The sequence below is a fragment of the Pseudoalteromonas sp. CnMc7-15 genome (genome assembly GCF_022347925.1).
GTDB classification, from domain to species: domain Bacteria; phylum Pseudomonadota; class Gammaproteobacteria; order Enterobacterales; family Alteromonadaceae; genus Pseudoalteromonas; species Pseudoalteromonas ruthenica.
The window spans coordinates 1-208,586 of the sequence record NZ_JAKRFT010000007.1; the positions used below are offsets into that span (position 1 = coordinate 1).

General features: G+C 47.4%; 196 protein-coding genes, 6 tRNA genes and 1 pseudogene. 95 read left to right on the forward strand and 108 right to left on the reverse strand.

Annotated features, from left to right (window positions below; translation table 11 throughout):
* The 8 genes from MHM95_RS16345 to murB all read right to left on the reverse strand — a co-directional run.
* The coding region (locus tag MHM95_RS16345; protein WP_228553369.1) for a GTP-binding protein at window positions 1-127 on the reverse strand (127 nt) is incomplete at its 3' end.
* Between the two features lie 134 nt (window positions 128-261).
* Window positions 262-337: transfer RNA gene (locus tag MHM95_RS16350), tRNA-Thr, on the reverse strand.
* A gap of 13 nt (window positions 338-350) precedes the next feature.
* Window positions 351-425, reverse strand: a tRNA-Gly gene (locus MHM95_RS16355).
* Between the two features lie 46 nt (window positions 426-471).
* A tRNA-Tyr gene (locus tag MHM95_RS16360) sits at window positions 472-556 on the reverse strand.
* Window positions 557-597: 41 nt separating this feature from the next.
* Window positions 598-673: transfer RNA gene (locus MHM95_RS16365), tRNA-Thr, on the reverse strand.
* 117 nt (window positions 674-790) lie between these two features.
* On the reverse strand, window positions 791-1,495 hold the full coding sequence (locus tag MHM95_RS16370) for a type III pantothenate kinase (RefSeq protein WP_239385793.1): 705 nt from the start codon (window positions 1,493-1,495) through the stop codon (window positions 791-793).
* Window positions 1,492-2,478 carry a bifunctional biotin--[acetyl-CoA-carboxylase] ligase/biotin operon repressor BirA gene (birA, locus tag MHM95_RS16375; protein WP_022946424.1) on the reverse strand — a complete coding sequence of 329 codons (987 nt, stop codon included), beginning with the start codon at window positions 2,476-2,478 and terminating at the stop codon, window positions 1,492-1,494. Before birA ends, MHM95_RS16370 begins: the two co-directional genes overlap by 4 nt.
* Entirely contained in the window at window positions 2,465-3,475 is a 1,011-nt protein-coding gene (gene murB / locus MHM95_RS16380; RefSeq protein WP_239385794.1) for a UDP-N-acetylmuramate dehydrogenase, read from the reverse strand. Before murB ends, birA begins: the two co-directional genes overlap by 14 nt.
* 136 nt (window positions 3,476-3,611) lie before the next feature.
* On the opposite strand from murB, the gene MHM95_RS16385 reads away from it, so the two are divergent.
* Window positions 3,612-5,450 (forward strand): M1 family metallopeptidase, encoded by a 1,839-nt coding sequence (locus MHM95_RS16385; protein WP_239385795.1) that lies wholly within the window; start codon window positions 3,612-3,614, stop codon window positions 5,448-5,450.
* 82 nt (window positions 5,451-5,532) lie between these two features.
* Here the strand turns inward: MHM95_RS16385 and MHM95_RS16390 are convergent, their stop codons facing one another.
* A complete protein-coding gene (locus tag MHM95_RS16390) occupies window positions 5,533-6,123 on the reverse strand; it encodes a DUF2057 family protein (protein ID WP_045979364.1) in 591 nt (196 codons plus the stop codon).
* 98 nt (window positions 6,124-6,221) lie between these two features.
* Between MHM95_RS16390 and MHM95_RS16395 the strand changes: the two genes are divergently transcribed.
* Both MHM95_RS16395 and MHM95_RS16400 read left to right on the forward strand, forming a co-directional pair.
* Complete coding sequence (locus tag MHM95_RS16395; protein WP_045979365.1) at window positions 6,222-6,587, forward strand: histidine triad nucleotide-binding protein; 366 nt, start codon at window positions 6,222-6,224, stop codon at window positions 6,585-6,587.
* 216 nt (window positions 6,588-6,803) lie between these two features.
* A complete protein-coding gene (locus tag MHM95_RS16400) occupies window positions 6,804-7,460 on the forward strand; it encodes a response regulator transcription factor (RefSeq protein WP_022946419.1) in 657 nt (218 codons plus the stop codon).
* Between the two features lie 163 nt (window positions 7,461-7,623).
* Here the strand turns inward: MHM95_RS16400 and MHM95_RS16405 are convergent, their stop codons facing one another.
* From MHM95_RS16405 to MHM95_RS16430, 6 genes are all read right to left on the reverse strand, one after another.
* Window positions 7,624-8,046 (reverse strand): hypothetical protein, encoded by a 423-nt coding sequence (locus tag MHM95_RS16405; protein ID WP_239385796.1) that lies wholly within the window; start codon window positions 8,044-8,046, stop codon window positions 7,624-7,626.
* 256 nt (window positions 8,047-8,302) lie between these two features.
* Window positions 8,303-8,893 (reverse strand): hypothetical protein, encoded by a 591-nt coding sequence (locus MHM95_RS16410; RefSeq protein ID WP_239385797.1) that lies wholly within the window; start codon window positions 8,891-8,893, stop codon window positions 8,303-8,305.
* 99 nt (window positions 8,894-8,992) lie between these two features.
* Entirely contained in the window at window positions 8,993-9,718 is a 726-nt protein-coding gene (locus MHM95_RS16415; RefSeq protein WP_239385798.1) for a hypothetical protein, read from the reverse strand.
* A 107-nt stretch (window positions 9,719-9,825) separates the two neighbouring features.
* Window positions 9,826-10,032 carry a 4-oxalocrotonate tautomerase family protein gene (locus MHM95_RS16420; protein ID WP_022943677.1) on the reverse strand — a complete coding sequence of 69 codons (207 nt, stop codon included), beginning with the start codon at window positions 10,030-10,032 and terminating at the stop codon, window positions 9,826-9,828.
* A 10-nt stretch (window positions 10,033-10,042) separates the two neighbouring features.
* On the reverse strand, window positions 10,043-10,411 hold the full coding sequence (locus tag MHM95_RS16425) for a nuclear transport factor 2 family protein (protein WP_239385799.1): 369 nt from the start codon (window positions 10,409-10,411) through the stop codon (window positions 10,043-10,045).
* Entirely contained in the window at window positions 10,408-11,037 is a 630-nt protein-coding gene (locus MHM95_RS16430; protein ID WP_239385800.1) for a glutathione binding-like protein, read from the reverse strand. The genes MHM95_RS16425 and MHM95_RS16430 overlap by 4 nt, the downstream gene beginning before the upstream one ends.
* A gap of 191 nt (window positions 11,038-11,228) precedes the next feature.
* Here MHM95_RS16430 and MHM95_RS16435 point away from each other — a divergent pair, with 191 nt between their 5' ends.
* Together MHM95_RS16435 and MHM95_RS16440 are read left to right on the forward strand one after the other, a co-directional pair.
* Window positions 11,229-11,528, forward strand: a complete 300-nt coding sequence (locus MHM95_RS16435) for a helix-turn-helix domain-containing protein (protein WP_197275966.1) — start codon at window positions 11,229-11,231, stop codon at window positions 11,526-11,528.
* A 95-nt stretch (window positions 11,529-11,623) separates the two neighbouring features.
* Window positions 11,624-13,783: an ATP-binding protein gene (locus MHM95_RS16440; protein ID WP_239385801.1), complete on the forward strand. Its 2,160-nt coding sequence runs from the start codon at window positions 11,624-11,626 to the stop codon at window positions 13,781-13,783.
* Here MHM95_RS16440 and MHM95_RS16445 read toward each other — a convergent pair.
* The 7 genes from MHM95_RS16445 to MHM95_RS16475 all read right to left on the reverse strand — a co-directional run bounded on the left by MHM95_RS16445 (window position 13,780) and on the right by MHM95_RS16475 (window position 20,869).
* Window positions 13,780-15,189, reverse strand: a complete 1,410-nt coding sequence (locus MHM95_RS16445) for a mannose-1-phosphate guanylyltransferase/mannose-6-phosphate isomerase (protein WP_239385802.1) — start codon at window positions 15,187-15,189, stop codon at window positions 13,780-13,782. The genes MHM95_RS16440 and MHM95_RS16445 overlap by 4 nt on opposite strands.
* Window positions 15,190-15,244: 55 nt before the next feature.
* Window positions 15,245-15,901 (reverse strand): glutathione S-transferase family protein, encoded by a 657-nt coding sequence (locus MHM95_RS16450; protein ID WP_239385803.1) that lies wholly within the window; start codon window positions 15,899-15,901, stop codon window positions 15,245-15,247.
* Window positions 15,902-15,972: 71 nt separating this feature from the next.
* A complete protein-coding gene (locus tag MHM95_RS16455; RefSeq protein WP_239385804.1) occupies window positions 15,973-16,746 on the reverse strand; it encodes an amidohydrolase in 774 nt (257 codons plus the stop codon).
* Between the two features lie 2 nt (window positions 16,747-16,748).
* Window positions 16,749-18,479, reverse strand: a complete 1,731-nt coding sequence (locus MHM95_RS16460; RefSeq protein WP_239385805.1) for a DUF4153 domain-containing protein — start codon at window positions 18,477-18,479, stop codon at window positions 16,749-16,751.
* Between the two features lie 87 nt (window positions 18,480-18,566).
* A complete protein-coding gene (locus MHM95_RS16465; RefSeq protein ID WP_022945019.1) occupies window positions 18,567-18,806 on the reverse strand; it encodes a VF530 family protein in 240 nt (79 codons plus the stop codon).
* Window positions 18,807-18,953: 147 nt separating this feature from the next.
* Entirely contained in the window at window positions 18,954-20,435 is a 1,482-nt protein-coding gene (locus MHM95_RS16470) for an FMN-binding glutamate synthase family protein (protein ID WP_239385806.1), read from the reverse strand.
* Window positions 20,436-20,563: 128 nt separating this feature from the next.
* Entirely contained in the window at window positions 20,564-20,869 is a 306-nt protein-coding gene (locus MHM95_RS16475; protein WP_239385807.1) for a DUF6482 family protein, read from the reverse strand.
* Window positions 20,870-20,969: 100 nt separating this feature from the next.
* Here MHM95_RS16475 and MHM95_RS16480 point away from each other — a divergent pair, with 100 nt between their 5' ends.
* The 3 genes from MHM95_RS16480 to MHM95_RS16490 all read left to right on the forward strand — a co-directional run bounded on the left by MHM95_RS16480 (window position 20,970) and on the right by MHM95_RS16490 (window position 23,308).
* Window positions 20,970-21,668 (forward strand): RNA pseudouridine synthase, encoded by a 699-nt coding sequence (locus tag MHM95_RS16480; protein ID WP_239385808.1) that lies wholly within the window; start codon window positions 20,970-20,972, stop codon window positions 21,666-21,668.
* Between the two features lie 61 nt (window positions 21,669-21,729).
* Entirely contained in the window at window positions 21,730-22,107 is a 378-nt protein-coding gene (locus MHM95_RS16485; RefSeq protein ID WP_022945014.1) for a BlaI/MecI/CopY family transcriptional regulator, read from the forward strand.
* A gap of 1 nt (window position 22,108) precedes the next feature.
* Window positions 22,109-23,308, forward strand: a complete 1,200-nt coding sequence (locus tag MHM95_RS16490) for a TonB family protein (RefSeq protein WP_239385809.1) — start codon at window positions 22,109-22,111, stop codon at window positions 23,306-23,308.
* Between the two features lie 79 nt (window positions 23,309-23,387).
* Here MHM95_RS16490 and MHM95_RS16495 read toward each other — a convergent pair whose 3' ends face one another.
* Window positions 23,388-23,771: an MAPEG family protein gene (locus MHM95_RS16495; protein ID WP_022945012.1), complete on the reverse strand. Its 384-nt coding sequence runs from the start codon at window positions 23,769-23,771 to the stop codon at window positions 23,388-23,390.
* 227 nt (window positions 23,772-23,998) lie between these two features.
* Here MHM95_RS16495 and MHM95_RS16500 point away from each other — a divergent pair, with 227 nt between their 5' ends.
* The 3 genes from MHM95_RS16500 to MHM95_RS16510 all read left to right on the forward strand — a co-directional run bounded on the left by MHM95_RS16500 (window position 23,999) and on the right by MHM95_RS16510 (window position 27,035).
* Window positions 23,999-24,853: a hypothetical protein gene (locus MHM95_RS16500; protein ID WP_239385810.1), complete on the forward strand. Its 855-nt coding sequence runs from the start codon at window positions 23,999-24,001 to the stop codon at window positions 24,851-24,853.
* A 9-nt stretch (window positions 24,854-24,862) separates the two neighbouring features.
* Entirely contained in the window at window positions 24,863-25,987 is a 1,125-nt protein-coding gene (locus MHM95_RS16505; RefSeq protein WP_239385811.1) for a DUF4785 domain-containing protein, read from the forward strand.
* A gap of 175 nt (window positions 25,988-26,162) precedes the next feature.
* Window positions 26,163-27,035 (forward strand): DMT family transporter, encoded by an 873-nt coding sequence (locus tag MHM95_RS16510; RefSeq protein ID WP_138587967.1) that lies wholly within the window; start codon window positions 26,163-26,165, stop codon window positions 27,033-27,035.
* Window positions 27,036-27,132: 97 nt separating this feature from the next.
* On the opposite strand, the gene MHM95_RS16515 is transcribed toward MHM95_RS16510, so the two are convergent.
* A complete protein-coding gene (locus MHM95_RS16515) occupies window positions 27,133-27,654 on the reverse strand; it encodes a hypothetical protein (RefSeq protein WP_239385812.1) in 522 nt (173 codons plus the stop codon).
* Window positions 27,655-27,874: 220 nt separating this feature from the next.
* Here MHM95_RS16515 and MHM95_RS16520 point away from each other — a divergent pair, with 220 nt between their 5' ends.
* Together MHM95_RS16520 and MHM95_RS16525 are read left to right on the forward strand one after the other, a co-directional pair.
* Window positions 27,875-28,192, forward strand: a complete 318-nt coding sequence (locus MHM95_RS16520; RefSeq protein WP_239385813.1) for a hypothetical protein — start codon at window positions 27,875-27,877, stop codon at window positions 28,190-28,192.
* Window positions 28,173-28,343, forward strand: a complete 171-nt coding sequence (locus MHM95_RS16525) for a hypothetical protein (RefSeq protein WP_239385814.1) — start codon at window positions 28,173-28,175, stop codon at window positions 28,341-28,343. The genes MHM95_RS16520 and MHM95_RS16525 overlap by 20 nt, the downstream gene beginning before the upstream one ends.
* On the opposite strand, the gene MHM95_RS16530 is transcribed toward MHM95_RS16525, so the two are convergent.
* From MHM95_RS16530 to MHM95_RS16540, 3 genes are all read right to left on the reverse strand, one after another.
* The gene (locus MHM95_RS16530) at window positions 28,340-28,657 is read right to left on the reverse strand and encodes a multidrug efflux SMR transporter (protein ID WP_138548803.1); all 318 of its coding nucleotides are present in this window, start codon (window positions 28,655-28,657) and stop codon (window positions 28,340-28,342) included. The genes MHM95_RS16525 and MHM95_RS16530 overlap by 4 nt on opposite strands.
* The gene (locus MHM95_RS16535) at window positions 28,657-30,189 is read right to left on the reverse strand and encodes a carbon-nitrogen hydrolase family protein (protein ID WP_045979388.1); all 1,533 of its coding nucleotides are present in this window, start codon (window positions 30,187-30,189) and stop codon (window positions 28,657-28,659) included. Before MHM95_RS16535 ends, MHM95_RS16530 begins: the two co-directional genes overlap by 1 nt.
* A gap of 71 nt (window positions 30,190-30,260) precedes the next feature.
* Window positions 30,261-31,169, reverse strand: coding sequence for a LysR family transcriptional regulator (locus MHM95_RS16540; protein ID WP_045979389.1), 909 nt, complete (start codon window positions 31,167-31,169; stop codon window positions 30,261-30,263).
* Window positions 31,170-31,272: 103 nt separating this feature from the next.
* Here MHM95_RS16540 and MHM95_RS16545 point away from each other — a divergent pair, with 103 nt between their 5' ends.
* Together MHM95_RS16545 and MHM95_RS16550 are read left to right on the forward strand one after the other, a co-directional pair.
* The gene (locus tag MHM95_RS16545; RefSeq protein WP_239385815.1) at window positions 31,273-32,127 is read left to right on the forward strand and encodes a type 1 glutamine amidotransferase domain-containing protein; all 855 of its coding nucleotides are present in this window, start codon (window positions 31,273-31,275) and stop codon (window positions 32,125-32,127) included.
* Between the two features lie 12 nt (window positions 32,128-32,139).
* Window positions 32,140-33,294, forward strand: coding sequence for an iron-containing alcohol dehydrogenase (locus MHM95_RS16550; protein ID WP_239385816.1), 1,155 nt, complete (start codon window positions 32,140-32,142; stop codon window positions 33,292-33,294).
* A 40-nt stretch (window positions 33,295-33,334) separates the two neighbouring features.
* Here MHM95_RS16550 and MHM95_RS16555 read toward each other — a convergent pair whose 3' ends face one another.
* On the reverse strand, window positions 33,335-34,021 hold the full coding sequence (locus MHM95_RS16555) for an SDR family oxidoreductase (RefSeq protein ID WP_239385817.1): 687 nt from the start codon (window positions 34,019-34,021) through the stop codon (window positions 33,335-33,337).
* Window positions 34,022-34,143: 122 nt separating this feature from the next.
* Here MHM95_RS16555 and MHM95_RS16560 point away from each other — a divergent pair, with 122 nt between their 5' ends.
* Window positions 34,144-38,316, forward strand: a complete 4,173-nt coding sequence (locus tag MHM95_RS16560) for a DEAD/DEAH box helicase (protein ID WP_239385818.1) — start codon at window positions 34,144-34,146, stop codon at window positions 38,314-38,316.
* 67 nt (window positions 38,317-38,383) lie between these two features.
* Here the strand turns inward: MHM95_RS16560 and MHM95_RS16565 are convergent, their stop codons facing one another.
* Window positions 38,384-40,216, reverse strand: a complete 1,833-nt coding sequence (locus MHM95_RS16565) for a fasciclin domain-containing protein (RefSeq protein ID WP_239385819.1) — start codon at window positions 40,214-40,216, stop codon at window positions 38,384-38,386.
* Between the two features lie 318 nt (window positions 40,217-40,534).
* On the opposite strand from MHM95_RS16565, the gene MHM95_RS16570 reads away from it, so the two are divergent.
* From MHM95_RS16570 to MHM95_RS16595, 6 genes are all read left to right on the forward strand, one after another.
* A complete protein-coding gene (locus MHM95_RS16570; protein WP_239385820.1) occupies window positions 40,535-42,676 on the forward strand; it encodes a TonB-dependent siderophore receptor in 2,142 nt (713 codons plus the stop codon).
* A gap of 9 nt (window positions 42,677-42,685) precedes the next feature.
* On the forward strand, window positions 42,686-43,900 hold the full coding sequence (locus tag MHM95_RS16575) for a PepSY-associated TM helix domain-containing protein (RefSeq protein ID WP_239385821.1): 1,215 nt from the start codon (window positions 42,686-42,688) through the stop codon (window positions 43,898-43,900).
* Window positions 43,901-44,083: 183 nt separating this feature from the next.
* Window positions 44,084-46,411, forward strand: coding sequence for a TonB-dependent receptor (locus tag MHM95_RS16580; protein WP_239385822.1), 2,328 nt, complete (start codon window positions 44,084-44,086; stop codon window positions 46,409-46,411).
* A 47-nt stretch (window positions 46,412-46,458) separates the two neighbouring features.
* Window positions 46,459-46,746, forward strand: coding sequence for a hypothetical protein (locus MHM95_RS16585; protein WP_022944995.1), 288 nt, complete (start codon window positions 46,459-46,461; stop codon window positions 46,744-46,746).
* Window positions 46,743-48,350, forward strand: coding sequence for a PepSY-associated TM helix domain-containing protein (locus MHM95_RS16590; RefSeq protein WP_239385823.1), 1,608 nt, complete (start codon window positions 46,743-46,745; stop codon window positions 48,348-48,350). Before MHM95_RS16585 ends, MHM95_RS16590 begins: the two co-directional genes overlap by 4 nt.
* Complete coding sequence (locus MHM95_RS16595; RefSeq protein WP_022944993.1) at window positions 48,347-48,583, forward strand: hypothetical protein; 237 nt, start codon at window positions 48,347-48,349, stop codon at window positions 48,581-48,583. Before MHM95_RS16590 ends, MHM95_RS16595 begins: the two co-directional genes overlap by 4 nt.
* A gap of 5 nt (window positions 48,584-48,588) precedes the next feature.
* On the opposite strand, the gene MHM95_RS16600 is transcribed toward MHM95_RS16595, so the two are convergent.
* From MHM95_RS16600 to MHM95_RS16610, 3 genes are all read right to left on the reverse strand, one after another.
* On the reverse strand, window positions 48,589-49,323 hold the full coding sequence (locus MHM95_RS16600; RefSeq protein WP_239385824.1) for an SDR family oxidoreductase: 735 nt from the start codon (window positions 49,321-49,323) through the stop codon (window positions 48,589-48,591).
* Window positions 49,324-49,363: 40 nt separating this feature from the next.
* Window positions 49,364-50,290, reverse strand: coding sequence for a prohibitin family protein (locus tag MHM95_RS16605; RefSeq protein WP_022944991.1), 927 nt, complete (start codon window positions 50,288-50,290; stop codon window positions 49,364-49,366).
* Between the two features lie 80 nt (window positions 50,291-50,370).
* Window positions 50,371-51,243: an MBL fold metallo-hydrolase gene (locus MHM95_RS16610; protein WP_022944990.1), complete on the reverse strand. Its 873-nt coding sequence runs from the start codon at window positions 51,241-51,243 to the stop codon at window positions 50,371-50,373.
* Window positions 51,244-51,470: 227 nt separating this feature from the next.
* Here MHM95_RS16610 and MHM95_RS16615 point away from each other — a divergent pair, with 227 nt between their 5' ends.
* Entirely contained in the window at window positions 51,471-52,559 is a 1,089-nt protein-coding gene (locus MHM95_RS16615; RefSeq protein WP_239385825.1) for a GGDEF domain-containing protein, read from the forward strand.
* Here the strand turns inward: MHM95_RS16615 and MHM95_RS16620 are convergent.
* On the reverse strand, window positions 52,556-54,814 hold the full coding sequence (locus tag MHM95_RS16620; protein WP_239385826.1) for a penicillin acylase family protein: 2,259 nt from the start codon (window positions 54,812-54,814) through the stop codon (window positions 52,556-52,558). The genes MHM95_RS16615 and MHM95_RS16620 overlap by 4 nt on opposite strands.
* A 153-nt stretch (window positions 54,815-54,967) precedes the next feature.
* Here MHM95_RS16620 and ycaO point away from each other — a divergent pair, with 153 nt between their 5' ends.
* The 6 genes from ycaO (at window position 54,968) to folX (ending at window position 63,990) form a co-directional block, all read left to right on the forward strand.
* Window positions 54,968-56,728 carry a 30S ribosomal protein S12 methylthiotransferase accessory factor YcaO gene (gene ycaO, locus MHM95_RS16625; RefSeq protein WP_239385827.1) on the forward strand — a complete coding sequence of 587 codons (1,761 nt, stop codon included), beginning with the start codon at window positions 54,968-54,970 and terminating at the stop codon, window positions 56,726-56,728.
* A 142-nt stretch (window positions 56,729-56,870) separates the two neighbouring features.
* The gene (locus MHM95_RS16630; protein WP_239385828.1) at window positions 56,871-61,274 is read left to right on the forward strand and encodes a PAS domain-containing protein; all 4,404 of its coding nucleotides are present in this window, start codon (window positions 56,871-56,873) and stop codon (window positions 61,272-61,274) included.
* Between the two features lie 95 nt (window positions 61,275-61,369).
* Window positions 61,370-62,200, forward strand: a complete 831-nt coding sequence (gene nadE / locus MHM95_RS16635) for an ammonia-dependent NAD(+) synthetase (RefSeq protein WP_239385829.1) — start codon at window positions 61,370-61,372, stop codon at window positions 62,198-62,200.
* A 151-nt stretch (window positions 62,201-62,351) separates the two neighbouring features.
* Window positions 62,352-63,059: a dihydromonapterin reductase gene (gene folM / locus MHM95_RS16640; protein ID WP_022944984.1), complete on the forward strand. Its 708-nt coding sequence runs from the start codon at window positions 62,352-62,354 to the stop codon at window positions 63,057-63,059.
* An 11-nt stretch (window positions 63,060-63,070) separates the two neighbouring features.
* Entirely contained in the window at window positions 63,071-63,625 is a 555-nt protein-coding gene (folE, locus tag MHM95_RS16645) for a GTP cyclohydrolase I FolE (protein WP_022944983.1), read from the forward strand.
* 8 nt (window positions 63,626-63,633) lie between these two features.
* Window positions 63,634-63,990 carry a dihydroneopterin triphosphate 2'-epimerase gene (folX, locus tag MHM95_RS16650; RefSeq protein WP_022944982.1) on the forward strand — a complete coding sequence of 119 codons (357 nt, stop codon included), beginning with the start codon at window positions 63,634-63,636 and terminating at the stop codon, window positions 63,988-63,990.
* A 27-nt stretch (window positions 63,991-64,017) separates the two neighbouring features.
* On the opposite strand, the gene MHM95_RS16655 is transcribed toward folX, so the two are convergent.
* On the reverse strand, window positions 64,018-64,476 hold the full coding sequence (locus MHM95_RS16655; protein WP_026111116.1) for a YqaA family protein: 459 nt from the start codon (window positions 64,474-64,476) through the stop codon (window positions 64,018-64,020).
* Between the two features lie 38 nt (window positions 64,477-64,514).
* Entirely contained in the window at window positions 64,515-64,829 is a 315-nt protein-coding gene (locus MHM95_RS16660; RefSeq protein WP_045979475.1) for a DUF4870 domain-containing protein, read from the reverse strand.
* A gap of 268 nt (window positions 64,830-65,097) precedes the next feature.
* On the opposite strand from MHM95_RS16660, the gene MHM95_RS16665 reads away from it, so the two are divergent.
* Together MHM95_RS16665 and MHM95_RS16670 are read left to right on the forward strand one after the other, a co-directional pair.
* Entirely contained in the window at window positions 65,098-65,568 is a 471-nt protein-coding gene (locus MHM95_RS16665; RefSeq protein WP_022944979.1) for a DUF2721 domain-containing protein, read from the forward strand.
* Between the two features lie 132 nt (window positions 65,569-65,700).
* Window positions 65,701-66,150, forward strand: a complete 450-nt coding sequence (locus MHM95_RS16670; RefSeq protein WP_045979403.1) for a cytochrome c — start codon at window positions 65,701-65,703, stop codon at window positions 66,148-66,150.
* 115 nt (window positions 66,151-66,265) lie between these two features.
* On the opposite strand, the gene MHM95_RS16675 is transcribed toward MHM95_RS16670, so the two are convergent.
* A complete protein-coding gene (locus MHM95_RS16675) occupies window positions 66,266-69,658 on the reverse strand; it encodes a S8 family serine peptidase (RefSeq protein ID WP_239385830.1) in 3,393 nt (1,130 codons plus the stop codon).
* 161 nt (window positions 69,659-69,819) lie between these two features.
* On the reverse strand, window positions 69,820-70,455 hold the full coding sequence (locus MHM95_RS16680) for a cytochrome b/b6 domain-containing protein (RefSeq protein ID WP_151173622.1): 636 nt from the start codon (window positions 70,453-70,455) through the stop codon (window positions 69,820-69,822).
* An 82-nt stretch (window positions 70,456-70,537) separates the two neighbouring features.
* On the opposite strand from MHM95_RS16680, the gene MHM95_RS16685 reads away from it, so the two are divergent.
* Window positions 70,538-71,251 (forward strand): AzlC family ABC transporter permease, encoded by a 714-nt coding sequence (locus tag MHM95_RS16685; RefSeq protein WP_239385831.1) that lies wholly within the window; start codon window positions 70,538-70,540, stop codon window positions 71,249-71,251.
* 2 nt (window positions 71,252-71,253) lie between these two features.
* Complete coding sequence (locus MHM95_RS16690) at window positions 71,254-71,553, forward strand: AzlD domain-containing protein (protein WP_026111113.1); 300 nt, start codon at window positions 71,254-71,256, stop codon at window positions 71,551-71,553.
* A gap of 34 nt (window positions 71,554-71,587) precedes the next feature.
* Here MHM95_RS16690 and MHM95_RS16695 read toward each other — a convergent pair whose 3' ends face one another.
* Window positions 71,588-71,776 carry a hypothetical protein gene (locus tag MHM95_RS16695; protein WP_022944972.1) on the reverse strand — a complete coding sequence of 63 codons (189 nt, stop codon included), beginning with the start codon at window positions 71,774-71,776 and terminating at the stop codon, window positions 71,588-71,590.
* Window positions 71,777-72,115: 339 nt separating this feature from the next.
* Here MHM95_RS16695 and MHM95_RS16700 point away from each other — a divergent pair, with 339 nt between their 5' ends.
* Window positions 72,116-72,907 carry a YggN family protein gene (locus MHM95_RS16700; protein ID WP_045979407.1) on the forward strand — a complete coding sequence of 264 codons (792 nt, stop codon included), beginning with the start codon at window positions 72,116-72,118 and terminating at the stop codon, window positions 72,905-72,907.
* Between the two features lie 9 nt (window positions 72,908-72,916).
* On the opposite strand, the gene MHM95_RS16705 is transcribed toward MHM95_RS16700, so the two are convergent.
* A complete protein-coding gene (locus tag MHM95_RS16705) occupies window positions 72,917-74,362 on the reverse strand; it encodes a PLP-dependent aminotransferase family protein (RefSeq protein WP_045979408.1) in 1,446 nt (481 codons plus the stop codon).
* 92 nt (window positions 74,363-74,454) lie between these two features.
* Here MHM95_RS16705 and MHM95_RS16710 point away from each other — a divergent pair, with 92 nt between their 5' ends.
* Window positions 74,455-75,402 (forward strand): DMT family transporter, encoded by a 948-nt coding sequence (locus MHM95_RS16710; protein WP_045979409.1) that lies wholly within the window; start codon window positions 74,455-74,457, stop codon window positions 75,400-75,402.
* Here the strand turns inward: MHM95_RS16710 and MHM95_RS16715 are convergent.
* Window positions 75,359-76,222 carry a diacylglycerol kinase family protein gene (locus tag MHM95_RS16715; RefSeq protein ID WP_239385832.1) on the reverse strand — a complete coding sequence of 288 codons (864 nt, stop codon included), beginning with the start codon at window positions 76,220-76,222 and terminating at the stop codon, window positions 75,359-75,361. The two genes, MHM95_RS16710 and MHM95_RS16715, sit on opposite strands and share 44 nt — an antisense overlap.
* 277 nt (window positions 76,223-76,499) lie before the next feature.
* Between MHM95_RS16715 and MHM95_RS16720 the strand changes: the two genes are divergently transcribed.
* From MHM95_RS16720 to MHM95_RS16735, 4 genes are all read left to right on the forward strand, one after another.
* Window positions 76,500-76,640 carry a hypothetical protein gene (locus MHM95_RS16720; protein WP_022944967.1) on the forward strand — a complete coding sequence of 47 codons (141 nt, stop codon included), beginning with the start codon at window positions 76,500-76,502 and terminating at the stop codon, window positions 76,638-76,640.
* Window positions 76,641-76,812: 172 nt separating this feature from the next.
* Window positions 76,813-76,903 (forward strand) — tRNA-Ser (locus tag MHM95_RS16725).
* A 23-nt stretch (window positions 76,904-76,926) separates the two neighbouring features.
* A tRNA-Ser gene (locus tag MHM95_RS16730) sits at window positions 76,927-77,019 on the forward strand.
* Between the two features lie 658 nt (window positions 77,020-77,677).
* A complete protein-coding gene (locus tag MHM95_RS16735) occupies window positions 77,678-78,292 on the forward strand; it encodes a flavin reductase family protein (RefSeq protein WP_239385833.1) in 615 nt (204 codons plus the stop codon).
* Here MHM95_RS16735 and MHM95_RS16740 read toward each other — a convergent pair.
* Window positions 78,270-79,385, reverse strand: coding sequence for an aminotransferase class V-fold PLP-dependent enzyme (locus MHM95_RS16740; RefSeq protein WP_239385834.1), 1,116 nt, complete (start codon window positions 79,383-79,385; stop codon window positions 78,270-78,272). The two genes, MHM95_RS16735 and MHM95_RS16740, sit on opposite strands and share 23 nt — an antisense overlap.
* Window positions 79,385-80,560, reverse strand: coding sequence for a monodechloroaminopyrrolnitrin synthase PrnB family protein (locus tag MHM95_RS16745; protein WP_239385835.1), 1,176 nt, complete (start codon window positions 80,558-80,560; stop codon window positions 79,385-79,387). The genes MHM95_RS16740 and MHM95_RS16745 overlap by 1 nt, the downstream gene beginning before the upstream one ends.
* A 116-nt stretch (window positions 80,561-80,676) precedes the next feature.
* Here MHM95_RS16745 and MHM95_RS16750 point away from each other — a divergent pair, with 116 nt between their 5' ends.
* The 3 genes from MHM95_RS16750 to MHM95_RS16760 all read left to right on the forward strand — a co-directional run bounded on the left by MHM95_RS16750 (window position 80,677) and on the right by MHM95_RS16760 (window position 83,729).
* Window positions 80,677-81,162, forward strand: coding sequence for an Lrp/AsnC family transcriptional regulator (locus tag MHM95_RS16750; RefSeq protein WP_045979413.1), 486 nt, complete (start codon window positions 80,677-80,679; stop codon window positions 81,160-81,162).
* Window positions 81,163-81,247: 85 nt separating this feature from the next.
* A complete protein-coding gene (locus MHM95_RS16755) occupies window positions 81,248-82,588 on the forward strand; it encodes an alpha/beta fold hydrolase (RefSeq protein WP_239385836.1) in 1,341 nt (446 codons plus the stop codon).
* Between the two features lies 1 nt (window position 82,589).
* Window positions 82,590-83,729 (forward strand): GNAT family N-acetyltransferase, encoded by a 1,140-nt coding sequence (locus MHM95_RS16760; RefSeq protein ID WP_239385837.1) that lies wholly within the window; start codon window positions 82,590-82,592, stop codon window positions 83,727-83,729.
* Here MHM95_RS16760 and MHM95_RS16765 read toward each other — a convergent pair.
* The 6 genes from MHM95_RS16765 to MHM95_RS16790 all read right to left on the reverse strand — a co-directional run bounded on the left by MHM95_RS16765 (window position 83,700) and on the right by MHM95_RS16790 (window position 92,371).
* Complete coding sequence (locus MHM95_RS16765; protein WP_045979476.1) at window positions 83,700-84,296, reverse strand: DUF938 domain-containing protein; 597 nt, start codon at window positions 84,294-84,296, stop codon at window positions 83,700-83,702. The genes MHM95_RS16760 and MHM95_RS16765 overlap by 30 nt on opposite strands.
* Window positions 84,289-86,361, reverse strand: coding sequence for a S9 family peptidase (locus tag MHM95_RS16770; RefSeq protein ID WP_239385838.1), 2,073 nt, complete (start codon window positions 86,359-86,361; stop codon window positions 84,289-84,291). Before MHM95_RS16770 ends, MHM95_RS16765 begins: the two co-directional genes overlap by 8 nt.
* A gap of 58 nt (window positions 86,362-86,419) precedes the next feature.
* A complete protein-coding gene (locus MHM95_RS16775) occupies window positions 86,420-86,989 on the reverse strand; it encodes a hypothetical protein (RefSeq protein WP_022944957.1) in 570 nt (189 codons plus the stop codon).
* A 211-nt stretch (window positions 86,990-87,200) separates the two neighbouring features.
* Window positions 87,201-90,323, reverse strand: coding sequence for an efflux RND transporter permease subunit (locus MHM95_RS16780; RefSeq protein WP_239385839.1), 3,123 nt, complete (start codon window positions 90,321-90,323; stop codon window positions 87,201-87,203).
* 9 nt (window positions 90,324-90,332) lie between these two features.
* The gene (locus MHM95_RS16785) at window positions 90,333-91,427 is read right to left on the reverse strand and encodes an efflux RND transporter periplasmic adaptor subunit (RefSeq protein ID WP_238319660.1); all 1,095 of its coding nucleotides are present in this window, start codon (window positions 91,425-91,427) and stop codon (window positions 90,333-90,335) included.
* 329 nt (window positions 91,428-91,756) lie between these two features.
* Window positions 91,757-92,371: a PQ-loop domain-containing transporter gene (locus MHM95_RS16790; protein ID WP_040643146.1), complete on the reverse strand. Its 615-nt coding sequence runs from the start codon at window positions 92,369-92,371 to the stop codon at window positions 91,757-91,759.
* 274 nt (window positions 92,372-92,645) lie between these two features.
* Here MHM95_RS16790 and MHM95_RS16795 point away from each other — a divergent pair, with 274 nt between their 5' ends.
* The gene (locus tag MHM95_RS16795; RefSeq protein ID WP_239385840.1) at window positions 92,646-93,785 is read left to right on the forward strand and encodes a PepSY-associated TM helix domain-containing protein; all 1,140 of its coding nucleotides are present in this window, start codon (window positions 92,646-92,648) and stop codon (window positions 93,783-93,785) included.
* Window positions 93,786-93,797: 12 nt separating this feature from the next.
* On the opposite strand, the gene MHM95_RS16800 is transcribed toward MHM95_RS16795, so the two are convergent.
* From MHM95_RS16800 to MHM95_RS16815, 4 genes are all read right to left on the reverse strand, one after another.
* Complete coding sequence (locus MHM95_RS16800) at window positions 93,798-95,336, reverse strand: PH domain-containing protein (protein WP_239385841.1); 1,539 nt, start codon at window positions 95,334-95,336, stop codon at window positions 93,798-93,800.
* Entirely contained in the window at window positions 95,326-95,841 is a 516-nt protein-coding gene (locus tag MHM95_RS16805) for a PH domain-containing protein (protein WP_022944951.1), read from the reverse strand. Before MHM95_RS16805 ends, MHM95_RS16800 begins: the two co-directional genes overlap by 11 nt.
* A 9-nt stretch (window positions 95,842-95,850) precedes the next feature.
* Entirely contained in the window at window positions 95,851-96,705 is an 855-nt protein-coding gene (locus tag MHM95_RS16810; RefSeq protein ID WP_053911049.1) for a D-hexose-6-phosphate mutarotase, read from the reverse strand.
* A gap of 112 nt (window positions 96,706-96,817) precedes the next feature.
* On the reverse strand, window positions 96,818-98,776 hold the full coding sequence (locus MHM95_RS16815; protein ID WP_022944949.1) for a methyl-accepting chemotaxis protein: 1,959 nt from the start codon (window positions 98,774-98,776) through the stop codon (window positions 96,818-96,820).
* Between the two features lie 158 nt (window positions 98,777-98,934).
* Between MHM95_RS16815 and MHM95_RS16820 the strand changes: the two genes are divergently transcribed.
* The 3 genes from MHM95_RS16820 to MHM95_RS16830 all read left to right on the forward strand — a co-directional run bounded on the left by MHM95_RS16820 (window position 98,935) and on the right by MHM95_RS16830 (window position 101,670).
* Window positions 98,935-99,429 (forward strand): MarR family transcriptional regulator, encoded by a 495-nt coding sequence (locus MHM95_RS16820; protein WP_022944948.1) that lies wholly within the window; start codon window positions 98,935-98,937, stop codon window positions 99,427-99,429.
* Window positions 99,430-99,626: 197 nt separating this feature from the next.
* On the forward strand, window positions 99,627-100,949 hold the full coding sequence (locus tag MHM95_RS16825; protein WP_239385842.1) for a porin: 1,323 nt from the start codon (window positions 99,627-99,629) through the stop codon (window positions 100,947-100,949).
* 181 nt (window positions 100,950-101,130) lie between these two features.
* The gene (locus MHM95_RS16830; RefSeq protein WP_022944946.1) at window positions 101,131-101,670 is read left to right on the forward strand and encodes a carboxymuconolactone decarboxylase family protein; all 540 of its coding nucleotides are present in this window, start codon (window positions 101,131-101,133) and stop codon (window positions 101,668-101,670) included.
* A gap of 39 nt (window positions 101,671-101,709) precedes the next feature.
* Here MHM95_RS16830 and asnB read toward each other — a convergent pair whose 3' ends face one another.
* From asnB to MHM95_RS16855, 5 genes are all read right to left on the reverse strand, one after another.
* On the reverse strand, window positions 101,710-103,749 hold the full coding sequence (gene asnB / locus MHM95_RS16835) for an asparagine synthase (glutamine-hydrolyzing) (protein WP_022944945.1): 2,040 nt from the start codon (window positions 103,747-103,749) through the stop codon (window positions 101,710-101,712).
* A 29-nt stretch (window positions 103,750-103,778) separates the two neighbouring features.
* Window positions 103,779-104,858 carry an aspartate carbamoyltransferase gene (locus tag MHM95_RS16840; RefSeq protein WP_239385843.1) on the reverse strand — a complete coding sequence of 360 codons (1,080 nt, stop codon included), beginning with the start codon at window positions 104,856-104,858 and terminating at the stop codon, window positions 103,779-103,781.
* A 102-nt stretch (window positions 104,859-104,960) separates the two neighbouring features.
* Window positions 104,961-106,385: an urea transporter gene (locus tag MHM95_RS16845; RefSeq protein WP_239385844.1), complete on the reverse strand. Its 1,425-nt coding sequence runs from the start codon at window positions 106,383-106,385 to the stop codon at window positions 104,961-104,963.
* Window positions 106,386-106,393: 8 nt separating this feature from the next.
* Window positions 106,394-106,879 (reverse strand): hypothetical protein, encoded by a 486-nt coding sequence (locus tag MHM95_RS16850; protein WP_239385845.1) that lies wholly within the window; start codon window positions 106,877-106,879, stop codon window positions 106,394-106,396.
* Window positions 106,880-107,003: 124 nt separating this feature from the next.
* Complete coding sequence (locus MHM95_RS16855; RefSeq protein ID WP_239385846.1) at window positions 107,004-108,314, reverse strand: Zn-dependent hydrolase; 1,311 nt, start codon at window positions 108,312-108,314, stop codon at window positions 107,004-107,006.
* A gap of 219 nt (window positions 108,315-108,533) precedes the next feature.
* Between MHM95_RS16855 and MHM95_RS18895 the strand changes: the two genes are divergently transcribed.
* The 5 genes and pseudogenes from MHM95_RS18895 to MHM95_RS16880 all read left to right on the forward strand — a co-directional run bounded on the left by MHM95_RS18895 (window position 108,534) and on the right by MHM95_RS16880 (window position 114,445).
* A complete protein-coding gene (locus tag MHM95_RS18895; RefSeq protein ID WP_239385847.1) occupies window positions 108,534-110,849 on the forward strand; it encodes a TonB-dependent receptor in 2,316 nt (771 codons plus the stop codon).
* 87 nt (window positions 110,850-110,936) lie between these two features.
* A complete protein-coding gene (locus MHM95_RS16865) occupies window positions 110,937-111,530 on the forward strand; it encodes a biliverdin-producing heme oxygenase (RefSeq protein WP_235420010.1) in 594 nt (197 codons plus the stop codon).
* Window positions 111,531-111,568: 38 nt separating this feature from the next.
* Window positions 111,569-111,913 (forward strand): annotated as a pseudogene (locus MHM95_RS16870) (YbaN family protein); the annotation flags it as partial.
* A 216-nt stretch (window positions 111,914-112,129) separates the two neighbouring features.
* A complete protein-coding gene (locus tag MHM95_RS16875; protein WP_239385848.1) occupies window positions 112,130-112,573 on the forward strand; it encodes an energy transducer TonB in 444 nt (147 codons plus the stop codon).
* 12 nt (window positions 112,574-112,585) lie between these two features.
* Entirely contained in the window at window positions 112,586-114,445 is a 1,860-nt protein-coding gene (locus MHM95_RS16880) for a hypothetical protein (protein WP_239385849.1), read from the forward strand.
* An 18-nt stretch (window positions 114,446-114,463) separates the two neighbouring features.
* Here MHM95_RS16880 and MHM95_RS16885 read toward each other — a convergent pair whose 3' ends face one another.
* On the reverse strand, window positions 114,464-114,889 hold the full coding sequence (locus MHM95_RS16885; protein WP_239385850.1) for a carboxymuconolactone decarboxylase family protein: 426 nt from the start codon (window positions 114,887-114,889) through the stop codon (window positions 114,464-114,466).
* 190 nt (window positions 114,890-115,079) lie between these two features.
* Between MHM95_RS16885 and MHM95_RS16890 the strand changes: the two genes are divergently transcribed.
* From MHM95_RS16890 to MHM95_RS16915, 6 genes are all read left to right on the forward strand, one after another.
* Window positions 115,080-115,499, forward strand: a complete 420-nt coding sequence (locus MHM95_RS16890) for a DoxX family protein (RefSeq protein WP_022944934.1) — start codon at window positions 115,080-115,082, stop codon at window positions 115,497-115,499.
* Window positions 115,500-115,542: 43 nt separating this feature from the next.
* A complete protein-coding gene (locus MHM95_RS16895) occupies window positions 115,543-116,394 on the forward strand; it encodes a pirin family protein (protein ID WP_239385851.1) in 852 nt (283 codons plus the stop codon).
* Between the two features lie 56 nt (window positions 116,395-116,450).
* Window positions 116,451-118,280, forward strand: coding sequence for a monovalent cation:proton antiporter-2 (CPA2) family protein (locus MHM95_RS16900; protein ID WP_239385852.1), 1,830 nt, complete (start codon window positions 116,451-116,453; stop codon window positions 118,278-118,280).
* Window positions 118,281-119,165 carry a LysR family transcriptional regulator gene (locus MHM95_RS16905; protein ID WP_138548759.1) on the forward strand — a complete coding sequence of 295 codons (885 nt, stop codon included), beginning with the start codon at window positions 118,281-118,283 and terminating at the stop codon, window positions 119,163-119,165.
* Between the two features lie 119 nt (window positions 119,166-119,284).
* Window positions 119,285-119,971, forward strand: coding sequence for a pirin family protein (locus tag MHM95_RS16910; protein WP_239385853.1), 687 nt, complete (start codon window positions 119,285-119,287; stop codon window positions 119,969-119,971).
* A complete protein-coding gene (locus MHM95_RS16915; RefSeq protein WP_239385854.1) occupies window positions 119,971-120,711 on the forward strand; it encodes a sulfite exporter TauE/SafE family protein in 741 nt (246 codons plus the stop codon). The genes MHM95_RS16910 and MHM95_RS16915 overlap by 1 nt, the downstream gene beginning before the upstream one ends.
* Window positions 120,712-120,745: 34 nt before the next feature.
* On the opposite strand, the gene MHM95_RS16920 is transcribed toward MHM95_RS16915, so the two are convergent.
* From MHM95_RS16920 to MHM95_RS16940, 5 genes are all read right to left on the reverse strand, one after another.
* Window positions 120,746-121,891 carry a heparan-alpha-glucosaminide N-acetyltransferase domain-containing protein gene (locus MHM95_RS16920; protein ID WP_239385855.1) on the reverse strand — a complete coding sequence of 382 codons (1,146 nt, stop codon included), beginning with the start codon at window positions 121,889-121,891 and terminating at the stop codon, window positions 120,746-120,748.
* Complete coding sequence (locus MHM95_RS16925) at window positions 121,881-123,959, reverse strand: TonB-dependent siderophore receptor (RefSeq protein ID WP_239385856.1); 2,079 nt, start codon at window positions 123,957-123,959, stop codon at window positions 121,881-121,883. Before MHM95_RS16925 ends, MHM95_RS16920 begins: the two co-directional genes overlap by 11 nt.
* 154 nt (window positions 123,960-124,113) lie before the next feature.
* Window positions 124,114-124,572, reverse strand: coding sequence for a GNAT family N-acetyltransferase (locus tag MHM95_RS16930; protein WP_026111105.1), 459 nt, complete (start codon window positions 124,570-124,572; stop codon window positions 124,114-124,116).
* Window positions 124,569-124,946 (reverse strand): DUF3703 domain-containing protein, encoded by a 378-nt coding sequence (locus tag MHM95_RS16935; protein WP_239385857.1) that lies wholly within the window; start codon window positions 124,944-124,946, stop codon window positions 124,569-124,571. Before MHM95_RS16935 ends, MHM95_RS16930 begins: the two co-directional genes overlap by 4 nt.
* Window positions 124,947-125,027: 81 nt before the next feature.
* Entirely contained in the window at window positions 125,028-125,510 is a 483-nt protein-coding gene (locus tag MHM95_RS16940; RefSeq protein WP_239385892.1) for a DUF523 domain-containing protein, read from the reverse strand.
* 140 nt (window positions 125,511-125,650) lie between these two features.
* On the opposite strand from MHM95_RS16940, the gene MHM95_RS16945 reads away from it, so the two are divergent.
* Entirely contained in the window at window positions 125,651-126,268 is a 618-nt protein-coding gene (locus MHM95_RS16945; protein ID WP_239385858.1) for an aspartyl/asparaginyl beta-hydroxylase domain-containing protein, read from the forward strand.
* Here the strand turns inward: MHM95_RS16945 and MHM95_RS16950 are convergent.
* On the reverse strand, window positions 126,238-126,750 hold the full coding sequence (locus tag MHM95_RS16950; protein ID WP_045979438.1) for a hypothetical protein: 513 nt from the start codon (window positions 126,748-126,750) through the stop codon (window positions 126,238-126,240). The genes MHM95_RS16945 and MHM95_RS16950 overlap by 31 nt on opposite strands.
* Window positions 126,751-126,820: 70 nt before the next feature.
* Entirely contained in the window at window positions 126,821-127,063 is a 243-nt protein-coding gene (locus MHM95_RS16955; protein ID WP_138548752.1) for a TIGR02647 family protein, read from the reverse strand.
* A 171-nt stretch (window positions 127,064-127,234) separates the two neighbouring features.
* Here MHM95_RS16955 and MHM95_RS16960 point away from each other — a divergent pair, with 171 nt between their 5' ends.
* Window positions 127,235-128,200: a calcium/sodium antiporter gene (locus MHM95_RS16960; protein ID WP_239385859.1), complete on the forward strand. Its 966-nt coding sequence runs from the start codon at window positions 127,235-127,237 to the stop codon at window positions 128,198-128,200.
* A 58-nt stretch (window positions 128,201-128,258) separates the two neighbouring features.
* A complete protein-coding gene (locus MHM95_RS16965; RefSeq protein WP_239385860.1) occupies window positions 128,259-128,612 on the forward strand; it encodes a hypothetical protein in 354 nt (117 codons plus the stop codon).
* A gap of 175 nt (window positions 128,613-128,787) precedes the next feature.
* On the opposite strand, the gene MHM95_RS16970 is transcribed toward MHM95_RS16965, so the two are convergent.
* A complete protein-coding gene (locus MHM95_RS16970) occupies window positions 128,788-129,576 on the reverse strand; it encodes a hypothetical protein (RefSeq protein WP_045979441.1) in 789 nt (262 codons plus the stop codon).
* Window positions 129,577-129,860: 284 nt separating this feature from the next.
* Between MHM95_RS16970 and MHM95_RS16975 the strand changes: the two genes are divergently transcribed.
* From MHM95_RS16975 to MHM95_RS16985, 3 genes are all read left to right on the forward strand, one after another.
* Window positions 129,861-130,100 (forward strand): hypothetical protein, encoded by a 240-nt coding sequence (locus tag MHM95_RS16975; RefSeq protein WP_045979442.1) that lies wholly within the window; start codon window positions 129,861-129,863, stop codon window positions 130,098-130,100.
* 293 nt (window positions 130,101-130,393) lie between these two features.
* Window positions 130,394-131,026: a DarT ssDNA thymidine ADP-ribosyltransferase family protein gene (locus MHM95_RS16980; RefSeq protein WP_239385861.1), complete on the forward strand. Its 633-nt coding sequence runs from the start codon at window positions 130,394-130,396 to the stop codon at window positions 131,024-131,026.
* Window positions 131,026-131,718, forward strand: a complete 693-nt coding sequence (locus tag MHM95_RS16985) for a hypothetical protein (protein ID WP_239385862.1) — start codon at window positions 131,026-131,028, stop codon at window positions 131,716-131,718. Before MHM95_RS16980 ends, MHM95_RS16985 begins: the two co-directional genes overlap by 1 nt.
* 200 nt (window positions 131,719-131,918) lie before the next feature.
* Here MHM95_RS16985 and glmS read toward each other — a convergent pair whose 3' ends face one another.
* Complete coding sequence (glmS, locus tag MHM95_RS16990) at window positions 131,919-133,739, reverse strand: glutamine--fructose-6-phosphate transaminase (isomerizing) (RefSeq protein ID WP_239385863.1); 1,821 nt, start codon at window positions 133,737-133,739, stop codon at window positions 131,919-131,921.
* Window positions 133,740-133,802: 63 nt separating this feature from the next.
* Window positions 133,803-134,567: a DeoR family transcriptional regulator gene (locus tag MHM95_RS16995; protein WP_239385864.1), complete on the reverse strand. Its 765-nt coding sequence runs from the start codon at window positions 134,565-134,567 to the stop codon at window positions 133,803-133,805.
* Between the two features lie 241 nt (window positions 134,568-134,808).
* Here MHM95_RS16995 and MHM95_RS17000 point away from each other — a divergent pair, with 241 nt between their 5' ends.
* Window positions 134,809-136,281: a methyl-accepting chemotaxis protein gene (locus MHM95_RS17000; protein ID WP_235420029.1), complete on the forward strand. Its 1,473-nt coding sequence runs from the start codon at window positions 134,809-134,811 to the stop codon at window positions 136,279-136,281.
* Window positions 136,268-136,786: a DUF6436 domain-containing protein gene (locus tag MHM95_RS17005; protein WP_239385865.1), complete on the forward strand. Its 519-nt coding sequence runs from the start codon at window positions 136,268-136,270 to the stop codon at window positions 136,784-136,786. Before MHM95_RS17000 ends, MHM95_RS17005 begins: the two co-directional genes overlap by 14 nt.
* A gap of 5 nt (window positions 136,787-136,791) precedes the next feature.
* Here MHM95_RS17005 and MHM95_RS17010 read toward each other — a convergent pair whose 3' ends face one another.
* The 5 genes from MHM95_RS17010 to MHM95_RS17030 form a co-directional block, all read right to left on the reverse strand.
* Window positions 136,792-137,112, reverse strand: coding sequence for a DUF6482 family protein (locus MHM95_RS17010; RefSeq protein ID WP_138507928.1), 321 nt, complete (start codon window positions 137,110-137,112; stop codon window positions 136,792-136,794).
* Between the two features lie 98 nt (window positions 137,113-137,210).
* Window positions 137,211-139,616 (reverse strand): ABC transporter permease, encoded by a 2,406-nt coding sequence (locus MHM95_RS17015; protein ID WP_239385866.1) that lies wholly within the window; start codon window positions 139,614-139,616, stop codon window positions 137,211-137,213.
* A 169-nt stretch (window positions 139,617-139,785) separates the two neighbouring features.
* On the reverse strand, window positions 139,786-142,179 hold the full coding sequence (locus tag MHM95_RS17020) for an FtsX-like permease family protein (protein WP_239385867.1): 2,394 nt from the start codon (window positions 142,177-142,179) through the stop codon (window positions 139,786-139,788).
* A 2-nt stretch (window positions 142,180-142,181) separates the two neighbouring features.
* Window positions 142,182-142,889: an ABC transporter ATP-binding protein gene (locus MHM95_RS17025; protein ID WP_022944901.1), complete on the reverse strand. Its 708-nt coding sequence runs from the start codon at window positions 142,887-142,889 to the stop codon at window positions 142,182-142,184.
* Window positions 142,890-142,899: 10 nt separating this feature from the next.
* Window positions 142,900-144,153 (reverse strand): efflux RND transporter periplasmic adaptor subunit, encoded by a 1,254-nt coding sequence (locus MHM95_RS17030; protein WP_022944900.1) that lies wholly within the window; start codon window positions 144,151-144,153, stop codon window positions 142,900-142,902.
* A 219-nt stretch (window positions 144,154-144,372) separates the two neighbouring features.
* Between MHM95_RS17030 and MHM95_RS17035 the strand changes: the two genes are divergently transcribed.
* The 3 genes from MHM95_RS17035 to MHM95_RS17045 all read left to right on the forward strand — a co-directional run bounded on the left by MHM95_RS17035 (window position 144,373) and on the right by MHM95_RS17045 (window position 148,488).
* Complete coding sequence (locus tag MHM95_RS17035) at window positions 144,373-145,770, forward strand: sigma-54 dependent transcriptional regulator (protein WP_239385868.1); 1,398 nt, start codon at window positions 144,373-144,375, stop codon at window positions 145,768-145,770.
* Between the two features lie 5 nt (window positions 145,771-145,775).
* On the forward strand, window positions 145,776-147,071 hold the full coding sequence (locus tag MHM95_RS17040; RefSeq protein ID WP_239385869.1) for an ATP-binding protein: 1,296 nt from the start codon (window positions 145,776-145,778) through the stop codon (window positions 147,069-147,071).
* A gap of 193 nt (window positions 147,072-147,264) precedes the next feature.
* A complete protein-coding gene (locus tag MHM95_RS17045) occupies window positions 147,265-148,488 on the forward strand; it encodes a LysM peptidoglycan-binding domain-containing protein (RefSeq protein ID WP_239385870.1) in 1,224 nt (407 codons plus the stop codon).
* On the opposite strand, the gene MHM95_RS17050 is transcribed toward MHM95_RS17045, so the two are convergent.
* The 23 genes from MHM95_RS17050 to rpmH all read right to left on the reverse strand — a co-directional run bounded on the left by MHM95_RS17050 (window position 148,485) and on the right by rpmH (window position 169,651).
* On the reverse strand, window positions 148,485-149,159 hold the full coding sequence (locus MHM95_RS17050; protein ID WP_239385871.1) for a hypothetical protein: 675 nt from the start codon (window positions 149,157-149,159) through the stop codon (window positions 148,485-148,487). The two genes, MHM95_RS17045 and MHM95_RS17050, sit on opposite strands and share 4 nt — an antisense overlap.
* A 125-nt stretch (window positions 149,160-149,284) precedes the next feature.
* Window positions 149,285-149,821, reverse strand: a complete 537-nt coding sequence (locus MHM95_RS17055) for a hypothetical protein (protein ID WP_239385872.1) — start codon at window positions 149,819-149,821, stop codon at window positions 149,285-149,287.
* A 59-nt stretch (window positions 149,822-149,880) separates the two neighbouring features.
* The gene (locus MHM95_RS17060) at window positions 149,881-150,420 is read right to left on the reverse strand and encodes a hypothetical protein (RefSeq protein WP_239385873.1); all 540 of its coding nucleotides are present in this window, start codon (window positions 150,418-150,420) and stop codon (window positions 149,881-149,883) included.
* Window positions 150,421-150,937: 517 nt separating this feature from the next.
* On the reverse strand, window positions 150,938-152,299 hold the full coding sequence (gene glmU, locus MHM95_RS17065) for a bifunctional UDP-N-acetylglucosamine diphosphorylase/glucosamine-1-phosphate N-acetyltransferase GlmU (protein ID WP_045979459.1): 1,362 nt from the start codon (window positions 152,297-152,299) through the stop codon (window positions 150,938-150,940).
* A 227-nt stretch (window positions 152,300-152,526) separates the two neighbouring features.
* Window positions 152,527-152,949, reverse strand: coding sequence for a F0F1 ATP synthase subunit epsilon (locus tag MHM95_RS17070; protein ID WP_022944891.1), 423 nt, complete (start codon window positions 152,947-152,949; stop codon window positions 152,527-152,529).
* Window positions 152,950-152,962: 13 nt separating this feature from the next.
* Window positions 152,963-154,348, reverse strand: a complete 1,386-nt coding sequence (atpD, locus tag MHM95_RS17075; RefSeq protein ID WP_022944890.1) for a F0F1 ATP synthase subunit beta — start codon at window positions 154,346-154,348, stop codon at window positions 152,963-152,965.
* 32 nt (window positions 154,349-154,380) lie between these two features.
* A complete protein-coding gene (gene atpG, locus MHM95_RS17080) occupies window positions 154,381-155,241 on the reverse strand; it encodes a F0F1 ATP synthase subunit gamma (RefSeq protein WP_022944889.1) in 861 nt (286 codons plus the stop codon).
* 53 nt (window positions 155,242-155,294) lie between these two features.
* Entirely contained in the window at window positions 155,295-156,836 is a 1,542-nt protein-coding gene (gene atpA / locus MHM95_RS17085; protein WP_022944888.1) for a F0F1 ATP synthase subunit alpha, read from the reverse strand.
* A gap of 14 nt (window positions 156,837-156,850) precedes the next feature.
* The gene (gene atpH / locus MHM95_RS17090; RefSeq protein WP_022944887.1) at window positions 156,851-157,384 is read right to left on the reverse strand and encodes a F0F1 ATP synthase subunit delta; all 534 of its coding nucleotides are present in this window, start codon (window positions 157,382-157,384) and stop codon (window positions 156,851-156,853) included.
* A 16-nt stretch (window positions 157,385-157,400) separates the two neighbouring features.
* A complete protein-coding gene (gene atpF / locus MHM95_RS17095; RefSeq protein WP_022944886.1) occupies window positions 157,401-157,871 on the reverse strand; it encodes a F0F1 ATP synthase subunit B in 471 nt (156 codons plus the stop codon).
* A gap of 45 nt (window positions 157,872-157,916) precedes the next feature.
* Window positions 157,917-158,150, reverse strand: a complete 234-nt coding sequence (gene atpE / locus MHM95_RS17100; RefSeq protein ID WP_022944885.1) for a F0F1 ATP synthase subunit C — start codon at window positions 158,148-158,150, stop codon at window positions 157,917-157,919.
* A gap of 57 nt (window positions 158,151-158,207) precedes the next feature.
* Window positions 158,208-159,065 (reverse strand): F0F1 ATP synthase subunit A, encoded by an 858-nt coding sequence (atpB, locus tag MHM95_RS17105; RefSeq protein WP_022944884.1) that lies wholly within the window; start codon window positions 159,063-159,065, stop codon window positions 158,208-158,210.
* Window positions 159,066-159,080: 15 nt separating this feature from the next.
* Entirely contained in the window at window positions 159,081-159,461 is a 381-nt protein-coding gene (locus MHM95_RS17110; RefSeq protein WP_045979460.1) for an ATP synthase subunit I, read from the reverse strand.
* A 145-nt stretch (window positions 159,462-159,606) separates the two neighbouring features.
* Window positions 159,607-160,527 carry a ParB/RepB/Spo0J family partition protein gene (locus MHM95_RS17115; protein ID WP_239385874.1) on the reverse strand — a complete coding sequence of 307 codons (921 nt, stop codon included), beginning with the start codon at window positions 160,525-160,527 and terminating at the stop codon, window positions 159,607-159,609.
* 20 nt (window positions 160,528-160,547) lie between these two features.
* On the reverse strand, window positions 160,548-161,333 hold the full coding sequence (locus tag MHM95_RS17120) for a ParA family protein (protein WP_239385875.1): 786 nt from the start codon (window positions 161,331-161,333) through the stop codon (window positions 160,548-160,550).
* A 16-nt stretch (window positions 161,334-161,349) separates the two neighbouring features.
* Window positions 161,350-161,970 (reverse strand): 16S rRNA (guanine(527)-N(7))-methyltransferase RsmG, encoded by a 621-nt coding sequence (rsmG, locus tag MHM95_RS17125; RefSeq protein WP_239385876.1) that lies wholly within the window; start codon window positions 161,968-161,970, stop codon window positions 161,350-161,352.
* A 15-nt stretch (window positions 161,971-161,985) separates the two neighbouring features.
* On the reverse strand, window positions 161,986-163,875 hold the full coding sequence (gene mnmG, locus MHM95_RS17130; protein WP_239385877.1) for a tRNA uridine-5-carboxymethylaminomethyl(34) synthesis enzyme MnmG: 1,890 nt from the start codon (window positions 163,873-163,875) through the stop codon (window positions 161,986-161,988).
* A 410-nt stretch (window positions 163,876-164,285) separates the two neighbouring features.
* Window positions 164,286-164,723 (reverse strand): FMN-binding protein MioC, encoded by a 438-nt coding sequence (gene mioC, locus MHM95_RS17135; RefSeq protein ID WP_151173673.1) that lies wholly within the window; start codon window positions 164,721-164,723, stop codon window positions 164,286-164,288.
* A gap of 896 nt (window positions 164,724-165,619) precedes the next feature.
* Entirely contained in the window at window positions 165,620-166,984 is a 1,365-nt protein-coding gene (gene mnmE / locus MHM95_RS17140) for a tRNA uridine-5-carboxymethylaminomethyl(34) synthesis GTPase MnmE (RefSeq protein ID WP_239385878.1), read from the reverse strand.
* A gap of 105 nt (window positions 166,985-167,089) precedes the next feature.
* Window positions 167,090-168,715 (reverse strand): membrane protein insertase YidC, encoded by a 1,626-nt coding sequence (gene yidC, locus MHM95_RS17145; RefSeq protein ID WP_138548734.1) that lies wholly within the window; start codon window positions 168,713-168,715, stop codon window positions 167,090-167,092.
* Window positions 168,716-168,742: 27 nt separating this feature from the next.
* Window positions 168,743-168,994 carry a membrane protein insertion efficiency factor YidD gene (yidD, locus tag MHM95_RS17150; protein ID WP_082079318.1) on the reverse strand — a complete coding sequence of 84 codons (252 nt, stop codon included), beginning with the start codon at window positions 168,992-168,994 and terminating at the stop codon, window positions 168,743-168,745.
* Window positions 168,995-169,087: 93 nt separating this feature from the next.
* A complete protein-coding gene (gene rnpA, locus MHM95_RS17155) occupies window positions 169,088-169,513 on the reverse strand; it encodes a ribonuclease P protein component (protein ID WP_022944874.1) in 426 nt (141 codons plus the stop codon).
* Window positions 169,514-169,516: 3 nt separating this feature from the next.
* Entirely contained in the window at window positions 169,517-169,651 is a 135-nt protein-coding gene (gene rpmH, locus MHM95_RS17160) for a 50S ribosomal protein L34 (RefSeq protein WP_045980711.1), read from the reverse strand.
* 569 nt (window positions 169,652-170,220) lie between these two features.
* Here rpmH and dnaA point away from each other — a divergent pair.
* Genes dnaA through gyrB form a run of 4 tightly spaced genes read left to right on the forward strand, consistent with a single transcriptional unit; the run spans window position 170,221 to window position 176,259 of the window.
* Window positions 170,221-171,621, forward strand: coding sequence for a chromosomal replication initiator protein DnaA (gene dnaA, locus MHM95_RS17165; protein ID WP_239385879.1), 1,401 nt, complete (start codon window positions 170,221-170,223; stop codon window positions 171,619-171,621).
* Between the two features lie 10 nt (window positions 171,622-171,631).
* Window positions 171,632-172,735 (forward strand): DNA polymerase III subunit beta, encoded by a 1,104-nt coding sequence (gene dnaN / locus MHM95_RS17170; protein WP_022944872.1) that lies wholly within the window; start codon window positions 171,632-171,634, stop codon window positions 172,733-172,735.
* Between the two features lie 3 nt (window positions 172,736-172,738).
* Window positions 172,739-173,830: a DNA replication/repair protein RecF gene (recF, locus tag MHM95_RS17175; protein ID WP_138507914.1), complete on the forward strand. Its 1,092-nt coding sequence runs from the start codon at window positions 172,739-172,741 to the stop codon at window positions 173,828-173,830.
* Window positions 173,831-173,841: 11 nt separating this feature from the next.
* The gene (gyrB, locus tag MHM95_RS17180; RefSeq protein ID WP_138548730.1) at window positions 173,842-176,259 is read left to right on the forward strand and encodes a DNA topoisomerase (ATP-hydrolyzing) subunit B; all 2,418 of its coding nucleotides are present in this window, start codon (window positions 173,842-173,844) and stop codon (window positions 176,257-176,259) included.
* Window positions 176,260-176,336: 77 nt separating this feature from the next.
* On the opposite strand, the gene MHM95_RS17185 is transcribed toward gyrB, so the two are convergent.
* On the reverse strand, window positions 176,337-177,476 hold the full coding sequence (locus MHM95_RS17185; RefSeq protein WP_239385880.1) for a S8 family serine peptidase: 1,140 nt from the start codon (window positions 177,474-177,476) through the stop codon (window positions 176,337-176,339).
* Window positions 177,477-177,765: 289 nt separating this feature from the next.
* Here MHM95_RS17185 and glyQ point away from each other — a divergent pair, with 289 nt between their 5' ends.
* The 3 genes from glyQ to MHM95_RS17200 all read left to right on the forward strand — a co-directional run bounded on the left by glyQ (window position 177,766) and on the right by MHM95_RS17200 (window position 181,305).
* On the forward strand, window positions 177,766-178,665 hold the full coding sequence (glyQ, locus tag MHM95_RS17190) for a glycine--tRNA ligase subunit alpha (protein ID WP_026111100.1): 900 nt from the start codon (window positions 177,766-177,768) through the stop codon (window positions 178,663-178,665).
* 8 nt (window positions 178,666-178,673) lie between these two features.
* Window positions 178,674-180,743: a glycine--tRNA ligase subunit beta gene (gene glyS, locus MHM95_RS17195; RefSeq protein WP_239385881.1), complete on the forward strand. Its 2,070-nt coding sequence runs from the start codon at window positions 178,674-178,676 to the stop codon at window positions 180,741-180,743.
* A 109-nt stretch (window positions 180,744-180,852) separates the two neighbouring features.
* Window positions 180,853-181,305, forward strand: a complete 453-nt coding sequence (locus tag MHM95_RS17200) for a hypothetical protein (protein ID WP_026111099.1) — start codon at window positions 180,853-180,855, stop codon at window positions 181,303-181,305.
* A gap of 3 nt (window positions 181,306-181,308) precedes the next feature.
* On the opposite strand, the gene tusA is transcribed toward MHM95_RS17200, so the two are convergent.
* The 3 genes from tusA to fadB all read right to left on the reverse strand — a co-directional run bounded on the left by tusA (window position 181,309) and on the right by fadB (window position 184,985).
* On the reverse strand, window positions 181,309-181,548 hold the full coding sequence (gene tusA, locus MHM95_RS17205; protein WP_022944865.1) for a sulfurtransferase TusA: 240 nt from the start codon (window positions 181,546-181,548) through the stop codon (window positions 181,309-181,311).
* A 108-nt stretch (window positions 181,549-181,656) separates the two neighbouring features.
* Window positions 181,657-182,820, reverse strand: coding sequence for an acetyl-CoA C-acyltransferase FadA (gene fadA / locus MHM95_RS17210; RefSeq protein ID WP_239385882.1), 1,164 nt, complete (start codon window positions 182,818-182,820; stop codon window positions 181,657-181,659).
* Between the two features lie 2 nt (window positions 182,821-182,822).
* Window positions 182,823-184,985, reverse strand: a complete 2,163-nt coding sequence (gene fadB, locus MHM95_RS17215; protein ID WP_045979471.1) for a fatty acid oxidation complex subunit alpha FadB — start codon at window positions 184,983-184,985, stop codon at window positions 182,823-182,825.
* A 301-nt stretch (window positions 184,986-185,286) separates the two neighbouring features.
* Between fadB and MHM95_RS17220 the strand changes: the two genes are divergently transcribed.
* From MHM95_RS17220 to MHM95_RS17270, 11 genes are all read left to right on the forward strand, one after another.
* Window positions 185,287-187,170 (forward strand): transglycosylase SLT domain-containing protein, encoded by a 1,884-nt coding sequence (locus tag MHM95_RS17220; RefSeq protein ID WP_239385883.1) that lies wholly within the window; start codon window positions 185,287-185,289, stop codon window positions 187,168-187,170.
* Window positions 187,171-187,230: 60 nt separating this feature from the next.
* Window positions 187,231-188,553, forward strand: coding sequence for a Xaa-Pro dipeptidase (pepQ, locus tag MHM95_RS17225; RefSeq protein ID WP_239385884.1), 1,323 nt, complete (start codon window positions 187,231-187,233; stop codon window positions 188,551-188,553).
* A gap of 59 nt (window positions 188,554-188,612) precedes the next feature.
* The gene (locus MHM95_RS17230) at window positions 188,613-189,227 is read left to right on the forward strand and encodes a YigZ family protein (RefSeq protein ID WP_138588048.1); all 615 of its coding nucleotides are present in this window, start codon (window positions 188,613-188,615) and stop codon (window positions 189,225-189,227) included.
* Window positions 189,228-189,266: 39 nt separating this feature from the next.
* Entirely contained in the window at window positions 189,267-190,718 is a 1,452-nt protein-coding gene (locus MHM95_RS17235) for a TrkH family potassium uptake protein (RefSeq protein WP_022944859.1), read from the forward strand.
* 720 nt (window positions 190,719-191,438) lie between these two features.
* Window positions 191,439-191,648, forward strand: coding sequence for an EF-hand domain-containing protein (locus MHM95_RS17240; protein ID WP_022946908.1), 210 nt, complete (start codon window positions 191,439-191,441; stop codon window positions 191,646-191,648).
* A 65-nt stretch (window positions 191,649-191,713) separates the two neighbouring features.
* Window positions 191,714-191,923 carry an EF-hand domain-containing protein gene (locus tag MHM95_RS17245; RefSeq protein WP_022946908.1) on the forward strand — a complete coding sequence of 70 codons (210 nt, stop codon included), beginning with the start codon at window positions 191,714-191,716 and terminating at the stop codon, window positions 191,921-191,923.
* A gap of 58 nt (window positions 191,924-191,981) precedes the next feature.
* On the forward strand, window positions 191,982-192,191 hold the full coding sequence (locus MHM95_RS17250) for an EF-hand domain-containing protein (RefSeq protein ID WP_022946908.1): 210 nt from the start codon (window positions 191,982-191,984) through the stop codon (window positions 192,189-192,191).
* Window positions 192,192-192,242: 51 nt separating this feature from the next.
* The gene (locus MHM95_RS17255) at window positions 192,243-192,455 is read left to right on the forward strand and encodes a calmodulin (protein ID WP_022946909.1); all 213 of its coding nucleotides are present in this window, start codon (window positions 192,243-192,245) and stop codon (window positions 192,453-192,455) included.
* 35 nt (window positions 192,456-192,490) lie between these two features.
* The gene (locus MHM95_RS17260; RefSeq protein WP_022946910.1) at window positions 192,491-192,709 is read left to right on the forward strand and encodes a calmodulin; all 219 of its coding nucleotides are present in this window, start codon (window positions 192,491-192,493) and stop codon (window positions 192,707-192,709) included.
* Between the two features lie 46 nt (window positions 192,710-192,755).
* Complete coding sequence (locus tag MHM95_RS17265) at window positions 192,756-192,974, forward strand: calmodulin (protein WP_022946911.1); 219 nt, start codon at window positions 192,756-192,758, stop codon at window positions 192,972-192,974.
* Window positions 192,975-193,001: 27 nt separating this feature from the next.
* The gene (locus MHM95_RS17270) at window positions 193,002-193,217 is read left to right on the forward strand and encodes an EF-hand domain-containing protein (RefSeq protein WP_022946912.1); all 216 of its coding nucleotides are present in this window, start codon (window positions 193,002-193,004) and stop codon (window positions 193,215-193,217) included.
* A gap of 68 nt (window positions 193,218-193,285) precedes the next feature.
* On the opposite strand, the gene trkA is transcribed toward MHM95_RS17270, so the two are convergent.
* From trkA to def, 4 genes are read right to left on the reverse strand one after another with little or no spacing between them, the layout of a single operon-like run.
* Window positions 193,286-194,662: a Trk system potassium transporter TrkA gene (gene trkA, locus MHM95_RS17275; RefSeq protein ID WP_022946913.1), complete on the reverse strand. Its 1,377-nt coding sequence runs from the start codon at window positions 194,660-194,662 to the stop codon at window positions 193,286-193,288.
* Between the two features lie 7 nt (window positions 194,663-194,669).
* Window positions 194,670-195,953, reverse strand: coding sequence for a 16S rRNA (cytosine(967)-C(5))-methyltransferase RsmB (gene rsmB / locus MHM95_RS17280; RefSeq protein WP_239385885.1), 1,284 nt, complete (start codon window positions 195,951-195,953; stop codon window positions 194,670-194,672).
* A complete protein-coding gene (gene fmt / locus MHM95_RS17285) occupies window positions 195,946-196,905 on the reverse strand; it encodes a methionyl-tRNA formyltransferase (RefSeq protein WP_022946915.1) in 960 nt (319 codons plus the stop codon). The genes rsmB and fmt overlap by 8 nt, the downstream gene beginning before the upstream one ends.
* A gap of 12 nt (window positions 196,906-196,917) precedes the next feature.
* Entirely contained in the window at window positions 196,918-197,430 is a 513-nt protein-coding gene (gene def / locus MHM95_RS17290; RefSeq protein ID WP_022946916.1) for a peptide deformylase, read from the reverse strand.
* A 130-nt stretch (window positions 197,431-197,560) separates the two neighbouring features.
* Between def and MHM95_RS17295 the strand changes: the two genes are divergently transcribed.
* The 6 genes from MHM95_RS17295 (at window position 197,561) to hemF (ending at window position 202,464) form a co-directional block, all read left to right on the forward strand.
* Window positions 197,561-198,688, forward strand: a complete 1,128-nt coding sequence (locus MHM95_RS17295; protein WP_022946917.1) for a LysM peptidoglycan-binding domain-containing protein — start codon at window positions 197,561-197,563, stop codon at window positions 198,686-198,688.
* 46 nt (window positions 198,689-198,734) lie between these two features.
* Window positions 198,735-199,856, forward strand: coding sequence for a DNA-processing protein DprA (gene dprA, locus MHM95_RS17300; RefSeq protein WP_239385886.1), 1,122 nt, complete (start codon window positions 198,735-198,737; stop codon window positions 199,854-199,856).
* Window position 199,857: 1 nt separating this feature from the next.
* A complete protein-coding gene (locus MHM95_RS17305; protein WP_045980674.1) occupies window positions 199,858-200,331 on the forward strand; it encodes a DUF494 family protein in 474 nt (157 codons plus the stop codon).
* Between the two features lie 61 nt (window positions 200,332-200,392).
* Complete coding sequence (locus MHM95_RS17310) at window positions 200,393-200,971, forward strand: topoisomerase DNA-binding C4 zinc finger domain-containing protein (RefSeq protein ID WP_022946920.1); 579 nt, start codon at window positions 200,393-200,395, stop codon at window positions 200,969-200,971.
* 3 nt (window positions 200,972-200,974) lie between these two features.
* A complete protein-coding gene (locus MHM95_RS17315) occupies window positions 200,975-201,538 on the forward strand; it encodes an L-threonylcarbamoyladenylate synthase (protein ID WP_022946921.1) in 564 nt (187 codons plus the stop codon).
* A 2-nt stretch (window positions 201,539-201,540) separates the two neighbouring features.
* Entirely contained in the window at window positions 201,541-202,464 is a 924-nt protein-coding gene (hemF, locus tag MHM95_RS17320; protein ID WP_045980676.1) for an oxygen-dependent coproporphyrinogen oxidase, read from the forward strand.
* Window positions 202,465-202,591: 127 nt separating this feature from the next.
* Here the strand turns inward: hemF and MHM95_RS17325 are convergent, their stop codons facing one another.
* Together MHM95_RS17325 and prs are read right to left on the reverse strand one after the other, a co-directional pair.
* Complete coding sequence (locus MHM95_RS17325; protein ID WP_239385887.1) at window positions 202,592-204,187, reverse strand: nicotinate phosphoribosyltransferase; 1,596 nt, start codon at window positions 204,185-204,187, stop codon at window positions 202,592-202,594.
* Between the two features lie 10 nt (window positions 204,188-204,197).
* Complete coding sequence (gene prs, locus MHM95_RS17330) at window positions 204,198-205,052, reverse strand: ribose-phosphate diphosphokinase (RefSeq protein WP_239385888.1); 855 nt, start codon at window positions 205,050-205,052, stop codon at window positions 204,198-204,200.
* 181 nt (window positions 205,053-205,233) lie between these two features.
* Between prs and MHM95_RS17335 the strand changes: the two genes are divergently transcribed.
* Window positions 205,234-205,932, forward strand: a complete 699-nt coding sequence (locus MHM95_RS17335) for an NUDIX domain-containing protein (RefSeq protein WP_239385889.1) — start codon at window positions 205,234-205,236, stop codon at window positions 205,930-205,932.
* A 73-nt stretch (window positions 205,933-206,005) separates the two neighbouring features.
* On the opposite strand, the gene MHM95_RS17340 is transcribed toward MHM95_RS17335, so the two are convergent.
* Complete coding sequence (locus MHM95_RS17340; protein ID WP_239385890.1) at window positions 206,006-206,464, reverse strand: group II truncated hemoglobin; 459 nt, start codon at window positions 206,462-206,464, stop codon at window positions 206,006-206,008.
* Between the two features lie 26 nt (window positions 206,465-206,490).
* On the opposite strand from MHM95_RS17340, the gene aroE reads away from it, so the two are divergent.
* Together aroE and MHM95_RS17350 are read left to right on the forward strand one after the other, a co-directional pair.
* Window positions 206,491-207,315 carry a shikimate dehydrogenase gene (aroE, locus tag MHM95_RS17345; RefSeq protein WP_239385891.1) on the forward strand — a complete coding sequence of 275 codons (825 nt, stop codon included), beginning with the start codon at window positions 206,491-206,493 and terminating at the stop codon, window positions 207,313-207,315.
* The gene (locus tag MHM95_RS17350) at window positions 207,312-207,560 is read left to right on the forward strand and encodes a DUF1488 family protein (RefSeq protein ID WP_138509980.1); all 249 of its coding nucleotides are present in this window, start codon (window positions 207,312-207,314) and stop codon (window positions 207,558-207,560) included. Before aroE ends, MHM95_RS17350 begins: the two co-directional genes overlap by 4 nt.
* Here the strand turns inward: MHM95_RS17350 and MHM95_RS17355 are convergent.
* Window positions 207,532-208,080 carry a gamma carbonic anhydrase family protein gene (locus MHM95_RS17355; protein WP_151172251.1) on the reverse strand — a complete coding sequence of 183 codons (549 nt, stop codon included), beginning with the start codon at window positions 208,078-208,080 and terminating at the stop codon, window positions 207,532-207,534. The two genes, MHM95_RS17350 and MHM95_RS17355, sit on opposite strands and share 29 nt — an antisense overlap.
* Window positions 208,081-208,586 lie beyond the last annotated feature (506 nt).

Here is a 208,586-nt window from a genome sequence, read left to right on the forward strand (position 1 = left end):
CACCACCGTATACTTTTGCTAGTACGTTAGTGATCGCTGCAGTTAGAGTTGTTTTACCGTGGTCAACGTGGCCGATTGTACCTACGTTTACGTGCGGTTTCGAACGTTCAAACTTTTCTTTTGCCATGACGGAACCTATAAGTTTTTGTGTATCTAGATTACATATCAAACGATCGACGCAAGCGCCGGTCAATTCAATTCTTCAATTATTGAATATTTTTTAGACAAATCAAAGGGAGTAATTCAGGAAAAGTCAGGGACTGGTGCTGATAGGCAGATTTGAACTGCCGACCTCACCCTTACCAAGGGTGCGCTCTACCAACTGAGCTATATCAGCACACCAGAAAAACTGGAGCGGGCAGCGGGAATCGAACCCGCATCATCAGCTTGGAAGGCTGAGGTAATAGCCATTATACGATGCCCGCTTTTAGGAACCTGTTCTTAACTACCTCTAACCGTCAAGAATAAAAGTGGTGGAGGGAGCTGGATTCGAACCAGCGAAGGCAATGCCGTCAGATTTACAGTCTGATCCCTTTGGCCGCTCGGGAACCCCTCCACGCTAAAATTCTTTCTAAAGCCTTTCCAAGTTGAGGAAAATGGTGCCGACTATCCGAGTCGAACGGATGACCTACTGATTACAAGTCAGTTGCTCTACCAACTGAGCTAAGTCGGCACTGCTTTAGTACGGGGCGAGATTCTAAGGCATGGTTTTGAGTGATGCAACTATAAAATCAAAAAAAGTTACGGTTTCGTGCTTAAACGTTCAATATTCGTGCAGAACTGCGGGTTTTTAAACAGTTTGCGCACCAATTCGCCACTTAAGTAAGCCTTCAAAAACAAAATGCGGCCGATACACACTTGCCTTCAAGTGGTTATGTAACGCTAAACCATCACCGCCAGTTATATATAACTGCGCCTGGTCGCCATGACAATAATGTGAAAGAACATACTCCACTGCTCCCAAAGCACTGAGCAAGGCACCATTTTTTACTGCACTGGGTGTCGAACGCCCAGGACTGATATGACGACGCAAGCCATCAACACTGAACACCTTCTGTGCGCGACTAACAATACTGTGCTCGGTAAGATCGAGACCAGGCAAGATATAGCCACCTAAATGTTGGTGTTCACTGTTTACCACATCAATCGTCAGTGCTGTGCCCGCATCCACAATCACGGTCTCGCCTTGCGGGTTTTCACTGTAGCCAGCGATCACCGCCAACCAGCGATCAATTCCCAAGGTATTGGGGTTTTCATAAGCGCACTGCAACTGCTGCCAATGGCCACTCACGCGAGCATGGTGCACTTGCTTACCTTGCGCTGCCGCCAATGCCAGCACCTGAGTGAGGGCACTGGATTCAGCAACAGCCGATACCAACACCTCCTCCACGTGTGACCAAGGCACTTCTTGCAGCCCCACAGCACTGAGCTCACTTTGCTCTGTGGCCAACATTAGCTTTACTGCCGAATTACCAGCATCTACTAGTAGTTTCATGTCGTCGCTCGCAAACTGATTTCGCCACCAAAATAGCGCTTACTCTGACCATCAACACGGATCACCACCGCGCCCTGTTCATCAATGCCCTCACATATTCCGCGCCAATGGTTGTTGCCAGAGCTCAACTCCACACATTGACCGGCAAACGCATGCACATCATTCCATTGCTGATACATATGCGTTAACCCCTGACGCTGATACTGATATAAGCGTTTTTGTAAGAAGCAAGTCAACGCCGCCACTAATTGGTTTTTGTCTAATTCGGTCGTAAATTCGTTAAGGTCACACCAAGGTTGGTCGATATGCTGAGCCGCGTTGTCGGGCATACTGACATTCAAGCCGATGCCAATCACCAAGTGACAGGGCCCCTCGGCGGTGCCGTCAAGCTCCACCAATACCCCGGCTAATTTTCGCCCAGCGACCAACACATCATTCGGCCACTTTAACTGTACTTCTAAGCCATAAAGCGCTTTTAAGCAGTCATAAATGGCCAAGCCGACGGCAATAGACAGCCCCATTGCAGCGTGCATGCCATCGTCTAAGCGCCAGTAGTAACTGTAATACAAATTCGCCGCAAAGGGCGATTGCCACACTCTACCGCGACGCCCTTTGCCTTGGCGCTGCATTTCCGCCACTAACACCGTATCAGGCTCAAGGCTATTCGCCTGGATACGGCGCATAAGCTCACTGTTGGTGGAATCAATAATCGGTTGTACTTCGAAGCGCCCCGCCTGCCCTTGTAATTGCTCATACACCTCGGTAATTGCTGGTTGAGATAGTAAACTTAATGGTCGGCTAATACGGTAACCCTTACCATTGACCTTATAAATGTCGATGCCCATTTCTTGCAGCGAGTGAATATGTTTGGCGACTGCAGCGCGGCTAATGCCCAGTTCGTCCCCCAGCACTTGACCAGACAAAAAGCGTCCTTGATTGAGACGCTCCAATATAGCCAGTTTATTGCCATCAGGCGCTTTCATTGTCAGCCTCCACATGGATTTCACCTTGCGCGCCCAGCAATCGCACTTCATGCTCCAAAGCAATACCAAATTGCGCCAAGATAGTGCGCTGAATATGCTTAATCATTGCCATAAGTTGCTCTGCGGTGCCCGTGCCACGATTCACCAAAACCAAAGCTTGCTTATCGTGTACAGCAATATCACCAATGCAGTAACCCTTTAACCCTGCTTGTTCAATTAGCCAACCCGCCGCTACTTTTTGGAACTCGTTGTCCACATCGTAACAGGGCATATGGGGGTCGCGTTGTCGAAGACTAGCCACTTGTTGGCGCGGCAAAATTGGGTTTTTAAAAAAGCTGCCTGAATTAGCTAGTTGATAGGGGTCAGGGAGTTTACTTTGGCGTACAGCGACCACCTGCTCAAAAATTTGTTGCGCTGTGGGTTGATGCAGCTCTTGCAGTGGCCCATAACTGGTGTTTGCCTGCCACGCTTTCGGTAACCGCAAACCCACCCGAGTAATAATAAAACGCTCTTTTAAGGCATGCTTAAATATCGAATCGCGATAGCCAAACTCACACTCCTCAGCACGCAAAGTGTGAAAGCAACCCATAGTAATATCGTAACCTTGCACGTAATCTACAAATTGTGCCAATTCAACACCATAGGCTCCAATATTCTGCACAGGTGCTGCGCCCACGGTCCCGGGGATCAGTGCTAAGTTTTCTAACCCTGGCATTGCCAAGGCTAAACTTTGCTGCACCAGCTGATGCCAATTTTCACCTGCTTCACAATGCAGTAGCCACGCGTCGCTATGCTCTTCTATTACCAAGCCTTTGTTGGCAATTAACACCACGCTCCCCTGATACGGGGCCGTAAAAATAGTATTGCTGCCCTCACCCAGCACGCAAAACGGCTGCGTAAAATCAATATCATGCAGCTGCTCAGGTTCTTCGACAATCAACAGTTGTTGGCACTGAGCCGCAAGGGCAAAAGTATGAAGGCTTTGTAATGCAGGCAAAAGGCACTCTCTTGTCATTAATTTATTACTTAAGGCAAAGCTAGTGTAACCCAAGGAGCTCGTCTGACATAGCTGTCAGTGCTGGTTGAGATCTGGTATAACGAGTTCTTCTTATTTCGCTCGTTCTGAGGATACTATGAAATTAAAACCACTCGCTTTGGCATTGGCCATGGCAGGCTTAAGCCAACATGCGTTAGCTGCCCAAGATGAACACACCTATGCCAACTTGGATGAAGTTGTCTCAACTCACCTTTTTTTAGACTTAGATGTTGATTTCGCCGACAAACAACTTGAAGGCTTTGTGGAACATAGCCTAGAGTGGAAAGATAAAAGTGCGCGCACCTTGGTGCTTGATACTCGCGATTTGGAAATTGATCGCGTTATTTACGAAGACAATCAAGGCAAATGGCATAAAGCTGACTTTACCTTAGCCCCGCGCAACGATGTTAAAGGCGCCAAACTGACCATTCGCTTCGCCCAGCAGGCTCCTAAAGTACGAATTTACTACAACAGCTTGCCACAAGCTTCTGGCTTGCAGTGGCTTACGCCAGAGCAAACTGCCAGCAAAACCCAGCCGTTCATGTATAGCCAATCGCAAGCTATCCATGCCCGTAGCTGGATCCCAGTTCAAGATACACCAGCGATGCGCGTAACCTATAGCGCCCGCATTGAAACACCAGAAAACGTGCGTGCGGTAATGAGTGCCGACAACACCGGGGCTTTCATTAAAGACGGCGATTACTTCTTTGATATGCCGCAGGCCATTCCTCCTTACCTGATCGCCATTGGTGCCGGTAACTTGGAATACAAGGAAATGTCGCATCAAACCGCTATTTTTGCTGAGCCGCAAATTCTTGATGCGTCAGTTGCCGAGTTTAATGACACTCAGGCGATGATTGATAAAACCGAAGGTATGTACGGTGAATACGCATGGGGCCGCTACGACTTACTCATGCTGCCGCCAAGCTTTCCGTTTGGCGGTATGGAAAACCCGCGCCTATCCTTTATCACCCCAACCGTTGTCGCCGGTGATAAGAGTTTAGTGAACCTTATCGCTCATGAGCTGGCCCACTCTTGGTCTGGTAACTTGGTAACGAACGCGACTTGGGAAGATTTATGGCTTAACGAAGGTTTCACCTCGTATGTGGAAAACCGCATCATGGAAGAGGTATTTGGCCGCGAGCGCGCAGTGATGGAGCAAGCCCTGGATAGCGCTGGGTTACGCGCTCAACTAAAAACCATTGACGCTCCCGATACGCGCCTAAACTTAAAGCTAAACGGCCGTGACCCAGACGATGCCTTTAGCTCAGTGCCATACACCAAAGGTCAATTGTTCCTTATCTACTTGGAGCAGCAATTTGGTCGTGACACCTTCGATACCTTTGTGAAGCAATACTTCAGCGATCACGCTTTCCAATCTGTGACTACCGACGAGTTTGTGGCCTACTTAGACAAGCATTTATTAAAGGCCCACCCTGGAGTGGTCAGCTTAGAAAAAGCAAAAGAGTGGATTTACCAGCCAGGGTTACCCGCCGATGCGCCTAACCCCACCTCTGACGTGTTTGATAAAGTAGATGCACAAACTCAAGCTTGGCTAGCAGGCGATAAGCAGCTCAGCGACTTGCCAACGGCTGACTGGACTGTGCACGAGTGGTTGCACTTTTTGAACAACCTGCCGCGTGATTTAAACAATGATAAAATGGCAGAGCTAGACGCGCAGTTCAACCTCACGGCATCGACAAATAAAGAAGTGGCGTTTGCATGGTTTATGTTAGCGGTAGGCAATGGTTATGAAGCGATTTACCCTGCATTAGACCAACACTTGAGCAGCATTGGCCGCCGTAAACTCATTGTGCCCTTATACAAAGCACTTATCGCAAACGGTAAGCGCGACTGGGCGTATGACGTTTATCAGGGCGCACGCCCAGGCTACCACCCCTTAGCACAAGGTACGATCGACGCCTTATTCAAGTAACTGGGCCTTGCCAGTTTAAACGTTGCAAAAAGGGCGAGAAATATCGCCCTTTTTTGTACTTGTAACAACGATGCTAGTTTTACTATTGTTGGTTTGCTTTTACTTTCTCCAAGAAAGCTTGGCGCTCTTGCGCACTGGCTTGCTGCCACCAAAAGTCCAGCATAGCCGCAGCACTGACGTTGTTATTAACCACGACTTGGGCCGCTTCAAGGCTCTCTTTATCAGGGTTATTGGCGCTGACTACCGTCTTCGCCTGTGGTGCCTCAGCTGGCGCAACAGAAGCCATCGGCGCCGCTAATTTTTGCCCCCGCGCCTGTAAACGCACTGTCGGTGCTTCGGCATAAAGCTCGGCCGCTGCGGCATTACTGGCACGCTCAAAGATCACATCGTAATCCTCGCCCGCTTTTACCTCTAAATTTACCCAAAATGGTTCTGACTCCACCACTTGATGATCATCAAACCCACTTTCATACAAATCGCTGTATTGCAGCTTCAAGCGGTATTGCCCTGGAGCTAGCTCCAATTCATCGACCGTTGAGAAAAATGACTGCTCTATCTCTTTATCATCCACCTGTAACGGAATAATTTCCTCCGGGAAGTACACCATCTCGGCCTGCACCTGAGGGGCCAAAGCCAGTGTTATTAGGCTGGTCATTATCGTTTTCTTCCACATAGTCATTTCCTTGTTAGCAAATGGATTAAGCTTCAGTTTGACACTTCTGCTTTTCTTTGTCATTACTGGCTCATCCATGAAAAGATAAGGACCACACCGTGAGTGAAGAAACCATTTTCAGTAAGATTATTAACCGCGAAATTCCAGCAGATATCGTGTATGAAGACGAACATGCTTTAGCATTTAAAGATATTAATCCCCAAGCGCCGTTCCATGTGCTTATTATCCCAAAAACCCCGATAGCCACCATTAACGATATTACCGACGAACATGCCGCCACAGTCGGGCATTTGTATGTTGTTGCTGCAAAACTAGCTAAAGAACAAGGCTTTGCAGATGAAGGTTATCGCGTAGTAATGAATTGCAATGACCATGGCGGACAAACTGTTTACCACATTCATTTGCACATGCTGGCCGGCAAAGAAATGGGTTGGCCTCCTTATCAGGATAAGAAAAAAGTATAACTTTCGCTTATCTTTTATAAGGTTAACAAATATGGGCAGAGGTAAAGAAGGTGTTATCATTGAATCCGCTGCCCTGTACCTCGCATTCTGCCTGTATATACCCAGAAGTTGAAGATTATTAATCTTTTTTCACTAATAATTCTGAGCCACCTAATACAAAAGAAGTGAGCTCCATGATACGATAGTGGCAATAATGTAAAAGAGCCGCTAACCACAATGAGTAAGACTGTCTTTCTATTACTTGAACAAGACCCCATCAACCAAATAGGCGTCAATGTCCTTGAGCCACTTCTGCGTACACAGGGACTCGAAGTCCATAAAGGCACCGACGTTGCTCAGGTTAAGCCTGGCACCACTTACTTATTTATCGAAACATCATCAGACGATGCGTGGAGTCGTTTAAAAGAGCACTTAGTCAATTTAAAAGTGGAATGTGACATTGTGCTGTTCAATCTAGATGAGAATCCAGAGCTCGCTAATCGGGCGCTACTAAGTGGTATTCGTGGCGTGTTTTACACCACAGATAATGCCGATGTGATGATGAAAGGCATTCGCTTACTTCAAGAGAATCAGTTGTGGTATCGCCGTGATGTTATGTGTAACGTGCTGAACCGCATGCTGCAATTTAATAAAGATTCGCTGCACAAACTCACTGAAGGTGATATTGAGCCGGTGAAGCTGACCAAGCGCGAGAAAGCCATCGTCGCGTTAATGAGTAAAGGCGCTAAGAACAAAGAAATTGCCGAAGACTTAAACATCAGCCCGCATACGGTTAAAACCCACTTATACAGTGCATTTCGTAAGACCAAGTGTCGTAACCGTGTGGAGCTATTATCTTGGGCTCAAACTAACATGCCCAATGAATTACGCTAATCGCTAATATCAACAAAGCCGGCTATTGCCGGCTTTTTTGTCGGTAAAATTTATCTGCGGCAGAGCAAGTGAAGATTGTAAATATGAATGCTAGTGCAATACTCAAACGGTTGTGAGCCTCATACTTACTCGAGCCTTATATCGAAAATCCAAATTTTGAGCATTAAATTGACTCCTTTAGGAAGTTGATCAACCTTTTGCAAACTAACAATTTCTCTTGCTCATCCGCTTCTCTGAAATATGCGCCCTCTGCATCTGTTTTCCACTTAAAAACATAATCTATATCTGAGTCTCGAGAGGAATAATAGCGCGTGAGAATAAGTCGTCCTGAGTCAATATCCGCGTAGTTTTTGTTAGTCCATTGCTCAAATCTAGAGTGGTAATTTTCAGCAGGATTATGCTCTGAGCACAATTCTACATATAACTTGCGAGAAACATAGTTGGCGTAAATCTCTGCGACTCTATTTTCTTCCAGAGTCAATGTCGGTTGCGAGATTGCACAACTACTGAAAAAGAGAGCTGTTAAGAAAATATTATTTTTCAGCATGGCAGCTGGAGTTCTTTTAAGCAAAGTCAGCATTTTCATAGTTTAAGACGTTTTTTGAATTAGGGAGCTCTCGTACTTCTGAGATGAGTTCATTCTATTTTTGTTATTGGTAACAACCCACTAATTGCTTTTCAGCAATGATTCTTTTGGCCTCTTTCACGTCCTTTTCATTGGGCACTACAGCAGCCATTGGCAAAAGACTCATATGTATATCTGACGCCTCATTAGACGACAATTTACTGTTGGATAGCGGTCAACCAACAGTAAATTGACCCGTTTAAATGCTTCGTTGTATTCAGAATTCGTTGGGTTGTATGAAAACCACTCCTTCCTCTGTAATTTTCATTTTCCCATTCAAGTCTTTATCGTGCCAAGAGCTTTTGCCCATTTTCAATGATGCAACTTCCCCTGAATGAACAGTCATAGTACTCATTGCATAGCCAGCCTGTTTACGCATAGTTGTATCTACCGCATCTATTGGCAAACTATTTGGATATTCCAGTTGTTCTATCTCGACATTTTGCTCTGTTGTTTTTACTTGCCAAAATTCAGACTCTGTAATCCACAGCTGAAAGGTACTTGGGTGTTTATAGTCCTCCGGCGTATCTATCGTAGTAATTGACAAAATTCCACCGCCAGTCGGAACTTCCATTTTTGCATGAGCGTTTTTATACAATTGAAATTCGTTGTCAGTGGTCATCATGGGGGCTATTGAAGTTTCTTGTTCTATGACTTCAGCCGATTTTGCATCATGAAACTCAGGGTTTTTGTTAGAGCTATTGATCGCCGCAGGAATGACCACTTGTAAGCCAAGATACGCGATGAAAACGAAAGCTATGGCGAAGCCACTGCCAAAAACAAGTCCACTCAAAAACTTTTTAAACACGCAGATCCCTCTTTTAAATATAGCGCTAACGTAACCGGTGCGACAAAGGAGCATCCAGCGCCGCAGGCATGGAGTTGACGTTTTTGTTAAGCATGTTGTCTATACCCGAATATTCAGAGGGAAGCTAATTTCACCTTCACAATACAGTTTCCCCTCCTTGGTTAGCACCATACCGTTCCGAAGCCATAGATAGGAGGAGTCTCCCTCAGTGACGTCAAACTCCATCGCCAATAGTGGAAAGCCTAGCGCCATGCGTACATTAGCCAACTTTTCAGCAACAGACACAATTTCAAGTAATAAGGTGCCATCAGCAGCTGAAATCACCTCGATTCTATGATGAGCCTCGAGATCATGCAGCCAATTTAACATTCTGTCTTCCTGCATGAGTTCTAGCACAAAGTATTCTGCGGGTTCACCAGCACCAATTGTAACAAGGCATGGCTGGAGTAAAATTCTATCGTTAGAAATAAACGTTAAGGTTTTATCAACGCCGTCAACAACGAACCACCCGGCGATATTTTGTACAACTTCACGATTATCAATTCGTGATTTGATTTCAATAGATCCATCAATATTTTGCGCGTGAACAATGCCGTGACATTCTCGACACAGAAGAACACACTTATCAACCTCCTCAATTTGCTCAGCTGATAATGTTCTGTTCATCAGCGCCGAGTATTGAGGATGTTTTTCAGATGGATCTACATGGTGAAATTCGAACATGCGGTTAAACGTGCGATAACGCGCCACCATTTCCTTAACGGATTTTCCACATTGAGAACAACGATTACCTCGATACTCGTATAGTTGCGACCGGTTTGCCATTTAATACCTAACAGCATATCAGTAAGACCTTACAAGGTAGCATACCTTGTAAGGGTAAGATGCACCATTACTAGCGCGAAGGCTCTGTATTAATGTGCCGGGCCAGGCTATTCAAGCGCTGCTCGTCGGTATTGCTCGACCGGCAGGCCACCAATACCCCAGCTGTCGAGCTCGACTTCATCAATCACCACCATAGTAGTCGCTGGGGATTTATTTAATACCTCAACCAGTAACTCGGTAACCCCTTTTATTAAGGCTGACTTTTGCGCTTGGGTGACTCCCTCTTGCGTTACTTTAATATTCACATAGGGCATATCCTTCTCCTTACTTATCAATAATATGAAATACTTTTGCAATAATGCGCCACTGCCCAGCACTGCGTACCAGTGACAATAAATCAACATAGTCCTGAGCACCGATAGAGCAACGCACCCTAGCCTGTGCAGTGTTATCGCCAAGCAGCTCTATTGCATCTATGCTGTCTTGACGCTGCTCACCGCGAGAAGCGGGCGATGTACGCTGAGCGATCACCTCACGATAGGTGGGCATATCGCGATACAGCAAAGGTTGCTTATCTGCGCTCACATAAATTGCTTGGGGATGAAAAACGCTATCGAATTTCTGCAAGTCGCAGTGGTACAAGGTATCGAAGTAGCGTTGCAACAACGCAGTAATTTCTGGCAACTGCTTCATGAGGTGACCTGCTCAGACACCAGCCCTTCGGTGTGCATCGCTTTGCGCACACTGGGGCGAGCATTAACTCGCTGCCAGAAGGCATTAATGGCAGGCCATGGCGTCAGCGAAAAGCCAATAAACTGTGACCAGTTAATAATGACAAAGGCATAGGCATCAGCCACGCTAAAGGTATCGCCTTGCAAATATAAGCTGCCAGCACTTAACTGAGCTTCTATCGGTGCGAGACGTTTGCCAATTTTCGTCTGTGCCGCCTGGCGCTGTGTGGCTGTCAACTCAGCTCCTGAGAAAAAGGGGCTAAAGCTCTTATGCAACTCAGAGCTTAGGTAAGCAAGCTGCTCACGAAGCTGATAGCGCTGCCATGTGCCAATGCTGGGAGCAAGCTCCAGCTGTGGTTTTAGATCGGCTAAATACTCAAGAATGGCAGGATTTTCGGTCAGTATTTTTTGGTTATCAACGGCCAGCGCAGGCACATAGCCCTTGCTATTAATTTCGCTGTAGTTACCCCCTGTCTCGGTTTGACCTTTATCGGTATCAACACGCTCAAGTTTAAAGTCGACCTCGAGCTCATTGAGGATAATATGTGAGGCCATAGAGCAGGCGCCAGGTTTGTAATAAAGCTTCATTTCACGGTATTCCTGTTGTTGTCCTTGTGGAGCTTTAGATAATATCTAATGGAAATTAGATTACTAGAAGTAACCATGCATTTGGTGCTAGAATTGGGTTACCGCACAGAAACTTAGTCACTCTTATGTCATTGAAAGTTAGGCTGAATAAAAGCCCTAAACCACCCCAACCCTGTATGCTTACAGAATGTATGGCGGTCATTTCCGGTGCCTGGGCGCCCAATGTAATTTGGTGTTTACGCGCTGGACCGCGCCGCTTTAATGAGCTGCGAATTGATATCCCGCCGATTTCGGCAAAGGTACTTTCAACTCGCTTAACGGAGCTATTAGAGCGCGGCGTTATTGTTCGCCATGTACGTGATACCTCCCCGCCCTCGGTGGAGTATGAGCTTACCGAGCTTGGCCAAGAACTTATTCCAGCATTAGACGAAATCGTGAAGGTCGGTCACAAACTTAAAACCATGGGCTATCTACAAAAGCAGTACGACTAGCACTATAACCACGGATGAGTTGTGACTTTTCGCATGGCCATCGAGTGAATTTTGCGTATAGTAGTGGCTATCTAACGTAAACTTTTAACTTGTTGATGCTCGACGCAAAAGCCCTTTTTTACACCAGTGCCGCTGCCGTATTTGTTATGGCGCTGCTGAACTTTATTACTTGGCGGGCCAACCGTAATTTTGTCGGTATTGGCTTGTACGTGTTTTATCCCGTGTGCTTGTTATTGGCGATTTTACTGTTCGCGTTGAAGAGCACCGTTGATGTGGGCTCACAGGCGTTAGTGGTACTGGCTAACATTAGCTTTATGCTCGGCTCCATTATTCATGTGTTAGCCATCAGCCGTTTTTTAGATTACAAAGGTTTTGTTACCACCTTATTTATTTTCGTTAGTGCTTTTTTACTCCTTGGCTTTACCTACTTTATGTTCTTTGACAGTAACTTACGTACTAGAGTGTTATTGTCTGACTTACAACATATTGCTGAAGCACTGTGTCTAACCTACATTGTTATTCGCTACGGACGACATAAATACCCCAGTGCCAGTTTGGTGTATTTAATTGCCTTAGTGATGTGCTTAGGCATATTCAGCGCCCGCACAATTTGGATTGGCGATATCGACCGTTTCAGCCTGATCCGTAATGATTGGTTTAGTATGACGCTGCTAATTAATGGCGTGCTAGCGCCGATGCTCTACGCTGCTGGTTTGGCGTTATTCTGTAACGAGCGTCGCGAGCTTAACCTTAATCAACTCACAGCCAAGGCGCAGAAAGATTTAGAAATTCGCGGCCTGTTTTTATCTACCGTCAGTCATGAGATTCGCACCCCACTCAATGGCATATTAGGCAGTGCGCAATTGATCATGAACCAATCCAATAACCCCAAAAACAAACCCTATTGTGAAGCCATTATCAACTCAGCCGAGTCGCTAAACTTACTCATTGATAAAGTCCTTGAGTATGCGAGCTTGGACCAAAGTGATGAAGCCCTCTTTGAAGAAGACGTAGAGTTACGCACTTGGATTAATAACCTGTGTTTGTTGCTAAGCCCGCTGGCAGAGCAAAAAGGGGTCAAGTTTGAGTTGAACTTTAACTTGCCGCGACAAGCCTGTTATTACTGCGACCACCAAAAGATACGACAGGTACTGATTAACCTAGTAGGTAATGCCATCAAATTTACCGACCGAGGTGAAGTGATTCTACAGGTAGATTTATTGCGTGAAGGCCAAGAAGAGCACACCCTACGCTTTAGTGTTATTGATTCAGGCCCCGGCATAGAACAAGAAGAAATTCAGTATTTAACCGAACCCTATGTACAAAGTAGCGCCGGTAAACTCAAGGGCGGCTCTGGCCTGGGCTTAGCAATCACCAGCCGGCTGCTGGAACACTTAGGCAGCCAGCTTATTATTGATAGTGAAGTTGGCAAAGGCAGTACCTTTAGCTTTGATATGCGCTTAACTGTGGGCGAGCTTAGCCTCGTTGAGAAACGTCCGCAAACGACCCATTACCTCACCGGCCTTGATGTGTTGTTAGTAGAAGATCTCGACCTTAACCAAAAGATTGCCATAGAGTTTATGGCCGAGGACGAGCATCGAGTGAAGCTCGCTACCGATGGCCATAGCGCCATTGAACTGATGCAGCAGTATCATTTTGATGTGGTGTTATTGGACATGAATTTACCCGACTTAAGCGGCCAAGAGGTGATCCGACGCTTGAAGAATATCGACCATCGCAATCATCGCACGCCGTTTTTAGCCTTTACTGCCAGCCTCAGCCCCGATGAAGTGAAAGAATACCTGGCCTTGGGGATCAAAGACATTGTCGGCAAACCTATAAAACAAGAAAAGCTGCGCCAAGCGTTAAGTGACTCGCAGTCCAGTCAAGCACCTAATTTGAGCGTTGAGCTTAAAGATGTGCTCTACGATGAAACCGCCGCAGAGCAAATGGCCAATACCTTTGAAGAGCAAGAGCTGACCTCTATTTATAATGAGTTCGTGCTTTCAGCCCGTAATAAACTGCTGCGTTGCCAGCAGCTTATGGCCAATGATAAAGAGCAGTGCATCAAAGTGTTACATCGCCAAGCCAGCACAGCTTTGCAACTCGGGTTTAATCGCTACGGCATGGCGTTAAAGAAAATTGAACGGCGATTGCTTGAGGATAAGCCGCTAGATACTCACCTAAGCGATTGCCTTGAGTTATGGCAACAAAGCTTAGAGCTGTACCTTAAATCAATGCGCGCTCAAGTCTAACGGCCATAATCATCATCAAAACGGACGATATCATCTTCTTCAAGATACGCACCGCTTTGCACCTCAATCACCCGCGCGACAGTGTTTGAGGTGTTGCTCAGGCGGTGTTTTTGTCCCGCAGCGATAAAGGTTGATTGTCCGGCGCTGAGCTGGCTTTGCTGGCCATCAATCTCCACCAGCACAGTGCCGCTAACAACCACCCAATGTTCAGCGCGATGTTGATGTAGCTGCAAAGACAGTCGCGTCTTGGCATGAAGCATAATGTGCTTTACTTTAAAACCTGGCCCCTCATTGAGCACCTCGTAGCTGCCCCAAGGTCGAAATACTTGGCGGTGACGCAAACGCCGCTGTGGGTATTGCTCACTGACTTGGCTAAGTAGAGCTGGCATAGTGTGCAGCTGCGATTTGGCTGCCACCAAGGTGGTATCACCGCTTTGCACTACTGCCAAATCATGCACTCCTAAGGTCGCCACCACCTGATGCTCGTCAGTCACCACTAAGTTGTTATGACTATCTTGCAGCACCGCCTCACCAATCACCGCATTGCCCTGATGATCTTGCTCTGTGTGTTGCCATACTTGCGCAAAGCTACCTAGGTCGGCCCATTGCAGTGGCAACGGGCAAGTCAGCACCTGTTCGCTATGTTCCAGCAGAGCATAATCAATAGAGTCACTGGGCACGTGTTGCCAGGCATCGGCATCGACACGAACAAAATCAAGATCGCTGTGAAAGTGCGCCGCTTTGCGCAGCGCAGCCATCATCTGCGGTTGGTGTTGCTCTAGCTCTCGCACAAAACAGCCACTGGTAAACATAAACATGCCGGAATTCCAGTAGTAGTTCCCGTGTTCGATATACTGCTGCGCTAGCGCGTATGAGGGCTTTTCCTTAAAGTGCTGTACATGAAATAGATTGGTCGCCTGTGCTGCGGCTTTACCTTTTAAAATGTAGCCATATTCTGTGGCGGCGCGCGTGGGTTCAATGGCAAACGTAAGTAGCGCCTGATCACTGTGCTGCGCTAACGCCGGTAAACGCTCAATTAAACACGCGGGATTGGCAATCGCATGATCCGCCGGGGTCACAAATAAGCTCGCATCGGGATAATGTTGCTGTGCCCACAGCGCGGCAATGGCCACCGCTGCGGCAGTATTTTTGCTCTGTGGCTCGAGAATAATGGCACAGGGGTCAACCCCTACTTCGAGTAATTGCTGTGCGACCATAAATCGATGTTCGGCGTTACACACCACCAGCGGAGGCAGCAAGCTGTGATGCTGTACTCGCAGTGCAGCCTGCTGTAACAGTGAATGCTCGCCATCTAGGCATAAGAATTGTTTTGGACGGTCTTGGCGCGATAACGGCCATAAACGCGTACCGCTGCCGCCCGCTAAAAGCACAGGTAAAATCAACATACCAGCTCAGAACTAATAATCGAATAACGATTATACCAGTTCTTCATGGCGTTGATTAAGCCTTGGGTTGATCTGCAGAAGGCTCTCCATACTGAGCTAGTTGCTCTTGCAGTGCCGCCTCAAATGCAGGCCGAGCACAAGCCCGCTGAAGGTACGCATTACAGGCTTTAAACTCAGCCAAGGCGTCAAAGCGCGCCACTAACCGCAGTACATCGGCCATTAAAATATCGGCGATAGAAAAGTCAGCGGCCAACCACTGCCGCTGCGTCAACACTTGCTCCATGTGCGTCAGTCGAGCGCGTAAAAAGGCATCTAACTGCTTTCGGGCTGGGGTGTCATTGCTATCACCACAGAACTGGTAAATAGACCAGGGTAAACTAGCGGCTTCAACCGAGTTTAACGCCGCAAAAACCCATTCAATCACTTTACTCCGTTCGCTGGCGACACTGGGCGTCAGTGCGGTACTTTTCTCGCCGAGATGTAACAAGATAGCGCCGCTTTCAAACACCGACAGCTCGCCATCTTCGAGCCAGGGAATTTGCCCAAACGGTTGCCGGGCAAAATGCTCAGCGCTTCTATTTTTAAATGCCACAGTGGCAACGCGGTAATCAAGACCGGCTTCTTTTAACGCCCAACGTACGCGCAAATCACGCACATAGCCACGCGGTAGTTCTGGCACCCAGTCGTAGGTGAAAAGAGTAATCTGAGTCACCGCACACCTCCTTGTTATTGCTAATCCTCTTAGCCTAGCAGCTTAAAAGTGATTATGCCGTGGCCAGGGGTTTACAAGTTGAGCTCAAAGTCATCCGCATCCTGCCATGCGGGAAAAGATTCCTTATAGTCCTCTAGCTGCGCTAAATCCAAGGTGACCGTAATCGTCTGGGCCTTATTATCCTCGCCATAAGCGAGCAGCTTGCCATCGAAGCGATAAGCTGCGGTGCCGCCATTGTGCTCAACACCTTGACCATCTTCACCAACCCGGTTGACCGCTAACACGTAACACTGATTTTCTATGGCCCGGGCTTTTAATAACGTATCCCAGGCATCGCGCCGAGCAGCTGGCCAATTAGCAATATTAACCATCACATCATAATCATTACGGTTACGTTGGAATACGCCAAAACGCAGGTCATAACATACTTGAGGAAGGACTCTGACCCCTTTTACGGTGAACACCTTGCGCGCTGTGCCGGCGTCCATGTGCTCACCCTCTTTGCCTAAGCAAAATAGATGGCGTTTATCGTAATAATCCAGCTCGCCACTGGGCTGCACCCAATACAGGCGGTTAAACTTGCCTGTCTCGTCGGCACTAATAACACTGGCGCACAAAACCGCTTGGCGGCGCTGGGCCTGGTCTTTAAGCCAAACAATAATGCGCTCGCTATGACGCTCAACATTTGGTTCGGCGACAGCGAATCCAGTGGCAAAGGTCTCACTCAGCAAGATTAAATCAACCTCTGGTAGCGATTGTAGCTGCGTCGCTAAATGTGCGAGGTTTGCCTCTACGTCCAACCAGTGAATGTCATGCTGTAGCAAAGCGACGGTTAGTTTCGACATCGTTACTCCTGTTGCTCATAGATATTTACTGGCACCGATAAACGCGCCCCACCTATATCGATATGCTGCCATTGCGGCGTTGTTAAAGTAAACTCCCCTGCTGCCAAAGCCTGCTTAATTTGCTCTTCATCGTCAGTGGCGTTGGCCACTTGCAAGTGATAACTCTGCCACTGCTGTTGCTGGTTTTCGGTGAACATCACCCCTTGCAGATAATTGTGTTGCTGGTGCAGCAATAGCCATTCTAACTGCTGATCTTGGTTCACATCGGCAGCAATGAGGTATAAAGAAGCCCCCTTGCCATAATATTTGTAGAAGTTATTGCTATGGATAAACTGTAACAAGCTGGAAGGAGGTTGATTAGCCGCATTGGCAATGCGCACCCCTTGCAGCCATTGTGACCGCCATTTTTCAAAGTCGCTGGGTTCATCACGATTAGCATATAAGCGAACTATACGCGCTTTAAGAGAGTCATTATCAGTATGCTGTTGTATTTGCTGCAGCGCCTCAAAGCCAGCCTTGCCAAGTTCACTGTAAAAGTAATACACATCAAACTCATCGGCACTGACTTGCCCCGATTGCAATCGGTGTACTTGGCTTTGGGCACTGAGCTGTTGCAAATTAGCAAGCGGTGAATTGACCGCCAACAACGCCACAAATAATGCGGCGCAGCCGATAACGTTGATTTTGTGCACCCAAATGAGCCATTGCTGGCGCTTGATGATGATAGCCCCGCAGTAACTGAAGGCAAAGTATGCCAAGGTGGCGCTGATCAGCACTCCCCACCCCCGGCTCACTGTCAGGCCATACTGTTCAATGCGCAGCCACAGGCCGTAATGTGCCAACATTGCGTATAGCGGTAAAGTCAGCAGCGCCAATAGCATCACCCCACGCCACCAGTGATAGTAAGGCAGAGCATCGGTTCGGCTGTACACGGTATTAAAGAAGAACAACAAACTCGCTTGCATCCACAGTAGCATTAAGGTGCTGTTCTCCAGCCGCCAGAGCGACTCTAATCCGGTAAATGGCAAGCTGGCGATAAAGGTAATGGCCAGCACAGCAAGCACGGGCAGTAAAAATTTGGCTAAAATTTTCAGTAGCTTTTCAATATTTTCGACGGCCGAAAGCATGCTTCTAAGGGCAATAGCAGATCCAGCAAACGCACAGGTAAGCACTGGAATACTAACCCAAGGTTCATCGAGCAGATCAGCTAAAATTTCAATGCCGATGGTGCTGAATAGCTCGCCACCAAGAAGCAAAATAAGCCATAAAGCTAAAGCAAAGAAGCAACATAAACTGAACTGAATAAAATGCTGCCAAGATAGCTCGTACAACTGCCGATAGGTGATCGGCTCGCCTCTGCTATACAAAGTGGCTACATTAAGTAACTTTAACGTGGTGATTAAGGCACATAATACAAAGGTGACAATCAACGCGTCGTTATTAAAGAGCTCTTGTTGTGGCTGCTGCGCACCGATATACATCCCCAACACACTCAACAACAGCGAGTAGGGCACGGCTAAAGTTAAAAAGCGCCGCCAACCTGCGCGTTCTAATCGCGGGTAGCATAATCCAGGAAAGACGATAGTCAGGGTAACTAACCCCACCAACCAGGTGGGCGATTGCGCTGGCCAGTTGCCATTATCAACGGCTAAGTACAGCCACACCAGCAAGGCACTTTGCAGTAAAGCCTGAGGCACTAGCCACCGTAAAGTAAAGTGCTGTTTCTGGGTCATGAGTATGTTCCTATCCTTAGTCGTTCATACTCACCATACGCTATTTTTAGCGCGTTGCGCAAAATCCTTATCGGGACACGAATAACATTATTGTTGGACGTTGTATGGCCACGTGTGGAAGGTTTTAATATAAAGCTGCTCTACTTCCTCTCTCGCCCAAGGAGTACGACGTAAGAACTTCAGCGATGATTTCACCGAGGGGTCATTCTTAAAGCTATTAATATTGATGTGCTGCGCTAGCACCTGCCAGCCATAGTGCTCGACTAGACGAGTCACTATTTGTTCCAGCTTAACGCCATGCAGGGGGTTATTGGGTTGATTATCCATTGTACTTAGCCTTTTAAACAGGGCGCGATTGGCCTCGTAGCGCTAAGAATACCATGCAATGCCTAGGCAGAGAAAACCGCTGCAGGGCATTGTCTAGCACCCTGCTAACAATTGATTGTAACAACAGCCCCTAGCTCGTTAGCGCGGTCATTTGTAATGCGCGTACATCTCATCCAAGGTTTGCGACAAACCGTCTTCTTGCACCACGCGCACATGCTGACGATTCAGGCCACGTATGTTATTCACCCCACAGGAGTGAGCAATCAGACCGATGCCATAGTGAATATATTTGTTGTAGTTCGCAACGCGCTGAGTTTTATCAACCACATCAAGCCCTTTCATCAGTTTCGGGTTATGGGTGGTGATCCCTGTGGGACAAGTATCTTTGTTGCATTGCAGCGCCTGAATACACCCCAAGGAAAACATGTGGCCACGAGCCGAGACCACAAAGTCAGCGCCCAAGGCAATCGCCCAGGCCACTTTGGAAGGCACAATCAACTTGCCAGAAACAACGACACGAATACGACCACGTAATCCATTACGCTCAAGCAAGTCGACCACCCAAGGCAGGCTCTCTTTCAATGGCAAACCAACCGAGTCCAGCAGCGGTTGAGGGGCGGCGCCAGTGCCACCATCGGCGCTATCAATAGTGATAAAATCTGGCGCACTGTGCTCGCCACGTTGTTTAATCAGGGCCACCAGTTGCTCAAGCCACTGAGTTTCCCCTAATACCGCTTTAAATCCCGTTGGCTTCCCGGTCACCTCACGCACGTGGTTTATCATATCCAGCAAATCACTAACGCTTTTAATTTCCGGATGTCCATTCGGGCTAATGGAGTCTTTGCCCTCAGGAATACCACGAATTTTGGCGATTTCAGCGTTGACCTTAACCCCAGGTAACATCCCGCCTTTACCGGGCTTTGCACCTTGACTCATTTTGATCTCGAACATTTTCACTTGCTCGTGGGCCGCCACTTCCTTGAGTTTATGATCACTGAGCTGGCCATGCTCATCACGCACCCCATATTTGGCGGTGCCAATTTGAAAGACAATATCGGCGCCACCCTCAAGGTGATAGGGGCTCAATCCCCCCTCACCGGTATTCACCCAGCACCCCGCTTGGCGGGCTCCGCGCGATAGCGCCAACACGGCGCGTTTAGATAAAGCGCCATAACTCATGCCAGAGATATTAAACACCGCCTTCGCGGTGTAGGGGTGGCGAGATTGCTCACCGAGCACAATCGGCTCAGGGTCGATGGCGTCTTCTTCTAAGGTGGGAAAGGCACAATTCATAAACATAATAGTGCCGGCGGGGTCTAAGCTTTGTGTGGAGCCAAATGCAGAGGTGCGATCAACATTTTTCGCCGCTTTGTATACCCAGCTGCGCTCGGCACGGTTGAACGGCATTTCCTCGCGGTCCATGGCAAAGAAATATTGCCGAAAAAACTCGCCTTGGCGCTCGAAAAAATAACGAAACCGACCAATAACTGGATAGTTTCGACGAATTGCATGCTTGTTCTGATTAACATCAACAATATAAAAATAAATCACCACCAGTACGATGATGCCCAACGCCAGTAAAAACAGACTGGTCAAAAAGTCGATGGCGTAAATGAAAAAGTCGCTCATCAGCTAACCCCTTGTTGTCCCTAATGCTATGCAGATTTACATATAGTGAGGCAATTGACCAGACTGTTAATAGGGTTATTTTCTTTCTACCTAGAGTACAGCGATTGAAACAAAAGTACGCAGCACCATTAGTAGTAACCGTTTTTGCCGTAGGGCACTTCTAAAGTGTTATCTTGTTGGCGAGTCGGCTGACCGCACATTTCATCGTAAGCACTGCTATGGCGCAGTACCATGGAGTGATAGGCAATATCATCGAACAGCTTTTGAATATGCAATGGGCTATTGGCTTTGAGAATCTCGCCTCGAGGGTCTTTGACATAGTATTCAATATTGTTGATTACTACCGATACTTGATACAACGCCATATCCAATGAGTGGATCACTACTTTTTGAATCGGTTGATGATGCTGCAGGTTAGTAAAGTCGATACCCATGATTTGCTCCAAACATTAAGGTTTAAAGCTATACGTAAGCAAAGGCCATGGCGATTAAAGCATGCTATGATGGCCTTGTCCGTTAGTTACAGTAATAATCATGTCACCGCCTATTCGTGTCGCTAAGTTTTTATCTCATGCTGGCGTTTGCTCACGCCGCCAAGCCTCAAGGCTGATTACCGCCGAGCGAGTGAGAGTCAACGGTGCCTTGGCGCAACACATTACCCATGTCAGTGCCCATGACCATGTCACCGTGGATGGCGAGGAAGTGCTGGGACTGGCGCCGAAATGTTATTTTGCTTATCACAAACCGGTGGGCATTGATTGCAAGCTGCAACCACACAACCCTCAAAGTCTTATTCATCACCTCCCAGCAGGGCCCCGTGTTTACCCGGTTGGTCGCCTTGATAAAGACTCACGCGGATTACTGATATTGACCAATGACGGTGCGCTGTGCCAACGCCTCTCACACCCCGACTTTGCGCATCAAAAAGAGTATTGGGTTGAAGTTGATAAACCATTAAACCCCGAGTTTTTTGTGCAAATGCGCAGTGGTATTATTCTGGGCGAACACACGACGCGTCCCTGTGTTTGCGAACCTCTTTCAACAACTCGCTTTAAAATCATCCTGACCCAAGGGCTTAATCGGCAAATTCGTAAAATGGCGAAGCACTGCGGCTACCGGGTTATCGACCTTATGCGTGTGCGTATAGGAGACTATGTACTGCAACCCGAGCTGATCAACGAACACCATTTTCAAGCACTGACACCGGAGCAGGTGTACGGATTACAAAAATAACTTGACGACATTGACTACAAGTGTAATCTTTAGCTTAAGAATTACATTTGTGAGCAATACTATGATCGAGTTGTCGAAAGCCGAATTTGCCGTTATGGAAGCCCTTTGGCAAGGCCATCCAGCGAAAGCCAGCGAGGTGGTTGCACGCCTGAGCGACGACACCCAGTGGCATGAAAAAACCATAAAAACGCTGTTAGGCCGACTAGTAAAAAAACAGGCGGTCAGCTTTGAAAAACAGGGTCGTTTATACAGTTACACACCCACAATTGGCCGCGAAGAATATACCCTCAAGCAAAGTAAAAGCTTAATACAACGATTTTTCAGTGGCCGTATTGCGCCATTAGTCAGCGGTTTTGCGAAAACAGAGCAACTGTCACAGCAAGATATCAACGAACTCAAAGCCGTTATAAAAGAGTGGGAAGACCAACAAGGAAAGTAATATGTTTGCCTGGATCATCGCCCAACAAGCTTGGCTCTCTGCGTTGTTAATAACACTTGTTATTGTCGAGCGCTATGCCCTTAAATCATTGACCGCCCGTTTTATATACGGCCTGTGGCTTGTGGTTCCTGCAGCGCTCATAGCGCAACATGTTGAGCTCAGCCAGTCAGTGGCATCACCCACAGTGCTAAACAGTTACATCGTGACGCCTCTGCAGCAAGCGAGTACGCACGTTAGCATGAATTGGGAAATCGCTTATTGGTTTGTGGTCACAGTGTTATTGCTAGTTGTTTTCTTGCAGCATGCACAGTTCCAACGCCGCATAGGCGCTAAACTGACCAGCACTGTCAGCGTAAGTAATGCATCACTGCCTATTTACGAGAGCACAAAAATAAGCTCCCCCATGCTTATCGGCTTTATAAGGCCACGTATTGTGCTACCTAGCTATTTGGTAACACAGCATAACCCCGACACCTTGGCTTTGATGATTGAACATGAGCATGTGCACCTAAGACGCCATGACAACATCATTAATGCCGCTGCGTTAGGTTGTGTGATTTTAATGTGGTTCAACCCACTGATATGGCTAGGATACTTCAGCTTAAGACGCACCCAGGAGCTGGCATGCGATGAACTGGTATTGGTAAACAAATCGGCCACACAGCGCTTGCTGTATGGCAAATCCATGGTCGAGTGTGCGAGTCGTTCGCAACTGCACAGCTTGGCTTATTCATACTACGGAGATAAAAACATGATGTTACAACGCTTACATAATATGCAATCGGCGAATCGGGGTCATATCGTCGCTAAAGTGCTGAGTATTTTACTCGCATTCGCGAGCCTAACGCTGATTGCCACAACACAAGCAGGTGAAGGGCACAATCAAGACAAAACCGACCAACCGCAAGCAGTGATGCGCATAGAACCAAAGTACCCAATTGAGGCTGCGGAACAAAACATTTCCGGTTCTGTGGTTTTGCGATTCCAAATTGCGCAAGATGGTTCGGTGAACAATGTTACGGTGGTGAAATCACAGCCGGCCCAAGTGTTTGACAAAGAGGCGGTGCGCGCGCTTGAACAATGGCAGTACCAGCCTTATTCGGATCCTGAGCATGAGCACCTAGTGCAACTTGATTTCAAACTCAGCAACGACGTGCAATTGCCTGATTTAACCGAGCGCATTAACGTCACTTCGCACTAATTCGCGACCAACAAAAACACAAAGCAAGCCCCTTAAATTAGGTGCTTGCTTTGTGTTTTTCGTTAACACCAGAAAAGTGCTAAATACTCAGTGCGATCATAGCAATGGGACAGGCATAGGAAACCGCCCAAATTAATGAGCGCAACAAGTGTAAATCAAACCAATAGCAAAGACAGTACAACACCCGCGCAACAATATAGCTGATAGCTAAGGTATCCATAACTGCGGCTTGTTTATTGGCGCCAATCACCACAGCTAATGCCACAGCAAAAATAATCAGGGACTCGAAGCTATTTTGGTGCGCTGCTAATGCTCTTGCGCCAAAGCCGGTAAGCGCTTGTTGTTGCGCCCTAGGGTGGCGATTATCGTACCCCCCTTGCTGGTTCTGCGCCCAAGCGAGCGGCGCTTTGGCAAGTATAGGTAACACACAGGCGATCAACGCACACACAACTAATACACTCATAATCGTTCCTTTTTAAAGGCCACAGGCTTGGTACTACCCTAATCCAATGATAAGCCCGGTGCTAGGTTATTGTTTTTTACGCATCACAGCTCCTATTTTAGCCCCTAAAACAGACACCAAGGTTAAATAATTGTAAATTTCAGCTTGCAATTGTACCTCTTTAGTCTATTTTCTGATCGGAGGTCACACCTCTACCCTGATGGAAATAACAATCAACAGGAACACACATGAAAATAAAACTAATCTCTCTCGCGCTTACGCTCGGAATGAGCCAAGGCGTTTTTGCAACTGAGGGCGTTGCCTTCATTCACGGCACAGGCCAGCAAAGCGATGCCTATAACGACTACTGGACCAGTGGTTTTGTTGATAAGGTTCGCCAAGGCATTGCCAACCCCAATAACTTTACGGTGATTAATTGTGACTTTGAGCAGTTTATGTGGGCCGAAGGCGCCGCAGGTTGCCTAGCCGACTCATTAAACAGCTTTATTGCCAACAAAAATATTACTGACTTAACGCTGATCACTCATTCAAACGGCGGCAATGTCGTGCGTTGGCTCCTCTCCAACCCCACGTGGGATAGCCGTTACCCAAGTATCATCAATAAAGTCAATCACACCATCGCCTTGGCCCCTTCCAGTGGCGGCACCCCTTTGGCCGATGCGGTGATTGCCGGTAACACCTTTGAACAAGGGTTAGGTTGGATCCTCGGCTACGGCAATGACGCAGTAAAACAACAGCAAGTATCTTGGATGGCTGCTTATAATGCCGAGTGGTTAAAAGGTACACCGAATCGCCCAACCCTCCCCTCACGTTTTGAAACCGTGATCGGCAGCGACGTTGAATCTGCGGTGTGGGATTCGGATAGTTATTGCGGTGGTTATCAAAATCAAGTTGGCCTAGAGGTCACGCAAAACTGGTTAGATGACTGTTCCGATGGTTTTTTAGAGTGCAGTTCTCAAGCTCTAGCGGGCTCAGTATGGTTTACCGATAAATCACGCACCCGTGGCAGAGAGCCACTAAGCCACCAGCAAAGTCGTCGCGACTGCTTTGGCCTGGGCGATATGCTGAAAAACAGAATATAGGAGCCAGACATGAAATACACACTAACCCTGAGTGCTCTGGCGATGATGACCAGCGCCGCAATGGCCAATGAACAAACCATATATCAGTGGCCTAATGTATATCAAGGCGACAACACCAGCTTGCAACAGTTAACAAAAAGCAGCCATGAATACTGGCAAACGGTCAGTGGTCGAGAGCTTAAACAAGGTGTGGCTGTGCACGTCACCCAAGCCGACCACCTTATCCGCGTTGCGCCAAAAGCGCGTTTTGACAGCGGCACCGTGATTAAACCGCAACAATTACAAATGGATAAACTGCAACTGCGAGATGCAAAAAGCAACGCCACACTGGCGCTAAAAAGCATAGCTGCGCAGCAACAAATGCACCAAGCGGGCTTTAAAGATGGCAGTGTGGCCATTCAGCTCAAAAATGTCAGTGCGCAGGGCAAACCGATGCTACAAAGTACTCAACCACTGGGTGACGATGACCAATACTTAGTGCATGTGGTAGAGAAAGGTTCGCCCTATGCACTTAAAGCCGAAGCTGATTTCAGGGTCGATGAACAACAGCGTTCTCTTGCTATGGACTTATCTATGGCGCAGCAGGGCAACGCTAGCAAGGCTGCCAACAATGTTTCGCTGCGCGTTCACAGCCCGGTGAATGAACAACTATCTGCTCGGTACGCCAATGGTAAAGTGATTTTCAGCCAGCCGTTACAGCATGTAGGAGCGGCGCAAGGATTTTATGAAATAGAAGCCGACACCACAGTAAACATTAACGGCCAACAGGTTAAACGCACCATAAAACTGCCTTTTGTGTATAGTAAAGACACTATTACCATGAAAACCGCAAAAGTAAGTGCGCTCGGTAATAACCGTTTCCAAGCCAGCGTACCGGTGAATGTGAGTGATGAAGGCCGTTACGCTATTCGCGCTACGCTGCAAGGAATGGTAGCAGGTAAGGCAACCAAGCTGGCTACTGTCGAGGTCGCGAAAGCGATAAAAGGTGTTGATACCTTTACCCTGCCTTTCGATGTTGCCACCGCAGCAACGGGGCCATTCAAGTTGGTGGATGTTGAGTTAAGTGACCACACTCGGATGCTGAAATTCACCCCCACCCAGAAGTTTGTTAAAGGCCCGGTAGCCGGGTTTTAAGCGCACGATGATATGCACCCAATATCAGGCTTGGCTTGGTATTGGGTTTATCCTACCTACGCCTACAAGTACCTTGGGGTAGTTATTACCTTGGTTAATAATGAGTATCTAATTTCCTCATTCGCCAACGCTACAACACCATGATAACTTAAAGTTTTTCTTGTTGGTTGAATTCATGGCTTGGGTGTTGTTGACATTGTTAGCGGCCTTTTCGCAAAGCTGGCGCAACGCTCTGCAGAGCCAGCTGAGTTGCCATACCTCCAGCCTTGCGGTCACCCTCGCACGGTTTATCGTTGCCGGCCCACTCGCTGGTGTTTATCTTGTTGTACTTTACCAAGTCCAACCAACCCAACTGATCACCCCATCACCGACCTTACTCTACTACGTCGTTGGCGCAGCGCTGATGCAAATACTCGCCACCGCCTTGATGGTACGGTTATTCAAAATGAACAACTACGCTGTGGGCGCAGGGCTGGCAAAGAGCGAAGCCTTGGTCGCGGCTATTTTAGGTATGTTATTTTTTGGCTCAACGCTCTCGATATTGGGCTGGTTTGGGGTTATTCTCGGCGCCATTGCGGTCATGCTGTTGTCGGGCCCAAGCTTACGCGCTCTCAATGGGCCAACGGTGTTGCTTGGGCTTGCCTGTGGCAGTAGTTTCGCCCTCACCTCTTTATGGGTGCGCCAAGCGAGCCTCAGTTCAGGACTGACCTTTCCGCATAGTGCTGCTTGGGTGTTATTGTTTGTAATTACCCTGCAAACCCTGATTTTACTGGCCTATCTCGGCTATAAAGATCGGCCCGCATTATTAAGTTTATGGCGATATCGGCGACTAACGGCTTGGATCAGCTTAACCAGCTGCATTGGCTCTATTGGCTGGTTTAGTGCGATGAGTTTAGAGCACGTCGCCTATGTAAAAACCTTGGGCCAAGTGGAGGTATTTTTCACTATGCTAATCTCCTATCTATGGCTCAAACAGCCAGTAAAACGCCGTGATAGCCTAGGCCTGCTGCTGATTGCTATAGCAGCAATTGCAGTGATGTGGGGATAACAGCGGGTTAAATATACTAACATCGCGCTGTATATTGCCACGCGGTATAGGCTCAACACGCATGTAGGTGAATGCCGAGCCAAAACATCTATGTCGACTACTTAATAAACGTACCCGATATATCGAAGCCAAAGGTAGTCGACGTTGTTGTGACATCGTCTTCATGACGCTCTAAATTATAGACGGTGATATCGGTATCATTCACTTCTATGCGGCTGATATTACTCGTCAGTGTAAAGTCGCTGATCGCTTCCAGGCTAGAATGTTTATACACAAACCCTTTCAAAACTAGCAGTTTGTTCCCCGAGTAATACTTCACAAGCGCATAATCAACACCGTTTTTATTAACGAAAGTGATACTCGGCGTGTGCCCTTGTATCCTTGCAGCCAAAAATGGCACCTTATTCTCATCGTAACTGAGAATATAAGTGTCTTGGGTCGGCAAGCAAATTCCTGATTTATCTTTATGGAGAAGCTTTACCTGAGTAAAACCCACACCGGCTTTATTATTAACAACTTCAATAGGCTTAGTAACTTTGATAGCGAGGCAATCAGAAGCACTAACAAATTGGCTTAATAAAAGAAAAATAATCGAGGCGAAAAAGCGATAGCTCTTCATTGTTTAAATCTCCTGGTTTAACTTTAAAGGTGAGAGCAAGCATCTTCCCTTACTTGTTGTCGCTGCCCGCCTTTTCTGCGTTAGCTTAGAGCTCAGCGATTAATTGAGAAAGCCTCTGTTGTATAGGCACCGCTTTTAGGCTCAAAATTGCTTATCTCATTTATTTAATAGCCATTGTATGTAGTAGTATTCTTGGGCACGGATAGAAAAGGAACCCCCCATGCAAGGAACTAAGCAGCTCACTTATATTACCCTTATCGTTATTCTCTTAACAATGTTCACTGCACAGGCTCATTCTGAAGATAAAGAGCTAACTTCCATAACGGATAACCCTGGCTTTAACTACTTTAAATCCACCTTATTACACGTTATCGAGCAAAGAAGACCTGAACTATCGGGGCAGCACCACTTTTATGTTGCTCACTACCGCGAAGGCAGCGAATACACTTATATGTTTTGGCAAGAAGCAAGGCTGTTTTGGGTTTTACACCTAGGTACCCCAAGAGGAATATGGTTGGATGTCAATGCTATTACCTAGTAGTGGTGAGTTACTGCATATTGATAAGGATGTCGTCGCCACTCAAGAGGAGGTGGGCGCAAGCACTTATATGGTAAGCCAACAATGGATAAATGATAAAATTTTTAAGTGTGTGGTCGACGGTGATTTAATCACCGTCACCTACCCCTAGTTCGCCACCTTTAAGGTAATCACTCCAGCGATAATCAATAACACGCCGAAATAACGCATTAATGATGAGCTATCGCCGTAGAAGAACACCCCAACCAAGAAGGTGCCTGCGGCGCCTATGCCTGTCCAAACCGCATAGGCTGTGCCAATAGGAATGGTCTTTTGCGCCAGCCAAAGTAAAAAGCCACTAACACCCATAAATACAATTGCCATAGCGACCCCTAACCAGCGCGTTTGTGGCTCCTGAGCCAGTTTTAACCCCACTGGCCAACCAATTTCAAATAACCCTGCGCAAATCAAATACAACCACGCCATTAAGAGGCTCCTTTAACTAACTTTACTTGGTACAGATCATCGCGACGATCCTTAAGGTTGCGCACTGTGCCTTCACTGTGGAGAATTTTCAACTTATCCATATCAAGATCAGAGAACAACAACATTTCAGTGTTAGGCGTGGCTTCGTTCAAGCAAGCATCATGAGGAAAAGAAAAATCCGATGGCGTTAATACCGCAGCTTGCGAGTACTGCACGTCTAAACTTTCCACTTCCGGTAAATTACCCACACTGCCTGCGATGACTACATAGCATTCATTTTCAATGGCGCGCGCTTGGGCACAATGGCGCACGCGTAAGTAGCTGTTTTTGGTATCAGTCCAAAAGGGTACAAAGAGAATATCTAGCCCCTGCTCGGCTAGAATACGCGCCAGTTCGGGAAACTCTACGTCGTAGCAAATCTGAATTCCTACTCGTCCGGCATCAGTGTCAAATACCGCTATTTTATCACCGCCTTGGATCACCCAATCATTGGCCTCATGAGGTGTAATATGGATTTTGCGTTGTTCATCCACTTTACCACTGCGATGGCACAGATAACTGACATTATAAATAGTGTCATTCTCAGCAACCGGCATTGAGCCGGTGATAATATTGGCGTTGTACTCCACCGCCATACGCGACATCGCATCAACGAGCGTGCTGGTATACTCAGCTAAAAAGCGAATCGCCTCGGTCTGGCTGCGATGTTCTTGTATGCCCATCAACGGCATATTGAAGAACTCAGGGAAGAGGATGAAATCACTTTGGTAATCGGAAACAGTATCGACAAAATACTCCACTTGCTTAAGCAGCTCATCGACGCTTTCAACACTGCGCATCTGCCATTGCACCGCACCCACACGAACAATCGACTTGGTGCTTTCAATAACTGTATCCGTAGGCTCAAAGAGAATATTATTCCACTCCAATAAGGTGGCATAACCCACCGATTCTTCATCCTCTGGCAGGTACTTTTTTAACAGCCGCTTGACCTGAAAGTCGTTGGCAAGCTGAAAGCTGAGGATTGGGTCATACACCTCTTTCCTATCCACTTTTTCGATGTATTCCATAGGCGACATCTGGGCGCGATAGTTGTGATAGAGCGGTATACGGCCTCCGGCTAAAATAGCCCTTAAGTTATACTGCCGGCATAGCTCTTTACGCGCATCATACAAACGTCTTCCTAAACGCATGCCTCGGTGACTCGCGGCAATCGCCACATCTAAGCCGTACAATGCATCGCCATTAGGGTCGCTAAACACTCGGTCATGGCCATCGACGATATCATCATAAGTATGAGGGTTAGAGAAGCGCGCATAGTCAACCTGCACACTGAGGGCGATGCCTACTAACTGCTCATCATCAACAATGCCAATTTGCCCTTCAGGAAACTGGTCAATCAAACGGAAAATCGTGTGGCTAGGCCAGGCACCACCTAAATCGGGGTAAGCTTCGTCCATCAGTGTTTTAATCTGTGGGTATTGCTCTTTGGTCAGATTACAAATGGCTAAGCGGGTTTTTTCTACCGACATCATTCCCTCCCATGGGCACTGTAAAACTCTATTGTGGTGTTAGTGCAGGCAAAACAAAAGAGCCAATACACTTATTCGCGATGAAATGCGTAGCGATTAATGTTGGAAAACGCCATCATAATATCTCGCGCATAGTTAACTCTAGGATGTGCCAACGCGCCTTTACGCCAGGCCAAATAAATATTGTTTTCCGGTCCCTCGGGGCCCAACTGCACCAAACGTCCGCTGCGAATATCGTCATGACACAAGTAGTCCGGCAACACCGAATAACCCACGCCGGTGCGCACAATCCCCGCCAGGGCACGAATATCAGGGCAGGTCGCCACGATTGGCGAGCGACAGTGAGCTTTAAAAATCACATCAAAATATTCTCGAATAAGCGGTAGCTGAGCATCGTAGCTCACCACTGGCAAAGTGTTTAAAACGCTGGCATCGATTGGTGCTTGGGCAAGCGCATCGGCAAGCAAGCGGTGTGCAACCAGCATCAGCCTCTCACTATCGAGCACCTGATAGTCATAAACCTTACTATCGGGTAATGAGGCGGTGATCGCTAAATCGGCATTGCCACTGTCCAATGCCGAATAAATTTGCTCGCGATTACCGGGCAAGATGGTGACCGTCACATTGCCCCCCTGCAATAGATTTGCAAGCTGCGCGGAGGCCACGTAACTAATGTATTCGGCGGGCCCGGCGAGGGTAATGGTTCCTTGCACATCGGTAGAGCGACTGCGCGTTGACGCCATTTTTTGTTCTATGGCATCGAAATGGCTGCCCAACTGGGCCGCCAACTCATGCGCTATGTTGGTCGGCTCAACCCCGCGATGACGGCGCGTAAAGAGCGATTTTCCCACGGCCGACTCCACCGTTTGAATATGCGCTGTCGCCGCCGGCTGTGATAGCCCCAGATTTTTCGCCGCTCGAGAGATATTCAAACAGCGATAGACTTCAACGAAGGTTCGTAATTGCACAAAGTAAGACATAAACTGATATCAGATATTTTATACCTAACCCAAATTAAACTGAATTCTGCTTATTATAGCCCTCCGCTATACTTGTCTCATCCTAAACTTGATTGGAGCAAGTATGCGTATCAAATCAATTACCACCCTAATCGCCACTGTGGCGACCTTAGTAACCACGGCGACCGTTAGCGCCAATAGCAATGCAGAGCAAGTGCTGGTGCTGCTCTCCAGTGAAACGCACATGACCCTCGCCGATGGCAGTATCTATGAAACAGGGTATTACCTCAATGAATTTGGCGTACCCGCTGATAAGTTACAAAAAGCGGGCTATGACTTGGTGCTTGCAACACCGAAAGGGAACGCCCCACAAGTAGATGAAAACTCGGTCAAAGCCATGTATTTTGGGGGTAATGAAAAAGAAATGGCACGTATTGAAAAGGTTGTGGCGAACTTAGATGGCATTAACGACACCTTGAGCCTCACGCAAGTGATCGACAACGGCCTAGACCAGTACAGCGGCTTATTCATTCCTGGTGGCCACGCTCCTTTGATAGATTTGGCCAATAACCCAGAAGTAGGCACCATTTTGGCGCACTTTCATCGTCAGCAGAAACCAACAGCGGCTATTTGCCACGGGCCTATCGCGCTGTTATCAGCACAGCAAAACCCCAGCGCTTACGAGCAAAAGATTGCCTCTGGGCAAAACGCGTCAGCCACAGACTGGCTCTATGATGGTTACCGTATGACTATTTTCTCAAACCCCGAGGAAGCTAGCTTTGAAGCCTCGTTGGCAGGTAAAAAACTACGTTATTATCCAGCCAAAGCCATGGCCCAAGCCGGTGGCGATATGAGCTTTGCCGACAAATGGCAACCTAATGTAGTGGTTGATAGAGAGCTGATCACCGCGCAAAACCCTTTTTCCGATAACAAACTTGCCGATGCACTTATTTCCGCATTGCGTCAACGTAGCCAGTAGGGTAGTAACACCATGTTAAACTTTGAATTTAAAAACACCACAGAGATCCTCTTTGGCGAAGGCCAAAGCAAGCTTATCGCCGAGCGCCTTAATAGCAATGACAAGATCTTATTGCTATACGGTGGTGGCTCGATTAAGAAAAACGGCGTTTATGACGATGTCGTCGCCGCCCTTGCCGGGTTCGAATTTGTTGAGTTCGCCGGAGTGGAGCCTAACCCCACCTATGAAACTCTCAGTGAGGCTCTGCAAGTGGTCAAAGAACAAGATATCAACTTTATTCTTGCCGTCGGCGGTGGCAGCGTGATCGATGGAGCGAAATATATTGCCGCAGCAGCACACTATCCTGGCGACGGTTGGGATATTCTCGTTGAAGGGGCTGAGGTAACAAGGGCGCTGCCTATTGGCGCCGTGCTTACGCTGCCGGCCACGGGGTCGGAAAGTAACGGTAATTCGGTGGTTACCAAAAAGGCCACACAGCAAAAGCGCGCATTTGGCTCGCCTTTAGTGCAACCCCAATTTGCGGTGTTAGACCCAACTTACACCTATTCGCTGCCCACTCGGCAAGTGGCTAATGGTGTCGTTGATGCCTTTGTCCATGTGATTGAACAGTACTTAACCTACCCGGTGAACGCGCCGCTGCAGGACCGTTTTGCCGAGGGCATTTTGTCGACTCTTATTGAGCAGGGCCCGCAAGCGCTAAGTACACCGCATGATTACGCTGTACGGGCTAATATCATGTGGTCAGCAACCATGGCACTTAATGGCTTGATTGGTAAAGGCGTGCCGCAAGATTGGGCCACGCACATGATAGGCCATGAGCTGACAGCGCTTTATAACCTCGACCACGCACAAACTTTGGCCATTGTGCTACCGGCGCTAATGTTTGTGAAAAAAGAGCAAAAGCGTGAGAAAATCATGCAGCTAGGACGGCGTGTCTTCGCTCTAGAGAATGCCGATGAAGAGGCACTCATCGATGCCACCATCAAAGCGGTGCAAGATTTCTTCGAGCAGATGGGGGTGAAAACCCGCCTCAGTGATTACGGATTAGATAGCCAAGCGGCTAGCGAAGCAGCTGAGAACCTGCGTCGTAATGGTTTGCATGAGCTCGGCGAACACAGTGATATTACCCCTCAGGTTGCCCAGTCCATTCTCGAACTGGCACGCTAAGGTGATAGGGCCGCCAAGCGGCCCTTACTTATCAATCTTGCTAGCTGTCCATCTGTGTCGGCATGACATGCACCTCACGCACATTTGCCCTAGCATCAGCGCTGATAGCATAGTAAACCGCGTCGGCAATATCGTCAGCGGCAAGCTTATCCGGTTTCGGTTCGTCGAAAAATGGCGTGTCCACCATGCCAGGGGTGATAGTGGTGCAACGCCCCTGCCACTGGGCCATCTCTAGTGCCAGGTTTTGCCCAAAGCCATAGGCAAACCACTTACTCGCGCCATAAATAGACCCCTTCAATGGCATGCGCCCAGCAACCGAGCTAGTAAGAATGAATTGCCCTTGGGTTTTCCGCAAATGTGGCAAGCTGGCATGAGCGGTATATAGCAAGGCATTAATATTAATGTCTATCATCTTCTGCCATTGTTGTGGGTCGCCCTTTTCTGTGCCCGCTTTGCTCACTCCAGTACCGGCATTAGCAAAAGTCACATCCAAGCGCCCATAATGCATCACCGTACGCTCAACAACATCTTTAAGTGCATCATAATCGGTGGCATCACAGGCAAACGCTACGGCAAAGTCTTCGCCAAGCTCTTGTACCAACTGAGTAAGCTTATCCTCACTGCGGGCGGTCAATGCCACCTTATGCCCCTCAGCCACAAGTTTACGTGCCGTGGCTTCACCAATGCCGCTGGAAGCGCCAGTGATCAACACAATTTTCTCGCTCATACACTCTCCTTTTAATTAAACTGACCTTATAGACCTTGGGGGGTTACAGGCAAAAACAACCCACTTGTGCAAAAACCTTGGCTTTGCTAGCGTGTCGCAACCACCATTGCACTGCCATAACCATGCATTTTATCGCCCTAACCGCTGAATTGAACGACACTATTGCTGAGCTATTGCACCGCTTTAATGAGCTTAGCCAAGAGCAACAACACCTTGCCCGAGTGTTAGCCGCCATTTATAAACCGATTGAGTTGCATGCCCTGACACGCATTGTGCAGCATCCGGACATGGCTGCAATCGCGCACTTCAGCGACAAAACCTTGAAACATGCCATTACCGAGTTAAAAGCCTTAGACCTGGTGCAGCAAAGTCGCCACGGCGTGGTCATTAACCGTTTAGTCGCCAATTCACTGGTGCGCAGCGCCATAGCTAAAAATCATTACTTGGCGATGTTAACCGCTGCCGAGACCGTGGTTCCGGTGTTGAGTAGTTACCAATGGCAAGAGCAAACCGCCGATCAGCGTCGCCTTATTCGCGATATGTATTTCCTCGGTGAACACAAGCGGGTGATGGAGCTGTTGGCACTGCCTAAAAACCCGCTACAACTTGATTGGCAACAAAGTCCAGCGCTGTGCGGCTTGGTGTTCTATCCCTTTAACCTTGATGAGTTCAAGACCCTGGATGCACGTTTACAGTATCAAGCCTTCGCCACCCTACTGGCAGCACATCGGCAACAAGGCCAAAGCACGGCAGTACTAGTGCAATACTTGCATCAAGCTTGTGTCGCAGTGCCGGACAACACCTGGCTACACAATCTAAAGGCGGAGCAATATCTATGGCGTGGCGATATCACTCAACTGGCGGCCCATATTAATCCGCAAGATACCGAGTTATATAGTTTATTACTGCAAGGCAGTGCTGCTTTTTTACAACAACAATTCGCAGCAGCGAAGCAGTTATTTGAACAGGCACTACAGGCCAAAAGTCGATATCAACGGCGAAAAAAGCAATACCTGGAAGGGATCTACGGACTTTTTTACCAGCTCACCTTGCTCACTCTAGGCAATGGCCAAGACCGCAGCCCCTTGCAGACCCTAGAGCAGCAACTGGATCACCAACAACAAGACAAGCAACGCAGCGAATTTGCACTGACTATCGAGTTGGTTTTAAGGCGCTTTATGCATCATCTCAAAGGCCGTGATAGTTACCGATTTCGCGCCGATTACTTGGGGTTCTGTCGCAAAGGGGAGTTGAATTATCAGCTTTATGTGGTGTTTGCGCTGGCAGCGTACCGCTGGAGTTCGCAATCACCGGAGCCGTGGTTATTAGCGCTCAAAGACCCAGCTCAACGCTTCTTCGAACATAGCCAATGCCAGCTATTTGGCGCATTTTTACAGCAGTTTGACGACTTATCTACCGACGTTCCCATCAATATTGCGCATTTACTCCGAAGCCAAGAAAGCTGGGATATCGCCCTTGAACAGCTGCTTGCACTCGATACTCAAACTGACAACACACGCGATGAAGACACACGGTTAGTATGGCAATTAACCTCTGAGCGTTTTGCCGCAACACTCAAACCAAAACAACAAAAACGCAGTAAACATGGTTGGAGTAAAGGCAAAGCCGTGTCGTTACAGCGCCTGCATAAAGAGCCTCAGAGCTTTAACCTGAGCCACCAAGACCAGGCTATCTGCGCCCAAATCGACGTGCGCACCGGCCATGACTTCTACCGCAGCAAAGAATACCATTTACCCCTTGCCAGCGCCCTACCCTGTGCCGTCGGCGCCGACAATATTGTTGATGAGCAAGGCCATGCTTTGGAGCTGGTGCAGCGCGAGCCTAGCCTCCGCATCGTCACCCATGGCGATGAGCTTAGCCTCAGTATCGCCCAGTTGCCCACCCAGATTTATCAGGCAGAGCCGCCACTTACCTCCGTACGTATGCCTCGCCCTGGGGTGTGTGAGTTCACCATTTTTCAGCAACAGCATCTGCAAGTGGTTAATATCGTTGGCGAAGCGGGGCTCACCATACCCAGTCACGCGAAAGCAAAAGCACTGCAAAGCATCCGCGCCATTGCGCCATTGATAAACATCGAATCAGACATCGATGGCATCGGCGAAGCACTCATACAAACAGCACCCGCTGCTGAATTGGTGATCAATATTACCCCTTTGGCGTCGGGGTTAAAGTTCGACTGCGTAGTGATGCCTTTTGGCGAGCATGGCCCGACCATGAAGCCGGGGGTGGGCAGCCGCAATGTCAGTGCTCATATTGACGGCAAGCGTATTGCTCTACAGCGCGATCTCGCCTACGAACAACGTTTGCTCGAGCAACTCGATGAGCATTGCAGTGATTTCCAGGCCATGACCGACACCAGCTTGTCACAACCCGATTGGCAACCTGCGCTGGTCACTTTAGAGCAATTGCAATTGGCGTTAGCCAACCAACACCCTGATTTACCGCTCAAGCTGCGTTGGCCGCGAGGAAAAGCTATTACCTTAACACAGCCACTAAAAAGTGGGCATTTACAACTCAGTATCAGCCAAAAAAATGAGTGGTTTGATATTACCGGCAGCGCCACATTGGACGATGGCAAGGTGCTGGAGTGGCAAGCTTTGATCACCGCTTTTGCTACCAGTGGGGGGCGCTTTATTACCTTGGAAGATAATCGTATTGTGGCGCTCAGTGAGCAACTCAAACAGCAGCTCGAAGTGCTCAGCGGGGCTGCCGATCAGGGCTTATATCACCCGCTAACCAGCCGCTTAATTCGCGACCATACCACAGGTATGCGCATGCAAACTGTGCCTGGCTGGGAGCAATTAGATCGCCGCATGCGTGAAGCCAATACGTTACAGCCGCCACTCCCCAGCACCTTTCAAGCACATTTGCGCGACTATCAATTGCAAGGTTTTGACTGGGCCATGCGTCTCGCCCACTGGGGGGCGGGAGGATGTTTAGCCGACGATATGGGCTTAGGTAAAACGGTGCAGGCTTTGGCGGTGTTAGTTGCCCGCGCAGGGGATGGCCCAGCGCTGATCATTGCCCCTACCTCGGTGTGCTTTAATTGGCAGCAAGAGGCGCAGCACTTTGCTCCGACCTTAACGCTAACACAATTCTCAGAACTAAAAGATCACCAGAGCAGAGCACAAAAAGTGCAGGCGCTTGGCGCCGGCGATGGTTTAGTGATCAGCTACCAGCAACTACAGCGTCATATTGAGTTACTTGAGCCCATCCGCTGGCATAGCATTATTGCCGACGAAGCTCAGGCGTTAAAAAACCCGCTGGCTAAACGCACTCGCGCTGCGTACGCCCTAAAAGGCGAATTTAAACTGATCACCACAGGCACCCCCATTGAGAACAACCTCACCGAATTGTGGAGTTTGTTTCGCTTTATTAACCCTGGTTTGCTGGGCAACTTAAAACGCTTTAGTCGCCGCTTTACCCACGTCATTGAGAATGCCGAGCAGGAGCCGGCCAAGGCTTTAAAGGCACGCCGGGCGCTCAAGGAACTGATCAAACCTTTTATGCTGCGCCGCTTAAAGTCGCAAGTTTTGCAGGAGCTGCCGCAAAAGACTGAGATTAACCAGTTAGTCCCATTGAGCGACGAAGAACAGCATTTTTATGAAGCGCTGCGCCAGCAGGCCCTTGAGCAACTGCAACAACTAGAGCAGCTCGATAATCCCGGTGAACAACGCATCCAAATGTTGGCGCAGTTGACTAAGTTGCGTCAGGCTAGTTGTCACCCACAATTAGCAATGCCACAAAGCACCTTAACCAGTAGTAAACTCGAAGCCCTTGATGAACTACTACAGGAGCTACTTGAGAATAATCATAAAGCACTTATTTTTAGCCAATTTGTCGGCCACTTGCGGTTATTGGAAGCGCATATTAAGCGCCGTGGCATCGCCTATCAATATCTAGACGGCAGCACCCCAGCCGCTGCGCGCAAAGCACGTATTGAGGCCTTCCAGCAAGGCCAAGGGGAAGTGTTCTTAATTAGCCTTAAAGCCGGTGGCTCAGGCTTGAACCTCACGGCGGCCGACTATGTTATTCACATGGACCCTTGGTGGAACCCAGCGGTGGAGCAACAGGCTTCTGATCGCGTTCACCGTATGGGGCAAACACGACCAGTGACCATCTATCGACTCATTGCCAAAGGCACCATTGAAGAAAAGATTCTCGCCCTGCATCAGCACAAGCGCGAATTAGCCGACACCTTACTCAGTGATTTTGATAGCACTGCACAGCTCAGTGTCAGCGAGATGATGGCTATGCTCAAAGACACCTTTTAACTCTGTACCACAGCAAGCACAAAAGCCCGCTTAAATAAGCGGGCCGACTGTCTACACTGAGTTGTACTTATTGCATGGGCATCAAAACGGTGTCGATGACGTGGATGACGCCATTGTCACTTGCCACATCCGCCGAGCTCACCACCGACTCGTCGATATACAGCGCTCCATCTTGCAGTGACAAAGTGCTCATATCACCGTTGGCCATGGTGACCATTGGGTTGTCTGAATTAGCAATATCAATGGCCGCATCAGAGCTCACCGTAGCATCAGCAACTACATGATATAAAAGCACATTTGTAAGCGCTTCAGGATCGGCTAACAGCGCATCTAAGGTCGCTTGGTCAAGCTTATCAAACGCCGCATCGGTGGGAGCAAACACCGTAAACTCGCGCTCTAAGTCTGCCAAGGTTTGCTCAAGCCCAGCCTCTTGCAACGCACTGACTAGGGTTGTGAAATTACCATCGGCTACGGCAACATCCACGATTGACTGCTCACTAGGCGGCATTAGCACGCTATCAATCACATGAATAACACCGTTGTCAGCAGCCACATTGGCGGTGGTTACCTGCGCATTGTCAATGTACAACATGTCATTTTGCAGCGATAACGTCGCTGTATCGCCATTGGCCATGATGATCATCGGCTGCTCTGAGTTAGCCACAGCAATGGCGGCGTCTGATTGCACTGTGGCATCAGGAAGTACGTGATAAAGTAATAGATCTGATAGCGCTTCAGCGTCGGCAAATAGCGCATCGACAGTAGCTTGGTCAAGCTGCTCAAAGGCCGCATCGGTCGGGGCAAAAACGGTAAATTCACGCTCTAAATCGGCTAAAGTGGTATCCAGCCCAGTGGTTTGCAAAGCCGCCACCAAAGTGCTGAAGTTGCCATTGCCGACGGCAACATCGATCACAGATTGTGCTGGTGCCGGGACTTGAACTTCACCAACAACAACGGTATCGAGCACATGGATAATACCGTTAGTAGTTTGGATGTCTGTCATGGTCACTGTGGCATCACCAAATTTTAGCGTGTCGTTTTCGCCATCAATGGTTATATCTATCTGATTGCCTGATACCGTCTGTGCTTGTTGGCCATTCAAAGAAAATGCCGTGATTGAGTCTACCGAGCCACTGACAACATGCTGCAACAAAATCTCTTTGAGCACTTCAGGGTTGGCCAGTAACGTGTCGATGGTGGCTTGCCCTAATGCCGCAAAAGCCGCATCAGTCGGAGCAAAAACAGTGAATTCCTGCGATTCGTCACTCAAGGTTGCGACCAAGTTAGTCGCTTCAAGGGCCGCCGCCAAGGTGGTGAAGTCGTCGCTGGCAACCGCTGTTTCAATAATATTCATCGTTGGCTGCTGCGGTTGCGATTGTGGCGGCGTCAATACCGCATCAATCACATGGATCACGCCGTTGTTGGCGCTAATATCCGTGGTGGTCACGGTGGCCGTGTTGACCAATAACTCGTCACCAGATAAAGACAAGCCCAATGCTGCACCATTGACTGTCGCAACAGTTGAGCCTGCGGCGTCAATTGCGGCACTTGAGCTGACCCGAAAGTCCAAAACATGATAAGTAAGGATCGCCGAGAGGGTATCAGGGTCCTCAAGCAAGGCATCAATGGTTTCTTGCCCAAGCAAGGCAAAAGCGTCATCAGTGGGTGCGAATACTGTAAATTGACTGTCGGTATCGCTGAGAGTGGCGTCTAGCCCGGTGGCCTGAAGTGCAGCGGTCAGGGTTTCAAAATCCTCAGACGCAGCGGCGACATCAACCACTGTAGTAATGGGCGCTTCGGGCGGTTCGACGACAGCAGTATCGTTGTCATCATCATCGCTACAAGCAGTAGTAAGCGCCAACAAACCTGCTATAAGCGTTAATTTCAGATAGTCTTTCACGTTTGCTTTCCTTTTTTTTAAGTGAGACAGCAAACTCAACTACGTCGGTAACGATAATAAAAGATCAATAAAGTGTTACTTTATTTATACAAGTTGTGCCTACCTCATCAACAAACAACGGTGATTCTCTCTATCACAACCACATAGTAACTATCTAAATAAATTGAGATTTTTATCGCTTTCAGAGCAAAGATAAAGCATCGAGAGTGCTCCTAACTATTGCTCAATTTTATATAAGCCTTATACAACCAAGTTGTAAGTGATAATTGTTTTCATTATACTTAAGTTCTGTTTTCAGTTTTACTTACTACAATAACTATGCGCTACTGTTCTATTTTCTTAGCTGTAATTAGCTCTTTACCGGCTCTTACTCTTGCCAATACGGACACCGAGCAAGATCAAGCGAATAACGATACCATAGAGAAAATTGAGGTAGTTGGTCGCGCGTTTTCTCTTTATCGGCCAACAGAATCAAGTTTCGGTACCCGTACCAATACACCTTTGGAAAAAATTCCACAGTCGATTCAGGTACTGCCACAAGCATTAATAAACGATCAAGCTGCACGGCAGATCACCGATTTATATAGCAATATCGCCGGCGTTAATGCGTTTAGTTATTCAGGCGTGACCTTTCGCGGCTTTCGCCAAGACGAAATTCTCTATGATGGTGTAAAGGGCGACCCATTTAATGGTTTTGCCGTTCCCCAGCTATTTAATATTGAACAAGTCGCCGTGCTCAAAGGGCCAGCTGGCGCAGTGTATGGCAGTGGTAACCCAGGCGGCATTATCAACTATGTGACTAAAAAGCCGCAGTTTAGTGAGAAAACCACGGTAGAACTGGAGATTGGTAATGATGATTATCTTAGCGGAGCGTTTGAAAGCACCGGCGCCATCAGTGATTCTGACGCTCATGCCTATCGCGTTGGTCTATACCGCGATAGCGAAGAGCCCTTTCGCGCCAACACCACCACCGACAACACCATTGTCGATCTGGGCTATATCTGGCTGGCCACTCACGATACCGAGCTGACGCTACAGTATACCTATATAGAACAAGAGCTAGGAGGCGCACGCTTGCGTGGCGTTCCTGTAGACGAACAAGGTAACTTCGTCACCGATATTAGTTGGAATCACAACGAAGCGACTGATTTTCAAAACGTTGAGGCCCATGTTTATCAAGCCATTATAAAACATGACCTGAATGATACTTGGCGAATGGATATCACCGCACGTTACTTCGACAACGAGGAATTGCAGAATTACCATGAGCCTCGCGGCCTAGTTGATACTGACAACGACGGCGTGGCTGACTGGAGCCATCGCGAATTTCGTGATCAAATACGCGAAAATGAAGGTTTTAGTCTAACAGCCAACGCTATTGCTGAGTTGCAACTTGGCGATACACAGCATCAAATACTGCTTGGTAGTGATTGGTATAAACATGACTTTGCTGGCGATTACCGTACTGCACGGCAACAGAGTAAAGGCGGCCCCGTGCCCGGGCTCGACCTACACAACCCTGAGTATGGTCTGACTTCACGTGCCGACTATAACATGGACGCCATTGCCTCTCGCTTGAGCGCGACTACGCTGACGCGTTGGGGTATCTATGCACAAGACCAAATCGACTTAACCGACCAATGGAGTGTGACCGCAGGGCTACGTTACGATCACTTTGAAGACCGTGATGAGCTCAATCACACCGAATTCTCCGACAGCGATATAACTTATCGTCTCGGCACCAGCTATAACATCAATAACATGTTCTTCCCTTATGCCTTGCACGGTACCGGATTTGTGCCGCAAAGCGCGAGCAATCAAGACCCTGCTGCTGGTGGCCCGTTTGACCCAGAACACAGCCGTATCAATGAGTTAGGGCTAAGAACTAAGCTTTTCGATGACAGCCTCGCGGTGAACATTGCCACCTACGATATTGTTCGCGAGAATATCTTACAGCCCAGCTTGCTCGGTGATATTGGCAATGATGGCACCGATGATTTGGTGGCCTTAGGAGAAGTGCAAAGTAAGGGTATTGAGCTGGAAGTGGTGGGAGATATTACCGAGCGTTGGGTGATCACCGCAAGCTATGCATACAACGACACGCGAATCACCGAATCCAGTGATAGCATTCGCAACCAAATTCCCGACAGCGACAAGTTTGCTAATGCGCCACAAAACACGCTGGGAGTCTGGACCCGCTATGAGTTGCCACAGCTTAATTCTTCAATTTCCGCAGGTTTAGACTATGTCGACGAGCAAATGAGCCTAGGTGGATTGCCGGTGAAGCCTTACACCATTTACAATATGGCATGGCAAACCCAGTATCAAAACTGGCAATGGCAGCTCTCGGTTAAAAACCTCTTCGACAAAGAGTATGCATCCAGCGGCTTTATTACCCGTACAGGGCACTTCCCTGGCGAGCCTCGTCGCATTTATGTGAGCGCCAAGTATCGTTTTTAAGGAATACCAGTGAGCGCTAGGCAGTGGTTTAATGTGCACTCATGGGCAGGGCTGTTTGTTGGCGCCCTGCTTTTTGTGACTTGTTTATCGGGAACTTTGGCAACGCTCAGTCACGAGCTTGAGTACCTGAGTGATAGTCAGTTTCGCGCTATCAGTGACAGTGGCGACACCGATTTTGCCGCCATTGAACGCACCTTGAATACGCATTACCCCGGTGCTCAGGTGATGTATCTAGCTCGCCATAAACAAGACTATCTCGCCACTGAAGTTCAGTTAAAAATACAAGGGTCTTTTCGCTTCGTGTATGTGGATGGTGCCACCGGTGCATTACTCGGAGAGGGGCCGTGGGCGCGTATCTCACGATTCTTGCGTAACTGGCATATGACCCTATCCATGGGCTGGACGGGGAAGCTGATCATCACCAGCTTAAGCTTACTATTAGTGGTGTTGTTGGTGTCCAGCCTTTACGTATACCGTCAGTGGTGGCGTCATTTTTTGAAGCGCCCCGCTGCTCTCACACTTAGCAAGCGCAATAGCTGGTCCGATTGGCATAAACTCCTCGGCCTGTGGAGCTACTGGTTTATCTTGGTGATGGCACTAACGGGGTTATGGTATTTAGTTGAACACGGCCTACAAACGGCGAAGATAGATCATTATGTTGCACCGCCGCCAGCAGTGACTCAATTGGCCAATCAAAATGAAAAGAGTACACGCCCGCCGCTCACTTTGAGTGCCGCTTATCAGGCAGCGAAGCAGGCCTTCCCAAGCTTGGATATTCGCTATATCAGCTACCCACAACACAGTCATCAGGCTATCCAAATTCGCGGTTACAACGACGATATACTGCTGCGTCTACGCGCTAATAAGGTCTATTTGCACCCAGCAACAGGTGCCGTATTAGGTATTCAAAAAGGCGAGCAGCTGCCCTTAGTGCCGCGCCTAAAAGACACCGCCGATCCATTGCACTTTGGTAACTTCGCCGGCCTCGGCACTAAGCTCATTTGGGCGTTCTTTGGCGCGCTGATGACCTTTGTGAGCGGTGCCGGTGTGGTGATGGGCTGGTTACGAGTGCGACGTAAAACCTCTGCTATTCGCTGGCTGGGGCTATCCGGTGTTATCGCTATTGCCTTAGTGCTTGCCTCGGTGGTTGCCACAAGTATGTCATTTAGTGTGCGCAACGTTCCGGCGCAGTTATTTTCGCCGGTGCTCGGCGTTGAGAAGTAAGAGGGTGTTGCAATAGTGCTACCACTCTAAAAATAACAATTAATCCCTTAACTATTGAGTTGAAAGTAAAAAATTAGCGCTTAATCAGCTTTATTAGCAAAAAATGAACAAATGATTATTGTTTGTACTTACATAACAGATCTATAATGCGAACGATTTTCATTTTTCATACAGGGAATTATTATGAAGTCCTCTCCCGCTCTCGCCCCCTTAGCCAGTGCTATTACTTTGGCGTTATGTGCAGCAAACAGCTTAACCGTTCACGCCGATGTTCAGGATATCGAAAAGATTATTGTCAGTGGTCAAAAAATTGATCGCGGTCTACAAGAAACCCCCACCAGCGTTGCCGTAATAACAGAGCAAACGGTAGAGCGTGAGAACCTCAATACCTTCTATGATGTCCTTGCTCGTACCCCCAACGTATCTGGAACTGACGGTGCAGGCTTTAATATTCGTGGCATTGATGCGTTTAATGTTACCGGCGGCGGTTCTGGCGGTTTAGCCAGTGTGTATATCGATGGCGCGCCTGTGCCGTACAGAATGATGCAACAAGGCGGCTTTTCTACTTGGGATATCAGCCAGGTGGAGGTTCTTCGAGGCCCGCAATCGACCCTGCAAGGCCGTAATGCACTGGCAGGCGCGGTGGTCATGAATACCCGCGATGCAGAGCAAGAATACAGTTTGAAAGCTCGCCTGGGCATGGGCGAATACGGTGCTCAAGAGGCCGCCATTGCTCTTGGCGGTGGCCTGGTTGAGGATGAACTGGCATTTCGTCTCAGTGCTGAAAAACGTGATAGTGATGGTTACAACACCAATGTGGCTACCGGTGAAGAGTCGGACTTTGACGACAATGAATTCTATCGCGCTAAGCTACGCTATACGCCGACAGCCTTACCCCAGTTTGAAGCACAACTGAGCTTTATGCACAGCGAAAACGAAAAAGGCATCGAATGGGTAGCGACACAAAGCGGTAATACGGCTTATCCGATTAACGATATCTTCGATGATCGTTACGTTTATCTCGACTCACCAACCTTTGAATTTACCGATACCGACATGTATGCGCTCAATATGCAGTACGACCTCACTGATTTTTGGCGCCTCACTGCAATCACTACTTACTCTAACTCAAAGTATGGCTATGAATGGGATGGCGATGCGTCGATGGTTGGACCGCAATCAACACTCACCGATCGCCGCGAAGACAAAACCACTTCTCAAGAACTGCGCTTAACCTATGATGGTGAACGCCTCAGTGGGTTAATCGGGCTTTACTATTCCGATGTTGATGTTAATGACATCAGCAGTGGCGAGCGTGGTGTCACCTTTGAGCAGCTGGGTGTACGCACGTTACTGACAGCCCCCCCTGAGTTTGGCGGGCTGGGACTACCCGCTGTGTTAGCCGAACAAGTTCTGCAATTATACCGTGGCGCTGACCCCTTGTTTATTAGCCAGTCTGCCCATTATGTGCAAGGGATCACCACCACCGCCTTGTTCGCTGATTTTACCTATGAGCTAAACAACCACTGGGACGTATTCGCTGGCCTACGCTATGACCGCGAACAACAGGAAAACGGCAACACCACCGATATCAGTATCAGTGCACGCACCGAACAAGCGCTACCACAACCCAGTGACTATGCGTTTGATCCCATGCTGGCACAACTGATTGGCGGCATTAATCAGCAATTATACGCGATGGCCGCCGACGCCTCAGGCGACGAGCCCGTTGAAGACGCTGACTTTGATGCTTGGCTGCCCAAAGTGGGCGCTACGTATCGCTTCAATGATGACGTATCATCTAGTTTTACAGTGCAACGCGGTTATCGCTCAGGAGGTGTGGGCACTAATATCGCCCAGTCGACGCCCTTTACGTTCGACCCCGAATACACTTGGAACTACGAGTTAGCAATGCGTTCCGTATGGCTTGACGACGCATTAGTACTCAACGCCAATCTCTTTTATTTGGACTGGGAAGACCAGCAAGTTGATGTCTATCTATCCAGTAACCAATATGATCGTGAGGTTCGCAACGTTGGCGCGTCCCATGTCCAAGGTTTTGAAACCGAGTTAAGTTACTCGCTCAACCCAAGCACTCGCTTCTATGGCGGTATTGGTTATTCGCAAACAGAGTTTGACGACTTCGTGCAACTCTTTAATGGCGTTGAGACCAATTACAGCGGACGCGAATTCGCCGGTGCGCCGCAATGGACTGCGCTAATGGGAGTTGATTACTTCTCACATCAAGGTTGGGTCGCCAATGTGAATGCCAGCTACACCGGCAGCTCCCAACGCCTATCCACACCCTTAGAGCAGGGGTTAGACCCACGCAATGACGCCTACTGGCTGGTCAATGCCCGTGTCGGCTACCAATGGCAGCATTATGGTGTGTACGCCTTAGTGCAAAATGCGCTTGATGAGCAATATGTTGTGTTAGCCCCAGCGGGACTTGGCAACCAAACCTTAGGCGCTCCGCGCACCTTCAGTGTGCGCTTCGAAGCACAATTTTAGTTAGGCATTCATCGCGCGGCCCAGCGCCGCGCTCAAGGGGCAATAATATGACAAAAAAACGCACCTTCAGTGCCACCAAGCGTCGGCACTTTCTTGCCTGCGTGTTGGCACTGCTCACCTCGGTAGTGATTATTCCGGGCATGACAACCTATTTACCTTTTGCCATGAGCGAGCAAATTCTCATGCCAATTATGCTGTTTCCGCTTATTTGGACGGCGCTATTTATGTACGCATATATGGCGGAAAAGGCATGGCATCCGTTGGCAGTAATGGTACTGCTGATAGTTATTCATGGCGTATTGAGTTTTATCGCCCTAACAGGAGCAACAGGATGAAATCATTAACCATCAAGAAGCTCTTTAGTATCCATAGTTGGGTGGGAGTTATTACCGCTGCATTGCTATTTATTGTCGCCTTTAGTGGTGCTATTGCGGTATTGAGTCGCCCTGAGCTGAAAATATGGGCGAACCCCGAAATTCAGCAAGCTCCAAAAATACCAGCGCAAGCAATCACTGAGCTTGTGAATCAATACCATGAGCAAGTACCCGCACCATTCGGTGAAAATATTCATGTGTACTTGCCTAGCGGCCATAACACTCATTTACTGACCTTGTTATTTGAATCGCATCATGGTGATGACAATTACGACCAGGCTGTGGCGCACGTTTTTCAATTTCATCCCAACACCTTGGCGTTGCAATCGACTTACTATGGTCCGAGCCAAACCTTCTATGCTGAGCGCAAAACAGATGCTGCCAGCTTTATTGGCCACTTTCATGCCGACTTACATCTCGGCCGACCGATTGGGCTAATACTCACAGGGGTGCTAGGTTTGACGCTGTTGGTGTCGACGCTCACCGGGCTGTTTATCCACCGTCAGTTTTTGCGGCAACTGTTTACCTTTCGCCGCCATAAAGGGACCAGTCTGTGGGTAAGTGACGGGCACAAAATCATGGGGATTTGGGGAAGTCTCTTTCATGGCGTGATTGGTTTTACCGGGGCATTCCTTGGCCTAGCGACGGTTATTTTATTGCCAGCCGCCGCTTTGGTTAACTTTGGCGGCGATCAAGATAAGCTGGTGGAAACATTTACCGCTATTCCTGAGCCAGTCATTAGCCATCAGTATCAACCGACCCAACTGGCCGATATTCTTGCTGATGCCGAGCAGCGCTTCGCCGATGCCCATATTCTTGATGCCACGATTATGGCGCATAACGACGCCAACAGCGAAGTCTACCTGCGTTTGCTTGGCGGGGAGTCGGTGGCCTCGCAGTTACTGCATTATCACGGCGATGGCGAGTACATAAAATCAATGAGTAGCTTTGGCGATATCCCCGGCGTGTCCATCAAAGTGTTAGAGCTATTGTTTCCCTTGCACTTTGGTAATTTCGGTGGGATTTTTATCAAGCTCGTGTGGACTGCACTGGGCTTAACCACAGCACTATTGCCACTGTCAGGGATCATGATGTGGTTAAGTAAACGCGCTCGAGGCAACAACCCGAGCTTAAGCCACAAAGCTTATCAGCGCTGGAATCGCTTTATTATTGGCAGCTGTGGCGGCTTAGTACTGGCCTGTATGTTACTGTTTCCGGCGCAAGTGCTCATCAATGCCTATGTTCCACCCACCGCGCACAATGCCGTTATCGGCCCGCTGTTTTTCTATTCGTGGTTGCTCTGGTTACTGCTGGGCGCATTACCTTGGCATTATCATCGCTATTTCCAAGCGACATTAGCATGCATAGGCAGCTTAGCGTTGTTGGTGCTACCGCTTAATGTTTTACTCTCTGAAAACCACGTGTTTAATGCTGGCAGCTTATTGGTAAGTAGTATTGATATCAGCTTTTTTGCTATTGGCTTGGGTTGCTACTACGCCCTTAGACGCCTCTATAAAGGCGCTGCAACTCAGTCGCAGCTTGTTAATCAGGAGCAACAAGTATGAAGCTAATAATACTCGTGTGTGTCTCGATGCTACTGTTGGCCGCCACCGGGTTAGTGCGTAAACACCCTAAAACCCCACTCACTGTGCTGAGCTCGGTGCTTGGTTATGGCTTAGCAGCTTGGGGGTTTGTTTATGTCTACGGCGTTATCGGCGGCGCTTTCACTTTCATTGCTAGTGCCTTATTAGCAGGGATAGTTATCGCCTTGAGCTTAGGCAAGCCTGACCAGCAATAACAGCCTCAAGCGCCACCACTGACCTCAATAAAAGTGCCAGTGGTGAAACTTGCTTGTTCTCCGAGTAGCCAGGCAATGGCTTGTGCTACTTCGTGAGCATGCCCACAACGGCCCAAGGGTAACTGCGGCCCAAGGCGATGCACACGCTCTAGTTCCCCGCCGTCGCCATGAATATCAGTGGCAATCACGCCTGGGCGCACGCCATTGACGCGGATCCCTCGCGCGGCAACCTCTTTTGCCAAGCCGATAGTGAAGCTATCCATGGCCCCTTTTGATGCTGCGTAATCGAGGTATTCAAAGGGCGCACCCGTGCGCGCTGCAGCTGAAGACACATTAACGATAGCGCCGTTATCAGGCATACGTAGTAATGCTGCTTGAGCACATAAGAAGGCGCTGGTTACGTTCACGCTCAAAATGCGATTGATGCGCTGAGCATTGAGCCCTGCCAGCGAGGTTTGCGCTGCCAAGATGCCAACATTATTCACCAAATGAGTAAGGCCGCCGTAATGCTCATCAATGGTCGCAAAGAGACGCTCTACCTCTGATTCTTGGCTGACGTCGCCAGCCACCGCGAGCGCTGTGCCACCACCTTGTTCAATTTCTGCTACGAGTGCCTGCGCGGCGCGATGGTTCTTCAGGTAGTTAATAACGACTTGATAACCTTGCTCAGCCAACAGCCGGGCTGTTGCCGCGCCAATGCCACGACTTGCGCCGGTGACCAGTACGGTATGTTTATTCATAACTTAACTGCACAAAAAAAAGCGGCTAACGCCGCTTTTCTTATTTTTCTTTCATATTCCAAAGAATACCTTGGTCTGAGCCCATAACCGTAGTCGGCATCTGACCATTCCATTGCTGTGCACGCATGTACTCAACTAGGGTGGCATTATTCTTAATGGCTTCAGCTTTCTTCTGCATCGCTTCAGCTTCCGCTAAACCTTTTAGTTTAATTGCTTCCGCTTCGGCCTGCGCCTCGATTTTAATCGAATAGGCTTTACCGTCTGCTTTTGCTTTTGCGGCATCACGTTGAGCCATTGCGGTATTTACTTCACGCTGAGCCTCAAGCTTCTGGCGCTCTAGACGGTGCTTTTCAGCCGCCGCAAGGTTCTTTTCTGTTTGCTTGGTCTCGATAGATTGGATGTATTTTTGCGGCAATACCAAGTCTTCGATTTGCGCCGAGTCTAACTTCACCGGATAAGCTTTCATTTCATCAAGTAACAGCTCCTCGATACGGGCGATAACTTGCGAGCGGTTTTGAATCAGCTCTTCTGCTTTGTAACGCGCAAGCGCATCTTTTGTTGCCGAGCGAAGCTTCGGGTCCAAGATACGATTTTCGAACTGGGTCAACCCGCCATAGCTTTTAAAAAGGTCAAAAGCTTCGGTGCGGATCACTGTCCAGTTGATACTCACTTCAGCGGTTAAGGGCATTTGCTCGTGAGTAGCGGCACGCAGCTTTTCTACGTTTTTGCGTGTGCGGATTTCTAACATCTCGACACTATCGACGAAAGGTATTTTGGTGTGCAGCCCCGGATTCACTTGTTCGGTGGCTTCGCCAAAGCGTTTAATGATGCCAACATGACCTTCATCAACGGTGTACATCGCACTCATTACCAAAAATACGGCTAATACCATGGCAATGACAGAAATGATAAGTCCTTTTTTCTTGCCTACCGAGGCGGTTAAATCAGGTAGGTTATTATCGTTCATCCTCGTTGTTCCTTAATTACTTCACTGTAGGAACAACGAGTATAAATTAACCATTCACATTTGTTAACTAAGCATTCATATTAATGCCCATGATTCTCAATGGTTAAACTACGGTAAAATAGGGTGGTTACTCGCTCTTTGGGTAACCAGTTGGCGTATTCAAGCTCAAGCGCCCCGAGTGGGTCTGCCGCCAATACTGACTCGAGGTCTTGATGCTCATCAATCGCAGCCACCATCAGTGATTTCGCTTTGCTGAGCAACTGATAATATCTCTGCAGCCCTGCTTTATTGCTCATAGGCCCGTGCCCAGGGATCACCTGAGTGGAGTCATCTATTTGTGTCATCACTTGCTCAACCGCAGCTAAGATGCCGTCCACACTGCCTCCGCTATCCACATCAACAAAAGGCAAGCTACCTAAATTAAAGTAGATATCGCCCATATGCACGACATTGGCGGTATCGAAAAAAATCACCGCATCGCCATCGGTATGCGCATGGGCAAAGTGTACCGCTCTAGCATGCTCGCCGTTAAAATGTAATGTTAAGTCTTGGCCAAAGCTTAGCTTGGGTAAGTACTGTGAACCCTCACCATGCTTTTGCTGCAAACGCTTATGAACATTGTGGTGGGCAATGACATGGGCACCAGATTGGGCAAACACTTCGTTGCCGCCGGTATGGTCACCATGGTGATGAGTATTGATAACAAACTCTGGCGCATTCGGGTTGAGATTTTTCAGCGCTGCTTTTATTTTTGGCGCTAACTTGGCAAATTGGTCATCAATGATGTAGGTGCCATCTTTACCTACGTGCGCGGCTATGTTACCTCCTTGACCGAAAAGAACATGAATGTGTTCGCTCAATTGCTGAGTTTTTATTTCTACTTCTTCAGCTTGAAGTGAGACGCTCATGGTGGTCGCCACCGCTGCCGCTGTAAATAACGAGGGTAATTTCATTGTTTTTCCTGTTGATGGTGTTGTTATTACTGTAGAGAACGCAATTGTCTGCAGTTTAGTTCATATTCGCGCTTTTGGCGGCGTCACTTTGTGGCGGTAACAGTACCCGATGACTTGTTAACAACTATCAATAGCTATATAAATCATATAGTTGCCAGCCTAACAAAATTACCCTTATGCACTATACTCAATAGTCATACGATTTTTCATCGGCAGTAGGTCGTCCATTGCAGAAGCTACCCAGCAATACACACTCAGCTGAAGGTATTTTTGAGCAGGTTGAAGAGCTCAAGTTTAAGATTATTGTACGCGTTGCTATCTTCGCTGCCGCGATTCACGCCGCTTTGATCCCCGGCTTTTATGTCATCGGCGCGACTCCTTTAGCGATTTTGAACATATTTAGTACCTTAAGCTGGCTACTCGGGATTTGGTTAATTAAAAATAACCGACAAAGTTGGGGGTTAAGGGTGGTCAGCGTTGAGGTAGTGGTACATTCAATTGCCGCCTGTGCCTTTATGGGCACGGAAACGGGCTTTCAGTTTTATCTATGGAGTGTCTCATGTATTTTAATGGTTGATTATAAAATGCGAATGGGTAGTGCAGTGGGCTTCAGCCTAACCTTGATCGCTATATTTGCTGCCATATACATTTTGTTCTCCGGTGTTGCCTATCCCTATGCGTATGGTGAGTTTTTACGCTATATCGAGGTCGCTAACATTCTTGTCGCCGGAGTGCCGATGATTTATACCCTTGCACTGATCCGCCGTATCACCCTAGAACAACGCTCTACGCTCGCAGATATGGCAGCCAAGGATTTCCTTACCGGATTATATAATCGACGCTTTGCCAAAGAGCTTATGTTGAAGTTACACAATCGCTGCAGCACAGCAGAGCAACCCATGTGTGTCGCTATCGGCGATATCGATTATTTTAAGCAGATTAACGACCAATATGGCCACGAAGTCGGTGACAAAGTGCTGGTAGCACTGTCGCAAACATTACTTGAACACACTCGCGCCAGCGATGTTGTCGCGCGCTGGGGAGGGGAAGAATTTATTATTGCCCTGCCCAATATTGATATTGATACCGCCTCGGCAAGGATAGAATCTATCCGCAGTGCCATCAAAACCATGGACGCACGGAAGGTAAGCCCCGAATTGTCATTGACTATGAGCTTTGGTCTTAGTCAGTGGCAACCACAGCAGAGCGTGGAGGACGTTATCAACGTCGCTGATGACGCTCTGTATCGCAGTAAATCCAACGGTCGTGACCAAACGACCTTAGCGGCGCCAGTGACACTGACACAAGTCACCTAATCAGCAGCCCGAAATTCAATGCGATGCAAGGGCTCGCCAGGTAATAAAGACGTCGCTTGATGCTCAGCAAACTGCTGATAACCCGCCCGATAAAACGAAGACAACGGATGTGCCGATTGACCACCAGGAATAGCTAAAATAGCGTGTTCCAAACGCCCTGGTTGCGCAATAAATCGCTGTGAAGCGCCAAATTCTGGGCGCTGCACTGCGGGCATAAAGCTATCACCAAACCCGGGGGTAATTGGCATATCCAGCCATGAGCTCAGCAACGGTATCTGTTTGCTGAACGGATGCTTGAGCGCTAACGCATTCACTTTGCCCCATTGCCATTGCTGCATATCATCGCCAAATTTGTCACGCAAACGCTGAGTCGCGAGCGCGAAGCTGCGCATCAGTAAGCTCTGTTTATCGCCCAACTGCCAGCGCTGAGGCTGTGCCAAAAGCTGCCAGGTGGCGGGCTCAAGGTTGCGTTTGATAGGCCCTAGAGACAAAGACTCTTGTGCTAGCGCCGACTCAATATCGGCAAACACGGTGTCCATCACTGCGCTGCGGAAGTAGCGAACTAAGGTATAGCCAATGGAATCAGTGCACGCACAGCGCCGCCAATTGCGAACCGCCTCTAAGTATGGGGAGTTAGGTTCGCTCTGCAAAGTCGTCACCAATAGCGCCTGCCATTTGCCTAAAAAGCGCGCTTCATTATCAAGTTGCAGGTCAAGGAATGCTTGCTCATCAAACTGTTCACGTGCAGCGAGACGGTCGCGAATTTGTTGCTGACGCGCTCCTAGCGCATAGCCACCATCACCAAAGCGCTGATGCTGCTGTGCCGACATAACACGCGCATTGGCGGTCCAAATGCGCCCCTGTTTAGGGTTCATCACGCGTGGTCGCTGCGGCTCATTACTAAACCAAGCTTGTTCAAATTGCTGCTCGGTGATGGCGGTATCACTAGGTTGAGTGCGTGCTGCAATAGCGCCCATGGGCTGCCAGCCTAGCTGGCCTTGGGCATCAACAACCACTAGATTTTGCACCGGCATACCGGCTGTATTCGCTAACTGAAAGGCTTCGGTGACCGTTTTGGTGGTGGCGAGTTCAGCTAAATCAAGGTTCAAGGCATAATCGTAATGACCCACCCAACTAAGCGCGTAGCGCTGACCACCGACTTCGCGCACCGGGCCATAATCGCTCATGAGTAAGCGATATTGATGCACACTGCCATCATCAAGGGCGATGCTCTCTTGCACCTCGACTAAATCAGCGTCGTCGCTAAGGCGAACCCAATCAGATGTGTCGACGTAGGCATTGGTGAATCCCCACACAATGTGGTTATTACTGCCAACAACAATGGCGGGCGCACCCGGTAACGATACGCCTGTTACTTGGGTATCGGCAAAATTCAGCTGCGCTCGATACCAAATAATGGGCACCGCTAAGCCTAAATGCATGTCATCGGCGACCATAGGTTGGCCGCTTGTGGTTAACTCCCCCGACACAGCCCAATTGTTGCTCCCCACTTCCAAACTAGGAATGATTTCCCGTATCTGAGCATGCTGCGCTAAAGCCGGCAGCAATGGAATCGTCACCTCTGGTGCCAAGAGTTCGCTGTTATCGAGTGCAGATTGATAGGATGAAGGCTGAGTTAAAAACTGCCGCATTGGCGAACCAAACTGCTGCTCAATACGCTCTAGCACCATGTCACGGGCAAAAGTACCGGCTTGTAAATCGAGGTACATGCTGTAAATCACTAATAAGCTGTCGACTGGCTGCCAAGGCTCAATATCGGCGCCCACTAAAAAATATTCAAAGGTTTTTAAACTCTGCGCCTGCTGGGCATCATTCACGCCTTGGCTATAGCGCTGAAGCAATTGCTGTTGTGCCGGTTTAAGCTGAGCATAAATGCGCTTTGAGCGTTTACGCAGTTGATGGAAACGCATTTTCTTATCCAATGGCAAAGCGGCCTCACCAAAAAGCGCACTAAGTTCGCCCGCTGCATTACGCCGCAGCAAATCCATTTGAAAGAAACGGTCTTGCGAATGGGCAAAACCCAGCCCATATGCAGCATCGGTCATTGAGTGAGCATCGACAATGGCTTGTCCTAGCGCATCGCGCTTTATCGTCACCACTTTATCAATGCTCTGACTTTGACCGCGACCATCGAGGCTTGGCAAACTGAGATATAAAATGGCATAAAGGACTGCCGTTACCAGAAGTAGCAAAACAATGACTGCTATCGCTAAGCGCTTAATCCACATCAACATAATCTGTCCATATCGAGTTTATTGTTATTCTGCCCACAGCTAGTGTATGACATTTTTTAAGCTTTGTTCGTGTTAAAGGCAAGTTACCGATATAATAACGGCCATAGTAAGATTTCTTCGCAATCAACTGCGTGTCGCTTTATTGAGAACATTATGACTGAACAGACTTTTATCAAAGGTAAAGACAGAGACTTAGAATCGTCTATCTCTACCATGCAAAACAAACTCGTGGCATTAGATATCAATGTGGAGGAGGCTTTGTGGCTGAACCCAGTGGCTAACTGCTACTCGGTCCACATCCGTGATAAAGACTGTGGGGTGATGTTCACCAATGGTAAAGGGGCTACCGATAAAGCGTGTTTAGCGTCGGCACTAGGGGAGTATTTTGAGCGTTTAAGCTGCAACTACTTCTTCGCCGATTTTTACTTAGGCGAAGAGTTCGCGAACGCCGAATTCACCCACTACCCCAGTGAAAAGTGGTTTGCCGTTGACGGCGAACAAGTGCCAGAAGGTTTGATGAATGAGCAGCTACGGGACTATTTTGACCCTGAGCGCGAACTCACCCCATCTCACCTTTATGACTTTAACTCCGGCAATACCGAGCGCGGTATTTGTGCGCTGCCATACACCCGTGTGCGCGATGAAGAAATTGCCTACATCCCCGTCAATGTCATCGGCAACATCTTTGTATCTAACGGCATGAGTGCCGGTAACACCAAATATGAAGCTCGCGTGCAAGGCCTTTCAGAAGTGTTTGAGCGCGCCATTAAAAACCAAATTATCGCTGAAGGAATTTGCCTACCCGAAGTACCTGAAGAGGTGGTGAAGCAATATCCGAAGATTCACCAAGCCTGTGAAGAGCTACGCAGCCATGGGTTTCATTTGCGCATCGCCGATGCGTCGTTGGGCGGTAAATACCCGGTTATGAGTGTGACCCTAATCAACCCAGTTGATGGCTCGGTGTTCGCTTCATTCGGTGCTCACCCGTCATTTGAAGTGGCGTTAGAGCGTACTGTTACTGAGCTTCTTCAAGGCCGTCGCCTTGACCAACTTGACGTATTCCAATGCGCCACTTTCGATAACGACGAAGTAGCGTCAGCAGAAAATATCGAATTACATTTTATCGACTCCAGCGGCCTAATCTCCTATGACTTCTTCCGTGACCAAGCCGATTTTGACTTTGTGCACTGGGATTTCAGCGGCAACACCGAGCAAGAGTACCAATTCTGTACGGATCTGATCCACGACATGGGCTACGACATCTACATCATGGATTACACGCACTTAAACGTGTACGCCTGCCGTATCTTGGTACCCGGTTTATCCGATATTTACCCTGTGGATGAGCTCATTTGGCGCAACAATAATGAAGGCGCTAAATTCCGCCAGGACTTCCTGTCACTGGATCAATACGACGCCGAACAATGGCTGGAAATCTACGATCGCTTAGAAGAAGCAGGACATAGCGATATTATCCGCGCTGCTGAATTTATCGGTGTGGTGACTGATGCCGACACGCCTTGGCATACGCTGCGCATCGGCGAGCTGAAAGCGCATCTATGCCTTGCCGCACAAAGCGAGGAAGCCATTGATTGGGTCGAGTGGATTCTGCATACCGATCAAATTAGCCCAGAGCGGATTCGCTTCTTCCGCTGCTTAAAAGCGGTCTTGGAAATCAAATATGACGAACAACGAGCGTACAGCACTTATCAAAGCTCATTGGCGCTGATGTTTGGTGCTGACAATGTTGAACTCGCGATTGAAATAGCAGAAGCGCGGATACAATTCCACGGACTTAGCTTCCCAGGCTTAGCACTTGAAGGCTTCAAAAAGCACCACGCACTACTCGATGGCTACCGTAAACTGCACAGAGCAAAAGCGCAGTTTTGGGATCGCCAAGTAAGCGATAGCTAAACTCTTTTGATGATGCGCCCAAAGCCTGGGCGCATTGTTCCTATGCCCGAAAAATCAGCACCTTAGCTGATATATTAATTAGACAACCCTCGCTACTGCACTATAGTTTAAGGTGTTGTTCAACCACCGACTATCTGCAGCCATGCCACCAGCTTCGAAAAGCCGCTTTTATGCCATTGCCTTTTACGGCCTAATAGCCCTCACCCTGGCTGTGGCTGTATTCCTCGATCACCTCAATTATCAAAAAGCTGAACAACTATATCGCCAAGATGTACGGGAAGTAGCACAAAGTTATCGCAGCCGATTACAGGCACTGATGACTGCCAACATTCAACTTGTACGCGGATTAATACCGGCCATCGCTGCCCAGCCCAACCTCAACCAACAACAATTCAGTGTCATTGCACAAAGCTTGTTTACCAGTTCTAAAGAACTGCGCACCATAGGTGCAGCACCGGATATGGTTATTCGAATGACCTACCCTCTCAAGGGTAATGAGGGAGCCATTGGCCTCGATTATATGGCCACCCCCAGTCAACGTGATGCAGCCTTGGCCGCTAAAGAAGGTGGAGAAATAGTCATTGATGCCCCCGTTAATTTAGTGCAGGGCGGTGTTGGCATTATTGCTCGACTGCCCATTTATCTGCAGCAGCCGAAACAAGAGTTTTGGGGGCTGATATCGGTCGTGCTCGACGCCAACAAGGTCTATAGCAATGGCGGACTCGTGCAGTTACAAGAACAATTCAATGTCGCCTTGTATAAGCGTAATCCAGATAAACACATGTTTGGCGATACCGCTATTCGCTATAGCGACCCCATTGAACTATCGATTAGTCTACCTAATGATACTTGGTATTTGGCAGTTCAACCGCAAGGGGGCTGGCAGCCTCCGTGGGAAAGCTTTGGCTATGCGCGCATCGCGATTATTTTAACCACCTTGTTAGTGGTACTGTTTTTAGCTTGGCTTCGAGCCTTATTCTTAAAACTCATGGTCAATGAGCAGCGCCTTCAAGCGTTATTCGACCTTTTTCCGCTAGGTATCGCGTTATGTGATGCCAAAACGGGCCGCTATATCAATGCTAATAAAGCCTTACTCAACTCGCTCGATACCCACTTACAACAGCTAAAACAACAACACTTCGCCAACACTCTGCGCTTCAACGAGCGCACAGTACCGGCCTTAGATCAATTGCGCCATGGTCAACATATTGTTGCGGGAGAAGCTCTTTGGCAAAACAACAGTACCTTCCCGGTGAATGTGAATGGGGTGCAATTTACCAATGCTCAGGGTGAACCTTTTGTGTGGCTACTCATTGAAGATTTGCGCGAAAAGAAGGCGACACAAGCAGAAATACTTGAAAAGAGTCAACGCCTAGCATTGATCGTTGAAAATATCGGTGTTGGAACCTGGGATTGGCAAGTACAAAGCGGCGAAGTGACGTTTAACGAGCGTTGGGCGCAAATCATTGGTTATGAGCTCGAAGAGCTCACCCCCATCAATATTGATACTTGGCTCAATCACACCCACCCTGATGACTTAAAAGAATCAGGACTACGTTTGGAGCAACACTGGCAGGGACACAGTGAACAGTATGTATGTGAAGCCCGAATGCGTCATAAATTAGGCCATTGGGTGTGGGTTCTGGATACCGGCCGAGTCATTGAATGGTGCGACGATGGTCGACCAAAACGTATGATTGGCACGCACTTAGATATTAGCTCACAAAAGTCGACTGAGGCGGCACTACGCCATGCTAAGCAAGAGATCGAGCGCTTCTTTGAGCTCAGCGCTAACTTTATGGCTATTCTCAACGTACATGGCTTTTTCGAACGCGCCAACTCACGCATATACCGGGGCTTGGGCTTTACAGCCAGTGAAATACTTGCCAAGCCGCTGCTCGACTTTGTCGCCTGTGATGATAAAGAGCGCGTACAACAACAATTTAATAAGTTGGGCCAGCAGGACAATGAAACTCAATTTGATTGCTACTTGCGCACCCACTCACACAAACAGCTGCTATGCCGTATTAACTTGGCTCTGGATCAAGAGAATAGCAAGATTTATATGGTTGCTAGCGACATCACTGAGCAGCAACGAATCAGCAAGCAGCTGTTGACGCATAAACAAATGCTCGAAGCAATGAGTACCCAGGCACGCATTGGCGCATGGGAGCTGAATAACGATACTAACCGCGCGTTCTGGTCCAAAGTGAACCGCGAGATTCATGGCGTCGATGACAGCTACCTGATCACCGCAGATAATCTTTTTCACTTTTTCACACCCAGTTCCCAATCCCAGTTAAATACGCTTATTACTCGCACCATCAATGACCGTCAGCCGTTTTGTACTGAGCTACAGATAGTCACAGCTCAAGGTGCTAAAAAGTGGGTACGCGTGCGCGGTGAGGCGGAGTTCGACCAGCAACGCTGTATTCGCATCTTTGGCTCTACCCAAGATATAGATGGCGAAAAGCGCGGCCAGCTCGCACAACAGCAATTAGCACAACGTAATAGCGCTTTAGCAGGGCTCACGGTCGATGACGCGATTCTCAATGGTGATTTAGACGCGGCTAAACACATTATCACCCGCATGGTCAGCCGCACCTTAAACACCCATAGGGTCAGTATCTGGTTGTTTGACGATGCCCATCAAGAAATGCATTTACTGTCACTGTACGAGCAAGAGAAAAACAGCCATAGCGAGAGCGGTGTATTAGTCGGGGAGCAATACCCAACTTACTTTAGCGCGATACAAAAGCGAGCGGTATTAAGCATCAGTGATGCCCACAACGATCCGCTGACCAGGGAATTTTTACAGGACTATTTGCAGCCGCTCAATATTCATGCGCTTCTCGACTGTGCCATTCCGGGGCGCCATGGCATGGTCGGTGTGGTGTGCGCAGAACAGCTTCATGAACCGCGTGTATGGAGTGAGAATGATGAAAACTTTCTTATTGCTATCGCTAATATCATCGGTGGTGTCTATGCCAACCACGAAAGACAACTAACGGAAATTGCCCTTCGCAACGCGAAAAATAAAGCTGAGCATGCGGCGCTCGTAAAAAGTGAGTTTCTTGCCAGTATGAGTCATGAAATACGTACGCCGATGAATGGCGTATTAGGCATGTTAGAGCTACTGGATCACAGCACATTAAATGACTCGCAGAATCATCACCTGCAACTAGCCCGCTCTTCTGCCAACACTTTATTAAGTATTATCAACGATATATTGGATTTTTCTAAAATTGAAGCGGGCAAGGTAGAAATTGAACACATAAGTTTTGATATTCACCAAGTGTTGTCACAGGTTGTTGAGTCGCTAGCCTTGAAAGCACAGCAACAAAACAACCGTTTATATCTGGATGCGCATCAGCTACCACAGCAAATAGTTGAGGGTGATCCCAACCGCTTGCGACAAGTGCTGGCAAACTTATTATCGAATGCGATTAAATTTACCGAAGACGGTGAGATAACGATTACCGCAACACTCGATGAGCATGGGGTATTTACCTGCAGTGTCCAAGACACCGGTATTGGTATCTCTAAGCAAGCTCAAGCGCAATTATTTGATGCCTTTACCCAGGCTGACAGCTCCACCACCCGGCGCTTTGGCGGCACCGGTTTAGGTCTTGCCATTGTCCGTCAGCTATGTCAGCTCATGCATGGCGATGTCAGTGTGAAAAGCACTGTGGATCAAGGCAGTACATTTACGTTCTTCATTCAACTGGAAGCCGATGAGCAATCTACCATCACTCAACACCTGGTGGGTGAGCACGTGGCTATTTTCTGTCATGACCGCCAAGAGAGTACCCTCGCTCGGCAACACTGTGAGTTGATGGGAGCAAAGGTCACCTGCTTTACGGATGGCAATGACTTGCTTGAGCATTTGGCTAACCAAAGCGTCGAGCGCCTCATTATCGATGCCGAACCGCTATTAAAAAATACCCACGAGTTACAGCATCGACTGAAAAGCACGCTTAGCGAACAATGTCAGCTGTTGGTCTTAGCGAATATGGAGCAAACTAATGAGGTCAGCGAGCAACTGGAATTTGAACACTTCCGATTGGCGTTTCATCCATTAACTAGCTTTGATATTTTCAGCGGTTATACGCGCTCAGAAGAGACTGGTGCGCAGCAGCTCTCAGGGACTATTAACTGTTTGCTTGTAGAAGATAATCAGGTCAATCAAATTGTTACCTCATCCTTATTGGACAAACACGGTTGCAACTACGAAATTGCCAATGATGGACAACAAGCGATAACACGCTTGCAACAGTGTCCTTCGGGGTATTTTGATGTGGTGCTGATGGATTGCCAAATGCCCATTCTTGATGGCTACCAAGCAGCCACTCAAATCCGCCAAGGCAAGGCCGGAGAGCAACATCAAAACATTGCGATTATTGCCCTGACCGCCAATGCAATGGAGGGCGACAAGGAAAAATGTTTGCAATCGGGTATGAACGATTATTTGAGTAAGCCCCTTAAGCCAGACGCGCTCTACGAGAAGCTGACCATCTGGGCACATATGGCACCGCCGTGTGAATAGCGCGAAGCAAAATAGCAACCCCGAGGTCGGCGCTTTAATTTTTTTGTAAATGCTTACATAATAGCTGCTTACCATCTTGCTCAAGCGGGGGAATTATGCGAGCCGAAATCGTTGCCGAAATGAAAGTGCAACCTAGCATTGATGTCCAACAAGAAGTTACTCGTCGGGTGTCATTTTTAAAACACAAGCTTCAACAAGCCCACTGCCGCACCTTGGTGCTTGGCATCAGTGGCGGTGTTGATTCCTCTACTTGCGGCCGTCTTTGTCAGCTTGCCATTGAAGAGCTCAACGCCGATCACGATACTGAACAATACCAGTTCATTGCCGTGCGCTTACCTTATGGTGTGCAAGCCGACGAGGATGAGGCGCAGCTGGCGCTCGACTTTATTCAACCCAGTCAGCGTGTTACCGTGAATATCAAACCCGCTACCGACCATATGCATGAACAGGTGCTAAGCAGCCTCGCTGGCAGTAATTTAAGTTTACCCGCACAAAGTCAAATTGACTTTGTTAAGGGCAATGTCAAAGCGCGCCAGCGCATGATTGCCCAGTATGAGCTAGCGGGTCTACATCAAGGTTTAGTCGTTGGCACCGATCATAGCGCGGAGAACATTACCGGGTTTTATACTAAGTTTGGGGATGGTGCGTGCGATCTAGCGCCGCTGTTTGGCCTATCTAAACGCCAAGTACGTGCGCTTGCTCAATACCTCGGAGCACCTGACGCCTTAGTTACCAAGGCACCGACCGCCGACTTAGAGTGCGATCGCCCCGGCCTCACAGACGAAGAAGCGCTGGGCTTGAGTTATGACCAAATCGACGACTTCCTTGAGGCGAAACCCTTAAGTGCAGAAATAGAGCAACGCATAATCGCCATATACCAGCGCACTCAGCATAAGCGTCAACCGATTCCGACCATTTACGATTAGTGCACATAGCCCATGTCAGTACATGGGCTATGACTACAACAAAACTAACCTCAGGCGTAAATGATCGACCGCTCTCGCCCATGCGTAAACACTGCAATCCTTTTGTCATTTGTTTATAGTAAGAGCAGTTCACGCTTAAACTGAAGAAGTTATGTCCTTTCCAATTTTAATAACCGGGGCCGGACAACGTATAGGTCTTGCCCTTGCCCAGCATTTTGTAGCTGAGCAGCACGATGTCATTATTACCTACCGTACTCGGCACAATGCAGTAGATGAGTTAGCGGCGCAAGGTGTTACTTGTATTCAAGCAGATTTTAGTGACGATGAAAGCATTGTGCACTTTATCAATGAGTTACGAGTCCATACGCCAAAGTTACGCGCTATTATTCATAACGCATCAAGTTGGGATAGTGAGAGTAAAAACGACGACTACGCAGCCTTGTTCGATAATATGATGCGTATTCATGCCAAGGTACCTTACCTTATCAACCAACATTGCCAAGACATGCTCGAGCACAGCGATGGCTATGGCGACATTATTCATTTAACCGACTTTGTGGTCGAGACAGGCAGTGCCAAACACCTTGCCTACGCAGCCAGCAAAGCGGCATTGGATAATTTAACTAAGTCATTTGCAGCCAAGTACGCACCACATATCAAAGTGAACGCTGTTGCCCCTTCGCTGATTATTTTTAACGAGGGCGACAGTGAACAGTATAAACACAAGACATTACAAAAATCCCTCATGGGCATTGAACCTGGGTGTCGAGAAATTATTAATGCTGTCGAGCTTCTGCTAACCAGCGACTATATAACCGGACGCAGCTTAGCCGTTGATGGCGGCCGTCATCTAAAGTAATTGAGAACATTATGCACGACGAATTAAAACAAAGTTACCAACAATTAATCTCCGCCGTTGGCGAAGACCCACAACGCGAAGGCCTACTAGATACCCCCAAGCGTGCAGCCAAAGCCATGGAGTACCTAACTCAAGGCTACCGTCAGACATTAGCAGAAATCACCAATAATGCGGTGTTTACCTCTGATGCTGATGACATGGTCCTGATCCAAGATATAGAGCTTTACTCAATGTGTGAGCATCACCTGTTACCCTTTGTCGGCAAAGCACATATTGCTTACATTCCCGACGGGAAAGTCTTAGGGCTTTCGAAGTTTGCCCGTATCGTTGATATGTTTGCCCGTCGCTTCCAAATCCAAGAGCAATTGACTCATCAAATCGCTCAAGCAGTTGAGGAAGTCACTGGCGCCAAAGGCGTTGGCGTGATCGTTGAAGCTAAGCACATGTGTATGATGATGCGTGGGGTCGAAAAGCAAAACTCTAAAATGCGTACGTCAGTTATGCTTGGTAATTTCCGGACTGATCCGAAAACGCGCAATGAATTTCTGCAGCTAGTGAAGAATTAGGACACACCATGACCAACGCCATTATCAATGTTACTAATCTCCGGCTAAGAACCTATATTGGGTTCAACCCCGAAGAACGGGAAAAAAAGCAAGATGTTGTGATTAATATCGAGATCCACTATCCGGCAGATAAGGCGTGTACCAGTGATGAGGTGCAAGAGGCACTCAACTATAAGACTGTCACCAAGGAAGTGATCGCACTGGTAGAGCAAGGACAGTTTTTACTTTTAGAAAAGCTAGTCGCGGATATCTTAGCGCTCTGCCACCAGCACCCTAGTGTGCATTACGCTAAAGTACGGGTGGACAAGCCACATGCGTTGCGATTTGCCGACTCTGTATCGTTGACCTTGGATTGGCACGCTTAGCTGTCTAGCTATGATTAAGCACTCGCATTAATTGGCGAGTGCTTCCCCCCCGCCATACAATGACTGTATGCCAAGAGCCATCAATATAACCACCCAATACCGCACGCCTTTACCGATACTGACAATAGCAACAAACAGCCAAAACCGGACCCGAAAGATACCACCTATCACGGTGAGTGGATCGCCAATCACCGGCAGCCATGCGAAAAATAGGCTATACACACCGTAACGATGAAAACGGCGTGTCGCTTTTTCCATCGCTGCGGCTGAGACCGGAAACCACTTTTTGTGCTGAAAGCGTGTAACTTGGGTCCCCAAGGCATAATTGACACAGCTACCAAGAACATTCCCAAGTGTTGCAAACAACCATAACAACACTAGGTGATAGCCCCCTTGCGTCACCATCGCAGTAAGTACCAATTCCGATGAGCTAGGTAGGAGCGTTGCCGACACAAAGGCGGTTAAAAATAAACTAAAATAGGCCAGCAAAACGCTCCTGTATTGCTATTTTGTATGTCTAATGCTTATAAAAACTTAATACACAGCGGATACTTAAACTCTTTGCCTTCGTAGGCTTTGATGCTAGCAATAATCACCATTACGAACGAGAAAATGGCGACTAAAGGCAGTAGCACAACCCCAATAGCCACAAAAATAAGTAAGAAGCAGACGATGAAAGCAATAAGCATCGTTAGCTGAAAGTTCAATGACGCGCGGCCATGACGGTCAACCACTTCCATCTCATCTTTTTTCACCAACCAGACAATCAACGGGCCAATGATAGATCCAAATGGCACTATAAAACCCGCGAGTGCGGCTAAGTGACACAGCATCGCCATGGTTTTCTCATCATTGCTTTGCTTGTTGTTATTGTTTGCCGGTGGCGGGGTGTCATTCTTCTCTGGTAATACGGGTTCCATATTCTCTCCTGCTTTATGGGTTTGGTATTCAGATTCGCAGGTTTTCTTGCTTGTGTCTAGATACCCGCTCAGTATTAATAACAAACCAGGTGCGTATAAGTTGGCTCTGTGAGGACAGCCTAAGCATTGGTATTACGGCGTATTAGCGCTAGACTAGGGCTCTTGTAATATCATCGTCGGAGTTAACGTGGGTACTGAAGTTGTTAATATTTTAACCATGGCAAAGGTCATTCAAACAGCCGTCGCTCCGGTATTTCTAATCACAGGGATTGCGGCCACCCTTGGGGTACTATCAAACCGCTTGGCGCGGATCACCGACCGTGCTCGTGCCTTGGAGAGAAAACTAAAAATCAGCAGCGATGAAGAGTTTAATCGCTCACTAGCAACAGAGCTGCGCGCCCTGTTAAAGCGTGCGCGTTGTATTCATATCGCTTTTAGTTTCAGTGTGCTCAGCGCCACCTTAGTGAGTGCTGTCGTTATGCTGTTGTTTATGGCAAATATCCAAGCCATTAACCTTGGTACTGCTATTGCTGGGTGTTTTATGGTCGCGATGCTGCTGCTTATATTGGCATTTATCGCGTTATTAGGAGAAGTCTTTTTAGCGACTAGAAGTATGCGCAGGGGCATGATATTCGCAGACATTGATCTCGGAGAATAACCACAATTGCACATACCTTCAGCGTTTAGTAGGACTTATTAGTCATTGCAGCGATTATTAGCACACTTGCTCTTGTGTTCACTGCCCTGCTTAGGTAAAAAGAAGGTTGTTTTACGAAAAGGGGCAAATGGAATGAAACTAAAAACATTATTGGCGGCGACTCTGATCGCCACATCGGGTTCAGCACTAGCAAACTCCGTGTTCGAGAAGCCGGAAGATGCGATTGAGTATCGGCAGTCGGTCTTTTCATTGATCCGGGTGCAAATTGGTGACATGGGCGACATGCTTAAGGGTAAGGTTCCTTTTGACGCAGCACGCTTTCAACAACGCGCAGATAACGCTGCAGCGCTATCACAAATGCCTTGGGAAGCGTTCACTGCGGGCTCAGATCAGGGTAATACCGATGCCTTAGCAGCCATCTGGGAAGACAAGGCCACCTTTGATAAAAAAGCCAACTCCTTTGCGCAATATGCCCAAGAACTTGCTGTTGCTGCTAAAAGTGGTGATAAAAAGCAAATCGCTCCTGCTTTTAAAAACTGGGCGAAAGGCTGTAAAGATTGCCACAAGTCATTTAAAGACTAAACAAACCCGCTCATGGCGGTATCAACCAGTATGAAGCTCAAGCTGATTACCATGTTGGAACACCTATAAAAAACGGCGCCTTCAGGCGCCGTTTTTATGTCCATAGCTCAACGAACTAGCTGCGACGACGACGCAACCACATAAGTGGTGCCATCAGTAGCGCTAGCCACCCTAATGAGCCCGAGCTAGTGCTCTTCTTCACAGGAACTTGAGGCTGTGGTTCTGGTTGCTCAGATGCTTCATCAGCTAGGTTAGTGACATTGACCATCACCGTTGCCGTGTTAGAAATATTGCCGCTGGTATCTGTGGCAACAACTTCAAACATTACCTGTTCAAGGCCACTGTCGTAATCAAGCTGTTCGGCATTGGCCACAACGACCTCACCATCGCTGTTGATATCAACGGCGGTCGAGCTTGAGCTCACAACAATAAACTCTGAAATAGCGCCAGCAAAGGTCGCATTTCGCTCAGCGGTAAGTGTACCAATAACCGTACCTTGTTCGGTGTTTTCATCTACCGAGAACTGCGCATCGGCCAAACTAGGCGCCACTTGCATATCATTGCGCGGTGAGGTGACAACGGCTTTGGCACCATTGGTAGATAGAATAGTGAAGTTAGCATCAGCAAATAAGAACTGTGCACTTTCCCCAGGAGCAATACTCTGTACTTCATCACCCTGAGCATCTACTGCCATTGCCACAATTTGTGCAGGTGCGAAGTTATAGTTACCTTGAGCAGTATCAACGGCGTTACTGCCACCTGTTGGGAAATTATCAGGTGCGGTTCTGAAACGTACCGTAGCATTGACATTGCCCAAGTCCGCCGCAGTCAGACCATAATCACCAATACAGTTTTGCAGTGTTACGTAGTTAGTCGCACTGTCGAAGTACAAGTTGCTCAGATTACCGCTTAGTTGACCATAAGGCGTTGTAAAGGTAATAGGTGTAGGTGTCGGACCATCAAACAGTGAGTAGTTTAGCGAGTGGGCTGTGACATCCCAGCGGCCATCACCATCCATATCAAAGTCTGCGGCGAAGCCACCCATATCAGCGTGGGCTACAGGCTGGTCAACAACCAAAGTTGTAAATACGCCATATCCTGATTCACAGAACGAGGCTGGTACAGCCAATGTCTCGACACTGCCAGCTACAATATCTAAACGACCACCATCACCCACTGTGTCTGTTACTGTATTTTCAACAATCACCGGTGTGAGCTCCGCAGCACCTTGGTTGTGCAATGTATAAACGACACCTTGCTCACCTTTTTCGGCGCTGATCACAGGTTTTGCCGCTGCGCGTGGAAGCACATGATAAACCAAGTGCAAGGCCTGTTCACCGCCTTCACTAAAGACCAACGCACCATCTAGCTCTGAGTCAGTCAGCAACTCAGTCGCTGCTAGGGTGTCAATATTGCTGCCACTTAGCTGCCACTCTGGCAATGTTGTGGGGTCAATAGTCATTGCCACTTCAAACTCGACGGATTGGCCCGCCGGAATAGTCACTGAAGTGGGATACTCAGCCATTAAGCTGCCGCGTTCAACATCGTCTGCAAAACGCTGCTCTAAACTGAGCTCATACGTCTTAGCGCTGCTTGAGAAGTTTTTAACTACCACGGTTTTAGTCATCGTGGTTGTTTCACTTAAGCTTTGCAGTCCGAATGACAGCGCAGCTTGGTGCGTGTCTTTTGCCCACGCCGCTACCGGTAGGTTCGCAGCCTTTTCTACGTCAACCAAACCAGAGCCAATGGCGCTAATCGGTGCCATTGCTGCGTTTTCATCAAGCGCACGTGGGGTGACGGTAACATCAAGGTTTGCTGCGTTCATCAGGGTTGCTTTAAGTTCCATCGCGTTGCGCTCTGGTAAAGCCTCTTTAAGCATACTGATAGCACCAGCAGTAATTGGGCCTGAGAATGACGTGCCTGTTGCTCCTGAAAGCCCTGTGCCTGTGCCAGGCTCGGCGGTCATGATATTAACACCGGGGGCAGTGATCTCAGGTTTTAATAGGCCGCTGACCGAAGGTCCACGAGAGGTGAAATCGGCCATTGCACCAGGTGTTGCCACTAACTCAGAGGAAATATTGAAGCTAGCGCCGCCTTTCAATTGCGCCCCAGTGGCAAAAGTAACCCCGACTGATGGAATACTCACTGCTTCGTCAAATCCGCCCATAGGCGCAGGCGTGCCATCATCAACGTTATTGGCGATAATAACAAAAGCAGCACCCTTAGTTTGGGCAGCCAGTACTTTATCAGTGAAGTTACAGCCACCACGGTCCACCACTACAGCCTTGCCTGTAAAATCAACACCTTCAGCAAAAGGCTCACAAGCGGTTTGGTTGGCATCTGGATAAACCAGCTCAATGTCATCGCTGCTAAAGCTGAACGCACCTGGGCCAAAATTGGCGCCCTGAATAACAGCTTCTTCGCCTGCCACTGTGCCTTCAGCCACACGAGTCTCATCCGTTGGGTGAGTCATGGCTCCCACGGAAAGTGCATTTTCAGTAGTGCTTGGGCCACCAACGATAAATGGATATGCGCCATCGTTGCCGGCAGAGATAACCACACTTGTACCTAACTTGGCGGCGCGATTAATAAATAAGCCTACCGCGTCTTCCGCAAGGTCACCGTAGTCGCCACCTAAAGACATGTTAACTACATCAACACGGTCTTCAATATCCATGTCGCCATTGGGGTCCATCGCTGATTCTAGCGCCAGTAATTGTGCAAGCCCTGGACAGCCACCGCCACACACCGAATACACAAACAATTCTACATTAGGTGCAATCCCCGTTACCGAGTGTGAAACATGTGTACCGTGACTTGTGCCGAAGTCAATCGGATCGGCATCATCATTAAAGTAGTCATAACCGCCTTTAACAATACCTTGCGGCCAAGTTACCGTCGTGGGATCAGCAGTGGCTGCGTCATAAGCCGCTTGCGTACCCTCACCACCAAATACTGCGTGGGTATAATCAATGCCGGTATCAAGCACTGCCACTCGAACTCCTTCACCAGTCGCGATTTGGCTCTCAACTAAGGGCGTTGCTTTGATGTAATCAGCACTATCAGCAACATTAAGCTCATAGTCGTAAACCGGGTAGATTTCTTTCACATCCTCGTGCGCCAGCACTTTTCTCACTTCAGACTCATCGCCGTTAACAACAAGCGCATTAACCAGCTTAGTGGTGCGTGTGATCACATTGAGGTTTAAATCGGCGCTTTGAATATTACTTAATACGCGCTCTTGCGCTTGCGAGATATGCGCACTTTGCGTGGCTTGCTGATCTTTGCTTACTGAAAACATCGGCTCACTGTTAAGCTCAATAAGCCAAGATACAGCACGTTTGTTCTGTTTTTTAATGTCGCCAAGTTGGCGCTCAATTTTGCTTTGATGCTGCGGTGTAAAAATTTTATTCTGTGGTTCTAGCTCTGAAGCTGCGACTTGAGTGCTAAGCAGGGCAGACGACACGCCCAGTGCTAATGCACTCAATTTGAGTTTATTTGAAGCCATAATTTTCCTCTGAAAGACATCATTATTGTTGTTGTTCAATTGCAACTATAATGAAAACAAAAAGAGGGGCAAGATTAAATTAATGTAAAATTATTATAAGTAAGTTGGAAAGCGGGCTATGCCCGCTCAATGGACCTCATGAATATGTAACAAAGTATGTTTTAAATAAGACTTACGAGCGGCTCGTAACCCCAAGTACATAACAGCGCAGCCAGTATAGCTGCAAAAACCACGAACGCAGGCCAAGCAGGCTTGACTACCGCTGTTTCTTGCAATGCATTATTGCGACCGGTGATCATCGCTGGTACCAGTCTTTTACCTTTCAATGCATAAATCACAATAGCAGCAATATGCAAAGCAATGGCGGCTAGGATAAAGTCAAAGTTTTGATGGTGCACGGACGAGGCCCACTCAACCCAATCGTAAGATACATATTGGACTAAAGGACCATCGGTAAGAATGTCGTCTGTGGTCATCAATCCGCTGAGCAGTTGCACCAATAACAGTGCAAAAAATAGCAACACCATATAGCTGCCCGCCGCATTATGCCCGGCCACTTGTTCGCTTTGTCTTAGCGCCCTAAACACGGCTTTGGGTGAGTGTAATAACTTGTGCAAACGGGCACTTTCGCTACCAAAAAGCCCCCACAATAAACGAGTCGCAAGCAATGCTAAGGTAATGTAGGCGAGCACAAAGTGTAACTCCATCGCGCCCTCCTCCGCAGAGAAATAGAGGCCAGCAATACACAGCACTAAACTCCAATGAAAAAAGCGTATAAACCCATCCCAAACTTTCATTTTTGACTCCTTAACTTGGCAATATTGCGATTATGCCAAACTCTGTGTCATGCTGCGTGCTTGATCGTAAAAAACTTTGCTTATGTCTGCTGTTACAAACGCTAAAAACCGAACCCGCTTACATCGACTGGCCTTTATCAAAGGTCAGCTCGATATGTTACCGTTAAACTTAGCGGTTTTACCTTGGGGGCTATTGTGTGGCTCGTTAGCGATGCAAAACGGCTTCAGCGCCTGGGAAACACAATTGATGTCGTTGTTGGTCTTTGCCGGCTCGGCGCAACTGGTGGCCATCGAGCTTATCGCTGATCATACGCCACTGCTGACACTGCTGTTTACGACCTTCATTATTAGCTCTCGCCACTTTCTCTATGGTCTGGCAGTACGCCAAAAGGTGATTAGCCAACCGCTGCGCTGGCGCTTGCCCGTCAGCTTCGTGTTAACCGACGAGTTATTCGCCTTTTCCCACCACCGCAAGGCATATCAAACGAAAACACGCCTTATTTATGCGCTCAGCGCTGGCTTTAGCTTTTATGTGGCCTGGAATATATGGACTCTATTGGGCATCTTGGCAGGCCAACTATTACCCGATTTAACCAATTTAGGCTTAGACTTTGCCATCGCCACTACTTTTATTGCCTTGGTTGTGCCCACCATAAAAAACAAAGCAACCTTAGCCTGCGTGGTGATCACCGGGATTTGCGCCGCCACTTTCAAAGCTTGGGGGCTGGAACTCTGGTTGGTACTTAGCGCCCTAAGTGGTATGACGGTGGGCTACATGGTCAGTAAGGATAGCTAATGATACTGACGACCATAGTGCTTATGGCATGTATCACCTTTGCCAGCCGTTACCTGTTTTTACATCGCGCCTTACCCTTTCGGGTCGGGCCCAAATTGCAGCGCTTTTTAAGCTTCAGTGCGCCGGCGGTACTGACCGCTATTTGGGTGCCCATTGTCCTCCTTCCTGAGGGGCAGTGGCATATTAGTTATCGCAATCCTTATTTACTGGCCGCCGTACTGGCCATTATTGTTGCTTATCGCAGTAAAAGTATCTATCTCACTACCTTAGTAGGGATGGCTGCTTATTTTCTGCTGCGCTGAAAAACAAAAAAGGGGCTTTCGCCCCTTCCTAACTTTACTCGTTGAGGTAATCGTCAAAATCATCGTAGCCGAGATTTTTCCGCAGCTTACGCTGCTCTAGATAATCATCGAGCTTCTTTTTGACCTTGCGCTTACGACGGTCATGTTGGTTACGCCCCATCGCTTCGTATTCATCTTCAACAAATTCGTCATCTAACGCATCATAGGAATATGTTTTACCCACAATACACTCCAGTTAATTACAATCATTGTGCGCGGCTCAAGCTTAGCTCCACCACGACCAAGAGCCTACGCCCTTAAAATGAATAAATAGCTGCAAATGGCAAAACTGGAAAGTGAGATTTTTTTATCGTTTCAACAAATATCTTTTATTGACGATGATCATCAATGTGCGACTTTCACCAACATCTTGTTAAAAACGACTAAAAGTTAGCTTTTTTTAAACCTCTAGCAAAAATCTGCTCGTTATTAATGCATAACCTATTGTTTATTATAGAGTAATAATTTTGGCACCGAATTTGTAATGTATCTCTCGTAACAACAATCAACGGGAATAAAGACAATGAAAACGACAGCAGCCCTTCTTTTTGCATCCATGACGGTAACCACAAGCGCACTGGCACACGAGCAAAAGCCAGATAACCTCTCATTTGGTTCACAACAGTGCGATATTGAGTTTAAAAGTGATATTCGTATCAACCCTGAACGCATACAAATCACCAATGTCGATAATCAACACATGGTATACGATGGTCAGCAGCTGCTCGTTGATGGTGAAGTTATGCCTCTGACTGCAGCTCAGCAGCAAGCACTGGATAATTACTCTCAGCAACTACGTAGTTACGTCCCTGAAGTTGCTCAGATTGCCCTTGATGGCGTGAAAATAGCCGGTGTGGCCATTGAAGAAGTGAGTGCAGCGTTTGGCATTGAGCATAATGACGCATTGCAGCAGGTCGTGGATAATATTGGCAATAATATCGAGCATAGCTTTTATCAAAATGGCGAGTTTGTGATGGGCAAACAAAGCTTTGATGAGCTAGGTGAAGATATTGAGCAACAATTCGATGAAAACTTTGAACAAGCCGTTGAACAGGCAATGGTGCAATCAATAGGCAGCGTGCTGATGGCCTTGGGCTCACAAATGGTCAGCTCAGGTGGCGACATGGACGAGTTCGAGCAGCGCATGGAAAGAATGGGTGAGCAAATTGAACAGCGTGTTGAGCTTCAAGCTGCCAATATCGAGCAGCGCGCAGATGCCCTGTGCCATTCATTCTCAGAGCTGGCCGAGCAAGAGGCCCAACTGGTGAGCATGGTCCCAGAACTAAGTGACTTCCAGCTTTTAATTACTAAATAGTCGGAATAATCACCCCTTTCGCACTTGCTGGCAGAGCGCTCCCAACCGCGCTACTGCCACTTCCACTTTATCGCTCCAAGGAATACCATAACTCAGGCGCACACATTGACGGTATTTATCGGTAGCGCTAAATATTGAGCCCGGTGTAATGCTGATCCCCGCGTCCAACGCCAAATGAAAAAGTTCAATCACATCGTATTGGCTAGGTAACTGCAGCCACAATACACAGCCGCCCTTGGGATTAGTCATCCGCGTTTTTTCCGGAAAATGCTGTAACACCAGCGCCCGCATGCGCTCCTTGTTCAAAGCTAGGCGCTGGCGTAGTGTACGTAAGTTTTTGTCGTAATCGCCACTACTCATAAACTCGTACAGGGTCCACTGATTCATCAATGATGATGAACAGCTAATCGCCCGCTTTAAGCGCCGCGCTTGCGCTGCATACTTACCGGCAATCATCCACCCGACGCGATAACTCGGCGCCGCTGTTTTGGAAAGCGATGAGCAGGTGATCACTTGCCCTTTGCGAGAAAAGTATTGCGCCGGTTTAGCATGACTATGTTCATACGCCAATTCACCATACACATCATCCTCAATAAGCACCGCCCCTCGCTCCTCAATCATGCGCACCAGTTGCTGACGGCGCTCATCGGACATTTGCGAGCCCAAGGGGTTGCTAATTGTGGTAGAGAAAATACAGGCTTTGATATCGTGCTCTGCGAAGGCACGCGCCAAATCATCTGCACAGACACCTTCTTCCGGGCACATTGGGATCTCTATGGCTTTCAGTCCCAAACTTTCAATCATCTCAATGATGCCGAAGTAACAGGGCGATTCGATAGCGACAATATCACCCATTTGCGTAACGCATTGCAGCGCAATGTTTAATGCTTCTTGCGCGCCATTGGTAATAACGAGCTCGTCACTATTCACACCGATGGCAAAATCTAAATATCGACCAATGATTTCTTTTTTTAGCGGTGCAAAGCCATCCAGTGGGCCATAGTTAATCGCTTGGTCGCCGGCTGCGTTCATGACCTTGCGCATAGTTCGGCTCAGTACTTTATCGGTGGCACTCACCGCCACCGGGTTGGCGATCCCCAGCGGGATCACACCGGGCTGATGTAAACCATCGAAAACCTGTTCAATTAATGCCTGCTTGTTAACTGCCACGGGCGAGCGCGCCAATCGCGAGCGCTTTGGCTGGCTGCACGGGAGCACCGCCGCATTTAAGTAAAACCCAGACTTTTCGCGGGCGCTAACCACCCCTTGACGTTCTAACTCCTGATACGCTTGCTGTACCGTAGGAATGCTAACCGAGAGCTTCTGCGCCATGGCCCGCAGCGAGGGAAGTTTTTCCCCTGCATTTAAGGTGCCGTGTTGCTGCATATCTTTAATCAGGTCGACAACTTGCTGATAAAGATAAACAGCGCGCTGCTTATTAATCGTCCGCGACATAATCTGTATAGGTATCAAAATCACTTTTCTGTGTATGTACAGTATACAGAATCACTTTAAAATACCACTTTTTACGATCACGAGAATTCATCATGAACAACATCCTGCTTTATGTGGTCACTGTGCTCATTTGGGGCTCAACTTGGCTGGCGATTGAGTTTCAACTAGGTAGCGTCCCCGTGGAGGTATCACTGTTGCTGCGCTTTGCCATAGCAGCGCTATTGATGTGGGGGTATGTGCTCATCAAGCGCCTCCCTATGCGTTTTAATCGCCGCGATCATGTCTTTTTTGCCTTATTGGCATTGTGCAATTTTGGCGCGAATTATCTTATTCTCTACTGGGCACAAGCCTACCTAACCTCGGCACTAGCCTCGATTGCGTTCAGTATGCTGTTGTTGATGAATATCATTAATACCAAGCTGTTTTTCTCTCGCCCCATCGCCAAACGCATTTATTTTGGCGCCCTACTGGGCGTGGTAGGGATTGCCGTACTGTTTTGGCCGGCAATTTCGTCGTTGGATTTAAACAATGGCGTATTAATTGGTCTGCTGCTGGCGTTATCGGGCACCTTAGTGGCATCGTTAGGGAATATGGTCAGTGTTCGTAACTCACAAGCCGAGGTCGGAATTTTACAAGGCAATGCCTGGGGCATGTTGTATGCCACCCTAGGTTTAAGCTTGTATGTGATACTCACTGGCGCCAGTGTCGATTTCGCAGCAACCACAATGAGTTACTGGCTATCGCTGCTTTACTTAAGTACCTTTGGTACGGTCATCGCCTTTGCCTGCTACTTCGTGCTATTAAAAAATATTGGCCCTGAGAAAGCCAGCTATGTGATCGTCTTATTCCCGCTCGTAGCGGTGGTACTGAGCACTCTATTTGAAGGCTTTGTATGGCAAGCGAACACCGTATATGGCTTTGCCTGTGTACTGCTTGGCAATGCCATTGTGCTCACGCCAGTGCACAAAATAACGGCTCGCTTTCGTAAGCCCCGTGTTACCGAGGTACCACAAAAAGCAGTGCGTCCGCTTGGCAGCTAATCACAGCGGGCGTGGTGCCAAGGTATTCGCCATCGGCTTCAATACCCAACCCTACAGTTGTCACCTCACAGCGCTTTATAACCGCTGTGGTGATCTGTGCAAGTCGGGTATGCGCGCCAAAGTAACTAAATAATAGCGCCACAGCTTGGCGCAGTGGCGCGCCTTGAGCAACGCTGAGGTAATTTAGAGCGCCGCTTGTCACATTAGCATCCGGCGCGACCTTCATGCCACCACCAAAAAACTGACCATTGGCAAAGCAGCACATCAGCTGGCGTTGGTTAGTCACCTTGCCATCAATTTCTACCCTGACCTGTGGGTTAGAGTAGGTATACAAGTGCCTAAGCCCCTCCCAGCTATATCGCCAACGGGCTAATCGGCCTTTTTTGTTCTGCGTTGCGCGCACCACCTCAGCGTCATAACCAACTCCAGCCACATTAACAAAGTAACGATCGTTAATTCGCCCTAAGTCGATACGCTGTGCCGGCGCCCGTAAAGCTGTAGCTAACCAATGCGCTTGGCTAACACGCCACTGCCGAGCAAAGTCGTTGCCACTGCCACAGGGGATCAATGCCACCTCAACAGCGGTGTAGGCAAACGCATTGACAACCAAGTGTAAGGTGCCATCGCCACCGAGCACCACAACCCTTGTTAAACCATTGCTACACGCTTTCAAACGTTTTAAGTCACGCGCAAAATCCCCAGACGTAGCCAAGCAGGAGTAACCAATAGACGCTTGCTGCAAACATTTTTCGAGTTGGTCGAGCAACTTTTTTTGGTAACTGGGGTGATAGACCACCAACCAAGATGAACAAGTCGGCAAATGGACACCTTAAAACAAATATGTTTTATCTGAATAAATATGCAGCCTATTTTAATACAGAAAGCTTATCAAGCTTTAAACCCTTAATATAATAAGGATCAAGGTAAAAGCATACAAATATAATCATGCATAAAACACGCTAAAGCGAAACTTAACAAAAGCAAAATATATAAGAAAAACTTATGCGAAAGGGCCAAAATTTATCGTTTTATTTTTAACCACTTCAGCCTCACAATAGCCATGTTTTCAGACACAGACATAGCGCGGAGCAACCAAGATGAACCCAGTAAACACATTAAACCAAACGGCAGCAAGCCAAGTCGCAGTGAAGCCCAGCAAGCGTAAAGCAAAAATGCTGGCAAAGTTAAACCGCTTCGGTAAGGAACTCGCTCTTAGTGGCGTCGTTCGTTACAAGTAATAAGTTAGATTAATGTTACTTTGGGTGTAAGGCACCAACCAGCTTTACACCCTCAACCTTCCCCCATCACAGTCTAAAATACCCTCTATTTCACTGAATTAGCACAAAAATCAAGCAAACGACCGTTTTTCTATTTACACCTGCGTTTTGCCTCAGTATTATCCTAGCCCATGGAGAGATGGCAGAGCGGTTGAATGCACCGGTCTTGAAAACCGGCATGGGTTAATAGCCCATCTAGGGTTCGAATCCCTATCTCTCCGCCACATTTTACAAACTGATTCGCGCCGGAGAGGTGGCCGAGTGGCTGAAGGCGCTCCCCTGCTAAGGGAGTATAGGGTTTGTAGCCCTATCGAGGGTTCGAATCCCTCCTTCTCCGCCATTAGTTATAAGAGAACCGCCTTTACGGCGGTTTTTTTATAACTAAATTTCGAGTAGGCGGACTTGGTGAGCCCCCTCCGTTCGACAAAATGTCCGGAACATTTTGAGCCGCGAAGGCGCCCGTAGGGACGAGTGTATGGATACACGAGTGCTCATCCCGAGTCGAAGCCATTAGTTGAGTTAAAAAACCGCACATTGTTGCGGTTTTTTGCTTTTCGGCGTCCAGTCGCAAGCGTCCAGCCTTCGGCGTCTCAGAACTGCGAAGCAATACTTCGATTTCTTCGACCCTTCTCCGCCATTAGTTATAAGAGAACCGCCTTTACGGCGGTTTTTTTATAACTAAATTTCGAGAAAGCGGACTTGGTGAGCCCCCTCCGTTCGACAAAATGTCCGGAACATTTTGAGCCGCGAAGGCGCCCGTAGGGACGAGTACAGGGCGTGCGAGCGCCTATCCCAACAACCGCTATCAAAACCCGGTCATCTTACGCGCGGGTTTGCTATCACTAAATTTCCAGTAGGCGGACTTGGTGAGCCCCCGTAGGGGCGAGTACAGGATGTACGCGCGCTTATCCCAACAACCGTTATCAGAACCTGGCCTTTACTTTTTCACCACGTTTGCCACCATAGCGCCCCATTATCAGCAGCGATGAATATTCACTATGCTATTACATACCCAAGACGCAGAGTCTAGCCAGCAACTTTATCAGCACCTTGTCGGTGCCATCACCCCTCGTCCTATTGCTTGGGTCAGCACCCGCAGCGCCACTGGCGTCGATAATATCGCCCCTTACTCATTTTTTAGCGTGGCCAGCTGCCAACCGCCGGTGTTATCAGTTACTCATGTGACACCTCGCACAGGAGAGCCGAAAGACACATTGAAAAACTTGCTGGCAACCAAAGAATGTGTGGTCAATATTGTCACTGAAGACTTGCTCACGGCGATGAATCAAAGCTGCGCCAACTACCCGAGTGATATCAGTGAATTTACGGCCGTGGGTATTGATAAGCACACTAGCCACAGTGTATCCGTGCCAGGCGTTGCCGCTGCGCCAGTACGCTATGAGTGCACACTGCGAGAGGTGATTGAACTTGGCTCAGAGCCGGGAAGCGGGCAAATGATGTTGCTCGACGTTAAAACCATCGACATTGATGATGCTCTGTTGGTCGATGGTCGCATCGCACCGGAACGTTTGCCTACTATAGGTAAGCTAGGTGGCGATGCCTACGCGCATACCACCCGTCAAAGCGTGCTTAGTCGCCCAGTACTCGATTAGCAACGCTGAGTAACGCCGCAATATCTTGCTCATCATTATAGATGTGCGGTGAAATACGAATACCCAAGCGGCGCTCATCGACGCTGATACAGGCTTTGTTTAGTTCCGCTAGCAGGGCCTGTTGGTGGCGTCCGCCATGGACAATCAGGGTACCACTGCGCTTCTCGGGCTCCTTCGGCGAGACAATCCACTGCTGCAGGTGCGACCACAGCAATTGTTGCATGGCCAGGTTATGGTTACGCACCTTATCGATGCCGTACTCATTGAACCAGCTAATACTGTGCGCGGCCAAAACATAAGGTGCAATATTGGGGGTGCCGCCCCAAAAACGTAAGGCACTGGGATGGTAGTCAAAATGATGAATATCAAATTCAAAAGGATTGCTGTGGGAAAACCAGCCCACGTCTTTGGGCTGACAGTGCGCTAATTGCTGCTCACTAACCCATAAGTAAGCGGCTCCTGGCCCACCACAGAGCCATTTTACGCTCGAGCCGATCATAAAGTCGGGTGCCACTGCGGTTAAATCCAAAGGGATCACCCCCGCTCCCTGAGCTACATCGATTAGCGACAACACTCCACGCTTTTTCGCGTACTCACAGATATGAGCAACCGGGGCCTGCTGCCCAGAGTTGGAATACACCTGACTAACAAACACCAAATCAACCTCAGTGTCTAAGTAATGCTGCCATACCTGAGCATCACTGACATCTTCGTGAGCCGGTATAAATCGCAGCTGACAATCCTCAGGTAAGGCTTTTTGCAGCACAAAGCCCATGCTCGGGAAGTCTTGCTCACTGAGCAGCACTTTGCACCCACCTCTCGTTAGCCGTGGGTGGGCCATCAGCAGCTTGGTCAATGCACTGGATAAATTAACCTGCGGGCAAAATTGCCCAGCAGAGCTATTAAACAACCTCGCGAGTGCTTGAGTAAACTGTTCAATAACCTGCAGCCATTGTGACCAAGGCTCTTGTTGGCCCTGCTGCCAAGGCGCAAAGAACGCCTCATTGAAGGCGTGCTGTGCGGTTGTTAATGGCCGACCCACCGAGTGGCTGAGTAAGTAGGGCCCTTGAGGCAAGGCAAAGGTATCTTTCATTAGTTGTCCACCAACGCCGTTAATGTGGCGATATCGTGATAACGGGTGTGAATATCATCGCGCTCACGCGCGGCGCGCTTATCGCGCAGATTAGCGAGTTCGGCTAACAGCACAGGTAAGGGCGGTCCACCGGCCGTTACCTTTGTTTGATGCTGGCTACCAAGATTTTCATTAGGAATACGAATATACTTATCAACCAGCTGGTTATGGTGCTGAATTGCCGTTTGCCCATGCAATTTACACACCCTCAAAAATGCTCTGAGGTTTTGCTGAAACCAGGAACTGCTATGCTGCTGCGGTGCCACCGCTAAAAACTCATCCATAATCGATGGCAAACGCATGCAATTGCGCAGTACGCGCTGATCCTCTGGCATCATGTATAAAAACTTCTCTACCAGCATTTGTGAATAAGCCGGTTCATTGGCACAACATAACCCCAACAACATATCGATCACGTTAATACCAGCAAAATCACCGGCATTGGCGCCCCGATAGACTTCTTTGCCAACCCGGTAAGGCTTGTAATAAGGGCGCACGGCATAAAAGAACTGCTGTGCATCAAGGTGTTGAAATAAATAGCGGTTACTTTCCAGTACATCTTTTAGCGCTTGTTCGGCCACTAACAATAAATCAGGAACCACAGGGTGAGAAATGCCCAAGGGCTGGATACGCAACAACGCATCGGCGGCCCGCTTGAAGGCCACTATGCCCTTAGTGTTGTAGTCAACAAACAAGCGTTCATCGGGCAGATCAGTAAAGCGTTTATATTGGCCATTGATAGCGCGATTATGGGTGGTTAAATGCGCCGTTGCAAAACGAGGGGTAACGCCTATGGACGCGCCAATGTGCATGGCCAGAGTCGACGCTTGTTGCAGCGGAGAATGCGTTTCTCGTGACGGCTCGGTGATTTCATGACGCCGACACGCCGCCATATATAAGCCAACATTGCCGAGCAAATCAAAGGCACTATCGAAGCCCTCATCGGTATTGCCCTCATCAACTAAATTAGCTATTAACGCGTCTCCTTCGTCTGTGAGTTGCTGCTTCAGTGCATCGCCGACACCATGGACATTGGCACGATCGGCCTGTACTTGGTAGCGCTGTTCTAATTGATTATTAATTTCGACAAAGCGACTGCGGATCCAGTCATCAAATTGCTGTGCGTGCGGTGTCATAGGAGCTACAAAAATATTGCCTTACATAAGGTAAAAATAGCATAAAGCCGGTGGTGCTTTTTATTAACCTCCACTAACATAAACACATAAAAATAATAAAAATCACCATTTAACAAATGATAAATAGCGATAACCACTCAAAAATCAAAATAGATGCCAAGGACCTGCAGTTGCTTGCGCTGCTGCAAGACAATGGCCGGATGAGTGTCAGCGAGTTAGCGCAGCGCGTTAATCTGTCAGATACTCCTTGTATTCGCCGCATCACTAAGCTGCAGCAAGCCGGCTATATTCGTGGTTACCATGCCCGTTTAAATGCCCAACAACTGGGGTTTCATGTTACCGTCTATGCGCTTATTAAATTACAGCAAAACTCCGCTCAGGCTGCCGATAACTTCGAAAGCCAAGTGGATGGCTTTTTAGCGGTGCAGGAATGTGCGGTGATCACCGGTGAGTACGATTATTTGCTAAAAATTATTGCCAAAGACCTTGGTGACTACGAACACTTCGTCAAACATACTCTCGGAGGCCTTGCGGAGATTGCCGCCATTGACTCCACCGTGGTTTTAAAACAACGCTTCTCTCGCTGGCAGCTGCCGCTGTAGTTGTATATACAGGGTTGCTCGCTATCCGCTAGCTGTCAGTGCAGTGCTTTGGTATGCTGCTAACTTGGATTGATGGAGTACTCCCATGCGTATCGTTATTTTTATGCTGATGTTGATCAGCGGTGTAGGCCACAGCAGCGAAACTTGCCTCGATATAGTCACCGATGTCGACACCATAATGGCGGCGAAAGAACAAGGCCGCTACCGCTACGCCATTGGTGATGGCCAAGCTGCGGTTGATATCAGCGACAACCCCAGCTTTGCTACCTATTTACGCCGTGCCAATCAGTGGCTAAAGACACACAATCCCCGCGCCCACACTCCTTGCCCCGTAAAAACAGCCACAGTGCAACTGCTGCAGCAGCAACAACAGCTTCCTGCCAATACTCAAGTGCATCATTTACTCAGTCCGTTTGAGCTGCGTCAGCATAATAATGACAAGGTCGCGTTGCTGTTTCACGGCCTCACAGACTCCCCTTTTAGCTATCATAGCCTCGCGGCCTATTTCTATCGCCAAGGTTTCACCGTGCGGACAGTACTGTTACCAGGCCATGGCAGTGCCGCAGCTCAGCTTCAGGACGCCGAGTTTTCGCAGTGGCAGCAACTTGCTCGCTATGCCATAAACCGTGCCGCTAACGAGTTCGAACAGGTGGTGATTGGCGGCTACTCAACCGGTGCGGCGTTAGCCATGGCCGAGCTTGTAGCCGAGCCTGATAGAGCCAATATCCGCGCCCTTATGCTTTGGTCTCCCGCCAGTGAACCACATAATAAAAATGGCTGGCTAGCAAAGTGGATTGATCGGGTTCCATTCGTAAACTGGATCGATAAAGACGCTGACATAGATTTCGCCAAATATGAAAGCTTTCCTTTCGCTGCCGCAGCCCTAGCCCATCAAGCCATGTCGCGTATTAGTCAAGATACGCTGACTGAAGCCGAGCTGCCCAATATTCCGTTATTTGTTGTTCAAAGCGAGGTCGATACCACCATTGATGCACGCGCGACCTTAAATATGCTTAAGGTATGGCATGACCCACAAAAACGTCCGCAAACCCGGCACGATATGTTGGTGTTTTATGGTCAACAACAAGCTGCCAAAGCATTGTTAGGGGCCGCGTTTGATATTCGCAGTTATTCATGTCAGCGTGGACAGCCTCCTTGTGAGGACGTTATTGATATCTCTCATATTGGTGTGGTCAACGCGCCACAGCACCCGTACTATGGCCGGCAAGGGCTTTATCGTAACTGCGGCAGCTATTTAGAGGATGATGCCCGCTACCGCCAATGCAAAGTGGGTGAGGTGATCGTCGGTGAGCGCACCGCCGCTAACCTCTCGCAGCAGCGGCCGCTCAAGCGCCTGACCTATAACCCGTTTTATGCGCAGCTAGAGCAAGATATGAGCGCGTTTTTAGCTCGGGTCATGCACTAACATGGCGGCACTGACGCATCGCTTCTTTACGTCGGTCACCGAGGTTGGACAACCCACTTGGCAACGTTTTTTCAGCGCTCACCCTTTTAGCCAATATTCGTTTATTTACGCCCTAGAACAATCCGGGAGTGCCTGCGCACAATCCGGCTGGCAGCCCTACCATCTAGGTTTATACCGAGGTGAGCAGCTGGTCGCCCTATGTATAGGCTATATAAAATCTCACTCTTATGGCGAGTATGTATTTGATTGGAGTATTGCCGAGGCCTATCAGCAATACGGCTTTGACTATTACCCTAAATGGCTTAGCGCCATCCCCTTTACGCCCATCACCGGCCCGCGTATCGCTTACCGTGATATTGACCCACAGCAAGCGGCTATCGCTCTCGCCAACGCCCTAGATCACGAAGCCGAGCAACAGCAATGGTCGGGATGGCATATCAACTTTTACAATGACGACGTCAGCCAACACTTGGCACATCCCCCTTTACTAAAGCGTCAAACCGTACAGTTTCAGTGGCGCAATCATGGCTATAACAACTTTGAGCACTTCTGTAGCGCACTGAAGTCTCGTAAGCGCAAGCAAGTGTTAAAAGAACGAGCACAGATTGCGGCGCAGCAGTTGCAGGTACAAGTGCATCAAGGCCGGGAAATTAGCCCCGAGTTAATGCATGCAATGATCCGCTTTTACCAGCAAACCTACCTCAAGCGCTCAGGCCACCTGGGCTATTTAAGCGCAAACTTTTTCACCCAGCTACTCACGCTGATGGCTGACCACTTGGTCATTATCAGCGCTTGGCACCAAGGCACCATTGTCGCCGCAAGCCTTTATCTGCGCGACCAGCAAACCTTGTACGGTCGATATTGGGGTTGCGATGAGCAATTCCAGCACTTGCACTTCGAACTATGCTATTACCAAGGTATTGAATTGTGTATAAGCGAGGGGCTAACAACCTTTAATAGCGGCGCTCAAGGGGAGCATAAAATCGCCCGTGGCTTTGCGCCGATTTACACCCACTCCTGCCATCGCTTTTGTGACAGCCCATTCACTGCCGCATTAACGGACTTTGTGGCTCGCGAAAGTGCGCAGCTGGACTTGTATAGACAACAATGCTTAGCGCTTAGTCCGTTCAAAGTGCAGTAACTGATTATTCGCAGGCATCGCTACATCATCAATCAAGGTCAGCCCCGCTTGCTTGGCTAAGGCGACCAGCCATTGTTGCTCCCTAATACCACTGCGTGGATCGCGTTGTTTGAGCATGGCATCAAACTGTGCATTGCTAGCACTGGTGAACTGACCTTGATACTTAAAAGGCCCGTAAATACATAACTGGCCATGTAATGGCAAGTGCTCACTAACCCCTGCAAAGAACGCCTCAACCAGCGCTTCGCTGACAATATGAAGGGTATTGGCAGTGAACATACCATCTGGTTGCGATACCGGCCAAGGCTCGCCAATATCGAGAGACAATGGCGGTAACAGGGTGTCACACTGTGCCTCTTGCAGCCATAGCTCGATGCCATCATGGTTAGCAGGTAAGTCGCTGGTTTGCCACAATAAGTGCGGCAATCGAGGAGCGAAAAAAGCAGCGTGCTGGCCAGTGCCCGAGCCAATCTCAAGCACCTGCTCAGTATTTTTAAAAATACGCTGTAATTGCGCCAATATTGGCGCTTTATTGTTTTCACACGCCTGTGAAAAAGGTTTATTGATGCTCATCTTCAGCCAAAGTATGTAGGAAGAAGTTAAACTCAAGGGCTTTCTCTTGCAGGCTTTTGAATCGCCCAGAAGCCCCACCATGACCCGACTCCATGTCGGTTTTAAATAACAATAGGTGATTATCGGTTTTGTACTCGCGCATTTTCGCAACCCATTTCATCGGTTCCCAGTACTGCACTTGTGAGTCATGCAGCCCAGTGGTTACCAAAATATGGGGATAATCTTGCGCCTTGATATTATCGTACGGGGAATAAGCCGCGATGGTTTGATAATCGCCCTCATCGTTGGGGTTACCCCATTCATCATACTCGTTAGTGGTCAGCGGAATGCTCTCATCCAGCATGGTGGTCAGCACATCAAGGAAGGGCACATGACAGCCAATCGCACGATACAAATGCGGAGCCTGGTTAATGACCGCCCCCATCAGCAGGCCACCGGCACTGCCGCCGCTGGCGAACACTTTATCCTCAGCACCATAACCCTTGGCAACCAGCGCCTCGGTAACATCAATAAAGTCATTGAAGCTATTTTGCTTATGTTTGAGCTTGCCTGCTTCATACCATTGCCGGCCCAGCATCTCTGAGCCACGAATATGCGCAATAGCATAGACGAAGCCACGATCGAGTAAACTCAGGATGGTGCTGGAAAAGCTTGGATCGATAGTAATGCCATAGGCACCATAACCATACTGTAACAGCGGGTTGCTGCCATCGCCTTTAAATAAATCACGACGGTATACCAGAGAAACAGGCACTTGCTCACCGTCACGCACAGTGATAAACAAGCGTTCGCTGGCGTAGTCATCGGCATTAAACTCACCCACCACCTGCTGCTGCTTCAACAAGGTTTTCTCACCCGTGGCTAAATCAAACTCAAACAAGCTACCCGGCGTTGTTAAGCTCGAATAAAACACCCGCGCCTTGCTCACATTCGGTTCGGGATTCATGGCCACACCGGCAAAGTAACAGGGGTCGGCAAATTGCAGTGGCACCGGCGACCCCGTCGCCATGCCTTGGCGGTGCTGGTACACCACAAAGCCTATCTGCCCTTGCTGGCGCTCGGTGAGCAACCAGTAGTGCTCAAACAGCTCGACACTCTCTAACAGCACATCCTCGCGGTGGGCAACGAGCTCTTGCCATTGCTGTAAGTCGGCTAATTGCGTGGCAGTGGCTTGCATAAAACGGAAGTTCTTCGCCTGCCAATTACTGACGATATAAAAGTACTCACCTAGCTTATCAATATCATACAGGTGCCCTTGGGTGCGCGGCAGCAGCTCCGTTACTGGAGCACACGGATTATCGGCATCAATAGCGAAGGTATGGCTGGTTTCTGTGGCTTCTAAATCGATAAAGATCAGGCTCTCGTCACGGCTTTTGCCCAGCCCCATGTAAAAGCTGCGGTCACTCTCTTCGTATACCAGTACGTCTTGCTCTTGCGCCGTACCTAAGCGATGACGAAACACCTGATAACCCAGCAGTGTTTGTTCATCTTTACGCACATAAAAAACTGTTTGGTTATCGTTGGCCCAGACTACTTGGCCTTCGGTGTTAGTGAGGGTGTCGCTAAGCAGCTCACCGGTGGCGAGATCCTTAAAAGCCACGGTGTAGATACGTCTTCCCGAGGTATCTTCGGCATAGGCAAGAAGCTGCTCATTGGGGCTCACTGCCACCTCACCTAAATCATAGAAGTCATGGCCTTGTGCAAGCTGATTCACATCCAACAGCAGGGTTTTATTATCACCACTAAAACTGGTGGCACGAAAATGTCGGCCGTACTCTTCATCACCACTGACTTCGCTGTGATACCAATAAGCGCCATCTTTGACCGGCACGGTATTGTCGTCTTTCTTTATGCGCCCTTTGAGCTCGGCGAACAGCTGTTGCTGGCGCTGCGCAGTTGACGAAAGCATTTGCTGACAATAACGATTTTCCGCCTCTAAGTGCGCTAGAACTTCGGGGTTTTCACGCTTATCGTCACGCATCCAATAGTAATCATCTTGGCGCTGCTGACCATGGTGGGAAAGTAAGTGGGGAACCTTTTTGGCGATGGGTGCTTGCACAAATGACCTCAATACACTGAAACTGAGCCGTCAGTGTATCATTTGCTCAACAGGGCGACTATTCCTCTACTTCTTGCCAAGCTGTTTGCCAATTTAAGCCAACGCCTGGTTCGTATTGATCGTGGTTTTTACCACCCAAACGACACAGTTCGGTATACGGCCAAGGCTTGCAACGGTACACCTTTCCAGTCGCTAAATGCAGTACTCGGTCACCAGCGCGATAGGACTCGTGGTTAACAGGAAAAATGTGATCATAGCCGGAAGCCATTTCTCCTACCTGATCTTGGCTTTTAGCTACACAGTTATAATTAATGACTACTTCAGTAATGCCACAGCGACTACTGGCATAAATTTCATTACCACGATAGCCAACAATCAATCCTTGCTCGGTCATGCGCCCAGCCTGCATTAAAGGAATATGAGTGTTAATGTATTGCGCCACTTCACGGGACCAATTCTGAGGTTCCCCTTGCTGGTCCGATTCAATATTGATGACAAAACTGAGATCTTTGACTAGCCCTTGGGTGTCGTATACTTCTACTTCAACCACGTCGCCACGAAACAACTGGGTATGACTACTGAGCGTGCCCACGCTGATCCATTCACTTTCGGGTAAAGACTTCACCATTGCAAACCTCACAATTTGGCTTTCCTAAACAAACCAGGTAGCAACCCAATAAAGCTTAATTAAAACTTAAAGGTAACTTAATTTTTAACCAGCTGAAAGATTAATATTCTACTTTCACCCTTTGCCATAGCGCAATAAAGTATTGGTTTATTGAAGCAATATAATACTTTGATACTAAAAAAGGGAAGTCTCCTTCCCTTCTATTAGTTGCTTACGCCTTTGCCGCTTTTGGCCTGCGACTGAATAACTGCCAGAACTTAACAAATGCTCGGCGCACATCAGCGAGTATCATATATAAGCAAGGTACCAAAATGAGTGTCAGTAACGTTGCGTACATTACCGCAAAGCCTAATGCTACGGCCATAGGGATGACGAATTTAGCTTGTAGGCTGGTTTCGAACATAATGGGTAGGACACCGGCAAAGGTAGTAATCGACGTCAGGGTAATAGCACGAAAACGGGCGCAGCCACCCTCAACCACTGCCCTGGCCGTGCTGTGTCCTTCACGGCGCGCTTGGTTGACAAAGTCAGTCATTACCAATGAGTCATTGATAACCACCCCGGCGGCGGCGATTAGGCCGAAGAAAGACATGGTACTGAGGTCAAGACCGAACCAAAAATGCCCCCACAATGCCCCTGTTAAGCTGAACGGGATCACCGACATCACAATGAATGGCTGGCTATAACTCTTCAGCGGCACAGCCAAAAGAATATAAACAATGATCATTCCCGCAATGAAAAACAGCACTTGCTCATTTGCCTGTGCTTGCTGCTCTTCAATGGAGCCGCCAAGCTCTGTTTTAACCGAGGGAAAGTCCTCTTTTAGCTGTGGCAGTAGGTCTTCTTTAATGCGTTTAACAACGGCTGTTGGCTCCACCATTTCTTCATCGATGCTGCCATACACATAGACGGTGCGGTAACCCCCCTCGCGGCGAATATAGCTCACGCCCGGGCGCTCTTGAAGTTCAACCACATCACCTAACATCACTTCTTGACCGCTAGGAGTCATCACTACGGTGTGTTTTAACGATGAGAACGCCTCGCGCGTGAGTTTAGGGTAACGCACCATCACCCGTACTTCTTCACCATTGCGGATCACCCGTTGCGCTTCACCACCATAGAAACTTGCCCCAACTTGATTAGCAATATCTTGCAAATCTAGACCCAAGTCATAGGCCACTGGCTTGAGACTAAGCTGCACTTCCTTGCTTGCTGGGTCGATGGTTGAACTAATATCAAACAACCCCTTTTGCTGTTGCAGCATGGAGATAAACTGACGCCCAGCGACATTAAGCGTATCAATATCGGAACCAAACAATAGGTAACCGAATTCGCCGTCCCCTCCCGGGTTACCGTTGACATCATCTTGGATAGTCAGTGATTTAATGCCGGCTATTTCTGGCATAGCTTCGCGCCAACGGCGCGACAATTCAAAGGCGTTATAAGGGCGAATTTCTTCTTCAACGAGTGGCGCCAATACCGTGGCTTCCGTGCGGCCTTGGTTAAACACCAACAGATCACGCACCATTTTTTGCCCAGCTTGTTGTTCGGTTTCGCGATCAACTTCACGCACCATGGCTTCAATTTTTTGCACCGCTCGGATAGTTTGCATGTCCGAGGCATTATCGTTCATCTCGATATTAATTTGCGGGAAGTCATGCGGCACTTTTGGTGTAGGAACCATACGCACATGGTTGCTGGCTATAAGTGTAAAACTGAGCACTAACATACCGAAGAAACCTAATAGCACCACCCAACGCCACTCGATGCACTTTTCTACCGTGCGTCGGTAAGGGCCATTAACGAAAGCAAAGAACCGAGTATTAAAGCGCGTTCTGAACCCATCTTTTTTAATAGGTGGGAACTTAGTATGAGCGATGTGCGCGGGTAAAATCAGTTTTGATTCAATCAAGCTAAACGCCAAACACGCCATCACTACCACGGCGATACCGAAGAAGAAGGCTCGTTCAGGACCACTTGATAATGTAAACGGCGCGAATACCGCCATCGTAGTAAGCACCCCGAAGGTCGCCGGTGTGGCGACACGTTTAGCGCCGCGCACCACATTTTCAACGCCACCGCCTTTTCTCTCAATTTCGGTATAGGCACTTTCGCCTATGACAATGGCATCATCCACCACGATTCCAAGTACCATGATAAAGGCGAATAACGATACGATATTGATACTAATGCCAAATAACGGCATGGTCATCAGGGCACCCAAGAAACAGACAGGTAAGCCCACCATCACCCACAGAGCCAATTTAAAACGTAAAAACAAGCTCAACATAATGGCCACCAAAATGGCCCCTTGGAACAAGTTTTTCAGCATCATGTCCAAGCGCGCATTGAGGTAGTAAGTCATATCCATCAAGGGGACAAGACGCACTCCAGAGGGGAGCGACTCATTCTTACTGTCGATATAGGCTTTAACCGATTCGGCCACAGGAATCATATTTTGTTCTTTGGTTGCTTTCACACTGAGGTAAATGGCGTTTTTACCATTGAACTTGAAATAACGTTCACCCTCGGTGAAACCGTCTTTTATTACCGCCACATCTTGCAGTAAGACCTTCGCGCCATTAGCACCAACTTTCACTGGAATAGAGCGAAACTCCTCACCAGAGTATGACTGCGCCTCTACACGCACAGAGATAATGCCGGCATCGGTACGTAATTGACCAGCGGAGAAGTTAGCCGAATAACGCCTTACCGCACTGGCCACATCATTAAGTGTGAGGCTATAACGGCGCAAAGTATCAGGCTTGATTTCAATAGCAATCTCATCGAGTGGCACATCGCTTTGCACCAACGACACATTGCTTAGCTGTAGTAACTCATCCTCAATGTTATTGGCTATAGGCTTGAGTTCTGTCAGAGGTAAATCAGCCACCAAAGACATGCCTATGACATCTTGGCGGAATTCTACTTGGCTAATGGTGACAGGCTCCATTCCCGCAGGAAAGGTCGCGATGCCATCAACACGCAGCTTAACTTTATCTAAAACATCGGTGAGCTCAACATCTGGGTCTATCTCTAACTGCGCGCTTCCTGAGTTGCGAAAAGCACGATACACCCCTTTTTCGATTTCAGTGACATCCTTAAGTGACTCTTCAATTTTGATCAGGATGCTTTCTTCAATCTCTTGTGGTGAGGCTCCCGGGTAATTAGCCTGAACGGTGATATAGTTGACTTCAACATTGGGAAACATCTGCCGCTGGATGGTGATGTAACTCACAATACCCATGATGATAATGAATAACATCATCAAGTTGGCAGCCACAGGGTTATTGGCAAAGTAAGCGATAATGCCGGTTTGTTTTTGCTGTTGCATTATCGGCTCCTACAGTTGATCCGTTGTCTTGGGGCTATTTTCAGAGCTATTTACAGCTCCGGCAATACGCACTTCCATGCCTTCTTGCGGGTACTCAGGCAAAGTGATAACCACACGGTCGTCAGCATCAAGGCCACCACTGATCAGAAAAAACTCATCTTCTTCACGTACCACTTTGACTTGTCGAGGTTGCAGCAGGTTGTCTTTATTCACCACCCACACCGTCTGGTTATTCACCAGCTCTTGCGGCAGGCGGAAAATCTCTTTCAAAGTTTGTCCGGCGAACTGCACTTGCACATAGCTGCCAAACTTCAGCTTAGGCAATTGCCCGTGCATAGCGTAGGGATCGTTAACACGCACCACCAAGTTACTCATACGCGTAGCGCTGTCGACCACGCCTAAATCGCGATCGATCACGGCACTGCGAGTGAAACCGTTTAACCCCTCCCGGATAATGGTGGCCGGCGTGCCAGCAACACGCTGTGGTAAAAAGGCACTGTCAAAACCAGCCACGGGGACAATCACTTCCGCCGTCTCGATATTGTTAAGTTCAGCTACTTGGCTACCAACAGAAACGAACTGTCCTTGGCCTACGTTTCGGCTGATCACTAAGGCATCGTAGGGGGCGCGGACTTCGCAGTTGTCTAAATCACGCTGAGCACGCTTTAACGCTGCTTCTGCTGATTTAACAGCAGCTTTGGCGCTGAGCACCTGAGGTTCACGCAGGAATAATGCTGAACGCTTTACACCCGGTGTACGGGCAGCTTCGTCTTTGGCGACGTCTTGTTGTGCTTGCTCTTCAATTAATGCCGCTTGGGCCCGAGCAAGCTCTGCTTCGGCTTGTAATACCGCAGCTTCATAGTTATCTTTTTCAATAGTGAACAGCAGCTCGCCACGCTCAACAATACCGCCTGCAACAAAGCGTTCGTTCCAGCTTACCACCTCGCCGGTAACCTGCGCGGCAAGCTGAGTGCTTTCAAGAGGCTGTACCTCACCATATGTGGATAGCAACACTTGATGATCGTTGGCCGCAAGCTGCTCTACCTCAACGACTGGGCGTGTATCAACTTGCTTGGTCTCATCTGGCTTCTTTGCCGACACCATAACAGCGGCTCCAGCAAGCCCTGTTACTAACACGACTCCCAGCGCCACCAACAACTTTTTCAGTACCTTGTGCATACCCACTTACCTTGATAAATCTATACTCACGTTATATTAACAAGTTGCCGTGTATAAGTAAGGTGACATTTGTAAGGAAGTATTACTACTTTGCAGTTTCTTTACACCACGGCATCACCTGTAGCCATGACCGATAATACGTATCAACGAGATGGAGAGATTAGGTGACTTGAAAGGGCGACAAGAGAGGGCATAAAGTGGGGTATCTAAACGATGAAAAAGGCTGCATACGGGCAGCCTTTTTTACTTCGAACTTATGCCATAGCAGGACGATGACGGTAATATTGAATACAGGCTAATTGCGCTGCATTGGTCAATAAGATCATCACAAAGTTAAGAATATGCGACACGCTGGGCGCCGCCATATAAAGTTCAGCCGTCAGACCAAAGCACCCTGCCAGAAGCTGCAACATAAAATAGCGCGCACTCAAGTTACTAACATCACCACTGCGCAAAGTTTTATAAGTTTGTGGCATAACGCGAATTGAGCTCATAACCAGACCAACATACGTCAGAGCGATAAGCAGACTATCGGCATCAACGTAAGGGCTAGCCAATAAAGAGAACGGCGCCACGCTGAATAGTAGCATGTACAATAATTGCTTACGCTGCTTGGCTGCGGCATCGTAACGAAGAAAATAGTACAAAATAAGGCTACTGAGCATACCGGTCACCACAAAAGGTAAAACCATGTAGTAACGCTCAAAAAATAGGTTGAAGGCAATAAAGTAAATACTTTGCGCTACGCCAAAACTCATCATAAGCAAAGAAAGCCCAGAAACACTGCGGTTTTTGCGAACTTTATTTAGCATCGGCATAAAGCTAAAAGCTAAGATAAAAGACGAAATAATGGGCAAATACTCAGTCAAAGCAACCTCTTTTGTTGAACTAATCGTTAAAATAGAAAACAAGCCGTTAATAAACAAACAATTAATGTAAACACATGATTATTAACAACTTTTTTAAGGCGCGCATTGTATAGATGCTAGCCAACTAAGCAATAGCAATACGGCACTCAACGCACCATGCAAACGTAAAGATATAATTACATTTTCAGCTTATGTTTACGCTTAACGAGTATGGTTGTATTATTTTTGATAATCGTTATTATTTGCATAACCGTCAGAAAGCTCGCTTAGTCCCATGCGTAAAACCCTATTTAAAATTCATAGCTGGTTAGCTCTTGCTGCCATGCTGCCATTACTGTTGATCAGTATCACTGGTGCTATTTTGGTGTTTAAAAGCGAAATAGATGGCTGGCTAATGCCGCAAAAACACTTTGCCGTCGCCAATACTGAACAGCGGTTGTCGCTTGATACGCTCACCGAGCGCATCGAACAACGTTATCCAGAACACGTTATTGCTGCGTGGGAAGTGTTTGATAATGACACTGCAGATAGAGTGTACACAATCAAAAAAGGCACCGAGGATTGGTACAAGTTCCACGTCAATCAATACACTGGCGAGACACTTTCTGAACCTGTTAGCACCACACATTACATTACCGATTTCTTGGTAGAGCTACATTACACCTTTATGCTCAATGACTTGGATTCTTTACCAGGACAAACAGGAACAGTACTGGGGTTTTTCTTCGCACTGTTCTTACTGGTGTTAGGGGTTACGGGACTTATCATTTATCGCAAATTTTGGCGTCGTTTGTTCACTTTACGCTGGCGAGCAACGCTGCAAATTGTGCTCAGTGACATTCATAAAATGACGGGGGTTTTTGGCTCTCCCATTCTCATTATTTTGGCGATCACCGGGGGCTACTTTAACTACGCTGTGTGGTATCACGAAGTAATTGAACATGCCGATGAAGAGCACCCTGTGGTGATGAACAAACAACATTCGGCAAACTTATCACTGCAGTCATTAATGGATGACAGTCGCACACAAATTGCCAGCTTTAAGCCAACTTTTATCACGTTACCTCATGAGGGAGATGACCATATTACCTTTTGGGGAGAAGTCGACAGCAGCAATCCGCTTTTCAGTGAATACGGTAATATGGTGACTTATAACCGTGACACAGGTGCCCATATGAGCAACTGGGATATCCGTGAGGTAGCATTTGGTTGGCAATTAATCGATAGCTTTCGCAAGTTACACTTTGGCTATTTTGCCGGTCTTGTTAGCAAAATCATCTGGGCAGTGATCGGTTTAAGCCCAGTTTGGTTGGCGGGCACAGGGTTTTACTTGTGGTATGTGCGAAGCCGCCGTAAGAAGGCTTCTAAGCGCAACCGTCGTGCACAAACACACCACAAGCGGGCTTATAGCTAGGCAAAAAAGCCATTAGAACCAAGCGCGCTGGTCGGTTTCGATATGAAATAACAGTCGATCGGCCAGCATCCGTGCTTGCTGCTCAGGCATAAATGGCAAGGTGAGACGCTTTGAAGCAAACTGAATACTAATGGTTGCGACCTGAGCTTTGGCCATTAATGCTGTTTGCACCACGCTGACCTGCTGCGCTTTAAAGAGCTCACACACCGTGAGCACACTGCCAATTAGGCCACTGCGATGGATTAGAAACTCCTGCCCTTGATGACTGACTAACTGCCAGCCAAGGCGCTTGTATATACAATAATGGTAAAGCGCTAAAGGCAGTATTAACAGCGCTAACGCAATGAACGCCCAATGCATAAAAACCGCCAATGAACAACTCACTGTAGCTAACGGCAATGCGGCAAATAAACCGACGCGATGCCAAAAGTAGCGCCGAGATACCGGCTGCAAATCACTATCATAGTTAGCAAACCAAGGAAACATCGTTGCCATCATCTGGGTCATCTGCGCATGCGTTAACACCGGCAATAACAGCGATTGCTTATCCTGCTGGTGTTTCGGGCCGAACGTAGCCACTTGCGCAAAACTCAGGGTATAACGGCGCAATAATACCGCGACCCAGTTTTGCTTAATGGTCGCGCTTTGCACCTTGGTAAAACGCATACTGAGTTGCTGGCGCTCTAACAACCCAGCAACTCGACGAAAACGGGCCTGCTCGATAAAAAGTTCAAAATTATAAAACCGTAATAACGCCATGATCACTGAACCACCGACAGTAAGTATCACTGCGGCGATAAGCAAAGTGATCAGGGTTAACTCTTCAGCGTATGCAGCCAAGAGGTCGTGAGCATTGAAAAAGGCATCTAAGTTAGCGATCACCAGTTGCTCAAATAGTCCATCGACCATATTCGCAATAGGCATGAGGGCCGCTAGCGCCAGCAATGCCATATTCGACATTAACCCATATTTGGCCACTTCATGGTTCGGCAAGGCTAAATCAGCCGAGGTTGCTACTTGAGCCTCTTGCTCTGTATCGCCCTCCACTTCATCACTGCGCTGCTTCGACGCTAAAATAAAGCGACGTAGTTGCTGCGCATAGGCATTACTCAAGGCGGGTAAGACTATCTCTTTGTCACTGCTACCAGCAGCGTCAAACTGGCAGTTTGTTCTTCCCAGAGGAGCAAAGTAAAAAGGCGTGGCAAGGTTAATATTTTGCACCCGTGTAAAACGTAACGCCAGACGCTCTTTAGTAAACACACCTTTATGAAGCAACACTTGAGCATCGCCTTGCACCCGAAAGCGAAATGTTGCGTAATAAGCACAGCCATACGCAACTAATGCCAGCAGCGCGATTCCTCCACCCCATGCTGCCCAAAATATCTTACGTTCAACATTTACAACAAAGAGCACCAAGACCGGCAACATATTTAAGAAGCCATCAGCGATAAGTCGGTAACCGGTATTCACAATGAAATAAAGAATCGCCCATGGGCTCAAGCGCTGCCACTGCTGCGCTGGTTCAGCCGTATTGCTGCTATTATTGCTCATCGTTGTGGTACTGCTGTATAACGTCGCGCAGGGCTTGGTTTTGTTGATGATGCAGTCCACTCATGGTTAGGTCGGCAGCAAAACCACCGGCACTAAATAACTGCAAGGTACTTACAGACCAGAGCCGCTCAAGTGGCCCATGATGAATTTCGCTGTGCTGAATACGAGCAAAAGGAAGTAGGGTGGTTGTTCGCCAAATAACCCCCCGTTGATACATCACATCATGCTCGCGAATCGCATAACCGCTATGGCGATAAGTAAGGTACTGCCAGAGTATGTGTAGGCATGCATAAGCTGGGAGAACGTAGGGCAACCAAGGCCGCAAAGCGGCAAAATCAAGCGGTCGCAAATAGGCAACAGCGGCTGTAGCAACGAGCAACCCCACTAACCACAACAAGGCCCTTGTTAGGCGATAACCTAACGCCGCTCCCGGCAAAGGTTGTAATTGCACGGTTTGGTGCTGTGGCAGGTGCTCAATCTGCTCATTACTAAATGACGAGCCCATAGACCGTTACTAGCCCCAGCGAATAATGGTTGCTAGTGTATGGCTTTGCTGCGCCGCAAGTTCAACTTTATCGTCAAGCACATTTGCGGCCTCTAAACACAGCATTTTGTGGTATTCGTCGTCCGCAAAGTTCGATAACCGCTGAGACTTATCTACCCAGGGGTTCCATAAAACACACGAACGCGAGTTTTCCCGGGCAACCTCAATGGTGCCGTCAGGGGTACGAATACGCTGCAATGGCTGTGCATCACTGTAAACCATATCGGTTTCACGGCCAAAGTGAACCACTTCTTGTTGCTCAAAGGGCCCTTCACCAAACTCGATGTACTGTGCCCCCTGCAAGCCGTCTACGGATGTTTGCGTAATATCTGGGGTCGGTAAGTAGCTATGCAGTGCTTGTGTTAGTTGCACTGGGCTGTCACCTAAGTTGGTGTTAGTCAACCGTACCTCGAGCTGTTTATCGCTCAGTACATATTCAACCTCTAACTTGGTGTTGTGAGGCCAATAGGTTTTATCCACCTGCGCCATCGGCAAAGACAAGCTGATGCGAATGGCGTCTTGTTCTTCTTTTACTTCTTCTGCACGCCATAACGATACTCGAGCCACACCATGAATGGGCCATTCGGGATTTTGATGCACTCCAAACCAAGGCCAACAGATGGGGATCCCGCCACGAATACTTTTGCCCTCTTGGTAATCCTCCTCGCTCGATACCCAAATAAGTGGTTTTTGGTTAGCTGGAGTGTATTCGGTCAGTTGTGCGCCTTGAAGAAAAATACGGGCTTGGCACAAGGGTGAATTAACCTGTAAGTATTCTAAACCCGACTCACATCGAGCAATAGTAACACTAGGTGAAAGCTGCATACTTCGTTCCTTCTTAAAAAAGCCAATGCAGCTTCACCATACCCAAATAATCATAATTAAGTAAATATATCGCGAAAATAATTCATCTCGCGGTCATGTTTTTACTTTGCATTTAGGTTTTAAAGCGCCCAACTAGAGCGGCCAATTGTTTCGCAAGCGCATCTAAACGCTGGCCACTGCTGTCTGTTTTAGTCGCCACCTCACTGACTTCATCAGCGGCGGTTTTAATCTCTACGACATTACGATTAATATCTTCCGCCACGTGCTGCTGTTCCTCTGCAGCCGTCGCTATCTGCGTATTGAGATCACTAATATCCATCACTGAGCGATTAATTTCCACAAACTGCTGTTGCGCCGCATTGGTTTGCTCAACAGTTTGGGTGCTGCGAGCCAAGCTTTGATTCATCTCCCCCGCAACCCTCTCGCTCATCGCTCTGAGCTTATCCAGTTGCGTGGCGATTTCTTCTGTCGATTGTGAGGTTCGTTGTGACAGCGCCCGCACCTCATCGGCAACAACGGAAAAGCCACGTCCATGCTCACCGGCACGGGCCGCCTCAATTGCGGCATTGAGTGCTAATAAGTTAGTTTGCTCAGCAATGGCACGAATAACATCCAAAATGGAGGTAATACTTTCGCTCTCTTGTGCGAGCTGGGTAATGTCACTTGCCGCCGAGGTAATCGCCTGCGACAACTCAGTGACACTGGCCACGGCTTCGGTAATGACTTCTTGCCCTTGCTCGGAGGCATCGCGTGTTTGCTGCGCTAAATCGGCGGCATTGGCACAACTTTGCGCCACTTCATTTGCGGTTGCCGCCATTTCGTTAATGGCCGTAGCAGCCATTGCAAGTGCCTGCTGCTGCTGGTCAGTATAACCGTTTAAGCTACTCGAAAGTGACAGCGAATGTGTTGCGGCCTCATTCACTTCTTTCGCGGTGTCATTTATTTGTGCCACCAACTTGGCAATAGAAGTTAAGAACACATTGAAGTTCGCTGCCAAAGCACCCGTCTCATCTTTCGAGCTTACTTGCAGCCGCTGGGTAAGATCGCCATCCCCTTCGGAGATATCCTCTAAGCCTTTGCTAACAGTAATAATTGGGCCGCTGATAAGCCCCGCTATGGTATTACCTAACAACGCAAATATCCCAGCAAGTACCAAGCAAACGATTATAATCGTCCACGTCATGGCGTTAGCCGCCGCCATCACCTCGCTTTGCGGTACTAAACCAATGAACTTCCAACCTAGCTGTGGCGAGGTATAGAGGTGGGCATAGTAGTCCTCACCGGCCAACGTCACCTCAAAGTCGCCATTACGGCTTTGCGCCAATTCGCTAAAAGCGCCGTTGCTGACTTGGGAGAATTGTTTAAAATTATGCTCTGGATCCTTAGGGTTAACTAATACCGTACCGCTATCTTCTACCAGCATGAGGTAACCCGACTCACCCAAAGTGATTTTTTTAACCATATCGGTGAGTGCCTTTAACGACACATCCATCCCCTGCACACCCACGACTTGCCCGCCTTCTTTCACCGCTTTTACGGTGGACACGATCACCGTATCATCAGCAGCCCAATAATAAGCATTGGTGCGCACCGTCTCGCCATTTGCATTTGCACCATGTTGATACCACGGACGTTGGGTCGGGTCGTAGCGAGGGCCAACTGCTGATTGTGGCCACTGAATATAGCCGCCCTCTTGGTTGCCCATATACACATAGGCAAGGCCTGGATGGGTTTCGCCAAAATGGCTAAACAACGTAAACGCCTGCCGCTCAATTTGCGAGCCAGCTAGCGCATCGAGTTCGCTGCTGGTGTCACTGTTTTTATACAGAGTGACATCCGTGGTTGCTGCCAACACTTTGGGGTGTGAGGCGAGAAAGTCCACATCTTTCACAACCTCGGCAAAAAACGAACTGAGGCCTCTATCAATCTGGATGACTTCGCGATTAGTTAAGTCTTGAAAGTTACTCAGCGCTTGGTCACGCGCTTGATTAATAACAATAACAGCAATGATACCCAGAGGTAGAATAATTGCACTGACAAAGGCCAGTAATAACTTGCTTCTAATACTCATAGTTGTATTGCGCTAGGTAATAATGATTAACTTTAGTTTCAATAGCCTAAACTCGCCACGTTTTTATAAACCTTAAACGTAACGGTTTTTATCAAGGGGGTGTAGTCCGCTTGGTATTTAAAGGTATAATGGCTGCTTTAGTCAGTTGGAGGTTGGAAATGCAAAAGTATGACGAGTTATTAATTGCCCTGCGTAAGGTCATCCGCGCCATTGATCTGCACTCCAAACAACTGAACAAAACGTCGGGCCTCACTGGCCCACAGCTGCTAATTATGCATGAAGTGGCACAAACCGACGGCATCACGGCCAGCCGCATTGCCCAAAATGTGAATCTTAGCCCGGCAACAGTCACCAATATTTTAGATAGGCTAGAGAGTCGAGCGCTGGTAAGCCGCGTGCGCAGCCAACTTGATAAACGCCGAGTGAGCTTATATTTAACCGAGCAAGGCAAAGCGCTGCTTGATCAGGCACCACAACCACTTCAAGATCACTTTATCGAGAAGTTCAGCAGTCTCTCTGAATGGGAACAAACTCTGCTACTTTCGTCGATGCAGCGCATCGCCGCAATGATGGACGCAGACAACATAGATGCCTCTCCGCTACTGGAAGTGGGTGCAATTACCCGTCAGGTTGACCCTGGAAAATCAGAATAACTCTAATATTAGTAAACACTTACACATTTCCCCAAAACGGTTCCTCTTGCTACACTAAAGCACGGTTTGGTATAGAGGGGTCGTATCTAGGATGATCCCTTAACGCCACTGGCCAGTATTTAATCTGGTTAATCAACTTCGAAAAATTCAAATACTTAGTCTAGGCTAAGTGATTATGGCAACAACATAGGGCAATTATGACTACGTTCAAGAAGACCGCATTGGCTCTTGCCATTACCTGTGTTTCTGGCACCGCAATGGCGAACCCAGAAATGGAGGCAATGAAGGAGCAACTGGCACAGTTGCAAAAGCAAATGCAGCAGTTGCAGAAAAAGCTTGATGCCGCTGAGCAAAGTGCAGAGCAACAAGCACAGCAGCAAGAAGAGATTAATACCCGTATTGCTCAACAAGAACAGCAGCTTGAGCAAACAGTGGCGATGGAAAAGAGCGCCGAGAAAGAAGATGGCATTCATGTTGGTGGTGCAGTACGTACTAACTTCAGCCATACCTCTTACGATGATGATAATAAAAATCGTGGCGGCGACTTTGACTTCGATATCTTCCGGTTAAATTTCTCTGGCGATATTGGTGATGTCGAGCTCAACGCTGAGATTCGCTTCTTCGACTACATGACGGCCGTGAAATATGCCTATGTTGGCTACGATTTCGCAGAAGACTGGCAAGTGCAGGCCGGTATTACCAAAGTGCCTTTTGGTAATTGGCCGTACAACTCACACAACTGGTTCTTCGGCACCACTTACTACATTGGTTTAGAAGATGACCATGACATGGGTGTGCTATTTAAGCGTAAAGTAGCCGATAACTGGCAGCTCGATCTTGGCTTTTTCAAAAATGATGAGCTAGGTGGCGTTGATGGTTACGTCGATAATCGCAGTGATCGTTACTCTTATGATGTTGTTGGCTTTAGAAATGTGGGTGATGGTATCTACGCAGAGCCAACCAACCCGATTGGTGAATACAACACCTTTTCAGGTCGTTACGCTTACCACTTAGAGCATGAAGGTGGCAAAACTGAGATTGGTGTTTCTGGCTTAGCCGGTGGCCTGCATGATGGTAATGACCGTGCCGGAGATTACCAAGCGTGGGCTGTACACGTAAATAGCAACATCGGCCCCTGGAACTTCCAGTTGCAACATGGTGACTACAACTACGATATCGACAACGTCGATCGCATGGCGGTAGGTGCTTACTCCTTCTATGACAGTATTGCCGCAGAAGCCACAATGACCAACGCCAACATTGCCTACAGCCTCCCTGTTGAGTGGGGTCCGGTCACCAGTCTGCAGTTTTACAATGACTACGGCATCATCTACGACAAGTCTGACAACAGCGAAGACACGTGGATGAACGTAACCGGCGTTTCTGTTGCCGCAGGCGGGTTATTCACCTACTTTGACTTAGTACATGCTAAGAATCAGCCATTTGTAGGGGGTTCTATTGCTGGTGACAGTGACGAAACAGAACGCCGCTTCAATATCAATATTGGTTATTACTTCTAAGTAGTGAGTGATTCAAAAAAAGGGCCTGATAGCCCTTTTTTATTGCCCTGTGCGACCCGATGTACCGTTATTTTATTTCACCGCACCTTAGATGGGTGTGAAGTCAGATATAACTAAATCTTATTTGAACAAACATTCAAATAAGCCTAGTCTACTCCCTATACACCAAAAGGAGATAGCGATGAAAGAATTTACTTTACATACCCCAGAGACCGCGCCAGAAAGCAGCAAACCCTTACTAGAGAAGTCACAACAAGCTTTTGGTAGTATTCCTAATTTGCACGCAGTCATGGCCGAATCGCCACAGCTTTTACACGGATACCAAGTATTGCATGAAGCCTTTTTAAACAGCTCATTCAATAATGCCGAAAAAACAGTGGTATGGCAGAGTATTAACGTTGAACACGAATGTCATTACTGTGTCCCTGCGCACTCAGCTATTGCCAAATCAATGAAGGTAGATGACGACCTTAATCAGGCTTTGCGTGACCAGGCGCCATTAGGTGATGACAAGCTAGAAGTACTGCGTGATACCACGCTCGAAATTGTGCGTCAGCGTGGTCACTTGAGCGATGAACAAAGTAAGACCTTTTTCGCTGCCGGCTATAGTCAGCAGAATTTATTGGATATTATTCTTGCTCTTAGCCAAAAAGTGATGAGTAACTACGTAAATCACCTCGCCGACACACCACTGGACGATGCCTTTAAACCTTTTGCCTAGCACCATAAAAAGGGCTGCGTTTGCAGCCCTATTCAGTTTTTATATTTGCGCACCTTGGTGCGCGTCGTCAGCACGCCAACCATAATGTTGCGCCAATTGTGCAGCCTGTTGAGGCACATCGGTTGCTACAAACTGCTGATGCAATACCTGAACGCCAATCATGTGATTAATCACCGCATCCAACTGCACCTTCAATGCATCATCAGTGTCAGGGGCATCGTGAAGGGCAAATAAATCCGCCACAGCTTGCGGGTCTAACAGGCCCGATTGTGCTAATGCCTCGTCGCTTAGGTACTTGTCAGCTAACTGCTTCATCGCTTGCCACTTTTTCTCATCGGTGTGAGCGGGCGGCGCCATAAAAGCAAACTTTTCCCGTTTGTATAAGGTCTCCGGCAGTAACCCTTTCATTGCCTCACGTAACACGTATTTTTCTTTGTTGTCTTTAATACGCAGATGAGGAGGGATGTTAAAAGCAAACTCAGCAAGGTGATGATCTAAGAACGCTGGCCGCGCTTCCATCGAGTTAGCCATATCGACTCTGTCACCACCCCAGGTGAGAATCTGCCCTTCGAGCATGGTTTTAATCCATACATACTGCGCCTTATCGAGAGGGTGACGCCCTGCTAACATATCGTTGTCAAAGGTGTCCGCAATGGCTTTGCCAGCATCGTAATCAGCTAAGGCTGTTTTATGTTGCTCAGCCACCAACCCATCGGCGAACTCACCACAAGCCAGCCAAGGTTGTAAACAACTGGGGGTAAAACCAACTAGGCTTTCCAAGGCCTCATTACGACACTCATTGCGCGAGAGCATCGCGCCCTTAAAGAGCTTATTGGTTTTTTGTAACATGCTCTGCCACTTTGCGCGCTCATCGGCATCCACTTCATCCATACCGTAGAGGAATAAGTCGTTACGGAACGAAGGATAGCCAGCAAAGAGCTCATCGGACCCTTCTCCAGTCATCACCACTTTATAGTTTACGTCGTTCACCTGCTGGCTCATGAGGTATTTTGCCACACCTAAGGTGTTGTAAATGGTGCGCTCGGTATGCCATAAGGTGCGCTCAAAATGACTGTAAAGCTCATCACCGCTGAGTGACATGATGTGATGATCGGCCTGCGTGGCTTCGGCCATTTCTTTTGCTATGGGGGTTTCATCATAATCGTCGCTATCAAAGCCGATGGTGAATGCCTTGATAGGTTGCTGACTCGCCGCCGAAGAGAGCCCAAGAATCGCGCAAGAATCAATGCCACCAGACAGGTAACAACCAACTGGCACGTCTGCTGTTAAACGCAGCTGCACCGCTTCTAGTAACTTTTCGCGGACTCCTTGTATATACAACTGTTCATCGGCGTCATTTTGGTGCTCCTCAGCGCGGGGAAAGTTAACGTCCCAATAGCGGTTATCCGTTATTTGCCACTGCCCATTTTGCCGTTTAAAACTGACAACATGACCCGGCTTGACTTGGTGTACGTCAGCGAATGCCGTGCTCCCCGGCACCATCACTTGAATAAGCTGATGATAGAGCCCAGCACTGGAAAACTGTCGCTTAACCTTGGGGTGCGCAAACAGCACTTTTAACTCTGAGCCAAACACCACTTCGTCTTGTGTTTGCGTGTAATACAGGGGCTTTATCCCGAAGCGATCACGCACTAAATGCAGCGTGTCTTCTTTGTTGTCATACAGTGCAAAAGCAAACTCCCCACGCAGTTGCTCCAGCATCGCTTGCATCCCTTGGCGCTGATAAAGATGGAGCACAATTTCTGAGTCACTTTTCGATTGGAAACGAGCGCCTTGAGCCACTAAGTCGGCTCGAATTCGGGCATAATCATAGAACTCGCCGTTGTGTGTAAGCATCAGTTGCTCATCACTGTTCATAAAAGGCTGTCGTGCTCGTTGCTCATTCAGGTCAATAATAGAAAGGCGGGCATGACTAAAGCCGATGCCTTTACCCTCAATACGACGGTAGCCGAAACCATCGGGGCCGCGATGGTGTTGGATAGCCGCCATATTGACAAGCAGCTGTGGATCAATGGATTGAGTTGGATCGAGATTAAATACTCCCGCTATACCGCACATGTAAAATCCTTACTAAATTAAACTGCTAGCTAAATGACATCCATCACTGTATCGGCTCGCTGCACCATACAAGTGAGAAGTGCCATGCGTAAAAATACTGCGCCTCGCGCTTGGGAGAAATACCAATTATGAGGCGTATCATCTAAACAGGTGGAGAGCTCTTCACCTCGAGCTAAAGGGTGCAAGATGATGGCGTCTTTTTTCAGCTGAGATTTGCAATTGAGGCCGTATTTTTTGCCATAGGTTTCAAAGCTATCGCCTACCCAAGCAATGGCATTGATGTACACCACATCTAGCTGAGGCAGAATCTCATCCATCTCCTTGCTGGTACGAATATGGATACCGGCATCGATGAGTTGCTGTTTTTGGCCAGAGTCGAATATGGTGTTTTCATCTTGGTCGTTGAGTAATACTATTTCATCGACAATCTCGGGGAAATGCACAAACATTTTAAGCAGACTACGCACCGTGCGCATTTGATTCGGAACACCAACAATGCCGATTTTGAGCTGGCGAAAATCCTCATGCTCTGGATTAAGTAGCGCTGGGCACCATTTGAAAATAGTGTATAGGTCGGACATTGCTTGTGTTGGGTGTTCATCAATACCGTTACCGGCATTAATAATAGGAATACGCAGCGGCCCAACCATCTCCGCTATAGACTCATTGGCATTGTCTCGCAGTACCACACAGTCGCCGTAGTTATTAAACATCTCTGCGACATCGGCGAGAGACTCCCCTTTGGCAATCCCTGTAGAGGAGCGATCAGTAATTGACATGATATCGCCACCTAGGCGATGCCAGGCACTTTCGAATGATAGCCGCGTACGCGTACTTGGTTCATAAAAAGCACTGATGAGAATCTTCCCTTGCAGCGGCGAGCGATAGCGTGCAGGGTTACTTTCATATTTCGCAGCCAGACGAAATAGCTGCACCAAAATATCGCGGTTCAACTGATCAGCACTGATGATATGCTGATTTTCGACTTGATGGAGTAAGTCTCCATCCTCTTCAATTGCTCGTAATAACGCCTTCGGATGAGCATCACCGTAAACATCAGGGCGAGCTCTATCAAAAGCGGCTTTTTCAATGGCGAGGGCACTTACCATAATTTTCCCTTAATATGATCGCGAACAAATAAGGTCACGAGTAAAATAGGACACAACAACGCCAGCACCAGAGCGGCGTATATCAACAGAGAAAACAAACTGCTAGAGATCATGATTGTCCTCCGTTGGTGTCTTTAGTTGCTGCCAATTAAAGGGCGTGTTATTCAGCTTGCATGCAATGATGCAAACCACCAAGGACACGGCACAGGAAATTAATGCCGCGACGTAAAAACCAATTGCAAAGTAACCAATCAACCCACTTATTGTGCCCAAGAGCATGGCCAAACCAGCACTTTTACCAATTAAGCGGCGGTAATATAAGCCAAGTACGATGGGCCAAATGGTGCTTGCAACGAACGCACCGGCAAAATTAAGTAAGGCACCCAGAGTCGCTAGTTTGGGCAGGCACAATACCCATGTAGCGACCCCCAGAATGACAATAACTCGCTTGCCGATACGCATTAACGTTTCAGAGTCAGCATCAGGATTAATATGCTTGTTATAAATATCCTGAGTAATAAGGTCAGAGGTGGCTGCTAAAAGTGAATCAAGACTCGAGGCAAGCGCGGAGAAAACAATGATAAACAGTAAAATAGCGCCCCCATAACCAAGCACATTTGCCGCCACCATGGGGCCGACCATATCCGCACTGGGAGGGAAAATACCTAAGGTTGGCGCGGCAAGGGCAATAAACCCTGTCACTATGGGTATCGGTAACCATAATAATCCGGCGGTGAAGTACGCTTTTTTAGCGGTATCAACACGAAAGGCGAAAGCCCGTGACCACCATACGTTAGAGTGAAAGATCTCTCCTAAGCCAAAAAAGATGTTGTTAAACAAAAACAGTAATGCCGCAGGAAACAATAAATCCAACAGCATGGGATGCTCTGCGGCGAGGTTCTGATGCACCGTTTCCAAGCTGTAGTTATCGATCACCACACCAGCCACAATGATCACGCCAATCACGATAATCAGCGCTTGAATAAAATCGGTAGCAATCACCGCGCGCATCCCACCGAATAAGGTGTATAGCACGCACATGGTGAGGATTACAGTCATCCCCAAGTGATAATCTAGGCCACTGAGTGATTCCAGCAAAATCCCCCCTGCCATGCCTAAACTGACTAGCCAGCTAAAGGCGTAAACCAAGGAAATAATGAGAAATATGCGCCAGCTAAAGCGACCAAAGCGTAAGCGAATAAAATCGCCACTGGTAAACCCTGTGGGCAACAGCCGCTTAATGCGTTGACTAAGCGGTGCAAATAACAGCAGCCCTAACGCGGCCAAGGAGTAACCTACCATCCCCCAAATACCAAATTGGTACGTCAATTGTGGTGCCACCAAGGTGGTATTACTGGTGACCCAGGTTGCCATAGCGGTTGCGGTTGCAAAGGCAAAGCCAACATTACGTCCTGCCAAAGCAAAGTCTTCATGGGATTTAATATGACGTCCAAGCCACCAGCCGAAAACAACCCAAACGATAGCAAAAATAGCGGTGATAATGAGCGCAGTTTGCGTATCTAACATGCTACTTCCTAAGAATCCGGCGCTCGGTTATCGGCTACATAGCCCCGCATTAGCACCACGAACAAAGCGATGAAAAGCACCAAGCCAAGCGTAAATAGCGGCCAAACCAAAGCCATACTGTGGTGCTGCACAACAACAGTGGCGCTGTCGCTGAGCGCTTGACCCTCTGCAACTAAATTAACGGTGTAATGACCCTCTGCCAAACCACTAATAGTGACAGCTTGCTGGCCGTTGACTGCAGCTTCTATGGGAAACAGGTGGGAATCAGATTCAATATGCAAGTACGCATTGGCTAATATTGAGGTGAGTTCTTGCTCACTAAGGGCCAAGGACGGTGCAGCACGCAACTTTACATCAAAGTAGCCGGCGCTAACGTTCTGCTCTGCGGGTTCAATAACAATAGGACGCTGACTCTGCGCACCAGCCACACCCAATCCCATTGCAAGCGCAAAGATGGTGAAGCTTACCAATACACACTGACTTAGTAATTTCATACTGCCGCAGGCGTCCCTAATGCGTAAAAATTAACCCTAACACTCAAATTTTTTGAATTCAAACTAAGCATTTAATTAAAAAAGTTTAGTGAAATAAGCCTAGTACATCTTTATGCAATTGCTGTTAACCCACTTTTTTATTTGAGTTATTAGCAATTTTTGTGACTTTTTTATCGCCTTTACGCGTCGCTTTGACTAACCCAGAACTGGTTGCTTGGGTGGCAACGCAGGCCAGCAACAAGTTGGCTCCGGCCTCTACGTCATGCCAATGCGACCACTCATCAGGGGCATGGCTTATGCCATTGACCGAAGGGATAAATATCAGCCCAGTTTCTGTGAGACTGGTAAAAAACTGACAATCATGGCCTGCACCACTGGGCATACGTTGATAGTTCAGCCCCAGCTGCTGCGCTTGCTCGGCAATAAAGTCTGTTAACACAGGGCTGCAATGCTGCGGTGCTAACCAACTTACCTGCTCGTATTCAAACATTAATTGATGGCGTCGAGCGATAGCAGAAAGGGCTTTACGGCAGGCTTGGCTCAACGCCTCCATGATATGTTGGTCCATATCACGAACCACTAAGGTGAAATCCACCTCACCGGCAATAGTGTGGGCAAACCCGGGCTTTAACTCAGCTTTGCCTACGGTAATACGGCTGTACTCAGTGCCATCTTCATCAATAATACGGTTTATTTCATGGGCAAAATCTGCCAGCCCCATAAACGCATCAGAACGCATTTCCATCGGCGCGGTGCCCGCATGGTCGGCCTTACCCACCAGCTTCACAATCCACTTAAATACACCAGAAATGCCATCAACAACGCCAATTTGTATACCAGTTTGGTCAAGCACAGGGCCTTGTTCGATATGCAGTTCAATAAAGCATTTTAAATCCTCTGGGCTAAATGCTGCGCTCAGCGCTTGCATAGGATCAAGGCCGCAACTTTTCATAGCGTCACTAAGTAGGTAGCCGTCTGCATCATGCATAGTGAGAATATCGTGCGGGGTTAATTTGCCCGTCAGTGCTTGCGCACCAAACATCCCGCCAAAGCGCCCTTCTTCTTCTGCAGTGGCGACTACCCGCACAGGGTGCTTCAAGGCAACGTCATGGTGTTTCAATACCCGCAAACATTCGAGCCCAGCAATCACCCCCAAAGTACCATCAAACATGCCCCCCGCAGGCACGGAGTCAAGGTGTGAGCCGACTACAACCGCACTGGTATTTTCCGGTCCATACTCAATGTGTATATTGCCTGCACCATCCATGTGGGTGCGAAAGCCTTCGCTTTGGGCCAAATCCATAAGCCAATTGCGCGCCTCAAAATCGGCAGCGCTAAAGCCAGGACGATAAATTCCCTTATCTTCCTCGTTATACCCGATCCGCGACAAAGTAAATAAAGTTTCTTTTAAGCGTTCGATATTAACGTTGTACATACTCCCTCCAAAAGCAGAACAGCTGTCCCCTCAGTGTAGAAGAAAGCGCCTGTTTGTCAGGTGAACACGTCATATTGCCTGTTATTTCCGACACATGGGCTTATTAGTAAGGAAAGACACAACAGCAAACTGGTCTGAGTTGTACTTAAAACACAAACAATATGTGGAAAAGTTAATGCGAACCATTATCATACGCACCTTCTTGAATAGGAGCACATTGTGAAAAGCAGTACAATTTACTCATTATTACTATGCAGTTTTTATGTTTCCGCCAACCCCTCTTCTCTTCAAGAGCCCATTCAAGAAATAGAAGTGATCGCCGTTGAGGGTCAGCAGCTGTATTTAAAGAAGCGTGAAATCGAGCATGCCAAAGGGTTTAGCAACGCCGATATTTTCTCCACCTTTGCCAGCATTGATGCCAACAATTTGCGTAATGAAGCGGGGGCACTCGATATTGGTATTCGCGGCGTGCAAGGCGAAGGGCGAGTACCGATTTTTATTGATGGAAGTTTACAATCGACCCACACTAACCGGGGGTATATGGGTACTTCTGAGCGCACCTACATTGATTCAGATCTCCTCAGTACAGTGCACATCAGCAAAGGAACCAGTGTCAATGCAGCGCCTTTCTCAGCCGGTGCGATTGGTGGTTCCGTGACTATGACCACGCTAACACCCGCTGATATTGTTAGTGGAGGTAAGCAGTATGGTGGGCTAATTAAGCTTAAAACCTACAACAACAATAAAATGCCCAACGTCAGCGATGATGCAAGGCAACAAAGTTATTATCAGATTAGCAATGACAGCGATGTCACCGATTTTAATCACGGCTCTGTGCTTGTAGCCTCTGCGTTCGCCGGTCCACAACTCAGCGCTGTACTTGCGTACAGCGATAAGAAAACAGGGAACTACTTTGCCGGCTCTCATGGCTACCACGAATTTGTCGAGTACAACGATTGGGGCGACGTTTTACCGCCAGTAAACCGTGGCGGTGAAGTGGTTAATACTAGCTTTGAGAGTCAATCGGCTCTGGCCAAACTGAGCTACCAGCCCAGCGATGAGCACCTATTTGAACTCAATACCCGCCACCATCAGCAAAAAGCCGGGGAGATGCTCGCGTCTTATTGGTATAAACAGCGGGCTGACGATATTTGGCAACTTCCAGATGGCTCTTGGGAAGTCATGCCCGAAGGCGTCGAAACCATGCCACAGTGGCAGCCCGGCACGGCACAGGTTAATACAGTGAGTGCTAGCTACCGTTTTCTACCGACAAATAATGCGCTTCTCGATGTTCGCGTGAACGCTTGGAGCACACATGCCAAGTTAGAACAATACAATGCGCTAGGCAGTAACTTTGGCCCCAATGCCCTGCAATACTTCCACAAATACACGAATAAACGTCATGGTATTGGCGCATACAATACCGCCTCTTTGATGCTCGCCAACACGTTACCGACTACGCTCACTTATGGCTTGTCTTGGCAATCTGAACGTTTGCAGCCAGAAAAGGACGCTGCCAATTACTTTTATGGCGACCAGCCCACTTCTCGCAATGGTAAACAAGTGAAGCGCAGTGCGTTTATAGATGCTGAATTTGATCTTGCGCCGTTCGAGCTAGCCCTTAACTTTAACCATCACGATTCCGAAACTGAAGATTACCAAGGTCATTACAGACTCGAGTTCAACGGCAAAACTGACGCAATCGCACAGCTAACCTATAGCTTTTCCAATAACGCCTATGTATTGGCTAAATATAGCAGCGCCTATCGCATGCCGAATGTCTATGAAACAACCGTCTCCAATGAGGTGTTTTCATATTCACCTTACTACCCACTCTCACCGGAGCAAACGAAATCATTTGAGCTAGCTCTGGGTCAGCAACTCTCCGACTTATTAACGCCAAAGGACACCCTTGCCTGGTCAGCCACCTATTTCCACACTCGTATTGATGACATGCTAGGAACCGCGCAGTTGGCCAATCCAGACCCTCAGGCGCAGGGATGGCAAAAATCAGCATTCACCTTTAGCAATTACGATAGCTTTACCCTTCCAGGTATTGAATTAACAGTTAATTATCGCGGTGCCCAATTCTATGGCTCTATCGCTTATACCCAATATACGGGGGCTCAGATCTGCGCCACTGATGCGGCTGCGTTTAACGACGCTCAGCGCTGCAGTGCGCAAGGTTTCTCTGGCAGCCTAACGCCACTGCGTATTCCACCGAAACGAAAGTTGGTTGCCACTCTAGGTAAAACCTTCTTTGCTGATACGCTTGATGCAGGCCTAATTTACAAGGGGCATTCGCAAAAATATCATCCGGGCGGATTTTTAGTAGGCACCGGAGTTGATGCATTACAAAGGATTCCTGCCAGTTACCAGCTAGATATGTACCTTGACTACAAGATAAGTGACGCACTATCAAGCTCCCTTGCTATCACTAACGTCACCGATCGATACGTGGTTTCCTCGGGATCAATTGTTGCCATGCCAGAGCCGGGACGAACTGTCACGGTCGCTTTGGAAGTGAAACTTTGATGGTCACTCACCAGTGCCACCATGCGCTGGTGACTTACATTCACACCTTATACCTATAAACCGTTTAAAGACTACCCGGAGTAATACATGACCCATAGCGATACCCTACTCTCTCGCAGTGAACGCCTTAAGCAAAGCACTCACGACTTGCATGAGAAAATTGATACCACCATTATGGCCAAGCACCCCTTCGAAAGTACCGAAAACTATTTACGCTTCCTGTCTTTGCAGTTTTATTTTCTACGCGATGTGGAGGTTCTTTACACTCATCCCGCATTGCTTGAATGCATTGATGATCTGCCCATGCGCTCACGCATCAGGTTATTGGAGCAAGATTTTTTCGACCTCGGCTATCCTTTACCCAGTGGTCGTTTAGAGCCAGTGTTAAGTGATACCACAGAATTAGCTCGCGCTTTAGGTTGGCTGTACGTGGTAGAGGGCTCTAAAGTGGGCGCGGCGATGCTGGGTCAGCAAGTACAAAAGAAGTTATCTTTGAATGGTGAATACGGCGCACGCTTTCTTGCTGGACCGGGTGCAGGACGTGGCAGTGCCTGGCGACATCTAGTACACTTAATTGACAATATTGAGCTCGATGCGTACCAAGAAGAAGCCATTGTGTTTGGCGCGCGTCAAGCATTTACGCGCTTTCAGCTTTATCAAGCACAAGTGTATTCAGGGTAACGGAAGTACAAGTGAGCAAAACCACTGCTGCGGGTCTGATGACCCGCTATAAAAACTACTGCTTACAAGGCCTAGGGCTTGGTTTTGTTGGCCTCGGTATCATTGGTATTGCGCTGCCAGTGATGCCCACCACCATTTTCTTTATTCTCGCCTTGGCATGTTTCACTCATTCCTCACAACGCTTGGAAGAATGGCTACTGAATCACGCGCGCTTCGGGCCAATTTTACACAACTGGCAGAGCCATAAAGTAGTGCCACATAAAGCCAAGTGGCTCGCCGCGATAGGAATGAGCATAGGCCTATATTTTATGATGCATTCCTCTGCCCCGACGTGGGCTGTTGCGATAGTTGCGGCAATTGAAGCCTTGGTATTGGCCTATTTAGCTTATTGCCCAAGCTATCCTCAACAACCTGCGCACCGCGCTCGCGCCATCATTGCCGTTGTAAGCGCTGTGCTATTCCTAGGTGGGTGTTACCTTATGGCCTGGCTAATGAATAAATTTTAGTCATCCTCTTCACATGTTCTCGCTTAAACTTTAAGCTAGCTAAGGAAGGTGTTTCGCACCGCCATTTTTTATTACTGTAAACAAGGATGTATTATGCTTAAAACCATACCACTGATACTGGCGCTGGCAGCCAGTGCTTCAATTGAAGCCAAAGAGGTGATTCACGCCGATGTGAAAGTGCACTACCTAGTAAGCCAAGACGGGGAGCAGCTTTGGCAGCCACTTGATACCATAAATACCCCCCGCTACCCTATTGAACTAGCACGGGATGGAATTGCTGGCTGTGCAGTTGTAGGCTTTGATATTAGCCCTGAAGGCAAGCCTAAAAATATCGAGGTCATTGCTCGCCAGCCACAGCGTCATGCTCGGGAGCTTCGTAAAGCAACACGCGAGTACATTCGCAATTGGCAATTGCCATCCAGAGAAAGTAGCGAGGATCTGCCTATGGCTTTACGCTTCGATTATTGCATTGGCGGTAAAAACGACGAACAAGCCCAGGCTTTATGCGCTAAGGCGATTACCAAACCCTGCGCTTAGCCACGATCAATTATGCGCCACAAGCCCATCGTTATTGTGCTTATTACTGTTACGGCGATGTGGCTTGCTTGGCAGAAATTATTACCAATCGAGCAACAAACGCACGAAACCAGCACACCAAGGGTTACAAGCTCAACGAGCTTTACGGTTGATAAAGAACCAGTGCTATCACTCAGTGATGCGTCCACTTCACTAGCAAAGCCCAGCATCCATCAATGCACCAACGAATTGGCCCAGTATGAAAATCAACGACTCAGGTATTTCACCACTTTGAACTACCAGGCCCTATTACGCCAAGGGTACTCCTTAGATCAAGTCACTCTCGCTATCGCGCACTTTCTCGGGCCAGGCCATGCAACAACATGGCGCTATCAACAATTAAAAGCCAATACGCAAATGGCGCAGCGAATCGCGACTGCCAGCCAACAGTTCAGTGAAAATACCGCAACGGAGCTACTCGTTCAGCCGCACTCTCCACAACCTTGGCTACTGGAAAAGTTAGCTCATCCTTCATTCTCCCTCGCGCCAGGGCAACAGTTATATGTCGACGATATAGCCTGGCTAATTAGTAATATTGACATTTTAGATGCGCAGATTGTCGCCGTTATTAAGCACTTTGATGACATTAACCTCGTCGTATCACAAGATTATGCTGATGCCTTGCGGTTAATTGATTTAGCCGCCAGAGCAGGACGAACGGAGGTGGTTAAAGCCCTATTAAACGAAGGGGCCGCGCTGAGTGACGACAATTATCTGCCTTCCACATTAGAGTGGGCAATATGGGGGTTGAGTAACGCTCCACAGTCTCGTTGGCCGGATTATGTCGAGGTGATTGAGTTATTGACCAGCCAGGGGGCTAGAGCAGCATTTATCTACAACGAAAAGGGCGACATTATTGAAGCGCAGGGGCGTCTCTTTAAATTGACCGCTGAGCGCATACAGCAAATATATACTCACCACCAACTCGATTTTGACAGCCTATGGCAAAGAGATGCTTTGCACTTGGACCTTGCTCAGCCGCTGATTCAGCAACTGCAGGAGCGCGCCGACCAGCAACTGGTTATGAGCCAACAGTTGAAGAACCGTTTAAGCCAGTGCCCCAGTTTACTGAGAGAGTTTCGTACTGACTGGCAACCGCTCGGGTTAGCGCATGTTCTGGCACAGGTGAGTTACGAAGACGACGTTGATTTGGCCGCGTTGAATGCTCGCTCCGTGCAACTTTACGAGTGTTACACCCGCAACCAAGCGCGCAACGCCGAGCGTACCGTTCATCACAGCCAAGCTGCAAAAGCTTATTTAAAGGTGCTGCGCAGAGAGGGGTTAGAGGCCGCCTTAGCATCGTTATATCAGCAACCACTCACCGAAGCGTTACGCCGAGATCTATTTTACGCCTCACTGAGCCGCGTCGGGGCACAGTCATTCACACGACTGCAGAGCTCACAACTGGGTCAATCCCAGCTGGACTACGTGCGCTTGCCCGCAGGTTTGACGCTCCCGCAACTACGGGAGTATTTGCCGCGATTCGATAGTCACGGACATTCGCTACTGTATTATGCGATTAGCCACTACGATACCGAGCTACTAACGCAATTAGTGGCCGCTGGAGTCCCCTACCATCAAGGCATAACCGCGATGGATCCGCTTGCCCTGAGCCTACAGGGCATTGAGCTATTCGCGGGCCAAGCACCGAGCTTGCAGGTACTCGATGAGGTGATGACCTATCAGCCTTCGCTTACATCCTGGCACCGTAGTATGTTGGCACTCATCGCCCGCAAAAACCCAACACTATACCAGCAGTTGCACACTCGTCACCCACAGCTACGCCATCAAGACGCGCCACTGCCTGAGTATGACTGTAGCAGCCAGTTTTAGCTAAGCTGCTTGCCCTCACTAAAAGTCAAAGCCGATGGCCACTCGATTCCAGCCGTTAATTTGAATAATAACCGCGCATAAAGCCACTATTTGCTCTGCACGGTAATGCGCTTGCAGCCTTTGTATATCAGCCTCCATCGATTCATGCCTCGTAAGTGAGGTTAATGCCTCAGCCCATTGCAGCGCCGCCCATTGAGTCGCTGTAAAAGTTGATGCCGCTGGCGAGTTTAGCAATGCAGCTATCGTCGCCTCAGTAATATTGCTTTGCTGGGCTTCACGAGTATGCATGGCAATACAAAAGCGGCAGCCATTAATAGCCGACACCCGCAAACGCACCATATGTATTAACTCTGGCTCAAGTTGATGCTCTGCGGATTCGGTCATCGCCATCAATGCTTCAGGGAGTTGTGGTAATAGTTGATAAAGCTGCTGCTGAGATAGCATGGTTAGTTCCTCCTATGAATAATCACTATCAGCTTACAGCGCGCCACAGTGGAACACTTGAACGTTTACGTCATTTCATTCTTTTAAAACGAACGAAATAGCGTAATTTAACTAATTTTCATTCTCTCATGTTAAACCTATAGTGATTACATCGCCACTGCGGTGGCACACTTTTATCGAGGAGAGAACCATGAATATCATTAACATCACCCACACCGAAGCCTTTAACAACATTACCAAGCTACTTGCTCGTTTTGCCTTAGCGGCGCTGTTTATACTCACTGGACTCAGTAAGGTTGAGTTTTACGATGCGACCGCCCAGTACATGGCAACAATGGGTGTACCCGGCGTCTTACTGCCTTTAGTTATCGCTCTTGAGGTGATTGGCGGCGCAATGGTGGTACTAGGTCTACTTACCCGCTTAACCGCGCTGGCCTTCGCCATTTTTAGTATCGTCAGCGCCCTGCTATTCCACTTTGACTTGGGTGAGCAAACACAGTTTTTGATGTTTTATAAAAATATCGCCATTGCCGGTGGCTTTTTAGCTCTCGCAGCTAGTGGCGCAGGAAAATACAGCCTAGATCAGCTATTACTTAAAGACCGCAGTTAAGAGCACAGAGCCAGTGCTAAGGCGCTGGCTCACCCCATATACTATGGCAAAAATACTAGAAGCAACGCAGCACGATATTGGCGGCCTCACGGTCAAGCGGATACTGCCGCACCTAGAAAAGAAAATGGTTGGCCCCTTTATCTTCTTTGACCATATGGGCCCCACCACCTTTGCACCTGGACAAGGTGTGAATGTTCGCCCGCACCCACACATAGGTCTCTCTACCCTCACCTACTTATTTACTGGCAGCTTGTTACATCGCGACTCGCTAGGAAATCACGTTGAAGTAAGCCCTGGCGATGTTAATTGGATGACCGCAGGGCGCGGTATCGTCCATTCTGAACGCGAGTCGATAGAAGTCCGGGCCAGTCACCACGATATAAATGGCTTACAATACTGGGTCGCGCTACCGCCAACTTTATGTGAAATTGCGCCTAGTTTTACACATATCAATAAGGCCGCCTTGCCACAGCGTATTGTTGATGGGGTCACCATGCGCCTTATTGCTGGCGATGCCTTTGCTATGAGTTCCCCGGTAAAAACCTACTCACCGCTGTTTTACCTCGATATTATCGCCACGGCTCATAGCCGTATTGCGCACCCTAACCCGCTGCAAGAAGCGGCCATCTACGTTATTTTTGGCGCTGTCGAAGTAGGCGAGATCACTGCAACAGCTCATCAGTTTGTGCTTCTGCAAGAGGGGGACACCGAGCTCAAATGCCAAAGTGACTGTCGCTTTATTCTGCTCGGTGGCAATGCCTTTAATAAAGCGCCTTATTTGCACTGGAATTTTGTTGCTTACAACCGCGAGCGCATCGAGCAAGCTAAATCGGATTGGCAACAACGCCTCTTTGCCGATATTCCCGGAGACGATAACGAGTTTATACCGTTGTAATTAGTTTGTAGTTCCGCCACTCTAAGTGGCCTAACCGTGATTGAGTAGGATAACCTATGTTATTGATGGCCCTTATTTATTTGGGAGCAGCGATTATTGCTGTGCCGCTTGCTAAACGCCTTGGTTTGGGCTCGGTATTAGGTTATCTGCTCGCCGGTATCCTAATTGGCCCCTATGCCTTGGGCTTGGTCGGCGACCAAACAGAGGTGATGCACTTTGCCGAATTTGGCGTAGTGATGATGCTCTTTCTCGTCGGTCTAGAACTGCACCCGGCACGGCTTTGGCGCATGCGTCATGCCATTCTCGGCCTGGGTGGCTTACAAGTCACTTTAACGGCGGCAGTACTATTTGCCCTGTGTTACTGGCTGTTGCCATTACCTTGGCAAAGCGCATTAGCCATTGGCTTGATGCTGGCGCTGTCATCCACCGCCATCGTCTTACAATCGCTCGAAGAAAAAGGCTGGTTGCGTATTGAAGCGGGACAAAACGCATTTTCGGTGCTGTTATTTCAGGATATCGCCGTTATACCCATGCTCGCCCTACTGCCACTGTTGGCGTTTGCACCCACGTCCGCGCCAACGGCCCATAGTAACCTTATTGAAGACTTGCCAGTACTGGCGCAAGTAGGTATTTCCACCACTCTTATTGCCGCAATTATTCTCGCCGGCAAGTATGTATCCGCACCGCTGTTTAGGTTTATAGCGGAAACCCGTATGCGCGAAATCTTCACTGTGTTTGCGCTGTTCTTAGTGGTGGCGATCGCTTTGCTTATGCAGCTGGTGGGGCTGTCCCCGGCGTTAGGCACCTTTCTCGCGGGCGTGGTACTGGCAGAGAGTGACTTTCGTCATGAGTTAGAAGCCGATATCGAACCCTTTAAGGGGTTATTATTGGGGCTATTTTTTGTTGCCGTTGGCGCCAATATCGATTTTGCCTTGTTGGCTGACAACTTCGCTGACGTGTTGCTAATGGTGTTGATACTAATCACCGTTAAGGCAGTGATTCTATTTGCCCTTGCCCATATATTTAAGCTTGCAAGTGGTCACAAGCTGCTATTTACCCTGGCGCTCGCTCAAGGGGGTGAATTTGCTTTTGTGTTGCTGACCACTTCTTCATCACTGCAAATCTTAACCACCGAGCAAGTCAATCTAGTGACCTTAGTGGTGGCCATTTCGATGTTGATGGCCCCCCTTTTACTGATCCTTTATGAACGCTTACAACGTCGCAGCAATAGCAGTAATACACCGGCCTATGATAAACCCGAGCACATCGCAGCCAGCAAAAATGTGATCATCGCTGGTTATGGTCGCTTTGGCCAGGTCATAGGGCGCTTACTCAGCGCTCAAGGCTACGATATCACCGTGCTAGACCATAGCCCTAGCCAAATCGAGTTGTTGCGACGCTTTGGTACGCAAGTTTTCTACGGCGATGCGGGCCGCAAAGAATTACTCGATGCTGCAGGTGCTGAACATGCGCAAATGCTCGTTATTGCCATTGATGATGCCGATAAAACCTTGGCCATTATCGAGCTGGCGAAAAAACATTATCCGCACCTGAAATTGGTCGCTCGCGCACGTGATAGACGCCATGCTTACCAATTGATTGGTGCCGATATTGATGCCTTTAATCGTGAAACAGTCGACTCCGCCATTAACCTTGCCGTTGAGTCACTGCAACTACTAGGAAATAGCGAGCCCGATGCACAACGCGCTGGTGAGCTATTTCGCAACCATGATCGGGAATCGCTATTGCAATTGGCTGAGTTGTGGGGCGATGATCACAGTTATGGTGTCGCGGTACGCCAGCGTATGGACGATTTAAAACATGTGTTAGCGCAAGATAAGCAAGCACAGCAGAAACTCAATACCTGTGATAATGGTGATTGTTAAGTGTTAAGAATAACGTTAGAACAGTGGCGCATGTTTCGCGCCGTGGTGGAATATGGCGGCTTCAACCAAGCGGCCGCAGGCGTGCATAAAAGCCAGTCCAGTATCCATAATGCCGTGGCAAAAATAGAGGCCGCTTTAGGCGTGAAGCTATTTACCGTGCATGGCCGTAAAACCACCCTGACCGAGGCCGGTAATATGATGCTGCGCCGCGCTCAGTACCTGCTTGATGAGGCCGCCAAGGTCGAAGCCATGGGCCATACTCTAGGTGAAGGCATTGAATCACAATTGCGTATTGCCGTTGACGAGTTACTCCCCAAAGAGCTGCTCTTCAGTGTGCTTGAAGCCACCAGCAGCCAGTTCCCGCTGCTGCGCATTGAACTGTTTGAATCGGTATTAGCCGGTGCCAACGAACTACTGCAAGACAATAAAGTGGATATCGCCATCTCGCCATTGGCCAATGATGATTTTTGTGAGGAGCTTGGCCACTTTGAGTTTATCGCGGTTGCGCATCCGCAGCACGCATTGCAGCAAATCCCCCGCGCCCTCACCTTTGAAGATCTCAAAGCACATCGGCAAATCGTGGTGCGCGATTCAGCGCTAAATGCGCAGCAAAGCTCCGGTTGGCTTGGCGCTGAGCAGCGCTGGACGGTCAGCCATTTACACACCTCTATCAATATGATCAGCAAAGGGTTGGGCTTTGCCTGGCTGCCCCGCATCGCTATTACCGAGCAGCTTGAGCAGGGCACCCTTAAGGCGCTTAATATTGCCGGCGCAGACACCCGTACGGCGTTGTTATATCTGCTCTTTAAAGATGGCGATAATCTCGGCCCCGCCGCGCGTACATTTATTGGTGAGCTGCGCTACCGACTGATGGCAGACGAATAAGCCCGAGGCCTCAAGCAAATACATTCGTTAAAAACGAACGCTAAGTACTTTTTTAACTCATTTTATTCACTTTTGTATGCTCTTAAACTGGCTCTATCAACATACTTTTGGAGTCTACTATGAACTATATTCGTCGCGCTGAGCAGCGAGGTCAGGTTAATCTAGGTTGGTTGCAAAGCCAGCATAGCTTTTCATTCGGCCATTACTATGACCCTCAGCATATGGGCCTGTCCACCTTACGCGTTATTAACGAGGATAAGGTGGAACCGGGCCAAGGCTTTGCCACCCATGGCCACCGCGATATGGAAATCATTTCCTATGTCATTGAGGGCGCTTTAACCCATCAAGATAGCCAGGGCAACACTTTTACCCTCACTGCCGGCGAAGTACAACGAATGAGTGCCGGCAGCGGCATTATGCACAGCGAATATAACGCCTCGCAAAGCGAACATGCGCATTTCCTACAAATTTGGATTCTGCCAAAGTTTAAAGGGATCACCCCCAGTTATGAGCAACGGCGCATACCACAGCAGGGGGCGATGACCCCGCTAGTGACGCCGCAAGGTGAAGGCAACACCCTAAGCATTAACCAGCAAACGCGCTTATCGCGGCTGATGCTCACCGCGCAGCAAAAGTTTCGCTTACAAAGCGGTACTAACCTTGGCTATGTGCATATTGTCAAAGGTGCATTAACAGCCGATGGCGCGCATTTTTCTAGCGGCGATGGATTTGCCTTGGAGCGCGAGCAAAGCATAGATCTACAGGCTGAAAGCGCGCTAGAAGCATTGTATTTCGAGCTGCCTTAATGACCTTACTGACTCTTGCTGTTATCGCTTTGGTCGTGGTGCTGACCGGCATTTCCAAATCCGGATTTGCTGGCGCCCTCGGGGTGTTTGCTGTGCCTCTGTTACTGCTGGTAATGCCGGCGGTGGATGCTATCGCCCTGATGCTGCCAATTTTAATTGTTGCTGATGTATTGAGCTTAAAAAGCTACTGGCGTCAGTGGCGGGGGGATTTAATTACCCAGCTATTACCTGCGGTGATATTGGGTGTAATTGTCGCGCAGTGGCTCATTACTGCGATCGATGGGCGCTGGTTAAGCGCCGCTATCGCCACTTTTAGTGCAGGTTTTGCCATTCGCAGCCTATTTTTTGCGAATACTCGTTATGCGTTGTTGGCCAGTCATTGGGGAGCGAAAGCGATGGGCCTGCTCTCTGGTCTCGCCAGCACCTTGGTTCATGCCGGCGGCCCACCACTGATTATGTACTTTAATGCTAAAGCACTGCCGCCCCGCCACTATGTTGCCACCGCCGCTGCCCTGTTTGCACTGATGAATGGCGTAAAACTGATTGCCTTTAGCAGCCAAGGGTTGTTAACCCTCGATATCCTGCTGCTCGCCCTGGCTTTCTCCCCTTTGGCGCTAGTAGGTAATTGGCTGGGGGTCAAAATTCAGCAAAGGTTCGACGCCCAGCGTTTTGTGCGGGTGATGAATGGGTTACTGCTGTTACTGGCCGCCGTGTTATTTATCAAGCTCATGCTCAGTTAACAAAAAAAAGCCACAGCAATGCTGTGGCCTAATGTTATAGATACTTTAGCCACCACTGATGATGAGTGCGCTTGTAATCGCTAAACCACTTCACAGGCAAGTAAAGAGCCACGGCAAGCACCACAGCGATAAGCCATATCCAAGCAATGTGATTAACCCCCACATACTCGCCCTGGTTATTTCCCACCAGCCAATAAGCAGCTTGGTACAATGCCAGTAACACGTACAAATGGACGACGTAAAAGAACATGGGTACCGAACCAAAGGTACGCAATATGTTAGTGGCGCTTCCCAGCGGCTTTTCAAAGACATAGAGGCCGACAAACATACCCGCCAGAGTAATGAGTAAAAAGCTCAAAGAGGGGGGATACTTAGTGATATTGAAAATCGACATAGTCGTTTGCATCGCCGAGTCGAAAGAATGCCAAGGCAATGTTTCACCATAAATATTGCCACCGCGTAACAAAGCAAAGAGCAACACACAGATTAACGCAAGCCCTAATAGCCAAGCCTGACGTCGTGGCATCGCGATACCTTTGCCATACAGCGGTCCGGCACAATAACCAAGCAAGATTACGCCAATCCATGGTAACACTGGATAACTGACCTTCACATTGAGCCAACTTGTTTCCAAGATGTAGCCGCGATCATGCAAAATACGCCACAGCGTATACCCCCACTCATTTTTATTAAACTCGATAGGGGTGAGCATGTTATGAGTAAATACAATGGTTAAACCTAAGGTCAGCAACACCGGCATAGGTAGCTTGTGCAATATCGCCAGCACCAGCATACACAGGCCAATCGCCCACATAACCTGTAGCCATAGGGTATGGTAACTGCCCATCCACGAGTAGCTAATCAGGGTTACTTCAAGGGCTATAATAAAAAGCCCACGTTTGAGCAAAAACCCGGTGGCACTGCGTGGTTGGCCTTGCCTGGCGTGCTGATATAACCACGCCGACATGCCAGTTAAAAATATAAATGCAGGCGCGCAAAAATGAGCGGCGAAACGACTCCAAAATAACCCCGGCGAAGTCGTTTCTATGACCATAGGGTCGCTCACTTGCATGTGTAAAAAGAAACGCTCACGCACGTGATCCACCAGCATCAGCAGAATCACCACACCGCGCATAATATCAATGCTATGAATACGCTTCTTTAGCTGCTCAGAAGTCATAACCGACACTCAGTTTAAACTGTGTTGGCGCACCCGGATACGCCCACATAGCATTGTAACTACTGGCAATATAGTGCTCATTAAAAATGTTATCGACATTCAGCGCCACCGATAGCTGCTGTGATGCAAACCATTTTGCGTATAGACCAACAAGTTGGTAGCTGGGAATACGAAAACTGAGATCGGCGGGGTCGCCCAGGCGGTCAGAGTTATACTTGTAATGAGCCCCTACTTTTATGTCTTGCTGCCACAGTGTCAGGGCATGGTTTATAGCCACAGCAGCATTATGCTTGGGTACGTTTACCAGCGGGCTGCCTTTGGGTATCGGTACTAACCAGTCAGCGTTAATTACGTCGTTGGCCGTTTTCGCATCAACATAGGCATAAGACAAGATGTAATCGGTGTTACTACCGAGCGAGCCGGATAAATCAAGCTCAACGCCTCGGCTATTCGCCTCGCCTACCGGCGCTGAGTAACCGACATTGATTGGATCAGACACCAGCATGTTACTCTTGGTCGCATCAAACCACGCCAGCGTACCGCTAAGGTGTTCGGTACTAAATTTTATTCCGACCTCAAACGAGTCACTTTCCTCAAAGCCAAACGGCTTGCCGTTGGCATCGGTGCCACTGAGCGGTAAAAAGCCTTCTGAATAGCTGGCATATAAATTAATAGCGCTATTAACGTCGTAAACCACACCAAAGCGCGGGCTTATACGATTTTTAGTGCTTTTTGAAGCCACCCCAGACTTGGTTTCGAAAATATCTTGGGCTATTTCATCAAATCTGAGCCCGAGCATCACTTTTAGCGAATCACCTAGGTCGAGCTGATCTTGTACATAGATACCATAGGCATCTTGCTGTTCATTGTTCTCATATTGCATGCTCACATCAGGGCCCGGCATAGAGTTATAATCAGGCTCGAATATATCTAGGGTATAGGTGGAGTAGCCACCTCGATACCGATATAGGCCCGTGCGCAACTCATAGTCATAACCATCCACACCGAGCAACACATGGTTAGTAATGCCGGCAACCCCAAAGTGGCCGCTTAGCTCGATACGTGCCGATAGATCATCAGACTTATAGTCGCGATAACGATGCTGACGCGTGAGGGTACGACCATCATCGTATACAGACTGTCTTGACGGCGACAATTCCGCATCAGAAGAATAACCCGTTAATGTACCCGTTCGATAACTGGCACCGACAAGCAGTGACCAATCGCTATTTAAATCATTATGATATTGCAGCTGGTGGCCGCGCGAATGTACCTTGGTAGGTGTATCGTTGGGGTTTCCTAAAAATCGCGATTCAGGCAGGGTTTCAATATCACCATTTAAAACCACAATACCGCGATCGTACATTTGCTGCTGATCAACATACTCAAACTCATAGGTCAGTGAAGAGTCATCCCCCACTTGGTAGTACAGGGACGGCGTAATTGCGAACTTGTCATGGTGCACATAATCCCGGTAACTATCACTGTCTTGCCAAGCCCCGTTGATGCGAAAAGCCACATCGTCGTTAACTGCGTTCGTGTAATCTCCTTGCACACGCGTGTGATTGTCACTGCCTATCTCAGCTTGTAACTGTCCTTGCTGATAAAACTGTGGCTTTTTAGTAATAATATTAACTGTACCGCCCGGCTCTGAGCGCCCATATAATGCCGAGCCTGGCCCCTTAAGTACCTCAATATATTCAATATTGGATACGTCTCGCGGCCCAGCAAAGCCACGGCCACCGCTGAAACCATTGATAAGGTACCCCGAGGGCATATTTTCGTTGCCCGACAGGCCACGAATTGAATAGCTATCCCACAGCGCGCCACCATTATTTTTGCGCGAGATACTGGCAGAGAAATCAAGGGCATCACGAAAACGTGTAATGCCGTTATCGGAAATTAAGTCTTTGCCCAGTGTGGTAATTGATTGTGGCAACTCTTGTGCGGGAATATCACCGCGAAAAGCTTGCTTGTGCTCAACGGTAATCGTTTCTATGTCATTGTTTTGCTGTGCAAATGCCCAACTCGGCAAAGCCAGCACTAAAAGCGAAAGTGGATACTTCATAACATCACCCAAGTAGAATTTGTTATATCATAACAAATGATATAAAGTAACAAAATGCTTGTATGATAAATATGACTTATCGCGACCAACCGATGCAGTGATGGGCTAATTCTTATGGATAGGTTAAAGCGGCTCTGCGCTACCCATCAGATAGCTAGTGCCAGGGAGTTTGGTTTTCTATATACAACAGGGCCAACATGTCTTCCTCATCGTCGTCCATGCCCTGTTCAATGAACCCAAACTGGCTGTAAAACTGCTTCGCAACAGGGTTGGAGGGGTTATAGCAAATTTCAATTTCTGTGATCTGTGGCTGTTCTTTAATTTCGGCAATGGCCAACGTTAAGGCATAACGGCCATACCCTTGGCGCTGATAGCGCTCGTCAATCATAAACCGCCAGATTGAGACTTTGTGCGCACTTTCCTGTACCCACATAAAGAACCCGATAGGCTGCTCACCCAAGTAAATTGCCCGGGTGCTATAGCCGCTATTAAATTGCGCTTCAACTAAGGACCACATATTACAGGCCACATAATCTTGTTGCTGCTCACTTACATCAAGATCACATACGGCCTCATAGTTGCCTTTAGTAATCGCGCGCAACGACAAACTTATTGCTCCCATGTTGCGACCCTCTTTTTAGCGTTAGCAATGGTTTGAGCGTAATTTGCAGGGATGGGCATCACTTTAAACGGGCTGACATTAGCGCCACCGGTGTTGCCCCTAGGTACCCAGCCCAAGGCGGTTTTGCTGGCGGCTCCGAGAATCCGCACAAGTTGCCCCGTAAACTCTGGTAAAACGCGGTTACACCACGCCCAACGGAGTATCAACATATGCACATAGGTATGCCAATAGGTGGACTCTTGACCCAATACATGGGCATTTTGTAAGTGAAAAAATTGCTTATTGGGGTCGTTGGCATACTCTGCTTGGCGTGCATACACCAACTCACGTAACACACTAAACCGAATGGCTTGACTAAAGGTCATGGACGCTCTTAAAAGTGAACAAACTTTCACCTAGCATACTACTTAGAGTTAGCTCCAAGGCAAGCATTAAATGGTGACTTCTTAATCGCTGAGCTGTACTCGCAATTGTTTTAAGGTATGTTGACTAAACACACTCACGTGATTTGCTCGTAGCAGTGCACTCACGACCCCTTGCCCCGGCACCTTGCGAGCACCAAACTCGCCATTGTAAATGGTATTGCTACCACAGGAAGGGCTCGATTCTGTTAACACCGCATAGCGAATGTCGTGCTGTTTGCACAATGCTAGTGCCTGGCGAGCGCCTTGCAAAAATACCGCTGTGACATCCTCACCATCTGCGGTCACTATTTTAGCGCGCCCTGCGAGCACATCATCGCCATCACCCCCTACAATTTCTGCTGCCGCTCTGGGAATCGGCAAGCCCGCAGCAACCTCTGGGCACAATGGCATGATATGACAATGGCTACGCAGCCATTGCATATGTTCGCACTCTGCACTTACGCAGGTGGCGTTATAACGCACTTTACTGCCCAACAGGCAGGCATTCACTAAAACTGGGGTCATCACGATAATAAATGGCTGATATCAGCCAGTAACTTAGCGAAAATATCAGCGCTCGGCTAGTAAGGTGCTGTAATGACCCGTAATGGTTAATAATTTTGAGGGTGTTGTACTAATTGGCATGCTTTTTCGGCTTTTTTACTATGTGTCAGAATCATCAACTCAGCGGCCAAGTAGCCGCATTTGCGCAGCTCTCGCTCTGTTTTTCGCCGTTGGATATTCTCAATTCATTGCCTAAGTTAACAACTCTGCCTTGGGTTCCTCATGTAAATACCCAACATTATCAGGGCCAGTGGGATGTTGTTCCGTTACGTTGCCAAGCCCACCATAAAAGCGCCCATGAGATCTTACAAAGCTTTAGTATTGACCAAGGCGAACATTGGACCAACTTACCGTTATTACAAAACAGTCATGCGCTTGTTGAGGTGTTGGCGAGTCTGCCTTGTCCGGTAAAAGCTGTGCGACTCATGCGCTTACGAGCCGGCGCGGAAATAAAACCCCACCAAGACCCAGGGCTCGCACTGGAATTCGGCGAGGCCAGATTACACTTGCCATTGCGTAGCGACGAGCACCTTATATTCAACGTAGCTGATCACCGTGTGCCGATGCAGTGCGGAGAGCTTTGGTATCTCAATGCCAACATGACACATAGCGTGCACAACCGCAGTACTGAAGACCGCATCAATGTGGTGATCGACTGCCAAAGTAACGCCTGGCTTACTCACCAAGTTTATAACAGTGCTAATTGCCTGTGGGTGTAAGCGTCATCGCGAAACCACTGTTGCATAACGGGAAACCCCTGTGGTTGTTCGGGTGCAAGACACATAAACCAACTATAAAGTAGCGGCACACCTGGGCCTGGGTTAGTGCTAAAGGCAGTAATTAAGTTAGCGGCAGCGCCGCGATAGCCGTGTTCGTGAAACACGACACTAGGCGGCAGACCTATCGCTTGAAGTGCTGCCCACGACCACGCCATTGCCGCCATTTCTTCGCCGCCTTGGTGCCCCCATTGTTTAACATCACCGCTGAGTGTGGCGCGGTGATGTCGGTCTGTAACCGCTAAGTGCCCAGCCTCATGGAGTAAATCCCCTTCATGGGCTAAGCGCTTTTTATCAATCACTAATATCCCTTGATGAATATTGATACCCGGAAGAAAGCTCTCTTCAGTCACTGGAGCAAAGCGATAAGGCAGCTCGATATCATCGAAGAACTGCAAAATAGCAGGCAAGTGAGTGTGCACCATGATTACCTCGTCAACTGTTGTGATACTTGCAGCTTACAGCGGCGACACTCACGCTTGCTATTACAGGCCATTACCCGGTTTTTGAGCTTAATGCCGCGTAGAGAGTATCTAAATGTTTCACTAAGTCGAGGCCTAAATCGGTTAAATAACCCCCATCGGGACTATCGGTAATGCCTTTATCGAACAACCGCTGCGCGGCATCACGCAACGTTGCATCAGCATCACTGTGTACCTTTATGCCCTGCATGTGGCTAGCACGTGGAAACTTTGCCAACAGCTCCATTTCATCAATCATGGTTTTATTTATGCGCACGGTGATTCCTTATAATTGTTGTTGCTATCACTTTAATGCTAGTTGAAGTTCAAATTTATGCTGTTTTTTTAAAGTACTTTATTTCTTGCTAAGTAGATGAAAGTAAATGCTTTACAAAGGCAACTAATGCGCCCATATTAAGGCCATAAAAGCCAAGATGGCGGAGGAACAATGTTGCTTGCAATAACAGCAATTGTAGCTGGTTTTATACTACTGGTTTACAGTGCCGGACGCTTTGTAGACGGCGCTGCGGCCACAGCGGCACACGCAGGGTTACCCACTATTTTGATCGGTATGCTTATTGTCGGGTTTGGCACATCCGCACCGGAAATGGTTGTCTCGGCGATGGCTGCGAGCGATGGCAATCCGGCGCTAGCACTAGGCAACGCTCTTGGCTCAAACATTGTCAATATTGGCCTAATTTTAGGGGTCACTGCACTGATTGCTCCCATCACAGTGCACTCGAATATTGTTCGCAAAGAGCTACCACTGCTTTTGGCTGTGGTGTTGCTGTGTGGCTATTTGCTCTACGATGGTCAATTGACCACATTCGATGCCACCTTGCTGCTTGGTGGCTTTGTTAGCGTGGTGGCATGGTCAATATATTCAGGCCTGCGCCACCACAACGACCCACTGGCAAGCGACACCGAGCAGGGTGTCACCAGCCAAACCATGGGGCTAAAGAGCGCACTGTTTTGGTTAGTTTGTGGCTTAGTGGTTCTAGTGCTAAGTTCACGCATATTAGTGTGGGGTGCGGTGCAAGTCGCCTCGGCATTGGGAGTCAGTGATTTAGTCATTGGCCTGACTATTGTCGCTTTGGGTACTTCACTACCAGAGTTAGCTGCGTCTATTATTGCGGCAAAAAAAGGCGAGCATGATATCGCCATTGGCAACGTGGTAGGCTCGAACATGTTTAATATTCTTGCCGTTATTGGTATCGCTGGAGCGATTGAGCCCTTCGGCCTTGGCGCAGATATTTTTTATCGTGATTGGGGAGTGATGCTGGTGTTAACGCTTGCTTTGCTGGTCATGGCCTATGGCATCGGCCGTCAAGGCCGTATCAACCGGGCAGAAGGGGGGCTATTGCTCAGCGGTTATCTCGCCTACAACGGCTACTTGCTGTGGACCTTAGTGTAAACGCGAGTGCGAGCAAACCCACTCTCTAATCATTGAACACCTTAGTTAAGGACAACCTATGCAATATAAGAAAACATATTATGCAATTAAGGCACTCGCTGTTTTATCTTTTGCTGCCATTGCTTTTACATATTGGGGAGCCGGTCTGGCTCTGTTATTGCTGCTATCGCCCTATGCTATCCTGTATTTTTTGGCCAACAGTCACAGCTATCGCAATACAAAATTAGCCGTGATGCGAGCCACGCCGGCGATATTCAGCTTTTTCATCATGCTGGGCTTAGTGTTTGGGATTCAATCAGACCCACAGTCAGGTATCGGCGTTATGCTAGGCGTAACGGCGCAATTGGCCGCCATTAGCCTCGCCGAGTTAATCATTCTATTTTTCTTGCGAACGCCAGAATACGCACCTTAATCTGTACGATAAACGCATAACTGTTACCCTTTAATATGGTGTGCGCTGTAATCAAGTACTGCCCGGGTGATGCAGGTGCAACACGCCAACACTTCTGCCCGATACACCACAGCCATTGTTACCAACAGGTACTCTCTGGCTTTGACGTCGCCCTAGGCAACTAGGGCAACGACTGTTAACTCTGTGGGCACGCAGGGTGTTCTAAAAGCACTTGCGTGACAATTTGCCCAAACAGCGCTTGCTGCTGCTGGTCTAGCTGAAGCGCCGGATTATAGGGAATGGCGTCCGCCAATTCGCCAGTAATGATCTCATAAAAGGTCATTGCAGTGAGCACCTTCCCTGCATAAGATGCATGATTACCATCTGCATGATGTAGCTCAACCGTTGGCATAACGTCTAATACACGATTCCAAACCAAGCCTACGGGCGCGACACAGCTAAGCTCTTGTTGGCTAATTGATTGATGTAAATTGTATACCCGCTCTGCCTCAGATGGGTCACCACGTTGTGGGTGCTCTGGAAATAATATCGGTGTGATGTTGTTTGATTTAGCCTTTGCAATTAAACGCTCAGTTGCGTGCGTTGGATAGTCGGTTGCGCCGGACTGAGAGTACTTTTGCCCTTGAAATATGGCGTGGCTCCAAGTGTTTTTTTCTAATTGCTCTACGTTTGCAGTAACCGCAGCAATTTCATCTAAAAACCGCCCACTAATTGTTACCGTTTCAATCGTCTTATTTGGAAGTTGGTCACTGATCAGTGTTTCAATGATTGAACCTAATTGTGAGCTATGACTGTTACCATAAATAACCAACCGATAGTCAGCAACAGCACTATTATCAACGATGTTACCTGTCGGTGTTGGTGTCAGTTGCTTCGGCTCATCATTTTTTGTGCCAGAGCCACAGGCCGTTAGGTTTAGCCCTATAAAGGCTATGAAGGATATCGCTAAAGGTTTTATCGACATGATCACCTCCCTGTTACATTGCGCAAAAGCGCATAGACGATAGATATATGATTCTTTTAGAAAATACACACATTAGTAGGCAACTGCAACAGTAAAAAAGCACAAATAATGTGCAGCACCAGATAAAAGAATCAAAGGTTCACTATGATAATTAAGCGCGATAAAAACCCATAATGGCAATAACTTACATTATTTGATACTAATAAATCAGCGACCAAAGCAAACTTATCATCATCTTAGTCAGTGGAGGTTTTGTGCGCAGTTTTGAAAGTCACGGAGGTCATATGTCTCAACGGGAAAAGGTTACAACATGGTTAATGTTAGTGATTTCATTCGCTGTATTTATTGCTGCAACATATATAATTGGTTCGCTTATCGGCAGTCTGTTTATCACCGCAACGGTTGAGTTATCAATTCTGCAAATCGGCATTATTTGTGGGGGGATCACAGCAATATCAGTATTTATACGTTGCGTGAAAAAGTTAAAAAATCATGCTGAATTAGCTCGCACCTCTAGACCGTAGTCTACGGTAGCTTAAAGCGAGCGTCAGACGGCCACTCCCACCAAAACCACAGTGATACACCCATAATCGTTGAGTTTCTCATACAGTCAGGTAAACGACCCAGAGGGTCGTTTTTGTCGTGCCCACGCTTAGAGCAATGTCGCGTAACTTCAGCGCTGGTAAGTATTTCCTAAATTTGCTATCAATGGTCTAAAGACTAAAACGAGACAGGTTGCGGCAGAAAAACGACCCAATCGCTCGATATTAAATTGTTAGATGAATAAGATCATCTGCCACGAGAGATAAAAGGAAGTATGAGTAAGCAAGAAATCAAGAATTTAGCAGTGGAACTGGATATACCTTACCTGCTCCACTTTACACATATTAGTAATTTAGAAAGCATCCTGGAAAATGGGCTTTACTCTCGTGAAGCGGTTGATGCTATGGACCAAGAGATCATTACTAATGATGAAGGTAGGTATGATGGAAGGATAAATACTATTTCGCTATCTATCGCTCACCCAAACGATAGAATGTTTACAAAATACCGCGAGGTGGATGAAGATTGGTGTGTTTTAGCGCTTAGGCGCAGAGTTCTTTGGAAGCTTGATTGTTTATTTTTCAAACATAATGCCGCAGATGGCAGAATAAGTGGAAAGGACAATAACGAACTATCCGGTATAAATGCCTTTAGATCAATGTACGAAGAGCTGGATGAGCTAGACAGCAGAGAGGGTCAGTGTCTGGAAGCTTACGACCCGACTGATAAGCAGGCCGAAGTGCTCGTTTTTGACCACATACCAGTCGATTATATATTTGGTGTAGTTGTTTCCAATAGGCAGGTTAAAAAGAATTATAAAGACATTTTGGAAAATTTTAAGGTTGCAATTAATTCACCTAGAAAAGGCGTCTACGCAAGCAGGTTATATCGGAGGAAGTGGCAGTAATGGCTGTTCGCCCAATTTTTATCCCAAAAGAAAAGTCGGTAGGGGTTTTTGAGAAGCCTATTGATTTTAAGTGGCACGCAGGAATGGCTGCATCTCAAAAGAAAAAATCTATATTCGAATTACATGAACAGGCAAAAAAATCTGGAGCAAATTCAGTTTTAGAAATTTCTAGTAAATCTGAAGTTGAACTGGGCATACAGTTAAGCGCTTTTAATTTAGTAATAACTACAAAAAAACATGGGAAAAAACTTACTGTAGAAACTGCCTTTCAGGGAAGTAAGGTTTTTGAAAGAGGTGGCCCTTATAGTGATTTATACGGTCTCGACTCTAGAGCAGCCAAAAAAGATATAAGACTAAAAGAGTCTGGTAATTTGATTAATTTCTGCTTTTTCGGTGTGGACTTTCCTTTGATTCCAAGAACATATTTTTACGATTGGATATATATCAATGCCTTGGTTCAAAATGAATCTTTAGCTGAAGAAGTTAAAGGCTTTGATGCTTTTAGTGATATTGAATTTAATCCGAAAAAATCTATAAATTGCCAAGCTCACGCTGTCGCGCTCTACAGAAGCTTGGTTAACAATAACCTTTTGGTTGATGCACTAGATAGTCCAGATTCTTTTCTCAGTATTTGTCAATCACATTATGATATTCAGTCAAGAAATATTGGCGTGCAGGGTTCAATCATCTAACAAAGCGCTGCTACGGACAAATTTTCCGCGGCGTTAGACCAGCATCTGCTTTCTCATAACATAAAGCATGGGTGACTAATGGTTGAATGGCGGTTAATGGCACTGCGCTGACCGTCGGGCCAGCTACTAATAACCGTTCGGTCTAACACTTTATGCCATTGCAACAAAAAAGGCGCTTTCGCGCCTTTTTCAATTTCTTCTTATTCCACCGTTACCGATTTGGCTAGGTTTCGGGGCTGGTCAACGTCGGTGCCTTTGATAACCGCAACGTAGTACGAAAGCAATTGCAGTGGAATGGTATAAACCACTGGGGCAATGATGTTTTCCACATGGTTTACATTGATTACGCGCATGGTCTCGTCCGATGCAAAGTGGGAATCTTTATCAGCAAACACGTAAATGATACCACCACGGGCACGCACTTCCTCTACATTCGATTTCAGCTTTTCGAGCAACTCGTTATTTGGTGCCACGACGATGATCGGCATATCGGCGTCAATCAAGGCTAATGGGCCATGTTTGAGCTCACCCGCAGCATAGGCTTCGGCGTGAATGTAGGATATTTCTTTGAGTTTCAACGCCCCTTCCATAGCAATAGGGTACTGCGAGCCACGGCCTAGGAATAACGAGTGGTGTTTGTCGGCGAATTCTTCCGCTAACTCCTCAATGCCTTCGGCTAGGGTCAACGCTTCTTCAAGCTTGTTAGGCAGGGTCTTAATCGCACTTACAATAGCACGTTGATTAAGGCCTTTTTCTTGGGCGATAGACGCCGTTAGCATCAATAAGCCAACCAATTGTGTGGTAAAGGCTTTTGTTGAAGCGACGCCAATTTCAGCCCCAGCTTTGGTCATAAAGGCTAAATCAGACTCGCGTACCAGCGATGAGCCCGGCACGTTACAAATGGTCATTGACGCCATGTACCCTTGCTCTTTAGCCAAACGCAAGGCAGCCAAAGTATCAGCCGTTTCACCCGATTGAGAAATCGTTACTAATAGGCTATTTTCGTGCACGAATGACTCGCGATAGCGGAATTCTGAGGCAATTTCGACATTACAGCTGACGCCGGCAAACTGCTCTAGCCAGTAACGCGCGACCATTCCCGAGTGATACGAGGTACCACAGGCGATAATTTGCACGTGTTTTACGTCTTTAAAGATTTGCGTTGCGCCCTCACCAAAGGCATCGACACTGACGCGCTCATCGTGCAAACGACCATCCAAGGTATTACGCACTGCCAATGGCTGCTCGTAAATTTCCTTCAGCATATAATGGCGGTAGTCGCCCTTGCCAGAGGCGTCTTGAGTAATGTTAGACTCCACCACTTCACGCTCAACACTGTAACCGTTGCTATCGAATATTTCCACGCTATCGCGGGTAATACGAGCCACATCGCCCTCTTCTAGGAAGATAAAGCTGCGAGTTACAGGTAATAGTGCAAGCTGATCAGAGGCAATAAAGTTCTCGCCGAGCCCTAAGCCAATAACTAGCGGGCTTCCTGAGCGCGCAACAATCACTTCATTATCGTTGGCTTTATCAAATACCACCGTGCCATAGGCACCCTCTAGTTGTTTCACCGCCGCTTGTACGGCACTGAGCAAGGAGTTGTGCTGTTGGCGCAATTGATGGATAAGGTGCACCATAACTTCGGTATCTGTTTGCGATACAAACTCGTAGCCATCGCCTTGTAGCGCTTCGCGCAAACTAGCATGGTTTTCGATAATGCCGTTATGAACCAGTGCTAATTCACTATTAGAGACATGCGGGTGGGCATTGGCTTCGGTAACGCCACCATGGGTCGCCCAGCGAGTGTGGGCAATGCCCGTTGTGCCAGAAACATTGGCTTCATTGAGCGCACTTTCCAACGCCGCCACCTTACCTACAGCTTTAACGCAATTTAAGGTGCTTTGTTGCGATAGCGCTACGCCTGCTGAGTCGTAGCCACGGTATTCAAGGCGCTTAAGGCCCTCAATTAAAATTCGGTTCACAGGGCGTTCGGCAACAGCCCCTACTATTCCACACATAGATTCTCCATTTGCACAGTATGTGTTGTTAAAAAGCCCGATGTTGTCGGTCGGGTTATGTGTTTATACCTTGGCGCAAATTAAATGTACGCCATGCGCGCTGATCTCTTGGCGCAAGTCTGCAACCAAGGTGTTGTCGGTGATCAGAGTGCTGACCTTGTGCCAAGGCAGTTCTAAATTCGGGATACGGCGGCCTATCTTGTCAGACTCCACCATCACCACCACTTCACGGGCCGCTTCAGCCATCACTTGGCTTAGGCCGATAAGTTCGTTGAAAGTAGTGGTTCCACGGGAAACATCGATACCATCAGCACCGATAAATAAAGTATCGAAATCATATGAGCGCAATACCTGCTCTGCTACTTGCCCTTGAAAAGACTCTGAATGTGGATCCCAGGTGCCACCGGTCATCAATAAGGTCGGCTCGTTCTCTAACGCCAGTAAGCGATTTGCAACATTAATGGCATTGGTCATCACCACTAGGCCTCGTTTGCTCGCCAGTTCAGGGATCAAGGCGGCGGTGGTGCGCCCGCTATCGATGATAATGCGATGATGATCTTTAATAAGCTGAGCGGCTGCCTTGGCAATGGCGCGTTTACGGGCTGAGTCTTGCGGCTCTTCACTGGCAACGATTTCATTGGGTAAGGCAATCGCGCCACCGTATCGGCGTAGCAAGAGGCCGTTTTTTTCAAGTGTTGCTAAATCCTTTCGAATCGTAACTTCTGATGTTTGCAGCTGCTCCGCTAACGCCTCTACTGAGACTTCACCCACTTCATTAACTTGGCTAAGAATAGTGTGGCGGCGTTGCTGGGTATTGCGCTTAGTCATTCAGTTACACTTAAGTTTCGATTCGAAAGATAAACCATTATAGTCGAAACTTTATGTCAAGCTCAATGCACAAATGGTATGCGCACAAAAATAGTCGCAAAACGCTTAATTACGGCTTAAGCACAATCAGTTAGTGATCAACACTGATACGAGCAACGTAATAATTTCAATACTTAATTTGCGCTTGCTCTCGCCAGCGCCTAGCCTAAAACAACGGAGTGTTTAATAAAGGAAGTTCAACTTGGTTAAATCCTCATCATTGTTCATATCGCTGTTTATTATTCTCACCGTTGAGTCGCTGGCACTGGGTTTGTATTACGACAACATCGGCCAAGGCTTAGTCATCAGCTTTATTATCGCTTCTTTACCCATATACCTGCTTAAAAGCGCCCCGCAAAGTCGGCTGACACATCATGTGAGTGCTGCCGCATTGATGATGTTCTCATTTTTGCATATTCATCAAGCCTACGGCCTCATTGAAGTGCATTTTGAGATTTTTATCTTTATGGCGATTTTGGTCATTTTTAAAAACTGGCGCATTTTTATCACCGCACTTTTACTAGTCGCTGCGCATCACATCAGTTTTTACTTTATGCAAACGGGCGATGTGGGCGTTTACGTATTCGATCCACAAAGACTCGCCTTTAGTACCGTGCTTATCCACGCTGTATACGCCACAGCAGAAGCACTCATTGCTGCTTATATCGCACACATGTTGTATCAGGAATATCAAGGTGGAAAAGCGCTGGAGTCTGCCATAGAGAAGATAGCCCGCGACCCAATGAAGCTAGACCTTTCTGTGCGTGTTGATGCGAAAGGTAGCAATGCACTGGCACAATTCAATACTCTACTCGATCAACTCAGTAGCGTTGTTGATTCGGTCCATAAAGAGCAGCAAGCGCTTATTCAAGGCGCCACCAAGGTGGCTGAGCTACAACAATTACTCACCCAAAACGCCGAACATAAGCAAACGCAAAATAACCTGATTTCTCAAGCAGGAGAGCAAGTGAGTGATGGCTTTAGCCAAGTTCAAAGCCAAAGCGAGCACGTGGCCGACCAATACGCGATGATCTCAACGCAACTGCAAGGTGCCATGAAAGAAGTCCATGAGACCGATGCACAAAGCCATGCTTTAGCGCAAATGCTCGACACCACGCAGCAGCAGTTAAAGGATTTGGAGTCTAGCTGTGCGCTTATCTCTAACCTGCTCAATGACATTAATGCCATTGCCGAGCAAACCAATCTATTAGCATTGAATGCCGCTATAGAGGCAGCCCGGGCGGGCGAACAAGGCCGAGGCTTCGCGGTAGTCGCCGATGAAGTAAGATCGCTTGCCAATACCTCAAAGCAAGCCACCGACAAAATAGCGCATACGCTTAAAGAGCTGGTCGCTAACAGCGATAAGTCGACCACCTCCATGGGGCACTGCATTGATAAAGTGAATATTGTCGAGCAACTGAGTTCCTCGGTCCTGGAGGCTATCTCAGCGGTGGAACAAACCATGATAGTGATTAAGGATGATTCTGATAATGTTAAAGAAATTGTTTTGCAGCAAGCCAGCAATACTCAGCAAATAGCCCAGCAAAGCGTTCATGTTCGCGAACTATCAGAAAAAGACAGCATCAACATCCATCAGCTTGATGAGCAGGTGGCCAATATGCTCAATGCTTTAGATGGTTTGAAGGCTCAGGTATCTCGTTTTGTCCAGCGCTAACAAACAAATATTGAAGTTGGTTATCAGCGGCCTATGGCTGCTGTGCAGTGCAGTGGCTTTGTGGTTTGTGGCCGACAAACGGGCCACTGTATTTGATCCAAACAACATGTTGCAGCAGCCACAGTGGCAACGCTCGTTAATGCCGGTATTAGCGGATATTGATAGTGAAAAGCACGGCACCACCTTGCTGTTGGTGGGCAATGAGCAATGTCGTTGCCAACGGGTCGCTGCGCCTCACCAAAGTAAGGTCATAGCTGATGCTCGCCGAGCCGGAATAAAGGTTCGCCAGGTCGATGCATCGTCACTGCCCACAGGCCTGCTACCTGCTGTGCCCGCAGCCATTATGTTAGCGCAGGGCAGCGTGCTTTACGCTGGCCCCCTCTCTGTGGGGCTCGGGTGTGCCATCGAAGATGGCATTATTGATACTGTTATAAACAACTACGAAAATGGCTTTCACAGCTCGATGCTAGTAAGCAAGGTCTCTGGCTGCTACTGCCGTGTGTAGCAGCGCTACACCGTTGAGCCGGCTCGCTTGAGCTGACGAATTTCCATATTGCTGATGCCATCACCACAAAAATCACTGGGTCCTATTTCTTCATACGCAGACTGCATTTTCAATAATGCTTGAGTCGCGCCGAGTTCAACCAGCGCACACTCGGCTTCACGCAAAGAATTAAAGGGTTTCAATGCGTCGTTGTTATCACTCAGAATATGATAATTACCGTCGGTATCAAGGGCTCCGGCTAAATAATGATTAGCATCGGCGTAACTAAGGATAATGGCGCGATATTGGCTATCGGCTAACGCGGCTTTAAGTTGATTTGCTTGCATAGGTTGCACTCCTCACTCTATTAACTGTTAAACGCAGCAACAACGGGAATGGATTAAAAAAAGCGCACTTTCGTGCGCTTTGAGTAGGGTTGGGTTAATTATTCATAGCGCAGCGTTAGCGAAGGCCGGGTGCTAGCCGCTCTAAAGGCGAGGCTAGCCACAGTTAACCAGGTGATCATAGCTACCAAAGCGGCGGCGACAACGTAAAACCATATAGCCTGATCAATACGCTCGTTAAAGTTGGCCAGCCAGTCACCCACTAGCCAGTAGGTTAACGGAAAGGCAATGGCAGTACTTATGGCCACCAGCAGTAGGAACTCTTTGGCGAGCAAGTTAACGATACTTAACCTAGATGCACCGAGCACTTTGCGCACAGCCACTTCTTTTTGACGGCGTAAGGTAGAGAATGCAGCTAATCCAAAGGTACCTAGGCAGGTTAATAAGATTGCCAAAATACAGAAGATGGCAACTAAGGTAGAAACACGTTCATCGTTTTTATATAACGCGCGGTAGTTATCTGCTACCAGCTCAATATCAGCATTGTGCACATTTAACTGGTCACTGACGATCTGCTGCACCTGCGTTTTTACTGCGTTAAGCTGGCTCGGCTCAAAGTTAATAATCAACTTGCCCTCGTTGGCCCAGCTAAAGCCGCACACCAAGATTAATGGCGATGCCGAAGCCTCACGCGCTGAACCAATGGTGACATCATTGATCACGCCCACAATTTTGAGCACTTCCTGGTTGTCTCCGGAGCTGCTGTAAAGCTCTTTGCCAATGGCTTGCTCAGCACTGTCATAACCGGCCACTTTAACGAATGATTGCGATACCAGCACCCCAGCCCGGCCGTTGCCATCGTCGCCTAAGCTATGCCAATCACTGCCATAATCGGCGCTCAGGTCGCGCCCAGCGATAACCTCTAGCCCAGCGGTTTCAGCAATATTAAAGCCCACGCCAATAAAAGGGATCACAGCATCATTTAACTCACCGTTATCCGAAGTCACAGTAAAGCTAGTGTTGAATGACGAGGTAAAAGAGGCATCGGTAATGCTGCTAGAGATCACCCCTGGTACAGCATTGATGCGCTGACTCAAGACATTGTTGTGCTTGAAGTACAATTGTCTAGCCGGGATATCATCCACCTCTAAACGGTATTGTTTTTCATAGCCAACCGCCAGCGATTGCAAGTGACTGAGTTGCTGATGCAAGGAAAATGCGCCGATGATCAGGGCAATAGATAAAGAGGCTTGCAAAGTCAGCAACAGCTTGCGCACCAAAATAGCAGTACGACCGCGCTGAATATCACCGCTGAGCACGCGTTTCGCACTAAACGCTGACATAAAAAATGCGGGGTACGCGCCAGCTAACACGCCCACCGATACCACGACCGCGACTAAAATAATGCCAAACTCTGAAAAATAGTTGATCACCAAAGTGCGTCCTACCAATTGGTTAAACGCTGGTAATGCTAATTCCAGTAGCGCGCACGCAAGCACCGCTGCCACACTAGTTACCAATAAGGATTCCACTAGGAATTGATTAATAATTTGCGCCTTGCTCGCCCCCAGCGCCTTACGTACACCCACCTCTTTGGCTCGTTTAGCCGACTGCGCGATGCTCATATTAATGAAATTAAAAGCCGCCAACACGATTAATAGAATACTCAGCGAAAAGCTGATCAACACCACGGTGTACGAGCCATTTTCTTTAAGCTCATAACGGCTATCGGAATGCAGATGAATGCCAGGTAGGTGCTCAAAGGATAAGGTCACGAAACCGAGCGGTTGATCTGGGTAAACAAGTTCAGGGTAAGCCTCGGCAAAACGTGCTTGCTCGGCTTTGATGTCAGCGTCGGCAGCAAAGCGTACATACACATAAAAGTTATTGAGCTGGTAATTGGGGTTTTCGTCCTGCATTGCCACTAACCCGGAAAAAGCAAAGTGGGTATTATCTTGCAAATCGGCGAATACGGCGGTAACTGTGTAGGTCGTTTGCCCTTTGCTTAAGGTCTCACCAATGGCATTAGCCTGGCCAAAAATACGTATGGCTTCATGTTCGCTCAACGCGATTCTGTTCGGTGCGCTCAGCGTGCGCTGCAAATCACCAAACAGCACATCGAGCGCAACAAAGTCGGTGATATTGGTGCCCGTAGCAAATAAATCTTTCATTTTGTAATAGTTGCCATGGGCACTAAAATCTCCAGATAGCCGAGGGTGCATTTTCAAGGCAAAGATATCCTCTACCGCACCATTTTTTGCCACCTCTTGCGCTGCGTAGTAATTAGTAATCGGCGCATTCACTCCCATTTCACGAAAGTGTTGCGATAACCGATAAGTGTGCTCAAAGTGGGGCTGATGCGCGTCGACACTGGCCTCAAAACGGGCAAACAGTGCCATTAAAATAGCCGCAGCCAAGCCCACCGCCAAGCCAAATACGTTTAATAGAAAATGTTGTTTATGGGTTACGAATGCGCGTAGCGCAGCCGATAAGTAACTAGTGAGCATAGGTGCACTCCTGCTGATGTATATACAAGCTGAGTAATGCCAATATCTGTCTGCTTCGCGCGCTATTGTTCGCCACTTCGAAGTCGTTATTGTTGTTCGCCGGCATATTGCATATGTTTTTTATCATTGTGATTTTTTGCGGCGACGCCCTAATGGCGCCGCCTACACCTTATTCGTATCTCAGTGTTAACGAAGGGCGCGTACTGGCCGCTTTAAAGGCTAGCCCCGCAACCGTCAGCCAGGTAATACCGGCAACAGCGAGAGCGGCGATGCCATACACCCAGATAGCCTGCTCAATACGGTCGTTGAAGTTTGCTAACCAGTCACCCACCAGCCAGTAGGTCACTGGATAGGCTATGGCAATGCTCAGCGCCACTAGCAGTAAGAATTCTTTAGCTAAAATGTTGATAATACTGGTTCGGGAAGCGCCAAGAACTTTGCGTACAGCAATTTCCTTTTGTCGGCGAATAGTCGCGAATGACGCTAAACCAAAGGTGCCTAAGCAGGTTAAGAACACGGCCAACGCAGTGAATATAAACACCACTTGCGACACGCGCTCATCGCCACGCAGTAAGTTTTTATAGTCCTCTGAGAGTAAACTGATTTTAGGCTCATAAATCTTGGCATGATTGGCTAATACCGTTGTTACTTGCTGCTGAATGTATGGCAAGTTTTGCTGATCGATATTCATTATCACCTCAGCCACAGGGCCATAACTCAGCCCACATAGGAACATGATGTTCGAGTTTGCATCTTGGGCATTGCCCACTTTTACATCGGCTACCACGCCGACCACTCGCATTGCCATCCCTTGCCCTTGAGTGGTGATGGTTTTACCCACCATCTCACTCGGCTGTGAATACCCCGCTTGCTTAGCAATAGATTCGGTTACCAAGGTGCCAACCTGAGTGGTACCGTTAATTCGCTGCGCCCAATCACCAGCATACTCGGCGCTAAAGCCACGACCGGCAACGAGCTTAAGACCTAAGGTTTCCACAACATTAAAATCGGTACCTATAATTGGCGTTAAGCCTTCGGTGCTCTCACCATTAGGCCACACCGGTGCCACGGTATTGTTGATTGAGACAGTGAGCTGAGTATCCACCACACTGACATTGTTTACGCCTTCAATTGCAGCGAGATTTTTAACTAAGGCACTGGGCTCTTTGGTCAGCACCATTTTGCGCGGCAACTCAGAGATAACTAAGCGCTGTTGCGTTTCATACCCCAAAGGTAAGCTTTGTAAGTAGGCTAATTGCTGCTGCAAAGTCACAGTAGCGATAATTAAAGCTATAGATAACGAGGCCTGCAAGGTAAGTAAGCTCTTACGAACAAATATTGCTGTATTACCTCGCTGTAAATCGCCACTTAACACCCGTTTCGCGCTAAATGACGAAATAAAGAAGGCAGGATACAGCCCTGCAAGTAAGCCCACCGCAACGGCCACCGCAAGCACCACAACGCTAAACATGGAGGCGTAGTTAACCACCAGTTCTCTATCTACCAAGGTATTAAAACTAGGGAGAATAAGCTCAACGGCAATGCACGCGAGCACCATAGACAGCAAAGATACCAACACCGACTCTGATAAGAACTGCGTCACAAGCTGAGCTTTACTTGCACCTAGGGCCTTGCGCACACCCACTTCTTTGGCGCGTTTAGCCGATTGCGCCACGGTCATGTTAATAAAGTTAAAGCCAGCGATAAGTATCAGCAATACACTCAGCCCTGCACAAATCACCACCACCTGCTTAGCACCCCCCGTTTTCATTTCAAACGGTGATTTGGCAGTTAAATGCAGATCACGCAGTGGGTGTAACTCAATGCTCACCTGATAGCTTTCATCGTTAGCGAAGTACTGCTCTGTGAGCGTTTTCGCCAGAGCCTGGGTGTCGGTGTTAGGAGCCAGCTTTAAATACACATAGCTGTGGTTGGCACGCAGGTTTTCCGGGTTATGTTCAAAATAGGCCAGGGACTTGAAGGCAAAATGGGTGTTGTCGGCCAAATCGGCGAACACGGCTCGCACGGTGTACTGGCCATGCTCGTGTACCAAGGTTTCACCCACTGCATTCACCTTCCCGAAGATACGCAGTGCCTCAGATTCGCTCAATGCCAAGCCATTTGGCGTACTCAACGCCTGACTTAATGAACCATCCAAGGTGCGCAAGGCAATAAAACGCTCAATATTAGCGGTGGCGCCAAACAAGCCATCCAACTTATAACCTTGAGAGCGATAGGTCACATTGGCAGGGGTAGCCTGAGTTTGTTCTGACAAAGTTAGGGCAAACACATCCTCGATTTGACTGTAACTTTGCGCATTTTTTGCCTGCGTGTAGTTAGAGATAGGGATCACCGCCAAGCCAAGTTTGCTAAAGTCTTGGCCCACGCGATAAACCCGCTCAGCGTCAGGCTGCTGCGCGTCATAGGAAAGCTCATTGACGGCAAAAAGCGCCACCAAAATAGCTGCGGCTAAGCCCACGCTCAAACCAAACACGTTGAGCGCGAAGTGCTGCTTTTGTAGCTTAAAAGCACGCAGCGCTGTAATTATGTAACTTAAGATCATGGCTATGCCACCTCTGTATTAACCGCAGGGTTAGCGGCATTGGCTTTATCCACCATGATTTGGCCATCAAGCAGGCGAACTAGGCGGTCGGCATAGTTCCCTTCTTTCTCTGAGTGCGTCACCATGATCACTGTGGTGCCCTCGCGATTAAGTTCACGCAGCATGGTCATGACTTCATCCCCGTTTTTAGAGTCCAAATTACCGGTGGGCTCATCGGCGAGGATCAGCTTAGGATTAATTACCAGTGCTCGCGCGACGGCGACGCGCTGCTGCTGACCACCGGAAAGCTGTTGCGGTAAGTGATCGCCACGGTGATCTATGCCTACGCGCTTTAAAATAGCTTCAACACGTTGCTTGCGCTCAGCTTTATCTATTTTTTGATATTGCAGCGGCAGCTCAACGTTTTCATACACGGTGAGCTCATCGATCAGGTTAAAGCTTTGGAACACAAAGCCAATGCTTGCTTTTCTCAGCTGCGCTAATTGCTTTTCGTTGTAGCCAGCAATGTCCTCACCCAGAAACTCAAACTGTCCGCTAGTTGGCGAGTCAAGCATGCCAAGGATAGATAACAAGGTAGATTTACCACACCCTGAAGGGCCCATAATGGCCAAGAAATCACCCTCTTTAACACTGAGGTTAATATCGTTAAGTGCAGTTGTTTCAACGTCTTGAGTACGAAATACGCGCGATAAGTTAGTTAGCTTGATCATCATTGTTCCTTTAAAATTGTAATTGTTGTGCTTTATCGAAGTTGGCGTAGCTTGAGGTGATCACTTTGTCACCGGGCTCAAGACCGCTGAGCACTTCGTAATAATCTTGGTTTTTTCGACCTAGGCGGATGTCGCGGCGAACGGCGCCACTGTTATCATCATTCATTACATACACCCAGTTACCGCCTGAGCTGCTAAAGAATGCGCCTCGCGACAACAACAGCGCATTATCTTGACTACCGCCAAGCATGAGCTCGACATCCAAGCTCTGTCCCCGCTTGATGTTGCTCGCTTGCTCTGGCAGTTCGACTTCAATTTGAAATTGTGATTGCTGCACGCGACTGTCTATTTTGGTGACTGTGGCGCTGACATCCCCTTGTTCAAGTTCAATAATGACCTCCATACCAGAGCGTACTTGGCTGAGATAAAACTCGTCTAAGCGGATCACTAGCTTGTACTCGTTGGGTATATCAATCTGACCTAAACGCGCGCCACGGCTCTTTGATGCGCCAATTTCGACATCCAACTCACTCAAATACCCGTCCACAGGGGCAGTGATCAGCAAGTTATCGAGGTTGCGGCGCGCAAACTGAAGGTTTTTCTCGAGCATTTCAGCACTATCTTGTAGCTGTGCCAACTGCACTTCGCGAATGCTTTTCTCTTGCTGTTGACGCTCAATGGTGAGCTCTTTACGCGCTTGATAATAAGCTAAGTCTTCTTTTAGCTCAGAGAGCTGCTCTTGCGAAAGCATGCCTTTTTCTACCAAGGGCGCAGTTTGCTTAAGGCGGCGAGTTAGATGAGTGATTTTCAGTTCAATTTCTAATAAATCTCGACGTAAGTTTAAGCGGCTGGTCTCCATATTCATCTGGGTGTTACGCAGAAAGTTAAGTTGCTCAGTAACTTGTGCTTCCCGGCTCATTACATCAAGTTGCAAATTGGTGTTACTTAAACGCACCAGAGGCTGACCTTTTTTGACAAACTCACCCTGCTCTACAAGACGCTCTTCCACCTGCCCACCGGCAATGGTGTCGAGATAGATGGTGGTTTTTGGTACTACTTGCCCACGTAAACTTAGTGCATCGACAAATTCGCCTTGGTTCACGGTGCTTACCGTTAAATTACTGGCATTAACCGTTTGGCTACGACCTTGTGAAGAGCTTTGACTAAACCCGTACGCAGCGGCCGCAACACTGAGAGCAATAACCGACATTGCGACTTTCTTCGCGTGCTTTTTTAAGCCTGATGATTCTATTTTTCTATCCATCTCAGTCACCCAATATATGTGTTCGCTATATAAGGGGTAACTATCAAGCTCCGTGCCAAAATTTAATTTTCATATATTTCAGCACTTTAGTGTAAAAACAAGATTATTCTGAACAATACGGTGTCCGCTTATAGAACACCTCAATTCTTTACAGTGCCCATTTGTGGACAGGGAATGAATAACTGGGGTAGGCTAAAAAGAAAAAGCCAAGGCAGGGATATGAAACAGGCAGGCTCTATATTAGTGGTTGATGACAACCCCGATATTCTTATCGCCGCGCGTTTATTACTTAAACAGCATTATCAAAGCGTTAAAACCACAGATAATCCCTTTGATATAGAGGGTATTGTTAACGAGCAACAGCAGGCTGACCAGCCCATTGATGTGATTTTATTGGATATGAACTTTACCCAAGACTCCATCAGTGGCCAAGAGGGATTCTACTGGCTAAAAAAAATCGCCGCGCAAGACCCCACGATTGTGGTGCTGCTTATGACCGCGTACAGCGATATTCAACTGGCTGTAGATGCAATAAAGGCTGGAGCCGCAGATTTTATCGCCAAGCCATGGCAAAACGACCAGCTGTTAGCCAGTGTCGCTGCTGCTTTTAGCCACGCCAAAGACAAGCGCCAAGTGGGCCAGCTCAAGCGCCAAACCCAAGGCTTAAACGATGCATTAAATAGCAATAAGTTTGCCTTTTTAGGGCAAAGCGATGCGATGTTAAAAGTGTTCGATACCATCGAACGAGCAGCCCAAACCGACGCCAATATTCTTATCACCGGTGAAAGTGGTACCGGTAAAGAGCTCACTGCCCATGCTATCCACCAGCAAAGCCTACGTCATAGCGGCCCTTTTATTAGCGTTGATATGGGAGCTATGAGCGCATCACTGATGGAGAGCGAATTATTTGGCCATAAAAAAGGCGCTTTCACTGATGCCAAAGAAGACCGCGTTGGCCGCTTCGAACTCGCTGGCGGTGGCAGCTTATTCTTGGATGAACTGGGCAATTTGCCGCTGGAGCAACAAGTGAAGCTGTTGGCAGCATTGCAAAATCGACAAATTACACCCATTGGTGGCAGCAAAACCATCGATGTCGATATTCGTTTAATCAGCGCCACCAATGATAATTTACATGAGGCAGTCGGCGAAGGCCGTTTTCGTCAAGATTTACTGTATCGAATCAATACCGTGGAAATCGCCCTGCCGCCGCTGCGCGAGCGTCATCAGGACATTCCTTTACTGGTTGACTACTACCTCAACCATTTTGGCCAAAAATACAAACGCGAACTTAGCGTTAGCAATTCCAGCATGCAGGCGTTAAGTAGCTATCAATGGCCAGGCAATGTACGCGAATTAGCGCATGCAATAGAACGAGCGGTGATCCTCTCTACCGGCACTGAGCTAGATATTGGCTCAGTTATTAGCGCACCGGCGACCACCGGTAGCGCAGCACCACAGCAAGGTGAGCAGTATGATACCTTCAACCTAGAAGAGCTGGAACATCGCGCAATTCGCGCTGCACTCACTCACTACCAAGGTAATGTGAGCCACGCCGCTAAAGCATTAGGGCTGACTCGTGGTGCCATGTATCGACGCTTAGAAAAATACGGGCTTTAACACTGATGTCTGCAAATACAAAACTGTCGTTATTGTTAGCTGGCGTTATACTCACGGCATTAGGCGCCCAATATAGTTGGTACAGCTTACAATTACCGGCGCTAACCACAGGCATGGTATTGGTCGCACTGGCCTGCATTTGCAGTATTTTAGTGCTATTTAAACGCCAAAGCCGCCAAGCGCAATTAGCACTTAAAGCCCTGGCTAACGGGGATAGTAGCCTAGGGTTGCCTCGCAACCATCCTATGCGGGTACAGTATAACGAAGTAAAAGAGCAAATCTTGCAAGCCCGGTTGGCTGCGGAGCAACAAGCCCAGTTTATGCAAACCCTGCTAATCCATATCGATATGGCGGTGTTAGTGTTCGATGCGCAGGGCAATATTATTGAGCAAAACCCGGCTGTCGCTAGGCTGCTCGGGGCTCCCGTGAAAGACCTGCAATCGTTAGCGCAGCTCGGTGAGTTTATTAGTGAAGCACAAAGTCAGTGTCAATCAACCGCTCTATGGCAGCGAGGAGAACAGCAGGACACCTTGTCTATACAAATAAGCTTGGCCACCATCCAAGGGCAAGAGCTAAAAATTGTCACTTTGCAGTCGATTCATGAGCAATTACTACTAAAAGAACAACAAGCCTATAAGCGCTTAACGCGCGTTCTCACGCATGAAATTGCCAACTCGATTACCCCACTGTCATCATTGGCACACACCTGCACCGGTCTGTTGCCACAAGGACTGAGTTTTACCGATAGCGAAGATAAAGAAGACTTAGCACTCGCCTTACAAACCCTGCATAGCCGCACTGAAGGGTTAAGCGCCTTTATCGCACGTTTTCGATCCATCAGTAATCTGCCCAAGCCAGATCTCAAGGCGCAATCTCTTGCAGATGTGGTAACACGTTGTTGTGCCCTATTCAAAACAGACTTGGAGCAACAGCATATTGCTCTAAAGCTACAAACCCACAGCGACACTTTAGTGATGTGTGATGCCCAGCAAATTGAGCAGGTATTAATTAACCTGATCAAAAATGCTATAGAAGCGATGAGTGTGAACTGTGCAGACAAAACCTTGTCTATGGTTGTTGATAAAAATAGCCAAGGGCAGTTATACATTGCCGTGTGTGATACCGGTGGTGGCATCAGTAAACAAGCTCAAGAAATGATGTTTGTGCCTTTTTTCACCACTAAACAGCAAGGTTCAGGGATAGGTTTAGCGCTAAGCAAACAAATTATGGTTAGCCATGGTGGCGACCTAACCTACCATGAGCAACCCCAAGGGGCATGTTTACACTGCGTCTTTGGCTAACGCCAATGGGCTCTGAGGGCGCAGTTAGCAAGCCTTCGCTTCAGCGGCCGCTCAGATTTAGCTCACCTTATGTTAAGGTGTCAACGCTAAGCTGATTCGCCGAAATGACCGAATTCAGCTTATAATTTAAGTAGCATTTATGTATCGAATTTCAGCGCTATTAGTTTTTTTGTTCCTCGCGGGTTGCCAGAGCATGAGCTCGAAGCCCCCTGTAAACAATGACATCGTAAAAACCGAGGCTCAGTCTCCAAGTGTAAGTGAAAAGGCGGTACCGCCGTCAGTGCAACCGAAACAGCCGCAACAAACGCCGCAACAAGTGGACGATGTATGGCAGCGTATCCGTATGCAATTGAGCTTTGCAGACTCGACTCACCCGGATGTGATGAAGCGCGTTGACTGGTATTTATCACATCCTAATTATATGGATGAAATAAGCCGTCGTGCCGAGCCTTACTTGTATCATATAGTGACAGAGGTAGAAGCGCGAAACCTGCCAATAGAATTAGCGCTAATGCCGCTGATTGAGAGTGACTTTGATGCCAGCGCCTACTCTCACAAGCATGCTAGCGGCCTATGGCAGTTAACGCCTTCGCTTGCTCAATACTTTGGCGTTAAAATCACGCCTTGGTACGACGGCCGTCAAGATGTATTCGACAGCACAGCGGCGGCGCTGGACTTTATTGAGTACCTGTATAAGCGTTTTGATGGCAACTGGTATCATACTATTGCTGCATACAATGTTGGCGAAGGTCGAGTGCGCAATGCTATTGCAGCCAATAAAAAAGCTGGGAAAAGCACGGACTTTTTCGCGCTCAAACTGCCCAAACAAACACGCAAATATGTGCCCAAACTGCTTGCTGCAGTGCATTTGCTAAAACATGAAAAAATGGACTTCCCAGCAATTGATAACAGCCCAGCCATTTCGCCTCTCCCCATCAAAGGCGCAGTTATTTTAGCCGATAAGTCGCAATGGCAAGATGTGCAAGACCTCAATCACGGCGTAATCCGCTTTCCTGCGATCATCGATGCTCCGCATTTGGTCGTACCCAAGGCTAAACAGCAACACTGGCAGCAAGCCATTGCCAAACAACAAAGTAGTGATTACAGCCAATGGCAGCATTACACCATTGCTAAAGGAGATAGTTTAAGTGTTATTGCCGAGCGTTATGCTCTTAGTGTTAAGCAGCTAAAGACGTTCAATAACCTTAGCTCCGATCGTATTCGCATTGGTGATAAGCTGATTTTACCGGTATTAGCCGATGAGCAAATCGAACACAAGGTCAGCTCGGGGGAGAGCTTATGGAAAATTGCCCGCCATTACCAAGTAAGCATTGCCAAATTAAAACAGTGGAACAACCTTTCAAGCAATATATTACAGGTTGGCGACACCCTCACCGTGTTTCTATCACGCAGTTAATCCTGCAACCATTTACTCATGGCCGCATCAAAGGCGGCCTGCTTTCTTTGTTTGAGATGCGGGCAAATGACTTCACCTGCGGGCATATCCGCTTGTGCCATCGGTGAAGAAGCATCCATGACGAAGCAGCGGCCACCTTGGCGTAACAGGTAGTTACCCGTCACCTTGTCACCAGCGAGCACCTGCATCGCGCCCGTTGATTGCTGCACTGATGTGATATCTGGACCGGAGTAACGAGGAAGCTCATCAAGCTGTACCTTGCCCACCCCAGCTGATGACTGAGTTTTTGCAAACGCACGAGTGACGCGTTGCTCAAAGTGCGCATAAGGGTTTATTCTCACCGGGGTTTTGTCTGCTTTTTCAGCAGCAGCCGCTCGGCTTTTTAGAGCTTCACTGTGCTGATTAGCTTTTCCTTCACCTTCCTCTTTTTGAACGGGCGTGGCTGAGTGAGAGTCATTATTCACTGAGCGCTGCGGCTTAATCGGCTCTGGCGCATGCACGGGATGCTCTATCTTATTTTCTGGCGGTGGCAAGCTAATCATCGCCACCTGCATGGTTGCCGGTGACTCTCCCTGATGTGCTCGCATTATCGCCGGAGTGGCGGTGCTCAAAACATACCCAAGAATTAGCATATGGCAAGTAATTGAAATGAGTAAGGCGCGTAAAAACATATCCCTATGCTACAAAAATAACATCACCTTATAAGGACTGCAGATACGACGATTTAGTTCATGGGGCTGCGTAAAAATAGAACAAGCCGCATAGCGCGACTTGTTTAACTTGCGTTAAAAACTAACTACTTCAGGTTTTCAATGAGCTTATTGGTACGCAGAACGGTCTCATGCAAGCTGTTTTCCAATACGGCATCGACCTTGTCGTTGTGACAGATTTCAATATCCGTCACCCAAGCGGTGGCAAATGATTCATTATGCAACAAGGTGAAATCCGGACATGACTGATAACCACTATGCGATGCTCTGATAGGCCAGGCCACATAATTGGCACTCACAACAACGACAATTAAAACAAAGAAAACCACTGAGGCCTTTCCTAATCTATTTAATGCTAATTTAATATGTTTATTTTCTTGCCATATTTCATTCATAGAGCCAAAAATACCTACTACAAAAGCGAATATGGTAATAGCCCAACTTATAGGTATGAGGGGGAATAGAGGTTCAAATACTACGAGTGACAAACCACTTGCTGGGTAATTAAATTGTATAGCTGATAGCTCAAATCCAAGCGCTAACATAAACCATGTAAGTAAAATAACGACAAGTAAAAGAAATACCGTAGCGTACAAGTAAAAAGTATCCACATCCCTGCTCATTGTACTTTTCCTTCGAAAACACATTCAAAAAAGTGACTCAGCACACTTCTTAAACAGCGCTACTGTTTTATATTTTCAATAAACTTATTGGCGCGCAGGACGGTCTCATGCAAGTTGTTTTTTAATACAGCATCAACCTTGTCATTGTGACAGATTTCAATATCTGTCACCCACGCAGTAGTAACAGGATCTGTAAAAAATAAGGTAAAACTAGGGCAGGGCTGATAACCATTGTGTGACGCCCATAATGGCCACAGTAAGTAATCCATAACTAGCACAGAAATAGTCAATATTAGTAATACTGGGAGTGTATTCCCAAGCCACTTTATAGCTATGTTGATATGTTTGTTGTCTAACCAAAGCTCCCGTATGGCCTTCAATAGACTAAATATAAAAACTATTACACTGATCACCCAGCCCAAAGCTAAACAAGACACAATGGGTTCAAACAAGATAAGGGCCAGACCGCTGGTTGGGTACGTAAAGTGTGTTGCCGTTATGTCAAACCCAGCAGCAAACATAAACCACGTTAGTCCAACAACGACTAGTGACATTCCTGCTAAACAGTACAAATAAAAAGAATCAACTTCCTTGCCCATCTTGCCTCTCCTGCAATACAACCAAACCCATAAATATTGAGTATGCTCTAGGTACTCAGCTAGTGTAACAGTGGGTATTAGGGGCTCGATTTATAACGAGTGACATTTCATTCACAGTGCCAGACAATTCGCCGCCATTGCTAAAAATTCAGATGATACGCAAGAATGTTTTATTCTTTTGCTCTACTTCATTACCCACTGAGTTACACGTTGAGCACTATTTATCTCTAAATGAGCCGTTAACTAATATTTAATTGGCCAACGAATGATATTCGAGTATTGGTAGGTTTTTGATGTAAGAATGGATCTAACATTTCGCGCTCCTTGCTAATGATTAATACTTAGATCTCTATCATAGGATCCCTTTGAGTAAGTTATCAGTTTTGAGGCATAAATAAAACGTATGTCGAAGTACTACAGATATAGCAAGCTACACAAACCTAATAAGGATGGCTTTACACAGAACAAGCCGCATAGCGCGGCTTGTTTTATTATCACTTGGCGAATGCTTAACAGCTTAGCTCTTTTTTGTAGGCCGTTGCCAGCCGTCTAAATTACGCTGCTTGCCTCGCGCTACCGCCAGCTGCTTATCGCCCACATTGGTGGTCACGACTGAGCCGGCACCCACTGTGGCAGTGGCGCCAATTTCTACCGGAGCCACCAGCGAGGAGTTAGAGCCAATAAAGGCATGATCGCCGATAATAGTTTGCGACTTATTAACGCCATCGTAATTACAGGTGATTGTGCCGGCGCCTATATTCACCTTTTCGCCTATCTGTGCATCGCCCAAGTAGGTCAGGTGATTGGCTTTTGAGCCTTTTCCTAGACGGGACTTTTTCATTTCCACAAAATTGCCGATATGAGAGTCTTCTTCCATAACTGCCCCGGGGCGTAGGCGCGCATACGGGCCTAAGGTGCACTTCGCAGCGACACTAGCATCTTCAATCAAGGTATTGGCCTTAATCACCACACCATCACCAATTTTGCAGTCTTTTAATACGCAGTTCGGGCCGATAACAACATCGTCGCCGAGCTCTACCTGACCTTCAAAGATGACATTAACATCAATGTGTACATCCTGACCTGTGGTCACTGTGCCACGTACATCGATGCGGGCCGGGTCGGCTAGACTCGCACCGTTGATCATCAACTGTTCGGCTTGCCAACCTTGATAGGCACGCTCTAACTGAGCGAGCTGTACGCGATTGTTAGCGCCTTCTACTTCCATAGGGTGCGATGGTTGGCTTGAACTGATTTCAACGCCTTCTGAGTGGGCCATAGCGACAATATCGGTAAGGTAATATTCGCCTTGAGCATTACTGTTCGATAGATTGCCCAACCACTTTTTCAACAACCCGCCATGACAGGCCATGATACCGGTATTAATTTCGGTAATTTTCAGTTGCTCTTCATTGGCATCTTTTTGCTCGACAATGCCCACTAGTTTGCCATTATCGCGCAGCATACGCCCATAGCCATTAGGGTCGGCCAAATCCACGGTAAGCACCGCTAGGCCACGCTCAGGAGTGGCTTTTAATAACCCTTCTAAGGTTTCTTGCTTGGTCAGTGGCACATCGCCATATAAAATCAGTACTCTATCGTCATCGCCAATATGTTCTTTGGCTACAGCAACAGCATGGCCCGTGCCTAGCTGCTGCTCTTGTAGCACCCAATTGACCTCATTATGACCGAGTTGTTGTTTAAGCAACTCGCCACCATGGCCATAAACTAGGTTGGTGCTGGTGGCCCCTAAGGCCTTAGCATTATCAATGACGTGTTGAACCATCGGCTTGCCGGCAACCGGATGCAGCACCTTAGGCAACTTAGAACGCATGCGTGTACCTTTACCCGCAGCTAAAATTACAGTCGTTAAATTCATTCTAATATCCTTTTTTCGCGACGTGACAGCGCACACTCAGCTCACGCTTTAAGTTGGCACATCCTGTGTCCGAACACAGCTGGCTAAAAAGCCGCCAGCGATGTTCTGGTATGGCTATCGACAATACCGACCATTGTATCTGCAACAGTGTGAACATAGAAAGAACAGACATAAAAAAACCCGCGCTTAAAGCGCGGGTTTTTGCAAACCTATGAGGTTGGAAGCGTTTAGCTGTTACGCAATTGACGAATAACACGAAGCTGCGCAAGCGCCTCTTCGAGTTGGATCGCTGCTTTATGGTAATCAAGCTCGCCACTGCCAGCTTTATCCATTTGCTCTTGCGCTTCACGCTTAGCCTGCTCTGCCGCTTGTTCGTCAAGCTCTTCAGCTCGTACAGCGGTATCTGCAAGGACAGTTACATTATGAGGTTGTACCTCTAATGTACCGCCAGCAACATAGATGATTTCTTCACCACCTAGTTGCTTTACTAAACGGACCATTCCAGGTTTGAGGGCAGTTAGTAGCGGTGCGTGGCCAGGCATAATACCAAGCTCACCTTCACTACCTGTCACTTGAAGTGATTCTACGCGGCCAGAGAAAATCATCTCTTCAGCGCTTACAACATCAAGATGTACGGTCATAGCTGCCATACTCCCCTCCTAGTTACATGCTTTTCGCTTTTTCAACAGCTTCTTCGATTGAACCTACCATGTAGAACGCTTGCTCTGGTAGCTCATCGTATTCGCCGTCAAGAATGCCTTTAAAGCCTGCGATAGTGTCTTTCAATGAAACGTATTTACCTGGCGCACCTGTAAATACCTCAGCAACGAAGAACGGCTGAGATAGGAAACGCTGGATCTTACGTGCACGTGATACTACTTGCTTATCTTCATCAGACAGCTCGTCCATACCTAGGATGGCGATGATGTCTTTCAGCTCTTTATAACGCTGTAGTACGGTTTGAACGCCACGCGCAATGTCGTAGTGCTCTTGACCGATAACAAGCGGATCTAGCTGACGTGAAGATGAGTCAAGTGGGTCAACCGCTGGGTAGATACCTAGTGACGCGATATCACGAGATAGTACAACGGTTGCATCCAAGTGCGCGAACGTCGTTGCTGGTGACGGGTCAGTCAAGTCATCCGCTGGTACATATACCGCTTGGATTGAAGTGATTGAACCGGTTTTAGTTGAAGCGATACGCTCCTGTAGTACACCCATCTCTTCAGCAAGTGTAGGCTGATAACCTACCGCTGATGGCATACGACCTAGTAGTGCTGATACTTCAGTACCGGCTAGGGTATAACGATAGATGTTATCTACGAAGAATAGTACGTCACGACCTTCGTCACGGAACTTCTCAGCCATAGTTAGACCAGTCAATGCAACACGTAGACGGTTACCTGGTGGCTCGTTCATCTGACCATATACTAGCGATACTTTATCGAGTACGTTTGAGTCGTTCATTTCGTGATAGAAGTCATTACCCTCACGCGTACGCTCACCAACACCAGCGAATACTGAGAAGCCGCTGTGCTCGATTGCGATGTTACGGATAAGCTCCATCATGTTTACGGTTTTACCTACACCGGCACCACCGAATAGACCAACTTTACCACCTTTAGCGAATGGACATACAAGGTCGATTACCTTGATACCAGTCTCTAAAAGTTCAACTGAGTTGCTCTGCTCTTCGTATGAAGGTGCAGCTCGGTGGATGGACATACGGTCTTCTTCACCGATTGGGCCAGCTTCATCAATTGGGTTACCCAATACGTCCATGATACGACCTAGGGTCTTAGTACCAACTGGAACCATGATTGGCTCGCCAGTATTCTCTACTGCTGTACTACGACGTAGACCGTCAGTAGTACCTAGTGCGATAGCACGTACCACACCGCCACCTAGCTGCTGTTGCACTTCTAGTGTCAAACCTGCTAGGTCGCCTTCTGTAATTTTTAGTGCGTCATATACGGCTGGCACGTTGTCTTGTGGAAACTCGATGTCCACAACGGCGCCGATAATTTGGACGACCTTACCTAAACTCATGTCAATTCCTCTCGTTAAACTTTGCCGAAGCGTTAAACCGCTGCCGAACCGCTCACAATCTCACTGATCTCTTGTGTGATTGCTGCTTGACGCGCTTTGTTGTACTGCAATTGCAACTGATCCATCAGGTCGCCGGCATTATCAGTTGCAGCTTTCATTGCAACCATACGGGCGGCCTGCTCAGAGGCAGCATTCTCAACCACACCTTGATAAACTTGTGACTCAATGAAACGCACCAACAGAGTTTCCAAAATGGCCTCTGGTGTTGGCTCGTACAAGTAGTCCCAAGCGTGGGCTGATACTTCTTCTTCAGCTTTTGGCAAAGGTAATAACTGATCGATTACTGGCTCTTGCTTCATGGTATTAACGAAATGGTTATATACCACGAACAAACGGTCAATTTTGCCTTCAGCGAACTCATCGAGCATCACTTTCACAGGACCAATTACGTCCTGAACTGAAGGGGCATCTCCAAGGCCTGCCTTTTTCGCGGCAAGCTGACCACCAAAGCTTTGGAAGAACCCAGCAGCTTTGCTGCCTAGGGTTGCGTAAGTAGCGTCAACGCCCTTTTCTTTCCAAGCCTTTACGTCTTGTGAGACTTTCTTGAACTCATTAGTGTTCAAGCCGCCACACAGACCACGGTCTGTAGAGATAACAATATAACCAACTCGCTTTACATCACGCTCTTCTAAATAAGCGTGACTAAAGTCAAGATTCGCTTGAGCAATACGACCGATCACTTTGCGTAAGTTCTCAGCGTATGGACGGCTAGAAGCAACACGCTCCTGTGCACGCTTCATTTTTGAAGCGGCAACCATTTCCATTGCGCTGGTGATCTTCTGAGTATTTTTAATACTCCCGATCTTGCTTTTAATCTCTTTTCCGCTGGCCATGACTCTCTCTCCGAATCTCGGTGAGCGCAATGCACTCACCTTAGATAACTAAATTACCAAGTTTGCGTTGACTTGAACTTCTCAAGAAGTTCTTTCAACTGTGCTTCAATCTCGGCGTTGTAGTTACCAGTTTCATTGATTTGCGCCATTAGCTCTGCGTACTCGCTTTTAGCGAAGCCGATTAGGCTTGCTTCGAAGTCCATGATTTTGCTTACTTCGATGTCAGCAAGGAAGCCTTTTTCAGCAGCGAAAAGTGATAGAGACATTTCCGCAACAGACATTGGCGTGTACTGTTTCTGCTTCATTAGCTCGGTTACGCGCTCACCATGCTCAAGTTGAGCACGTGTTGCTTCGTCAAGGTCAGAAGCGAACTGCGAGAACGCCGCAAGTTCACGATACTGAGCAAGCGCTAGACGGATACCACCACCTAGTTTCTTAACGATCTTAGTTTGCGCAGCACCACCTACACGCGATACAGAAATACCGGCGTTAACCGCAGGACGAATACCTGAGTTAAACAAGTCAGTTTCCAAGAAGATCTGACCATCGGTGATTGAAATCACGTTGGTTGGTACGAAGGCAGAAACGTCACCACCTTGAGTTTCAATGATTGGCAATGCCGTCAATGAACCTGTTTGACCTTTCACTTCACCATTGGTGAACTTCTCAACGTAGTCAGCGTTTACACGTGCTGCACGCTCTAGAAGACGTGAGTGAAGGTAGAAAACGTCACCTGGGTATGCTTCACGGCCCGGTGGACGCTTAAGTAGAAGTGAAATCTGACGATACGCTACCGCTTGCTTAGACAGGTCATCGTATACGATAAGCGCGTCTTCACCACGGTCACGGAAGAATTCACCCATAGTACAACCAGCAAACGGAGCTAGGTACTGTAGGGCTGCAGATTCAGAAGCCGATGCAACAACAACAATCGTGTTTTCTAGGGCACCGTGCTCTTCTAATTTACGTACTACGTTAGCAATAGTCGATGCTTTTTGACCAACCGCTACGTACACACACTTAATGCCTGTGTCTTTTTGGTTGATGATAGCGTCGATTGCTAATGCAGTTTTACCAGTTTGACGGTCACCGATAACCAATTCACGCTGGCCGCGACCAACTGGAATCATGGCATCGATAGACTTATAACCAGTTTGAACTGGCTCATCTACTGATTGACGGTCGATTACACCTGGGGCGATTTTTTCGATTGGCTCGAAACCTTCGCTGTCCAGTGCACCTTTACCATCGATAGGCTGACCTAGGGTGTTTACTACACGACCTAGAAGACCATTACCGACTGGTACTTCAAGAATACGACCTGTTGATTTAACTTTTACGCCTTCTTTAAGGTCAGCGTAAGGACCCATAACTACTGCACCTACTGAGTCACGCTCAAGGTTCAATGCGATAGCATAACGGTTGCCAGGAAGCTCGATCATCTCACCTTGCATACAGTCAGCTAGACCGTGGATGCGGATGATACCGTCAGTAACAGATACGATAGTACCTTCGTTACGTGCTTCACTTACAACTTCAAACTGCTCAATGCGTTGCTTGATCAGCGCAGAAATTTCTGTGGAATTAAGTTGCATGCTCTTTTTCCCAATTACGATTGTAGTGTGGCCGCTAAGCGGTCAACTTGGCCGCGTATAGACCCGTCGATTACGGTGTCACCGGCACGAATTACCAACCCGCCAACGACGGAGGCATCAACACTACAATTCAGCTTAACTTTGCGTGCGAAACGTTGTTCGAGTGCCGCGCCTAGTTTCTCTTGCTGCGCTGCAGCAAGCTCCGTTGCAGAAATCACTGTGACTTCGATTTCTTTGTCGAACTCAGCCTTAAACTCGGCAAATAGTTCGGCAACGTCAGGCAGGGCGGCTAAACGTTCATTTTCGGCCATTAGCTTGATAAGATTTTGACCCTGTTCGTTGAGTTGGTCAGCACAAACCTTGATGATTACATCGGCTTGGTCAGACACAGACGGCAGGCTGCCAATGACTGCATTAACCTGCTCATCGCTGGCCACTTGGCCAGCGAAGTGCAGCATTTCATGCCATTGGGCAACCGCGTTTTTCTCAACGGCAAGCTCAAAAGCCGCTTTAGCGTATGGGCGAGCGATGGTAGTCAATTCAGACATGCTCATACCCTCCTAGTTAAAGCTCTGCGACAAGTTTTTCAACGATGTCGCTGTGTGCGGCTTGGTCGATCTCGCGCTCAAGAATACGCTCAGCACCGACTACTGCTAGAGTAGCAACTTGCTTACGTAAATCTTCTTTCACACGGTTACGCTCTGCTTCAATCTCAGAGTGACCTTGAGCTATGATGTTTTCACGCTCTTGCTGACCACGAGTTGTCTCTTCGTCAACAATAAGCGAGGCACGCTTTTTAGCTTGCTCGATGATTTCAGCAGCTTGAGCTTTCGCTTCTTTTAACTGTTCCGTGGCTTTTTGACGAGCCAGTTCCAAGTCTTTCTCAGCTTTATCAGAAGCAGCTAAACCATCTTCAATTTTCTTTTGGCGAGCTTCAATCGCACTATTTAGCGGTGGCCATACGTACTTCATACAGAACAGCACGAACACCGTAAATGCGATTAATTCACCGATAAGAGTGGCGTTAATATTCACGACCGCTCCTCCTTATTGACAGTTGTTCTAAGAGCTACTAGTGAATTAAAGTGCGAACAACATGTACATAGAGATACCAACACCGATCATAGCTACGGCATCGATAAGACCAGCAAGGATGAACATTTTAACCTGTAGTGAAGGTGCAAGCTCAGGCTGACGCGCACACGCTTCTAGGAATTTACCACCCATGTTACCGAAACCAACTGCAGTACCGATTGCACCGAAGCCGATAAGTAGAGCAACAGCGATATACTTAAGACCTAATACTAGTTCCATTTTTTTCTCCAAAGTTTTTAAAGTAAATTAAAAAATAAAAGTTAATAAATCAGTTTATTAGTGGTTGTCTGAGCTAGCCATGCTTAGATAAACAATGGTCAGCATCATAAATACGAATGCCTGTAGTACGATAACCAAGATATGGAATACCGCCCATACAAAGTGCAGTGGTAACTGCATTAAACCCACAGCGCCGATAAGGATGAAGATCATCTCACCTGCATACAGGTTACCGAACAAACGCAGTGCCAATGAAAACGGCTTAGCAATCAATGAAATTAGCTCTAACAGCAAGTTACATGGAATTAAGAACACCATTGCTAGTTTGTTCTTAGTGCTAAACGGGTGCAGCGTTAACTCAGCAAGGAAACCACCGATGCCTTTAATGCGAATTGAGTAACCAATCATTAGCAAGAATACGCCAATGGCAAGACCTGCAGTCATGTTCAAGTCAGTGGTTGGTACGATTTTCATGTATACGTCATGAGAGTCCATACCAAATGCTGTTTCGCCCACCCAGCCTGCAAATGCAGGAAGGAAATCAACCGGGATCAAATCCATAAGGTTCATTAGGAATACCCAAACGAAAATCGTTAAGGCAAGGGGGGCAATTAACTTACTTTTACCGTGGTAAGTGTCGCGTACGTTGTCACCAACAAACTCAACAATCATCTCAATGAAACATTGAAACTTACCAGGTACACCTGTGTGTGCTTTTTTAGCGGCGCCACGGAAGATCCATAAGAATATAAGACCTAATCCGATTGACCATGCGAGGGTATCTACATGCCATGTCCAGAAGCCACTGTCCGCACATGCTTTGTTGAACTCAATACCGGCATCGGTTGAGCACATCTTTGCATTGGTCAAGTGGTGCTGAATATGGCTCGATAGAGTCACTTCTTCTGCAGCCATGTTTTATCCCAAAAGTTAATGATTAAAAAAAATCGGTGCTATCCACTGTGTGGCAAATATCAACACATAAGCGCTGAAAAAGGGTACTGGAAGCAATAAAAAATGTTTAAAAGCCAGTACGAACATACACACAGTGAGCAAAAACTTTAACGCCTTTCCTCGTTTCAACGAGCTTAGGACTTGTTCTGATTTGCTTGCGCCCATATATCTAAATGCATAAGCGGCAAATACAAAATTAGGGAGTACAACAGTCAAGCCTCCAAGCCATGCTGAGAGACCGGCTTCTACTCCCCAACCTACTAAAACTATTACTGCAGCGATTGTTGCTACGACACCCTGAAAAAGAACGCCCTTAAATGCGGCGCGGCGATACGGGCCTGCTAACCTTTGCGTCACTTTTTATTAACCTTAATAACGTTAAATTTTATTAGGGTGTGAAAACTGGCGAAATTATACTTGTTTTTGGCTGATTTGCAACTTGAGTCAGTGCGATTTGGGGGAATTTCACCCCCGCGAAACGGGGGTGAGAGCGCCTTAGCGACTAATCTTTAAACTGTGGGTCAATACGGTGAAGAATTCCGTCTAACTCTTCGAGATTTGTATAAGAAATAACCAACTTACCTTTACCTTTTTGGTTGTAGTTAATTTCTACCTTAGCGCCGAGATTATCTTCGAGCTTTTGCTCTAACTGTATGACATCTGGATCTTTTTCTTTCTTCTGCGGCTTTTCTACGGGCTCTAGAATAGAACGCACGAATTTTTCGGTTTCACGCACGGTTAGCGCTTTAGCTACGGCAGTGCGTGCCGCTTCAGACTGCAACTCACCACTCAACGCTAATAAACACCGAGCATGACCCATTTCAATATCGCCATGCTCTAACATGATTTTAACATCATCGTTAAGGTTATTGAGTCGTAATAAGTTAGTGACAGTGGTGCGCGATTTGCCAACGGCATCAGCCACTTGCTGGTGCGTTAACTCAAATTCATCAATCAGTCGACCTAAAGCGATGGCTTCTTCCATAGCATTTAAATCTTCACGTTGAATGTTTTCAATCAACGCAATAGCAACTGCTGCTTCATCCGGAACTGCCTTGATAAGGCAAGGCACCACATCAAGTTTAGCTAACTGGGCGGCGCGCCAACGGCGTTCACCGGCGATGATTTCATAGCTGTCAGGTGCAACTTGGCGCACGACGATGGGCTGAATAATACCTTGTGCACGAATGGAGGAAGCAAGTTCTTCTAACGCTTCCTCCGACATATCTTTTCGCGGCTGATACTTTCCAGGACGTAAAAATTCGATCGCTAACTTTTGCAACTCACCACTTTGCGCATTCGCTTGCGCTTGTGAGTGTTCTTCAACAGGTGCATCTGCGCTTGGCGCTGGGCCAGGAGCTGGCTTAGATGACGTCAGTAGGGCGTCTAGACCCCGTCCTAATCCACGTTTTTTAGCAGACATTGGTTGGCTTACCTCTACGTTTAGGCGACTGCAGGTGTTTGTTTTTCTTTTCTGCGCAGTATTTCACCGGCCAAGGCAAGGTAGGCTTTGGCGCCTGCAGAGGCTCGGTCATAATACATGGCCGGCGCACCAAAGCTAGGGGCTTCTGCGAGACGAACATTGCGCGGAATAACGGTTCGGTAGACCTTATCGCCAAAGTGCTGTTTCAATTGCTCAGAAACATCATTGGCAAGGCGGTTGCGCGGATCGTACATGGTTCGCAAGATGCCTTCAATCTGTAATTTAGGGTTCACTAACTGCGCCAATTGCTCGATGGTTCCCATCAGCGCTGTAATTCCCTCAAGGGCATAGTACTCACACTGCATAGGCACGAGTACCGAATCAGCGGCGGCCATGGCATTGACGGTCAGCATGTTCAGTGAGGGTGGGCAATCGATGAAGATATAATCATATTGCTCAAGAATTTTCTCCAACGCGTTGCGCAGGCGCACTTCGCGTGCGAACAATTCCATAAGCTTAACTTCAGCGGCAGTCACATCGCCATTGGCAGCAACTAAATGATACTCACCCGAGGTTTGCTGGATGACAACGTCATCAAAAGGTTGCTCTTCAATGAGTAAGTCATAAATAGTGGCGACATCATCGTACTTATCAACGCCGCTACCCATGGTCGCATTGCCTTGAGGATCGAGATCGATAAGTAAAACTTTGCGCTTGGTCGCAGCCATAGAGGCCGCCAAATTCACGGCTGTGGTGGTTTTACCCACGCCTCCTTTTTGGTTTGCAATTGCAATGACTTTAGCCACGGTGATCCTCTGCCAATTAAGCTTTTTTTAGAATTATAAGATGACGTTCGCCCTGAAGCTCTGGAACTGATAACTCAATGTCCTGGGTAAACGAAAATCCAGCAGGGAGGTTGGCGAGTTCCTGCTCAGGATATTGGCCTTTCAAAGCTATAAAACGTCCATCTTGATCAATTAAATGTGCGCACCAATGCAACATATCATCAATAGAGGCAAAGGCACGAGAAAGCACTCCATCTAATTTAACACTTGGCTGATAATCTTCAACTCGACTCTGTACGGCGGTTACATTTTTTAGGCCAAGCTCATGTTTTACTTGCTTAAGAAAAGTCACACGCTTGCCAAGGCTATCCAGTAGTACAAATTCGGTGTCCGGTAGGGCAATGGCTAACACCATACCCGGTAAACCTGGGCCGGTGCCAACATCAATGTAGTATTTACCCCCTAAATGTTCAGCTACCACCAAACTATCCATAATATGCTTTACCAGCATCTCATTAGGGTCGCGAACAGACGTTAAATTGTATGCTTTGTTCCACTTGTTTAATAAAGCAACATAAGCGAGCAACTGATTAATTTGTTGCTCGCTTAGAGAGATATTGGCTGCGGCCAATAACTGCGTAAATTTTTTTTCTAACATGGATGTGTTATGTGGTTACGCTGACTTGCGTAACATGCCCTGCTTTTTCAGATACACCAATAATAGCGAAATCGCCGCTGGAGTAATACCAGAAATACGCGATGCTTGGCCAATGGTGTCCGGGCGAGCTTCGCTCAGCTTGGCAACAACCTCATTTGATAAGCCTGATACTTGGCTGTAATCAAACTCCGTTGGCAAAATAGTTTGCTCATGGCGCAACTGCTTTGCGATCTCGTCTTGTTGGCGAGCAATGTACCCAGCATACTTTGTTTGAATCGCTACTTGTTCAAGTGCTTGCTGGTTGTCTGACTCACTCGCTAAACCTTCGATAGCGGTAAGATCGCGATAATTGATCTCAGGGCGACGGATCAACTCTTCTAAACTGGCTTCACGGGTCATCGGTGATTTTAATAACGCATTCACTGCGTCCTGTGCTGGGTGATCTTTATGGATCCAAGTGGAACGAATACGCTGTGTTTCCTGTTCCATCACTTCTAATTTTTCATTAAAGGCAGCCCAACGCTGGTCATCAACCAAACCCAGTTCTCGGCCTTTCTCGGTAAGGCGCAAGTCAGCATTATCTTCGCGAAGTAGTAATCGGTATTCGGCACGTGAAGTAAACATGCGATAGGGCTCTTTGGTACCTAGCGTGGCTAAGTCATCAATTAATACCCCTGTGTATGCTTCATCACGTCGTGGAGTCCAAGCTTCTTTGCCTTGTACTTGCAACGCGGCATTCATACCTGCAATAAGCCCTTGTGCTCCGGCTTCTTCATAGCCTGTGGTGCCGTTTATTTGCCCAGCAAAGAAAAGCCCTTGAATAAACTTCGTTTCTAATGACGGCTTAAGATCCCGAGGGTCGAAAAAGTCATACTCAATGGCATAACCAGGGCGACAGATGTGGGCTTGCTCAAATCCAGCGATGCTGTTGACTATTTGCATCTGCACGTCAAATGGCAAACTCGTGGAGATACCATTTGGGTATAGCTCATAAGAGGTTAACCCTTCTGGTTCAACAAAGATCTGGTGCTTATCTTTATCGGCAAAACGAACTATTTTATCTTCAATCGATGGGCAGTAACGCGGACCGATCCCCTCAATCACGCCTGAATACATAGGCGATCGGTGCAGATTCTCATTGATAATCTCGTGCGTTTTGTCGTTTGTGTAGGTGATATAGCAAGGGATCTGCTGCGGATGATCTTCCACCTTACCCATAAACGAAAACACAGGTGTAGGCGTATCACCAGGTTGTGTTTGCATTTTGCTGAAGTCGACGGTGCGAGCATCAATTCGTGGAGGCGTGCCTGTTTTTAGACGATCAACGCGAAAAGGTAATTCACGTAAGCGCTGTGCTAACGCAATTGAAGGCGGATCCCCAGCGCGGCCACCTTTAAAGTTTTCTAAGCCAATATGGATTTGGCCACCTAAAAAGGTTCCTACGGTGAGTACCACGGATGGCGCACTGAACTTCAATCCCATCTGGGTGACAACACCTGTAACTTTATCACCCTCTACAATCAGATCATCACAGGATTGCTGGAAGATCTTTAAGTTTTCTTGGCGCTGCAGAATCGCTTGTATTTCCGCTTTGTACAACGCTCTATCAGCTTGGGCACGAGTTGCACGTACAGCAGGGCCCTTCGATGAGTTTAATGTTCGAAATTGGATCCCGCCTTTGTCGATCGCTTTCGCCATGGCACCGCCAAGGGCATCGATCTCTTTCACCAAATGGCCTTTGCCGATCCCACCGATTGCAGGGTTGCATGACATTTGCCCTAAGGTGTCCATATTATGCGTTAGCAATAGCGTATTCATGCCCATTCGTGCAGAGGCCAAAGCGGCTTCTGTACCAGCGTGACCGCCGCCAACGACAATGACATCAAAGTGCTCATGAAAAATCATTTAATGCTTCCTACAACCAGTGAAATATTAAGAGGAGGCGTATTCTACCTAGAAATTAGCTTAAGGGAAATGGTTAAATAATGTTCACTCAAGGTAAAGAGATCTTATATATAAAAGGATCTTTTAAAGAGATCTTTTATTGATCTTACTACTAGGATCCTACTTTTCTGTTGATAACCCTATAAAACGTATGATTAACAACAAATTAAGCGATCTAAGTTATTGTGAGTATGATCGGATCTAGTAGGGGAGAACATCTGATCAAAATGCCCTTTTATACACAGGCAAGATTCGCTTCGATCTTATCAAGTGTATAATCATGGTTAAGATCGCAAGATACCAAGCTTTTATCCACATACCGATCGAAAAAACAATAAATATGTGCATAACTTTTTAGTAAGATCGTTTTCTTACAAGTGTTTTAATAGTTCTGGTAACCACCGTTCAGCCGTATCTTCAGGTAGATCTTCGCTAAGAACATCTATCTCCAAGCGAGGTAAGAGTGGCTGAGCTTGTTTTGATAGCAACAACTGCTCGATGTTTTTGGCTGCATAGTTATAGGTATCGTAACTAGAATCTCCTATGCCAATGATCGCAAAGCGAATATTGTCGAGATTAGTGAGGCCATTGAGATCTTCAACAAAAGGCTGCAAATTATCAGGATAGTCGCCAGCGCCATGGGTTGATGTGCAAATCAACCACGCAGCCTCCATTTTCATATCCTTAAGATCAGGTTGCTCATGTAAAGTACAGCTTATGCCTTGATCTTCCATTAAGTCACTTAACTGTTCGGCCACATATTCAGTGCCGCCCATTTGACTACCAATAATAATTTCGAGCTGGCTCATTGTTACTACGCCTAAATGTTGTTGCGCCCATGATACCTGATCTGTGGTTAGGCTCAATTGATCTTAATCCCTGTGTGTAGTTCTGAACATCAACAGCTGTTTAAAATGAATATATAGTTATGATAAATATAGAGTTTTTAATTTTTAAAGCTGTTGATAAAAAGTCGATAAGCTTAGGTTAAAAAGCCATACCCGTTCATCATAACTGAGTAATTTCACACTGTTTTCTACTGATAAAGAAAAATTGCATGGGTGTGTATGCTTTGCTTGTGGATAATGATCAATAGAGATTATCTCGGCGTATTTTTGGATCTATAAAACTCATTTAATAGATCCAATACTTCTATAAATTTTCTATTTATTGGCTTCATTTCTTTTGTGAGTGCCCGTATTTTTGGATCTGATGCCCTTAATGTGCCAAGTCTCCAGCCTCAAATGCTTTGCTAATGTTAAAACGCATGAATGACTGCTACCCAAACTAGCTATGTGTGACAGATCTTTTCACTGTTAATCACGTTTTTTGGTGCAGATAGGCATGTCAGTTTTTAATTGATCGCTATAAAAATTGCTTAGTAACGAGTCGCTGGTAGCTAATATTCACACAAAATAGCGCCGATTTTGCCGCCAATATGCATCATCACTATTGTTGTTGCTGTGGGCACCTAGCATCGGTGAGATCTTATTTAACGCTAGTTTAGCGTTGTTTTATGCCAATAAATTAGGGAGTGACGAGCTCACTTATGTGTTCGTTTTGCCCTGATAGCTGTCATTTTTGGATTGAGTTGTTGACTATTAGGTGAGCCGAGCTTTGCTTTTCTGATGATTTGGAGTGTTGAGTTACAGAGAGGGAGCTGAAAAAAGCCCACACAAAGATGGGCTCGCTAGACTTTATTAATCTATTTACCGATACAAAAGGAGCTGAAGATCTTGCCGAGCAGATCGTCAGAGGTGAATTCGCCGGTGATCTCGCTTAAATACTGCTGGGTTAAACGCAGCTCTTCTGCCAAGATCTCCCCGGCAACATGGGCTTCAAGTTGCTCTTGACCGGTATACAAGTGCTGCTGCGCTCGCTCTAATGCATCTAAATGACGGCGGCGAGCCATAAAGCTGCCTTCTTGGGTGCCCTCAAAGCCAATGCATGATTTAAGGTGCTCTCGCACATGGTCAATGCCTTGTGCCTGTTTGGCGCTGAGGCGAATAACCGGATGAGTAGGGTGGTCGTCAAACCCCGGTTGCTCGCCACTGAGATCGACCTTATTCCTGATCACGGTAATGCCCATATTGGCGGGCAGCTTAGCGGTAAACTCTGGCCAAATTTGCTCTGGAGTGGTGGCATCCGTCTCCGTGGCATCAACCATAAACAGCACGCGATCGGCTTGGTTGATTTCTTCCCAAGCGCGTTCTATTCCTATTTGCTCGACCTTATCTGGGCTTTCACGTAGTCCTGCGGTATCAATAATATGCAAAGGCATCCCATCGATATGGATATGCTCTTTTAATACATCACGAGTGGTGCCTGCGATATCGGTGACAATGGCGGCATCACGCCCAGCAAGGGCGTTAAGCAAGCTTGATTTACCGGCATTAGGGCGACCAGCAATGACCACGCGCATACCATCACGAATAATGCTGCCTTGCTTCGCTTGTTTGCTAACTGCCGCGACCTTATCGAGAATGGCTTGCAAGTCGTTGCCAACCTTACCATCACTAAGAAAATCGATTTCTTCATCAGGGAAGTCAATAGCCGCTTCCACATACATGCGCAAGTGAATAACTTGCTCCACCAGCTCTTCAATATGTTTTGAAAACTCGCCTTGTAGTGAGTGCAGGGCACTTTTAGCCGCTTGTTCTGAGGTTGCATTAATTAAATCGGCAATTGCTTCTGCTTGGGTTAAATCAAGCTTATCATTGAGAAAAGCCCGCTCCGAGAACTCACCAGGCTTGGCCAAGCGTACACCCTCAAGTTGGCTAATCTCTTTTAACAACATGTCGAGAATCACAGGGCCGCCATGGCCTTGTAGTTCTAGCACGTCTTCGCCGGTGAAAGAGTTTGGGCCTTGAAAGAACAGCGCTATGCCCTGGTCTAACTGTTGTTGCTGCAGGTCATTAAAAGGCAGGTATTCGGCGTAGCGGGTACGTGGGCAGCGTCCTAAAATGCGCTCTGCGACCAGCTTTGCATGGCTGCCAGAAACACGAATAATACCCACACCACCACGACCTGGCGCGGTGGCTTGAGCAACGATTGTATCTTGTGAAAGCATAGAATTACTCGATAAAGCCTGAATAGATGTATTGTAACCTAATGTTGTTATAAACAATAAAAAAGCGGCTCTTAGGCCGCTTTTTTTAGCTTCAATAGCGGGTTATTAACCGCGTACTTTCATGCCTTTTTTCTCCATACCGCGATAAATAATCAGCATTTGCGCAATGGAGATAAGGTTAGACACGAGCCAGTATAGAACCAGACCTGATGGGAACCATAAGAAGAAAACCGAGAAGATTACTGGCATCCAGGTCATCATCTTTTGTTGCATCGGGTCGGTAACCGTCATTGGCTGTAGTTTTTGCATCAAGAACATACTCGCACCGAACAAGATAGGCAGTACGTAGTAAGGGTCTTTTGATGACAGGTCAGTTAGCCATAGGCCGAACTCAGCATGACGTAGTTCTGGCGATTCTAGGAATACATAGAACAGCGCCAAGAAGATAGGCATTTGCAGTAACAGCGGGAAACAGCCACCCATCGGGTTTACTTTTTCCTTCTTGTACATTTCCATCATGGCCTGACCGAACTTCTGGCGGTCATCACCGTAGCGCTCTTTCAGTGCTTGCATTTTCGGTTGCAGGGCACGCATCTTCGCCATAGAGGTGTACTGTGCTTTCGTTAATGGGAAGAGTAATGACTTCACGACAATAGTGATGGCGATAATAGCCAGACCCCAGTTACCTAAGAAGCTGTAAAGGAACTTAAGTAGGGTGAGCAACGGTTGTGAAATGAACCACAGCCAGCCATAGTCAACAGCCAAATCAAGGTTAGGGTGAATGGCTTCAAGGGCATCAGTGTCTTTAGGGCCCATATAGTAAGTGGCGCTGATGTCCGCTGTGCTATTGGCTGCCACCGTAATTGGCTCTGACTTTACACCAATTTGCGCAACTGAAGGCGTGATAAGGCGCATATAGACGGTGTTTTGTTGCTCTTGGTTTGGTACCCAGGCACTGACAAAGTAGTGCTGAAGAAAAGCGATATAGCCGCCTTGGGTGGTTTTATTTAATTGTTTGTCTTCAATATCAGAGAACGAGTATTTTTCATAATTTATCTCGTCTGTACCGTAAGCACCACCAAGGTAGCTTTGATCAATTAAACTGCCTTTTTCTTGCACTGTACGCTTAACTTGTGCAAACAACTGCACTTGCAGTGGCGCTGCGGTGGTATTTTCTACGTTGTAGTCCATCGCTACATCGTACTGACCCTGTTTAAAGGTGTAAGTTTTAGTAAAGCGAACGCCTTGGTCATCAACGAAAGTCAGTGGCACCGTTAAGGTATCGCCATTGAGAGTATATTGTAGCTTCTCAGAGTCATACACTGGGCGTTCGGCCTGCGCATCAGGACCATTTAAACCAATTAAGCCACTTTGTGAGAAGTACTGATTGCCATCAAACTCCCCCAATAATAGGTAAGGAGTATCGCTGCCATGGGTTTCAGCGTGCTTAAGCAACTTAGTTTCGATGATGTCACCGCCCAAGGTATCAATTTTTACGGCAAATACATCGGTAGTCACTTCGATAATTTTACGGTCCACAGCAGTGGCAGTAAGGGAATTATCAACGTCTGATTGCGGTACATCTGACTGACCGGCCTGCTGGCTTTGCGTCTTTTGTTGCGTTTGGGCACTAGGCTGCTGCGGTTGGTTGTAGTCATTATTCCACTCTTGGAATAATAAAAACGACACCAACAACAGGCCGATTATTAAAAACGTGCGTTGCGATTCCATAACAGCTCTTATTTCTCGTCGTTTAGATTAATGATGGTTACGTTTGCTGGGTACGGGGTCATCCCCACCAGCATGTAAAGGATGGCATTTTACTATTCGTTTCGTTGCCAACCAACTGCCTTTTATTGCTCCGTGCATTTTTATAGCTTGCAGAGCATACGAAGAGCAGCTCGGATTAAAGCGACAACTGGGCCCAAGTAGGGGGCTTATCCACTTTTGATAACCTCTAATTACAATAATGAGGCTGTGTTTTGGTATGGCCAAAATATGGGCGATCATAGGTAAGCCTCAGTACTGAGCAGAGTGATTGTGAATACTCAGTGAGTGTCGATTAAAAGGTGAGCTAAAGATACCTGAAAAAGACGCTAAATTCTATGATTGCTGGCGCTTTTGCTGCCCATTAGGACGCTTTTTGCCATGACGTCTGGGTGGTGGCTTGTATCCTGGTTTACAACGCTCATTGATTTTTCGCCATAACTTATCAAGTTCAGCACGAATCTCGGCATTAGAACGCTCATCAATACCGCGCTTAACCATAAGCACAATATCAATGTTATCTAACTGATGTTGATTGAGACGAAAACTCTCACGGGCGATACGCTTAATGCGGTTGCGTTGGTTGGCTTGCTTCACATTTTTTTTAGCTACGGTTAAACCAATGCGAGGATTATCTAAGTCGTTTGGTTTAGCTAATAATGTGAATAGGGCGGTTGCTGCCCGAGCGGGCTCGTTAAAAATGCGGGAATAATGCGAGGGAGTTAACAGTCGTAACTCCCTGCCAAAGCGAAAGTCTTCCACTAATTAAGCAGAAAGTACTTTGCGGCCTTTAGCACGACGACGTGCTAGTACTTTACGGCCATTTGCTGACGCCATGCGAGCACGGAAACCGTGAGTACGCTTGCGCTTAAGTACGCTAGGTTGAAAAGTTCTTTTCATAACAATTCCATCCGATCGGTTAAGGTTTAAATTAACTGTGTGGGTCGCGATCCTCACACAGACGCAGACACTGCACAAAGCCAAGTGATTTACACCGGACAATAAGCGGTGCCTTAGCGAGCGCGGAATTCTATAGATAGTCTTGGTCAAAGTCAATGAAAATAACAGTGCTATAGGAGTAGGGGAGCGAAAAAATTGTGCTCAGATCGGCAAGCGATCCTAAAAAGATCGGTGATTAATTGAAGTTTTCCACAGGCTCTGTTTAAAAAGTGCATAAATCCACTTAATAACCTTAATTGATCTTAAAAATTGAATACGATCAAACCCTAATTAATGGTCTGCCTAACTTCTATTTTTAAAATTTATATTAAATAAAAACAATATCTTATGTAAATTTTGCGCAGGGAGCATAATTTCTAAAAAAATCAATATTGAAGTTGTGGATAAATAGGCGTCATAATGGACAGCCGGATCGCACCAAGGCGCAGATTCAGGGAAGACAAGCAACGACAACCTTCACCCGTGATGTACGGGTATCAATAATACAAACCTAATTTCGGGAGTACACTGTGTATCTGTCAGTTTGGCAAAGTTGTTTATATGTGTTGCAGGATGAACTACCGTCGCAACAATTTAGTATGTGGGTGCGCCCGCTCCAAGCTGAAAGTACAGACGACACTTTAACTATTTATGCGCCTAACCGTTTTGTGCTTGATTGGGTTCGCGAAAAGTACCTTAATCGGATCAATGAACTATTAGTTGAAATATGCGGTGACGAAGCTCCTGAATTGCGCTTTGACGTGGGCAGCAAACCGATACTCAACGGTAACACGCCCGCCCCCAGTAGCAATACGAATAATATCCAGGCAGCGAGTGCTAGCAGCGCTCCAGCGGTCACCCAAAGTGCGCAGGCACCTGCCGCCGTAGAACCGGCGCCCAAGTCACAGTACAAATCGAATATCAAAGAAAATTATACCTTTGACAATTTTGTTGAAGGTAAGTCAAACCAATTAGCTAAAGCAGCAGCCACACAGGTGGCCGATAACCCAGGTTCAGCATTTAACCCTGTCTTCATTTATGGTGGTACAGGCTTGGGTAAGACGCACTTACTGCATGCCGTGGGTAATGGTATTTTAGCTAAAAAAGAAAACGCTAAAATCGTTTATATGCATTCCGAGCGCTTCGTGCAAGATATGGTCAAAGCGCTGCAAAATAATGCCATTGAAGAGTTCAAGCGCTATTACCGCAGTGTTGATGCCTTACTTATTGATGATATTCAGTTTTTTGCTAATAAAGAGCGCTCTCAAGAAGAGTTCTTTCATACCTTTAATGCGCTGTTAGAAGGTAATCAGCAAATTATTCTGACTTCTGATAGATACCCAAAAGAAATAGAAGGCGTTGAAGACCGTCTTAAATCACGTTTTGGCTGGGGCTTAACTATTGCGATTGAGCCACCGGAGTTAGAAACTCGGGTCGCTATTTTGATGAAAAAAGCGCAGCAAAGTAAGATTAATTTACCCCATGAAGTGGCCTTCTTTATTGCGAAGAAACTGCGCTCAAATGTGCGTGAGTTGGAAGGCGCACTTAACCGGGTCATCGCTAACGCAAACTTTACTGGACGACCAATTTCAATCGACTTTGTTAAAGAAGCATTGCGCGATCTACTCGCTTTGCAAGATAAGTTGGTGACTATCGATAATATTCAACGCACAGTGGCAGAGTATTATCGAATTCGCGTATCAGATTTACTATCTAAACGCCGCAGCCGCTCTGTAGCTCGTCCACGACAAGTGGCCATGGCGCTATCTAAAGAATTAACCAATCACAGCCTGCCAGAAATAGGCGATGCCTTTGGTGGGCGTGATCACACAACCGTGCTGCATGCATGCCGCAAGGTTAAATCACTGCGTGAAGAAAATCACGAAGTGAAAGAAGACTATCAAAATCTAATAAGAACTTTGTCATCTTAAGGTCAGCCTTATGCAAATTACTATCGCTAGAGATCAGTTTTTAAAACCACTCATGCAAGTGTCTGGTGCTATTGAGAGAAAACATACCCTGCCAATTCTTTCAAATGTATTGCTAGAGGTGCGTGATGGTCAACTTTATATGACTGGGACAGACCTTGAGATAGAGCTTGTTGCCTCGGTCACTTTGGAGAAGCCCACTGCCGACACCAAGATTACTTTGCCAGCTAAAAAGCTCTTAGATATCTGTAAAAGTTTGCCTGATGGCAGTGACATCAATTTAAACTCGCAAGAGCATCAGGTGGTACTGACCAGTGGTAAAAGCCGTTTTGCGCTGTTGTCGTTGGCGGCCGAAGACTTTCCTAATTTAGAACAGTGGGATGGTGAGGTTGAGTTCCAGCTAAGCCGTATGGAGCTGAGAAAGCTACTCGAGAACACCCATTTTTCCATGGCGAATCAGGATGTTCGTTATTACCTTAATGGTATGTCATTTGAATTAGAGAATGATGAAATAAAAACCGTTGCCACTGATGGCCACCGCCTCGCATTAGCGTTTAAAAAATTACCTCAATCGCTTAATTCGCAGCGCCAACTTATAGTGCCACGCAAGGGCGTGCAAGAAATCATGCGGTTAATGCCGGCAGATGATAATCCTGTGACTATTCAGTTTGGTGCTAATCATATTCGAATTAGCGACGCAGAATTTACATTTACTAGTAAATTAGTTGATGGGCGCTTCCCTGATTATCGCCGCGTTTTACCTCGTGGGGGTGACAAGATTATCACTGCAAATCGGGAGTGGCTACGCAATGCTCTGCACCGAGTGTCTATCTTGTCTAACGAAAAGTTTCGTGGTGTGCGCTTAAATTTGAGTAATGGCTTATTAAAAGTCAGTGCCAATAACCCAGAGCAAGAACAGGCCGAAGAAGTTGTCGAGGTTATGTATCAAGGTGATGAGTTAGAAATCGGATTTAATGTTTCTTATTTGCTGGATGTTCTAAACACGGTAAAAACTGAAGACGTTACAATTACGCTTGCCGATTCGAATAGTAGTGCGCTGATGGAAGCGACAGGTGATAGTGAAGCGCTCTACGTTGTTATGCCTATGCGTCTATAGATAATGAGCATTACTTCTCTCAGCCTCAATGATTTTCGAAATGTTGAGGCTGTTTCTTTATCTCCCCAAGACATAAATATCATCTACGGGGAGAATGGCAGCGGCAAGACTAGTTTTCTCGAAGCCATATACTTCCTTTCCCATGGACGTTCTTTTCGTACCAACAAGTATCGCAACGTGATTCGTCATGGGGCGCAAAAATTTACTCTGCACGCAAAAAAGCACAGTAATAATCTCACTATCCCAATGGGGATAAGTAAAAATGTACAGGGTGAGACCCAAGTCCGTATTCAGGGAAAAGCAAGCCGACGTATATCAGATTTAGCTCAGGTATTGCCTGTGCAAGTTATCACACCTGAAAGTTACTCTTTCTTCTTTGGAGGACCGAAGGAGCGACGGGCATTTATTGATTTGGGTGTGTTCCACGTGGAACATGAGTTTTTAAATGCGTGGCAAAACTTTAACCGTATACTTAAGCAACGTAATGCTTTACTCAAGCAAAGACCTCGAGATATCAAGCTTCAACTTGCTGTATGGGACAAAGAATTTGTCCGTTTGGCGCAGCATATTACCGCGCTAAGAGAATCTTATATTGAGAGGTTTAAAGCGCATTTTTTTGATAGACTGTGTGCTGAACTTGAATTGATGCAAGGCCTGAAAATCGAGTTCCATTGCGGGTGGAAACAGTCAGATTCACTCGCTGATGTACTGTCAGAAAACCTCGAACGCGACCTTGCACGTGGATATACATCGAGAGGGCCCCACAAGGCGGATATAACGATAAAAACCGATGTGGGTGCAGCAGAGCATGTCTTTTCAAGAGGACAGCTAAAACTGCTTTTATATGCGCTTAAAGTAGCGCAAAATAGCTTAATTGAAAAAGAGACCGGGAAGCAGTCACTGTTGCTAATAGACGACTTACCCTCGGAGCTCAGTGAAGATACAAAGCGCAAGGTGGGCCAATTATTATCCCATTGCCAAGCGCAAATATTTATAACGACAATTGAGTCCGAAAGTGTCTCTGCCGTGTTAGAAGCTTTGGATAGAACTGAGGCTTTGTTCCACGTGAAACATGGCAAACTAATAACAAGATAAATGGAAACACCATGTCTGAAAATTACGATTCATCAAGTATTAAAGTACTGAAAGGATTAGATGCAGTACGAAAACGGCCAGGAATGTACATTGGTGATACCGATGATGGCACCGGTTTACACCATATGGTTTTCGAGGTCGTCGATAACTCAATCGATGAGGCATTAGCAGGATACTGTGACGACATCTTCGTAACTATCCATACCGATGGCTCAGTATCAGTTCGCGACAATGGTCGTGGTATCCCAACTGAAATCCATGAAGAGGAAGGAGTCTCAGCGGCTGAGGTTATCATGACCGTACTACACGCCGGTGGTAAATTTGATGATAACTCATACAAGGTATCCGGTGGTCTGCATGGTGTAGGTGTTTCGGTTGTTAACGCATTATCAGAAAAGCTAGCGCTAGAAATTCGCCGCGAAGGTAAATTACATAAGCAAACCTACACCATGGGTGAGCCAGATGCGCCGCTTTCAGTGATTGGCGATTCGGAAACCTCAGGCACAGAAATTCGCTTCTGGCCGAGCTCAGAAACATTCAGCGATATTAACTTCCATTACGATATTTTAGCTAAGCGCTTACGTGAATTATCATTCCTGAACTCTGGCGTATCTATCATCTTGACCGATGAGCGCGAGGAAGATAAGCGCGACCACTTTAAATATGAAGGTGGTATACAAGCTTTCGTTGAATACTTGAACCGCAAGAAAACACCAGTTCATCAAAATGTTTTCCACTTCACCCATGAGCGTGAAGATGGCATCAGCGTTGAAGTATCGATGCAGTGGAACGATGGCTTCCAAGAAAGTATTTTCTGCTTTACCAATAATATTCCTCAACGTGATGGTGGAACGCACTTAGCCGGTTTCCGTGCAGCGCTTACCCGTACATTGAATGGTTATATGGAAAAAGAAGGCCTTAACAAAAAAGCCAATGCGTCGACCAGTGGCGATGATGCCCGTGAAGGTTTAACCGCAGTTGTTAGCGTTAAAGTGCCAGATCCTAAGTTCTCATCGCAGACCAAAGATAAACTTGTTTCCAGCGAAGTGAAATCTGCTGTTGAGCAAGCGATGGCCGAAAAGTTAGGTGAATTCTTACTTGAGAATCCCAGTGATGCGAAGGTCGTTGTCAGTAAAATAATTGACGCCGCACGTGCGCGTGAAGCAGCGCGTAAAGCACGTGAAATGACGCGTCGTAAAGGAGCCATGGATTTAGCTGGCCTTCCAGGTAAGCTCGCTGATTGCCAAGAGAAAGACCCTGCGGAATCTGAACTTTACATAGTGGAGGGTGACTCAGCGGGTGGCTCTGCTAAGCAGGGGCGTAACCGTAAAAACCAAGCTATCTTGCCACTAAAGGGTAAAATCCTAAACGTTGAAAAAGCCCGTTTTGATAAAATGCTTAGCTCGCAAGAGGTGGCTACGCTCATTACGGCGTTAGGTTGTGGTATCGGCCGTGATGAATACGACCCTGAAAAGCTTCGCTATCACCGTATCATTATCATGACCGATGCTGACGTAGATGGCTCGCACATCCGTACTCTGCTACTGACTTTCTTTTATCGTCAAATGCCAGAAATTATTGAGCGTGGTTATGTCTATATTGCTCAACCACCGCTGTACAAAATTAAAAAAGGTAAGCAAGAGCGGTACATCAAAGATGATAATGCACTCGTTGAGTACTTAACTTCTCTCGCACTAAACGGTGCCGCACTGTATACCAGTGAGGGAGCAAGTGCCATTCAAGATAACGCGCTAGAAAACCTAGTTCGCGATTATCAGAGTACCGAAAAAGTTATTGAACGTTTAGCGAGAAAGTACCCATCTTCAATGATGAACAGCTTAATCTACCAACCTCGTATTAGTGAGTCTGAGCTTGATAATGAAGAGAAAGTGTTAGCATGGACGAAAACACTGGTAGAAGATTTAATTGCTAAGGATGAAGATGCGGCTATTTTCAGCGCACACACGCAATTCGACGAAGAGCGTAAACTCTATTATCCGCTGATCAATATTCGTCAGCACGGGGTTGATAAAGTCTATGTACTGAACCACGATTTCTTAACCTCCAAAGACTATCAGCGTATTAGTGTTACAGGTGAGAAAATTACAGACCTGATGCAAGAAGGCGCTTATGTTCAACGCGGGGAGAAAACGCAGCCAGTGAGCAGCTTTGTTGAAGCACTAGAGTGGTTAATTACCGATTCTAAGCGTGGCCTATACACCCAACGCTACAAAGGACTGGGTGAAATGAACCCTGACCAGCTGTGGGAAACGACAATGGATCCTAGTGCTCGCCGTATGCTTAAAGTGACCATTGAAGACGCCATAGCGGCAGACCAATTGTTCGCAACTCTAATGGGTGACCAAGTAGAGCCGCGCCGTGACTTTATCGAGCAAAACGCACTTCGTGTTGTGAATCTAGATGTGTAGAAATACAGCTTAATAACGTATAACTAAAAGCCCTTACACAAACATGTAAGGGCTTTTTTTTGATTTAATACTTAATATTAAAGATGGATAATATCATCGGCATTGCCATCTGGATCGTTCAACGCCGATCCGTCTGTGCCTGGATTACCATTGCTCATCATGATCACCGCGCACGCCGCTGGTGAAGCCATTGATGTGCCAGACATTGTGGTAGTGCCACCCCCTTGGCGTGTGGAAAGAATACCGACTCCAGGTGCGGCATAATCGATAGGTGGGTTGCCAAAGTTACTGAAACTAGCAAAGCGGTCGCTGCTATCTGTTGCTGAAATAGTATAAACCCGGTTATGGGAGGCGCTCGCTGGAGAGACATTATTGGCATCTTGGCTTTCATTGCCTGCGGCCACTACAAAAAAGGCTCCCGATTGTTGTGCGGCATTTTCGACCGCATCGTTAAGTTCCTGATTGAAGCCTCCGCCTAAACTCATATTTGCACAGTCGCCTGGTGAGGCATTAGCGGCGACATGATCAATACCTGCTAGTACCCCAGACCAGCTGCCAGAACCGCGAGAATCGAGTACTTTTACAGGGACCACATCAGCACCTGCTGCAACACCAACGACATCGATACCGTTATTAAGAGCAGCGATAGTGCCGGCGACATGAGTACCATGACCATTGCCATCATCCATGTCTGCGTCACGCCCTTTAGTAAAAGCGGTAAAGCCACGGTTAGCATCAACGTTGAGATCAGCATGGTCTAAGTCAATACCGGTATCGAGTACCCAAGCGGTATAGCCGGAACCATCCACTGGACCTCCAACACGCGTGACGCTCCAAGGCGTTTGTTGAGATTGACTGCCGCCGCCACCGGGCTTACCTTTTTTTGCTGGTGAGGCATAGGCAATGCCATCTTCGGTGAAGCGCATCACATCGGCCTCGTTTGCAAATACCGTTTTCGCTTTAGCGCAGCTCATATTAACAGCCATACCTTTGATCGCATTTTTATATAGGTGCTTGGCTTGAGCTTGTGCCTTAGTCAACATACCGCGTGCTTTACCTTCGACATCAAAGCGAGAAACCGAGTCATTAAAACGGATAATACAGGTATTATCGATCTCCATCTGTGCCGCCATGCCGGTAAAACTAGGGGCGCTTTGTGCAGTGGCTATACCGGTGGATGCAGCGAATATCGCTGTGGCTAAAAGTGTCTTTTTCATTTCGAATCCTATCTTAGTTATATTTTATTGGTCAAAGTGCGGTTAACACTAATTTAACAAAGTTAGACTACTTTGCTGATAATGCAATAAAGAAGAATTAAAAATACGAATAATGAACTAGGTGAGAAGAAATAATTCAGTGATGCTTAAATGAATAGATTATGAATGTGAAAGGAAGGGGCTGTTAGCTACAGAGCCACTGTAAAAGAAACTGCTTAAAACACAGCGTGGCAGCAGGTATACTGTGAGCAATAAAACCGCACTCAAAGCAGCAGAATCTAACCTCATTATGCAAAAATACGACTTACAAACCTTTCAGGGCCTTATCCTAGCGTTACAGGATTACTGGGCACAGCAGGGCTGTGTTATTGCACAGCCTTTTGATCTAGAAGTGGGCGCAGGCACGTTTCATCCACTCACCTTTTTAAAAGCCGTTGGCCCAGAGCCAATGTCGAGTGCGTATGTGCAGCCTTGTCGCCGTCCTACCGATGGCCGCTATGGTGAAAACCCTAACCGCCTACAGCATTACTATCAATTTCAGGTAGTTTTAAAGCCGTCTCCGGACAATATCCAGGACCTATACTTGGGCTCACTCGCTGCATTGGGAATTGACACACTTAAGCATGAAGTCCGTTTTGTTGAAGACAACTGGGAATCGCCAACTCTGGGTGCTTGGGGATTAGGATGGGAAGTGTGGCTAAATGGCATGGAAGTCACGCAGTTCACCTATTTCCAGCAAGTAGGGGGGCTTGAGTGTGCGCCAGTAACCGGCGAAATCACCTATGGTCTTGAGCGTTTAGCCATGTATATTCAAGGTGTGGACAGTATTTACGACCTCGTGTGGGCTGACGGCCCGATGGGCAAAGTGACCTATGGTGATGTTTTCCACCAAAACGAAGTAGAGCAGTCGAAATACAATTTCGAACATGCCGACGTTGATGCGCTATTTAAGCAATTCGACCAGTGCGAAAAGGAAAGTCAAAAACTCATAGAAGCAGAGTTGCCATTACCAGCTTATGAGCAAGTGATGAAGGCATCGCACGCATTCAACCTTCTCGATGCACGTCACGCTATCTCAGTGACAGAGAGACAACGTTATATTCTGCGCGTTAGAGCCTTATCTAAAGCCTGTGCAGAAAGTTACTACGCGGCGCGTGAAGCGCTCGGATTCCCGCTGTGTAAGGATTAAGAATACCTATGTTACAACAGAATCTTTTAGTTGAAATTGGTACTGAAGAGTTACCACCGAAATCACTGCGCACACTTGCAGAAGCCTTTGCTGATGCATTAACCGCACAACTGGACGAGCTTACTCTCGGGCACCAAGGTGTGCAGTGGTATGCATCGCCTCGCCGGTTGGGGTTGATGGTGTTGCAACTGGACGAAAAACAACAAGACAAAGTGGTCGAGAAGCGTGGCCCAGCAGTCAAAGCTGCGTTTGACGCCGATGGCAACCCAACCAAAGCGGCATTGGGTTGGGCTCGTGGCTGTGGTATTGAAGTCAGCGATGCGGAGCGCCATATCACCGATAAAGGCGAGTGGTTACTACACAAGGCCAATGTTCCTGGTCAGGCGGTACAAGAGCTGATTGTAGACGCCGTAGCTAAGGCATTAACTAAACTACCTATCCCTAAACCTATGCGTTGGGGAGCTAACAAGACTCAGTTTATTCGCCCGGTACACACCGCGACCATTTTCTACGGTGCAAGCTTAGTTCAAGGTGAAATTCTTGGTAAAGCGATCGGTAACGAGCTTCAGGGGCATCGCTTCCATCACCCAGAGAAAGTCGCGATTCATCACGCCGATGAGGCGCTAGTTAAGCTGAAGGAAGCCTACGTTGTCGCGGATTACGAGGCGCGCAAAGCGATGATCCGTAATCAAATTGATGCCGCTGCAGCAAAAGTGGGTGCCCAGGTCGCGATGGATGAAGAACTGTTAGAGGAAGTGACCTCGCTGGTTGAATGGCCGGTGACGTTAACCGCCTCTTTTGAAGAAGAGTTCTTGGATGTGCCAGATGAAGCACTGATCTACACCATGAAAGACGACCAAAAATACTTCCCACTGCTTGATAGCAATGGCAAGCTGATTAATAAATTCTTATTTGTTTCCAATATTGAGAGCAAAGACCCAAGTGTAGTGATCTCTGGAAATGAGAAAGTAGTGCGCCCACGTTTGGCTGATGCACAGTTCTTTTATGAGGCAGATAAAAAGAAAACATTGGAAAGCCGCTTAGCGTCTCTTGATTCCGTGTTGTTCCAAAAGCAACTAGGTACCCTGAAAGATAAATCAGAGCGAATTAGTGCGCTATCAGGCTACATTGCTGAGCAATTGAGTGCCGATAAAGCCTTAGCAGAGCGGGCCGGTTTGTTAAGTAAAACCGACCTGATGACAGAGATGGTGATGGAGTTCACTGATGTTCAAGGCGTGATGGGGATGCACTATGCTCGCCATGACGGCGAGCATGAAGATGTCGCCAATGCCATGAACGAGCAATATATGCCGCGTTTCTCTGGGGATGAATTACCACATAGCACTATCGCTTGTGCTGTGGCTCTGGCAGATAAGTTCGACACCTTAGTGGGTATTTTTGGTATCGGCCAAGCTCCGAAAGGTGACAAGGACCCATTTGCCCTGCGTCGTGCAGCAATTGGCGCGCTTCGGATCATGGTAGAGAAGCAACTACCTTTAGATGTGCTTGATATTATCGCCAAAGCACAGCAACTGTTTGCTGATAAGCTCAGTAACTGTAATGTCGCTGAGGATGTATTTGATTTCCTCCTAGGGCGTTTCCGTACTTGGTATCAAGAGCAGGGTATTGCCGTTGATGTAATCCAGGCTGTGTTGGCGCGTCGACCTTCTAAACCCCTTGATTTCGACCTGCGTGTAAAGGCGGTAAGCCATTTCCGTAGCTTAGAGCCTGCAGAAGCGCTGGCTGCGGCAAATAAACGAGTGGGTAACATCCTCAGTAAAAATGACATCAAGGAAGTTGGTGCCATTGATAAAGCGTTACTTCAAGAGCCTGCCGAGCAGACTTTGGCTGAGCAAGTAGCGGCCTATCAAGCGAAGTTATCGCCATTGTATGAACAGGGTGATTATCAGCTGGCATTAAGTGAATTGGCGAATATACGTCAAAGTGTTGATGCCTTTTTCGATAACGTAATGGTGATGGCTGACGATGATGCCGTTAAGAACAATCGCTTGGCGCTATTGTCACAATTACAATCGCTGTTTCTACAAGTTGCTGACATTTCTGTTTTACAGAAATAGTGAGTATTTTTCATAGTGATAGTAAAAGCCAGCATTAAGCTGGCTTTTTTATTGAAGCCTTTGCACTAATTTCTTAGACTGGAGAAAAGTGCGCTTAAAGTGGAAACAAATAATAATGACAAAGCAAATTCCGTTACTCGTTTCAGCCTTACTATTGGGGGCTTGCTCAAGCTCAGTGACTATCGATGATATCGTGCCTGCTGAGGAAGTGAAAAAGCCGTTATTCTTGCGTGGTGATTTCTCGTTGTGGGATGCACAGCCAGAGTATCAAATGCAACGAGTGGCGCCAGCCATCTATGAGACCAAAATTCGCTTCTCTACGCCGGGGAAGGCCTATGAGTTCAAAATTGCCGATGCTCAGTGGAGTGCTGGTTATAATTGCGGTTATCTTGACGAAGCGCTCGATAAAACGTTAGAGCTTGGCCTACCGGTTCAGGCAGACTGCAACAGCGTCTACAACTATTTTAGCTTTACGCCAGAGGAGAAAGGTTGGTACAAAGTGTCTATCAATTTCTCTCGCTTTAAAAAGCCCTTGGTAACAGTCAATCAAGTGTTTGAATAAGGCCTACTGGCCTTTTCTGATCAAATACTGATACGGGGCTTGCTCGGTTTTCTGGGCCACCAAGGTGTGGTCCATAAAACGACAAAAACTGGGAATATCACGAGTCGTTGAAGGGTCATCAGCGGTGATTAGCAGGGTCTCGCCTTGGCGCATTTTGCGCACGGTGCCGCGCACCATCATCACCGGTTCGGGGCAACGTAGGCCCATGGCGTCAAGAACATGGTCAGCTTGGTCAAAGTTCATTGGTGTCGTTGCCTTAGAATAAAAGCGCTAGTTTACCCAAACTTTAGATAAGAAAAAAGGCGGGAGCAATAATGCTTAACCCGCCTTTTTGTCACCAAGTTGATGTGGCTATGGACGTTCGAACACCGTAGCAATACCTTGGCCTAAACCAATACACATGGTTGCAAGGCCGTATTTAGCGTCCTTATCTTCCATAATATTGATAAGCGTGGTGCTAATACGCGAACCAGAGCAACCCAATGGATGCCCAAGTGCAATTGCACCGCCATTTAGATTCACTTTTTCATCGACCTTATCCAGTAGACCTAAGTCTTTAAGCACTGGTAAAGATTGCGCTGCGAATGCTTCATTAAGCTCAGCAACGTCAATATCATCAATGCTGATACCTGCCTGCGCCAATGCCTTCTTAGTCGCAGGGACCGGACCATAACCCATGATTGATGGATCGCAGCCGGCGACTGCCATTGACTTAACACGAGCACGAATTGGCAAGCCTAGCTCTTTAGCTTTTTCTTCACTCATAACCAACATGGCAGAAGCACCGTCAGACAACGCTGAAGATGTGCCTGCAGTGACGCTACCCGAGGCCGGGTTAAATACAGGACGAAGCTGAGATAAACCCTCGACGGTGGTTTCTGGACGAATAACTTCATCATCTTCAACCAAGGTCAATGCACCACTTTCATCATGGCCTTCCATCGGTAGGATCTCGCTTTTAAAGCGACCCTCTACTGTGGCTGCATGAGCGCGTTGGTGTGAGCGAGCGCCGAACTGGTCCTGTTGCTCGCGGCTAATACCGTGCAAGGTGGCAAGATATTCAGCTGTTAGTCCCATCACACCTGCGGCTTGAGCTACAGAAGTAGCGAGCCCTGGGTGGAAATCATTACCATGGGTCATTGGTACATGGCCCATATGCTCCACACCCCCGATAAGGTAAGTATCGCCAGCACCGGTCATAATTGCGCGTGCCGCATCATGTAACGCTTGCATTGATGAGCCGCATAATCGGTTTACAGTGACTGCTGGCACTGTGTGTGGAATACCCGCCAACAGTGCGGCGTTACGGCCGACGTTAAAGCCTTGTTCTAAGGTTTGCTGTACGCAACCCCAGTAGATGTCGTCTATTGACGCAGGATCCACAGCAGGGTTGCGCTCTAATAGGCCTTTCATCAAGTGGGCACTAAGGTCCTCAGCACGCTTGTGGCGGAATACGCCATTTTTTGAGCGGCCCATAGGTGTACGAATACAATCAACGATGACAACATTATTCATGATTATTGTCCCTCCACTTGATAAAACACGCGGCCTTGCTCGGCCCATTGACGTGTTTGGTCAGATACTTGGTAAATCGCACCAAGGTGTGCGTACTTATCAGCAGTTGCTACAAAGTTAGCCAGGCCGACTTGGTCTAAATAGCGGAATACACCGCCTCTGAATGGCGGGAAGCCAATACCATATACCAACGCCATGTCTGCTTCTTGTGGTGAAGCAATGATGTTTTCTTGTAGGCAAAGCAGTACTTCGTTGATCATCGGTACCATACAGCGGTCGATCATTTCCTGCTTATCAACGTCTTTCTCACTGTCGCTCAGCGTTGATAGTAACTTTAATGCCTCGTCATCATGGCTCTTCTTCAAACGGCCACGGCGATCAGGAGCATAGCTGTAGAAGCCTTTGCCATTTTTCTGACCGTAGCGTTTAGCTTCTGCAAACACGGCGACCGGGTCTTTCTCTTGGCGAGCCATACGTTCAGGGAAGCCTTCAGCCATCACGCCAGTGCAATGGAAGGCGGTATCAATACCCACCACGTCTAGTAGGTAGGCAGGCCCCATCGGCCAACCAAAGACATTTTCCATGACTTTATCGATTTTTGCGAAGCTGATTCCTTCGCTGACCATTTTGCTGAAGCCAGCAAAGTAGGGGAATAGCACACGGTTTACGAAAAACCCAGGGCAGTCATTCACAACGATGGGCGACTTACCTAGCTTAAGGGCATAGTCGACTACAGCGTTAACGGTATCTTCTGAGGTTTTCTCGCCACGAATCACCTCTACCAAAGGCATCTTTGGAACGGGGTTGAAAAAGTGCATACCGCAGAATTTTTCAGGTTTCTCTAGCGCTGTGGCAAGTTCATCAATACGAATAGTCGACGTGTTTGATGTTAGTACAGCATTGTCACCTAAGGTTTTCTCAAGGTCGCTTAATACTGCTTTTTTCACCTTCGGATTCTCAACCACGGCTTCAACTACGATATCAGCACTTTGCACATCCGCATCGTTAAGAGTCGGTTTTATTTTTCCTAGTACGCCGACCATCTTATCCATGTTCATATGGCCGCGTTTTACTTTTTTACCAAGTAGCTTTGCTGCCTCGCCCATACCTAAGTCGAGAGCATCTTGGTTAATGTCTTTCATGACAATAGGTGTGCCTTTGTAGGCTGACTGGTAAGCGATACCGCCGCCCATAATGCCTGCACCTAGTACCGCAGCTTGGTTGATGCTGACACTACTACCCTTGGCTTGCTTTTTAGCTTTGCCTTTAATGAACTGATCGTTCAAGAAAATACCGGTAAGCGCAGCAGCTTCATTGGTTTTAGCCAGCTTGGCGAAGTTGGCATTTTCCACTGCCATGGCTTCGTCGCGACTCATATTCGCGGCTTCTTTAATGGTTTTCACTGCAAGCACTGGCGCTGGGTAGTGGCCTTTAGTTTTGCCCATAACCATGCCTTCGGCCATGGCAAAGCTCATGCCTTGCTCTACCTTATTCATCTTCAATGGCGCTTGTTTTGTCGCGCGGCGCTTTTGCCAATCAAGCTTACCCGCAATGGCTTGCTCCAGCATGTTGATACATGCATCAACAAGCGCGTCATCAGCAACCACAGCATCAAGTGCGCCTACTTTTAGTGCATCATTGGCACGGTTTTCCTGACCCGTAGTGATCCAAGTCATGGCATTGTCTGCACCGATGATACGAGGTAAACGCACGGTGCCACCAAAGCCTGGCATGATACCCAGTTTGGTCTCAGGTAAACCGATTTTAGCTTTGCTGCTACCAACACGGAAATCGGTCGCCAGAACCCACTCACAGCCACCGCCAAGAGCCATGCCATTGATGGCACTGATAGTAGGGAAAGGTAAGTCTTCTAAAGCATCAAACACATCGGTTGCGTTTTTAATCCAGCTTACAAGCTCTTGCTCTGGTCTTTGGAAAGTGGGTAGGAATTCAAAAATATCAGCACCAACGATGAAGTGATCTTTATCGCTGGTAAATACCATGCCTTTAATGTCGTCACGTTGACGTAATTCTTTGATGGCCTCTAAGCAGTCGTTTAAGGTTTGTTGAGATAGTTTATTCACTGAACCAGGTACAGTGAACTTAAACTCAGCAATTTGGTCCTTTATAAAAGAGACTACAAAGGAATCGCTCTGAAATATCATGGGTATCTCCCTTTGTTTCATGTGAAACTGGTACGATGAGTTGGGTTTTCGATCAGTGTCGCGTCTTTAATCCGAAAATGCAATGAAAATTTCCGGCTAAAATTTACATTCGGTTAAAAATTAACGCTGATACGAGATGCGACCAAAACACGTATAGATGCGGTTACTAAAGGTCAAAACTCATCCATTAATGTAGTACAGTTAAGATGGTTCGTTGAACCAATAATGGTAACGTGCCTTTTTGAGCATTTTTAGTGTTATTCCGTTACCTGTGTTTCGCGCGATAAAACGTAGGATTATCATGAAACGATTTATACATGTGTTACTGGCTGCATCCCTACTGCACGCCTCCAGTGCTTCTTTAGCCAGTGACAATGACGATTTTTTAGAGGCGGAAAAGGTGGCCTGGTCAGGCAACTATAAAGAGTTTAAGCGCCTCAATAGCCAACTTGATCACCCACTTAAGCCTTATGTAGAGATGGCCTTTTATAAACGCCATCCGCAGTTAAAATATCAAACAGAAATAGAGCGCTTTTTGAGCGTGTACCAAAATACTCCCCTCGAGTGGCCGGTGCGTCGAGCCTGGCTTAATTACCTAGCTAAAAGAGGGCGAAAAGCCGACTTTGTTGCTAACTATCAACCCACAAGCGACGCGCAGTTAAAGTGCCAGTACCTAGATTTTCAATTGCAACTAGGCGCCCCTGAGCGAGCAATATTAGCGCAAGTTGCTGATCTCTGGGTGGTTGGGCAATCTCAACCGAAACAGTGTGACTCCTTATTCGCTAAGTGGCGTGATGCTGGGATGCAAACTCCACAACGGGTATGGCAACGGGTAGGGTTGGCAGCACGAGAGGGCGAATACCACTTGCTGCGCTACCTGAAAACGTTGCTACCGAATAATGAGCGTTATTTAGCTGATTTATATTCTGCGGTGCGCAAAGACCCCAGTGCTGCAGCAGGTTTGTACCGGTTCAAAAACAAAAGCAGCAGAGAAGCGGAAATTGCCCATTATGGCGTTAAGCGTTTGGTATGGCGAGATCCGGAACTAGCGATTCGAGCATGGACCAAACTCGATAACATGTTCACTTTTACCGACGAGCAACGCCAGGAAATTAACTATGCCTTTGCTTATGCATTGGCGGTAAAACAGCATGATGAAGCGAAGTTTTGGTTAAATAAAGTGCCCGATGCGGGCCATGATAAAAAGCTAATGCAGTGGCATTTGGCGAATATGCTCAGAGAGCAAGATTGGCCAGGGATATCAGCTTACTTCACTAATAAAACCAATCTCAGCAATGGCCATAAATACTGGCTTGCATACAGCTATTTTCGTCAAGGGCGGGCACAAGAGGCCCAAGATATATGGCTGCCGCTGGCACAACAACGAGATTATTATGGCTTTCTTGCCGCCGCACGCTTGGACCAACCGGTTAACCTTAATAGTAAACAGTTGATGTTGCCGCCTGGGTTGAAGGAAAAGGTGGCTCAGGCGCCAGGCTTCAAACGCGCCAAACGTTTGCATGAACTGAAGCGCTACACCAGCGCGCGCAGGGAATGGAATTACCTAATAGATACGTCAAGTGAAGCGGAGAAACTAGCGGCTTCGGTATTAGCGGGTGAACAAGGCTGGCATGACAGTACCATCTTTACATTGGCGCGTATAAAGGCTTGGGATTACGTGGATTTACGCTTCCCTGATGCATTCACCGACTTATTTAAGCGCTATAGCCGCCGCAACAAGGTGGATATGGATTGGAGTATTGCTATTGCTCGGCGTGAGAGCTCTTTTGCTCCGGATGCTCGCTCTCGGGCCAATGCCCGGGGCTTAATGCAGCTTCTTCCTAGCACCGCGAAGTACATTAATCGTAGTACCGTGTCTTCACGGCGTTTGTACGAGCCCAGCACTAATATCAATTTGGGCACCAAGTACCTCAAGTATTTAGAGGGTAAAACTAATGGCAACCAAGTGCTAGCAACAGCGTCTTACAATGCGGGTTATCACCGTGTACGTAAATGGTTACCGGATCAAGCTATGCCTGCGGAGCTGTGGATTGAATTGATCCCGTATCGGGAAACGCGCGACTATGTCAAAAATGTATTTGCTTATCGGCAAGTATACCTTACTAAACAAGGCAAAAACGAAAACATCCTAGCGTCTATTCTTGATATGCGCATAGGTGGTTAGCCGCACAGCTGGCGGCTGTGATAGACTGCAGTTAATAATATTTAGCAAAGTGGGTGATACATGAATAAATTAGCGGTGTTATACGCTGAACATATTGCAACCTTGCAAAAGCGCACGCGCGAAATTATCGAACGCGAAAACCTAGACGGCGTTGTTTTCCATTCTGGCCAAGCGAAGCGCCAGTTCTTAGACGATATGTACTACCCGTTTAAGGTGAATCCACAATTTAAGGCCTGGTTGCCAGTGATAGATAACCCACATTGCTGGATTGTCGCGAACGGCACCGATAAGCCTAAATTGATTTTCTATCGCCCTGTGGACTTTTGGCACAAGGTCCCCGATGAGCCGAATGAGTATTGGGCTGACTACTTTGATATTGAACTGCTGGTGAAACCGGATCAGGTAGAAAAGTTACTACCCTATGATAAGGCGCGATTTGCATATATTGGCGAATACTTGGAAGTCGCTCAAGCTTTGGGTTTTGAGCTGATGAATCCGGAGCCGGTAATGAACTTTTATCATTACCACCGTGCCTACAAAACGCAGTACGAACTTGCTTGTATGCGTGAGGCGAATAAAATCGCCGTACAAGGTCACAAAGCTGCGCGAGATGCGTTTTTTCAAGGCAAGTCCGAATTTGAAATTCAACAAGCCTATCTGTTAGCGACCCAACACAGCGAAAATGACACACCTTACGGCAACATTGTGGCGCTAAATGAAAACTGCGCCATTTTGCACTACACGCACTTTGATCGTGTTGCTCCTGCTACCCATCGTTCTTTTTTGATTGACGCTGGCGCCAACTTCAATGGTTACGCAGCCGATATTACTCGAACCTATGACTTTACTGGTGAAGGGGAATTTGCTGAGCTTGTTGCCACCATGAAGCAGCACCAAATTGCACTATGTAACCAGTTGGCGCCTGGCAAGTTATATGGTGAGTTACACCTTGATTGTCACCAACGTGTGGCGCAAATACTGAGTGACTTTAACATCGTCAACTTATCGGCCGATGAGATTGTTGCCAAAGGCATTACCTCAACGTTCTTCCCACATGGTTTAGGCCATCATATTGGTTTACAAGTACATGATGTGGGTGGTTTTATGGCTGACGAGCAGGGCGCACACCAAGAGCCGCCTGAAGGTCACCCATTCCTGCGTTGCACCCGTAAGATTGAAGCGAATCAAGTATTTACCATTGAACCTGGGTTGTACTTTATTGATTCCTTGCTCGGTGATTTAGCAGCGACAGATAATAATCAGCATATTAATTGGGACAAGGTCGCAGAACTTAAGCCTTTCGGTGGTATTCGTATTGAGGACAATATCATTGTTCACGAAGACAGCCTTGAGAATATGACTCGCGAGCTAGAGCTCGATTAACCACCCATTCACTGCGGGGCCTAAGTGCTCCGCAGTTTGCTATCAATGATCCTGCCGTTATGTCTGAATACTCATACCCTAGTGAGCCCTTAAGTTACGAAGAAGAAATCAAAAAGAGCACCTTTATTGTACATGTGGCGCACACGCCGGATATTAGTGCGGCAAAAGACTTTATCGCCGATATTAATCGCCGTTACCCCGATGCCCGCCATAACTGTTGGGCTCATGTAGCAGGGGCTCCAGGAGGCAGCCATGTGTATGGCTTTTCCGATGATGGCGAGCCCAATGGGACTGCTGGCAAACCAATGCTGAATGTACTTCAAGGCAGTGGCCTTGGCGAAATTTGTGCTGTGACAACGCGTTACTTCGGTGGTATTAAGCTTGGGACCGGTGGGTTGGTTCGTGCCTATGGTGGTACGCTTAATAACGCGCTGGCGCAACTAGTTACCCAGGTTAAGGTGCCTAGTGTGGTACTCATTGGCGACAGTGACTATGCTCTACAGGGAGTCATAGAGCAAAGGTTGCAAACTCACTATCAAGTCCTTGATATTGAGAAGCAATATGATAGCGCCATTCGTTGGCAGATATGTATTGATGAGCGCCAAAGCGATGCAGCGATAAAAGATATCTTTGATTTAAGCCACGGTACTGTTGAGTTAAAAATAAAACAGTAAGACAATAACATGCAAACAAAAGTCACGGCGATGCGCTAGATGCAATACCGCACGATAATAAAAATACTGGGCCAGCTGGTGGCGTTATTCAGCATCACTATGGTGCCGCCAGCCTTGGTCTCACTAATATACAAAGATGGCGGCGGCTTACCTTTTATTCTCGCTTTTGTCTTTAGCGTCATTGCTGGCTTAATTGCCTACTACCCCAACCGTAATGAGCATGGAGATTTAAAGGCTCGGGAAGGCTTTTTAATTGTGGTGTTGTTTTGGCTGGTGCTGGGCTCGTTCGCATCTTTACCGCTGATTTTTCTAGATGCGCCCAAGTTATCGATGGCAGACGCTGTATTTGAGGCGTTTTCTGGGCTGACCACTACCGGTGCGACCGTATTGACGGGCATAGAGTACTTACCTAAGTCGGTGCTTTTCTATCGCCAGCAATTACAATGGCTGGGCGGTATGGGGATCATCGTACTTGCCGTTGCCGTGCTCCCTATGCTTGGTGTGGGTGGGATGCAGCTGTACCGTGCTGAGACGCCAGGGCCGGTGAAAGATTCAAAAATGACACCACGAATTGCCGATACGGCAAAACACCTGTGGTATATCTATGTGTCGCTTACCTTAACTTGCACGCTGGCTTATTGGGTTGCGGGAATGAATTGGTTTGATGCGATTTGTCATGCCTTTTCAACCATAGCCATTGGTGGTTTCTCTACCTATGATGCGTCGATGGGGCACTTTGATAGCCCCGTGATTAACCTGATCTGTGTGGTGTTTTTGCTAATTGCTGCAATCAACTTTTCACTGCACTACGCAGCAGTGGCCAGTCGTAGTGGTAAAGTTTATTTGCGCGACCCTGAGTTTAAAGCATTTTTTCTGATTCAAGTGGCACTCATCATTATCTGTTTCGCAGTGCTTTCCTCTAATAACATTTACGCCAATGGTGATGAAACGCTCGACCAGGCGATGTTTCAGGCCGTTTCCATCAGTACCACCGCCGGTTTTGCGACCGATAACTTCTCCGCTTGGCCGCTGTTTCTACCTATGCTGCTGATCTTTTCCAGTTTCATTGGTGGCTGTGCGGGCTCCACAGGCGGGGGAATGAAAGTAGTGAGGGTGTTTTTGTTGTACTTACAAGGTATCCGGGAGCTTAACCGCTTGGTCCACCCGCGCGCCATCTATTCGATTAAGCTAGGTCGTAAAGCCCTGCCAGATAAGGTTGTGGAGGCGGTATGGGGCTTTTTCTCTGCCTATGCCTTGGTGTTTGTAATTATTATGATCAGCTTGATGGGGACGGGGCTAGATAATATCACTGCCTTCTCGGCGACCGCCGCCTGCCTTAATAACCTGGGTCCAGGCTTGGGTGAAGTAGCCGCTCACTATGGTGACATTAGTGATAGCGCAAAGTGGATCCTGACATTGGCAATGGTCTTTGGCCGGTTAGAGATATTTACTCTCCTCGTGCTGTTTACCCCAACATTCTGGCGTGGGTGAGGCACGGTCGCTTGCGACTGCGAGTGACTTAACGTCACTCGTTGAGGGCCGAACGCGAAGGCGTGGATGCCTGAGCCGGGCGTCGCTTCAGGATGAATTCCTGCCACCATGCTCTCCCTTTTCTATCTCGTGGCGGTGACTTAACGTCATTCGTTGAGTGGCGTTGAGGCGTGGATGCCTAGCGTAGGCACTCAATTGTTTTTTATCTCTTCTGTATTTCTTTTTGTCCTAAATTCCATCTCTTTACTGAACCAAAGATGCGTTGTTGCTAAAAAGCAACACAGCGCTTGGTGTGCAGTCGGGGCTCAATAAAAATCCCCTTACAAATAGTTATTTAAATTATAAGTTGTTGAATTTTATATAAATAAACATAAAAAATAATTTATGAGAATGATGGCATTACACTTTCATTCAGTTAAAAGTCACCTTCAGCGCAATCCAGGCAGGTAATTGGCTGAATTCAAGGTGAGAAGTTGCAAAATAACCTTTTGAAAAATATAGATATTATCTTTTAAGCCTGAACTGTGTCGCAAAAGAGCAACAGAAAAACATAGTGTAATGGCCCTTAACTCCCCTTACTTACATATATCTCCATGATAAATAATGCTTTTTTAATGTTGGCATCGGACTTGTAATAGTCAGGGTGAGTTTAAAACGCAGTAGCAATTAGCACAGAACGTTACTGACACAGATTTCAACAAGTAAAGAAGGATATTGATTATGAAACGCATGACTTCAACTTTAGCACTTATCACTTTAGCAGCTTCAAGCGCAGCGTTTGCAGCAGATTTCTCTACTTTAGATGCAGACGGCAATGGCGCTATCAGCAAGCAAGAAGCAGCAGTGGATGCAGAGCTTAGCAAACACTTCGACAAGCTAGATACCGATGGTAACGGTGAGCTGTCAAAAGAAGAGTTTGAACAAGCTTAAGCGCTTAGTTTAAACATTAATTTCAGATTTCAGATTTTAGTTTTCAGTCCAGAAGGATACTTATTATGAAACGCATGACTTCAACTTTAGCACTTATCACTTTAGCAGCTTCAAGCGCAGCATTTGCAGCAGATTTCTCAACTTTAGATGCAGACGGCAATGGCGCTATCAGCAAGCAAGAAGCAGCAGTGGATGCAGAGCTTAGCAAGCACTTCGACAAACTAGATACCGATGGTAACGGTGAGCTGTCAAAAGAAGAGTTTGAACAAGCTTAAGCGCTTAGTTTAAACATCAATTTCAGATTTTAGTTTTCAGTCCAGAAGGATACTTATTATGAAACGCATGACTTCAACTTTAGCACTTATCACTTTAGCAGCTTCAAGCGCAGCATTTGCAGCAGATTTCTCTACTTTAGATGCAGACGGCAATGGCGCTATCAGCAAGCAAGAAGCAGCAGTGGATGCAGAGCTTAGCAAGCACTTCGACAAGCTAGATACCGATGGTAACGGTGAGCTTTCAAAAGAAGAGTTCGAGCAAGCTTAAGCGCTATTCGCTCTTTCTCACGCACTTTATTTCCATTAAGAGGGATTTGTTATGAAAGGTATGACGTCAACAATCGCATTTGTCACTTTAGCTGCATCAAGCGCTGTATTTGCAGCAGATTTTAACGCACTTGATGCCGACGGCAATGGCGCTATCAGTGTTCAAGAGGCCTCTGTCGATGCCGCTCTAATGGAGCAGTTCGATCAACTCGATACAGATGGCAACGGTGAGCTCTCAAAAGCAGAGTTCGAAAAAGCCGAGTAACCCAATTATTTACCAAACAAGGTAAGGAGCAAGTTATGAAAACCATGAAACACACAGTCGCATTAATGGCACTTGTAGGCGCATCTTCAGCTTTCGCACTGGATGCAGATTTCAACACTATCGATGCCGACGGCAACGGCGCTATCAGTATGGAAGAGGCGTCTAAGTATCCTGAGCTTATGAGTCAATTTAAAGACTTGGATACTGACATGAACGGTGAGTTATCTGAGCAAGAATTTGCTAAAGCGCAGTAACGACTGCGCAACACCGGACAACACCACACAGTAAAGAGGATACATTATGAAAAATTCGACAAAAGCAGTCGCTATCGTAGGTTTAGTAAGCGCATCATCAGCATTCGCATTGGATATGGACTTTAACAGTGTAGACGTAGATAGCAATGGCGCTATCAGCATGGAAGAAGCGTCTAAGTATCCAGAGCTAATGCAGCAGTTCAAGGATTTGGACGCCAATAAAGACGGTGAGCTGAGCGAAAAAGAATTCGCAAAAGCTGAGTAATTTAACGCCAACTAAGAGGAGAGCGTGATGAAAACGACTAACACACTACTTGCTATGGCGATTTTGGCTTCTTCTGCAACAGCTATCGCAGGTTCTACTTTTGATACATTGGATGTCGACGGTAATGGCAGCATCAGCAAGGAAGAGGCAAGTGCAGATGCAGCGATTCTAACTAAATTTGATGAGCTTGATATTGATGGAAATGGCGAGCTATCTAAGGAAGAATTTGCTCACGCTGAGTAAATACCCAGACCCATTAGAGCAACGCAAAAGCAGTCTTAGTCCACCCACTAAGGCTGCTTTTTTATGTTTTACAGAAACATTGCGCTGACCTGGAAGAGCTTCTCAACCACATGAATGTGCTTTTTATCTATCAAGAACATAATGACATGGTCACCACTTTGGATCACTGTATCATCATGGGCTATCAGTACGTCATCATTGCGCACGATAGCGCCAATAGTCGTCCCTGCAGGTAGTTTAATTTCAGAGATAGCTCTGCCTACCACTTTAGAGGTGTTCTCATCACCATGGGCTACGGCTTCAATTGCCTCTGCCGCGCCTTTACGTAACGAGTAAACATTGACGATGTCACCGCGTCTTACGTGAGTCAGCAGGGCTGAAATGGTCGCTTGCTGTGGTGAAATAGCAATGTCAATTTCGCCGCCTTGCACCAAGTCAACATAGGCGCCACGTTGAATGAGCACCATGGTTTTTTGCGCCCCCATACGTTTTGCCAACATCGCTGACATAATATTGGCTTCGTCGTCATTGGTCACTGCAATGAATACATCGACTTGCTCAATATGCTCTTCTGATAGCAGCTCCTGATCAGACGCATCACCACAAAAAACCACAGTATCATCGAGCATTTCAGATAGTTGCTCAGCTCGTTGTGGGTTACGCTCCAGCAGCTTAACGCTATGGTTTTTTTCCAACGAGCGGGCCAAGCCAGCACCAATGTTACCGCCACCGGCGATCATGATCTTCTTATAAGAACGCTCAAGCTTTTGCAGTTCACTCATTACCGCACGAATATGCTTGGTTGCGGCAATAAAGAAGATCTCATCGTCGGCTTCGATCACTGTGGTGCCCAAGGGTTTGATAGCCTTGCCTTGGCGGTAAATTGCAGCAACACGAGTCTCTACATTGGGAATGTGTTCTTTCAATGCTGATAGCGCATAACCAACGAGTAAACCGCCATAGTAGGCTTTGACTGCGACCAGAGACAACTTGCCATCGGCAAATTGCAGCACTTGTAAGGCGCCCGGATAATCAATAAGGCGGCGGATGTACTTGGTAACAAGTTGCTCAGGAGCGATATAGTGGTCCACCGGCAAATCGTCATTATGGAACAACTGCTGACGATAGCGCAGGTATTGCTCCGAGCGAATACGGGCAATCTTGGTGGGGGTATTAAAAATACTGTAGGCCACTTGGCAGGCCACCATATTGACTTCATCGGAGCTGGTGACGGCAATAATCATATCAGCATCTTCAGCGCCGGCCTTGCGCAAAATATCGGGGTGAGCACTGTGCCCAGTGACTCCTTGCAGGTCATATTTGTCCTGTAGCTCGCGCAAGCGATCGCCATCAATGTCGACAACGGTGATTTCGTTCTGCTCGCCGACAAGGTTTTCAGCCAGTGTTCCGCCGACTTGCCCCGCGCCTAAGATGATAATTTTCATTGCTATATCACTGTTTTATTATTTTTGCGTAATAGAAGCCATCGGTGTCGCCAGGTAATAATTGCCACCCTGGTTGAGCTATAGAGTCTTGCTCGTGCAGTGGGCTATGCTGAGCATCACGATGGCGTGTGAAGAAGGCTTTCATCTGCTCTTGATTTTCTTCTGATAGCACCGAACAAGTTGCATAAAGTAAAGTTCCGCCCGGCTTCAATAATGGCCAAATAGCATCAAGGATTTGTCCCTGTAGCTTAGCGAGCTCGTCAATATCAGAGTGTCGTCTTAACCATTTAATATCAGGATGACGGCGTATCACCCCTGTTGCTGAGCAGGGAACATCCAATAAAATGCGATCAAATTGCTGACCTTGCCACCATGACTCTGTGTCTTGTGCTTGGGCGCAAACAAGTTCGGCATCAAGATGTAATCGCTGTAAGTTAGCGCGCACTTTGTCTAGGCGTTCGGCATCACAGTCAAGTGCCATCACTTTTGCATCGGCCAACTCAAGTATGTGGCAGGTTTTGCCGCCCGGCGCGGCGCAGGCGTCGAGCACATATTCACCATCTTGTGCGCCAAGCAGCCTCGCGGCTTGCTGAGCAGCTGCATCTTGGACAGAGCTTGCCCCTGCGAAAAACTCTGGTAGTTTCTGCACATCCACTGCTTTTTTAAGCTTTATTGCATCTTGGTAATCGGCAAATTGACTGTACTCGATACCTTGTTTGCTGAGCAGGTGCGCATATTGCTCGCAAGTATACTGACGTTGATTCACGCGTAACCACATGGGCGCTTGCGCCTGGTTTTGGGCAACAATGGTGTGCCAATGTTCTGGGTAGTCGCGCTTAAGTTTTTTTAATAACCAGCCTGGGTGATTATATTTACAAGCATCGATCTGTGTTGCTGCGGCTTCGAGCTCATCGCGTTGGCGCTGAAAACTCCGTAATACGGCGTTAACTAGGCCTTTCAGGCCTGGTGCGCGCATCGCTTTGAGTGCATTAACGGTTTCACCCACTGCGGCATGCTCGGGAACACGCATATGTATTAATTGATACAGGCCAACATAGAGTAAAAACTGATAGACACGACGTTTACCTTTGAGGGGCTCATCCAGCAGTTGCTGACAATAAAACTCTAGGCTTGGCAGGTAGCGTAAGACGCCATAACAGATCTGCTGCATCAAAGCCTTATCTTTTGGATTGAGGTCCCGGCTGTAGCGGGGCAGAGCTGCCGAGAGAGAAACCCCGCGATCGACGACGTGATAGAGTGTGTGCGCCGCTTGGGCGCGAACATTACTCATGGGTTTCGCCTGCAATATGTGCCAAGGTGCTACCCACACTGACCCAATCGGCTCGGCCGTTTAAAAAGTCTTGGGCGGACATGGGTTTTTTACCTGGCGGTTGAAGCTCGGTAATGCACAGAGCATGGTTGGTGCAGGCGACCACAATACCGTTTTTATCGGCCCGCAATATTTGCCCTGGTGCACCTTGCTCGGTAACAACGTCGGCTTGCCATACCTTGACGGTATTGCCTTGCATCTTGGTAAAACAAATAGGCCATGGGTTAAAGGCTCTCACGTTGCGAGCTAATTGCTCGGCATCAAGCTGCCAGTCTAACTCCGCCTCTTCTTTAGATAATTTTTTAGCGTAGTTTGCTTGAGCATCGTCTTGGGGCTCTGGCTCTATGGTAGAGAGCTTGGCTAAGGTATCAATTAACGCTGAAGGGCCTAGCTGCGCAAGCTTGGCGTACAATGAAGCTGAGGTTTCATCAGCTGCGATAGGGCAACGAGCAATACTCAGCATATCGCCAGTATCAAGACCTTCATCCATTTGCATAATAGTGATGCCCGTTTCCTTATCGCCAGCCCAGATAGCGCGCTGAATAGGGGCTGCGCCTCGCCAGCGAGGTAAAATGGAGCCGTGGACATTGAGGCAACCTAATCTGGGGGTTGTTAAAATCGCTTTTGGCAATAACAACCCGTACGCAACTACCACCATAACGTCGGCGTTTAGCTCTGCAAGTTGCTGTTGTGCCTGCTCGTCTTTTAGAGAAGTTGGCTGATAAACAGGTAAGTTATGCTCTAAAGCAAGCGTTTTAACCTCACTGGCCTTGAGCTTTTTTCCTCTACCTGCGGGGCGATCAGGTTGGCTGTACACGCCAACCACCTCATGTTCTGAGTCAATAAGTGCCTGCAAATGGCGGGCGGCAAAATCCGGCGTACCGGCAAATACGATGCGAAGAGCTTGAGTCACTGTTTATCCTTGTTACTGAGCTTTTGCGGCAAGACGCGCTTCTTTTTCAAGCTTCTTGCGAATACGTTGGCGCTTCAAAGGAGATAAGTAATCAATGAATAGCTTACCTAGTAGGTGGTCTAATTCATGTTGAATGCAAATGGCCAGTAAACCGTCGGCGTCAAGGCTGAACTCTTCACCTTGTTCATTCAGGGCTTTTACTGTCACCGTTTCAGCGCGATCAACCTTCGCATAGGAGTTTGGAACGGATAGACAACCCTCTTCACTGACCGTAGAGCCGTCTTTATGAGTAATCTCAGGATTAATAAGAACCAACGGCTGGTCGCGCTCGTCGGAAACATCGATGACGACGATACGCTGATGAATATCAACCTGGGTGGCCGCAAGACCAATACCATTTTCATCGTACATGGTCTCTAACATGTCTTTGACGATGGTGCGAACATCATCGTTAATATCGGTTACTGGTTGAGCGACTGTGCGCAAACGTTCATCAGGGAATCGAAGTACTTCTAAAAGTGCCATAGCTACCTTATTAAAAATTGTGCTAAATATCGGGTATTGTGTTATGTTTTTATTTTAGCCATTCGTGTGCACCTTTAACAGGTTATTGGGTAATAATTATAATAAAACAAGCTTGAGGAAGCTCATTACAATGATAAAACAGCTATCGGCTGCCGTATTAGCACTTGCGGCTGCTTTTCCATCATTAGCAGATGTTCTAACGGTAAAAGAAAATGCCCCTGAGCAGTATGTGGTAGAAAAGGGAGATACGTTATGGGATATCTCTGCTATTTATTTGGACAAGCCTTGGTTATGGCCAGAGCTGTGGCAAATGAATCCACAAATTGATAACCCTCACCTTATATATCCGGGTGATACGTTATACCTTGTGTATGACGCTCAGGGTCGACCTCGCTTAGTGATGGAGCGTCCAGAAAACTATCAAAAACTAACTCCCCATGGTCGCAAAACCATGAAGAGTGATAGCGCTATTCCAACTATTTCTTTAGAGCTATTGCGTCCATTTTTAACCTATGAACAGGCGCTAAGTGAAGAGCAAATAGCGGCTCAGCCCTATGTGTTAGGTGCTAACGAGAACGTTAAGCGCCCAACTAAAGGCCACATTCTTTACGTTAAAGGCGATTTAGAACGTAACCGTAACTACGCTATTTACCACAAAGATGATCCTTACATTGACCCACAAACAGAAGAAGTGCTTGGCTACGAGGTGAAGCTTGTTGCTACTGCGCGTGCGTTCCGCTCGGGAGACTTCGATAACGGTGTGCCAGCCTCTGTGTTTGTTAACGATGTGAAGCGTGAAATTAATGCTGGTGACTTCTTACTGCCCGTCAGCGAAGGGCAAAGCTTGCCTGCGTTCTTTAAAATGCGTCGCCCTGACAAGGAAATTGATGGCGAAATTATTGCGTCAACTAATGAGCTGCGTGAATTCAGCAAGATGGACATCGTGGTACTCAATCGTGGCCTGACAGACGAAGTGAAAGCAGGACATATGTTTGATATTCGTCGACAGTCACCCACCGTGGTTGATGGTGACGATGGGCCAAGTTATAAAGAAGACGCGAGCACTTACGAGAAAGTTGCGTCTAACATTGAAGAGTCCTTTAATTTCGAAGAGGATGGTGACAACACCACGTGGCATATGCCGAAAGAGAAAGTCGGCGAGCTTATGGTACTGAAAGTACAAGATAGAGTGAGCTATGCTATTGTCACAAAAACGCTACGCCCAATTCGCGTTGGCGATGTAGTCAGTGTTAATTAGTAACAGCTGATCGTACACTGCGTTGGGTTGTGCTCAAGGAGGGAGCATGGCACAACAGTTACCGTTATCATCGGCCTCGTCAGAGGCCGATTTACATTTCCATCAAGCCGCATTACTGGCTTTGTTCTATGTTCGTGGACTTAGCTGCCGCGATGTCAATAAGTTGCTTACGCATGTACCGTTAGCCCGCATGGTTACGGAGCCTGAGTGTTTGCAATGCTACGGCGTAAAAGCCAACATCATTGGAGCCCTTTCAGCGCTTAATATTGCTAACTACAAGCGCAAGATTCAAGCATTCAAACATCAAGGTATTGATGTTATAGCCTTGGGTACGTCTGCTTACCCCGAGCTGTTAGCTGAGTTACCCGATGCACCGCTATTACTGTTTTGCAGAGGCAATACCCAGCTTCTCAAACTACCACAAATCGCGATGGTCGGCAGTCGCAGTGCTTCGCTTGCTGGGAAGCGATGTGCCCAAGAAATAGCCCAGCAATTGAGTGCTGCGGGGCTAACAATCACTTCAGGCATGGCAATGGGCGTAGACGCCATGTCGCATCAGGGGGCATTGATGGCGACAGGTCAAACTGTAGCTGTGCTTGGCACTGGTGTTGATATTTGTTACCCCCGCCGCAATAAAGCCTTACGTGATGATATTTTGACAAATGGTCTGTTAGTCAGTGAGTTTGTGCCCACAACTCCGGCTCGGGCTATGCATTTCCCTAGACGTAATCGCATTATAGCTGGCTTATCGGTCGCTACTTTAGTGGTTGAGGCTGAGCGTAAAAGTGGTTCATTGATCACGGCTGAACTGGCTGCAGACTATAATCGAGAGGTGATGGCTATACCGGGCTCGATTAATAATCCCTATGCCAAAGGCTGCCATAAGCTAATAAAAGAGGGCGCGGCCTTGGTCGAATCGGCAAAAGATGTATTGCTCGAGTTAGGTTTTTCTGCACAAAACAGTCTATATATAAAGAGTGAACCTACTTACCGTGAGGATGAAAACAGCATACTTCGTCATATTGGTTACGAGCCTACTTGCGTTGATGACATTGCTAGTAGTGCCGAAGTACCCATTACAGAACTACTGACGCAACTAGTCGATTTAGAGCTGGAGGGGCTAATAGAGAGCACCTCAGAGGGCTATGTAAAAACAGGGGGCGGGTAATATGTTTGATATCCTAATGTATTTGTTTGAAAACTATATTCACAGCGAGAGTGAAATTTTTGTCGAAGAGAACGTACTCACCGACGAATTACGTAAAGCGGGGTTCAACAACAGCGAAATATTTAAAGCACTGGATTGGTTGGAGCAGTTAGCTCAGTTGCAATATAGTGATGAGCGCCCTTATTTGCATAATGCCCCAACTGGAGCATGCCGTATCTATACCGAATACGAAAGTATGAAACTTGATACTCAGTGCCAAGGCTTTTTGATGTTCCTAGAGCAAATTGGCGTTATAAATAGCACAACTCGAGAGATGGTTATCGATCGCGCTGTAGCACTGGACCAAGAGCAAATTGCACTGGACGATTTGAAGTGGGTGGTGCTGATGGTGTTGTTAAGTGTGCCTGGGCAGGAGCAGGCTTATGCACAAATGGAAGATTTAATTTTCGATGACCCGAACCCAACACTGCATTAAGCTTGATCTCTGTGTTGGGGTCAGTATATTGGGCGCAAATTCACCAAAGTGCGAGTAGTGCGTGAGCAAGATCGACCATTCGTTATTTAATGCTAATCAACATGCTCTAGAGAAAGAATACGAAGTGTGTCCCCAGTGTGGTTGTGAGTTGGTGATGCGGCACTCTAAGAACGGTCCTTTTTTAGGGTGCGCAGCCTACCCGAAGTGTGACTTCATTCGTCCTTTGCACCAACATGACACAGCCGTACTTAAGGTATTAGACGATAATCCCTGTCCTGAGTGTGATTCGCCTTTAGCGGTGAAAAACGGCCGCTTTGGCATGTTTATCGGTTGTACCAATTTCCCTCAGTGCCATTACATCGCCGATCAAAAGCAACAGCAGCCAGAGCAAAACCTAGTAACCTGCCCAAAGTGTCATGATGGTCGTTTAACTAAACGTAGTAATAAATATGGTAAAACTTTTTACTCTTGCGATGCTTACCCCAAATGCAAATACAGCTTGAACTATGAGCCCGTGGCTCATGCTTGCCCTCAGTGTGATTGGCCGGTCATGGTCAAGCGTAATCTTGCTGGGGGACCTGTGTTACAATGTCCGCAAAAGTCCTGTGGGCATAAACAAGCTGAGAACGTGGAGAGTTAGAAGGTGTCAGAGCCAATCACAGTAGACCCGGTTGTAGAAAGCTTACAACAGGGTGAGGTTATTCTTTACCCAACAGAGGCCGTGTACGGGCTGGGTTGCGACCCAATGAACCAACAGGCAGTAGAAAAGCTATTGGCTATTAAGCAGCGTCCGGTTGAGAAGGGTTTAATTCTTATTGCCGATAATTACGGTCAGTTACTGCCTTATGTGGCCGATCACAAAATTCCTATGGATAAGCGCGCTGATATCTTTTCGCAGTGGCCAGGCCCAGTCACTTGGGTGATGCCGGCTGCCGCTGATACGCCAAAATGGCTTACTGGCAAGTTTGATAGCATAGCGGTGCGAGTGACCAATCACCCAACTGTGAAGCGTTTATGCCAAGCCTTTGGTGGCCCTTTAGTGTCAACGAGTGCCAACTTGAGTGGCGAGCAGCCGGTTAGCTCAATTGCGGCTGCGAAAGCGGCGTTTGCCGAACAAGTGGGTTGCTATGTTGATGAACCTTTAGGTGGCCAGCAACAGCCCAGCACCATAAAAGACGCCCTCAGCGGGCAAACGTTTCGAGGTTAATCATGGCATCACAACTTTTAGCACAAGTGAAAGAATACCTTAAAGCGTTGCAGGATGAGATCTGCGCTGGTCTAGAGCAGGCTGATGGCAAGGCACAGTTTGTAGAAGATGCTTGGCAGCGAGAAGAGGGCGGTGGCGGACGTACGCGCGTTATTCGTGACGGCGCTATTATCGAACAAGGCGGTGTCAATTTTTCTCACGTGTTTGGTGCGTCAATGCCGGCATCAGCAACAGCACATCGGCCTGAGCTTGCTGGACGAAGTTTTCATGCATGTGGTGTCTCATTGGTTATTCATCCGAAAAACCCGCATATCCCAACCAGCCATGCCAACGTACGCTTTTTTATCGCCGAAAAAGAGGGCGAGCAGCCTATTTGGTGGTTTGGTGGTGGATTTGATTTAACACCTTTTTACCCTGAACGTGAAGATGTAGAGCATTGGCATCAGGTTGCTAAAGATTTATGCGACCCATTCGGGGAGGATGTGTATCCAAAATATAAGAAGTGGTGTGATGATTACTTCTATTTGAAACATCGTGATGAAACTCGAGGTGTTGGCGGATTATTTTTTGATGATCTTAATGAATGGGGATTCGAAAAAAGTTTTGCCTTTATGCAGGCGGTGGGTAATGGCTATTTAGATGCTTATCTGCCGATAGTCAGTAAGCGAAAAGACACTGACTATGACGAACAGCAGCGCCAATTTCAGCTTTATCGTCGCGGTCGTTATGTAGAGTTCAATTTAGTTTGGGACCGAGGCACTTTATTTGGCTTGCAAAGCGGTGGCCGCACAGAGTCTATTCTCATGTCTATGCCACCGTTGGCGAGGTGGGAATATGACTATACTCCTGCCCCAGGCACTGCTGAGGCGAAACTATACGAGCATTACTTAAAGCCACAGGACTGGCTAGCTATGAGTGAAAAATAGATGGTTTCACGAGGTTGATAGATTCATCAATGTGGTAAGAACATGACAGCCCTGATAAAGCACGTTCATGTTCTTACCATAAGTAGATAGTGATAGTGTTTGTTAACTGTTGTCCAACCTAAAACCGCTAAACCTGTTGAGCTATTAAGGTTCTGATTTCGTCAAGGGTTGTCTCTTTTAATAACTTACCATCTTCAAAAACAACGTCTAAAAGTCCTTGTTGCTCCTCTTGTTCTGATACGTTATCAAATAGGGTTAGTTCACCATCGATACGTTCTACCTTTAACAACCCTTTCGATGATTTCTTTTTAGCGTCTGTTTTGGGGTCTTTGAAGATGGCTAAACGTTGACCATCCTTTACTACACTTGTGGCTTTAACTGCGGAGCCATGTGTATCTCGAGTTACGTATTGGTAGCTATATGAACCAATACCTAAAACAACCTTTGATGCGAAGCCTTTGTCCATGAGTCGTTGTAGTATCTGACGCTGACGACTTAGGGTGATTGCGTCCCCGTAAATTGCGCCAATATGATCGTCCAACAACTTGTATCCTTGAGCCGTAGTCGTGCCACCAAAAATGTCCCAGAGGCACTCTATCAAGCCTTTAACTTCGCACTCCATGAGCCTAATGGTCGAATTATTTTCGAATCCAAAGTATTCACCATTAAACCTGTAGGCCTCATACCCTTGCGAAATTGCTTCTTTTTCAGCCTCGCCCTGGTTCTGAAATAGCTCACTGTAATCTGAGACAGGGGAAACTTTGTATCCTGTGAGTATTTTTACAGGGTCTCCTGAGTCAGGACGAATAACTAACGTACCGTCCCGCATCATAATATCGTCTTTTAATTGTGGGAGATAATCAGTGACTAAAGTCCAAAAATCCCATGTATCAGACACTACGCTTAGTATTCCTTTTGGGGATTGTTCTTTCATTAGGTATTTAAAAAACTCAATTTCTCCCTCCATAATCCAAGAGCAAGTTACCGAGTGTTCTGTTGCATCTACTGAGCAGCCAACTAGTTCTTTATCAACATTTGCACCGTAGTATTTCTCTGCGAATAAAACTGCGGGAATAGTATCTGTGCCAACTAACCCTGATGCTAAATGGCCAAAGCCACTCATGGCAGCTGCATGCTTGCCAAACATTCCCCTGAAGCTGAAGTCATGACCTTGAAATGGCACAAAATCAGCGGGTAATCCCGTTTTAGTTGCAAACTCTTTAAATACTTTGAAATAGGCAACAGAAGTAGTTGCGCTTGTTTGAATTGGCCAATTCTCGCAACTTAACACGGTTTCGATCATATTGGTCAGCCATTGAAAACCCGGTTTTGTATTAACTATTGTGATGGGGGGCACTAAATAAGGAACCAGTGTTCCTTCTGGCAGTGCTTTGATTTTGAGTGGTAAATACCCTAAATCATGAAGATCTTCTAGGTATGTAACATCAACAGAATAGCCAAGCATTGAGCTCATAATTCGCTTATGAGTTGCAACAGCAACTGCTTTATCTTGTTTAAAAAACTCGTTCCACTCTTCTAACAGGTAGCTCTTTATAAAATATTGCAAGCCAACAAAAGCTACCTTGTCATTGTCTGTTATGTTGCTTAGCTTGCCACTTCTAGAAGTATAATTTGCATATACTTCGGTTACACTAGGGTGGTAAGCGCGACTATGAAACTCTTTATAAACATCCTTTTGCATACTTGCAGCTGTAATAGTCATGGTGTTGTCCCTACATCTCAATTATTTGTAAATTTATATCGCTGTTACTTTTAAACTCATTCGCGGGTCTAAAGGAGTCGGTTGTGTAGATGTGATCGATCAGCCCCTCAAACACATCGAGTCCTTTGGAAAAAATTCCATGGGTAATGAACAAAGACACTTCTAAAGCCCCTTCATTCTTGAGTACTTTCGCTAATTCAATAAAGGTTCTCCCACCATCACAGATATCATCTGCGATCAGTACATTTTTACCTTTAACATCGCCTAGTACTTCGGTTTTTATTATGTCGCCCGTTTTGAGATCTCTGACTTTGTGAGCTTGAATTACTTCGGGCACTCCATTAAATTTTTCGGAAATCTTAAGTGTCTTTTTGCTGGCACCAGCATCAGGAGAGATTAGCGTTAGTTCACCCACAGATAAGCGTTTGCTTAACTCTTCACACCGTCCCAGTAACGCGACCTGCTCGATATTGGTTACTCGATGTATTAGAGCTGGTGAGACATCACTGTGTGAATCCCAAATGGTTACTTTTGAAAAGTTTAAGCTGTTAATGATATTTGCCATAACAGCGGCACCCAATGCTTCACCTTCTACACACACTCTATCTTGCCGAGCGTAGGGAAAATAAGGGATCACAAGCTCAATAGTCGTGCTCTTAGCTGTTATTCTTCTTAAAGCATCAACGGCCATCATCAGCCTGATCACTTTTGATGAGTCGTTAAGCCGTTCAAAAATTTCTATTTTTACAGTATGAAGTAATGAGGCTGGGCTGAATCGAATATGTTCTTCACCCCCTGAAAAGCTGAAGTTATCATAATCGAGCTGTGATTTATTACCTGCTGAGTCATAGCTAAGTACTTTCATTTGGCATCCTTTCAATCTTTGTGTCCCATCGACACAAAGAAGGTTATCAAACGTACCTAAATCAAGCAAGATATTTTTTGAGCTAAAGTGCGACTAGCATAGTGGAGCGGTTAACTCTGCTAGTTGAAATTTTTGGGGCTACCAGATATTTTGTCGCTAAGATCTTAGTGTGGATGGGAAAGTGGCTGATAGTTACGATATTAGAAAATATAAAAACCCTCTATTTACAGTTGATAGTGTGTTGTTCACTGTAAAAGATGCGGATTTAAAGGTTTTGTTAGTCAAGCGAGCGAGCGACCCTTTTACCGGTCAATGGGCGTTACCGGGTGGCTTTATTGACATAGATATCGACCATGATGCGGATATGACCGCATTACGTAAATTAAAAGAAAAGACTAATATCGCCCCCCAATATTTGGAGCAATTGCATACCTATTCGGGAGTGAGTCGCGATCCACGAGGATTTAGTGTTACCCTGGTCTACTTTGCGCTCGTCGCAGAGGGAAACGCATCAGCACATGTAGCCACAGTTGATGATGTGAAATGGACAAGTGTGAGGGATTTACAGGATCTACCTGTGGCCTTTGATCATAAATATATTGTAGAGCAGGCAAGGCAGAGGTTGAAGCAAAAGGCTTTGTATTCAATGGTGCCAGTATATTGCTTACCAGAATACTTTACCGTTGGGCAGTTCAAGTCTGTTATCGAAACTATTTTAGGCAAAACTGTACAGCGCAAGACCATTATCAGGCGTATAGAAGCAACTGATATGTTGGAAAAAATGGATGAAAAAGTTAGGTCAGGTGGCCGGTTCGCTCAGTTGTACCGAGTTAAGCCAGGCGTAGATATCGTTAATTTTGAACGCAACCTTAGTACATAATCCTTTGGGGATTATTTTATGGTGACTGCTTAATTTCGGATAAATTGTCCCTAACCTAATAGAGATAACATATTTAGTGCTGGTTTATCATATGACTAGCAAGCTGTGCCAATGATTGGCGCAGGTTTTCTCGCAATACTGGGTTGTCAATTTCTTGATCAAGCGCTTTGTTCATACAATGCATCCACTGGTCGCGTAAGTCTTTATCAATAGGAAAGGGCATATGGCGCTGTCTTAGGCGCGGGTGACCGTATTGTTCTACAAATAAATCAGGCCCACCGAGCCAGCCAGAGAGAAACTCAAAAAACACCTGACGAATTCGGTCTAATGGCTGGGGATGCATATCATATAAAGGTTTCGCGTATTCATCTTGAGCCATAATGTCGTAAAATCGATTAGCTAAGGCGCGGGTCCCTGGCTCACCCCCCATCATATCATAAGGGGTCTGTGACATGGTCGGGTGCTCCGTTTTGGCAGCGGTGGTTGATGAATTTGCATCTTTTTTGAGGATGCGTTTAAGTAACTGCTTCATAGCCTGCTCAATTATTAGGAAAGATAATGGATAAATACGCGGTTTTTGGTAACCCTATTAAGCACTCTAAATCTCCCCTTATTCACCAAGCGTTTGCTCGCCAGCAGGGGGCAGAGGTGGATTACCAGCGCATTTTAGCACCGTTAGAAAGCTTTGAGCAGTCGGTGGCTGACTTTTTCGCCGCCGGTGGCAAGGGAGCCAATGTCACTTTACCTTTTAAAGAGCGTGCTTTTGCGTTGGCTGACACATTAACTGAACGCGCGCAATTAGCGGCAGCGGTTAATACCTTAGTGCTTACTCCGCAAGGCAAGTTAATGGGCGATAACACCGACGGCATTGGCTTGGTCAGCGACTTGCAAAGGACCTTTGGTCAGCTGCGCGATAGACATGTATTGTTACTCGGAGCGGGAGGGGCTGCGAAAGGGGCTGTGTTACCCTTAATTGAAAGTGGTATTGGCTCACTCACGATCGCTAATCGTACCGCAAGTAAAGCACAGCAGTTGGCAGAGCGTATAGATAGCAACGTAGCGGTTCATGGCTGTGGCTTTGCGCAGGTAAGTGAAGGCCCTTTTGATATTGTTATCAACTCCACTTCGTCCAGTGTTCACGGTCAGGTGCCAGATATTGATACTAAGGTAATGCAACACTGCCAGTATGCTTATGATATGTACTATGCCGATCAGCCAACCAGCTTTATGCGCTGGGCAGGTGACATAAACAGTTATGTTTCTTGTGCTGATGGTCTCGGTATGCTGGTGGCTCAAGCCGCTCATGCATTTGCCTTGTGGCGTGGCTTTATGCCTGACTGTGAGCCAGTCATTCGTGCCTTAAGAGAGGGGCAGTTAAAATGAATCAAGCTATCCAATTCGTAGACCGTGTAGAGTACATTAATGGTGTACTCACCTTTTACGCTATGGCCAGTGGCATGCTAATACCCTGCACTATAGATATGGACAATATCGAACGCAGTGATGCGCTTACACACTTTGCGCAATTAAGATTTGACTACGAAGAGGTCGCGCAGCAACTTATCGAAGATGAGGAGTTTACCGCCGAGGGCCAAGTGGTTATTCCACCACTGGCACCACTTCGTTAAGATATTCGTCTTTTAAGCGCACATAATTATCTGCGGATACTTTCAAAAATGTACGTTCGTCATCGCTCAGTGGTCGAGCTTGCTTTGCTGGGCTGCCAACATACAGGTACCCAGACTGCAGCGTTTTATTCGGGGGAACAAGCGCGCCACCGGCGATAATCACATCATCTTCGACGGTGACGTTGTCCATGATAATGGCACCCATACCAACGAGAATACGGTTTCCTAACTTGCAGCCATGGAGCATGGCCTTGTGTCCTACCGTGACATCGTCGCCAATAATAAGAGGGTAACCTTCGGGTTTCGCTTTGCTGGCGCGCGTCAGGTGCAATACCGAACCATCTTGAATATTAGTGCGTTTACCAATGCGCATATAGTTTACATCGCCGCGAGCGGCTACCAGTGGCCAAATACTTGCGTTCTCGGCGACCTCTATATCTCCAACCAGCACAGCTGACTCATGAACATAGGCTGTCTTATCAATATTCGGTGCTTTACCTTTATAGCTTTGTATAGTCATAGTTATCCCTTTAAGGTGATCTTGTTCCACTTTAGCTAGAGCTCTGCCGGAGCACAATAGAGTTGGCGAAAATGTGTTCGGGAGATCGGTTTTCTCCCTAACATGAGGTAATTATAGCGTTAATAACGTAGTAAAAGTGTTTATATAGGCCGGAATTTGAGCGAACGATCCATTTTTTGCAGTTTTCTTTAAAAAAGGGGTTGCGTGGAAATCGAATCTCCCTATAATGCGCATCCACCGACACGGCGGACTGCTTACAAACAAGCACTTCAACGAGTTGGGTGAGTCAAGTAAAACTGAGTTTTAAACAGTGCATTGAAAAGTGCAAACTTCTTAAAATAAAGTGTTGACAATAAAACAGGGTTGAGTAGAATGCACGGCCCTCGAGACGCGAAAGCAACTCGAAACGTTCTTTAAAAATATGAAGCAATCATCTGTGTGGGCACTCGTACAGATTGAGTTCTAACAGCCGATTCTAGTTCGCTAGATGACGCAAACAAATTTAG

Coding starts and splice junctions, on each gene's coding strand:
- MHM95_RS16620 (WP_239385826.1), bottom strand. CDS start 54,814: ATGTTGATGTGGATTAAGCGCTTAGCGATAGCAGTCATTGTTTTGCTA.
- MHM95_RS16570 (WP_239385820.1), top strand. CDS start 40,535: ATGCGCTACTGTTCTATTTTCTTAGCTGTAATTAGCTCTTTACCGGCT.
- rpmH (WP_045980711.1), bottom strand. CDS start 169,651: ATGAAAAGAACTTTTCAACCTAGCGTACTTAAGCGCAAGCGTACTCAC.
- mnmE (WP_239385878.1), bottom strand. CDS start 166,984: ATGCTTTCACAAGATACAATCGTTGCTCAAGCCACCGCGCCAGGTCGT.
- MHM95_RS16980 (WP_239385861.1), top strand. CDS start 130,394: ATGAGTAAGCAAGAAATCAAGAATTTAGCAGTGGAACTGGATATACCT.
- MHM95_RS17220 (WP_239385883.1), top strand. CDS start 185,287: ATGAAACGATTTATACATGTGTTACTGGCTGCATCCCTACTGCACGCC.
- MHM95_RS16500 (WP_239385810.1), top strand. CDS start 23,999: ATGAAAATAAAACTAATCTCTCTCGCGCTTACGCTCGGAATGAGCCAA.
- MHM95_RS16995 (WP_239385864.1), bottom strand. CDS start 134,567: ATGACTAAGCGCAATACCCAGCAACGCCGCCACACTATTCTTAGCCAA.
- MHM95_RS16795 (WP_239385840.1), top strand. CDS start 92,646: ATGCGTAAAACCCTATTTAAAATTCATAGCTGGTTAGCTCTTGCTGCC.
- tusA (WP_022944865.1), bottom strand. CDS start 181,548: ATGAACTTTGACCAAGCTGACCATGTTCTTGACGCCATGGGCCTACGT.
- MHM95_RS17325 (WP_239385887.1), bottom strand. CDS start 204,187: ATGACTATTACAGCTGCAAGTATGCAAAAGGATGTTTATAAAGAGTTT.
- glmS (WP_239385863.1), bottom strand. CDS start 133,739: ATGTGTGGAATAGTAGGGGCTGTTGCCGAACGCCCTGTGAACCGAATT.
- MHM95_RS17245 (WP_022946908.1), top strand. CDS start 191,714: ATGAAACGCATGACTTCAACTTTAGCACTTATCACTTTAGCAGCTTCA.
- MHM95_RS17270 (WP_022946912.1), top strand. CDS start 193,002: ATGAAAACGACTAACACACTACTTGCTATGGCGATTTTGGCTTCTTCT.
- MHM95_RS17295 (WP_022946917.1), top strand. CDS start 197,561: ATGATAAAACAGCTATCGGCTGCCGTATTAGCACTTGCGGCTGCTTTT.
- MHM95_RS16825 (WP_239385842.1), top strand. CDS start 99,627: ATGACTACGTTCAAGAAGACCGCATTGGCTCTTGCCATTACCTGTGTT.
- MHM95_RS16755 (WP_239385836.1), top strand. CDS start 81,248: ATGCGTATCGTTATTTTTATGCTGATGTTGATCAGCGGTGTAGGCCAC.
- MHM95_RS16950 (WP_045979438.1), bottom strand. CDS start 126,750: ATGGTGCACACTCACTTGCCTGCTATTTTGCAGTTCTTCGATGATATC.
- folM (WP_022944984.1), top strand. CDS start 62,352: ATGTCCTTTCCAATTTTAATAACCGGGGCCGGACAACGTATAGGTCTT.
- MHM95_RS17020 (WP_239385867.1), bottom strand. CDS start 142,179: ATGATCTTAAGTTACATAATTACAGCGCTGCGTGCTTTTAAGCTACAA.
- rsmG (WP_239385876.1), bottom strand. CDS start 161,970: ATGTTAGAAAAAAAATTTACGCAGTTATTGGCCGCAGCCAATATCTCT.
- MHM95_RS16415 (WP_239385798.1), bottom strand. CDS start 9,718: ATGGCAAACCGGTCGCAACTATACGAGTATCGAGGTAATCGTTGTTCT.
- MHM95_RS17010 (WP_138507928.1), bottom strand. CDS start 137,112: ATGCAAGCAAATCAACTTAAAGCCGCGTTAGCCGATAGCCAATATCGC.
- MHM95_RS17035 (WP_239385868.1), top strand. CDS start 144,373: ATGAAACAGGCAGGCTCTATATTAGTGGTTGATGACAACCCCGATATT.
- MHM95_RS16530 (WP_138548803.1), bottom strand. CDS start 28,657: ATGGCGTGGTTGTATTTGATTTGCGCAGGGTTATTTGAAATTGGTTGG.
- MHM95_RS16700 (WP_045979407.1), top strand. CDS start 72,116: ATGAAAACGACAGCAGCCCTTCTTTTTGCATCCATGACGGTAACCACA.
- asnB (WP_022944945.1), bottom strand. CDS start 103,749: ATGTGCGGTATAGCGGGAGTATTTAATCTCGATCCAACTCAATCCATT.
- MHM95_RS16815 (WP_022944949.1), bottom strand. CDS start 98,776: ATGAGTATTAGAAGCAAGTTATTACTGGCCTTTGTCAGTGCAATTATT.
- MHM95_RS16940 (WP_239385892.1), bottom strand. CDS start 125,510: ATGACCCCAGTTTTAGTGAATGCCTGCCTGTTGGGCAGTAAAGTGCGT.
- MHM95_RS16720 (WP_022944967.1), top strand. CDS start 76,500: ATGAACCCAGTAAACACATTAAACCAAACGGCAGCAAGCCAAGTCGCA.
- MHM95_RS17260 (WP_022946910.1), top strand. CDS start 192,491: ATGAAAACCATGAAACACACAGTCGCATTAATGGCACTTGTAGGCGCA.
- MHM95_RS16430 (WP_239385800.1), bottom strand. CDS start 11,037: ATGAAGCTTTATTACAAACCTGGCGCCTGCTCTATGGCCTCACATATT.
- MHM95_RS16420 (WP_022943677.1), bottom strand. CDS start 10,032: ATGCCCTATGTGAATATTAAAGTAACGCAAGAGGGAGTCACCCAAGCG.
- MHM95_RS16840 (WP_239385843.1), bottom strand. CDS start 104,858: ATGGTAAGTGCCCTCGCCATTGAAAAAGCCGCTTTTGATAGAGCTCGC.
- MHM95_RS17355 (WP_151172251.1), bottom strand. CDS start 208,080: ATGACTATACAAAGCTATAAAGGTAAAGCACCGAATATTGATAAGACA.
- hemF (WP_045980676.1), top strand. CDS start 201,541: ATGGCATCACAACTTTTAGCACAAGTGAAAGAATACCTTAAAGCGTTG.
- MHM95_RS16670 (WP_045979403.1), top strand. CDS start 65,701: ATGAAACTAAAAACATTATTGGCGGCGACTCTGATCGCCACATCGGGT.
- MHM95_RS17030 (WP_022944900.1), bottom strand. CDS start 144,153: ATGGATAGAAAAATAGAATCATCAGGCTTAAAAAAGCACGCGAAGAAA.
- MHM95_RS16540 (WP_045979389.1), bottom strand. CDS start 31,169: ATGTCTTACTTTGTGCAATTACGAACCTTCGTTGAAGTCTATCGCTGT.
- MHM95_RS17185 (WP_239385880.1), bottom strand. CDS start 177,476: ATGAAAAAGACACTTTTAGCCACAGCGATATTCGCTGCATCCACCGGT.
- MHM95_RS17235 (WP_022944859.1), top strand. CDS start 189,267: ATGCAATACCGCACGATAATAAAAATACTGGGCCAGCTGGTGGCGTTA.
- MHM95_RS16965 (WP_239385860.1), top strand. CDS start 128,259: ATGCAATATAAGAAAACATATTATGCAATTAAGGCACTCGCTGTTTTA.
- MHM95_RS16460 (WP_239385805.1), bottom strand. CDS start 18,479: ATGACCCAGAAACAGCACTTTACTTTACGGTGGCTAGTGCCTCAGGCT.
- dprA (WP_239385886.1), top strand. CDS start 198,735: ATGGCACAACAGTTACCGTTATCATCGGCCTCGTCAGAGGCCGATTTA.
- MHM95_RS16900 (WP_239385852.1), top strand. CDS start 116,451: ATGTTATTGATGGCCCTTATTTATTTGGGAGCAGCGATTATTGCTGTG.
- folE (WP_022944983.1), top strand. CDS start 63,071: ATGCACGACGAATTAAAACAAAGTTACCAACAATTAATCTCCGCCGTT.
- ycaO (WP_239385827.1), top strand. CDS start 54,968: ATGACTGAACAGACTTTTATCAAAGGTAAAGACAGAGACTTAGAATCG.
- glyS (WP_239385881.1), top strand. CDS start 178,674: ATGTTACAACAGAATCTTTTAGTTGAAATTGGTACTGAAGAGTTACCA.
- MHM95_RS16550 (WP_239385816.1), top strand. CDS start 32,140: ATGTTAAACTTTGAATTTAAAAACACCACAGAGATCCTCTTTGGCGAA.
- atpA (WP_022944888.1), bottom strand. CDS start 156,836: ATGCAACTTAATTCCACAGAAATTTCTGCGCTGATCAAGCAACGCATT.
- MHM95_RS17250 (WP_022946908.1), top strand. CDS start 191,982: ATGAAACGCATGACTTCAACTTTAGCACTTATCACTTTAGCAGCTTCA.
- dnaN (WP_022944872.1), top strand. CDS start 171,632: ATGCAAATTACTATCGCTAGAGATCAGTTTTTAAAACCACTCATGCAA.
- MHM95_RS16680 (WP_151173622.1), bottom strand. CDS start 70,455: ATGAAAGTTTGGGATGGGTTTATACGCTTTTTTCATTGGAGTTTAGTG.
- MHM95_RS16505 (WP_239385811.1), top strand. CDS start 24,863: ATGAAATACACACTAACCCTGAGTGCTCTGGCGATGATGACCAGCGCC.
- MHM95_RS16800 (WP_239385841.1), bottom strand. CDS start 95,336: ATGAGCAATAATAGCAGCAATACGGCTGAACCAGCGCAGCAGTGGCAG.
- MHM95_RS16535 (WP_045979388.1), bottom strand. CDS start 30,189: ATGTCGGTAGAAAAAACCCGCTTAGCCATTTGTAATCTGACCAAAGAG.
- MHM95_RS16560 (WP_239385818.1), top strand. CDS start 34,144: ATGCATTTTATCGCCCTAACCGCTGAATTGAACGACACTATTGCTGAG.
- MHM95_RS16895 (WP_239385851.1), top strand. CDS start 115,543: ATGGCAAAAATACTAGAAGCAACGCAGCACGATATTGGCGGCCTCACG.
- pepQ (WP_239385884.1), top strand. CDS start 187,231: ATGAATAAATTAGCGGTGTTATACGCTGAACATATTGCAACCTTGCAA.
- MHM95_RS16880 (WP_239385849.1), top strand. CDS start 112,586: ATGCGCCACAAGCCCATCGTTATTGTGCTTATTACTGTTACGGCGATG.
- MHM95_RS17050 (WP_239385871.1), bottom strand. CDS start 149,159: ATGTTTTTACGCGCCTTACTCATTTCAATTACTTGCCATATGCTAATT.
- MHM95_RS16885 (WP_239385850.1), bottom strand. CDS start 114,889: ATGCTATCTCAGCAGCAGCTTTATCAACTATTACCACAACTCCCTGAA.
- MHM95_RS16760 (WP_239385837.1), top strand. CDS start 82,590: ATGGCGGCACTGACGCATCGCTTCTTTACGTCGGTCACCGAGGTTGGA.
- MHM95_RS17115 (WP_239385874.1), bottom strand. CDS start 160,527: ATGTCTGCTAAAAAACGTGGATTAGGACGGGGTCTAGACGCCCTACTG.
- MHM95_RS16740 (WP_239385834.1), bottom strand. CDS start 79,385: ATGAAAGATACCTTTGCCTTGCCTCAAGGGCCCTACTTACTCAGCCAC.
- MHM95_RS16480 (WP_239385808.1), top strand. CDS start 20,970: ATGTCACCGCCTATTCGTGTCGCTAAGTTTTTATCTCATGCTGGCGTT.
- fadA (WP_239385882.1), bottom strand. CDS start 182,820: ATGAATAATGTTGTCATCGTTGATTGTATTCGTACACCTATGGGCCGC.
- MHM95_RS16920 (WP_239385855.1), bottom strand. CDS start 121,891: ATGACTTCTGAGCAGCTAAAGAAGCGTATTCATAGCATTGATATTATG.
- atpD (WP_022944890.1), bottom strand. CDS start 154,348: ATGAGTTTAGGTAAGGTCGTCCAAATTATCGGCGCCGTTGTGGACATC.
- rsmB (WP_239385885.1), bottom strand. CDS start 195,953: ATGAGTAATGTTCGCGCCCAAGCGGCGCACACACTCTATCACGTCGTC.
- MHM95_RS16515 (WP_239385812.1), bottom strand. CDS start 27,654: ATGAAGAGCTATCGCTTTTTCGCCTCGATTATTTTTCTTTTATTAAGC.
- MHM95_RS16925 (WP_239385856.1), bottom strand. CDS start 123,959: ATGAAGTATCCACTTTCGCTTTTAGTGCTGGCTTTGCCGAGTTGGGCA.
- MHM95_RS16960 (WP_239385859.1), top strand. CDS start 127,235: ATGTTGCTTGCAATAACAGCAATTGTAGCTGGTTTTATACTACTGGTT.
- MHM95_RS17305 (WP_045980674.1), top strand. CDS start 199,858: ATGTTTGATATCCTAATGTATTTGTTTGAAAACTATATTCACAGCGAG.
- yidC (WP_138548734.1), bottom strand. CDS start 168,715: ATGGAATCGCAACGCACGTTTTTAATAATCGGCCTGTTGTTGGTGTCG.
- MHM95_RS16440 (WP_239385801.1), top strand. CDS start 11,624: ATGCTCGACGCAAAAGCCCTTTTTTACACCAGTGCCGCTGCCGTATTT.
- MHM95_RS16855 (WP_239385846.1), bottom strand. CDS start 108,314: ATGTACAACGTTAATATCGAACGCTTAAAAGAAACTTTATTTACTTTG.
- MHM95_RS16810 (WP_053911049.1), bottom strand. CDS start 96,705: ATGCAGCTTTCACCTAGTGTTACTATTGCTCGATGTGAGTCGGGTTTA.
- mioC (WP_151173673.1), bottom strand. CDS start 164,723: ATGAGCCAGCTCGAAATTATTATTGGTAGTCAAATGGGCGGCACTGAA.
- MHM95_RS16865 (WP_235420010.1), top strand. CDS start 110,937: ATGACCCATAGCGATACCCTACTCTCTCGCAGTGAACGCCTTAAGCAA.
- MHM95_RS16455 (WP_239385804.1), bottom strand. CDS start 16,746: ATGTCGAAACTAACCGTCGCTTTGCTACAGCATGACATTCACTGGTTG.
- MHM95_RS16400 (WP_022946419.1), top strand. CDS start 6,804: ATGAGTAAGACTGTCTTTCTATTACTTGAACAAGACCCCATCAACCAA.
- MHM95_RS16910 (WP_239385853.1), top strand. CDS start 119,285: ATGAACTATATTCGTCGCGCTGAGCAGCGAGGTCAGGTTAATCTAGGT.
- MHM95_RS16545 (WP_239385815.1), top strand. CDS start 31,273: ATGCGTATCAAATCAATTACCACCCTAATCGCCACTGTGGCGACCTTA.
- def (WP_022946916.1), bottom strand. CDS start 197,430: ATGGCACTTTTAGAAGTACTTCGATTCCCTGATGAACGTTTGCGCACA.
- MHM95_RS16750 (WP_045979413.1), top strand. CDS start 80,677: ATGATAAATAGCGATAACCACTCAAAAATCAAAATAGATGCCAAGGAC.
- MHM95_RS16985 (WP_239385862.1), top strand. CDS start 131,026: ATGGCTGTTCGCCCAATTTTTATCCCAAAAGAAAAGTCGGTAGGGGTT.
- atpE (WP_022944885.1), bottom strand. CDS start 158,150: ATGGAACTAGTATTAGGTCTTAAGTATATCGCTGTTGCTCTACTTATC.
- MHM95_RS16970 (WP_045979441.1), bottom strand. CDS start 129,576: ATGTCGATAAAACCTTTAGCGATATCCTTCATAGCCTTTATAGGGCTA.
- gyrB (WP_138548730.1), top strand. CDS start 173,842: ATGTCTGAAAATTACGATTCATCAAGTATTAAAGTACTGAAAGGATTA.
- MHM95_RS16370 (WP_239385793.1), bottom strand. CDS start 1,495: ATGAAACTACTAGTAGATGCTGGTAATTCGGCAGTAAAGCTAATGTTG.
- MHM95_RS16850 (WP_239385845.1), bottom strand. CDS start 106,879: ATGAAATTACTAAGTCAGTGTGTATTGGTAAGCTTCACCATCTTTGCG.
- glmU (WP_045979459.1), bottom strand. CDS start 152,299: ATGAATTTAACGACTGTAATTTTAGCTGCGGGTAAAGGTACACGCATG.
- MHM95_RS16945 (WP_239385858.1), top strand. CDS start 125,651: ATGTGTCAGAATCATCAACTCAGCGGCCAAGTAGCCGCATTTGCGCAG.
- MHM95_RS16805 (WP_022944951.1), bottom strand. CDS start 95,841: ATGGGCTCGTCATTTAGTAATGAGCAGATTGAGCACCTGCCACAGCAC.
- MHM95_RS16585 (WP_022944995.1), top strand. CDS start 46,459: ATGACAAAAAAACGCACCTTCAGTGCCACCAAGCGTCGGCACTTTCTT.
- MHM95_RS16915 (WP_239385854.1), top strand. CDS start 119,971: ATGACCTTACTGACTCTTGCTGTTATCGCTTTGGTCGTGGTGCTGACC.
- MHM95_RS17025 (WP_022944901.1), bottom strand. CDS start 142,889: ATGATCAAGCTAACTAACTTATCGCGCGTATTTCGTACTCAAGACGTT.
- MHM95_RS16775 (WP_022944957.1), bottom strand. CDS start 86,989: ATGGTGAAGTCTTTACCCGAAAGTGAATGGATCAGCGTGGGCACGCTC.
- MHM95_RS16555 (WP_239385817.1), bottom strand. CDS start 34,021: ATGAGCGAGAAAATTGTGTTGATCACTGGCGCTTCCAGCGGCATTGGT.
- MHM95_RS17230 (WP_138588048.1), top strand. CDS start 188,613: ATGTCTGAATACTCATACCCTAGTGAGCCCTTAAGTTACGAAGAAGAA.
- MHM95_RS16600 (WP_239385824.1), bottom strand. CDS start 49,323: ATGAATAAACATACCGTACTGGTCACCGGCGCAAGTCGTGGCATTGGC.
- MHM95_RS16390 (WP_045979364.1), bottom strand. CDS start 6,123: ATGTGGAAGAAAACGATAATGACCAGCCTAATAACACTGGCTTTGGCC.
- MHM95_RS16495 (WP_022945012.1), bottom strand. CDS start 23,771: ATGAGTGTATTAGTTGTGTGTGCGTTGATCGCCTGTGTGTTACCTATA.
- MHM95_RS16705 (WP_045979408.1), bottom strand. CDS start 74,362: ATGTCGCGGACGATTAATAAGCAGCGCGCTGTTTATCTTTATCAGCAA.
- MHM95_RS16845 (WP_239385844.1), bottom strand. CDS start 106,385: ATGTTAGATACGCAAACTGCGCTCATTATCACCGCTATTTTTGCTATC.
- MHM95_RS16785 (WP_238319660.1), bottom strand. CDS start 91,427: ATGGTGTCGGCAAAGAAGCCAGATGAGACCAAGCAAGTTGATACACGC.
- MHM95_RS17255 (WP_022946909.1), top strand. CDS start 192,243: ATGAAAGGTATGACGTCAACAATCGCATTTGTCACTTTAGCTGCATCA.
- recF (WP_138507914.1), top strand. CDS start 172,739: ATGAGCATTACTTCTCTCAGCCTCAATGATTTTCGAAATGTTGAGGCT.
- MHM95_RS16520 (WP_239385813.1), top strand. CDS start 27,875: ATGCAAGGAACTAAGCAGCTCACTTATATTACCCTTATCGTTATTCTC.
- MHM95_RS17015 (WP_239385866.1), bottom strand. CDS start 139,616: ATGCTCACTAGTTACTTATCGGCTGCGCTACGCGCATTCGTAACCCAT.
- MHM95_RS16830 (WP_022944946.1), top strand. CDS start 101,131: ATGAAAGAATTTACTTTACATACCCCAGAGACCGCGCCAGAAAGCAGC.
- nadE (WP_239385829.1), top strand. CDS start 61,370: ATGCGAGCCGAAATCGTTGCCGAAATGAAAGTGCAACCTAGCATTGAT.
- MHM95_RS16875 (WP_239385848.1), top strand. CDS start 112,130: ATGCTTAAAACCATACCACTGATACTGGCGCTGGCAGCCAGTGCTTCA.
- MHM95_RS16435 (WP_197275966.1), top strand. CDS start 11,229: ATGGCGGTCATTTCCGGTGCCTGGGCGCCCAATGTAATTTGGTGTTTA.
- MHM95_RS16890 (WP_022944934.1), top strand. CDS start 115,080: ATGAATATCATTAACATCACCCACACCGAAGCCTTTAACAACATTACC.
- MHM95_RS16660 (WP_045979475.1), bottom strand. CDS start 64,829: ATGGCGATGCTGTGTCACTTAGCCGCACTCGCGGGTTTTATAGTGCCA.
- MHM95_RS16975 (WP_045979442.1), top strand. CDS start 129,861: ATGTCTCAACGGGAAAAGGTTACAACATGGTTAATGTTAGTGATTTCA.
- MHM95_RS17045 (WP_239385870.1), top strand. CDS start 147,265: ATGAGCTCGAAGCCCCCTGTAAACAATGACATCGTAAAAACCGAGGCT.
- MHM95_RS17040 (WP_239385869.1), top strand. CDS start 145,776: ATGTCTGCAAATACAAAACTGTCGTTATTGTTAGCTGGCGTTATACTC.
- MHM95_RS16470 (WP_239385806.1), bottom strand. CDS start 20,435: ATGAGCGACTTTTTCATTTACGCCATCGACTTTTTGACCAGTCTGTTT.
- MHM95_RS17340 (WP_239385890.1), bottom strand. CDS start 206,464: ATGAAGCAGTTACTTAAACGCATCCTCAAAAAAGATGCAAATTCATCA.
- MHM95_RS17240 (WP_022946908.1), top strand. CDS start 191,439: ATGAAACGCATGACTTCAACTTTAGCACTTATCACTTTAGCAGCTTCA.
- fadB (WP_045979471.1), bottom strand. CDS start 184,985: ATGATATTTCAGAGCGATTCCTTTGTAGTCTCTTTTATAAAGGACCAA.
- MHM95_RS16685 (WP_239385831.1), top strand. CDS start 70,538: ATGTCTGCTGTTACAAACGCTAAAAACCGAACCCGCTTACATCGACTG.
- MHM95_RS16675 (WP_239385830.1), bottom strand. CDS start 69,658: ATGGCTTCAAATAAACTCAAATTGAGTGCATTAGCACTGGGCGTGTCG.
- birA (WP_022946424.1), bottom strand. CDS start 2,478: ATGAAAGCGCCTGATGGCAATAAACTGGCTATATTGGAGCGTCTCAAT.
- MHM95_RS16475 (WP_239385807.1), bottom strand. CDS start 20,869: ATGGGTATCGACTTTACTAACCTGCAGCATCATCAACCGATTCAAAAA.
- yidD (WP_082079318.1), bottom strand. CDS start 168,994: ATGATCGCCCATATTTTGGCCATACCAAAACACAGCCTCATTATTGTA.
- mnmG (WP_239385877.1), bottom strand. CDS start 163,875: ATGATTTTTCATGAGCACTTTGATGTCATTGTCGTTGGCGGCGGTCAC.
- MHM95_RS17055 (WP_239385872.1), bottom strand. CDS start 149,821: ATGAGCAGGGATGTGGATACTTTTTACTTGTACGCTACGGTATTTCTT.
- glyQ (WP_026111100.1), top strand. CDS start 177,766: ATGCAAAAATACGACTTACAAACCTTTCAGGGCCTTATCCTAGCGTTA.
- MHM95_RS16605 (WP_022944991.1), bottom strand. CDS start 50,290: ATGAACGATAATAACCTACCTGATTTAACCGCCTCGGTAGGCAAGAAA.
- MHM95_RS16735 (WP_239385833.1), top strand. CDS start 77,678: ATGCTATTACATACCCAAGACGCAGAGTCTAGCCAGCAACTTTATCAG.
- MHM95_RS16610 (WP_022944990.1), bottom strand. CDS start 51,243: ATGAAATTACCCTCGTTATTTACAGCGGCAGCGGTGGCGACCACCATG.
- MHM95_RS17350 (WP_138509980.1), top strand. CDS start 207,312: ATGAATCAAGCTATCCAATTCGTAGACCGTGTAGAGTACATTAATGGT.
- atpH (WP_022944887.1), bottom strand. CDS start 157,384: ATGTCTGAATTGACTACCATCGCTCGCCCATACGCTAAAGCGGCTTTT.
- MHM95_RS16710 (WP_045979409.1), top strand. CDS start 74,455: ATGAACAACATCCTGCTTTATGTGGTCACTGTGCTCATTTGGGGCTCA.
- folX (WP_022944982.1), top strand. CDS start 63,634: ATGACCAACGCCATTATCAATGTTACTAATCTCCGGCTAAGAACCTAT.
- atpG (WP_022944889.1), bottom strand. CDS start 155,241: ATGGCCAGCGGAAAAGAGATTAAAAGCAAGATCGGGAGTATTAAAAAT.
- MHM95_RS16580 (WP_239385822.1), top strand. CDS start 44,084: ATGAAGTCCTCTCCCGCTCTCGCCCCCTTAGCCAGTGCTATTACTTTG.
- MHM95_RS16630 (WP_239385828.1), top strand. CDS start 56,871: ATGCCACCAGCTTCGAAAAGCCGCTTTTATGCCATTGCCTTTTACGGC.
- MHM95_RS16745 (WP_239385835.1), bottom strand. CDS start 80,560: ATGACACCGCACGCACAGCAATTTGATGACTGGATCCGCAGTCGCTTT.
- MHM95_RS17265 (WP_022946911.1), top strand. CDS start 192,756: ATGAAAAATTCGACAAAAGCAGTCGCTATCGTAGGTTTAGTAAGCGCA.
- prs (WP_239385888.1), bottom strand. CDS start 205,052: ATGAAAGTACTTAGCTATGACTCAGCAGGTAATAAATCACAGCTCGAT.
- MHM95_RS16595 (WP_022944993.1), top strand. CDS start 48,347: ATGAAGCTAATAATACTCGTGTGTGTCTCGATGCTACTGTTGGCCGCC.
- MHM95_RS16820 (WP_022944948.1), top strand. CDS start 98,935: ATGCAAAAGTATGACGAGTTATTAATTGCCCTGCGTAAGGTCATCCGC.
- aroE (WP_239385891.1), top strand. CDS start 206,491: ATGGATAAATACGCGGTTTTTGGTAACCCTATTAAGCACTCTAAATCT.
- MHM95_RS16445 (WP_239385802.1), bottom strand. CDS start 15,189: ATGTTGATTTTACCTGTGCTTTTAGCGGGCGGCAGCGGTACGCGTTTA.
- MHM95_RS16780 (WP_239385839.1), bottom strand. CDS start 90,323: ATGCAACAGCAAAAACAAACCGGCATTATCGCTTACTTTGCCAATAAC.
- MHM95_RS16385 (WP_239385795.1), top strand. CDS start 3,612: ATGAAATTAAAACCACTCGCTTTGGCATTGGCCATGGCAGGCTTAAGC.
- trkA (WP_022946913.1), bottom strand. CDS start 194,662: ATGAAAATTATCATCTTAGGCGCGGGGCAAGTCGGCGGAACACTGGCT.
- MHM95_RS16590 (WP_239385823.1), top strand. CDS start 46,743: ATGAAATCATTAACCATCAAGAAGCTCTTTAGTATCCATAGTTGGGTG.
- MHM95_RS16425 (WP_239385799.1), bottom strand. CDS start 10,411: ATGAAGCAGTTGCCAGAAATTACTGCGTTGTTGCAACGCTACTTCGAT.
- MHM95_RS16490 (WP_239385809.1), top strand. CDS start 22,109: ATGTTTGCCTGGATCATCGCCCAACAAGCTTGGCTCTCTGCGTTGTTA.
- MHM95_RS17060 (WP_239385873.1), bottom strand. CDS start 150,420: ATGGGCAAGGAAGTTGATTCTTTTTATTTGTACTGTTTAGCAGGAATG.
- MHM95_RS16465 (WP_022945019.1), bottom strand. CDS start 18,806: ATGGATAATCAACCCAATAACCCCCTGCATGGCGTTAAGCTGGAACAA.
- MHM95_RS16405 (WP_239385796.1), bottom strand. CDS start 8,046: ATGAAAATGCTGACTTTGCTTAAAAGAACTCCAGCTGCCATGCTGAAA.
- atpB (WP_022944884.1), bottom strand. CDS start 159,065: ATGGCTGCAGAAGAAGTGACTCTATCGAGCCATATTCAGCACCACTTG.
- MHM95_RS16485 (WP_022945014.1), top strand. CDS start 21,730: ATGATCGAGTTGTCGAAAGCCGAATTTGCCGTTATGGAAGCCCTTTGG.
- MHM95_RS16525 (WP_239385814.1), top strand. CDS start 28,173: ATGTCAATGCTATTACCTAGTAGTGGTGAGTTACTGCATATTGATAAG.
- MHM95_RS17070 (WP_022944891.1), bottom strand. CDS start 152,949: ATGGCAGCTATGACCGTACATCTTGATGTTGTAAGCGCTGAAGAGATG.
- MHM95_RS16935 (WP_239385857.1), bottom strand. CDS start 124,946: ATGACCTTTAGTCAAGCCATTCGGTTTAGTGTGTTACGTGAGTTGGTG.
- MHM95_RS16510 (WP_138587967.1), top strand. CDS start 26,163: ATGGCTTGGGTGTTGTTGACATTGTTAGCGGCCTTTTCGCAAAGCTGG.